Source organism: Amycolatopsis jiangsuensis (assembly GCF_014204865.1).
GTDB lineage: Bacteria > Actinomycetota > Actinomycetes > Mycobacteriales > Pseudonocardiaceae > Amycolatopsis > Amycolatopsis jiangsuensis.
The window spans coordinates 5,671,004-5,900,067 of the sequence record NZ_JACHMG010000001.1 but is presented as its reverse complement, the minus strand read 5'-3'; the positions used below and the strand labels follow the sequence as shown (position 1 = coordinate 5,900,067).

At 70.1% G+C, this 229,064-nt stretch carries 210 protein-coding genes, 2 tRNA genes, 4 pseudogenes and 2 riboswitches (2 of these 218 running past the window's edge); of the genes and pseudogenes, 100 read left to right on the top strand and 116 right to left on the bottom strand.

Annotation, left to right across the window (positions count from 1 at the left end; all coding sequences use genetic code 11):
* Together BJY18_RS26760 and thiD are read left to right on the top strand one after the other, a co-directional pair.
* Positions 1-812, top strand: partial view of an NADP-dependent oxidoreductase gene (locus BJY18_RS26760; protein ID WP_184782698.1) — the 3' portion only. Its footprint begins 112 nt before the window's first position; 812 of the gene's 924 nt are visible here — the last part of the coding sequence; the start codon falls outside the window, past its left edge; the stop codon is at positions 810-812.
* A gap of 123 nt (positions 813-935) precedes the next feature.
* Positions 936-1,769, top strand: coding sequence for a bifunctional hydroxymethylpyrimidine kinase/phosphomethylpyrimidine kinase (thiD, locus tag BJY18_RS26755; RefSeq protein WP_184782697.1), 834 nt, complete (start codon positions 936-938; stop codon positions 1,767-1,769).
* Positions 1,770-1,773: 4 nt separating this feature from the next.
* Here thiD and BJY18_RS26750 read toward each other — a convergent pair whose 3' ends face one another.
* Complete coding sequence (locus BJY18_RS26750) at positions 1,774-2,205, bottom strand: MarR family winged helix-turn-helix transcriptional regulator (RefSeq protein ID WP_184782696.1); 432 nt, start codon at positions 2,203-2,205, stop codon at positions 1,774-1,776.
* A gap of 259 nt (positions 2,206-2,464) precedes the next feature.
* On the opposite strand from BJY18_RS26750, the gene BJY18_RS26745 reads away from it, so the two are divergent.
* Positions 2,465-3,424 (top strand): NAD(P)-dependent alcohol dehydrogenase, encoded by a 960-nt coding sequence (locus BJY18_RS26745; RefSeq protein ID WP_221457968.1) that lies wholly within the window; start codon positions 2,465-2,467, stop codon positions 3,422-3,424.
* A gap of 11 nt (positions 3,425-3,435) precedes the next feature.
* Here BJY18_RS26745 and BJY18_RS26740 read toward each other — a convergent pair whose 3' ends face one another.
* The 3 genes from BJY18_RS26740 to thiO form a co-directional block, all read right to left on the bottom strand.
* Positions 3,436-4,188: a thiazole synthase gene (locus tag BJY18_RS26740; RefSeq protein WP_281393707.1), complete on the bottom strand. Its 753-nt coding sequence runs from the start codon at positions 4,186-4,188 to the stop codon at positions 3,436-3,438.
* Positions 4,189-4,190: 2 nt separating this feature from the next.
* On the bottom strand, positions 4,191-4,391 hold the full coding sequence (thiS, locus tag BJY18_RS26735) for a sulfur carrier protein ThiS (protein WP_184782695.1): 201 nt from the start codon (positions 4,389-4,391) through the stop codon (positions 4,191-4,193).
* Positions 4,391-5,491 carry a glycine oxidase ThiO gene (gene thiO / locus BJY18_RS26730; protein WP_312873969.1) on the bottom strand — a complete coding sequence of 367 codons (1,101 nt, stop codon included), beginning with the start codon at positions 5,489-5,491 and terminating at the stop codon, positions 4,391-4,393. Before thiO ends, thiS begins: the two co-directional genes overlap by 1 nt.
* A riboswitch (TPP riboswitch) is annotated at positions 5,477-5,582 on the bottom strand. Its footprint overlaps the gene before it by 15 nt.
* A gap of 30 nt (positions 5,583-5,612) precedes the next feature.
* On the opposite strand from thiO, the gene thiE reads away from it, so the two are divergent.
* Complete coding sequence (gene thiE, locus BJY18_RS26725) at positions 5,613-6,278, top strand: thiamine phosphate synthase (protein ID WP_184782694.1); 666 nt, start codon at positions 5,613-5,615, stop codon at positions 6,276-6,278.
* A gap of 3 nt (positions 6,279-6,281) precedes the next feature.
* Here the strand turns inward: thiE and BJY18_RS26720 are convergent, their stop codons facing one another.
* The gene (locus BJY18_RS26720) at positions 6,282-7,058 is read right to left on the bottom strand and encodes a hypothetical protein (RefSeq protein ID WP_184782693.1); all 777 of its coding nucleotides are present in this window, start codon (positions 7,056-7,058) and stop codon (positions 6,282-6,284) included.
* Between the two features lie 157 nt (positions 7,059-7,215).
* Between BJY18_RS26720 and BJY18_RS26715 the strand changes: the two genes are divergently transcribed.
* Entirely contained in the window at positions 7,216-8,160 is a 945-nt protein-coding gene (locus tag BJY18_RS26715) for a threonine ammonia-lyase (RefSeq protein ID WP_184782692.1), read from the top strand.
* A 76-nt stretch (positions 8,161-8,236) separates the two neighbouring features.
* On the opposite strand, the gene BJY18_RS26710 is transcribed toward BJY18_RS26715, so the two are convergent.
* Both BJY18_RS26710 and BJY18_RS26705 read right to left on the bottom strand, forming a co-directional pair.
* Positions 8,237-9,919, bottom strand: coding sequence for an MFS transporter (locus BJY18_RS26710; RefSeq protein WP_312873968.1), 1,683 nt, complete (start codon positions 9,917-9,919; stop codon positions 8,237-8,239).
* Positions 9,920-9,929: 10 nt separating this feature from the next.
* Entirely contained in the window at positions 9,930-10,685 is a 756-nt protein-coding gene (locus tag BJY18_RS26705; protein ID WP_184782691.1) for a GntR family transcriptional regulator, read from the bottom strand.
* Positions 10,686-10,842: 157 nt separating this feature from the next.
* Between BJY18_RS26705 and BJY18_RS26700 the strand changes: the two genes are divergently transcribed.
* Together BJY18_RS26700 and BJY18_RS26695 are read left to right on the top strand one after the other, a co-directional pair.
* Positions 10,843-11,886, top strand: coding sequence for an SIS domain-containing protein (locus tag BJY18_RS26700; protein WP_184782690.1), 1,044 nt, complete (start codon positions 10,843-10,845; stop codon positions 11,884-11,886).
* Entirely contained in the window at positions 11,883-12,842 is a 960-nt protein-coding gene (locus tag BJY18_RS26695; RefSeq protein WP_184782689.1) for an N-acetylglucosamine kinase, read from the top strand. The genes BJY18_RS26700 and BJY18_RS26695 overlap by 4 nt, the downstream gene beginning before the upstream one ends.
* 124 nt (positions 12,843-12,966) lie before the next feature.
* On the opposite strand, the gene BJY18_RS26690 is transcribed toward BJY18_RS26695, so the two are convergent.
* Positions 12,967-13,620, bottom strand: coding sequence for a DUF3159 domain-containing protein (locus BJY18_RS26690; protein ID WP_184784855.1), 654 nt, complete (start codon positions 13,618-13,620; stop codon positions 12,967-12,969).
* Between the two features lie 474 nt (positions 13,621-14,094).
* Here BJY18_RS26690 and BJY18_RS26685 point away from each other — a divergent pair, with 474 nt between their 5' ends.
* The 6 genes from BJY18_RS26685 to BJY18_RS26660 all read left to right on the top strand — a co-directional run bounded on the left by BJY18_RS26685 (position 14,095) and on the right by BJY18_RS26660 (position 18,470).
* Entirely contained in the window at positions 14,095-14,913 is an 819-nt protein-coding gene (locus tag BJY18_RS26685; RefSeq protein ID WP_184782688.1) for an SGNH/GDSL hydrolase family protein, read from the top strand.
* 129 nt (positions 14,914-15,042) lie between these two features.
* A complete protein-coding gene (locus BJY18_RS26680; RefSeq protein ID WP_184782687.1) occupies positions 15,043-15,777 on the top strand; it encodes an OmpA/MotB family protein in 735 nt (244 codons plus the stop codon).
* Between the two features lie 6 nt (positions 15,778-15,783).
* Positions 15,784-16,239 carry a LapA family protein gene (locus tag BJY18_RS26675; protein ID WP_184782686.1) on the top strand — a complete coding sequence of 152 codons (456 nt, stop codon included), beginning with the start codon at positions 15,784-15,786 and terminating at the stop codon, positions 16,237-16,239.
* Between the two features lie 72 nt (positions 16,240-16,311).
* On the top strand, positions 16,312-16,788 hold the full coding sequence (locus BJY18_RS26670; RefSeq protein ID WP_184782685.1) for a DUF6932 family protein: 477 nt from the start codon (positions 16,312-16,314) through the stop codon (positions 16,786-16,788).
* A complete protein-coding gene (locus BJY18_RS26665) occupies positions 16,785-17,669 on the top strand; it encodes a hypothetical protein (protein WP_184782684.1) in 885 nt (294 codons plus the stop codon). Before BJY18_RS26670 ends, BJY18_RS26665 begins: the two co-directional genes overlap by 4 nt.
* Positions 17,670-17,807: 138 nt before the next feature.
* Positions 17,808-18,470: a hypothetical protein gene (locus tag BJY18_RS26660; protein ID WP_184782683.1), complete on the top strand. Its 663-nt coding sequence runs from the start codon at positions 17,808-17,810 to the stop codon at positions 18,468-18,470.
* A 373-nt stretch (positions 18,471-18,843) separates the two neighbouring features.
* Here BJY18_RS26660 and BJY18_RS26655 read toward each other — a convergent pair whose 3' ends face one another.
* The 9 genes from BJY18_RS26655 to BJY18_RS26615 form a co-directional block, all read right to left on the bottom strand.
* Entirely contained in the window at positions 18,844-19,278 is a 435-nt protein-coding gene (locus BJY18_RS26655; RefSeq protein WP_184782682.1) for a VOC family protein, read from the bottom strand.
* Positions 19,279-19,305: 27 nt separating this feature from the next.
* The gene (locus tag BJY18_RS26650) at positions 19,306-22,059 is read right to left on the bottom strand and encodes an AfsR/SARP family transcriptional regulator (RefSeq protein ID WP_184782681.1); all 2,754 of its coding nucleotides are present in this window, start codon (positions 22,057-22,059) and stop codon (positions 19,306-19,308) included.
* Positions 22,060-22,439: 380 nt separating this feature from the next.
* A complete protein-coding gene (gene thpD / locus BJY18_RS26645) occupies positions 22,440-23,342 on the bottom strand; it encodes an ectoine hydroxylase (RefSeq protein ID WP_184782680.1) in 903 nt (300 codons plus the stop codon).
* Between the two features lie 77 nt (positions 23,343-23,419).
* Positions 23,420-23,806 (bottom strand): ectoine synthase, encoded by a 387-nt coding sequence (locus BJY18_RS26640; protein WP_184782679.1) that lies wholly within the window; start codon positions 23,804-23,806, stop codon positions 23,420-23,422.
* Positions 23,807-23,830: 24 nt separating this feature from the next.
* The gene (gene ectB / locus BJY18_RS26635; RefSeq protein ID WP_184782678.1) at positions 23,831-25,078 is read right to left on the bottom strand and encodes a diaminobutyrate--2-oxoglutarate transaminase; all 1,248 of its coding nucleotides are present in this window, start codon (positions 25,076-25,078) and stop codon (positions 23,831-23,833) included.
* A gap of 18 nt (positions 25,079-25,096) precedes the next feature.
* Entirely contained in the window at positions 25,097-25,621 is a 525-nt protein-coding gene (gene ectA / locus BJY18_RS26630; protein WP_184782677.1) for a diaminobutyrate acetyltransferase, read from the bottom strand.
* Between the two features lie 213 nt (positions 25,622-25,834).
* Positions 25,835-28,810: a patatin-like protein gene (locus BJY18_RS26625; protein ID WP_184782676.1), complete on the bottom strand. Its 2,976-nt coding sequence runs from the start codon at positions 28,808-28,810 to the stop codon at positions 25,835-25,837.
* 82 nt (positions 28,811-28,892) lie between these two features.
* Complete coding sequence (locus BJY18_RS26620; protein ID WP_184782675.1) at positions 28,893-30,146, bottom strand: DUF445 domain-containing protein; 1,254 nt, start codon at positions 30,144-30,146, stop codon at positions 28,893-28,895.
* Between the two features lie 5 nt (positions 30,147-30,151).
* Positions 30,152-30,943, bottom strand: coding sequence for an Abi-alpha family protein (locus BJY18_RS26615; RefSeq protein WP_312873967.1), 792 nt, complete (start codon positions 30,941-30,943; stop codon positions 30,152-30,154).
* 86 nt (positions 30,944-31,029) lie between these two features.
* Between BJY18_RS26615 and BJY18_RS26610 the strand changes: the two genes are divergently transcribed.
* Entirely contained in the window at positions 31,030-31,797 is a 768-nt protein-coding gene (locus tag BJY18_RS26610) for a maleylpyruvate isomerase N-terminal domain-containing protein (RefSeq protein ID WP_184782673.1), read from the top strand.
* 231 nt (positions 31,798-32,028) lie between these two features.
* Here the strand turns inward: BJY18_RS26610 and BJY18_RS37040 are convergent, their stop codons facing one another.
* Positions 32,029-32,463: a lipopolysaccharide assembly protein LapA domain-containing protein gene (locus BJY18_RS37040; RefSeq protein WP_246458979.1), complete on the bottom strand. Its 435-nt coding sequence runs from the start codon at positions 32,461-32,463 to the stop codon at positions 32,029-32,031.
* A gap of 48 nt (positions 32,464-32,511) precedes the next feature.
* The gene (locus tag BJY18_RS26600; RefSeq protein WP_184782672.1) at positions 32,512-33,648 is read right to left on the bottom strand and encodes a dipeptidase; all 1,137 of its coding nucleotides are present in this window, start codon (positions 33,646-33,648) and stop codon (positions 32,512-32,514) included.
* A gap of 93 nt (positions 33,649-33,741) precedes the next feature.
* Here BJY18_RS26600 and BJY18_RS26595 point away from each other — a divergent pair, with 93 nt between their 5' ends.
* Entirely contained in the window at positions 33,742-34,191 is a 450-nt protein-coding gene (locus tag BJY18_RS26595; RefSeq protein WP_184782671.1) for a MarR family winged helix-turn-helix transcriptional regulator, read from the top strand.
* Between the two features lie 9 nt (positions 34,192-34,200).
* On the opposite strand, the gene BJY18_RS26590 is transcribed toward BJY18_RS26595, so the two are convergent.
* The 8 genes from BJY18_RS26590 to BJY18_RS26555 form a co-directional block, all read right to left on the bottom strand.
* Positions 34,201-34,692, bottom strand: coding sequence for an RNA polymerase sigma factor (locus BJY18_RS26590; RefSeq protein ID WP_184782670.1), 492 nt, complete (start codon positions 34,690-34,692; stop codon positions 34,201-34,203).
* 130 nt (positions 34,693-34,822) lie between these two features.
* Entirely contained in the window at positions 34,823-35,677 is an 855-nt protein-coding gene (locus BJY18_RS26585; protein WP_184782669.1) for an amidohydrolase family protein, read from the bottom strand.
* On the bottom strand, positions 35,674-37,245 hold the full coding sequence (locus BJY18_RS26580; protein ID WP_184782668.1) for a benzoate-CoA ligase family protein: 1,572 nt from the start codon (positions 37,243-37,245) through the stop codon (positions 35,674-35,676). The genes BJY18_RS26585 and BJY18_RS26580 overlap by 4 nt, the downstream gene beginning before the upstream one ends.
* A gap of 9 nt (positions 37,246-37,254) precedes the next feature.
* Positions 37,255-38,676 carry a benzoyl-CoA 2,3-epoxidase subunit BoxB gene (gene boxB, locus BJY18_RS26575; protein WP_184782667.1) on the bottom strand — a complete coding sequence of 474 codons (1,422 nt, stop codon included), beginning with the start codon at positions 38,674-38,676 and terminating at the stop codon, positions 37,255-37,257.
* 4 nt (positions 38,677-38,680) lie between these two features.
* On the bottom strand, positions 38,681-40,336 hold the full coding sequence (gene boxC / locus BJY18_RS26570) for a 2,3-epoxybenzoyl-CoA dihydrolase (protein ID WP_184782666.1): 1,656 nt from the start codon (positions 40,334-40,336) through the stop codon (positions 38,681-38,683).
* Positions 40,337-40,368: 32 nt separating this feature from the next.
* On the bottom strand, positions 40,369-40,806 hold the full coding sequence (locus tag BJY18_RS26565) for a hypothetical protein (RefSeq protein ID WP_184782665.1): 438 nt from the start codon (positions 40,804-40,806) through the stop codon (positions 40,369-40,371).
* 101 nt (positions 40,807-40,907) lie between these two features.
* Positions 40,908-41,525 carry a TetR/AcrR family transcriptional regulator gene (locus tag BJY18_RS26560; RefSeq protein WP_184782664.1) on the bottom strand — a complete coding sequence of 206 codons (618 nt, stop codon included), beginning with the start codon at positions 41,523-41,525 and terminating at the stop codon, positions 40,908-40,910.
* 56 nt (positions 41,526-41,581) lie between these two features.
* Entirely contained in the window at positions 41,582-42,019 is a 438-nt protein-coding gene (locus BJY18_RS26555; RefSeq protein WP_184782663.1) for a MarR family winged helix-turn-helix transcriptional regulator, read from the bottom strand.
* 52 nt (positions 42,020-42,071) lie between these two features.
* Between BJY18_RS26555 and BJY18_RS26550 the strand changes: the two genes are divergently transcribed.
* Together BJY18_RS26550 and BJY18_RS26545 are read left to right on the top strand one after the other, a co-directional pair.
* Positions 42,072-42,533, top strand: coding sequence for a DUF1579 family protein (locus BJY18_RS26550; protein WP_184782662.1), 462 nt, complete (start codon positions 42,072-42,074; stop codon positions 42,531-42,533).
* A gap of 14 nt (positions 42,534-42,547) precedes the next feature.
* Complete coding sequence (locus tag BJY18_RS26545; RefSeq protein ID WP_184782661.1) at positions 42,548-43,411, top strand: alpha/beta fold hydrolase; 864 nt, start codon at positions 42,548-42,550, stop codon at positions 43,409-43,411.
* Here the strand turns inward: BJY18_RS26545 and BJY18_RS26540 are convergent.
* Both BJY18_RS26540 and BJY18_RS26535 read right to left on the bottom strand, forming a co-directional pair.
* Positions 43,401-44,162 carry a 2-keto-4-pentenoate hydratase gene (locus tag BJY18_RS26540; RefSeq protein ID WP_184782660.1) on the bottom strand — a complete coding sequence of 254 codons (762 nt, stop codon included), beginning with the start codon at positions 44,160-44,162 and terminating at the stop codon, positions 43,401-43,403. The two genes, BJY18_RS26545 and BJY18_RS26540, sit on opposite strands and share 11 nt — an antisense overlap.
* Positions 44,159-44,956 (bottom strand): 2-keto-4-pentenoate hydratase, encoded by a 798-nt coding sequence (locus BJY18_RS26535; RefSeq protein ID WP_184782659.1) that lies wholly within the window; start codon positions 44,954-44,956, stop codon positions 44,159-44,161. The genes BJY18_RS26540 and BJY18_RS26535 overlap by 4 nt, the downstream gene beginning before the upstream one ends.
* Before the next feature lie 159 nt (positions 44,957-45,115).
* Between BJY18_RS26535 and BJY18_RS26530 the strand changes: the two genes are divergently transcribed.
* Genes BJY18_RS26530 through BJY18_RS26520 form a run of 3 tightly spaced genes read left to right on the top strand, consistent with a single transcriptional unit; the run spans position 45,116 to position 46,685 of the window.
* Entirely contained in the window at positions 45,116-45,619 is a 504-nt protein-coding gene (locus tag BJY18_RS26530) for a VOC family protein (protein ID WP_184782658.1), read from the top strand.
* Between the two features lie 51 nt (positions 45,620-45,670).
* Positions 45,671-46,243: a hypothetical protein gene (locus BJY18_RS26525; RefSeq protein WP_184782657.1), complete on the top strand. Its 573-nt coding sequence runs from the start codon at positions 45,671-45,673 to the stop codon at positions 46,241-46,243.
* A 40-nt stretch (positions 46,244-46,283) separates the two neighbouring features.
* Complete coding sequence (locus tag BJY18_RS26520) at positions 46,284-46,685, top strand: CoA-binding protein (protein WP_184782656.1); 402 nt, start codon at positions 46,284-46,286, stop codon at positions 46,683-46,685.
* Here the strand turns inward: BJY18_RS26520 and BJY18_RS26515 are convergent.
* Genes BJY18_RS26515 through BJY18_RS26505 form a run of 3 tightly spaced genes read right to left on the bottom strand, consistent with a single transcriptional unit; the run spans position 46,682 to position 49,013 of the window.
* Positions 46,682-47,224, bottom strand: a complete 543-nt coding sequence (locus BJY18_RS26515) for a chloramphenicol phosphotransferase CPT family protein (protein ID WP_184782655.1) — start codon at positions 47,222-47,224, stop codon at positions 46,682-46,684. The genes BJY18_RS26520 and BJY18_RS26515 overlap by 4 nt on opposite strands.
* 19 nt (positions 47,225-47,243) lie before the next feature.
* Complete coding sequence (locus BJY18_RS26510) at positions 47,244-48,092, bottom strand: SDR family oxidoreductase (protein ID WP_184782654.1); 849 nt, start codon at positions 48,090-48,092, stop codon at positions 47,244-47,246.
* 39 nt (positions 48,093-48,131) lie between these two features.
* Positions 48,132-49,013, bottom strand: coding sequence for an SDR family oxidoreductase (locus BJY18_RS26505; RefSeq protein WP_184782653.1), 882 nt, complete (start codon positions 49,011-49,013; stop codon positions 48,132-48,134).
* A gap of 306 nt (positions 49,014-49,319) precedes the next feature.
* Between BJY18_RS26505 and BJY18_RS26500 the strand changes: the two genes are divergently transcribed.
* Positions 49,320-50,096, top strand: a complete 777-nt coding sequence (locus BJY18_RS26500; RefSeq protein ID WP_184782652.1) for an IclR family transcriptional regulator — start codon at positions 49,320-49,322, stop codon at positions 50,094-50,096.
* Positions 50,097-50,593: 497 nt separating this feature from the next.
* On the opposite strand, the pseudogene BJY18_RS26495 reads toward BJY18_RS26500, so the two are convergent.
* The 3 genes and pseudogenes from BJY18_RS26495 to BJY18_RS26485 form a co-directional block, all read right to left on the bottom strand.
* Positions 50,594-51,871, bottom strand: a pseudogene (locus BJY18_RS26495) (RNA polymerase sigma factor).
* Positions 51,872-51,925: 54 nt separating this feature from the next.
* Positions 51,926-52,282 (bottom strand): YciI family protein, encoded by a 357-nt coding sequence (locus tag BJY18_RS26490; protein WP_184782651.1) that lies wholly within the window; start codon positions 52,280-52,282, stop codon positions 51,926-51,928.
* Positions 52,279-52,707: a YciI family protein gene (locus BJY18_RS26485; protein ID WP_184782650.1), complete on the bottom strand. Its 429-nt coding sequence runs from the start codon at positions 52,705-52,707 to the stop codon at positions 52,279-52,281. Before BJY18_RS26485 ends, BJY18_RS26490 begins: the two co-directional genes overlap by 4 nt.
* Before the next feature lie 153 nt (positions 52,708-52,860).
* Between BJY18_RS26485 and BJY18_RS26480 the strand changes: the two genes are divergently transcribed.
* From BJY18_RS26480 to BJY18_RS26470, 3 genes are all read left to right on the top strand, one after another.
* Positions 52,861-53,841 (top strand): small ribosomal subunit Rsm22 family protein, encoded by a 981-nt coding sequence (locus tag BJY18_RS26480; RefSeq protein WP_184782649.1) that lies wholly within the window; start codon positions 52,861-52,863, stop codon positions 53,839-53,841.
* An 838-nt stretch (positions 53,842-54,679) separates the two neighbouring features.
* Positions 54,680-55,855: a histidine kinase gene (locus BJY18_RS26475; protein WP_184782648.1), complete on the top strand. Its 1,176-nt coding sequence runs from the start codon at positions 54,680-54,682 to the stop codon at positions 55,853-55,855.
* Positions 55,856-55,878: 23 nt separating this feature from the next.
* The gene (locus BJY18_RS26470) at positions 55,879-56,529 is read left to right on the top strand and encodes a response regulator (protein ID WP_184782647.1); all 651 of its coding nucleotides are present in this window, start codon (positions 55,879-55,881) and stop codon (positions 56,527-56,529) included.
* On the opposite strand, the gene BJY18_RS26465 is transcribed toward BJY18_RS26470, so the two are convergent.
* A complete protein-coding gene (locus tag BJY18_RS26465; RefSeq protein WP_184782646.1) occupies positions 56,467-56,988 on the bottom strand; it encodes an RDD family protein in 522 nt (173 codons plus the stop codon). The genes BJY18_RS26470 and BJY18_RS26465 overlap by 63 nt on opposite strands.
* A gap of 191 nt (positions 56,989-57,179) precedes the next feature.
* Between BJY18_RS26465 and BJY18_RS26460 the strand changes: the two genes are divergently transcribed.
* Positions 57,180-57,389, top strand: coding sequence for a hypothetical protein (locus BJY18_RS26460; protein ID WP_184782645.1), 210 nt, complete (start codon positions 57,180-57,182; stop codon positions 57,387-57,389).
* Positions 57,390-57,632: 243 nt separating this feature from the next.
* Entirely contained in the window at positions 57,633-58,457 is an 825-nt protein-coding gene (locus BJY18_RS26455) for an acyl-CoA thioesterase (protein ID WP_184782644.1), read from the top strand.
* A 31-nt stretch (positions 58,458-58,488) separates the two neighbouring features.
* Here the strand turns inward: BJY18_RS26455 and BJY18_RS26450 are convergent, their stop codons facing one another.
* Complete coding sequence (locus tag BJY18_RS26450; RefSeq protein WP_184782643.1) at positions 58,489-59,043, bottom strand: hypothetical protein; 555 nt, start codon at positions 59,041-59,043, stop codon at positions 58,489-58,491.
* Between the two features lie 173 nt (positions 59,044-59,216).
* On the opposite strand from BJY18_RS26450, the gene BJY18_RS26445 reads away from it, so the two are divergent.
* Complete coding sequence (locus BJY18_RS26445; protein ID WP_184782642.1) at positions 59,217-59,423, top strand: hypothetical protein; 207 nt, start codon at positions 59,217-59,219, stop codon at positions 59,421-59,423.
* Positions 59,424-59,973: 550 nt separating this feature from the next.
* Here the strand turns inward: BJY18_RS26445 and BJY18_RS26440 are convergent.
* Positions 59,974-60,531, bottom strand: a complete 558-nt coding sequence (locus BJY18_RS26440) for a DUF1453 domain-containing protein (protein WP_184782641.1) — start codon at positions 60,529-60,531, stop codon at positions 59,974-59,976.
* 113 nt (positions 60,532-60,644) lie between these two features.
* The gene (locus tag BJY18_RS26435) at positions 60,645-61,313 is read right to left on the bottom strand and encodes a response regulator (protein ID WP_184782640.1); all 669 of its coding nucleotides are present in this window, start codon (positions 61,311-61,313) and stop codon (positions 60,645-60,647) included.
* Positions 61,314-61,448: 135 nt separating this feature from the next.
* On the opposite strand from BJY18_RS26435, the gene BJY18_RS26430 reads away from it, so the two are divergent.
* From BJY18_RS26430 to BJY18_RS26405, 6 genes are all read left to right on the top strand, one after another.
* The gene (locus BJY18_RS26430) at positions 61,449-62,609 is read left to right on the top strand and encodes a sensor histidine kinase (protein ID WP_184782639.1); all 1,161 of its coding nucleotides are present in this window, start codon (positions 61,449-61,451) and stop codon (positions 62,607-62,609) included.
* A 231-nt stretch (positions 62,610-62,840) separates the two neighbouring features.
* Positions 62,841-62,913: transfer RNA gene (locus BJY18_RS26425), tRNA-Thr, on the top strand.
* Between the two features lie 171 nt (positions 62,914-63,084).
* On the top strand, positions 63,085-64,590 hold the full coding sequence (locus BJY18_RS26420; protein ID WP_312873966.1) for a threonine/serine exporter family protein: 1,506 nt from the start codon (positions 63,085-63,087) through the stop codon (positions 64,588-64,590).
* Between the two features lie 82 nt (positions 64,591-64,672).
* A complete protein-coding gene (locus BJY18_RS26415; RefSeq protein ID WP_184782637.1) occupies positions 64,673-66,124 on the top strand; it encodes an alpha,alpha-trehalose-phosphate synthase (UDP-forming) in 1,452 nt (483 codons plus the stop codon).
* A 38-nt stretch (positions 66,125-66,162) separates the two neighbouring features.
* On the top strand, positions 66,163-68,697 hold the full coding sequence (otsB, locus tag BJY18_RS26410; RefSeq protein ID WP_184782636.1) for a trehalose-phosphatase: 2,535 nt from the start codon (positions 66,163-66,165) through the stop codon (positions 68,695-68,697).
* A gap of 128 nt (positions 68,698-68,825) precedes the next feature.
* Positions 68,826-69,359: a hypothetical protein gene (locus tag BJY18_RS26405; protein WP_184782635.1), complete on the top strand. Its 534-nt coding sequence runs from the start codon at positions 68,826-68,828 to the stop codon at positions 69,357-69,359.
* 250 nt (positions 69,360-69,609) lie between these two features.
* On the opposite strand, the gene radA is transcribed toward BJY18_RS26405, so the two are convergent.
* The gene (radA, locus tag BJY18_RS26400) at positions 69,610-70,971 is read right to left on the bottom strand and encodes a DNA repair protein RadA (RefSeq protein WP_184782634.1); all 1,362 of its coding nucleotides are present in this window, start codon (positions 70,969-70,971) and stop codon (positions 69,610-69,612) included.
* A gap of 46 nt (positions 70,972-71,017) precedes the next feature.
* Positions 71,018-71,695: a copper chaperone PCu(A)C domain-containing protein gene (locus tag BJY18_RS26395; RefSeq protein WP_184782633.1), complete on the bottom strand. Its 678-nt coding sequence runs from the start codon at positions 71,693-71,695 to the stop codon at positions 71,018-71,020.
* Positions 71,696-71,981: 286 nt separating this feature from the next.
* Here BJY18_RS26395 and BJY18_RS26390 point away from each other — a divergent pair, with 286 nt between their 5' ends.
* The 6 genes from BJY18_RS26390 (at position 71,982) to rlmB (ending at position 76,919) form a co-directional block, all read left to right on the top strand.
* On the top strand, positions 71,982-72,473 hold the full coding sequence (locus BJY18_RS26390; RefSeq protein WP_184782632.1) for a CarD family transcriptional regulator: 492 nt from the start codon (positions 71,982-71,984) through the stop codon (positions 72,471-72,473).
* A gap of 87 nt (positions 72,474-72,560) precedes the next feature.
* Entirely contained in the window at positions 72,561-73,205 is a 645-nt protein-coding gene (locus BJY18_RS26385; protein ID WP_312873965.1) for an IspD/TarI family cytidylyltransferase, read from the top strand.
* Positions 73,206-73,210: 5 nt separating this feature from the next.
* Positions 73,211-73,693 carry a 2-C-methyl-D-erythritol 2,4-cyclodiphosphate synthase gene (gene ispF / locus BJY18_RS26380; protein ID WP_184784852.1) on the top strand — a complete coding sequence of 161 codons (483 nt, stop codon included), beginning with the start codon at positions 73,211-73,213 and terminating at the stop codon, positions 73,691-73,693.
* Between the two features lie 123 nt (positions 73,694-73,816).
* On the top strand, positions 73,817-74,503 hold the full coding sequence (locus tag BJY18_RS26375) for an HAD family hydrolase (protein WP_184782631.1): 687 nt from the start codon (positions 73,817-73,819) through the stop codon (positions 74,501-74,503).
* Positions 74,504-74,545: 42 nt separating this feature from the next.
* On the top strand, positions 74,546-75,931 hold the full coding sequence (gene cysS, locus BJY18_RS26370) for a cysteine--tRNA ligase (protein WP_184782630.1): 1,386 nt from the start codon (positions 74,546-74,548) through the stop codon (positions 75,929-75,931).
* Between the two features lie 31 nt (positions 75,932-75,962).
* A complete protein-coding gene (rlmB, locus tag BJY18_RS26365) occupies positions 75,963-76,919 on the top strand; it encodes a 23S rRNA (guanosine(2251)-2'-O)-methyltransferase RlmB (protein ID WP_184782629.1) in 957 nt (318 codons plus the stop codon).
* Positions 76,920-76,923: 4 nt separating this feature from the next.
* Here rlmB and BJY18_RS26360 read toward each other — a convergent pair whose 3' ends face one another.
* Entirely contained in the window at positions 76,924-77,772 is an 849-nt protein-coding gene (locus BJY18_RS26360; protein WP_184782628.1) for an NmrA family NAD(P)-binding protein, read from the bottom strand.
* Positions 77,773-77,853: 81 nt separating this feature from the next.
* Between BJY18_RS26360 and BJY18_RS26355 the strand changes: the two genes are divergently transcribed.
* The 5 genes from BJY18_RS26355 to BJY18_RS26335 all read left to right on the top strand — a co-directional run bounded on the left by BJY18_RS26355 (position 77,854) and on the right by BJY18_RS26335 (position 83,948).
* Positions 77,854-78,525: a TetR/AcrR family transcriptional regulator gene (locus BJY18_RS26355; protein WP_312873964.1), complete on the top strand. Its 672-nt coding sequence runs from the start codon at positions 77,854-77,856 to the stop codon at positions 78,523-78,525.
* 331 nt (positions 78,526-78,856) lie between these two features.
* Positions 78,857-80,290 carry an MBOAT family O-acyltransferase gene (locus tag BJY18_RS26350; protein WP_184782627.1) on the top strand — a complete coding sequence of 478 codons (1,434 nt, stop codon included), beginning with the start codon at positions 78,857-78,859 and terminating at the stop codon, positions 80,288-80,290.
* A 154-nt stretch (positions 80,291-80,444) separates the two neighbouring features.
* Complete coding sequence (locus BJY18_RS26345) at positions 80,445-81,425, top strand: sigma-70 family RNA polymerase sigma factor (protein ID WP_184784850.1); 981 nt, start codon at positions 80,445-80,447, stop codon at positions 81,423-81,425.
* A gap of 292 nt (positions 81,426-81,717) precedes the next feature.
* A complete protein-coding gene (locus BJY18_RS26340) occupies positions 81,718-83,205 on the top strand; it encodes an MFS transporter (protein WP_184782626.1) in 1,488 nt (495 codons plus the stop codon).
* On the top strand, positions 83,202-83,948 hold the full coding sequence (locus BJY18_RS26335) for an SDR family NAD(P)-dependent oxidoreductase (protein WP_184782625.1): 747 nt from the start codon (positions 83,202-83,204) through the stop codon (positions 83,946-83,948). Before BJY18_RS26340 ends, BJY18_RS26335 begins: the two co-directional genes overlap by 4 nt.
* 1,152 nt (positions 83,949-85,100) lie before the next feature.
* On the opposite strand, the gene BJY18_RS26330 is transcribed toward BJY18_RS26335, so the two are convergent.
* The 6 genes from BJY18_RS26330 to BJY18_RS26305 are packed head-to-tail and all read right to left on the bottom strand — an operon-like array spanning position 85,101 to position 91,132.
* Positions 85,101-85,757, bottom strand: coding sequence for a class II aldolase/adducin family protein (locus tag BJY18_RS26330; RefSeq protein WP_184782624.1), 657 nt, complete (start codon positions 85,755-85,757; stop codon positions 85,101-85,103).
* Positions 85,758-87,206, bottom strand: coding sequence for an FGGY-family carbohydrate kinase (locus tag BJY18_RS26325; protein ID WP_184782623.1), 1,449 nt, complete (start codon positions 87,204-87,206; stop codon positions 85,758-85,760). It lies immediately after the preceding gene.
* Complete coding sequence (locus tag BJY18_RS26320) at positions 87,203-88,243, bottom strand: 2-hydroxyacid dehydrogenase (protein ID WP_184782622.1); 1,041 nt, start codon at positions 88,241-88,243, stop codon at positions 87,203-87,205. Before BJY18_RS26320 ends, BJY18_RS26325 begins: the two co-directional genes overlap by 4 nt.
* 58 nt (positions 88,244-88,301) lie before the next feature.
* Positions 88,302-88,757 (bottom strand): ribose-5-phosphate isomerase, encoded by a 456-nt coding sequence (locus BJY18_RS26315; protein WP_184782621.1) that lies wholly within the window; start codon positions 88,755-88,757, stop codon positions 88,302-88,304.
* Positions 88,757-90,445: a dihydroxyacetone kinase family protein gene (locus BJY18_RS26310; RefSeq protein WP_184782620.1), complete on the bottom strand. Its 1,689-nt coding sequence runs from the start codon at positions 90,443-90,445 to the stop codon at positions 88,757-88,759. The genes BJY18_RS26315 and BJY18_RS26310 overlap by 1 nt, the downstream gene beginning before the upstream one ends.
* A 3-nt stretch (positions 90,446-90,448) precedes the next feature.
* Positions 90,449-91,132, bottom strand: coding sequence for an HAD family hydrolase (locus tag BJY18_RS26305; RefSeq protein WP_184782619.1), 684 nt, complete (start codon positions 91,130-91,132; stop codon positions 90,449-90,451).
* Positions 91,133-91,238: 106 nt separating this feature from the next.
* Between BJY18_RS26305 and BJY18_RS26300 the strand changes: the two genes are divergently transcribed.
* From BJY18_RS26300 to BJY18_RS26285, 4 genes are all read left to right on the top strand, one after another.
* Positions 91,239-91,850 carry a histidine phosphatase family protein gene (locus tag BJY18_RS26300; RefSeq protein ID WP_184782618.1) on the top strand — a complete coding sequence of 204 codons (612 nt, stop codon included), beginning with the start codon at positions 91,239-91,241 and terminating at the stop codon, positions 91,848-91,850.
* A gap of 7 nt (positions 91,851-91,857) precedes the next feature.
* Positions 91,858-92,649: a DeoR/GlpR family DNA-binding transcription regulator gene (locus tag BJY18_RS26295; protein WP_184782617.1), complete on the top strand. Its 792-nt coding sequence runs from the start codon at positions 91,858-91,860 to the stop codon at positions 92,647-92,649.
* A gap of 78 nt (positions 92,650-92,727) precedes the next feature.
* On the top strand, positions 92,728-94,065 hold the full coding sequence (locus tag BJY18_RS26290; RefSeq protein ID WP_184782616.1) for an MFS transporter: 1,338 nt from the start codon (positions 92,728-92,730) through the stop codon (positions 94,063-94,065).
* Positions 94,062-95,501, top strand: a complete 1,440-nt coding sequence (locus BJY18_RS26285; protein WP_184782615.1) for an FGGY-family carbohydrate kinase — start codon at positions 94,062-94,064, stop codon at positions 95,499-95,501. The genes BJY18_RS26290 and BJY18_RS26285 overlap by 4 nt, the downstream gene beginning before the upstream one ends.
* Before the next feature lie 742 nt (positions 95,502-96,243).
* Here the strand turns inward: BJY18_RS26285 and BJY18_RS26280 are convergent.
* Positions 96,244-97,830, bottom strand: coding sequence for a coiled-coil domain-containing protein (locus BJY18_RS26280; protein WP_184782614.1), 1,587 nt, complete (start codon positions 97,828-97,830; stop codon positions 96,244-96,246).
* Positions 97,831-98,860: 1,030 nt separating this feature from the next.
* Here BJY18_RS26280 and BJY18_RS26275 point away from each other — a divergent pair.
* The 3 genes and pseudogenes from BJY18_RS26275 to BJY18_RS26265 all read left to right on the top strand — a co-directional run.
* Positions 98,861-99,403: pseudogene (locus tag BJY18_RS26275) on the top strand (DUF445 domain-containing protein); the annotation flags it as partial.
* 51 nt (positions 99,404-99,454) lie between these two features.
* Positions 99,455-100,678 (top strand): DUF445 domain-containing protein, encoded by a 1,224-nt coding sequence (locus tag BJY18_RS26270; protein ID WP_184782613.1) that lies wholly within the window; start codon positions 99,455-99,457, stop codon positions 100,676-100,678.
* Between the two features lie 50 nt (positions 100,679-100,728).
* Positions 100,729-102,036, top strand: coding sequence for an alginate O-acetyltransferase AlgX-related protein (locus BJY18_RS26265; RefSeq protein WP_184782612.1), 1,308 nt, complete (start codon positions 100,729-100,731; stop codon positions 102,034-102,036).
* Positions 102,037-102,069: 33 nt separating this feature from the next.
* Here the strand turns inward: BJY18_RS26265 and BJY18_RS26260 are convergent, their stop codons facing one another.
* From BJY18_RS26260 to BJY18_RS26250, 3 genes are read right to left on the bottom strand one after another with little or no spacing between them, the layout of a single operon-like run.
* The gene (locus BJY18_RS26260) at positions 102,070-102,960 is read right to left on the bottom strand and encodes a metal ABC transporter permease (protein WP_184782611.1); all 891 of its coding nucleotides are present in this window, start codon (positions 102,958-102,960) and stop codon (positions 102,070-102,072) included.
* 3 nt (positions 102,961-102,963) lie between these two features.
* On the bottom strand, positions 102,964-103,800 hold the full coding sequence (locus BJY18_RS26255; RefSeq protein WP_184782610.1) for a metal ABC transporter ATP-binding protein: 837 nt from the start codon (positions 103,798-103,800) through the stop codon (positions 102,964-102,966).
* Complete coding sequence (locus BJY18_RS26250) at positions 103,800-104,717, bottom strand: metal ABC transporter solute-binding protein, Zn/Mn family (protein ID WP_184782609.1); 918 nt, start codon at positions 104,715-104,717, stop codon at positions 103,800-103,802. Before BJY18_RS26250 ends, BJY18_RS26255 begins: the two co-directional genes overlap by 1 nt.
* 192 nt (positions 104,718-104,909) lie before the next feature.
* Between BJY18_RS26250 and BJY18_RS26245 the strand changes: the two genes are divergently transcribed.
* The 4 genes from BJY18_RS26245 (at position 104,910) to BJY18_RS26230 (ending at position 108,548) form a co-directional block, all read left to right on the top strand.
* Complete coding sequence (locus BJY18_RS26245) at positions 104,910-106,010, top strand: LacI family DNA-binding transcriptional regulator (protein ID WP_184784849.1); 1,101 nt, start codon at positions 104,910-104,912, stop codon at positions 106,008-106,010.
* A 102-nt stretch (positions 106,011-106,112) separates the two neighbouring features.
* Positions 106,113-106,604, top strand: a complete 492-nt coding sequence (locus BJY18_RS26240; RefSeq protein WP_184782608.1) for a beta-class carbonic anhydrase — start codon at positions 106,113-106,115, stop codon at positions 106,602-106,604.
* Positions 106,605-106,627: 23 nt separating this feature from the next.
* Entirely contained in the window at positions 106,628-107,503 is an 876-nt protein-coding gene (locus BJY18_RS26235) for an HhH-GPD family protein (protein WP_184782607.1), read from the top strand.
* Between the two features lie 88 nt (positions 107,504-107,591).
* Entirely contained in the window at positions 107,592-108,548 is a 957-nt protein-coding gene (locus BJY18_RS26230; protein ID WP_184782606.1) for a peptidoglycan recognition protein family protein, read from the top strand.
* Between the two features lie 71 nt (positions 108,549-108,619).
* Here the strand turns inward: BJY18_RS26230 and BJY18_RS26225 are convergent, their stop codons facing one another.
* Complete coding sequence (locus BJY18_RS26225) at positions 108,620-109,384, bottom strand: alpha/beta fold hydrolase (RefSeq protein ID WP_184784848.1); 765 nt, start codon at positions 109,382-109,384, stop codon at positions 108,620-108,622.
* 70 nt (positions 109,385-109,454) lie between these two features.
* Here BJY18_RS26225 and BJY18_RS26220 point away from each other — a divergent pair, with 70 nt between their 5' ends.
* Genes BJY18_RS26220 through BJY18_RS26210 form a run of 3 tightly spaced genes read left to right on the top strand, consistent with a single transcriptional unit; the run spans position 109,455 to position 112,018 of the window.
* Positions 109,455-110,867, top strand: coding sequence for a M1 family metallopeptidase (locus BJY18_RS26220; protein ID WP_184782605.1), 1,413 nt, complete (start codon positions 109,455-109,457; stop codon positions 110,865-110,867).
* 31 nt (positions 110,868-110,898) lie between these two features.
* Positions 110,899-111,222: an antibiotic biosynthesis monooxygenase family protein gene (locus BJY18_RS26215; protein ID WP_184782604.1), complete on the top strand. Its 324-nt coding sequence runs from the start codon at positions 110,899-110,901 to the stop codon at positions 111,220-111,222.
* Positions 111,215-112,018: an SIR2 family NAD-dependent protein deacylase gene (locus tag BJY18_RS26210; protein ID WP_184782603.1), complete on the top strand. Its 804-nt coding sequence runs from the start codon at positions 111,215-111,217 to the stop codon at positions 112,016-112,018. Before BJY18_RS26215 ends, BJY18_RS26210 begins: the two co-directional genes overlap by 8 nt.
* 136 nt (positions 112,019-112,154) lie before the next feature.
* Here the strand turns inward: BJY18_RS26210 and BJY18_RS26205 are convergent, their stop codons facing one another.
* On the bottom strand, positions 112,155-113,108 hold the full coding sequence (locus BJY18_RS26205) for an endonuclease/exonuclease/phosphatase family protein (RefSeq protein ID WP_184782602.1): 954 nt from the start codon (positions 113,106-113,108) through the stop codon (positions 112,155-112,157).
* 123 nt (positions 113,109-113,231) lie between these two features.
* Here BJY18_RS26205 and BJY18_RS26200 point away from each other — a divergent pair, with 123 nt between their 5' ends.
* The 6 genes from BJY18_RS26200 to BJY18_RS26175 all read left to right on the top strand — a co-directional run bounded on the left by BJY18_RS26200 (position 113,232) and on the right by BJY18_RS26175 (position 118,223).
* Positions 113,232-114,209, top strand: coding sequence for an ATP-binding cassette domain-containing protein (locus BJY18_RS26200; RefSeq protein WP_184782601.1), 978 nt, complete (start codon positions 113,232-113,234; stop codon positions 114,207-114,209).
* Positions 114,206-115,006, top strand: a complete 801-nt coding sequence (locus tag BJY18_RS26195) for an ABC transporter permease (protein WP_184782600.1) — start codon at positions 114,206-114,208, stop codon at positions 115,004-115,006. The genes BJY18_RS26200 and BJY18_RS26195 overlap by 4 nt, the downstream gene beginning before the upstream one ends.
* 92 nt (positions 115,007-115,098) lie before the next feature.
* Positions 115,099-115,578 (top strand): hypothetical protein, encoded by a 480-nt coding sequence (locus BJY18_RS26190; RefSeq protein ID WP_184782599.1) that lies wholly within the window; start codon positions 115,099-115,101, stop codon positions 115,576-115,578.
* Positions 115,571-116,191 carry a DUF3558 domain-containing protein gene (locus BJY18_RS26185; protein ID WP_184782598.1) on the top strand — a complete coding sequence of 207 codons (621 nt, stop codon included), beginning with the start codon at positions 115,571-115,573 and terminating at the stop codon, positions 116,189-116,191. The genes BJY18_RS26190 and BJY18_RS26185 overlap by 8 nt, the downstream gene beginning before the upstream one ends.
* Positions 116,191-117,498 carry a WXG100 family type VII secretion target gene (locus tag BJY18_RS26180; RefSeq protein WP_184782597.1) on the top strand — a complete coding sequence of 436 codons (1,308 nt, stop codon included), beginning with the start codon at positions 116,191-116,193 and terminating at the stop codon, positions 117,496-117,498. Before BJY18_RS26185 ends, BJY18_RS26180 begins: the two co-directional genes overlap by 1 nt.
* A 2-nt stretch (positions 117,499-117,500) precedes the next feature.
* Positions 117,501-118,223, top strand: a complete 723-nt coding sequence (locus BJY18_RS26175) for an ESX secretion-associated protein EspG (RefSeq protein WP_184782596.1) — start codon at positions 117,501-117,503, stop codon at positions 118,221-118,223.
* On the opposite strand, the gene BJY18_RS26170 is transcribed toward BJY18_RS26175, so the two are convergent.
* Positions 118,212-121,394: an AfsR/SARP family transcriptional regulator gene (locus BJY18_RS26170; protein ID WP_184782595.1), complete on the bottom strand. Its 3,183-nt coding sequence runs from the start codon at positions 121,392-121,394 to the stop codon at positions 118,212-118,214. The genes BJY18_RS26175 and BJY18_RS26170 overlap by 12 nt on opposite strands.
* A 144-nt stretch (positions 121,395-121,538) precedes the next feature.
* Here BJY18_RS26170 and BJY18_RS26165 point away from each other — a divergent pair, with 144 nt between their 5' ends.
* A complete protein-coding gene (locus BJY18_RS26165) occupies positions 121,539-122,984 on the top strand; it encodes a M1 family metallopeptidase (protein WP_184782594.1) in 1,446 nt (481 codons plus the stop codon).
* On the top strand, positions 122,981-123,589 hold the full coding sequence (gene pcp, locus BJY18_RS26160) for a pyroglutamyl-peptidase I (RefSeq protein ID WP_184782593.1): 609 nt from the start codon (positions 122,981-122,983) through the stop codon (positions 123,587-123,589). The genes BJY18_RS26165 and pcp overlap by 4 nt, the downstream gene beginning before the upstream one ends.
* 6 nt (positions 123,590-123,595) lie before the next feature.
* Here pcp and BJY18_RS26155 read toward each other — a convergent pair whose 3' ends face one another.
* The 3 genes from BJY18_RS26155 to BJY18_RS26145 form a co-directional block, all read right to left on the bottom strand.
* Complete coding sequence (locus tag BJY18_RS26155; RefSeq protein WP_184782592.1) at positions 123,596-125,584, bottom strand: Hsp70 family protein; 1,989 nt, start codon at positions 125,582-125,584, stop codon at positions 123,596-123,598.
* A gap of 33 nt (positions 125,585-125,617) precedes the next feature.
* Positions 125,618-126,607 (bottom strand): protein kinase family protein, encoded by a 990-nt coding sequence (locus tag BJY18_RS26150; protein ID WP_184782591.1) that lies wholly within the window; start codon positions 126,605-126,607, stop codon positions 125,618-125,620.
* A 118-nt stretch (positions 126,608-126,725) separates the two neighbouring features.
* Complete coding sequence (locus BJY18_RS26145) at positions 126,726-129,275, bottom strand: ATP-dependent Clp protease ATP-binding subunit (RefSeq protein ID WP_184782590.1); 2,550 nt, start codon at positions 129,273-129,275, stop codon at positions 126,726-126,728.
* A 369-nt stretch (positions 129,276-129,644) separates the two neighbouring features.
* On the opposite strand from BJY18_RS26145, the gene BJY18_RS26140 reads away from it, so the two are divergent.
* Positions 129,645-130,475: a (2Fe-2S)-binding protein gene (locus BJY18_RS26140; RefSeq protein ID WP_184782589.1), complete on the top strand. Its 831-nt coding sequence runs from the start codon at positions 129,645-129,647 to the stop codon at positions 130,473-130,475.
* 17 nt (positions 130,476-130,492) lie between these two features.
* On the opposite strand, the gene BJY18_RS26135 is transcribed toward BJY18_RS26140, so the two are convergent.
* Positions 130,493-131,053 (bottom strand): TIGR03086 family metal-binding protein, encoded by a 561-nt coding sequence (locus BJY18_RS26135; RefSeq protein WP_184782588.1) that lies wholly within the window; start codon positions 131,051-131,053, stop codon positions 130,493-130,495.
* A gap of 66 nt (positions 131,054-131,119) precedes the next feature.
* Between BJY18_RS26135 and BJY18_RS26130 the strand changes: the two genes are divergently transcribed.
* Complete coding sequence (locus BJY18_RS26130; protein ID WP_184782587.1) at positions 131,120-131,941, top strand: AraC family transcriptional regulator; 822 nt, start codon at positions 131,120-131,122, stop codon at positions 131,939-131,941.
* Positions 131,942-132,075: 134 nt separating this feature from the next.
* Here the strand turns inward: BJY18_RS26130 and BJY18_RS26125 are convergent, their stop codons facing one another.
* Both BJY18_RS26125 and lysS read right to left on the bottom strand, forming a co-directional pair.
* Entirely contained in the window at positions 132,076-132,429 is a 354-nt protein-coding gene (locus BJY18_RS26125; protein ID WP_184782586.1) for a histone-like nucleoid-structuring protein Lsr2, read from the bottom strand.
* Between the two features lie 151 nt (positions 132,430-132,580).
* Positions 132,581-134,089: a lysine--tRNA ligase gene (lysS, locus tag BJY18_RS26120; protein ID WP_184782585.1), complete on the bottom strand. Its 1,509-nt coding sequence runs from the start codon at positions 134,087-134,089 to the stop codon at positions 132,581-132,583.
* A gap of 82 nt (positions 134,090-134,171) precedes the next feature.
* Between lysS and BJY18_RS26115 the strand changes: the two genes are divergently transcribed.
* The 3 genes from BJY18_RS26115 (at position 134,172) to BJY18_RS26105 (ending at position 135,817) form a co-directional block, all read left to right on the top strand.
* The gene (locus tag BJY18_RS26115; RefSeq protein WP_184782584.1) at positions 134,172-134,933 is read left to right on the top strand and encodes a class I SAM-dependent methyltransferase; all 762 of its coding nucleotides are present in this window, start codon (positions 134,172-134,174) and stop codon (positions 134,931-134,933) included.
* A gap of 185 nt (positions 134,934-135,118) precedes the next feature.
* On the top strand, positions 135,119-135,433 hold the full coding sequence (locus BJY18_RS26110) for a DMT family transporter (protein WP_184782583.1): 315 nt from the start codon (positions 135,119-135,121) through the stop codon (positions 135,431-135,433).
* A gap of 138 nt (positions 135,434-135,571) precedes the next feature.
* Positions 135,572-135,817 carry a hypothetical protein gene (locus BJY18_RS26105; RefSeq protein ID WP_184782582.1) on the top strand — a complete coding sequence of 82 codons (246 nt, stop codon included), beginning with the start codon at positions 135,572-135,574 and terminating at the stop codon, positions 135,815-135,817.
* A 163-nt stretch (positions 135,818-135,980) separates the two neighbouring features.
* Here BJY18_RS26105 and BJY18_RS26100 read toward each other — a convergent pair whose 3' ends face one another.
* From BJY18_RS26100 to BJY18_RS26070, 7 genes are all read right to left on the bottom strand, one after another.
* On the bottom strand, positions 135,981-136,754 hold the full coding sequence (locus BJY18_RS26100) for a type III pantothenate kinase (RefSeq protein WP_184782581.1): 774 nt from the start codon (positions 136,752-136,754) through the stop codon (positions 135,981-135,983).
* A gap of 50 nt (positions 136,755-136,804) precedes the next feature.
* Positions 136,805-137,299, bottom strand: coding sequence for an aspartate 1-decarboxylase (panD, locus tag BJY18_RS26095; protein ID WP_184782580.1), 495 nt, complete (start codon positions 137,297-137,299; stop codon positions 136,805-136,807).
* Between the two features lie 12 nt (positions 137,300-137,311).
* Complete coding sequence (gene panC / locus BJY18_RS26090) at positions 137,312-138,220, bottom strand: pantoate--beta-alanine ligase (RefSeq protein ID WP_184782579.1); 909 nt, start codon at positions 138,218-138,220, stop codon at positions 137,312-137,314.
* Complete coding sequence (locus BJY18_RS26085; RefSeq protein WP_221459896.1) at positions 138,217-139,170, bottom strand: Rossmann-like and DUF2520 domain-containing protein; 954 nt, start codon at positions 139,168-139,170, stop codon at positions 138,217-138,219. The genes panC and BJY18_RS26085 overlap by 4 nt, the downstream gene beginning before the upstream one ends.
* Positions 139,171-139,368: 198 nt before the next feature.
* Complete coding sequence (locus tag BJY18_RS26080; protein WP_184784847.1) at positions 139,369-140,502, bottom strand: PrsW family intramembrane metalloprotease; 1,134 nt, start codon at positions 140,500-140,502, stop codon at positions 139,369-139,371.
* Positions 140,503-140,926: 424 nt separating this feature from the next.
* Entirely contained in the window at positions 140,927-143,530 is a 2,604-nt protein-coding gene (locus tag BJY18_RS37035) for a DUF6779 domain-containing protein (RefSeq protein WP_246458976.1), read from the bottom strand.
* A gap of 69 nt (positions 143,531-143,599) precedes the next feature.
* Positions 143,600-144,049 carry a DUF3180 domain-containing protein gene (locus BJY18_RS26070; protein ID WP_184782577.1) on the bottom strand — a complete coding sequence of 150 codons (450 nt, stop codon included), beginning with the start codon at positions 144,047-144,049 and terminating at the stop codon, positions 143,600-143,602.
* A gap of 70 nt (positions 144,050-144,119) precedes the next feature.
* Between BJY18_RS26070 and BJY18_RS26065 the strand changes: the two genes are divergently transcribed.
* Positions 144,120-145,055, top strand: coding sequence for a helix-turn-helix domain-containing protein (locus BJY18_RS26065; RefSeq protein WP_184782576.1), 936 nt, complete (start codon positions 144,120-144,122; stop codon positions 145,053-145,055).
* Between the two features lie 103 nt (positions 145,056-145,158).
* Here the strand turns inward: BJY18_RS26065 and folK are convergent, their stop codons facing one another.
* From folK to dacB, 14 genes and pseudogenes are all read right to left on the bottom strand, one after another.
* The gene (folK, locus tag BJY18_RS26060; RefSeq protein ID WP_184782575.1) at positions 145,159-145,653 is read right to left on the bottom strand and encodes a 2-amino-4-hydroxy-6-hydroxymethyldihydropteridine diphosphokinase; all 495 of its coding nucleotides are present in this window, start codon (positions 145,651-145,653) and stop codon (positions 145,159-145,161) included.
* Positions 145,650-146,009, bottom strand: coding sequence for a dihydroneopterin aldolase (folB, locus tag BJY18_RS26055; RefSeq protein WP_184782574.1), 360 nt, complete (start codon positions 146,007-146,009; stop codon positions 145,650-145,652). Before folB ends, folK begins: the two co-directional genes overlap by 4 nt.
* Positions 146,002-146,838, bottom strand: a complete 837-nt coding sequence (folP, locus tag BJY18_RS26050; protein WP_446680351.1) for a dihydropteroate synthase — start codon at positions 146,836-146,838, stop codon at positions 146,002-146,004. Before folP ends, folB begins: the two co-directional genes overlap by 8 nt.
* Positions 146,835-147,179, bottom strand: a pseudogene (gene folE / locus BJY18_RS26045) (GTP cyclohydrolase I); the annotation flags it as partial. The pseudogene folE and the gene folP, both read right to left, overlap by 4 nt.
* Before the next feature lie 492 nt (positions 147,180-147,671).
* A pseudogene (locus BJY18_RS26040) lies at positions 147,672-147,947 on the bottom strand (GTP cyclohydrolase I); the annotation flags it as partial.
* Positions 147,916-150,312, bottom strand: coding sequence for an ATP-dependent zinc metalloprotease FtsH (ftsH, locus tag BJY18_RS26035; protein WP_184782573.1), 2,397 nt, complete (start codon positions 150,310-150,312; stop codon positions 147,916-147,918). The gene ftsH and the pseudogene BJY18_RS26040, both read right to left, overlap by 32 nt.
* 190 nt (positions 150,313-150,502) lie before the next feature.
* Positions 150,503-151,324 (bottom strand): ESX secretion-associated protein EspG, encoded by an 822-nt coding sequence (locus BJY18_RS26030; protein ID WP_184782572.1) that lies wholly within the window; start codon positions 151,322-151,324, stop codon positions 150,503-150,505.
* 63 nt (positions 151,325-151,387) lie between these two features.
* Complete coding sequence (locus tag BJY18_RS26025; protein WP_184782571.1) at positions 151,388-152,191, bottom strand: ESX secretion-associated protein EspG; 804 nt, start codon at positions 152,189-152,191, stop codon at positions 151,388-151,390.
* Positions 152,192-152,270: 79 nt separating this feature from the next.
* Entirely contained in the window at positions 152,271-153,629 is a 1,359-nt protein-coding gene (locus BJY18_RS26020; protein ID WP_184784845.1) for a WXG100 family type VII secretion target, read from the bottom strand.
* Positions 153,630-153,679: 50 nt separating this feature from the next.
* Positions 153,680-154,030: a hypothetical protein gene (locus tag BJY18_RS26015; protein WP_184782570.1), complete on the bottom strand. Its 351-nt coding sequence runs from the start codon at positions 154,028-154,030 to the stop codon at positions 153,680-153,682.
* A 147-nt stretch (positions 154,031-154,177) separates the two neighbouring features.
* Entirely contained in the window at positions 154,178-154,729 is a 552-nt protein-coding gene (gene hpt / locus BJY18_RS26010) for a hypoxanthine phosphoribosyltransferase (protein ID WP_184782569.1), read from the bottom strand.
* A 3-nt stretch (positions 154,730-154,732) separates the two neighbouring features.
* Complete coding sequence (gene tilS / locus BJY18_RS26005; protein WP_312873961.1) at positions 154,733-155,710, bottom strand: tRNA lysidine(34) synthetase TilS; 978 nt, start codon at positions 155,708-155,710, stop codon at positions 154,733-154,735.
* A complete protein-coding gene (locus BJY18_RS26000) occupies positions 155,707-156,723 on the bottom strand; it encodes an Rv3626c family coenzyme F420 biosynthesis-associated protein (protein ID WP_184784842.1) in 1,017 nt (338 codons plus the stop codon). The genes tilS and BJY18_RS26000 overlap by 4 nt, the downstream gene beginning before the upstream one ends.
* Positions 156,724-156,782: 59 nt before the next feature.
* Positions 156,783-159,767: a D-alanyl-D-alanine carboxypeptidase/D-alanyl-D-alanine endopeptidase gene (dacB, locus tag BJY18_RS37825; protein WP_312873960.1), complete on the bottom strand. Its 2,985-nt coding sequence runs from the start codon at positions 159,765-159,767 to the stop codon at positions 156,783-156,785.
* A gap of 173 nt (positions 159,768-159,940) precedes the next feature.
* Between dacB and BJY18_RS25990 the strand changes: the two genes are divergently transcribed.
* Complete coding sequence (locus BJY18_RS25990) at positions 159,941-160,459, top strand: inorganic diphosphatase (RefSeq protein WP_184782568.1); 519 nt, start codon at positions 159,941-159,943, stop codon at positions 160,457-160,459.
* Between the two features lie 58 nt (positions 160,460-160,517).
* Here BJY18_RS25990 and BJY18_RS25985 read toward each other — a convergent pair whose 3' ends face one another.
* The 4 genes from BJY18_RS25985 to BJY18_RS25970 all read right to left on the bottom strand — a co-directional run bounded on the left by BJY18_RS25985 (position 160,518) and on the right by BJY18_RS25970 (position 164,902).
* The gene (locus BJY18_RS25985; RefSeq protein ID WP_184782567.1) at positions 160,518-162,164 is read right to left on the bottom strand and encodes an MDR family MFS transporter; all 1,647 of its coding nucleotides are present in this window, start codon (positions 162,162-162,164) and stop codon (positions 160,518-160,520) included.
* A 185-nt stretch (positions 162,165-162,349) separates the two neighbouring features.
* On the bottom strand, positions 162,350-163,618 hold the full coding sequence (gene glyA, locus BJY18_RS25980; protein WP_184782566.1) for a serine hydroxymethyltransferase: 1,269 nt from the start codon (positions 163,616-163,618) through the stop codon (positions 162,350-162,352).
* Between the two features lie 21 nt (positions 163,619-163,639).
* A riboswitch (ZMP/ZTP riboswitch) is annotated at positions 163,640-163,727 on the bottom strand.
* Between the two features lie 49 nt (positions 163,728-163,776).
* Positions 163,777-164,295 (bottom strand): gamma carbonic anhydrase family protein, encoded by a 519-nt coding sequence (locus tag BJY18_RS25975; protein WP_184782565.1) that lies wholly within the window; start codon positions 164,293-164,295, stop codon positions 163,777-163,779.
* Between the two features lie 19 nt (positions 164,296-164,314).
* A complete protein-coding gene (locus BJY18_RS25970; protein ID WP_184782564.1) occupies positions 164,315-164,902 on the bottom strand; it encodes a TetR/AcrR family transcriptional regulator in 588 nt (195 codons plus the stop codon).
* A gap of 122 nt (positions 164,903-165,024) precedes the next feature.
* On the opposite strand from BJY18_RS25970, the gene BJY18_RS25965 reads away from it, so the two are divergent.
* Positions 165,025-165,483, top strand: a complete 459-nt coding sequence (locus tag BJY18_RS25965) for a GreA/GreB family elongation factor (protein ID WP_184782563.1) — start codon at positions 165,025-165,027, stop codon at positions 165,481-165,483.
* A gap of 50 nt (positions 165,484-165,533) precedes the next feature.
* Here the strand turns inward: BJY18_RS25965 and BJY18_RS25960 are convergent, their stop codons facing one another.
* A complete protein-coding gene (locus BJY18_RS25960; RefSeq protein ID WP_246458975.1) occupies positions 165,534-165,971 on the bottom strand; it encodes a hypothetical protein in 438 nt (145 codons plus the stop codon).
* 189 nt (positions 165,972-166,160) lie between these two features.
* On the opposite strand from BJY18_RS25960, the gene BJY18_RS25955 reads away from it, so the two are divergent.
* Together BJY18_RS25955 and BJY18_RS25950 are read left to right on the top strand one after the other, a co-directional pair.
* On the top strand, positions 166,161-166,610 hold the full coding sequence (locus BJY18_RS25955) for a YbaB/EbfC family nucleoid-associated protein (RefSeq protein ID WP_184782561.1): 450 nt from the start codon (positions 166,161-166,163) through the stop codon (positions 166,608-166,610).
* A gap of 25 nt (positions 166,611-166,635) precedes the next feature.
* Positions 166,636-167,739 carry a hypothetical protein gene (locus BJY18_RS25950; protein ID WP_184782560.1) on the top strand — a complete coding sequence of 368 codons (1,104 nt, stop codon included), beginning with the start codon at positions 166,636-166,638 and terminating at the stop codon, positions 167,737-167,739.
* A gap of 19 nt (positions 167,740-167,758) precedes the next feature.
* Here BJY18_RS25950 and BJY18_RS25945 read toward each other — a convergent pair whose 3' ends face one another.
* Positions 167,759-168,631 carry a LysR family transcriptional regulator gene (locus tag BJY18_RS25945; RefSeq protein ID WP_184782559.1) on the bottom strand — a complete coding sequence of 291 codons (873 nt, stop codon included), beginning with the start codon at positions 168,629-168,631 and terminating at the stop codon, positions 167,759-167,761.
* 142 nt (positions 168,632-168,773) lie between these two features.
* On the opposite strand from BJY18_RS25945, the gene BJY18_RS25940 reads away from it, so the two are divergent.
* Positions 168,774-169,745 carry an amidohydrolase family protein gene (locus tag BJY18_RS25940; RefSeq protein WP_184782558.1) on the top strand — a complete coding sequence of 324 codons (972 nt, stop codon included), beginning with the start codon at positions 168,774-168,776 and terminating at the stop codon, positions 169,743-169,745.
* A gap of 164 nt (positions 169,746-169,909) precedes the next feature.
* Here the strand turns inward: BJY18_RS25940 and BJY18_RS25935 are convergent.
* Positions 169,910-169,983 (bottom strand) — tRNA-Thr (locus BJY18_RS25935).
* A 134-nt stretch (positions 169,984-170,117) separates the two neighbouring features.
* On the opposite strand from BJY18_RS25935, the gene BJY18_RS25930 reads away from it, so the two are divergent.
* Complete coding sequence (locus BJY18_RS25930; RefSeq protein ID WP_184782557.1) at positions 170,118-171,812, top strand: hypothetical protein; 1,695 nt, start codon at positions 170,118-170,120, stop codon at positions 171,810-171,812.
* A gap of 48 nt (positions 171,813-171,860) precedes the next feature.
* Here the strand turns inward: BJY18_RS25930 and BJY18_RS25925 are convergent, their stop codons facing one another.
* The 6 genes from BJY18_RS25925 to topA form a co-directional block, all read right to left on the bottom strand.
* Positions 171,861-173,060: a DNA polymerase III subunit delta' gene (locus BJY18_RS25925; protein WP_184782556.1), complete on the bottom strand. Its 1,200-nt coding sequence runs from the start codon at positions 173,058-173,060 to the stop codon at positions 171,861-171,863.
* On the bottom strand, positions 173,057-175,243 hold the full coding sequence (locus tag BJY18_RS25920; RefSeq protein WP_184782555.1) for a bifunctional MFS transporter/dTMP kinase: 2,187 nt from the start codon (positions 175,241-175,243) through the stop codon (positions 173,057-173,059). Before BJY18_RS25920 ends, BJY18_RS25925 begins: the two co-directional genes overlap by 4 nt.
* Before the next feature lie 147 nt (positions 175,244-175,390).
* On the bottom strand, positions 175,391-175,996 hold the full coding sequence (locus tag BJY18_RS25915) for a hypothetical protein (RefSeq protein WP_221457954.1): 606 nt from the start codon (positions 175,994-175,996) through the stop codon (positions 175,391-175,393).
* Between the two features lie 1,047 nt (positions 175,997-177,043).
* Positions 177,044-177,883, bottom strand: coding sequence for an ESX secretion-associated protein EspG (locus BJY18_RS25905; RefSeq protein ID WP_184782553.1), 840 nt, complete (start codon positions 177,881-177,883; stop codon positions 177,044-177,046).
* Positions 177,884-177,947: 64 nt separating this feature from the next.
* A complete protein-coding gene (locus tag BJY18_RS25900; protein ID WP_312873959.1) occupies positions 177,948-179,072 on the bottom strand; it encodes an MFS transporter in 1,125 nt (374 codons plus the stop codon).
* Between the two features lie 87 nt (positions 179,073-179,159).
* Complete coding sequence (gene topA / locus BJY18_RS25895; RefSeq protein ID WP_184782551.1) at positions 179,160-182,018, bottom strand: type I DNA topoisomerase; 2,859 nt, start codon at positions 182,016-182,018, stop codon at positions 179,160-179,162.
* A 315-nt stretch (positions 182,019-182,333) separates the two neighbouring features.
* On the opposite strand from topA, the gene BJY18_RS25890 reads away from it, so the two are divergent.
* Positions 182,334-183,149, top strand: a complete 816-nt coding sequence (locus BJY18_RS25890) for a S1 family peptidase (RefSeq protein WP_184782550.1) — start codon at positions 182,334-182,336, stop codon at positions 183,147-183,149.
* Positions 183,150-183,857: 708 nt separating this feature from the next.
* Here BJY18_RS25890 and BJY18_RS25885 read toward each other — a convergent pair.
* Complete coding sequence (locus BJY18_RS25885; protein ID WP_184782549.1) at positions 183,858-184,562, bottom strand: hypothetical protein; 705 nt, start codon at positions 184,560-184,562, stop codon at positions 183,858-183,860.
* 148 nt (positions 184,563-184,710) lie between these two features.
* Between BJY18_RS25885 and BJY18_RS25880 the strand changes: the two genes are divergently transcribed.
* Positions 184,711-185,097 carry a VOC family protein gene (locus tag BJY18_RS25880; RefSeq protein WP_184782548.1) on the top strand — a complete coding sequence of 129 codons (387 nt, stop codon included), beginning with the start codon at positions 184,711-184,713 and terminating at the stop codon, positions 185,095-185,097.
* 5 nt (positions 185,098-185,102) lie between these two features.
* Here the strand turns inward: BJY18_RS25880 and BJY18_RS25875 are convergent, their stop codons facing one another.
* Both BJY18_RS25875 and BJY18_RS25870 read right to left on the bottom strand, forming a co-directional pair.
* Entirely contained in the window at positions 185,103-185,687 is a 585-nt protein-coding gene (locus tag BJY18_RS25875; protein ID WP_184782547.1) for a hypothetical protein, read from the bottom strand.
* A gap of 138 nt (positions 185,688-185,825) precedes the next feature.
* Complete coding sequence (locus tag BJY18_RS25870) at positions 185,826-188,090, bottom strand: sodium-translocating pyrophosphatase (RefSeq protein ID WP_184782546.1); 2,265 nt, start codon at positions 188,088-188,090, stop codon at positions 185,826-185,828.
* A 276-nt stretch (positions 188,091-188,366) separates the two neighbouring features.
* Between BJY18_RS25870 and BJY18_RS25865 the strand changes: the two genes are divergently transcribed.
* Positions 188,367-190,967: a DNA 3'-5' helicase SftH gene (locus BJY18_RS25865; protein ID WP_312873958.1), complete on the top strand. Its 2,601-nt coding sequence runs from the start codon at positions 188,367-188,369 to the stop codon at positions 190,965-190,967.
* Between the two features lie 42 nt (positions 190,968-191,009).
* Here the strand turns inward: BJY18_RS25865 and BJY18_RS25860 are convergent, their stop codons facing one another.
* From BJY18_RS25860 to ssd, 8 genes are all read right to left on the bottom strand, one after another.
* The gene (locus BJY18_RS25860) at positions 191,010-191,627 is read right to left on the bottom strand and encodes a bifunctional DNA primase/polymerase (protein ID WP_184782544.1); all 618 of its coding nucleotides are present in this window, start codon (positions 191,625-191,627) and stop codon (positions 191,010-191,012) included.
* 812 nt (positions 191,628-192,439) lie between these two features.
* On the bottom strand, positions 192,440-192,796 hold the full coding sequence (locus BJY18_RS25855) for an Rv3654c family TadE-like protein (protein ID WP_184782543.1): 357 nt from the start codon (positions 192,794-192,796) through the stop codon (positions 192,440-192,442).
* Entirely contained in the window at positions 192,793-193,131 is a 339-nt protein-coding gene (locus tag BJY18_RS25850) for a TadE family type IV pilus minor pilin (protein WP_184782542.1), read from the bottom strand. The genes BJY18_RS25855 and BJY18_RS25850 overlap by 4 nt, the downstream gene beginning before the upstream one ends.
* Positions 193,131-193,295, bottom strand: a complete 165-nt coding sequence (locus BJY18_RS25845; RefSeq protein ID WP_184782541.1) for a DUF4244 domain-containing protein — start codon at positions 193,293-193,295, stop codon at positions 193,131-193,133. Before BJY18_RS25845 ends, BJY18_RS25850 begins: the two co-directional genes overlap by 1 nt.
* A 33-nt stretch (positions 193,296-193,328) precedes the next feature.
* Positions 193,329-194,030, bottom strand: a complete 702-nt coding sequence (locus BJY18_RS25840) for a type II secretion system F family protein (protein ID WP_184782540.1) — start codon at positions 194,028-194,030, stop codon at positions 193,329-193,331.
* Complete coding sequence (locus tag BJY18_RS25835; RefSeq protein WP_246458974.1) at positions 194,027-194,629, bottom strand: type II secretion system F family protein; 603 nt, start codon at positions 194,627-194,629, stop codon at positions 194,027-194,029. Before BJY18_RS25835 ends, BJY18_RS25840 begins: the two co-directional genes overlap by 4 nt.
* A 152-nt stretch (positions 194,630-194,781) precedes the next feature.
* Positions 194,782-195,930 carry a TadA family conjugal transfer-associated ATPase gene (locus BJY18_RS25830; RefSeq protein WP_184782538.1) on the bottom strand — a complete coding sequence of 383 codons (1,149 nt, stop codon included), beginning with the start codon at positions 195,928-195,930 and terminating at the stop codon, positions 194,782-194,784.
* Positions 195,931-195,940: 10 nt separating this feature from the next.
* Entirely contained in the window at positions 195,941-197,008 is a 1,068-nt protein-coding gene (gene ssd / locus BJY18_RS25825) for a septum site-determining protein Ssd (protein ID WP_184782537.1), read from the bottom strand.
* Positions 197,009-197,683: 675 nt separating this feature from the next.
* On the opposite strand from ssd, the gene BJY18_RS25820 reads away from it, so the two are divergent.
* From BJY18_RS25820 to nicT, 7 genes are all read left to right on the top strand, one after another.
* Positions 197,684-198,505 (top strand): HAD family hydrolase, encoded by an 822-nt coding sequence (locus BJY18_RS25820; RefSeq protein ID WP_184782536.1) that lies wholly within the window; start codon positions 197,684-197,686, stop codon positions 198,503-198,505.
* Positions 198,506-200,346: 1,841 nt separating this feature from the next.
* Positions 200,347-202,014, top strand: a complete 1,668-nt coding sequence (locus BJY18_RS25815; RefSeq protein WP_184784841.1) for a glycoside hydrolase family 3 protein — start codon at positions 200,347-200,349, stop codon at positions 202,012-202,014.
* Complete coding sequence (locus BJY18_RS25810) at positions 202,011-203,261, top strand: exo-beta-N-acetylmuramidase NamZ family protein (protein WP_184782535.1); 1,251 nt, start codon at positions 202,011-202,013, stop codon at positions 203,259-203,261. Before BJY18_RS25815 ends, BJY18_RS25810 begins: the two co-directional genes overlap by 4 nt.
* Positions 203,262-203,272: 11 nt before the next feature.
* Entirely contained in the window at positions 203,273-205,024 is a 1,752-nt protein-coding gene (locus BJY18_RS25805) for a serine hydrolase domain-containing protein (protein ID WP_184782534.1), read from the top strand.
* A gap of 211 nt (positions 205,025-205,235) precedes the next feature.
* A complete protein-coding gene (locus BJY18_RS25800) occupies positions 205,236-206,237 on the top strand; it encodes a MurR/RpiR family transcriptional regulator (protein ID WP_184782533.1) in 1,002 nt (333 codons plus the stop codon).
* Between the two features lie 16 nt (positions 206,238-206,253).
* Positions 206,254-207,183: an N-acetylmuramic acid 6-phosphate etherase gene (locus tag BJY18_RS25795; RefSeq protein WP_184782532.1), complete on the top strand. Its 930-nt coding sequence runs from the start codon at positions 206,254-206,256 to the stop codon at positions 207,181-207,183.
* Between the two features lie 88 nt (positions 207,184-207,271).
* Positions 207,272-208,351 (top strand): Nickel transporter NicT, encoded by a 1,080-nt coding sequence (nicT, locus tag BJY18_RS25790; RefSeq protein WP_512699132.1) that lies wholly within the window; start codon positions 207,272-207,274, stop codon positions 208,349-208,351.
* 31 nt (positions 208,352-208,382) lie between these two features.
* Here nicT and BJY18_RS25785 read toward each other — a convergent pair whose 3' ends face one another.
* Both BJY18_RS25785 and BJY18_RS25780 read right to left on the bottom strand, forming a co-directional pair.
* A complete protein-coding gene (locus BJY18_RS25785; RefSeq protein ID WP_184782531.1) occupies positions 208,383-208,835 on the bottom strand; it encodes a carboxymuconolactone decarboxylase family protein in 453 nt (150 codons plus the stop codon).
* Positions 208,836-208,982: 147 nt separating this feature from the next.
* A complete protein-coding gene (locus BJY18_RS25780) occupies positions 208,983-209,876 on the bottom strand; it encodes an aldo/keto reductase (protein WP_184782530.1) in 894 nt (297 codons plus the stop codon).
* Positions 209,877-209,967: 91 nt separating this feature from the next.
* On the opposite strand from BJY18_RS25780, the gene BJY18_RS25775 reads away from it, so the two are divergent.
* Positions 209,968-210,534: a TetR/AcrR family transcriptional regulator gene (locus BJY18_RS25775; RefSeq protein ID WP_184782529.1), complete on the top strand. Its 567-nt coding sequence runs from the start codon at positions 209,968-209,970 to the stop codon at positions 210,532-210,534.
* Between the two features lie 3 nt (positions 210,535-210,537).
* On the opposite strand, the gene BJY18_RS25770 is transcribed toward BJY18_RS25775, so the two are convergent.
* Positions 210,538-211,260: a Fic family protein gene (locus BJY18_RS25770; protein ID WP_184782528.1), complete on the bottom strand. Its 723-nt coding sequence runs from the start codon at positions 211,258-211,260 to the stop codon at positions 210,538-210,540.
* Positions 211,257-211,754 (bottom strand): phosphoribosyltransferase, encoded by a 498-nt coding sequence (locus tag BJY18_RS25765; RefSeq protein WP_184782527.1) that lies wholly within the window; start codon positions 211,752-211,754, stop codon positions 211,257-211,259. The genes BJY18_RS25770 and BJY18_RS25765 overlap by 4 nt, the downstream gene beginning before the upstream one ends.
* A gap of 113 nt (positions 211,755-211,867) precedes the next feature.
* Here BJY18_RS25765 and BJY18_RS25760 point away from each other — a divergent pair, with 113 nt between their 5' ends.
* From BJY18_RS25760 to BJY18_RS25745, 4 genes are all read left to right on the top strand, one after another.
* Positions 211,868-212,449 carry a GNAT family N-acetyltransferase gene (locus BJY18_RS25760; protein ID WP_184782526.1) on the top strand — a complete coding sequence of 194 codons (582 nt, stop codon included), beginning with the start codon at positions 211,868-211,870 and terminating at the stop codon, positions 212,447-212,449.
* Positions 212,450-212,548: 99 nt separating this feature from the next.
* Positions 212,549-214,528, top strand: coding sequence for an acetate--CoA ligase (gene acs, locus BJY18_RS25755; RefSeq protein ID WP_184782525.1), 1,980 nt, complete (start codon positions 212,549-212,551; stop codon positions 214,526-214,528).
* 139 nt (positions 214,529-214,667) lie between these two features.
* Complete coding sequence (locus BJY18_RS25750; RefSeq protein WP_184782524.1) at positions 214,668-215,159, top strand: DUF6319 family protein; 492 nt, start codon at positions 214,668-214,670, stop codon at positions 215,157-215,159.
* Between the two features lie 160 nt (positions 215,160-215,319).
* On the top strand, positions 215,320-216,042 hold the full coding sequence (locus tag BJY18_RS25745) for a VIT1/CCC1 transporter family protein (protein ID WP_184782523.1): 723 nt from the start codon (positions 215,320-215,322) through the stop codon (positions 216,040-216,042).
* Here BJY18_RS25745 and BJY18_RS25740 read toward each other — a convergent pair whose 3' ends face one another.
* The gene (locus BJY18_RS25740) at positions 216,043-217,500 is read right to left on the bottom strand and encodes a peptide MFS transporter (protein ID WP_184782522.1); all 1,458 of its coding nucleotides are present in this window, start codon (positions 217,498-217,500) and stop codon (positions 216,043-216,045) included.
* A gap of 204 nt (positions 217,501-217,704) precedes the next feature.
* Between BJY18_RS25740 and nhaA the strand changes: the two genes are divergently transcribed.
* Genes nhaA through BJY18_RS25725 form a run of 3 tightly spaced genes read left to right on the top strand, consistent with a single transcriptional unit; the run spans position 217,705 to position 220,416 of the window.
* Complete coding sequence (gene nhaA, locus BJY18_RS25735; protein WP_184782521.1) at positions 217,705-218,892, top strand: Na+/H+ antiporter NhaA; 1,188 nt, start codon at positions 217,705-217,707, stop codon at positions 218,890-218,892.
* Between the two features lie 59 nt (positions 218,893-218,951).
* Positions 218,952-219,449, top strand: coding sequence for a phage holin family protein (locus BJY18_RS25730; RefSeq protein WP_184782520.1), 498 nt, complete (start codon positions 218,952-218,954; stop codon positions 219,447-219,449).
* Between the two features lie 34 nt (positions 219,450-219,483).
* Positions 219,484-220,416, top strand: coding sequence for an alpha/beta fold hydrolase (locus BJY18_RS25725; protein WP_184784839.1), 933 nt, complete (start codon positions 219,484-219,486; stop codon positions 220,414-220,416).
* Between the two features lie 7 nt (positions 220,417-220,423).
* On the opposite strand, the gene BJY18_RS25720 is transcribed toward BJY18_RS25725, so the two are convergent.
* From BJY18_RS25720 to nth, 4 genes are read right to left on the bottom strand one after another with little or no spacing between them, the layout of a single operon-like run.
* Positions 220,424-221,608, bottom strand: coding sequence for a MarP family serine protease (locus tag BJY18_RS25720; RefSeq protein WP_184782519.1), 1,185 nt, complete (start codon positions 221,606-221,608; stop codon positions 220,424-220,426).
* Positions 221,605-222,318 (bottom strand): NUDIX hydrolase, encoded by a 714-nt coding sequence (locus tag BJY18_RS25715; RefSeq protein ID WP_184782518.1) that lies wholly within the window; start codon positions 222,316-222,318, stop codon positions 221,605-221,607. The genes BJY18_RS25720 and BJY18_RS25715 overlap by 4 nt, the downstream gene beginning before the upstream one ends.
* The gene (locus tag BJY18_RS25710; protein WP_184782517.1) at positions 222,315-222,917 is read right to left on the bottom strand and encodes a TlpA family protein disulfide reductase; all 603 of its coding nucleotides are present in this window, start codon (positions 222,915-222,917) and stop codon (positions 222,315-222,317) included. Before BJY18_RS25710 ends, BJY18_RS25715 begins: the two co-directional genes overlap by 4 nt.
* Complete coding sequence (gene nth, locus BJY18_RS25705) at positions 222,914-223,597, bottom strand: endonuclease III (RefSeq protein ID WP_221457949.1); 684 nt, start codon at positions 223,595-223,597, stop codon at positions 222,914-222,916. Before nth ends, BJY18_RS25710 begins: the two co-directional genes overlap by 4 nt.
* Before the next feature lie 223 nt (positions 223,598-223,820).
* Here nth and BJY18_RS25700 point away from each other — a divergent pair, with 223 nt between their 5' ends.
* Together BJY18_RS25700 and BJY18_RS25695 are read left to right on the top strand one after the other, a co-directional pair.
* Entirely contained in the window at positions 223,821-224,072 is a 252-nt protein-coding gene (locus tag BJY18_RS25700) for a hypothetical protein (protein WP_181776673.1), read from the top strand.
* 159 nt (positions 224,073-224,231) lie between these two features.
* The gene (locus BJY18_RS25695; protein ID WP_003081747.1) at positions 224,232-224,906 is read left to right on the top strand and encodes a Crp/Fnr family transcriptional regulator; all 675 of its coding nucleotides are present in this window, start codon (positions 224,232-224,234) and stop codon (positions 224,904-224,906) included.
* 518 nt (positions 224,907-225,424) lie between these two features.
* Here the strand turns inward: BJY18_RS25695 and BJY18_RS25690 are convergent.
* Positions 225,425-226,579: a glycosyltransferase gene (locus tag BJY18_RS25690; RefSeq protein WP_184782515.1), complete on the bottom strand. Its 1,155-nt coding sequence runs from the start codon at positions 226,577-226,579 to the stop codon at positions 225,425-225,427.
* A 95-nt stretch (positions 226,580-226,674) separates the two neighbouring features.
* On the opposite strand from BJY18_RS25690, the gene BJY18_RS25685 reads away from it, so the two are divergent.
* The gene (locus BJY18_RS25685) at positions 226,675-227,934 is read left to right on the top strand and encodes an MFS transporter (protein ID WP_184782514.1); all 1,260 of its coding nucleotides are present in this window, start codon (positions 226,675-226,677) and stop codon (positions 227,932-227,934) included.
* A 105-nt stretch (positions 227,935-228,039) separates the two neighbouring features.
* Positions 228,040-229,064: the 5' portion of a DNA polymerase III subunit beta gene (locus BJY18_RS25680; RefSeq protein WP_184782513.1), read on the top strand. 43 nt of this gene lie beyond the right edge of the window; 1,025 of the gene's 1,068 nt are visible here — the first part of the coding sequence; the start codon lies at positions 228,040-228,042; the stop codon falls past the right edge of the window.

Genomic DNA, 229,064 nt, shown 5'->3' with positions numbered 1-229,064 from the left:
GCATCAACCCGGTCGACTGGAAGTCTCGGGCGCAGGAGGTGTTCATGGGCAAGCCGCCCTACACACTCGGCTGGGACGTCTCCGGGGTCGTCGAGCAGGCCGGATTCGGTGCCACCGGCCTGCGTGAGGGTGACGAGGTGCTGGGCATGCCGTGGTTTCCCCGCGAGGCGGGCGCGTACGCGGAATACGTGACGGCGCCGTCGCGGCAGTTCGTGCGCAAGCCCGCCGGGCTGTCCCATGTGGAGGCTGCCGGACTGCCACTGGCTGGGCTGACCGCGTGGCAGGGCCTGGTGGACGTCGCGAACGTCCGCAGTGGACAGCGCGTGCTCGTGGACGCGGCAGCAGGCGGCGTGGGCCACCTCGCGGTGCAGATCGCCAAGGCTCGCGGCGCCCACGTCCTCGGCACGGCCAGCGCGGCGAAACACGGGTTCCTGCGGGAGCTCGGCGTGGACGAGCCGATCGACTACCGCGACGAGAACGCCACCGCCGACGACCTCGACCTCGTGTTCGGCCTGGTCGGCGAAAGCAGCGACCTGCGCTGGCTGGCCGGGGTCAAGGAAGGCGGACTGGTGGTCAGCGTGCCCAGCGGGGTGGCCGGCAGCGTCGCGACGGAAGCGGCGAAACACGGCGTACGCACGTCGTCACTCCTGGTCGAGCCGGACCAGGTCGGCCTGCGAGGTCTCGTCGAGCTGATCGAACGCGGCGCGCTGAAGGTGCACGTGGACCGGACGTTTCCGCTCGAGGACGCCGGAAAGGCCCATGAAGCCGGAGAAGCGGGCCGTGTGACGGGCAAGCTCGTCCTTACTGTCTGATGTGGACTCACGGTCGCACGGTGCTTGTTCCCCTGGGCACGGTCCACCACGCTGTGCCACCGTGATGGACTGTGCGGGAAGCACAGCTGACCAGATGGACCAGATCAGAAGCCGGAAGCCACCATGCCCGAAGAACCCAGCCCGCGTTCGGCCCTCACCATCGCCGGATCGGACTCCGGCGGCGCGGCCGGACTGCAGGCCGATCTGCGCACGTTCCTGACCTGCGGCGTACACGGCCTGGTCGCGGTCACCGCGGTGACCGTGCAGAACACGCTGGGCGTGCACGACCGCGCGGACGTGGCGCCGCACATCGTGGCCGGGCAGATCGAGGCGGTCGCCTCGGATATGGGCGTGCACGCGGCGAAAACCGGCATGCTTGCGTCCGCGGAGATCATCCACGCCGTGGCGGGTGCCTGCGACAAGGCGGGCATCGGCCGCGGCGCGGCGGTCCCGTTCGTGGTCGACCCGGTGGCCGCCTCGATGACCGGTCACCCGCTGTTCGACGACGCCGGGCTCGCCGCGCTCCGGGACGAGCTGCTGCCGCGTGCCACCTTGGTGACCCCGAACCTCGACGAGGTCCGCCTGCTCACCGGGATGACCGTGACCGACCGCGAGGGCATGCGTACCGCGGCTGCGGTGCTGCACCGGCTGGGCCCGCAGTACGTGCTGGTCAAAAGCGGTCATCTCGTGTCCGACCCGGAATGCGTTGACCTGCTGTTCGACGGTTCGACCTTCGTGGAGCTGCCCGGTCCGCGCTACCGGACCCCGCACACGCACGGGGCCGGCGACACGATGGCCTCCGCGCTCACCGCAGGGCTGGCCAAGGGCATGTCGATGGTCGAAGCCGCGCGCTACGGCAAGTGGTTCGTCTCGCAGGCGGTCGAGCACTCGTACCCGATGGGCGCGAAGGTCGGGCCGGTGTCCGCGTTCTGGCGGCTGGCGCCGGAAGAACGGTAGCCGTTCAGCTCTCGTCGGAGATGAGGGCTTCCAGCGCGGGCAACGCGGCGGTGAGTGCCTCCCGTGCGTCCGGGCTGAGCCGGTCGAGACGGCGGTTCAGCTCGACGACGCGAGAGGATCGCACGCCGGACACGAGTCGCTCGCCCTCCTCCGTGACGCGCGCGAGCCAGGCCCTGCGGTCGACCGGATCGGATTCGCGCGTGACGTAACCGGCCTCGACGAGCGTGGCCACGATGCGGGACATGGTGGCCGCCGCGACGCCCTCCTTCGCGGCGAGGTCGCCGAGCCGCAGCTCACCGAAGTGCACGAGGGTGGCGAGCGCGGAGATCGCGCCGTGCCCTGGCCCCGGCACCCCGACCTGCCGCAGCGACCGCGAAAGCCGCCCGACCGCCAGGTACAGCCTGCCGGATACGTCCTGGACCGAGGAAAGAGTCACGGTCGGCTCCTCCTGACGCTGGTGCCCGCCGCAAGGGTGCGCCGGAAAGGTGCGGTCAACCATACGGCCTACCGGTGCTGGGTCCGCGTCAAGCGCGGGCGAAATCGCCGAAGTGAGGTTTTCGCGCGGCCGAACCGGGACCGGACCGAGACCCGGACCACGCACCGACCGGCCGTGAAGCGAGGCTCCGCGCGGTGGGTGTTTCTCACTTCGGCCGTACCGGATGCCCCCGTCCGGTTTCCGCGCTACTCATGGAGGCATGACCTCCACTTCAATGCGGTTCGCCGCCTACGATCGGTACGGCCCGGCCGACGTGCTGTACGAGACCACCGGTCCGCTGCCCGCCGTGCGTCCCGGCGAGGTGCTGGTCCGAGTGCGCGCGTCCTCGGTCAACGGCGGGGAGGTGATGATGCGGGCCGGGAAGCTGCGGCCGTTCTCCGGCAACCGGTTCCCCAAGCGGACCGGCGTCGACCTGGCGGGTGAGGTCGTCGAGCCCGGTTCGAGCCGGTTCTCCGCGGGCGACGCGGTGTGGGGGATGATCGGCCGGCGGATGGGCACGGCCGCGGAGTACGTCGCGGTCGCCGCCGACCATCTCGACCACCTGCCCGCCGGGCTCGACCCGGCGCAGGCGGTGGCACTGCTCGCCGGCACCACCGCACTCACCGGGTTCCGGGACAAGGCCGCGCTGGCCCCCGGTGAACGGCTGCTGGTCCGCGGCGCGAGCGGCGGCGTCGGCTACGTCGCGGTGCAGCTCGGCAAGGAGATGGGCGCGCACGTGACCGGGCTGGCCGGTGCGGCGAACCTGGACCTGGTGAAGGAACTCGGAGCGGACCGGGCCATCGACTACCGGACCGTCGACTTCCGCGCGCCGGGTGAGCTCGGCCGGTTCGACGTCATCCTGGACACGGCCGGCACGGACCTGGCCGCGGTGCACCGGCTGCTCACCCCCGGCGGGCGGATGGTCGCGATCTCGTTCGACGCCGACCACCTGGCCTCCTCGGTCGGCTACCTGCTCGCGAACTCCCTGCGCCGCACCCGGCCGATCCGCTTCTTCAGTGGAAACCCACGCAGCCCGCTGCTGGCCGAACTGGGCCGTCTGGTGCGGACCGGCGCGCTCCGGCCCCAGGTCGACCGGGTGTTCCCGCTCTCGCGGATCGCCGACGCGCACCGCGCACTGGAAAACGGCGGGGTACGCGGCAAGATCGTGGTCGAGATCTAGCCGCGGGAGCTTCAGCGCGGCGGGCTCGAAGCCTGTGCCCAGAACCGTTGCGGTACCCGGCCGGCTCCGCGGGCGAGGTAGCCCGCCTCCACCGCGGAGCGCATCGCCGACGCCATGCGTTCCGGGTCCGTCGCGCGGGTCACCGCGGTCGACAGCAGTACCGCGGAACAGCCGAGCTCCATGGCCAGGGTGGCGTCCGACGCGGTGCCGATGCCCGCGTCGAGCACCACCGGTACCGACGCGCGCGCCACGATCAGCTCGATGTTGTGCGGATTGCGGATACCGAGCCCGGTGCCGATCGGCGCGCCCAGCGGCATCACCGCGGCGCAGCCGGCTTCCTCCAGCCGCAGGGCGAGCACCGGATCGTCGTTGGTGTAGGCGAACACGGTGAACCCGTCGCCAACCAGCCGCTCCGCCGCTTCGAGCGTTTCGACCGGGTCGGGCAGCAGCGTGCGGTCGTCCGCGTGCACCTCCAGCTTCACCAGGTCCGTGTCCAGCGCCTCGCGCGCGAGCTGCGCGGTGAGCACGGCCTCGGCCGCGGTCCGGCAGCCCGCGGTGTTCGGCAGGAGCTGGATGCCCAGGCGCCGCAGCAATTCCAGCACGCCGGAGCCACCCTCGGCATCCGCCCGGCGCATGGCCACCGTGGTGAGCTCGGTACCGGATGCGACCAGCGCGCGCTCCAGCACATCGAGGTTCGCGGCACCACCGGTGCCGATGATCAGCCGCGACGAGAACTTCTGGCTGCCGATGATCAGGTCGTCCATACTCAGCCTCCCTGCACTGCGGTGAGGACGTCGATGTTCGCGCCCTTCGGCACGACGGACGCGGTCCAGTCGCCGCGGCGCACGACCTCGCCGTTCACCGCGACCGCCACGCCCTGGCGGAGGGCGCCCACCGCGTCGAGAACCTCGGACAAGGTGCTGCCGTCCGGGAATTCCCGCCACTGGCCGTTGACCTTGATCTCCATCAGACTCGCTCCTTCTCCACCAGACGGGCGGGCGACGCCGCAGTGACCTCATCCGGAGGCGCTTCGCCGGACAGCCACGCCACCACTGCCTCCGCGGTCACCGGCGCCATCAGCAGCCCGTTGCGATGGTGACCCGTGGCCGCGTACACGCCTTCGCCGACTTCGCCGATATACGGCAACGCGTCCCGGCTTCCCGCCCGCAACCCGGCGGCGGTCTCCACCAGCTCGTACTCGGTGATGCCCGGCAGAATCCGCTCCGCGCCCTCCAACAGCTCACGTACGCCGCGCGCGGTCACGGCCTCGTCGTAGCCCGCTTCGTACTGCGTCGCGCCCAGCACCACTTCACCGTCCGCGCGCGGCACGAGGTAGATCGGCTTGCCTTCGACTATCGCGCGCACTGTGTACGGCGGAGGCGGCAGACAGCCGCGCCGCGGCCGCAACCGCAGGATCTCTCCCTTCAACGGCCGCACGGCGTTCGCCAGCCGTGGATGCAGCCGGCCGGTCCAGGCACCCGCGGCGAGCACGACCGGCCCAGGCACGCCGTCCAGGCTCTCCAGGCGCGCACGGCGGAACTCGACACCACGCCGCGCGCCCGCTTCGGCCAGCGCGGTGAGCAGTTTCCGGTTGTCCACGGCCAAGTCACCCTGCACGTGCAGCCCACTGCGCACTGCACTGACTCCTGGAGCGAGCCGCCGGGCCTCGCGGCCGGTCAGCGTCCGCGCGTCGCGACCGAGGGCGCGCAGGTGCCCGGCGAGAACGTCGAGGTAGCCGGCGTCGGCGGAATCGAAGGCGAGCACGAGGGTGCCGTGCTCGGCCAGGCCGGGATCGGCGCCGTCGGCGGTGAGGTCCCGGGCGAACTTCGGCCACTGCCGCAACGATGCCTCGCCCAGCCGGAGCACGTCCTCCTCGCCCGGCCACGCTTCGGTGACCGGCGCGAGCATGCCGCCGGCCAGCCACGAGGCACCGCCACGCACCGGTTCCGGGTCGACCACGGTGACCCGCCTGCCGAGGACGGCCGCCCGCCAGGCCACGGACAGCCCGATCACCCCGCCACCCACGACGGTCACATCTTCTTTGCCGGGAATCACTTTCGCACTCACGCTCCCTGCGCCGGCATGACCCGGATCAGGTTCCACGGTCGGAGCGGCAGCTCCCTCTCAGCCCGTGCCTCGGGCTCCCGTGCGGACCACTCCACCGTAGCGCGCGGGTACCGTCACCGCCATGCCCGCCCTGACCGGAGACCAGATCCGCGCCCGGCTCGCCGAAGCCCGGCTGTACCTGTGCACCGATGCCCGCGCCACCCGTGGTGACCTCGCCGAATTCGCCGACGCGGTACTCGCCGGCGGCGTCGACATCGTGCAGCTGCGGGACAAGACAGGCGGCTCCCCGCTGGAGGCGAAGCAGGAGATCGCCGCGCTGGAGGTGCTGGCCGAGGCGTGCGCGCGGCACGGGGCGCTGCTGTCGGTGAACGACCGCGCGGACGTGGCGCTCGCGGTCGGCGCCGACGTACTGCACCTCGGCCAGGACGACATCCCGGTGCCGCTGGCGCGCCGCGTGCTCGGCGACGACGTGGTGATCGGCCGGTCCACCCATTCGGCCGAACAGGCTGCCGCGGCCGCCGCCGAGGACGGCGTGGACTACTTCTGCACCGGCCCCTGCTGGCCGACACCGACCAAACCGGGCCGCGCGGCACCCGGCCTGGACCTGGTGCGCACGACCGCGACGAGCGGCACCACCCGGCCGTGGTTCGCGATCGGCGGCATCGACGGACAGCGGCTGCCCGACGTGCTCGACGCCGGGGCGTCCCGGATCGTCGTGGTCCGCGCGCTCACCGAGGCCGACGACCCGAAGGCCGCCGCCGAGTCCCTGCGCGCCCGGCTCGGCTGAGCCTCACGGCGTCGCGTTCGACGGCGGTGCCTCCTCGGTCTGCGTCTGCGTGTTCTCCGGGGCGGACGAACCGGTCGTCGACGTCGGCGCCTCGCTGTCCGAGGTCGGCGACGTCTCGGTGGTCGGCGAGGTCGTGGACGTGGACGTGGACGGTGCCGTGGTCGGCGTGTCCGTCGGGGTGTCCGAGGGCGCGGGCGCGTCCTGCGACTCGGTCGGCGTGCTTTCCTTCGGCGTGTCCTGCTGACTGGTGTCATGCCGCGGGATCAACCCACTTGGCACGCCGCCCTGGGTGCCCAAGTCGACACCGATTGCGATACCCAGCGCCACGACGAACGCCACCAGGCTGGTCACGATGATCAATGGCCAACGCAGCCTGCGGAGCTTGTCGCCGAAGCTCTCGTCGGCTTCCGGTTCGGTCGGCTCGAGTTTCGAAATCCGCACCGTCGGCATTTCCGACGGGTCGGTGGACAGGTGCATGGTCGGCGCGTCCCCCGGGTCGCTGACCGGATGGAGGCCGACCCGCGTACGGCTGGCCGTGGCGAGCTTGTCGCGCGCCTTCTTCGCCGCGTCGCGGGTGCGGTGCAGCGAACGCAGGTACATCTCACCGCCGACGGTGGTGATGACGCTCGCGAGCCCGGCGCCCAGGACCGTGCCCGCCACCCCCAGCGTCGACCCCAGCAAGGCCGCGGTGACCGCGGCGAGCGCCGCGGCGGCCACCGAGGCCGGCCGCAAGCCCTTCTTCTCCGCTTGCGCGGAAGTGTTCTTCTGCTCCTCGCTCATGATTCCGATCTGCTTCGATTCCCGCCCGTTGTCCCTCGCGTGTTCCAACGAATAAGTCGCGCGAGGAACTCCCCGCGTTGCGTGGGCGTGAGCGAGCCCACGTTGACCGTCCACAATGGATGGTCTATGGCTCACCGTTTCCTGACATACTCGCCACATGCGATTCGTGACGATCTCCGACATCGAGGCCGCGGCCGAGCGCGTGCGGGGAACCGCGGTGCACACGCCTCTGCTGCGCCAGCACTGGGCACCGGGGCAGCTGTGGCTGAAGCCCGAGAGCCTGCAGCCGATCGGGGCGTTCAAGATCCGCGGCGCCTACAACGCGATCGCGGCGCTGGGCGAGAACGAGCGGACGCGCGGCGTCGTCGCGTACTCCAGCGGCAACCACGCACAGGCAGTCGCCTACTCCGCCAAGGCGTTCGGCGTGCCGGCGGTGATCGTGGTGCCGGATTCGGCGCCTCGCCTCAAGGTGAACGCGACCCGCGAATGGGGCGCCGAGGTGGTCGAGGTGCCCTTCGCCGACCAGGCGCCGGTCGCCGCCCAGCTCGCCCGCGAGCGCGGCCTGACCCTGGTCCCGCCGTTCGACCATCCGGACGTGATCGCCGGACAGGGCACCGCGGGCCTGGAAATCGCCGCTGACCTGCCGGAAGTGGACACCGTGCTGGTTCCGGTCAGCGGCGGTGGGTTCGCCTCCGGCGTCGGCATCGCGGTCAAGCAGCGGTGCCCGGCGGCGAAGGTCTACGGCGTGGAACCGGAGCTGGCCGCCGACGCCGAGGAGAGCCTCCGCGAGGGGCGCCGGGTCGAATGGCCGATGGCTGACCGGGCCCGCACCATCGCGGACGGCCAGCGCGCCCAGCCGTCCGACCTCACGTTCGCCCACCTGCAGAAGGTGCTCGACGGCATCATCACGGTGAGCGAGGACGAGATTCGCCGGACCGTGCGGACGCTGGCCCTGCGCTCCCGGCTGGTCGTGGAACCGAGCGGCGCCACCGCACCGGCGGCGTACCTGCACCACACCTCCGAACTGCCCGGCGGCCGCACCGTCGCCATCGTCTCGGGCGGCAACCTGGACCCGGCACTGCTGACCGAACTGCTCGCATAACGCCCCGGCTACCCACGGATCCGGGCAGCACACCCCAGCTCCGCGAAGCCGGGGTGTGCTGCCCGCACCAGACGGCTCAGGACGGCCCGTGACCGCCCGGATGGACGTGCGTCGGCGGCCCTTCCACCCCGCAGTGCAAGCACTCACCCGGATGCGGCGACTCGTCCCGCCGCGAGAACTCACCCGAATGCACGCCACCGCCGCGTCGCGCACCATCGCGGCGTCGCGAGTCGTCGTGTGGCCCCTGACCGTCCCGTCGCGCATCGTCGCGTGGTCGCTGGCCATCGTCCGGCCGCGCGGAATCCTCCCGCCGCGGGGCGTCTCCTTGCCGCGACGAGTCATCCGGCCCCGCACCGCCGAGCACGCCGTTGTGGATGCCCAGTGCGATCAGGCCGCCGGCGACCGCCAGTACCGCGCAGATCATCAGCGCCGTCCGCCAGCCCGCGGTCAGCGCCACTGGATCGCGGTAGGCGGCTCCGGTCAGTCCGGCCGCCGCGGGCAGCACCGCCACGGCCAGAAGTCCACCCGATCGGGCGATCGCGTTGTTGACTCCGGAGGCGGCGCCGGCGTAGCGGTCCGGGGCCGCGGCGAGCACCGTCGCCGTCACCGGGGCCACCACGGTGGCCAGCCCCAGTCCGAAGACCACCACCGCGGGCAGCACCGAACCGAGGTAGGACGAACCGGGCCCGACGCGGGTCAGCAGCAGCATCCCGGCACCGACCACGATCGGCCCGAGCACGAGCTGGGTCCGCGGGCCGATCCGCTGCGCCAGCGCGCCGGAACGACCGGACAGCAGGAGCATGATGATCGTGATCGGCAGCCCGGCGAGCCCGGCCAGGGTCGGCGGATAACCGAGCGACACCTGCAACTGGAGCACCAGCAGCATCATCACGCCGCCGAGCGCCGCGTAGACCACGAAGGTCAGCGCGTTGGACAGCGTGAACGTGCGGTCGCGGAACAGCGCGGGCGGTACCAGCGGCTCGGCCGCGCGGCGCTGGAGCCGGACGAACAACCCGAGGCCGAGCACCCCGGCCACGAGCGCGACCAGCACGACCGGGTCGCCGATTCCGCGTACCGGCGCCTCGACCAGCGCGCCGGTCACCCCGGCGAGGCCGAGAGCGCCGATCGCGGCGGCCCGGTAGTCCGGATGCCCGGTGGCCGAGGGATCGCGGGACTCGGGCACGAACCGGCGCGCCATCAGCACCACCACGACGGCCAGCGGCAGGTTGATCAGGAACGCCAGCCGCCACGACCACGCCTGTACGAGCAGCCCGCCCAGCAGCGGGCCGGCCGCGGAGGCGATCCCGCCCAGCCCGGACCACGCCCCGATCGCCCTGGCCCGGTCCGCACGGGAGAACGACGCCTGCAGGATGGCCAGCGACCCGGGCGTGAGCAGTGCCCCGCCGATGCCCTGCAGAATCCGGAAGACCACCAGCAGTTCGGTGGACGGGGCGGCCGCGCACAGACCGGAGGCGAGCCCGAACCACACCACGCCGGCCAGGTACACGCGCCGGCGACCGTAACGATCACCGAGCGTGCCGGCGACCAGGATCAGCGCGGCGAGCGCGAGCAGGTAGCCGTCCAGGATCCACTGCAGCCCGGCCACCGAGGCCTGCAGCTCCTCGCCGATCCGCGGGAGCGCGACGTTCACGATCGTGCCGTCGAGCATGGCCATCCCGGAACCGAGGATGGTCGTCCACAGCACCCCGCGCGCGGCCCCTGTGCCCCAGCGGATGCCGGGGTGCCCGGGCCAGGTCACCGGCAGGTCGTCACGGCTGGAGCGTCGTGACGAACTTGTAGCGGTCCCCTCGATAGACCGCGCGCGCGAACTCGACCGGTTTTCCGTCCGTGGCGAAGGAATGCCGGGTGAGCATCATGACCGGCATGCCGACGTCCGAGCCGAGCATCTCCGCTTCCTGCGGACCGGCGAGCGAGGTTTCGATGGTCTCCTCGGCACGTTCCAGCTCCACTCCGTAGTGCTCCCGCAGCACCGCGTACAGCGAACCGCCCGCGGTGATGTGCTTGCGCAGCCCGCGGAAACGGCCCAGCGGCAGATGCGTGGTCTCCAGCGCCATCGGCTGGGAATCGGCCAGCCGCAGTCGGCGCAGGCGCAGGATCTTCGCCCCGTTGCGGATCCCGAGCAGTTTCGCGAGTTCGCCCTCGACCGGCAGCTCTTCGAGCTCGAGCAGTTTCGACGACGGTTTCAGGCCCTGCTTGCGCATGTCCTCGGTGTAGGAGGACAGCTGCAGCCGCTGCGCGAGTTTCGGCTCGGCGGCGAACGTGCCCTTGCCCTGCACCCGGTGCAGCCTGCCTTCGGCGGTCAGGTCCGCCAGCGCCTGGCGCACGGTGGTGCGCGACACGGTGAACTCACCGGCCAGCGCCCGTTCCGTCGGGATCGGAGAGCCCGGTGGCAGCGCGTCCAGCAGGTCCAGCAGATGCTGCTTCAACGCCCAGTACTTGGGTTCGCGCTGTCCGCGCACACCCGCCGTGGTCCCCGCCTCGCCCGCGGGGGATGTCTCCAGCATGACCCACTCCCTCAGTCTCGCCTCACCAACGCGCCACGTCCCCGTCAAGAAACGTACTCTTCTCCCGGTGTGCCGCGCCCGGCTAACATTGGTCTAGACCTGATTGCACGCCGCGCAGACCATCCGGGGCATCCCCGTCCCGGCGGAGAGGAAAGTGATGACCCGACAACATCCCGGCGAGCACATGGCCGCGGAAATCTCCGAGCAGCCTGCCGTACTGGCCGGGCTCGTCGAGCGGCGGGCCGGAATCGCGGATGTAGCTGAAAAGATTTCACAAAAGCCGCCGCGTTTCGCACTGCTCGCCGCCCGCGGTTCCAGCGACCACGCGGCGTTGTACGCGAAATACCTGATCGAGGTACTTCTCGGCCTTCCCGCCGGATTGGTCTCCCCGTCCACCGCGACCCTGTACGGCGCCCGTCCGGACCTGCGCGACGTGCTGTTCGTCACCGTCAGCCAGAGCGGCGGTTCCCCAGACCTGATCGAGGTCACCGAGGCTGCCCGGCGTCAGGGCGCACTGACGGTATCGGTCACGAACACCCCGGATTCACCGCTGCGCGCGGCGGCCGAGCTGGGCGTGGACATCGGCGCCGGGGTGGAGAAGGCGGTGGCCGCGACCAAGACGTACTCGGCGACGCTGCTCGCGCTGTATCTCTTCATCGACGCGGTCCGCGGCGGCAAGGGCGAGGACGCCGAGCGGATCGGCGAGCTGGCCCAGCGGACGCTCGACGGTTCGGCCGAAGGGGTGCAGCGGGCGGTGGACCGGTACCGCTTCGTGGACCGGGTGCTCACCACCGGCCGCGGCTACTCCTACGCGACCGCGCTCGAAGGCTCGCTCAAGCTGGCCGAGACGAGTTACCTGGCGGCCCGCGCGTACAGCGGTGCGGACCTGTTGCACGGTCCGGTGGCGGCCGTCGACGGGGAAACCGCGGTACTCGCCGCCACCAGCGCTGGTCGCGGCGGCGAGGCGATGCGCGAGGTGCTGGAAGCCGTCGGCGAACGCGGTGCGGACGTGCTCGCGGTCGGTTCCGCGGCTGCGGACATGCCCGCAGCACTGGGTATCCCGGTCGCGCCGAGTGCCGAGGAGCTGGCGCCGGTACTGGAGGTGCTGCCGATCCAGCGGATCGCGCTCGGGCTCTCCCTCGCCCGCGGCGGTGACCCGGACAGCCCGCGCGGACTGCTGAAAGTGACGAAAACCCGGTGAGTGTGGTCGTCGGCGTGGACGCCGGTGGTACGTCGACCCGCGCGATCGTGGTCGACGCCACCGGCGCCGTACTCGGCTCGGCCTCGGACGGCGGTGCGAACCCCAACGCGCACGCGCCGGCCGCGGCCGCCGCGCGGATCGCCGGCGCGATCTCCTCGGCGCTGGCGGGCCGCCACGACGTGGCCGCCGCCGTGATCGGGATGGCCGGGGTGAGCAAACTGGGCGATCCGGCGGTCGCCGCGGATTTCATCGCGGCATGGAAAAGGATCGGGCTCGGCGACGTCGTCCGCACGATCGCCGACGCCGAGGTCGCCTACGCCTCGGCGACGTCCGCGCCGGACGGCACCGTGCTCGTCGCCGGGACCGGTTCCATCGCCGGCCGCATCCGCGGTCGCCGGATGACCGCGACCGCCGGCGGGCACGGATGGCTGCTCGGGGACGAGGGTTCGGCGTTCTGGCTCGGCCGCGAGGCGGTACGGGCCACGCTGACCGCGCTGGAACGCGGCTTCGACCTCGCCGGGCTCCCCGCCGCGGTGCTGGCCGAGGCGTTCGGACCGTCCGCAGTGGACGGCACCACTTCGGACGGTCCGGCCCGGCTCGCCCTCGCGCGGGCGCTGATCACCCGGGCCAACGCCGAACCCCCGGTGCGGCTGGCCCGGTTCGCCCCGCTGGTGAGTGCCGCGGCGCACGCCGGAGACCCGGTGGCTACGGAAATCGTGACCCAGGCCGCTGCACAGTTGGTGAAAACGGCGCGCGCCACGCGCGAGCCGGAAGAAAAAACCCCGATCGTGCTCGTCGGCAGCGTGCTCGCCGGGGACAGCCCGGTCGGCACGCAGGTGCGTGCCCAGCTCGCCGGATTCGACGTCCTGACCAGCTCCGATGGTGTTCTCGGCGCGGCATGGCTGGCCGCTGTGGACGCCTGGGGCGAGGGCGTACCCCGGCCCCGCCGGGACTGACTTCCACCAAAAGCCGACCGGTTGGGGCGAAAACGTCGACTCAACCCCTCGGGGCCAGGTACCGTAGGAACCGGCCCCCGGACCCTCCCCCCTCGCCGGGGGCCGCCTCATGTCCTGGGTGTCCTCATGTGCCCGGTGGTTCGGCGCGGGCCGGCCGCAGACCGGGGTGGTCGTCGGGCAGGGCCTTGTACAGCACCCAGCCGCTCACCGCCACGGTCGCGGCGACCAGCGGCCAGGAGAGCACGGTGCGCGCCACCCCGAGAGCCACCACCTGTCCGGCCCACCACAGCAGCCCGTAGACCACCACGCGCAGCAGGTACTGCAGCACCCACACCCAGCTCGCCCACGAATAGGCGCGCAGCAGCGCGGGATCGCGCCGCCAACGGGTTTTCTGCCCCAGCAGCAATCCCACGATCACGCCGAGCAACGGCCAGCGCACCACCACGCTCGCCGCGAACAGCAGCGCACTCGCCGCGTTCGACAGCAGCTGCAGCAGGAAGAAGTCCTCCGCACGCCCGGTGTGCAAGGCGATCAACGCGGCGATCACCACCGCGGCGAGGCTCACCACCACCGCGCGCGCCTTGTCCCCGCGCAGCAGCCGGTAGCCGCCGAGCACCACCGCGACCCCGATCGCGACGATCGCCCCCCACGAGATCGACCGCCCGGTGGCCAGCCACCCGACGACGAACGCGAACGGCGGAATACTGGCGTCGATCGCCCCGCGCCGCCCACCGAGGATCTGGGTGAGCGACTCACGTTCGGGCTTGGCGGTGGTGATTCGGTCGACACCGTCGGACGTCGAGTCGGTCGAGTCGGTCGGGTCGGTACTGCCGGACGCGGCAGCGGTCCGGTCGATGCCGGCGTCCGTGTCGGCCGGCTCGGCGTCCGCCTGCCTTCCGGTGCCGGCCTGCCCGGCCGCACTGGCTTGGTTCACCGCGCCGGTCTGCTCGGTGTCCGCGGGGGTGGCGCCGGTTTCGTCCGTCACGTTCCCAGCCTGCCGTATGTGCTGGTGCCGGCCCCAGATGCCGAGACCTTCGCCACAGACCTGTCCCGCGTTGTCCGGCCTTCGGGCGGTTCCGGCCGCCCGAAAGTGCCGTAATGCCCAGGCGGTGCGGGCCGACAAGGTAAAAAGCTCTGAAATCCGGCTGAACCGAGGGTGGCCGGGAGGAAGGATATGGGGACGTCCGACTGTTAGTTGTGGTGTACAACAACTACCGGGGACAGGCGGGACGACGGGAAAGGGGAACCCAGCGTGTTCGGGATCGACAGTTACGTGGCGGTCGGCGACAGCTTCACCGAAGGCCTCAACGACGAGCGGGACGACGGCACTTTCGGCGGCTGGGCCGACCGGCTGGCCCAGATGCTGGCTGGTGGGGAGCCCGGGTTCCAGTACGCGAACCTGGCGCTGCGCGGGAAGATGCTCGACGAGATCATGGCGGAGCAGCTCCCGATCGCACTCGAACTCAAACCCGATCTGGTCACCCTGTGTGCTGGCGGCAACGACGTGATCGTGCCCGGCGCGGACGTGGACGCCATCGCCGCGCGGTTCGAGGCCGGGGTGGCCGCGCTGCGCGAGGCGGGCATCCCGGTGGTGATCTTCAACGGCCCGGACACCAAGGCGCTGTCGGTGATGAGCGTGCTCCGCGGCAAGGTCGCCATCTACAACACCCACCTGTGGGCGATCGCGGCCCGGCACGGCGCGAAAATGGTCGACCTGTGGACCATGGCCCCGCTGCACGACCGCCGTGCCTGGAGCGACGACCGGCTGCACTTCACACCGGACGCGCACCGCCGGATCGCCCTGCTCACGGCGGAGGTACTGGGCGTCCCGGTCACCGAGGACTGGCGTGACCCGTACCCGGTGAGCACCGAGCCGGCCACCTGGATCAACTCCCGCCGCTCGGACCTCACCTGGACCAAGGTGCACCTGCTGCCCTGGATCCGCCGCCAGCTCCGAGGCGAGTCGATGGGCGACGGCCTCTCCCCGAAACGCCCCCAGCTCGCGCCCCTGCTGCCCGCCGAGAGCGTCCCGCTGGACCTCGAGATGCGGAACAACGCCACCGCGTCCTGACCGCCGCGCCGCGCCGCGGCAGTTGAGGGTGGCCGGGCTCGCGCGCGACCGCGTGGGCCAGGCCATCGCCACCCGAACGGCGGCCGTCACCAGGTCGCCAACCGGGCGGGGCGGGCCTATGGTCCCTTTATGTCCGGTGCACGTGGGTGGTTTCGCCTGATCCCCGTCGCGGTGCTGGTCACGGCGCTGCTCGCGGGTCTGGCCACCTGGTTGCGGGCGGACGGCATCGAGGCCGACCTCGCCGGCCGCGCTCGCTCGGCGCTGGATTCGGCGGGCATTCGAGGTGGCGAGGTCCGGTTCTCCGGCAGGCAGGCCACCCTCGAAGGTGTCCCCGCCGAACAGAGCGGCCGCGCGCTCGGCATCGTGCAGGGCGTCGAGGGGGTCGAATCGGCGCAGGCGTCCGGCGGTGCCGGGCCGGCCACGTCGCCGCCGATGCCCAGCACCAGCGCGGCGCCGAGCAGCCCACCGCCGAGTTCGCCCGCCCCGCCGTCCACGCCGCCGACCGATCGGGCCGGCATCCAGGCCGAACTGGACCGGAAGCTCGCGGACACGCCGATCACCTTCGAACCGGACAGCGCGCGGCTCACCGACGAAGGCGAGAAGGCCGCCCGAGAGCTCGCGCCGCTGTTCCGCGATGCCCCGAACAGCCTGCGCTACCGCATCACCGGGCACGTCGCGGACGGTCCGGGTGGCCGCAGTGCCGCGCGCAAGCTTTCCCGCAACCGTGCGCTGACGGTGGTGCGGCTGCTGATCCGCGAGGACGTGCCGGCCGACCGGCTGCTCGCGCTCGGCACCAGCACCACGCCGGAGGGCTCCGGCTCGGACGACGACCGGCGCGTCGAGATCACAGTCGAACAGAGGTGATGGCGGATGCTGTGGCTCTTCGGGCAGATCTGGCTGTGGCTGCTCGTCTCGTTCCTGCTCGGGGCGGCGGTGATGTGGCTGCTCACCCGGATGGCCCGGCCCCGGGCCGAGGGTGCCGGCGCGACCGAGGCCGCCCGGCCGGAACCGTCGCGTCCCCCCGCGGAACCCCCCGCCCCGACCGACGCCGAGCAAACGCACTACCTCCCGCCGGTCGAGGAAAGCCCGCACGACGACTTCGGCTACCACGATTCCGGCTACCACGAGGAGGACCCCGGCCGCGTCTACAACGACTACCCGGAGATCGACCCGGACGAGCCGTACCCGCCGCGGGACGCCGTCGGCTACCCCGAACCCGAGCCGCGGCTGTCCGGAGAGCTTGACTGGCCCGCGGACGAGGAGTACGCGGACGACTGGCCCCACGAGGACGAACCCGCGCAACGCCGACCTGGACGCAGTGGCTGACACCCACCTGGTAGATTCGGCTACGCACGGTGAGCGGGCGCCGAGGAGGCCCGGACGAGGTCAGGAGGTCCGATGGCGCTCCCGCACTGGACCCCGCACCACCTGCTGCCTCCCGGCCGGCACGACGCCGACCTGGCCGACGTCTACGAGCGGCTGGTGTACGACGCACCGCACCAGAACGAGCGCGAAATCCTGTTCAGCGCCCTCAACAGCTACCTCGGGGTCGCCCGACGGGTGATCACTTCCGGGCGCGCCTGGCTCGGCGGCGCCTTCGTGACCCGGACCTCGTACCCGCCGCCCGGCGTCGACGTGGTGCTGCTCCCGGACGACTGGGGTGCGCTCAAAAGGCTCGACGACAGCGGGCGTACCGCGTTGTACGGCCTGCTCACGCTGCGTGGCGTGATCGTCGGGCAACCCGCGATGTACCTCGATCAGATCCAGCCGGTCGGCGGGATCCTCGACGGCTTCCTGTGCCGTCCTGGCGACGAGGACGTGTGGGAATCGGTGTGGGCCGAGGGCGGCCGCGGTATTCCGGAGATGGTGTGGTGAGGAACGAGTTCCGGCGGATCGCCGACGAGATCCCCGGCGGCACCTGGCTGGACGATCTGGCGCGGGCCTCGGCGATGGCGGCGAACGCGAAGTTCGAACGCACCTCGCGCGCACCGCTGCTGCACGTGTCGATGATCGGCGAAACACATCTCGACGCGTACACCTTTTCCGACATCAGCCGGGCACTGCAGGACGCCACGGCGAAGGTCGGGCACATCATCCGCAATCCGTCCAATGAGGTCACTTTCGTCCAGCCCGCGGACCGGGACAAGGCGCCGTTGATCCAAAAAGGACAGGCGGGCAACGCGATCTTCTTCGGCTTCCCGGAACCCGCGCCCGAGGACGCGCTGATCCACGACGGCATCGAAACGCTGTCCGAGCGCGCGGTGAAGGAACTCTGCGAAATCCTGCCGGCCAACGGTTCCGACGACGGCGCACTGGACGCGATCCTGTTGCAGCGCGACACCGTGCGCAACGCGGTGAGCGACATCGTGAACGCGGTGAGCAAACACGCCGGCATCGGCATGGCACTCACCCCGACCGCGGGCGAGCAGGTCACCCGCAGCGTGACCACCGAACAGGCCCGGGTACTGCAGGGCAGCCTGCGCGAATCACGCGAGGCGGTGGGGTACGAAACCGTGACCGGACGGCTCGACGGCGTACGCACCCGGCGGCGGATCTTCTACCTGGAGCGCGAAACGGGCGGCACGATCCAGGGCGCGGTGGCACCGGATCTGCTCGACCAGATCAAGGAAAACCTCGACCGTCCGGTGACCGCGCGGTTGCGCGTCGTGCGCACGACGACGATCGACGGGCGCCGCGGCCGCCCGGTGCACGAGCTGCTGGAGATCACGCCCGAGGTCAGTCTTTTCGATCATTGAATTGCACCGCACCGGACGGGAAATGACGATATGGTCCGGTACGCGGTCAAGGAATGACATTATCAGTCGGTAACGATTTCGGCCGGAACGGCGGCTTCTGGGTTAGCGTCGTCGCACTCCGACCCGGAAGGCGTCCGCATGACCCCCCATCCGCCGCGTCCTGCCGCGCCACCGCGGCACGGCCGGCCGACCGTCCCCGCCGATCCGCAGCACGCACCGAGGCCGCCGAGGCGGGCGAACGTGCCGGGAGGCGTGGCCGTCGCGTGCGGGCTGGCCGCGGCCGGGGTGGCGTTCCTGCCGAAGCACGGGTACGTCGCGTGGCTGGTCGCCGGGGTCGGGCTGCTGGCCGGGGTGATCGGTGCGGTGCTGGCCGCGCGGGGCCGGATGCGCGGGCTCGCCGTCGCGTCGACCGGCGTGGTGCTGTCGGTGCTGGCGGCCCTGCTGTACGGCGCGACACTGCTGTACCCGTCGATGTTCGGCACGCCACGCTCCAGCGAACTGCACATTCCGCCGGTATCGGGTGATTCGCATACGGTCGATTTCGTGGTGACTTCCGCCGGTGGAGCGACCGTCCGCTACGGCACGCTGGACGACCAGCGCACCGACTCGGCCCCGGCGAGCACCGACCAGTGGCACGGCCACGCCTCCTACGACGGCGGGGCCCCCATCCTCTCGGTCACCGCCGACACCGCCAACGGCGGCGTGACCAACCAGATCAGCTGCGCCATCGTCGTCGACGGCCAGACCGTCGCCGAAAACGACGGCACGACCATCGCCCTGTGCACGGCCAACGTCGACTGATCCCGGGTGCGCCGCTGATCCGCCGGGACGCCATCCGGCCTGACGTACGCGCATCCACCGGCGCATCACCGGACCTGGCGGCCGGCGTGTTCACGTCCATCGCCGGAGCGGGCCCCATCGGGCCTGGCGGCCGGCCGGCCTAACCCCCATCTCGGCCGGCCAACCGCCACCGAACCGCTCCTGGCGATTCCGCGGACCCGTCCCCATCGCGTGGCGACGGGTCCGGTGCCGGTTTCCCAGCCTGCCCCTCCCCTAGGGCTCCACCGGCGACGCGGCCGACCCTACGCGCGCCGGTCGCCGGGCGGCTAAGAATTCACTAAGGATGCCCGACCAGAACCGTCCTGACCTGGGAAAATGTGGGTGAACAAGATCCTCAGTCGAGGCAGAACTCGTTGCCCTCGACGTCCTGCATCACGATGCAGGACTCTTCCACACCGTCGGCGGCCAGCAGCTGCACGCGGACCGCGCCGAGCGCGACCAGCCGCGTGCATTCGGCCTCGAGGGTGGCGAGGCGTTCGTCCCCGACGAGCCCGGTGCCGGCCCGCACGTCGAGGTGCACCCGGTTCTTGACGACCTTGCCTTCGGGGACGCGCTGGAAGAACAGCCGCGGGCCGACCCCGGTGGGATCGACGCAGGCGAACGCCGAACCCTGGTGCTCCGGCGGAAGTGAGCGATCGAAGTCCGTCCAGGTGGCGAACCCCTCCGGGGGTGGCGGCACCACGTACCCCAGCACGTCGCACCAGAAGCGGGCGACCCGCTCGGGTTCCGCACAATCGAAAGTGACCTGAAACTGCTTCACCGACCCCATGAGCGTCAGCCTAACGGGAGCCGCAACCTAATTCAGCTCCGCGGCTTCCTGCCGCAGTGCCTGAATGTGCCGAGGATTCATTCGCTCGTACAGGTCGAGCGCCCGCCCGTATTCCGCGCGGGCCTGGCCGACCGCCGGCTTCGCACGCAGGATCCGGGCCAGCGTGACCCGCAGAATTCCTTCCTGCAGCTCGAACTGTCGCGTCACGGCAAGCGAAACCGCTTCGGTCGCATAGCGTTCCGCGGTGTCCAGCTCGCCGATGTCCAGGTGGAGTTCGGCGAGGTTGTTCAGGGATACCACCGCGTAACTGTCGTCGCCGAGTTCGCGGTCGATTTCCAGCGACGCCAGTTCGTGTCCGATCGCCTCGACCGTACGGCCGGCACGTTTCTCGGTCTCCGCGCAGTTGTTGAGCGCCTGCCCGCGCAGCTCCAGGTCGCCGGCCCGCTCCGCCTCAGCGGCGGTTTCCAGCAGGCACGCGATCGCCTCGTCGTAACGGCCGAGCAGCGTCAGCACGCTGCCGAGGTGGATCCTCGCCACGGCCAGCGACCGTTCGTCGCCCAGCTCGCCCGCCAGCGCGACCGCGCGTTCGGCGTCCTCGAGACTTCCTCGCGACAGCTCGAAAGTCAGCGCGATCGCGCATCGGGAGATCAGCATCCAGCAGACCCCGAGCGGTTCGTCCGCGGCCTCGGCAGCGCCCAGCCCGATGTCGACGAGGCGGCTCCAGTCCTCGTACAGCGGGCAGACCACCCGATAGGTGTGCCCCACGCGCGCCAGCCGCCAGACGTCGGCGTACCGCTGCCGCGCGTACGCGGCGTCCAGCACCGCCAGCAAAGTGGGCCATTCCGCGGCGAACCAGTCCTGCGCCTCGTCGAACGTGCGCAGCGGCGGAAGCGATTCGGGGGCGACGAGACCGGTCAGGTCGAGCGGGTCGACGATACGCAGCATCTTCCGGCGCGCGGTGTCGGACGCCGCCTGGTAGTAGCGCACCGCGCGGTCCAGGACAGCCGCACGCTCCTGCGGGGTCAGCTCCGTTTCCGCCAGGTCGCGCAAGTACAGCCGGACGAGGTCATGAGGCGCGAAGACATCACGCGCGGTTTCGGTGAGCAGACTCTGCGCGGCGAGCGTGCGCAGTTCGCGCCGGGCCTGTGCCACCGGGATCTCCGCGACCGCCGCGGCCAGGTGCGGGCCGATCTGCCTGCCGGGCACCGCGCCGAGTCGCAGCAACGTGTGCGCGAGCTCGCCGGGCAGTCCGCGGAACGAGACGTCGAACGCCGCGCGCACGCCGTCGTCGGCACCGGTCACGTCCAGCGCGGCCAGCCGGGTCCGTTCGTTGCCCAGCTCCGCCACCAGATCCTCGGTGGTCCACTGTGGACTCGCGGCGAGCCGGGCACCGGCGATCCGCAGCGCCAGCGGCAGGTACCCGCACAGCCGGGCGAGCGCGTGGTTGAGGTCGAAGTCGGCGGGACCGGCGAGCTCCTCGATCACCCGCACCGCGTCGTCGGCCGCGAGGGTGCCCAGCACCCGCAGCTTCGCCGCGTCGGACACCGCCAGCGCTTCCAGCCGCGACCGGCTGGTGACCACCGTCCTCGACCCCGGGCCCGGCGGCAGCAGCGGACGCACCTGTTCGGCCGAACGCGCGTCGTCGAGCAGCACGAGCATCCGGCGCCCGGCGATCAGCGACCGGTACAGCGCGACCCGTTCGGGCAGTGGCTCCGGCACCTCGTCGGCCGGCACCCCGAGCCCGAGCAGGAACTGGGCGAGCAGATCCCCCGGCTCCCGCGGTGCGTGGTGCGGATCGAACCCGTGCAACGACGCGAACAGCACCCCGTCCGGGAAATGCCGGGCCGCGCGATGCGCCCACCACACCACCAGCGCGCTCTTGCCGACCCCGGCCGTCCCGGACACCACGGCGACACCGCCGGGCAGCCCGTCGAGCCAGGCCAGGTCGGCCTCGCGCCCGGCGAGCGCGGGCAACGCGGGAGGCAGCTGCGCGGGCGTCGCGGCGGCGACCACGGAAACCGGCGCCGCGTCCTCCTGCGCCACGAGGTCGTCGTTGAGCACCCGCTCGTGCAGCCAGCGCAGGTCCACGCCGGGTTCCACGCCGAGCGTGCGCAGGGTGGCGCGGAAAACCGTGCGATACAGCTCGAGCGCCTCCCCGCGACGGCCCGCGTGGTAGAGCGCCCGCATCAGCTGGGCGGCGGTGCGTTCGGCCAGCGGATCGGCCCGCACGATCGGGCTCAGCTCCACGATCAGCTCGTTGTGCCTGCCCAGCCGCAGATCCGCGTCGATCCGCGCGCCGTGGATCGCCAGCCGCAGATCCGCCAATTCCGGCGCACGGACCGAATCGGGCACTCCGGACAGGGCGGGGCCCTGCCACAGCGCGAGTGCCTCGGCCAGCAACCGGGACGCGCCCTCGGGTGGTTCGAGCGTGGCGCGGTCGAACAACGCCCGCGCACGGTGCACGTCGATCCGCTCGGGTGCCACGGCGAGCTGGTAGCCGGGCGGGCTGGTGTGGATCTCCGCGACCGGGCCGGTCCGCAGCTGCCGCAGGATCCGGCGCAGGTGCGAGACGTTGCCGTGCACGATGGTCCGCGCCGTGGCGGGCGGATCGTGGCCCCACAGCGCGTCGATGATCTCCTCGAGCGGCACGATCTTGCCCACCCGCAGGGCGAGCAGGGCCAGCAGTCCCTTGACCGCGGGGCCGCCGATCGGGACCGTCCGGGCGCCGTCGAGCAGCCGCACCGGGCCGAGCAGTTCGACCCGCGCGCCGGCGTCGGCCATGCTCGCGCGCACCTCCCGGGCTCATCCCCAGCCAGAGTGGTCAACTTACCGCCGGAGAAGCACCGGCAGAAACCGCTCCCCGGGGGGGTGATCCCGGCCCGCGGGACGAGACGAGCCCGGCTCCGCGTCATCAGTCCCGATCTGATGGCGCGGGGCCGGGCTCGGTGAACATCGGCCGGGCCGCCAGGGGGCGCGGTCCACCCGATTTCCGGCTGTCCCCTGGCGGTACGGGTGGGCTCACCCCGAGCGAAGAACCCGGACCGCAGTGGACAACGTCGCTCCACGGTGGGACCGGCAGGCCCCGTGCGGAGTGGCGACAACGTAACAGGCTGCGCATTCCCCGCTACCGGCGACCCACCGGGGGGTCACCGTGGCGCTGGTCACCGGGTGACCGGTGTGCTGTCCCGTCCGGCGATGAACGACGGCCGCGGCGCACCGGCCGCGAACGGCTCCTGCAGCGCGTTCTCCACGCTGTTGAAGACCAGGAAGATGTTCGACCGCGGGTACGGGGTGATGTTGTTCGACGAGCCGTGCATGATGTTCGAGTCGAACCACAGCGCCGAGCCAGCGGCGCCGGTGAACTGGTCGATCCCGTGCTCGGCCGCCATCGCGGTGATGTCGTCCTCCCGCGGTACGCCCACCCGCTGGTCCTTCAGCGAGCTCTTGTAGTTGTCCTCCGGCGTCTCGCCCGCGCACTGCACGAACGTGCGCTGCGAACCCGGCATGACCATGAGCCCGCCGTTGAACACGTAGTTGTCGGTGAGCGCGATGGAGCAGCTGACCGCACGCGGTATGGGCATGCCGTCCTCGGCGTGCCACGTCTCGAAGTCCGAATGCCAGTAGAAGCCGGAGCCCTTGAACCCGGGCATGTAGTTGACCCGGCTCTGGTGGATGTAGACCTCGGAGCCGAGGATCTGCCGGGCCCGGTCGAGCACCCGCGGATCCCGGACCAGTTCGGCGATCAGCTCGGACGTCTCGTGCACATCGAAGATCGACCGGACCTCACCGGTGCGAGCCTCGGTGATCACCCGCTCGTCGTCGGCAACGCCGTCGCCGGACGACAGCCGGACCAGCTCCTGCCAGTACGTTTGGACCTCACCGGGGGACAGCAGGCCTTCGGTGACCGTGTAACCCTTGGCGTCGTGGTTCGCCAGGGTGGCGGCGTCGATGGGGCCGTCTGCCTCGGAACCCCACACCGTGGGGTGCACGCGCGGAAGCCGCTCCGGCGTACCGGTGATCCGGGTCGGATAGCCGTCGTCGACCCGGGTGTCCATCAGCGTCACAGCTGTTCGCCTCCTGCTCTTCTGGTGTTTCGTCTCTTTCTCGCGGCTGGTGGGAGGAGTTCGGGAGAACTCGGGGTTTATTCGGTGATCAGCGGGTACACGCCGTTCTCGTCGTGCACCTCCCGGCCGGTGACCGGCGGGTTGAACACGCACACGCACTTGATCTCGGTCTTCGGCCGGACCTGGTGCTTGTCGTGGTCGTTGAGCACGTAGATGGTGCCCGGCTTGAGCGGGAACACCTCGCCGGTCGCCTTGTTCTCGACCTCGCCTTCCCCGGAGGTGACGAAGACGGCCTCGATGTGGTTGGCGTACCAGAAGTCGTTCACCGTGCCCGCGTACAGCGTGGTCTCGTGCACCGAGAACCCGATGCCCTCCTTGGCGAGGATGACGCGCTTGCTGCGCCAGTTCGGGGTCTTGATGTCAGCGTCGGTGTCGGTGACTTCATCCAGCGTGCGGACCAGCAAAATCGGCTCCTTTTCGGGTTGTTACTAGAGGACAGCGGCGACGGACTCGTCGATGATCGACAGGCCCTTGCCGAGTTCGTCGTCGGTGAGGGTGAGCGGCGGCAGCAGCTTCATCACCTCGCCGTCGGGACCTGAGGTCTCCATCAGCAGACCCCGGTCGAAGGCTTCCTTGCACACCGCGCCGGCGAGCTTGCCGTCGGCGAACTCGACGCCGCGGGCGAGACCACGGCCCTTGGCAACGAGGTTGGCGTCGGGGTAGCGCTCGACGAGCTGCTTGAAGGCGTCGCCGATGCGCTCGCCCTTGGCTTTCGTGGACTTCTCCAGCTCGTCGTCGCTCCAGAACTCGCGCAGCGCCGCGGCGGCGGTCACGAACGCCGGGCTGATGCCGCGGAAAGTGCCGTTGTGCTCACCCGGCTCCCACACGTCCAGCTCCGGCTTGATGAGCGTGAGCGCCATCGGGATGCCGTATCCGCTGATGGACTTGGACAGGCAGATCATGTCCGGTTTGATGCCCGCGTCCTCGAAGCTGAAGAACGGGCCGGTGCGGCCGCAGCCCATCTGCACGTCGTCGAGGATGAGCAGGATGCCGTGCCGCTTGCACAGGTCGTCGAGGCCCTTCAGCCACTCCAGGCGCGCGGCGTTGATGCCGCCCTCGCCCTGGACGCCCTCGACGATCACCGCGGCCGGTTCGTTGAGCCCGCTGCCGGAGTCCTCGAGCAGCTTCTCGAAGTAGAGGAAGTCCGGGAACGCGCCGTCGAAGTACTTGTCGTAGGGCATCGGCGTGGCGTGCACCAGCGGGATACCGGCGCCGCCGCGCTTCATCGAGTTGCCGGTGACCGACAACGCGCCCAGCGTCATCCCGTGGAAGGCGTTGGTGAAGTTGATGACCGATTCCTTGCCGGTCACCTTGCGGGCCAGCTTCAGCGCGGCCTCGACCGCGTTGGCGCCGCCGGGACCGGGGAACACGATCTTGTAGTCCAGCTCGCGCGGACGGAGAATGCGCTCCTGGAAAGCCTCCAGGAAGTCCCGCTTCGCGACGGTGAACATGTCCAGCGAGTGCATCACGCCGTCACGCTGCAGGTAGTCGATCAGCGCCTGCTTGAGCACCGGGTTGTTGTGCCCGTAGTTGAGCGCGCCGGCGCCGGCGAAGAAGTCGAGGTAGGGCTTGCCGTCCTCGCGGTGGAGCCAGCTGCCCTGGGCGCGGTCGAACACGACCGGCCACCCCCGGCTGTAGCTGCGGACTTCCGATTCGAGCTCTTCGAAGATGCTCATGACGTTGTTCTTTCGCTCCTACTCGGCGAAATTGACGGATCCATTGTTCAGCAACGGTCCGATACGGTACAGATCCTCGGGCTCGTGCCCGCCCTCGCCGTCGTCCGGGAAATCCGCGGACTCCAGCAGCCGGCTCGACTCCAGTGTCGTGTTCCAGCGTTTCGCGAAAGACGTGAACAGCCGGATGGACGCCTCGTTGTCCGGGGTGATGGTGGTTTCCAGGTACCGCACCCCGTTCTCGACCAGCCGGGTGTACAGGCCGTCCAGCAACTTCCCGGCCAGGCCTTTCCCACGCTGGGAAGCGTCGACCGCGACCTGCCAGACGAGCGCGGCAGCGGGCTCGGACGGCCTCCGGTAAGCGATCACGAATCCCACCGCTGCCCCGTCCACCCGGGCGACGACCGAAGTCTCCGCGAAATCCCGGCACCACAACAGGTACGCGTACGGAGAGTTGAGATCGAGCTTCTGTGAATCGCGCGCGATTCGCCAGAGATCGGCACCATCGGCCTTGGTCGGGGATTCGATCAAGTGCTTTCCGGACATACCAAGGAAACGTAACAGAGAATTTTCCCGCCGCCAGCGATCCACGCCACGTCCACCGCCCTCACCTGCGCGGACGCGGTTACCCCGGTGAGGAGTACCACAAACATGTTTCAGCCACCGGTACCCGGGGCACGACGTGCGCCTGGGCCGCTCACCCGGGGCGTGCGGCCGTCTCCCTCCCGACCATGCGACCTCTCCGGCCCCGGCGCAACTTCACCGGCGACGACCAGGGCGGATGCGTCGTCCGAGCGCGGCCAGCGGGGTCCACGCCGCGGGCAGCACCAGCAGCAGCACCACGACCAGCCACCACAGCGGGGCCTGGCCCCGGCGCCAGCCCTCGACCACCGAGCCCAGCCACCCGAACAGCGGCTGCGCCAGCGGCGGCAGGAAGGCCGCGAACAGCAACGCGGCCACCACCAGTACCGCCAGCACCGTGAGCAGCATCCGCCACCTGCGTCGCAGCGTCAGCAGGCTCACCACGAGGAACACGAGCGCCCCCGCGGCGACCGGCAGCCCGACCCACTGCAGGACCGCGCCGCCCTCCCCGCTGAGCACCAGGCCGGCGACCACGGTGATCACGGCGACCAGCAGGTTCCACGGCCGGCCGAGCCTGGTCGCGCCCTGGGTCACCCACCAGGCGCTGCGCCCGCACGCCTGCGCGAACTTCGCCGCCGGCTGCAGTGACTTCGGCACCCGGGTCGCGGTGGCGGCCGCGGTCAGCCCGGCCGCCCCGGCTTTCACCAGCGTCTTGGTGAGCAGGACCGAGCCCAGTTCGTCCTCGAATCGTTCCGCCGACACCCGGCATGCCTGAAAAGCACGCTGGGCGTTTTCTCCGGACGTTTCGGCGTCCTTTTCCAGCGGCCGTGCGGCAATCAATTTCCGGAAACCCTCGGACGCTTTTCCGTTTCCTTCTTTCGCGTCCTCGCCGGCCTGCTCAGCCACCGTCGGCAGTTCCTCGCAGGCGATCTGCGCCTGCCGGGTGCGGGCGAGCACCATCGCGGTCACCGGAAGGCTCGAGGGCAGCTCGGCACCGAAGTCCACCGGAGCCAGCTCGCCGTCCAGGCCCAGGAAGGCCAGCTCCTCGTCCAACTGCGTGCGCAGGCCGGGCAGATCGCCCGCAGCGGGGTTGTCGCCGGGGCCCGGCGGCTGCCAGCCGATCTCGGTGAACGTGGCACGGACCTGCTCGCGGAACTCCTCGCGACCCACGACGTCCCGCAGCATCCGCAGCCTGCCGGGATCCAGCAGGCACTGCATCAGCCAGCCCGCGCCGTCGACCCGGCCCCACATCCAGTCACTGGCCCGCCACGACGACTTGTAGAACGCGCCGAAGTTGCTCGCCTGGACACCGGTGAGCTTGTCCTCGCACCGCGCCCGCGACAGGTCGAGCAGCGTACGCGTGTTCGCACTGACCTGGACCAGATCGACCCGCTGGTCCACCGACGGCGTTTCGGTGACCAGCCCGCGGGTTGCCACGTGCAGCAGGAGCAGCCGCGACTGCAGTACCTCGTCGCCGGGGGTGTGGTCGTCGAGTTCGAACCAGTCCAGCAGCGTGGTCACGGTGTCCGCGGGATCCTCGGGCCGATCCTCTTTCGCGGCGAGCGCACGCAGCACCGGCGCGGCGGATCGCAACGCGGCGACGAGCTTCGGCCAGGCGGCGCGGACGTCGTCGGAAACGCCGAGCCCGGCCCATTCCCGCGCGAGCTGCCCGATCCAGTCCGGCAGGCTGGTGCCCGGCGCGGGCGGCTCGTGGCGGGCGACCCAGGCCGGCAACCGCACGCCGCGGGCGGCTGCCTTGCGCGCCGCGTGCAGCTGCGCCCGGGCGGCGTTGAGCTGCTCGGCCTGCCCGACGTCCGGGAACAGCCGGAACCCGGCGTTGACCAGCTGCAGGCCGGTGGCCACCGAATCGTCCAGCGCCATGGTGCGGTAGCGCGCCATCTCCGTGACCGGGCTGGCGTCCCCGGGCATCGTGTCGGGCAGGTCGTGGCGCAACCCGTCGGCGGCGACGTCGAACAGCCGCGCGGACCGGCCGGACGCCCACCCACCGTCCTTTTCCGACAGTGAATAGCGGCGGCCCGCGGCCCGGACCAGGTCGGCCGCGTCCCTGGCCACCCGGCGGTCGCGGTAGGCACGCAGCACCCGCTCGTCCACCAGCTGCCCGCTGCGCACGCCGAACGACGCCAGCGCCACCCGGGTGTCGCGCGCCCGGACCACGGATTCGTTGTGCCTGGTCAACTCGTCGAGTTCGGTGCTGATGGTCTGGCTGAGCACGGTGGAGACCACCTTCGCCAGCGCCGAACCGAGCAGCGGCGGATTCGCCGGATCACAGGCCACCGGGACCGCGTCGCCGTCGACCGTCGGCACCACGTAGAGCAGCAACCGCCGGACGTCCGCGGACGAGGGCCGTTCGAAGATCTCCTCCAGCGCCGGCCCGAGCGGTTTGTTGACCAGCACCCCGCCGTCGGTGATCCAGTGCGAACGCATCAGATCGGTGTAGCCGGTCATGTCCGGGTGCATCCGGTCGGCCGCCTCGGCGCCGATCGGCGTGCGCGACAGCTCGAACGCGCCGGGGAACGAGGCGCTGGACCGCGCGGCGAGCGCGAGCGGGCCGTGCACCTGGTTGTTCCACAGTGGACCGTCGAACCGGTACAGCATCCGATGTTCGGTGTCCCGCACCAGATTGCCGAGCGAGTCGTCGTACCGGGTGGTCTCGCCGTCGATCATGGTCCCGGTCAGCAGCACCGTGACGTCCGGCGGTTCGTCCGGCACGACGCCCGCGCCGGTGATGTCGTGCAGCGAGCGCTCCAGTTCGCCGAGCAACACGCGGTCGCCGTCGAACAGCGAACGCGGCTGCGCCTCGCCGGGGTCGCGGATCAGGTTCTCCAGCGAGCCGACACTCAGCCAGGTGTCCCGCAGCACGGCGGGAGAGGAGCGGTACGCCTCGGCCAGCCCGAGACACGCCGCGTTGATCCCGCCCGCGCTCGTGCCGGTGAGCACGTCGAGGCGCACGGTGGCGTGCAGCAGATCGAGCACCTTCCGGTAACCGCTGCGATCGCCCTTGGTGCGGGACGCGGTCAGCAACGCCGAGGTTTCGGTGGCGATTCCCCCCATCCACACGGCGAGGCTGGCGCCCCCGACCATGGTCATCGCGATCCGGATCTCCTGCGGCCACGGCTCCCCCGACTCACCCATGGGGGTCAGTCTCCCGGCCCCAGCAGCCCGCCCACAAGAGTTTCAGGCGGCGAGGTGCTCCAGCAGCCCGCCCACAAGAGTTTCAGGCGGCGAGGTGCTCCAGCAGCAGTACCTGTGCCTCGCCGACCGCGAAGCCGAGCACCGCACCGGTCGCGATGAGGATCCACTCGTCCTGCTGGAACGCCGGGCGCAGCAGCTGTTCGAACTCCTGCGGCGAAAGCTGCTTCATCTTGCTCACCAGCACGTTCCGGATGTCCATCGCGTCGGTGGCGTAGTCCTCGAGGTAGCGCATGGTCTCCGGCAACCTTGCCATGATCTGCTCGGAGATGGCCAGCTTCACGTCCTGGTAGCGGCGGCTGCCGATGGCGAACACCAGCAGCGGCTTGGCCACGTTCGCCGCCCGGCCCAGCTCGATGTCCAGCTGCCGCTGGATCAGCGCCAGCACCCGGTCGGACAGCGGACCGCGCAGCACCGCCTCGATCACGTTGTGCGGGGTGATGATCTCCCTGGCGATCAGCTCGCCGTAGGCCTCGGCGACCTCCGCACGGCGTTTGAGGAACAGGCCCTGCCACCGCACGCCGAAGTACTTCTTCTCCTCCAGCGGATAGAAGATCATCCGCAGCGCCAGCCAGTCGGTGAACCAGCCGGTGAACAGGCCGAACACCGGCATGATCGGCGGGAACTTGAACAGCACCCAGGCCACCATCTGGATCACGCCGATCAGCCCGCCGAACACCAGCCCGGAGCGCGCGATGAAGGTGAACTCCTGGTCGCCCGCCTCCTGGAAGATCCGGTTGAGCAGGCGCTTGTCCTTGACCAGACTGGTGACGACCATGCCCTTGAGGTCGAACACACTGTCCACATCGGACTGAATCAGTTCCAGTACGGCCTTGATCATGCGCGGTGCCTCGGACTGCACGCGCTGGATCACCAGCCGCTGCACCGGTTCCGGCAGCGATTCCCACCATCCGGCCTGGTAGTGCCCGGCGACCTCCCGCACGATGTCCTCGACCGCGGCGAGCATCGGCTTCTCGATTTCCTTGGCGATCCGTCCCGCGTCGAGGCGGTCGATCACCTCGGCCGGTTTGATCAGCTGCTCGGTCATCGTGTCGCAGGCGATGCTGGCCATCCGCGCGGCCCGTTTGGGCACGATGCCCTGCCAGCCGAGGAACGGTTTGATCCCGATGAACTCGACCGGCGCGAACATCATCCGGATGGCGACCAGCTTCGTGCCGTAGCCGATCAGCGCGGCGACCACCGGGATCGAAACGTAGAGCGGCCAGTGCCGGGCGAAGTCGTCGAGCACACCGTGCAGGAACGCGCCGAAGCCGCCCATCGGCCTCAGTCCAGGCTCGGGTCGCAGGCCCGCCAGAACTGCGCACCGAGCCGCGAGACGTGGATGGTCCGCCGGATCACCTTGGTGCGCTTGAGGCTGTCCTCGGCCGCCCGCACGGTCTCGTCGGTCAGCAGGATCTCGTACTGGGTCTCCAGCGCGGGCACTTCCTCGTCGAGTTCGACGAGACCGAGCCCGATCAGCCGGGTCACGTAGCCGGGCACCTGGTCGGGCAGGGACACGCCGGCCGCCTTGCCGACGGTGGAGGCGTTGCGCAGCACGATCCGGCCGGCGCCGCCGACGGCGGTGCGCTCGGCGACGTCGATCGCGGGGAACGGCGACCCGTCGGACAGGGCGGCGAGGATGCGTGCCTCGTCCGGGGTGAGCTGGCGGAGGATGATCGCGTAGAGATACTCGCGGGCCCGGTCGCGGCCGAAGCCGATGGAGTGGTTGAGCAGCTCGGCCATCGCCGCGCGCAGCGGTTCCACGCGGTCCCGCGCGGGCACCAGCATCACGGCGGCCGGTACGTCGCGGCCGTTCGGGCCGGGCCGGTTCATCGACGAGGCTGCGGTGAGCGCCGCGTGGTACGGGTCGTCGACCTCGTCGAGGCGCCGCCGCAGCTCGCTCAGCAGCCCGCGCTCGACCTGGCGCAGGCCGCGCTCGGCGGTGTCGATGCCGGGAAGTTTCTTCGTCAGCCCGAGGCCGGTGCGCGTCGCCCAGCCGGCCAGCTGTCCGGCCCGGCGCGCCAGGTTGGCCACGTCGTCGGCGGTGGCCCGGCCGTTCGCTCGCTGGTAGTCCACGGGCGTGCTCCCCTCGCTGTCCGCGCTGATGCTACCTGCGGGTAGTCCGAACCGCGCCGGAATGGCCGCGGTGTTGGATGGCCGGCATGACCGCGCCGCCATGGGGACCGCCGATCGACGTGCTGCCGCTGCTCGCCCGGGAGGAACAGGCGCTGGTCGCGCTGCTGTCCGGCCTCGGCCGGGACGACTGGGCGACCCCGGCCGCCGCCGGATCGACCGTGCACGAACTGGTCGCGCACGTCCTGGGCGAGAAGCTCGCCCGGCTCTCGCGCGACCGCGACGAGCACCCCACCGCCGGTCCGGCCGGCTTCGGCGCGGTGTGGCTGCCCGCGGCACGACAGCTGTCGCCGGAGGTCCTGTTCGCGATGCTCGTGGACAGCACCACGCAGCTCACGGACCTGTGGAAACACCGCGACCTGGACGAACCGCTCGACGAGGTGCCCGGCTGGCTGGTGCTGGCCCGCGATTACGCGTGGTTCTGGGTGCGTCAGCAGCAGATCCGTGAGGCGGTGGACGCACCGCCGCTGGACGAACCGGAGCTGCGCACCCCGGTGGTGGACACGTTCCTGCGAGCGCTGCCGCACGCGCTGCGCACGATCCCCGCACGAATCGGCCGCCAGGTGGCCTGCACCGTCACCGGCGCCAGCCGCTGGACCGCCCGTTCGACCGGCGAAGGCTGGACGATCACCCCCGCCGCGCCGACGTCCCGCTCCCCGCTGGCCACGATGACCACGGACGCGGACACGTTCTGGCGCTTCTGCACCGGCACTGGCGACCACCCCCACCTCACCGGCGACGCGGACGCCTGCGCCGCGATCCGCACCCTGCACAACCACCAAGCCACCAAGCCCTGACGCCCTGACGCCCTGACGCAGGCTCACGCCAGACCTCGTCGCGGACTTGCGGAACCTGCGAACCTGCGGTCCGCCACCGGACACCGCGGACCGAACGTCGACAGGTGATGTAGACAAGTCGACATTGCGGTTCAACGACACTGCCGCAACAAGGTCGAGTTCCGCCGCCAAACCCGCCGTCTCGTCGACCTACCGGCCCACCGGTCCCGCCGGCCGGTCACCCGGCGGTGGTCAGCGGCGCGGGCGGCGGGCCTGTTTGCGCAGTTGCAGGATCCGGGCCCCGCCGACCAGTGCGACCAGTGCCGCACCCGCGATGGCGGCGAAGAGCATCGCCACCGCGAGCGGCATGCTGCCGGAGGCGCCGAGGAAGTGCACGGTCGCCGTGTCCAGGTTCTGCAGGATGAAGATCAGCAGCAGCACCAGCACGATGATCGCCACGATCACCGCGATCCAGGTGCCGCTCACCCGGGTGCGGTTGATCTTGGCCGGTTTCCCGCCGGTGGGACGGGGGCCGGCGGACGGGGGCACGCCGCCGGGCTCGTCCGGCGCCACGCCGGCGTGCCGGGACCCGCCCGGATCGAGCGCGCCGGGCACCTCGGCGCCCGGCGCCTCGGGAATCTCGGATTTCGCGACTTCGGTGGGGTCGTCGCCTCGCGCATGGGCCATCCCCTCATTGTCCGCCTGCGCAGGGCGTTTCGCCCGTCCGGCGCCCCCCTATCGGGTGAGGTCGGTGTCGCGCAGCACGCGAAGCGTGTTCCGGCCCGCCAGCTTCGCGCAGTCCTCGTCGCTCCAGCCGCGCTCCAGCAACGCGGCGAACAGCACCGGGTACTTCGACACGTCCTCCAAGCCCTCCGGCAGCGTCCCGACACCGTCGTAGTCGCCGCCGAGACCGATGTGGTCGATACCGGCGACCTCCCGCGCGTGCTCGACGTGCGCCACGACGTCCTCGACGGTGGCCTTCGGCTTGGGCGGCGCGTCCCAGGTCTCGGTGAACCGCGTCCGCTGGCCGAGGTCGCGGAAGTCCTGCCCGGCTTCGGCCATCGCGTTCCGCAGCCGGTCGTCCCATGCGGTGACCGCCGCGGAGATGAACGCGGGCACGAAGGTCACCATCGCGACGCCGCCGTTGCCGGGCAGCTGCGCGAGCACATCGTCGGGGATGTTGCGCGGGTGGTCGTTCACCGCGCGGCACGAGGAGTGGCTGAAGATCACCGGCGCGCTGGTGACCTCCAGCGCGGCACGCATGGTGCTGGCCGCGACGTGCGAAAGGTCGACGAGCATGCCGATCCGGTTCATCTCGCGCACGACCTCGCGGCCGAAGTCGGTGAGCCCGCCGTGCGCAGGCTCGTCGGTACCCGAATCGGCCCACGTGGTGTTGAGGTTGTGCGTCAGCGTCAGGTAACGCACGCCGAGCCGCCGCAGGATCCGCAGCACACCCAGTGATTCGGCAATGCAGTGCCCGCCCTCGGCCCCGAGCAGCGACGCGATCCGTCCGTCGGCGAAGGCAGCTTCGGCCTCGTCGGCGGTGTCCACCAGCCGCAGCCGGTCCGGATAGCGCTGCGCGAGCTGGTGCACCACCTCGACCTGCTCCAGTACCGCGGTCACCGCGCTGTCGCCCTCGAACTGGCACGGCACGTAGACCGACCAGAACTGGAGGCCGAGCTTTCCCTCCGCCAGCTTGGGAAAGTCGGTGTGCAGGCCCGGCTGCCGCACGGTCAGGTCGAGTCCGGCCGCGGCGTCGACCGGGTTCGGCCCGGCCTGCTCACGCAGCTCCCATGGCAGGTCGTTGTGGCCGTCGGCCAGTATGACGGAGTCGAGCAGGTTCGTCGCGCGCGTCAGGTCCCCGGAAGTCATCCCCCGACCCTAGCGAGCCTTTCCCCGCAACGGGATCCCATCTTCTCTCTCGCAAGATGTATTCCGGAGAGAGTTGTACGGTAGGCTCTCCCGATGACCCTCGACTCCCACACCGACGACGAGATCGTGACCTGGTGGGGCCTGGTGATCGAGGGCTACCTGGCCACCCAGGACAAGCTGATGGGCGAGATCGCCGGCCGCTTCGACCTGGCGCCCGCATCCTTCGACATCCTGATGCGCCTGGTCCGCTCACCGGAACACCGCATGCCGATGACCCGGCTGGCCACCGAAGCGGCCCTTTCCAGCGGCGGTTTCACCAAGGTGGCCGACCGCCTGGTGGCCGCGGATCTCCTGCACCGGGTCCCGAGCCCGGACGATCGCCGCGTCACCTTCGCCGCGCTGACCCCGCACGGCCTGGACGTGGCCACCAAGGCACGGGCAGCCTGTGCGGACATCCTGCGCCGCATCGTCCTGACCCCGCTGGGCGACGAGGCGGAAATCCTGGCCAACGCCATGCGCACCCTGCGGTCGGCCAACGGCTGAAAGCCCCGGTCACGGATAGCCGAATCCCTGGGACTCCAGCTTCCGGCGGAGCGCGTCCAGGCAGCGCCGGCGGGTCGTGTCCACGCTTTTCGGCGAAATTCCCAGCTCGACGGCCAGTTCGTGGTGCCGCAACTGCGGGTGGTGGGCCATCAGCAGCAGCAACCTGCGGTGACGTTCCGGAAGTTCGGCGATCGCGCGCCACAGGGCGGCGGCCCGTTCGTCGGCCAGTAGAGCCGTTTCGGGTGAGTCGACCGGTGCTTCCGGTTCGGCCAGCCGGAAGGCTCGGGCCCGACGCCCGACCGCCCGGATCGCGTGCCGGCGGGCGACGGTGGTCAGCCAAGAACCCAGGCGGTCTCGTTCACGCACAGCGCCCGGACGGGTCAGGAAGGACAGCCACGCGGCCTGGCAGGCGTCCTCCGCGTCACCGCGGAGTCCCGGGTCGGCAGCCACGGTCCGGACGACCCTCGGGGATATCCGGCGCACCTCGTCGTCCCGCACCATCCCGGCGTCCCTTCGTCAGCAGTTGGAAACACTGACGACTCCGGGACCCGCGCCGGATCCACCGGACCAGGCACAACGCCGGATCAGGTGATCATCTTCGGCAGCCGGTATCCAGCGAAGACATCGCGGCTCAGGCCAGACCGGGCATCAACCGCAGCGCGTTGCCGGACAGGACACCGCGCAGGACTTCCTCCGGCAGGCCCAGATCCGCCACCGCGCGCACGTTCACCGCGGTACCGGGGACACCCGGCCAGTCCGTGCCGAAAATCCACTTCCGCGCCAGCCGCACGAGGTCGAACCGGGCGTAGTACTCCGGCAGCTTCTTCGGCGGCAGTCCCGCCAGGTCCAGCCACACGTTGGGCCTCGACTGCGCCATGAACGCCGCCACGTCGTACCACCAGCCGCGACCGCCGTGCGCGAAGACGAAGTTCACCGTCGGGAAGTCCTCGACCACATCGGAGAGCAGCTGCGGATCCCCGAAACTGGCGCGAGAGCCGGGAAAAACCGACAGTCCGGAATGGAGGACCACCGGGACGCCACGCTCGGCACAAAGCTCGTAGACCGGGTACAGCTCCTTGTCCGCCGGGGAGAACGCGCCGTGCACCGGATGGAGCTTCAACGCCACCGCACCCAGCGACAACTGCCGTTGCACCTCCTCGCGCAGCGGATGGTGCAGGTGCGGATTCACGTTGGCCACCAACCGAAACCGCTCCGGGTTGTACTCGACCAGCGGCAGGTTGTCCTCAATGGACTGGATACCGGTCGCGCGCGGGCTGTACTCGCAGAACAACAGCACCCGGTCGACACCTTCGCGCTCCATCAAGTCGTCCATCGCGGACGGAACCACCGCACCGGCCTCGTCGTACACCGTGCGCCACGGGTAGTCCCGCGCGAAGTCACGCGCCCAGTCCAGCCACGCCTGCTTGAGCGTCGGCAACCGCGGCGTGTGCACGTGGGCATCGACCACGAACTGACCGTCGATCATGACTGCGGCAGCGGTACGAGCAACGATTCCCGCACCAGCTCGCGGAGCACGTTGCGACGGATCTTCCCGGTGGCGGTCTTCGGCAGCTCCGCCAGCTCGACCACTCCGCGCGGCCGCTTGAACGAGGCCAGGCCGGAACGACAGAACTCGATCAGTTCGTCGGCGTCCACAGTGGCCGACGGTGCGGCGACCACACACGCGACGGGTTTGTCCAGCCCGTCCGCATCCGGCGCGGCCACCACCGCGACCTCGGCCACCCCGGGATGCTGCCGCAATCGTTCCTCCACTTCGGACGGTGAGACCCAGATCCCGCCCGCCTTCAGCATGTCTCCGAACCTGCCGAGGCAAGTGTAGCTGCCGTCCTCGTTGCGCAGGTAGCTGTCCCCCGTGCGCAGCCACTCTCCCTGGAACACCTGTTTCGTGGTCTCGTACCGGGCCCAGTACCCGACAGCGGTCGACGGGCCGGACACGTACAGCTCACCCGGCGTCCCCGGCTCCTCGACGACGGTTCCCCGCTCGTCCCGGATCTGCACGCGGTAGCCAGGCACCGCCACCCCGGTGCTGCCCGGCCGGATCGCGCCCGGACGGTTCGAGAGGAAGATGTGCAAGGCCTCGGTCGACCCGATCCCGTCCAGGATCTCCACCCCGAACCGCGAACGGAACCGCGTGAACAGCGACGCCGGCAACGGTTCGCCGGCGGAAACCGCGTACCGCACCGAGGAAAACGAGTCGTCCGGTACGTCACTGGCCAGCAGCGCCGCGAAGAACGTGGGCACCCCGAAGAACAACGTCGGCCGGTCCGCCCGTGCCCGCGCGGCGAACGACCCGGGTGTCGGACGGGCCGGCTCCAGCAGCGTGGTGGCACCGGCGGCCAGCGGGAAGAACGCCGAGTTCCCCAGCCCGTAGGCGAAGAACAGCTTCGGCACGGACAGGAAACGGTCCTGGGGAACGGTTCGCAGGACTTCTCGTGCGTACGTTTCACACACCGCGCGGATGGACGCGTGGCGATGCATCGCTGCCTTGGGCTTGCCGGTGGTGCCAGAGGTGTAGAGCCACAAGGCCGGTGAATCCTCCCAGGTACCCACCGGTTCGAAATCCATATCGTCCACTGTGGTCAGCTCCGGCCACTGGTGCACACGCGCCCGCGAGGAGAACTGCGCCGGGTCCGCGCGGTCCAGCACCACGTCGGCAACCTCGGGCGCGGCCGTGAGCGCGTCCACCGCCTGCGCGGTGAACTCGCCGGAGACGCACAGCACCCGGGCCCGCGAGTCGGCGAGCACCTGCCCCAGCTCGAGCCCGGTGACCATCGTGGACACCGGCACCGCGACGGCACCGGCGAGCATCGCACCGAGAATCCCGCTCAGCAGCTCGACGTCGTCGACCATGCAGAACATCACGCGTTCCTCGCGGCGGACACCCAGCTCCAGCAGGCCCGCGGCGACCCGGTGCGCCTCGATGGCGAGCTCGGCGTAGCTCAGCGTCCGCCGCGGCGACACCACCGCGGGCGCTTCCGGCCGGCCCTGCGAGAGCAGGAACTCCGCGGCGTTGAAGCTCTCCGGAACCGTCATGGCCGCCCCTCACGTGAGGTACACGTACTCGTAGTCGAACGGCTTGCCGTTGATGCCGTGGCGCGGTGGTGCGACCCATCCGGCGATCTTCCCCCGCTCGTACACCGGGTGCATGAGCGAACGGACGAACGCCAGGTCCTCGGCCGTCGGCAGCCAGTGGTGCCGGGCAGCCTCCCACGTGGCCTCGTCCACGACCGTGCCGTCCGGGGTCACGTGGTGGCCGGAGTTTATGCCGACCTCGCGGTTGAAACCAGGGTGCGGCAACCGGAACCAGAAGTCGATGCCGGCGTCGGAGAGGATCTTGTTCCAGCGGTTGACCCCGGTCTGGCAGTCCGCGGTGTACTCGGCACGCAGGTCGAGGTTCAGCAGCAGGATCGCCTGCAGTTCGTCGGAGGTCCAGGTGCCGTCGTCGCACGGCCGGTCCAGCGTGCGGGCGTCGTCGGTGAGTTTGTGGTCGTCCTTGCGGCGAGTCTCCTGCCAGCGGCCCTTGAGCCCGGCGGTGTAGTAGTTGGCCGCGTTCGTGGAGGTCTCACTGCCGAACAGGTCCAGCGACACCGTGTAGTGGAAGTTCAGGTAACGCTGGATCACCTCCAGCGGGATACCGCCGTGCGCGGCGATCTCGTAGGTGTCGTGCTCGCGGATCAGCTCGGCACTGCGCAGCACCACCCGGTCCACGCCGGTGGTGCCCACCATCATGTGGTGCGCCTCCTCCTTCAGCATGAACTCGCAGGTGCGCGACAGCGGGTCGAACGAGCTTTCCTTCAACGTGCCGAGCTGGTACTTCCCGTCCCGGTCGGTGAAGTAGGTGAACATGTAGAACGCCAGCCAGTCGGCGGTCTCCTCGTTGAACGCACCCAGGATGCGCGGTGCGTCCGGACTGCCGGAGTTGCGCAGCAGCAGACCTTCGGCCTCGTCGCGGCCCTCCCGGCCGAAGTAGGCGTGCAGCAGGTACACCATCGCCCACAGGTGCCGGCCCTCCTCCACGTTGACCTGGAAGAGATTGCGCAGGTCGTACAGGCTGGGCGCGGTCACCCCGAGCAGCCGCTGCTGTTCCACCGACGCCGGTTCGGTGTCGCCCTGGATCACGATCAGCCGCTGCAGATCCGCCCGGTACTCGCCGGGCACCTGCTGCCACACCGGCTCGCCCTGGTGCTCACCGAAGCCGATCCGCCGGTCCGCCTCCCGTTCGGCGAGAAAGATGCCCCACCGGTAGTCCGGCACGTTCACGTGGTCGAAGTGCGCCCAGCCGTCCCTGCCGACGCTGACCGCGGTGCGCAGGTACACGCCCTCGGTCTCCAGCGTCGGACCCATCTCGCCCCACCAGTTCATGAACTTCGGCTGCCAGCCCTCCAGTGCACGCTGCAGCCGCCGGTCGTCGGCGAGGTGCACGTTGTTCGGGATCTTGGCGTCGTAATCGATCTTTTCCGGCATGGGTTCAGACCCGCTTCCTGTCGAAGACCGCTTTCTGCCCGGTGCCGTACCGCCGCAGCGCGCCGTCCGGTCCGGAGGCGTTCGGCCGGGTGAAGATCCAGTTCTGCCACGCGGTCAGCCGGCCGAAGATCTTCGTCTCGACGGTTTCCGGCCCGACGAACCGGTGGTTCGCCTCCATTCCGGTCAACGCGTCCGGTGACAGCGAAGCGCGCCCCTCCAACGCGATCCGGATCTCGTCCTCCCAGTCGAGGTCGTCCGGTGCGTCGGTGACCAGGCCCAGCTCGACGGCCTTCGCCGCGGACAGCTCGTGACCGCTCTCCCGCGCCAGCGCCGCCAGGTGGTCGTCGTCGCCGTAGAAGCGCGACTGCAGCCGGGACAGCCCGTTGCCCATCGGAAACACGCCGAAGTTCGCTTCGGACACCACGATCGACGCCCGCTCCGGCGAATCCTCGTCGTCGATCGGTGGTCCGTCCAAAATGTACTGACGGTCGGCCGCCAGTGCGAGTTCCAGCAGCGCGCCGGCGAAGCAGCTGCCCGGCTCGACGAGCGCGATCAACGTACGACTGGTGACGTCGAGCCGCTTCAGCGTGCGCTTGTAGTAGTGCAGGATTTCGTTGGCCAGCCAGTCCTTCGCGCCGAGCACAGCCTGCTCGTGGGCCAGCACCTTCGCCGGATCACCCACCGTGTGCAGCACCCAGGTCCCGAGCCCGGGTTCGTTCGTGCGCAGCCGCAGGATCACGTCGTCCAGCTCACGCGTGAGCCGGAGCAGCCAGCCGTCCGCGCCTTCGTCGTGCAGATCGCCCGGCTCACCTTCGGGCCCCAGTACGGTGATCGTGGCCAGCGCGTTCGGACGGTCGTAAGCGACGCGGACGTGCCGGTAGACGATCCCCTCCTCGCTCACGTCAGGATGCAGCGGAGGCAGCGGCACGCCCCGCTCCGCGGGCAACCTGCCGGATTCGGTGGCGAGTTCCCGGGCTCGCGCCAGCACCTTCTCGCGAAACCCGACGCGGGGCACCAGCTCGTCCACCAGCCGCCAGTCGACCGCCGTGCGGCCCTTGATCCCGTCCGGCCGGGTGGCGAACACGTCGGCGAGGTCGCGACGGACGCGGCGCTTGTCCACCAGCCGGGTCAGCCCGCCGGTGCCGGGCAGCACGCCGAGCAGCGGCACCTCGGGCAACGCGACGGTGGACGAGTTGTCGTCCACCAGCAGGATCTTCTCGCAGGCCAGCGCGATCTCGTAACCACCGCCGGCGCAGCTGCCGTTCACCGCGGCGAGATACCGCTGGCCGGAGAACTCGGTGGCGTCCTCCATCCCGTTGCGGGTCTCGTTGGTGAACTTGCAGAAGTTGACCTTCCACTCGTGCGGCGAGCCCGCCAGCATCCGGATGTTCGCCCCGGCGCAGAAGACCTTGTCCTTCGCACTGGTCACGATGACCGCGCGCACCTGGGGGTGTTCGAAGCGCAACCGCTGCGTCGCGTCGTAGAACTCGATGTCGACGCCGAGGTCGTAGGAGTTGAGCTTCAGCTCGTACCCGGGTACGAGCCCGCCGTCGGCGTCGACGTCCATCTCGAGCCAGGCGACCTCGCCCTCCACCGCCAGCCGCCAGTGCCGGTAGCTGTCCGGATGCCGCTCGAACGTGACAGGTGTGGTGGTGGTCACTCCACCGATTGTCTACATGAGCGAGACGAGCGTCAATGTTGTGTAGAGATTTGGTCGCGCGCACTCACCCGGTTGAGCACCGACCACGCCCACACCACGAACGACCACACCAGCACCGCGGCCACGACGTCCCCGACGAGCGGGATCAGCCAGACCTGCGGCAACCACGGGATACCGACGAGGAAGTGCCCCGCCGTGGCCACCCCGGACAGCGAGTGCACCAGCAGCAGCGTGAGCGCCCGCCGATAGCGTTCCCGCAGGTAAGCGCGATAGCCGAGGATGGCGACGACGGTGAAGACCACCCAGCCCGCGCCGATCGCGATCTGCCCGGCGACCTCGGGTACACCGTTGATCGGCGGGTAGTCCCGCGGTCGCACGACCATGTGCCAGTAGTGGAAAGCGGTGCTGAGTACCGAAAACGCCAGGATCACGCGCAGCGGCGTGAACCCTTTCTCGCGAAGCAGGTCCATCACAGGCCCCCTTGCCGATTTGATAGATCGCTCTAGCGACGGTACCGCGCAGCATCCGGCCCGGGCAAGACGTGGCACCGTCCGCGAGAGATGCGCCTCGGTCAGTCCGCGGTGATCCCGAGCGCCGCCAGCCATACGTGAGACAAGGTCGCCGCCGCCTCGTCCAGCTCGCCGCCGGTGACGATGGCTTGGTAGAAGCTCCGTTCGGTCATCCACACCAGAGCGGCCACGACCGCCGCGGCGTCACGAGGTCCGGTTCCGGCGGGAACACCGGCGCGCTCGGCGACTGCGCGGAAAGTGTCGACGAGCGCGAGAACGGCCGAGCGCCAGGCCGCGTCGATCGCCGGAACCGTCGGGGACAGCTCCACGGCGGTGCGCATCACGGTGCCGTGCTCGCGCCACAGCCGGGCAGTCTGTGCGAGTCCCTGCCGCACAGCATCGCCGGCAGCGGCAGCTCCGGCCACGTCCGCCGCGCCGATCTCCGCGCGCAACGTCGTCACCGTCCGCTCGACCAGTGCGGCGACGACCTCGTTCTTGGACCCGAAGTAGAAGTAGAGCGCGGCCCGGGTGATCCCGGCGGCCTGTGCGATGGTCGCCACGGTCATGCCCTCCGAGCCTTCGGAGTCCAGCTGCTGCTCGGCGGCATCGAGAATCGCGCGCTCACGCAGGTCTCCCTTGGTCGGCGCCCGGCGCCGGCTCCCTCGTCGTTCTTCGCCCATGGCCCGGTTTTATCACACGTCAAGTATTTTTGACGTCACGTCGATTATTTGTGATTTCAGTCGAGCATGGCCCGCATCGCCCGTAGCGTGCGGAGAGTCGTGGCGACGTCCTGGGGCGGCAAGCCTCCGGCCACCGCCTCAGCCCACTCGACCTGCCGCGCGCTCAGCGTGCGCACAGCGGCGCGAGCCTGGTCGGTGAGGTGCAGCAGCGGAGCACGACCGTCGTCCGGGTTGGCCACTCGACTGAGCATTCCGTTACACAGCAGTCGATTCACCGTCTCCTGCACGCTCTGACGACGAAGTCCCCGACGGCGGGCCAGCTCCGCGACCGTGGCCGGACCGTTCTTCAGGAAGCCCACGACCTGCCATTGCGCTGCGGTCAGCCCGACCGGTCCAGCCAGCGCGTCACCGGCGACCAGGAGCGCGCCATTGGCCACGAAAAGCTCGTTGACCAGCTCGGTGAACTGGTGCGCGCGGGGCGTCCGATCGGCCATGCGTGCTAGTCTCGCATTTCGACAGGCGCCTGTCGAAATGCGAGGGAGCCCGATGGATCTGCCCACCCGCGGCCGGGCGCACGAAGCGCTCACCGCCTTCGCCGGCGAGTGGTCCGGCACCGAGGAGCTGGCCGAGACACCGTGGGCACCCGCGTCGAGGGCCACTGCCACCTGCATCTATCGCTGCGCTCTGGCGGGTTTCGCGGTCGTGCAGGACTACGAGCAGACCCGTGAAGACGGCACGCAGTTCCACGGCCACAACGTCTTCACCGTCGATCCGGCCACCGGGAACACGCTCTGGTACGGCTTCGACAGCTACGGGTTTCCACCGGTCGCGCCCGCTCGCGGCGGCTGGCGCGAAGGCGCGCTGCACCTGGAGAAGCACACTGACCGCGGCGTCGCGCAGCACCGGCTGGCCACCGACGGTGCCGTGCTGACCCACGAGATCGACCTCCGGCTCGGTGACGACCTGGAGTTCCGCCCCTTCCTGCGTGCGCGCTACACGAGGTGCTGAAAGACTCCGGAACCGTGACCGAGCAGAAGATCGAGGCGAACGGCGTCACCCTGTGCCATGAGACGTTCGGCGATCCCGGGGATCCACCACTACTGCTGGTGATGGGCCTGGCCGCGCCGATGATCTGGTGGGACGACGAGTTCTGTACCGAGCTGGCTGCCGCCGGATTCCGGGTGGTGCGGTTCGACAACCGCGACGTCGGGCGGTCCTCGTGGCTGTCCGGCCGGTCCGGCCTGGCGCGGGCGTACCTGCTGCGGTCCGCGCCCTACTCGATCGGCGACCTGGCCGAGGACGCCGCCGCGCTGCTCACCGGGCTGGGCATCGAGCGGGCACACGTGGTCGGCGCGTCGATGGGCGGGATGATCGCGCAGGAGCTGGCGATCCGGTACCCGCGACGGGTGCGTTCGCTCACCTCGATCATGTCGACCACCGGCTCGCGGTTCGTGGGCCTGCCGAGTTTCCGCGCAGCGGTCTCGATGCTCGCGCGCGGACCGCGAAACCGTGAGGAGTACGTGACACAGTCGCTCGGCACGTTCCGGCTGATCGGGTCGCCCGGCTATCCGTTCGACGAGGGTCGCCTGCGGCAGCGCGCGGAGCGCACCTACGACCGCGGGGTGAACCCCGGCGGGGTGCTGCGGCAGCTCGGCGCAATCCTTTCCGCACCCGACCGCACCGCTGGGTTGCGCCGGATTTCGGTGCCTTCACTGGTGATCCACGGTGCGCGCGACCGGCTGGTGCACGTCTCCGGCGGGCGGGCGACGGCCAGGGCACTGCGAGCCGACCTCGACGTGGTCCCCGGGATGGGCCACGACCTCCCGCCGGAGGTGTGGCCGCGGGTGATCGCCGGGATCCGCCGGGTCGCGGGCCTCAGCCGCTGACCGTCACCGAACCCAGGTGCGAGAAATGCGCTGCCACGCGTGCCCCCGGACGGAGTTCGACGGCGTCGGTCATCCCACCGGTGAGCACGACCCAGCCCGGTTCCAGGGCGAGGCCCCGTTCGGACAGCGTGTTCGCGGCGAGCGCCAGCGCCTCGGCCGGATGTCCCTGCACCGCGGCACCGGTGGCGGTGTCCACGATCTGCCCGTCCACCTCGAGCAGCGCGGCTTCCAGTGAAAGGTCCAAAGAGGACGGCGGAAGGCCGACCGGGCCGACGCCGAACCGCGCGGCCGAACCGTTGTCCGCGACGACGTCGGGCAGCGTGAAGCGGTAGTCGCGGTAGCGGCTGTCGATGATTTCGATCCCGCCGTACACCTGGGACACCGCGGCGAGCGCGGTGGCCGCGGTGACCCCGGGCCCGGTGAGCCGTTCGCCCATCACGAACACGATTTCCGGTTCGGCACGCGGATGGATCAGCTTCGGCATCGGCGCTCCGGCCGGAAGCACCATCCCGTCGGTGAGCCAGGCCAGAAGCGGTGCGTCGACACCCATCCGCTGCTGCTTGGCCCGCGACGTCAGACCGAGTTTCACGCCGACGAGCGTCTCGCCGCGCTCCTTTCGCAACCGCAGCGCCTCGTCCTGGATCGCGTAGGCCGTGGCGAGATCGAGCTCGGACCACGATTCGGTGAGCTGCGCGCGTTCCTGCTTCGCGTCGAGCAATTCCTGTGCCGCGGCACGGATTCCGGTGGTCACTTCTCCTCCTGCGGGGCGAAGACCGCGGTCACGCTGCCGAGCCCGGCCATGGTCGCCACCACGGTGTCGCCGGGACGTACCGGCTGCGCGGCGGTCATCGAACCGGGCAGCACGACGTGCCCGGGTTCCAGCGTCACCCCGAGTGGGCCGACCGTGTTGGCCAGCCACACGAGTGCGTTGATCGGCGAACCCAGCACCGCGCCACCCGCGCCGGTGGCCACGAGTTCACCGTTGACGTGCAGGGTGGCGCCGGCCAACCGCAGATCGACCGCACCCAGCGCGGTCGGGCTGCTGCCGAGCACCACTCCGCCGGACGAGGCGTTGTCCGAGATCGTGTCGAACAACGTGATGCGCCAGTCGCGGATGCGGGAGTCCACGATTTCCAGCGAGGGCAACACGAAATCCACCGCGCGCACCGCGTCGGCCACGGTCACCCCCGGCCCGCGCAACGCCGAACCGAGCACGAACGCGATCTCCGGCTCGATCCGCGGCTGCAGGAACCGCGTGGTCGGGATCGGCTGGTGTTCGAGGTGGAACATCGAACCGGTCAGATGTCCGTAGTCCGGCTGGTCGACGCCCATCTGCCGCTGCATCGCGGCGGAGGCGAGACCGACCTTGTGGCCGCGCACCGCGTCGCCGGCCTCGACCCACGCACGCACCTGATCCTGCTGCACGCGGTAGGCGTCTTCCGGAGTCGCGTCGGGGAACGTCTTCACGAGTGGGTCGATGGGCTCGCGACGCTGGTACGCACGGGTCAACCGCGCGACGGCGTCCTGCAGCTCGGTGGCGTCCATGGGCACACCACGGACTCTGCCGCCCTAATCCGCTCCACGCCAACCCGGCCGTTCCGCTGAGCGGTACGCCAAGTTACCTCATCCGAGGAATTCTTGCGCGCAAGATATTTACCGCGTACGGTTTCGTCGTACCGGTTTCCAGAGAGGACGTGACCGACGATGGCACCCACCGAGACCGAAGTCGCCCAGCTCGCCGAGGCCCGCGACCGGCTGCGGGACGCGCACCTGCGCCCGGCGGCGAACCGGCCGGCGACCGTGGGCCGCGGCATCCACCACACCGCGCTGCTGTCCGGTGACGTCGAGCGGACGATCGCCTTCTACCAGGACGTGCTCGGTTTCCCGCTCACCGAACTGATCGAGAACCGCGACTACCCCGGCTCCAGCCACTTCTTCTTCGACGTGGGCAACGGCAATGCCGTCGCCTTCTTCGACCTGCCGGGTCTCGACCTCGGCCCGTACGCGGAGGTGCTCGGCGGGCTGCACCACCTCGCCCTGTCCCTCACCCCGGACCAGTGGGCGGGCGCCCGCGAACGGCTCGACCGCGCCGGCGTGCAGTACCAGCTGGAAAGTGGCACGTCGATCTACTTCACCGATCCGGACGGTGCCCGTATCGAGCTGATCTCCGACGATCTCGGCGAGATGTACGGCTCGAAAATCGGCTGAGCCCGCAGGCGGCTACCGTGCGCGGGGAGACCCCCGACCAGAGGGAGAGCCATGGGCGACTGGGCGGCATCGCGGGCGAAGGCACGGCTCGACCGGCGTGAGGTGCTCGACGAACTCGTCGCGCGCGTGCGTTTCGAGGTCCGGTTGCATCTCGAAGAGCCGGCCGAAATGAGCCGGTACGACGATCTCGCCGAGGTGTTCTCCCTCGGACACGGTGAATGCGCGGCGCTGCTCATGCACCGCCGCGTGTTGCCGTGGTGGGAACGCCGGCTGCTGGGCAGGTTCGCGCGGCGGCTGCACGGCGCGGTGATCGCCGGCAGCGTGGCCGACGTGCCGGCCGGGGCCGGTTCCGAAGCGCCGCGCGCGTTCCGCGCCGAGATCGCCCGCCTCACCCCGGACGCCGGCGACACCGGAGCCCGCTACGACCTGCAGGGACGCGGGTTGCTCACGGTTTTCCGCCTGTCGGTCGGCGTTCGCGGCGCGGCCTGGCCGGACCGGCACGAGGTAGCCACAACGTCCGCTCGCAACATTCTGACCTGCAGCGATGCCTTCCTTCGCCGATCGTGGTGGCAGGTGGTGTGGCCGGTCTACCGCGTCCGAGGGCTTCGTCTGTGGCGGCTGTGACGGTGCGGAATCCCCGGCGCGACGCGAGCGTTCCAGAGGTATGAAGCCCGAAGAAGTCCTCGCCGGCGCCCGCACCATCGCGGTGGTGGGCCTCAGCCGTGACCCGGCGAAGGCAGCACACAGCGTCCCGGCCGCGTTGCAGGCACACGGTTTCCGCATCATCCCGGTGCACCCGTCGGCGACGGAGCTCCTTGGCGAGAAGGTGTACCGGAAGCTCGAGGACATTCCCGAGCCGGTGGATCTGGTCGACGTCTTCCGCCCGTCCGGCGAAACCCCCGCGGTCGCCAGGTCGGCGGTCGCGATCGGTGCGAAAGCACTGTGGCTGCAACAAGGAATCGTGTCCGCGGAAGCCCGTCGCATCGCCGTGGAAGCCGGACTGGAGTACGTGGAAGACCGCTGCACCGCAGTGGTTCGCGCGATCGCGGGGATCTCGAAAAGCTAGCCACGCAACCGAGCGAAGGCGCCGCTCCGGTCCGATGTGGACACGAAAGCCGTGATCGCCTCCGCACATTCCCGGGGCGTCCGCTCGGACGTGTCACATTCGAAGTCGTAGTCGCCGTGCTGGTCAACGACCGGGAACTGCCGTTCGGCCAGCCCGGGATCGCGGTCGCCGCGCCGTTCTTCACGACGACGCAGTTCCGGTAGCGGGCAGCGAACTCCCACGAAGGTGACCTCGTACGGCCGAAGCACCGCGAGGCAGTCGAGAAGCCACTGTGGACGGAGGACGTGGTCTGCGATGACATCGTTGCCCGCCGCCGCGAGACCGGCCAGCATCCGATGGTAGCCGCGAACGGTGCGGTCCAGCACCGCGGGGAACTCCGATTCGGGCAGCTCCGCCGTGCGCGTGCGTGAGCGCATGCTGTTGACCGCATCGCGCGCGAAAGAGAAGTACGGCGTCGGGAGCGTGTCCAGCAGCTCGCGGGCGATGCTCACCTTCCCCGAGCTGGACGCGCCGTTCAAGAAAACGATGTGACCATTCAAGCACCCACCCTACACCTGCTCAGCGGAAATCGTCGGCGTGATCGGCAGCCCACTGCGCGTACGTGTGCGCCGGCGCGCCGGTGATCTTGCCGACGATCGCGGAGGTCAAGGCCGGAATCCCGTCGCCGGCCGCCCATTGGTTCACGATCGCTTCGGCGACGAACGGGGGCGTCGTCCGACTCATCTCCGCGCGAGCCTGCTCCGCGGTCACGTGCTCCACCTCGATCCGGCGCCCGATCGCCTCCCCGAGGTGCTCGACCTGCCGCCGCAACGTCAGCGATTCGGCCCCGTGAAGGGTGTAGGCCTGGTGCGAGTGGCCCGGTTCGGTCAGGGCGGTCACCGCCAGCGCCGCGATGTCCTTCTCGTGCACTGGCGCCGATTCCGCCAGCGGATAGGGAAGGCCGACGACGCCGGCGGTGCGGATCGGTTCTGCCCACCAGAGGCGGGTGTTGGTCGCGAACGTCCCCGGCCTGACGAACGTCCAGTCCACACCGGACCGCTGGATGGCCTCCTCGATCCTGCGATTCGCGCGGGGCACCGGGCCGTCGTCATCCGGGTCGAGAACCGAGACCGAGGAAAGCAGAGCTACCCGCCGCACCCCCGCGTCCACGGCCGCCGCGACGACTTTCCCGATGTCGTAAGGCTTCTGGAAGTCGACGATCCCGTAGAAGAAGGCCTTGTCGGCGCCATCGAACACGGTCGGCAGGGTTTCCGGCCGCTCCAGGTCGGCGACGACTGCCTTCGCACCGGCAGGCAGGTCCGCGGACGGATCCCTGCTGACTGCTCTGACCTGCTCACCGGCGGCCAGCAGGCCGTCGGTGACGTGCCGGCCCACGTTGCCGCGAGCGCCGAAAACCACTGCCACCATGGCGGAAAACCTTTCTCGACCGGGAACGCCGACCGCCCGTCAGGGCTGGATCTTCTCCAGGTCCGCCAGCAGACGCGGGTGCGTGGGCTCCCAGCCGAGCACCTTCCGGGTGTGGGCGCTGGACGAGGGCTGGTCGGTCGCGAAGATCGCGCCGAGCGGACCGTAGGTCTGCTCGGGCACCGGCTCGACCGGCACGCCCAGCCGGCGGCCGATGACCGCGGCGATGTCCCGCACCGGGTCGCCCTCGTCGTTCACCGCGTGCCAGTAGGTGCCGGCTTCGGCCTTCTCCAAGGCGAGCCGGAAGAGCACCGCCGCGTCGAGTGCGTGCACCGCCGGCCAGCGCTGCGTGCCGTCACCCGGGTAACCGGACACCCCACTCTGGCGCGCAATATTGGTCAGCATTCCGGCGAATCCGCCCGCGCCCTCGTTGTGCACCGTGCGCGGCAGGCGCACCGCCGAGCTACGGACCCCACGCGAGGCCATCTCCACAGCCGCCGTGACCGCACGGCTGCGACCACCGACCGGCCCTTCGGCAGGCAAAGCGTCGGCCTCGGTCGAGGCACGCCCCGACGCGTGCGGCGTGCCCGAGACGGTGACGAAGGGACGACCGCTGCCGACAAGCGCCTCACCGAGGGTCTCGATGGCGGCAGCTTCCTCGGTGACCGACTGCGCGAGCGCTTCCGTACTGCTGAAGTCGTTGGAGAACGCCAGATGGATGACGCCGTCGGACTGGGCAGCGCCGACACGAAGGACGTCCGGATCGGCGAGGGATCCCCGAAGCGGCTCGGCGCCCGCTGCCTCGGCGGCTTGAGCCGAAGCGTCCGAGCGGGCGAGAGCGAGAACGGTGTGACCGTTGCCGAGCAACTCGGCGACGACGGCGGAACCGACCACGCCGGTACCACCGGTGACGAAGACGCGCATGAAACTCTCCTGCAGGTGATGAGACTCTGGTCCCGTCACTCTACCAGAACGACGACACCTGGTGTCATCACGAAGGACTGAATCCTGCGGCGAGTAGGCCGGGGAGCGCGCGTACTGCGTCGGGACGGGTCTCTGCGGTAGTTTGTTAGCTGTCCTACTGATCGGAGGTTGAACCCACTGGCGCCCCTCCGGAGCGGAGATATTACGGATCAGGCGGGGACGTTCCGGTTATACATCCGAGGTGTTACCGTCCGGCACCGCTTGACGGCACCCCGTACCGGCGACTGGGAACACGCGGAGGTTGACGTGGACGAAGCACGTGGACTGGACCAGAGTGGCACCTTGGAGCGTGGGCTCGCGGTGTTGGAGCACGTCGGGCAGTACCAGGAAATCTCCACCAACGCGATCGCGCGGCAGCTGGGCCTGTCACGCAGCGCCGCATACCGCATCGTCGGCACTCTGAAACGCCTGGAGTACTTGGAGGCGGACAGCGTCACCGGGCGCGTGCGGCTCGGCACGCGTCTCGTGGAGCTCGGTGCCCGCGCGATGGCGGCCACCGATCTGCACCGGTGCGCGCCGCGCTACCTCTCGGCGTTGGCTGAGCGTTCCGGCGAAACGACGTATCTCGCCGTACCGGACAACGACACCATGGTTTACGTCGCCAGCGAACGCAGCGGCACCGCCGTGACGCTCGCCTGCCGGCTGGGTACGCGCCGGCCGCAGCACGCGACGTCGTTGGGGAAGGCATGGCTCGCCGCGCTGCCGGAGGTGGACCGCGCGGAGCGCGTACGGCGGATGAAGCTCGACAGTCTCACGCTCAAGACCATCAACGATCCGGTGCGGCTGCTCGACGACCTCGCCCGTGCCAGCCGGCGCGGCTGGGCGGTCGACGATGTCGAGAACGAGCCCGACGTCGGCTGCGTCGCGGCGGCCGTGCGCGATCACTCCGGACGACCGATCGCGGCGATCAGCGTCGCCGGCCCGGCTCCCCGGGTCCTGCGCCGCGCTGACGAACTCGGCCCGACAGTCGCCGGCACCGCGGCCGCGCTGTCGCGACGGCTGGGATACGTGCGGAGTCGTTGACCTGTCGCGCCGGCGGCGACGGGGCTGACGTGGGACCTGGATCAGGACCGGGTGGCAGGTCGGGTCGGGCCAGGTCGGGTCGAGTGGCGGGCCGGGTCGGCTCGAGTGGCGGGCCGGGTCGGGTCGGCTCGGGTCGGGTGGGGGAAGATTCGGCTGCACTCGTTCGGGCCAACGTCCGGCTACGCCGTCGCCGGTCGATTGGGGGTTCGCATCGGTTGTCCCCACTCGATCGGCGTTGTGGACAACCCGCTTGCGGCGACCGTTTCCGCGCGTTTTTGTCGGTGCGGTCGGCGACTCTTGACGCCATGCCGACCACAGCACGCACCATTCACACCGATCACGTCACGCGCACCGATCGCGTCACCCGCACCGGGCGCACTTATCGCACCGATTGCGCCGCCCACATCGACCGCGCCACCTACACCAATCGCGCCGCCCGCACCGATAGCGTCGATCGCGCCGCCTCGGTCGGCGGAACCGCGACCGGCTCCGGGCCGCTACCTCGGCCCAGCCTCCTGCTGCGCACACGAAGACGCGCGGCCCAGCAACAACGTCCGTTCCCTGGCGTTTTCGGTCATCTCCGCGGCGCGTTCGAACTCCGCGCGTGCCTCCGCACGGCGGCCCAGCTTGTCCAGGAAATCGCCGCGCACGCTCGGCAGCAGGTGGTAGTTCTTCAAAGCCGGGTTGTCCACGAGTTCGTCCACCAGCGCCAGTCCCGCTTCCGGCCCGGAAGCCATGCAGACCGCGACCGCCCGGTTCAGGTCGATCACCGGCGACGGCGTCAGTCATGCGAGTCCCTCGTACAGCAAGGAGATCCGGGTCCAGTCGGTGTCTTCCGGTGTGACCGCGCGGGCGTGGCAGGCGGCGATCGCGGCCTGTGCGGAGTACGGGCCGTACGCACCGCCGGCGAGCTGTTCGGCGCGAGCCAGCGCGTCGAGACCGCGCCGGATCAGCAGCCGGTCCCACTTGCCGCGGTCCTGGTCGAGCAGCAGCACCGGTTCGCCGTTCGGCCCGGTGCGCGCGGCCGCGCGGGAAGCCTGGATCTCCAGCAACGCGACGAGTCCGTGCACTTCCGGTTCGGTGGGCATCAGCCCGGCCAGCACCCGGCCCAGCCGCAGCGCGTCCTCACAGAGCGCGGGGCGCATCCAGTCGTCGCCGCGAGTGGCGGAATAGCCCTCGTTGAAGATCAGGTAGATCACTTCCAGCACGGCGGGCAGCCGCGCCATCCGCTCCTCGCCCACCGGGACTTCGAACGGTACCTGCGCGTCGGCGAGCGCCTTCTTGGCCCGCACGATCCGTTGGGCCACAGTGGATTCCTTGACCAGGAACGCGCGCGCGATCTCGTCGGTGGCGAGGCCGCCGAGCATCCGCAAGGTCAGCGCCACCCGCCCTTGCATCGGCAGCACGGGATGACAGGCGGTGAACACGAGCCGCAGCAGATCGTCCTCGATGTGCTCGTCGTCGAGCACCGCGTCGAAATCCGGCAGCACGCCTTCGCCGAGCTGCGCCTGTTCCCGTCCCAGCTCGCCGAGCTTGCGGCCCAGCGTCTCGTTGCGCCGGAACAGGTCGACGGCCCGCCGTTTCGCGGTGGTCGTCAGCCAGGCACCCGGATTGCGTGGCACGCCGGTCTCCGGCCACTGTTCGAGCGCGGCGACCAGCGCGTCCTGCGCCAGCTCCTCGGCGAGCCCGACGTCGCGCACCAACCTGGCGAGTCCGGCGATCACGCGCGCCGACTCGATCCGCCAGACCGCCTCCACGGCGCTGTGCGTGTTCACCGGCCCATCACACAGGCCGGGCCCGCCCGAGGCAACCCTCGGGCGGGCGACGACTCAGAGCGAGCCGACCATCGGGCGGATCTCGACCGTGCCTGCCCGCAACTGCGGGTTCGGCGCCCGGCGCATCAGCTCGACGATCTCCGCGACCGAGCTTCCCTCCAGGATCCAGACCCCGGCGACCAGTTCCTTCGTCTCGGCGAACGGACCGTCCACCACCGCCGGTTCCGGTTGCCCGGCGGACCACACCAGCCGGGCGCCCTCGGAGCTGGGAGTGAGCCCTGCGGTCCGCACCAGATGCCCGGAGGCGGCCAGCTGCTCGTTGAAGAGGTCCATCTGCTCGACCAGCTCCGGACTCGGCGGCGTACCCGCTTCCGATTCCGCGCCGGCCTTCACGAGCACCATGAACCTCATCCGTTCTTCTCCGCTGCCTTCCGCAGTTTCTCCTCGGCTTCCTGCAGTTCCGGAGTGAAGTTGTCGCCGAAGTCCTCCGCTTCGGAAATGCGCCGGATCTCGATCTCGTGGTGCGCACCGTCGGTGTTCGGGGTCCGCTTGACCCATTCCACCGCCTCCTCGAGGGAGCGGACCTGCAGGATCCAGAAGCCGGCGATCAGTTCCTTGGTCTCGGCGAACGGACCGTCGAGCACGGCCGGTTCGGCGGTGCCCCCGAACCGGACCCGCGCGCCCTGGGAGCTGGGCTGCAGGCCCTCCCCCGCGAGCATCACCCCGGCCCGGACCAGGTCCTCGTTGAACTTGCCCATCTCCGCCAGCAATTCGGTGCTCGGCACCTGGCCCGCTTCGCTCTCTTCGCTGGCTTTCATGATCACCATGAATCGCATCCGCCTGAACCTTTCGCTCGTGGTGTGCCTTCATCACTGCGTCGAACGAGCGGGCGCCGGATCGACCCGGCGGCCGAGGTTTTTTCCCCGAGGCGAAACTAGCAGGCCGGCGGGGTCGAGGCGGATGAATCGGACAGGGGATAATCGGTGTCCGTGGCCCCTCTTCCCGACGATCTCCGCATCGCACTCGACGACGAGCTCGCCCGGTTTCCCGAAGCCCGGCTCACGCAGGCGGTCGACCGGCTCAGCAAGCGTTATCGACAAGGAGACTCCGCGACGTCACCGATCCTGGCGTCGGAGCTCGACGTCGCCGCGTACGCCGGGTACCGGATGCCGGCCACATACGCGGCGGTCTCGGCAGTACTGGCCGAGGTGGCCGCGGCAGCTCCCGAACTCGCGCCACGCACCCAGGTCGACGTCGGCGGCGGTACCGGTGCCGCGGTGTGGGCGGCTGCCGGCGTATGGCCGTCGCTGGAGAAGTGCACGGTGGTGGAGCAGGTCGCGGGTGCCCTCACGCTGGGCCGCAAGCTGGCCGCACACGCCGAGGCACCGGCAATCCGCTCCGCGATTTGGCAGCGTGGCCTGGCCGACCCCACCGGGCCTGGCCCCCAGGCCGACCTCGTCACGATGTCCTACGTGCTCGGCGAACTGCCCGAACCAGGTCGCGCCGACGTGGTCCGCTGGCTCGCCGCGCAAGCCGGCACAGTCGTGCTCGTGGAGCCCGGCACGCCCGCCGGATTCGCCCGCATCCGCGCCGCCAGGGACGTTCTGCGCGCACTGGACCGGCCCATCGTCGCCCCCTGTCCGCACGACGGCACCTGTCCGATCAGCCCTGGCGAGGATTGGTGCCACTTCGCCGCGCGGCTGCCCCGCAGCAGCCTCCACCGCAGGATCAAGTCGAGCACGCTCGGCTTCGAAGACGAGAAGTTCGCCTACGTCGCCGCGACCACGACACCGGCCGACCGGCCACCAGCCCGGATCATCCGCCACCCCCGCAAGCACAAGGGTTTCGTGCACCTGGACCTCTGCACCCCCGACGGCCTGGCCCCCGCAACCGTCGTGTCGAAACGCCAAGGCGCCCGTTACCGAGCAGCCAGATCCGCCGAATGGGGCGACGCCTGGACCACGGACTAACCCTCACGACGGTCCCACCCACAACCCGACCCCCCAGGCGATGCCCACCGGCGCCAGCCTCACCAGGCGACACCCACCGACCCGACCCCCACCAGGCGATGCCCGCCGGCGCCAGCCCCACCAGGCGATGCCCACCGGCGCAGCCTCACCAGGCGACACCCACCGACCCGACCCCCACCAGACGACACCCACCGACCCGACCCCCACCAGACGACACCCACCGACCCGACCCCCACCAGGCGATGCCCGCCGGCGCCAGCCCCACCAGGCGATGCCCACCGACCTCACCCCACGGCCGCCCACAACACCAGCTCGGCCCCGGTCTCCCACAACCACCACCCGACGCCGCCACAGGGCCGACCGCCGCCACGACTTCCACCGCCGGCGCGCAATCCAGTCGTGCCTACAGCAGACCGCCCGCCACCCCTTCGCTCCCGCACCTTCATCCGTCTTGACCCGCGCGCCTTCACTGCCGGGCCGCCCAACCAACCTTCACCCCTCCCAGCTCGACCGCCCACCTCCACCCGCGCACCTCCACCCGCGCGCCTTCACTGCCAGGCCGGCGAACCAATCTTCGCTGCGACACCTTCGCCCGCGCCTCCATCCGCGCGCCCGGCCAGCGACCTGGCCCGCTCACCTCACGTTCACCACCGCCTCACCGCCGCATCCACCGTCGACCGCACCGCCGCACCCACCGCCGCTCGTCCCGACGCACGAAGCCGGGCGCGGCGCCGGGGCTGTCGCCTCGGTCGCAAGGCCGAGGCGGTTCGACCGCCGGCAGGAGGCGGGCAGCGGCTTCGCACGGGACGATCGAGGGCATGACCGACCTCGGAGCCGCATGAACCGTTCGATCCCGTGGGTGGGGCGGCGTGGTCCGTCCGTCGCCGAAATCGTCGCGCTTGTCGCGTTGGCGGTGCTGGATGCCGTGCTGTTCCAGCGGTCCGGGCCGGCGGTGGGCTGGCTCGCCGTGGTCGTCACCGAATTCGCGCCGGGGCTGGGGCCGGTCGTCGCCCTGCTGGCCGTGTTGCGGCGGCGGTTCCCGGAGCGGATCGGCCTGATGGCCGCGGTGGTGTCCGGGCTGTCGTTGCTGGGTACCGCGATCGCCGCGGTCGTCGCGCTGCTCGGGCAGCGGCTGCCGGCGCAACCCAGCGGCACCGAGGTGCTCGCGGTCGCGCTGGTGGTCGGGTCGGCGTGCCACCACCTGCGGCTGCGGCCGGCGTTCGCGCTGGCCGCGGTGGGCGGGATCGCCGTCGCCGCCGCGCCGGTGGTGCGTTACGGCGTCGGCTCACCGCAGGCGTTGTTCTCCGCCGTGGGCGCGCTCGCCTGGGGTGCCGCGCTCGCGGTCGGGCTGTTGCTGCGCGACGCCGACGCCCGGGCGGGTGCCCGCGCGGCCGAGGTCCGCACCACCGAACGCCTCCGCCTCGCCCGCGAGCTGCACGATCTGGTCGCGCACCAGATCACCGGCATCGTCGTGCGGGTCCAGGCGGCGCACCGGATCGCCGAACGCACCGGCGGCGACACGGCCACGCTGGTCGAGATCGAAGCCACCGGCGCGGAAGCGCTCGCGTCGATGCGACGGCTGGTCGGCACTCTCCGCACCGCGGGCACCCACAACGAGGACCTGTTCAGCCTTCCGGACGGGCTCGCCGCGGCGGTGGACCGAGCCGTGCCCGACGACGGCACCGTCACCCTCGACGCGCCCGGGAACCTCGGCGAGCTGGACGTCACCCCCGAGGTGGTGATCACCGTGCACCGCCTGATCACCGAGGCCCTCACAAACGTTCGCAGGCACGCGCCGCAGGCGAAGGAGGTGCGCGTCCTGGTGCACCACGACCAGCGGTATCTGCAGGTGGAAGTCGTCAACGACGGTTCCGTACGTCCCGCTCGCCCGGGCGGCTACGGCCTGGTCGGCATGGCCGAACGGGTCGCCGCCGTCGGCGGTACGGTTTCCGCGGGCCCCGCGGACGGGCAGCGCTGGCGGGTGTCCGCCCGGCTGCCGCTGCGATCCGGCTGAACCACGGGTCAGGGAGGGAACGAGTGCCGGTACGAGTGCTGATCGCCGACGACCAGACGATGGTCCGCACCGGATTCCGGCTCATCCTGGAGGGCGAACCGGACATCGAGGTCGTCGGCGAGGCCGCGGACGGCCAGGACGCGGTGCGGCTGGCCCGCGAACTGCGTCCGGACGTCGTCCTGATGGACATCCAGATGCCCGGCGTCGACGGCCTGCAGGCGACGAGGCTGCTGGCCGGTCCCGAGGTCGCGAACCCGCTGCACGTGGTCATGGTGACCACCTTCGGGCTCGACGAGAACGTGCACGCCGCGCTGCGCGCCGGAGCGTGTGGCTTCCTGCTGAAGGACGCCGGCGCGACCCTGCTCATCGAAGCGGTGCACGCCGCCGCGCACGGCGAATCGCTCGTCTCGCCCGCCATCACCACCCGGTTGCTCGCCCACTTCGCCGAGACCGCGCCGCGGTCCAGGGACGATCCGGAAACCCCGTTCACGCAACGGGAACTCGACGTGGTCCGGGCGGTCGCGAACGGTCAGACCAACGCCGAGATCTGCGACTCACTCGTGGTGTCCCTGTCCACGGTGAAGACGCACCTCGCGGCGGCGCAGCGGAAACTACGGGCGCGCAACCGCACGGAAATCGCCATCTGGGCTTGGGAGACCGGTCTCGTGCCGTGAATTCGCCCGCACCACGTGCGTGCGCGTGACCAGATCTCCGAGACGCTGGTGCCGCGGCGTGCCGAAGATCAGCACCAGCCCGACCAGCCCCCAGGCGAACCCGTCCACCACCATCAGCAACTGGCGCACGACGAGCACCCACATTCCCGGTGTCGTCCCGTCCTCGGCCACGATCCGCAGCCGGAGCAGGCGCATGCCCGGCGTCTGCCCTTCGTGCCGGTACGCCCACCAGGTGGTCAGCAGCCAGAACCCCAGCGTGGAGACCGTGAGAACCACGATGGCCGCGATCCGCAGGAAGTCGATCAGCGCGATCAGCCCGGACGGCCGGAACACGAGCACCACCAGCACCATCAGTACCACCGCCGGCACCGTGACGATCGCCAAGTCGAAAGCCGCCTGAACCAGGCGACGGCCGGCGAGACCGAGCCCGTTCCGCCAGCGGGACCGCAACGGTGGCATGTCCACCATCATCGCGCCCGTCCCGCCACGTCGCCCGCCGGGGCCGCGACTCGATCTCGTACTCGCGACCGAGCCACCGGGACGACTTCGTACTCCGGGCCGATCGCTGTCCCGTTCGAAACCGCGAGACTCGGTGCCGTACCGAAAACGACACAGGACGTCATCAGCAGTTCCGACGGAAGGACAAGACAATGCACTGGCTGCCCCGAAACCGCGGCTTCGCCTGGCTCTACGTGATTGTCGGCGTGCTGCTGCTGGCTCTGCTGCTCGTGCAGCTGGGTTTCGACTCGGCCCCGGTGGACCGCGCCGCGATCACCCGCTACGTCCTCGACGGAGTCGCCACGGTCGTGTTCCTGGGCACCGGGATCGCCAAGCTGATCATCGTAGGCCACGAAGACTGAAACGTCGGTCACGGCGAATCGGCAAGCTCGTGACACCGTGGCGGACCGCTACCGGCGAGGCCCGTCCGCAATGCGGACCTCGCCGATGGTGGTCCACATCGGACACTTCGATGACGAGGCCAGGCGACGACGCCGCGTCCGGCACCGCGTCGACCGGAGCGGATCTTGTGCCAGGAAACCGGCTGCCGCGGTCGTGGCCCTGCTCACCCGCGAGCCGGGCGAGCGAGTGCCTAAACTGGCCGGGTGACCACCATCGACCCCACGCACCTCGGCCTCAGTCAGCTGCTGAAACTGGAACCTCTCGAGCTCAACCTGTTCCGCGGCTGGTGTCACCAGGGCTCCCCGCAGCGCGCGTTCGGTGGCCAGGTGGCTGCGCAGGCACTCACCGCCGCCGGCTCGACGGTGCCCTCCGAGCGGCACGTGCACTCGCTGCACGGCTATTTCATCCGCGGCGGGCGCACCGACACGCCGATCATCTACGAGGTCGAACGCACCCGTGACGGGGGTTCGTTCACCACCCGTCGAGTCGTGGCGATCCAGAACGGCGAAAGCATCTTCAGCCTGTCCGCGTCGTTCCAGCTCGAAGCCGACAGCAGCGAGCACCAGGCCCGGATGCCCGAGGCCCCGCCGCCGGACGAAGCGTCCGCCGGCGAGCAGGACGAGTCGCCGATCATGCTGTCGGCCATCGAGGTGCGCTTCGTCAGCGATCCGGGAACCGGATTGCCGGACAACGGCCGGGGCCCGCGGCAGCGCATGTGGGTACGAGCGAAGGAAGCACTGCCGGACACCCCGTTGGCGCACGTGTGCGCGCTGACCTACATCTCCGACATCCGGCTGGCGGGCACGGCCTGGCTGCCGCACCGCGACGAACCGGGAATCCCGCAGATCACCTCACTCGACCACGCGGTGTGGTTCCACCGTTCGTTCCGCGCCGACGAATGGCTGCTGTTCGACATGGAAAGCCCGAGCTACGCGGGCACCCGGGGGCTGACGCACGGCGAGTTCTACACCACCGACGGACGGCTGGCCGCCTCGGTCACCCAGGAAGTGCTGATGCGCCGCCGCTGAGTGTCCTTTGTGTCCGTCCGCTGTGGACTACTCAGCCGAGCCGGACCTGGACCGGTCCGGCCGGCTCGGGTCCGGTTTCGGTGACCGGCCTGCGCAGCACCATCGACAGCTGCCACGCCTCGAGCCCGGCCAGCACCGTGTTCGCCACCACGAGCAGCAGGTACAGCCCGGCCTGCGGGGACAGCGTGAACGGGTGCCGTCCCTCCGAACCCGACAGCAGCACGATGTGGCAGGTCACGACCACGATCATCGACGCGGCCGAGAGCGCACCCAGCACGATCAGCAGCAGGCGCAGCATCCGGGTCCGTCGCCAGTGCAGGTAGCCGGTTTGCACCAGATCGGGTGTGCTCACCATCACGAGACCGCAGCCGTAACCGGAGAACCCGCCGACGACGCCGCTGCCGGCGACCAGTGCCGTGGTGAGGTGGAAGGACACCGGCACGCGATAGGCGGCCAGGATCGCCGAGACGCACACGAGCAGGCCGAGCGGCAGGTGCGGCCAGCCGTACCAGGGCAGCCGCCGTTCCATCCGCAGGATCGTCGGCAGATCGACGTCGCGGTAGGACTCAGGGTCACGCAGGGGCATCGCGCCGTTCCTCTTCTCCCGGGACGACCCGGGTGTGCGGCGGTGACCGGCGCAGCCTAGGACAGCCCGTCCGGGCACGCAAAAGCCACCCTCGCCCACCGGGTCATCGCCACACCGGCCGCGGATCGACGAGAGGGCGATTTTCTGTCGGTGGTCCCGGTTACGCTTCGGGTATGAAGATCGACGAGCTCACCATCGCCGCCGAGGACCTCACGCAGGGCCAGTGGTTCCTGCACGAGCCCGCCCCCGGCCTGCGTTCGTGGCCCCTGCAGGTGGCCACCGCCGAAGTCCTGGACGACGCCGTCCGCATCGTCACCACCGACGAAGTGCGCGAACTGGTCTCCTACGCCCGCGACCGCCGCGTCCGGCTGGCCTCCTGAACCACCGCACCGGCCAAGACGAGCCCGGCTGAGCAACGGCTATGGCGGCGCGGCCTTTCGGGGAGGGAGAACCTGCCGGGGAGATTCGGTACTGGGGTGTGGCGCCGGGCATCTGGGGATGCCGGGGCGCTGAAGACTTACTCGGGGGCTTTGGGGGTTCGGGGGGTTGGGGGTTGGGTAGCCAATTCCGCGTGTCCCGGAGGTAGCGGTCTGGGGGCTCGGGGAGTGCGGGATTCAGGGGCAGTGGCGGCTCGTGCGCTGATGGCTTGACGGCTCGGAGCCCCTGGGACTGACTCACAGCTGGGCAGTTCGACACTGACGATTCACAGCTGGGCAGTCCAAACACCAACAACCCACAGCTCGGCAGTCCAAACACCGCCGAGTCACAGCTGGGCAATCCAACCACCGACGACCCACAACTCTGCGGCTCAAGCACCGGAAACTTGACAGCTCCGCACCTCACGCAGCGCGACTTGCCTGCTGGGACTGGAGCGCGCTGGCAGCCGAGGACGCCGACCCGGGGGCCGCCCGGAGTCGCCCGTGCTGGGGTTCAGCGGCGGTGGTTGCGAGTGGTGGCCATGCGGCGTTGCAGATCGTCGACCCACGGGGCGGTTCGGGTGGTTCCGTCGCGGTTCTTGTCCCACAGGATCCGGTGTCCGCTGCGGAGTGCTTTGGCCATGGTGACCGCGCCTTCCAGCAGCATGCTCAGTCCCAGCGTCAGCATCAGGGTGTTGCCCAGCACGGCCACCTGGCCAGGGTCGATCGCGCCCAGCAGGAGGTTCGCGCCGAACTTCACCGCCACGTTGACCACCAGCAGAACCACCGTCAGTGCCGTGTAGCGCATGTACACGACGCCGTCGCGGTCGAACAGGCGGATGGTCGCGCCGCGCAGGGCGCCGATGCCCGCGCTCAGCAGTGCGGTCACCACGAGGAATCCCAGCGCCACCGGGGAATGCAGCACGTTCTTCACGTCGCTCAACCCGATCAGCGTCAACACGCCCGGCAACACCAGCATCTGCTTCACCTGGGCCGGTTGCCCGGCCAGCCGCCGCAGCAACAGATACCCGATCGCCGCCACGATCACTACGGCTTCCAGTGGTCCACTCATCGCTCGCTCCCCGTCCTTCACCGGTCTGTTCCGGAAAAGTACGGCTGGACCACGGGTTTCGTCGTGCGGCGGGTACCGTATCCCCGGGTGGAGAAATCTCCACCCGGACGGGATCAGCTTCGCCGGTAGCCACCGTTGCCCGGGTCCGGTGGCGCGGCGTTGAGCGCGTAGCGCACCGCCTCGGCACGCGAGTGGAAACCGGCTTTCGCAAACAGGTTGTTGATGTGCGTCTTGACGGTCGCCTCACTGATCACCAGGTGCGCGGCGATCTCCGGATTCCGCAAACCGTCACCGATCAGGCCGAGGATTTCCTTCTCCCGCGCGGTGAAGCCGAACTCCTGCGCCCGTGCCGGGCGCGCCTGCCTGCTCGCCAGCGCCACCAGCCGCCGCTGTACCTCCGGTGCCAGCACGGTCTGCCCGGACCCCGCGCTGCGCACGGCCTGTTCGATCCGTGCCCGGTCGGCCTCCTTCGTCAGATAACCCACCGCGCCGGCCTGCAGCGCGGCCAGTATCGATTCGTCGTCGTCGAACGTGGTCAGCACCACGACCTGGGTTCCCGGTGCCAGCTCGGCGATCCGGGCGGTCGCGGCCACCCCGTCCAGAACCGGCATGTGCAGATCCATCAGCACCACGTCCGGGGTGTGCTCGGCGACCGCGGCCACCGCTTCCTCCCCGTTGGTCGCGGTGGCGGGCACCGTGATGTCCTCGGCCAGATCGAGCATCACGGCCAGCGCCTCCCGCACCACCGCCTGATCGTCCACGACCACGACCGACACACTCATTCCGGCACCTCCCAGCTCGTCCGCCCGTGCGCAGTCTGCCCGTTCCGGCCGGCGCGAGTCCACAAAGGAGTCGGTACGGCTGGGCTAGTCTCGGCCCGGTACCCCTTTTCCACGCGAGCACACAGGGAGGCAGCGATGGCCGGACCGGCCGGCAGAACCCCCGCGCTGAGGTCCGAACTGCTTCCCGACACGATGCTGCCACCGCTGCTGGCCGCGGTGGCGATCGTGGTCACGTCGTTCGAACTGAGCGGTGACCAGATCCTCTTCCGTCCGCTCGCGATCACGCTTTTCGTCCTCACCGCGGTTCTCGCGTTGTCCACTTTCGTCCCGTGGTCACGGATCGCGCCGGGTGGCCAGATCGCGCTTCTCGCGGGTTACGGCGTTTCCGCGGCGGCCCTGCTTCCGCTCGCCCTGTCGACTCTCGCGCCGGCGTTCGCTTTCGTGGCGTCCGCGAGCGCCGGCGCGAAGCTGGCCTCGCGTCGCGCCGCGGCCGTGATCGCCGGGGCGAACGCGTGTGCAGCCGTGCTCGCCTTGCTGATCGTCGGGTGGGTGTCGCCGGGCAGCGGCGGGTGGCCGTGGTGGCTCGGCTTCACTGTGGCGTTTCCGGCCTACATCGGAATGTCCCGCCAGGACCGGGCGGCCGCACTGGTCAACGCCGAACGCGCAGCGGTCGAAGCCCAGCGCGCAGCCGCCTCCGAAGCGCGGGAGGCCGCGCTGCTCGAACGGAACCGGATCGCCCGCGAATTGCACGACGTCCTCGGCCATTCGCTGACGGGTATCGCCATGCAACTCGACCTCGCCGACGCCCTCGCCACGAAGGGCCGAAGCGACGAAGCGAACACCGCCGTGCTGCGCGCGCGAGCCATCGCGGTGGACAGCGTGACGCAAATGCGCGAAGCAGTGCACGCATTGCGCGACGACAGCCGGACTCTTTCCGAAGCACTGAAAACGTTGGCGGAAAAGGAATCTGTCTCCTTCACCTGCACCGGCGAAGCGCGGCCGACCACGCCGGACGTGAGCCACGCGCTGCTGCGCGCCACCCAGGAAGCACTGACCAACGCGGCGAAGCACTCGCCCGGCTCGACCCGTCGAATCGAACTGGACTACCCGACCGACGCCGTACAGCTGACTGTCACGAACACGGCAGCGACCGGCGTCGGCCCGCCCGACGTCGGCGGCGGGACCGGCCTCGGCCTGACCGCGATGCGCGAACGCATCGCAGTCCTCGGCGGCACCGTCCGGACGGGCCCGACCGAGGACGGCGGCTGGGCAGTCGAAGCACGGATACCCGGCTGAAGGGTCGACCACTCGAACCGGGCACTCCCCGGCGAGCCACAGCGACCCGGACGGACCGGGCACTTCCCGGCGAGCCACGACGACCCGGGCGGATCCGACGCGAGCCACACCGACCCGGGGCAGCACCCGGACGTGGACCACGGCGACCCGGACGGTCACCGCCGGGTACCCGCCCGACCAGCCGCACCGGCGTGGCCGCCGATATACTCGGACCCGCCTGTTCCAGGCGTCGCCGGCATAGCTCAGTTGGTAGAGCAACTGCCTTGTAAGCAGTAGGTCAGGGGTTCGAGTCCCCTTGCCGGCTCCCCTCTCCCCCTGCCCCCTTCCTGCGGGCAAACACCCAGCTCAGGCACCATGAGCGGCGCCGGCGTCCGGCGTACGGCACGATCGTCGGCAGGTGTGGCACACGCCACTGCAACGGCCGGGCCGGGACGGCCGATGGTCCCCGGGAACGATGAGGAGGTGGGGATCGATCGTGAAGATCAACGAACGTGCCGGCCAGGGCAACGCGCGCAGAAGGTGGCCGATCCTCGAGCCTCCGCATCCGCGCTCCAGCCAGCGGGACCGGCCCAATCTGCTGCGCCGCCGGGCATGGCACATCCTCGAGGCGCCGACGGCCGAACAGCCCGCGGTGGAGACCGGGGAAACCCTCGGCCCGAAGCCGCCGGACGACGCGACGGTCAACTTCGTGCTGGACCTCGCCCTGCGCATCGGCGAGGTCCAGATGGCGAGTGGCGCCGGGGCGTCCGACGTCACCGCCACGATCCTCGCGCTCACCGCCGCGCTCGGGCTGCCGCACTGTGAGGTCGACGTGATCTTCACGTCGATCACCGTCACCTGCCACCGCGGTACCGACCTCGCGCCGGTCACCGCGTTGCGTGTGGTCCGCTCGCGCAGCCTCGACTACACGCGCCTCACCCAGGCGGAAATCCTGGTGCGCAAGATCGTGCGCGGGCACGTCGGCGCCGAGGAAGCACACACCGAACTGGACCGCATCACCTCCGCACCGCACCCGTACCCGCGGTGGGTCGCCACGATCGCCTGGGGCGGGCTGGCCGGGTTCATCACCCTGCTGCTCGGCGGCGGCCTCGACATCGCGCTGGTCGCGTTCGTCATCTCGTCGCTGATCGACCGGATCGGACGGCTGCTCAACCGCTACCACCTGCCGTTCTTCTTCCAGCAGGTGGTCGGTGGCCTGTTCGCCACGCTGACCGCGATGGCGGTGGTCAGCAGCGACATCCTGACCACCAACCAGCCGACGCTGGTGGTCGCCGCCGCGGTGACGGTGCTGTTGTCCGGGCTTTCCACGGTGTCCGCGGTGCAGGACGCGATCACCGGGTACAACGTGACCGCCGCCGGGCGCACCATGGAAGTGGCGCTGATGAGTGCGGGCCTGATCGCGGGAGTCGTGCTCGCCCTGCGGCTCGCCGTCCTGCTGAAACTGCCGAGCAGGCCGTTGCCGGATGTCACCGCCTCGACGCTGCAGGATCTGCCGATCGTGGTCGTCGCCGGGGCGGGCGCGGCCGCCTGCTTCGCGATCGCGTCGTACTCGACGGTGCGATCGATGCTCGTCGCCGCCGCGGCCGGCGCGATCGGGGCGCTGGTGTACGGCGGCCTGATGGTGGTCAGGTTCGACCAGGTGAGCTCGTCGGCGATCGCGGCGACACTCGTCGGGTTCTGCGGCGGCGTGCTCGCCCGACGGCTGCGGGTGACCCCGCTCGTGGTGGCCGTGTCCGGGATCACCCCCCTGTTGCCCGGCCTCTCCACCTATCGTGGTCTATACCAATTGGGGGTCGAGCCGGGCGCCAACATCTCCACGCTGATGACCGCGGTCGCCGTCGGACTCGCCCTCGCCGCGGGTGTTGTCCTGGGCGAATACCTCGCGCAACCGGTGCGCACCGGGCTCGGCAGGCTCGAACGCAAACTCGCCGGTCCCCGGATGGCCGGGCCGATGGAACCGAGCGAACGGCGTTTGGAGTAATCAGTTGGTCACCGGCCGGTCACGGTTCGCGCGCTAGGGTTTCACCGGGGCCGCGACCCGCCGATGACGAGGGAGCAGCTGAGTGACTGACGCGATTGCCGAGACCACGAGGACACCGTCCGCCGACTTCGTCGTGGTGGCGAACCGGCTGCCGGTCGACCTCGAGCACACCGCCGAGGGCGAGCGCCGCTGGACGGCGAGTCCGGGCGGGCTCGTGTCCGCGCTGGAACCGTTCCTGCGTTCCCGCAAGGGGGCCTGGGTCGGCTGGCCCGGCGTGCCGGACGTCGACGTGGACGAGTTCGACGACGACGGCCTCGTGCTGCACCCGGTGTCGCTCAGCTCGGCCGAGGTCCGCGACTACTACGAGGGCTTCTCCAACGCCACGCTGTGGCCGCTCTACCACGACGTGGTCGCGCCGCCGGTGTTCGACCGCTCGTGGTGGGACAGCTACGTGCGGGTGAACCGCCGCTTCGCCGAGGCGAGTGCCTCGGTCGCCGCACCGGGCGCCACCGTGTGGATCCAGGACTACCAGCTGCAGCTCGTCCCCACGATGCTGCGTGAGCTGCGCCCGGATCTGCGGATCGGGTTTTTCCTGCACATCCCGTTCCCGCCGGTGGAGCTGTTCATGCAGCTGCCCTGGCGCGCGGAGATCGTGCGCGGGCTGATCGGCGCCGACCTGATCGGCTTCCACCGGCCCGGCGGCGCGCAGAACTTCCTGTGGCTGGCCCGGCAGCTGGTCGGCCTGGAGCCCACCCGCGGCGCGGTCGGGGTGCGGTCACGGCCGGGCATGGTGCAGGTGGGCGACCGCACGGTCCGCGTCGGCGCGTTCCCGATCTCCATCGACGCGGCCGGCCTTGACACCCTTTCCCGGTCGAAGAGCGTGGTGGAGCGCGCCAAGCAGATCCGCGCCGAGCTGGGCAACCCGAAGGCGGTGCTGCTCGGCGTCGACCGGCTCGACTACACCAAGGGCATCGACCTGCGCCTGCAGGCCCTGCACGAACTGCTGCACGAGGAACGGCTGAAGCCCGAGGACGTCACCTTCGTGCAGCTGGCCACGCCCAGCCGCGAACGCGTCGAGCACTACCAGCGGATGCGTGGCGAGATCGAGCAGATGGTGGGCCGGATCAACGGCGAGTTCGGCCGCGTCGGCCATCCGGTCGTGCACTACCTGCACCAGTCGGTGAACCGGACCGAGCTGGCCGCGTTCTTCTCCGCGGCCGACGTCATGGTGGTGACTCCGCTGCGCGACGGGATGAACCTCGTGTGCAAGGAGTACGTCGCGAGCCGGGCGGATCTGGGCGGGGCACTCGTGCTGAGCGAGTTCGCCGGCGCGGCCTCCGAGCTGACCAGCGCTTTCCTCGTCAACCCACACGATCTGGACGGGGTGAAGAACGCGTTGGCGGCTGCCATTACGCTCGACCCCGCCGAGGGCCGACGCAGGATGCGCGCCATGCGTCGCCAGGTCCTCACCCACGACGTCGACCGGTGGGCGCGCTCGTTCCTGCAGGCGCTGGGTGCGGAGCCGGTCGACTGACCCTCCCCGTACCGCGCTGGACCTCCTGAGGAGGAGTGTTGACCGCCGAGGCGTTGCCCGCGGAGCTACGGCGCGCGATCGTGCAGATCGCCCGTACCCCGCGCCTGCTGGTCGCCTGTGACTACGACGGCACGTTGGCCCCGATCACGGCCAACCCGGACGAGGCCCGTCCGCTGCCCGAGTCCGTCCACGCGCTCAGATCGCTGGCAGGCCTGCACGAGACCACCACCGCGGTGATCTCCGGCCGGGCGTTGCGGGATCTGGCGACGTTGTCCCGGCTGCCGGCCGAGGTCAACCTCGTCGGCAGCCACGGGTCCGAGTTCGACATCGGTTTCATCCACGCCCTCGACGAGGACGCGCGGGCGCTGCACCGGCGGATCGAGACCGAGCTGGCGCAGCTGGTGGTCGACGTGCCCGGGGTGTCGCTCGAGGTCAAGCCGGCGAGCATCGCGGTGCACGTGCGCCGCGCCGAGCACGACGCCGGCCGGCGCGTACTCGCCGCCGTGCACGAGGGCCCGTGCACGTGGGAAGGCGTGACCACCACCGACGGCAAGGAGGTGGTCGAGCTCGCGGTCGTGCAGACGGACAAGGGCCGCGCGCTGGACACCCTGCGCCACCAGGTGGGCGCCACCGCCGCGGTGTTCCTCGGCGACGACGTGACCGACGAGAAGGCGTTCGCCCGGCTGTCCGGGCCGGACCTCGGGATCAAGGTCGGCGAGGGCGAGTCGCTGGCGGTCTGCCGGGTGCCCGACACCGTGGACGTCGCACTCGTGCTCGCGTTCATGCTGGAGGAGCGGCGGAACTGGCTGTACGGCGACTCCGCCCCGCCGATCGAGCGGTTGTCCATGCTGGCCAACGAGCGGTCCGTGGCGCTGGTGACCCCGGACGCCAAGCTGACCTGGCTGTGCCACCCGGGTCCGGACGCGCCCGCGGTGTTCGCCGACCTGCTGGGCGGCCCCGGCGCCGGGAACTTCGCGATCAAACCGCACCGCAACGGCCTGCCGCTGGGACAGCGGTACCTGCCGAACACGATGACGGTGGAGACCCGCTGGTCGAGGCTGCTCGTCACGGACTACCTGGAGCCGGAGAGCCCGGCGCACCGCACGGACATCGTCCGGGTGATCTCCGGGGAGGCGGCGGCCCAGATCGTCTTCGCGCCGCGCCCGGAGTTCGGCGGGGTGCCGGTGAAGCTGGTCGCCGAACCGGACGGCCTGCGTGTGCTGGGCACGTCGGAGCCGTTCGTGCTGCGGGCTCCGGGAGTCGCGTGGACGATCACCTCCGACGGGTTGCACGACACCGCGACCGCGCTCGTGCAGCCGGCCAAGGATCAGCCGGTGGTGCTCGAACTGCGGTGCGGCACCACGGATCTCGGCGCACACGAGTTGTCCGAAGTGGACCGTCGGGACCGGGCGGGGCGGTACTGGAGCGACTGGGCGGCGAAGCTCAAGCTGCCCACCGTGCAGACCGAGCTGGTGCGCCGTTCCGCACTGACCCTGCGCGGGCTGGTCAACACCGACTCCGGCGGCGTGCTGGCGGCCGCGACCTCGTCGCTGCCGGAGGAGATCGGCGGGGTCCGCAACTGGGACTACCGCTACTGCTGGATCCGCGACGCGGCGATGACCGTGCGGGAGCTGGTGCACCTCGGTTCGCACGAGGAGGCCGAGGGCTACCTGCGCTGGCTGCACGGCGTACTGTCCACTTTGGCCGGTCCGGAGCGGTTGCACCCGCTCTACACCCTGGCCGGCAGCGTGATCGGCGCCGAGGCGGTGATCGAGTCGCTGCCAGGGTATGCCGGATCGCGGCCGGTCCGCGTCGGCAACCTGGCCAACCACCAGGTGCAGCTGGACGTGTTCGGCCCGGTCGTGGAGCTGGTCGGCACGCTGGCCGCGGTGCGCGGCGAGCTACGCGACGAGGACTGGCAGATGGTGCGCGCGATGGCCGAGGCGGTCACCCGGCGCTGGAACGAGCCGGACCACGGCATCTGGGAGGAGCGGCACGTGCCGCGTCACCGGGTGTACTCGCGGGTGATGTGCTGGGTCACGATCGACCGCGCGGTGAAGCTCGGGCACGAGTACGGCCGCGACGTCCCGGGCGCATGGCCGCAGCTGCGTGACCGGATCAAGGCCGACGTGCTCGAGCACGGCTGGAACGAGGAGGTGCAGGCGTTCACCACCGCCTACGACGGCACCGACCTCGACGCGGCCTCGCTGTTCGTGGGCCTGACCGGCCTGATCGACCCGGCCGACGAGCGCTTCCAGCAGACCGTGACCGCGATCGAGGCGGAGCTGCGCAGCGGTTCCACGGTGTACCGCTACCGCCGCGACGACGGCCTCCCCGGCGGGGAGGGCGGCTTCCACATCTGCGCGGCCTGGCTGATCGAGGCCTACCTGCTCACCGGCCGCCGCGACGAGGCCGAGGAGCTGTTCACCCAGATCGTCGACGCGGCGGGCCCGACCGGGCTGCTCCCCGAGCAGTTCGACCCGATCGCGGAGCGGTCGCTGGGCAACCACCCGCAGGCGTACTCGCACCTCGGCCTGATCAGGTGCGCGAACCTGCTCGCCGCGAAGTCCTGAAGGGCACTCCGCGTTAGCACAGCCCGGTGAATGTGGCGTGAAGGTCACCTGGGGGAATACGTTTCCCCTAAGGTGACCTTCACGAGCATCTGCACGTTCATTCGACTTGTTCGGCGCGGAGGTGGCTGGTGAAGCAGTACTACGGACAGCAGGCCGCGGCGTACCTCCCGCTGCCGCCGCAGTTCGCGATGCGGGTCAGAGTGGGCTCCGCGGTCACCGGCATCGCGCTGCTCGCGGGCACGCTGCTGGTGTTCGCCCTCACCGCGTTCGTCAACCGTCCGCTGCACGGACAGAGCCTCCCCCGTACCGCACTCGGGACCGTCGGCCTGGTGCTGCCGGTGCTGTCGGTGGCCGCCATCGCGTTCGTGGTGCTGACCGCCCGCCGCTGCCTGCGCGGCGGCTACCTGGTGACCGCACGGGCCCGCACCACGCGAACCGCGCTGACTGTCTCCTTCACGGCCCTCAGCATCAGCTGCCTGCTGGCGCTGACCATCTCCGCACTGGCCGACGTCTGGGGCGACCACGCCCGCCTCGGCCTGACCGACCTGCTCGCCACCTTCGTGAACTTCGCACTGGGCACCATCGGCCACGGCGCGGGTCTCTGGTACATCCGCCCCTCGGTCCGCACACTGGAGAAGTTCAGCGACCACCCCATCTGGTGACTCCTGACGGCCCCTGGCGCCACGGCAGCCCCTTCCGCCCCGCGTCCGCGCGAGACCACCGTGCCTGGTCCCGTTGCGGAGCCGACTGAACGTGGACCGTGCCGCAGCTCCTCACCTCGGCATCGCTTCCGCACCTTGCTCGGCAGCTCGGCCCGGCACCATGGGCGCGGCGCTTCTCGGCATTCGACCCGACAGCACTCGCCCTGCCCTGCTCAACAGCTCCGCCCGGCACCACCCGCCACCCCGCGGGTCACTTCGCGTGGTTGGCCGCGTTCAGCGCACTCGCCACGTCCGGGACCTCCAGTACGCGGATGCCGTCCGGGATCTTGCCCGAGTCGGGGGGCACCAGGGCATGCGTGAAGCCCAGCCGGGCGGCTTCGGACAGCCGGCGGCCGACGTTCGGTACCCGCCGGATCTCGCCGGCGAGGCCGACTTCGCCGACCGCCACCAGGCGCGGCGACAGCGCGACGTCGTGCAGCGACGAAGTCAGCGCGAGAACCAGCGCGAGGTCGATGCCCGGTTCGGTGATCTTCATTCCGCCGACCGTGGCGACGTAGACGTCCTTGTCGCCGACCTTCATCCGTCCGCGCTTCTCCATCACCGCCAGCACCATCGCCACCCGCGCCGAGTCCAGGCCGCTCACCGCACGTCTCGGCTGGGGCATGCCGCTGCTCGACACCAGCGCCTGCACTTCACCGAGCAACGGTCGCTTGCCCTCGACCGCGACCGTGACCGCGGTGCCCGGCACCGGCTCCGCCGTACGGCTCAGGAAGAGGCCGGACGGATCGGGCACCCCGACGATGCCCTCCTCGGTCAGCTCGAAACAGCCGATCTCGTCCGCCGCGCCGAACCGGTTCTTCACTCCGCGCACCATGCGCAGCGTGGAGTGCTTGTCGCCCTCGAACTGGAGCACCACGTCCACGAGGTGCTCCAGCACCCGCGGCCCGGCCACCGAACCGTCCTTGGTGACATGTCCCACGAGGACCACGGGCAGCCCGCGTTCCTTCGCCAGCGCGACCAGCCCCGCGGTGACCGCGCGGACCTGCGTCACCCCTCCCGGAGATCCCTCCACCTGCGGCGAAGCCATCGTCTGCACCGAGTCGACGATCAGCACCCCCGGTTTGACCGCGTCCACGTGGCCGAGGATCGCGGACAGGTCGCTCTCCGCGGCGAGGAACATCTCGCCGTGCACGTTGCCGGTGCGTTCCGCCCGCAGCCGGACCTGTCCGGCCGACTCCTCACCGGTGACGTACAGCGCCCGACCGGCCGTGACGGCCCACTGGTAGGCCACCTCGAGCAGCAACGTGGACTTGCCCGCGCCCGGCTCGCCGGCGAGCAGCACGACCGCACCGGGCACCAGCCCGCCACCGAGCACGCGGTCGAGCTCGGACACCCCGGTCGGCTTCGCTCGCGAGGTCTCGACGTCGACTTCCGCGATCGGACGAGCCGGAGCGCTGGGCGCCCCGGCCGCGACCCGCGTGATCGCGGGCTTGGCGGTGCCGCGCTCCTCGAGCGTGCCCCAGGCCTGGCATTCCGGGCAGCGCCCGACCCACTTCGCCGTCTCGTACCCGCACTCCGCGCACCGGTGGACGGTGCTCGCCTTCTTCACCACAGCGCGAGGCTATCGGCGGGCACCGACAAAACCGTGCAGGAGCGCCTCAGGAACGCGCGTTCGTCGGCGCGGCGACCGGCAGCTCGACCACGATCGGGCCGGCGTTCTGGAACGTGAAGGTGACCGGAATGGTCATCCCCGGCCACAGCGGCTGCTTGAGCCCCTGCAACACGACGGTGCCGGTGCCCAGCTGGGTCTGCGCGCTCGAGGGTGGCGGCGAACCCGGGGTCCCGGTGGCGACGTTGTCCCCGGAGGCCGGCGGCTGCGCGGAGTCCGACGGGCTGTTCGACGCGCTGCCGGTGGCCGGCGGCGCGGCCTCGCTCGACGAGCCCTGCGCGGGCTTCTCCCCGGTGGCCTCGACGGCGCTCGCCGGGCCGATCACCAGCGAATGCCCGGCGACGATCGCGGTGTCGCCGCTGACGGCCGCCGGCGCGGAGGTGCCCGCCGAGGTGACCGAGACCAGCTTGTCGTCGCGCTGGCCCTGGTTGATGACCCTGAGCGCGAGCGGAGCGGTCTGGCCCGCGGCGTAGCCGGAGCCCTCCGCCGGGTACTGGACCGCGGCGTTGCGCAGGACCAGCGTCTTGACCTGGGCGTAGGTGCCGTTGACCGCGGGCTGCTGCGTGGCGGTCTGGGTGATCTGACCGGCCCCGCAACCGGCGAGCACGAGCGCGGCACCGAGCGCCGACACGCCCGCGCCGAGCACGCGGCGATTCTGCAGCCTCACGTCGGAGTCCTTCCCATCTCACGGCCTCGTCCGGACGAAGACTAGCCCGGCACCCTTCCGCGCGCGGAGGCGGAGGGGGTCGCCCGCGTCCAGGGCCCGAGATCAACTGTCCACATAGGATTCGTCGGCCGCTGATCACTGCCTCGCACCTCACCTGCATGAGCACGGGGAAATCGCGTTTGTCAAGCCCCGCTCAGGCCGCTGACCTGCGGCGACGGTCCCGGGTCACTAGGTGGCCGTCGGCGGACCGTGCTAAGCTGGATTCAGCGAAAGGGGCAGAGGACACATGGTTTTCAAGGTCGGAGAGACCGTCGTCTACCCGCACCACGGTGCCGCACTCATCGAAGCCATTGAGACCCGGGTGATCAAGGGCGAGGAAAAGAAGTACCTCGTGCTGAAGGTCGCGCAGGGGGATCTCACGGTTCGCGTGCCCGCGGACAATGCCGAGATTGTCGGCGTGCGCGATGTGGTCGGGCAAGAGGGACTGGATCGGGTTTTCGACGTATTGCGTGCTCCGCACACCGAGGAGCCCACGAACTGGTCTCGTCGGTACAAGGCCAACCTGGAGAAACTCGCCTCGGGCGATGTGAACAAGGTGGCCGAAGTGGTGCGCGACCTCTGGCGGCGGGAGAAGGACCGCGGACTTTCAGCCGGGGAAAAACGCATGCTGGCGAAAGCACGGCAGATTCTGGTCAGCGAGCTCGCACTCGCGGAGGGAACCGACGAGGACAAGGCGGAAACGCTGCTCGACGAAGTTCTGGAAACCGCGACGGTCTGACCCCGGGCCCCTCCGGTTCGCCGCCCCGGCAGCCGGTTCCCCTACGATCGCGACTCGATGAGCACTCAGCTGCGTAGCGTCGCGTTCGTGACTGTCGCACACCATCCCGCCGATTCCGAGCGTGCGCTCGTGGCGGTTCGTGGTGAAGCACTACTCACGCACACCGTGCGGGGGCTGCTCGGCACGCCGGAGATCGATCTGGTGGCCGTGGCAGCCCCCGAACGGTGTGCGCGGTTTTTTTCCGAGGCATTACCGCAATCCGAACGGTGCCGGGTGCTTTCCACCGCGTCACTGCGCGACGCATTCGCGGAAATAGCACCGAAGCTTTCTCCGGATTCCACGATATTGGTGCATGACGCACTGCGGGCATTCACTCCACAGCAGACGATCCGGCTCGTTCTGAACGCACTGGCCGCCGGTGCCGAACGCGTTGTTCCGGTCCTGCCGATGTCCGACACCGTGAAGACCACCGACGCCGCGGGAGTGATCACCGCCACCGTCGATCGCGACGGGCTGCGCAGCGCGCAAACTCCGATCGGGTACTCCCTGTCCGCGTTCCGTTCCGCGCTCTCCGGTTCAACGCTCTCCGGTTCGACAGACCCCGGCCTCGCCGACGCGGCGGGTGCCACCACCGTTCCCGGCGATCCGGACGCTATGCGCGTCGCGAGCGCCTTCGAACTCACCCTCGCCGAGGCACTGGTGGCCGGCGGTGACCGGGAGGATCCACTGTGAACGACCTGCGCGTGGGCAACGGGGTCGACGTCCACCCGATCGAACCCGGCCGCGAATGCTGGATGGCCGGGCTGCGCTGGCCGGACGCCGATGGCTGCGCCGGGCATTCCGACGGCGACGTGGCGGCGCACGCGCTGTGCGACGCGCTGCTGTCCGCGGCCGGGCTCGGTGATCTCGGCGCGGTGTTCGGCACCGGCGACCCGCGGATGGACGGCGCGCACGGCGCGGACATGCTCGCCGAGGTCCGCGCGCTGATCGAGGCGGCGGGCTGGCGGGTGGCCAACGCGACCGTGCAGGTCATCGGCAACCGCCCGAGGATCGGAAAACGGCGGGACGAAGCGCAGCAGGTGCTCGGCGCGGCGGTCGGCGGCCCGGTCAGCGTCGCCGGCACCACCTCCGACGGGCTCGGCCTCACCGGTCGCGGCGAGGGTGTCGCGGCCGTCGCGACGGCGCTGCTGATTCGAGACGGCGACGTTCGCGGCGAGTGACACCGGCCCGACGACTCGGGGTGACGTGAATCACACCGTTACCGGCCGTGGTGTCGCCGCCTCCGGGAAAATCACCGGAAACGCCGCCTGACCGGCAGCCGTCTTCGTGACTAGGGTTGGGGCGTGGCCATCAACGCGGTGTTGTTCGACTTCTCCGGCACGCTCTTCCGGCTCGAGCAGGACGCTTCCTGGCTCGCCGACGTCCGCGGCAACGACGGTGCGGTGCTCGACCTCGAGGCGCAGACCGAGCTGATGCGCCGGATGACCGCGCCGGTAGGCCAGGTCGTGGACTTGGACGAGGAGCACCGGCATGCCTGGCAGAACCGCGACCGCGATCCGGCCCTGCACCGGAAGGTGTACCTGGAGGTGCTGCGGCGCTCCGGGGTGCCCCGTCAGGACCAGGCCGAGGCGCTCTACCAGCGGCTGATCACCCCCGGCGAGTGGACGCCGTACCCGGACACCGAGGCGGCGCTCAAGGGCGTGTCCCGCACCGGCCGCAAGGTCGGCGTGCTCAGCAACATCGCGTTCGACATCCGGCCCGCGTTCGCCCAGCGCGGATGGGACTCCTACGTCACCGAGTTCACCCTGTCCTTCGAGGTCGGGGCGGTGAAACCGGAGCTGGAGATTTTCCGCAACGCGGTCGAGCGGCTCGGTGTGCGGGCGGCGGAGACGCTGATGATCGGCGACAGCGAGGAGGCCGACGGCGGTGCCCGCGCACTCGGCTGCGAGTTCGCCCTCGTCGACCCGACGCCCACCGTAACGCGGCCGGACGCCCTGCTCGGCGCATTGAGGGCACACGGTCTGCTCTGACGTCGCGCGACCTCGCCCACACCGACCCCGTACCCTTTGTACGTGGCTCTGCACCTGTATGACACGGCGACCCGTACCCAGCGGGAGTTCAGTCCCGTCCACAGCGGGACGGCGTCGGTCTACGTGTGTGGTGCCACCGTGCAGGGCGTGCCGCACATCGGGCACGTGCGCGGCATGCTGAACTACGACGTGCTGCGCCGCTGGCTGCTCCACAGTGGACTCGACGTGCTGCTGGTCCGCAACGTCACCGACATCGACGACAAGATCCTCACCAAGGCCGCCGACGCGGGCCGTCCGTGGTGGGAGTGGGCGGCCACGCACGAGCGGGCGTTCGAGCAGGCCTACGACGACCTCGGCTGCCTGCCCCCGTCGGTCACCCCGCGAGCGACCGGGCACGTGACCCAGATGGTCCGGCTGATGCAGCGGCTCATCGACAGCGGGCACGCCTACGCCGCGGACGGCGACGTCTACTTCTCGGTGAAATCGTTCCCCGGCTACGGGCAGCTGTCCGGCCAGCACCTCGACGAGGTGCAGCAGGGTGAGACTCCGGCGCGCGGCAAGCGCGACGCGCGGGACTTCACGCTGTGGAAGAGCGCGAAGCCGGGTGAGCCGTCGTGGCCGACGCCGTGGGGCGAGGGCAGGCCGGGCTGGCACCTGGAGTGCTCGGCGATGGCGACGAACTACCTCGGTGCCGAGTTCGACATCCACGGCGGCGGCGTCGACCTGGTGTTCCCGCACCACGAGAACGAGCGTACGCAGTCCAACGCGGTCGGCGACGGGTTCGCGCGGTACTGGCTGCACAACGCCTGGGTGACGATGTCCGGCGAGAAGATGTCGAAATCGCTGGGCAACACGGTGTCGATCCCCGCGATGCTGCAGCGTTACCGGGCCCCGGAGCTGCGGTACTACCTCGTGCAGCCGCACTACCGGTCCACTGTCGAGTACTCCGACGGCGCGGTGGCCGAAGCAGCGCAGGGTTACCGGCGGATCGAGGCGTTCCTGCGTCGTGCGGCCGCCGCCGGCGAGGTCGCGGCCGGCGCGGTGCCGGCGGAGTTCGCCACCGCGATGGACGACGACCTGGCCACGCCCGCCGCGTTCGCCGTGGTGCACAACACGGTGCGCGACGGTAACGCCGCCTTCGACAGCGGCGACACCACGAAGGCGCTGGAGCTGGCCGGTGCGGTACGCGGGATGACCGGCGTGCTGGGTCTCGACCCGCTCTCGTCCCGCTGGGCCGGAGGCGGTTCCGACACCCCGGTCCGCGATTCGCTGGGCCGGCTGGTGGAAGGCCTGCTGGCCGAGCGCCAGGAAGCGCGCGCGGCGAAGGACTTCGCCCGCGCGGACGCCGCCCGTGACCGCCTCACCGAGGCGGGCATCGCGGTGGAAGACACCCCGAACGGTCCGCAGTGGACGGTCAAGGACTCCTGAACGCACCTGCGTGAGGATTGAGGACTCGGTTATGGCAGGCAATTCGCGCCGGCAGGGCGCGATCCGCAAGAGCGGCACCAAGAAGGGTGCCGTCGTCGGTTCCGGCGGGCAGCGGCGCAAGGCGCTCGAGGGCAAGGGCCCGACGCCGAAGGCCGAGGACCGGCCAGGGCACAAGGCCCACCGCGCGGCGAACGCGGCGAAGACCCGCGAGCAGGCCCGGCAGAAGAAGGCCGACCGGCCGGAGCTGATCGCCGGCCGCAACCCGGTGGTCGAGGCGCTGCGTGCGGACGTGCCGGGTACCGCGCTGTACGTCGCGTTGAACATCGACATCGACGACCGCGTGAACGAGGCCGTGCGGCTGGCCGGCGACAAGGGCATCTCGATCCTGGAGATCCCGCGCGAGGAGCTGGACCGCAAGACGAACCGGGCCATGCACCAGGGTCTGGGCCTGCAGGTGCCGCCGTTCGAGTACGCGCACCCGGACGATCTGATGGACACCGCCCGCAACTCCGGGAGCGCGCCGCTGTTCGTCGCGCTGGATGGCGTGACGGACCCGCGCAACCTGGGTGCCGTCATCCGCTCCGCCGCGGCGTTCGGCGCCCAGGGCGTGCTGCTGCCCGAACGCCGCAGCGCCGGGATGACCGCGGTGGCGTGGCGAACGAGCGCCGGTACCGCGGCGAAGCTGCCCATCGCTGTCGCCACCAACCTCACGCGTCAGCTGCGCGCGTGGGCCTCGGAGGGCCTGATGGTCGTGGGCCTCGACGCGGACGGCACGGTGGACATCGACGCACTCGACCTGGCCGCGGACCCGCTGGTGATCGTGCTGGGTTCCGAGGGCCGCGGGCTGTCCCGGCTGGTTCGTGAAACCTGCGACGCGACCGTTTCGATTCCGATGGCCGCCGGCGTGGAGTCGTTGAACGCCTCCGTCGCCGCCGGCGTCCTGCTGGCCGAGGTGGCCCGCCGTCGCCGCGTGGCGGGGCGGGTCTGACCTTTCAGGCCTGCGTCTCGGCCAGGTAGTCCTCGATGCTCGTCGCGGGACGGCCGAGCAGCGTCGCGAGCGCCGGATCGGCTGGTCCGAAATCGCCCCGGCGGCTCGCGACGAACATGCCGACCATCATGTCCGCTGCTTCCGGTGGCAGGCCGGCCGCGAGCATGCCGTCGCGGTACTTGTCGTCGGACACCACGACGTGCCGGATGGCGCGCCCGGTGACGTCCGAGGCGATGGCCGCGATCTGCCGGAAGTCGACCGCGGCCGGCCCGGTCAGCGGTGGCGTCAGGCCGCCGAAGCCACCGTCGAGCAGGATTCGCGCCGCGGCCTCGGCGAGGTCGTCATGCGTGGTCCAGGCGACTGGACCGTCTTCCGGAACACGCAGCTCACCCGTCTCGAGCGCGGGCTGAAGGATTCTCGACACAGTGGTCGCGTAGAAGCCGTTGCGCAGGAAGGTGACCCCCGCGTTCTGCAGGGCCTCTTCAGTCGCGGCGTGGTCGATCATCGGAGGGAAGGCGGACGTCGCGCTCGCGCCCACGTGACTGGTGTAGAGAACGCGCTTCGCGCCCGCTGCTTCGGCCGCGGCAGCCGCAGTGCGCTGCGCTTGTACGACTTCCTCTCCCACAGCGTCCATGGAGACCACCAGCACCCCCGACGCGCCTTCGAAAGCCGCTTCGAGACTCGCTGCGTCCGTGAAGTCGCCGCGACGCACGCGTACGCCGCGCTCGCTCAGCTCGGCGAGCTTCTCGGGCGCGCGAACGCTCACTGCGACCTGATCAGCCGACGTCCGGTCGAGGAGTTTCTCGACCACTGCACTTCCGAGCTGGCCACTTGCCCCGGTCACGACGATCATCTCTGCTCCTTATCAGTGGAAACGTTATTATCGTACCACCGATACTAACAGCGATCGCCGACTTCTGTTATCGTTGTTACCGTGAGTGAAGCTTCCCCACGCGAGCGCATCGTCGACGCGGCCCTGCAGTTGCTGTCGGAAGGCGGCCAAGACGCGGTGTCGACGCGCGCCGTGAGCGCCGCGGCGGGGGTGCAACCACCGACGATCTACCGGTTGTTCGGGGACAAGGACGGGTTGCTGGACGCCATCGCACTGCAGGGATTCGCCGACTACCTGAAGTCCAAGACCGAGGCCCCGCCGTCAGCCGACCCGGTGGACGACCTGCGCCGCGGCTGGGACCAGCATGTCGAGCTGGGGTTGGCGAACCCCGCGCTGTACCTGCTGATGAACACGCGCGCGGCGCGGTCACCCGCCATGCTCGCCGCCGAGGAAATCCTGGCCGACCGGGTCAACCGCGTCGCGGAAGCAGGCCGCCTGCGAGTGCCGGAAAGCCTGGCCGCGTCCCTGATCCAAGCAGCCGGCGCAGGCACCACGCTCAGCCTGATCAACGCCCCGAACCCCACCCTGTCCACAACAGCGCGCGAAGCAGTACTCGCCGCCATCACGACGGACCCCCCAACCGCCCGCACACCCGGCCCGGCATCCGCAGCCACCACCCTCCGCGCCGCCCTCCCCGAACTGAACGCACTGACGGACAACGAGAAGGCCCTGATGCGCGAATGGCTGGACCGCATCACCAGCCAAACCCGATAATTCCGGGACGGTCCGGAAGGCTCCCGGAAGCTCCGGGAGTCTCCCGGAGGCGCGGGACGCCCGATGCCTCGCTGAGTCCCCGCCACCAGCTTCCGCCGCGCGAGTGAGCACGCCGCGCGGAAGCCAGCCGCTCACCGCCGTCCTCGTACTTCGCGGGGAGCCGTCCCGGAATCTCGGTGGCCCGCGCACCGTTTCCAGGTGTCACCGACGGCACCCACGCGGGCGCCCGTCGTCACCCTCGGTGATTCGGGTGGTGATCCTCCGGGCATCGGCCCGCCGGTCCACCCACTCGGGCTAAGGTCACCTCCGGAACCGAGGGGGTCCATCACCGATGTCGTTCGTTTCGCCACTGTTCTTGTGGTACTTCCTGCCCGCGGTGCTGGTCGCGGTGCTGGTGTGCCCCCGCAGCTGGCGCAACGGCATCGTCGCGGTGGCGAGCCTGCTGTTCTACACGATCGGCGCCGGACCGTACCTGTTCCTGTTACTGCTCTGCATGACGGTGAACTTCTTCGCCGGCCCCGCGCTCGAGCCCAGCCCGTGGGACCTCCGCGGCACCCGCCGGAAGCGGATCCTGATCGGCGTCATCACGCTCGACGTGCTGGTGCTGGTGATCTGGAAGTACGCCGGATTCGCGACGCAGCAGATCGCGGCCGTCGCGCACTGGTTCGGCGGCGACCTCGGCGTGGCGAACATCGTGGTGCCGATCGGCATCTCCTTCTACACGTTCCACCACATCTCCTACGTGGTGGACATCTACCGCGGCGAGCGCCGGGCACTGCGCAACCCGGTGTCGTTCGCGGCGTACATCGCGATGTTCCCGCAGCTCGTGGCGGGCCCGATCGTGCGCTACCGGGAGATCGCCGACCAGCTGCCCCAGCACCGTTCGCACCGGCTGGACGACCTCGCCGCCGGGTTCCCGCGGTTCGCGCTGGGGCTGTGCAAGAAGTCGATCATCGCCGACTCGCTCAGCCCGATGGTCGAGGCCTGCTTCGCGACACCGTCCGAGCAGATGACGTTCGCGACCGCGTGGCTCGGCGCGATCGGCTACACCCTGCAGCTGTTCTTCGACTTCTCCGGCTATTCCGACATGGCGATCGGCCTCGGCCGCATGCTCGGCTTCCGGTTGCCGGAGAACTTCGCCCGGCCGTACTCGTCGGTGACGATCACCGAGTTCTGGCGCCGCTGGCACATGTCGCTGTCCCGCTGGTTCCGCGACTACGTGTACATCCCGCTGGGAGGTAACCGCTCCGGCGCCGCCAAGACGTACCGCAACCTGTGCATCGTCTTCGTGCTGACCGGCTTCTGGCACGGCGCGCAGTGGACGTTCCTGATCTGGGGTTGTTACCACGGCGCCCTGCTGGTGCTCGAACGCCGCTTCAACGTCGGCGGCACCCCGGCCGGCCCGGCCGCCCGCATCGCCCGCCGGGTCCTGACCCTGCTCCTCGTGGTGATCGGCTGGGTCTTCTTCCGAGCCACCGACCTGCCGCACGCGCTGGCCATGATCGGCCACATGCTGCTCCCCGACTTCGGCGGCCTTGGCGACGTCGTCGAGAGTGCACTGACGAACCAGCGCCTGGTCATCCTGATCGCGGCGCTGGCAGTCTTCGCCCTCCCGGCCCACCCGGTGACCGGCCCCCTGCTGGAATCCTCCCGCAGCCGTCAGGCCAACGCCCTGCGCATCGGCGTGATGACAGTCGGCCTGGTGTACGCGGCAATACTCGTGGCGACGGGGACGTTCAGCCCGTTCTTGTACTACCAGTTCTGAACCACGCCTCGCCGCGGCCCGTCTCTTCGGCTCGAGCCGACCTCGGAAGCCGGACAACTTGACTATTTCGAGTTCGGCCGATTCCTTGTGGACGGCTGGGTGGTCTCTACTGGTGTCGCCCAGGTGTGGACGCGGAGAGGAGCAGTGCTCGGTGGTGTTGCGCAGCGCGGAGTTTGCGGGGCTCGCGGATCCGTTCCGGCGTGAGCTGCTGGTGTTCTGCTACCGGATGGTGGGCTCGGTCGATGAGGCAGAGGACCTGGTGCAGGAGGTCTACCTGCGGGCCTGGCGGTCCTATGCGAGCTTCGAAGGGCGGTCCTCGCTGCGCACCTGGCTCTACCGGATTGCGACGAACGCGTGTCTGACCGCGCTGGAGCACCGGAGCAGGAGGCCGCTGCCGTCCGGGTTGGGGGCGCCGAGCGAAGATCCGGCGGTCCCGCTCACCCTGGCCGGGCCCGAGGCGAGCTGGTTGCAGCCTCTGCCGGACGTGGCGGGATCGGCTGACCCGGCGGCGATCGTGACAGCCCGGGACAGCCTCCGGCTGGCGTTGACCGCCGCGTTGCAACTGCTGCCGCCGCGGCAGCGGGCGGTGCTGATCCTGCGAGACGTGCTGGCCTGGCCCGCGGCGGAGGTGGCCGAGTTGCTGGGTAGTTCGACGGCCGCGGTCAAAAGCATGCTGCAACGTGCCCGGGCGCTGATCGAACGGGTGGCGCCGAGGGAGGACCAGCTGGTGCATCCCGGCGAACCTGGCGTGCGGGCAATGGTCGACCAGTACATGGCCGCGTTCGAGCATGCGGACGTGGCGGCGCTCGTGCGCCTGTTGCGCGCGGACGTGGAGCTGGAAATGCCGCCGTTCGTGACCTGGTTCAGCGGGCGGGAAGCGGTCGCCCGGTTCGCGGAGAGCCACATCCTGGGCGCACCCGGCGAGCTGCGGATGGTGGTGGTCGGTGCCAACGGGCAGCCTGCGGTCGCGGCTTACCGCAGTGGTGCCGACGGTGTGCATCGCGCGCACGCCGTGCACGTGCTCACCCCCGCCGGCGACGGGATAGCGCGCATCGTCGCGTTTCTGGGCTCGGATCTGTTCCGGCGCTTCGAACTGCCGATGGTGCACGCGGCGACCGCGGACGCGGCGGGATGAGCCAGGACGTCGCCATCGCCGGGCACCACCAGGGCGCGGTCACCGCGCGTACCTGCGCCGTCGACATCACTGTGCACGGCTGATATCAGCGCATTCCGCCGGTACTCGCTGCGAACGTCCGGGCATTCGTGCCGCTACTGGTTCCGGCGATCGGCTCGTCGCCGCGCTCAGCCACCGTCCATCCGGGTGACGTTCGCTTCCCGCCCGGCGATGATCGGTTCGGAGCCGATTCCTGAGGGCCGTGTGCCCGGTCTGCATGCCGTCAACGATCGCGTTTGCCGGAAGGAACGACATGCAGGACTCACCCAGGACGGCCGTACCCGGGCAGGAGGTGCCCCAGCCGGAATCTCCGACCTCGTCCGCCCGGCGGAGATGGACGCTGGCCCTCGCCGGGCTCGGCGCGTTCCTGTGCTCCCTCGACGTGGTCGTGGTGGCCACGGCGCTGCCCACCCTGCAATCGCGGCTGGGCGCACAGCTGTCCGAGCTCGAGTGGACGATCAACGCCTACAACCTCGCGTTCGCCTGTCTGATGCTCACCGGTTCCGCATTGGGGGACCGGTTCGGCCGCCGCACGATGTACATCATCGGGCTCGGCGTGTTCACTGCGGCCTCCGCCGCGTGCGCGCTGTCGGACAGTGCCGATCTGCTCATCGTGGCGCGCACGGTGCAAGGCGCGGGTGCGGCGGTCGTGCTGCCGCTCACGCTCACCCTGATCAGCGAGGCGTTCCCCGTGGACAAACGTGGCGTCGCGATCGGTATGTGGGGCGGGATCACCGGCCTCGGTGTGGCCGGCGGACCCGTGCTGGGCGGCGCGATCACCGAAGGCGTGTCCTGGGAGTGGATCTTCTGGATCAACGTGCCGATCGGTCTGGTCATGATACCGCTTGCGGCACTGCGGCTGCGGGAAAGCTTCGGCCACCGCCCCGATCTGGACATCCCGGGACTGGTGCTGGTCGCCGCCGGACTGTTCTGCCTGACCTGGGCTCCGGTCCGGGCGCCCTCGGCGGGTTGGAGCAGCATCGAGGTGGTTGTCGCGCTGATCGTGGGCGCGCTGTTCGTGGTGGCGTTCCTGTTGCGGGAACGGCGTGCACGGCACCCGATGCTGCCACTGGAGTACTTCCGGTTGCGCGGGTTCTCCTCCGCCAACGGCGTGATCTTCTTCCAGTTCCTGTCCCTGCTGGGCGCGCTGTTCATGATCACGCAGCTGTTCCAGATCGGGTTGGGGAACACGCCGCTGGAGGCCGGGCTGCGCCTGCTGGTCTGGACCGGGATGCCGATGATCACCGCGCCGGTGGCCGGTGCGCTCTCCGAGAAGTGGGGCAACCGGCCGTTCATGATCGGTGGACTGCTCCTGCAGGCTGCTGGGCTGGGCTGGCTGGCGGGAGTGGTCGAACCCGGCGTCGCCTACACCACCGTGGTGCCGCCACTGATCGTGGCGGGTGTCGGCATCGGCATGATCTTCGCCACCACCGCGACTGCCGCGACCGCCGCGGTTCCCGTGTACGACACTGGCGTCGCGGCGGGCACCAATACCGCACTGCGGGAAGTGGGCGGCGTGTTCGGCATCGCCATCCTGGCCGCCGTGTTCGCTCACAACGGCAGCTACGCCTCTCCCGCAGCCTTCATCGACGGTGTCAAGCCCGCGCTCTGGGTGGCTGCCGTCGTGCCACTGGTCGGACTGCTTGCCGCGTTCGCCGCGCCGTCCACATCGGCGGCCGAGGCCGAGCGTGCCACGGCCATCACTCCCCCGGACACCTTGCTGACAGGACAACCCGAATGAACGACATCACCGGCCTGACCGCCCTCGTCACCGGAGCCGGCCGCGGCTTCGGCCGAGGTATCGCCACCGCATTGTCGAAGGCGGGCGCCTCGGTGGTGGGCGTAGGCCGCGACCAGGCCCACCTCGCGGAGCTACGAACCGAACTGGGCGACACGTTCACCCCGATCGTCGCCGACGCCGCCGATGCGGTGGTGGCAGGCTCGCTCATCGACGCCTATCGCCCGCGCGTCCTGGTGCTCAACGCCGGCGCGACGCCACTACCCCGTCCGATCCATCAACACACCTGGCAGTCGTTCTCCCGCAACTGGGAGGTCGACGTCCAGCAGGTGTTCCATTGGACCCGCGAGGCGCTACTGCGTCCACTACACCCGGACAGCATCGTGCTCGCGCTCTCCAGCGGAGCGGCGCTGCGCGGCTCACCGCTCAGCGGCGGGTACGCGGGCGCCAAGGCCACCATCAGGTTCATCACAGCCTATGCCGCCAGTGAGTCCACAAAGGACGGACTGGACATCCGGTTCGTCTCACTGCTGCCCCAGCTCACTCCGGCCACCAGCCTGGGATCGGCAGGAGCGGCCGCCTACGCCCGGCGGCAAGGGGTGGACTTCAGCGAGTTTCTCCGCGGCCTCGGCCCCACGCTGATGCCCGATCAGGTCGGCGAAGCAGCGCTGAAGCTGGTCACCGGTGGCGAACACGACCAGAACGCCTACCTCCTGACCCACGCCGGTCTTACGCCACTGGACTGAACCCCGCCCTGATCCCGGTCTTGTCGCCGGGGTCAGGGCTCGTCACTCAGACCAGCGTCCGGATGGGCGCGGAGCAGTTCCGCGCGGGTCCCGACGGAGAGCATCGCCCGTATCCGGGTGATGTGGTGCTCGACGGTCTTGGTGGTGATGTGGATACGTTCGCCGATCCGCCGGTAGGTGCACCCCTTTACGATCTGGTAGCCACTTCGTGTTCGCGCGGGCTCAACGGAGTGCGACCGCGGACGGATCCGGTCGGCTGCCGACTGGCGGGACGGACGCTTCTGGCGGCATCGAGCAGAGTGGCTCGCGCCGTCTGGTCGGTGACACGGATGGCTGCTTGTTCGAGGAGACGCTCGGTTTCCCCGCGCAGGCCGCCCTCCAGCGCATGGCGGCCGCGAGCACCTCGCCGGTGCCGACGGTACCGGCGGTACCGGCGGTGCCGGCGGCGAGTGCGAGCTGGTGGCGAGCCGCGGTGGCGAGTACTTGTCGCAGCGGAACCGGCGGATCGGGCCGGTCCAGCTCGTCGGCGGCGTCTTCGTGGTCGCCGCAGAAGCGCGGCCTGCAGTCGTGTCCACCGGGGCTCTCCTGTCCACAAGGGAGAGCTCTGCCGCATCAGCGCGACGAACGCCCTCTCCCAGTGCCGCCGCCGGTAACGCAGCTTGTTGTTCTGCCTGCGGGCGAGCCCCGAGCTCCAGCGCGGCCAGGTGGAGTTCGTCGCGCGTCCGGGGCCCAGCCGATGCCGGAGCCAGACGCCATCGACGTACCGGGCCGAGCAGATGCTGAGTCCTGCAGCCTGGAAACCGGCCGGCGAAGGAAATATCCCGACAGAGACCGGAAACTGCAACGGCACTCGGGTGATGGTGGGGGATCGTCCCCACGGTGGTCGGTGTGGTGATGGATCAGCTGGACTGGGCGGGCCACCGGCCGGTTCGCGCGGTCGGAGCCGCAGATGTCCGGGCTTGTCGCGGGCCGGATGGGATGCTGACCGTGGATGACACCAACTCTCTGAAGAATGCGTGCGGTCGGCGGGTGCCCGGCGACGACGTTCCGAAACGGCCGGGCTCGAGAACTGCCGGGCTCGAGAACTGCCGGATCGGCACGTGCCTGGCTGATACCGCGCCTCGGGGCGTGCACTGATCGACCGGCACTCGATCAGCGATCCGACTGTCCGTATCCCTTCAGTTTTTCGGCGACTCGGCTCATTTCCTCTCCCGGCAACAATTGCGGACTACCCACGGCTCGCGCGGTGAGCCACAGACGGCACGCCCATTCCAATTGTTGCGCCCGGTCGTATGCGGCGCCGAGCGTTTCGCCGAACGTGACCGTGCCGTGGTTGGCCAGGAGGCACCCGCGTCGGCCGGCGACGGCGGCGAGCATCGACTCGGCGAGCTCGTCCGTGCCGTACGTGGCGTACTGGGCAACCCGCACTGTGGGCCCGATTGAAGCGAGGATGTAATGGATGGGCGGCACCTCGTCGACGAGCGTGGACACCGCGGTGGCGTGCACGGAGTGTGTGTGCACCACAGCGCTCACGAGCCCGCCTCCGGGATCGGTGGCCCGGGTGTACACCGTGAGATGCATCGGCAGCTCACTCGTCGGCTTCAACTCACCTTCGACGGCGTTTCCGTCCAGATCGACCACGGACACGTCGGCCGGGGTGAGCCCGGTGTACTCGACGCCGGTGGGGGTCACTGCCACCAGATCACCCGCGCGCACGGAGATGTTGCCGGACGTGCCGACCACCAGTCCGTCCGCGGTCAGGCGGCGGGCGTACTCGCACACCGCCGCCCGCTCGTCTTCCAGGATCATTCAGAGCCTCCACAGCCCACGCGCCGCCGACAGGGAAGCCTGATAGTCGGCATAGCCTCGCTCGTACCCGGCTACTTTCTCAGGCCTGACCTCCACCGTGCGCGAGTTCGCTGCCCAGCGGTCCCGGTCGAAGGGCGAACCGAGCGCCGCAGCGGCGGTGAGTACGGCGCCCCGCGCGCCGACACCCGGGTCGCTCGGAATCACGATCGGCCGGCCGAGCACATCGGCGAAAATCCGGAGCCACTCCGGTGAACGCACCCCGCCCCCGCATGCGTACAGCTGCCCTGACAGTCCGGCTGCCTCGAAACAGTGTCGTGCGGCGAAAGCAATCGATTCGCACAGCGCACGTACGATCTCGGCACGGCCGGTTTCGAGACTGAGCCCGGAAAACTGCGCCCGCGCCCCGGCATCGACGAATGGGGCACGCTCCCCCGATACCGAAAGGAACGGCAGCGCACGCACTCCACGGGCACCCGGCTCACTGTTCGCCAGCAGCGGATCGATCTCCTCGACGCTGATGCCCAGCAGCGCACACACCCAGTCGATACCGGCGGTGCCGACCATGGCGGGCATCGCATGCAGGTACTCGCGCTCGTCCGGGGTGCACAGGAACATTCCGGCCGGCTCGCCCTCGCGGTCGAACTTCGGGTCGTCGGTCAGCACCTGGCAGGCGAGCGTGGTACCCGCGGTGAGGATGCCGTCGCCCGGCTGCCGCACACCCGCACCGATGGCGCTCGCCGGAAGGTCGAACGGGCCCGCGGTCACCGGCAACCCCACGGGCAGGCCGAGCAGCGCGGCACCCTTGGCGTCCAACCGGAACACCGATTTCGCCGGGGCGGGCTCGGCAAGCAGACCGCGGCGATGGGTCAAACCGCAGGCTTCGATCGCGCTGTCGTCGTACCTGCGGGTGGCCGGGTCGAGGAAGGGCAGCGACGCATCGGACACGTCTACCGTGATTTCGCCGGTCAGCCGTTGCAGTACCGCATCGACGCAGTACCCCGCCACCGCTGCCCGATCGAGCACCTCCGGTTCGCTTGTGTCCAAGTAGGACAACAAGGCACCGGCGCAACCGGGGAACATGCCGGCACCGGTACGGCGGAACACCTCGGTCGTGACCCCGGCGGCCTGCCACTCGGCGAGCACCGAGTTCGCTCGGCCGTCGAGCCACGAGATCGCCCGGTGCACAGCGGCACCGGCTTCGTCCCGCAACCACAGCCCGTCGCCCTGGCCGGTGAGCGCGAGCGCGGACACGGGTTCGGGCAGCGTCGCGGCGACCTCGCGCACGACGGTCGCCACGGTCGCGACCACGTGGTCCAGGTCCTGCTCGACCCGGCCTCCTGGCAAGTGGTGCACCTCCGACGGTGTGCACGCGCTCGCGATGGAACTGCCGTCCTCGTCGAACACCACCGCCTTGGTGAGCGACGTCCCGATGTCCACTCCGACGATCACGGCCGCCGCCGGAGCACGTCAGGATTCGCGAGGTTGGCCAGCTGTTCACCGCGGGCGTAGCGGCCGGCCTCGGCCGCCACGATGGCCGCGGCACGTTCCGCGGTCTGCCGGCTCGCGCCGGCCAGATGCGGAGTCGCGATGACGTTCGGCACGTCGCGCAATGCCCAGTCCGCCGGCGGCGGCTCGACGTCGTAGACATCCAGCGCGAGCGCGCCGAGCCGACCGGAGCGAAGGGCTTCCGGCAACGGCGCGTAGTCGAGCAGGCCGCCGCGAGCGGTGTTGACCAGCACGGCTCCCTGCGGCAGCAGGTCCAGCTTGCTCTTGTCGATGAGATGCCGGGTTTCGCCGGTCAACCGGGCGTGCAGGCTGACCACCTGGCTGTGCCTCAGCAGTTCGTCGAGTTCGACCAGACGGGCACCGTCGGCCTCGACCGCGGCGCGGTCCGCATACGGGTCCGCGACCAGTACGTGCGCACCGAACGCCACGAGCACTTTCGTCACCCGCGAACCGATGGCGCCGTAGCCCACCAGCCCGACTGTGGTGCCGCCGAGCTCGAGCCCGGCCTGGTCATAGGCGTAGTAGTCACCCCGCCAGGTCCCGGAGAGCAACTCCGCCGACGACGTGGCGATCCGTCGCATCGCGGCGAGGATCATGCCGACGGCGAATTCGGCTGCCGCCCCGGCATTGCGCCCCGGCGCGTAGGTGACCGCGACCCCGGCCTCCGTCGCCGCCTCGAGGTCGACGTTCACCGGACCACCCCGGCACACCGATACGAGCTTGAGCCCTGGTGCGGCCGCGAAGACCTGTTTGGTGAACGGCGCCATCTGCGTCACCGCTATCTCGGCCCCGGCCAGAGCTTCTATCACCTGTTCCTCGGTACCGCTGGCCTCGAGCACGGTGCCGACCGGGCCGAACGGCTCCACCGGCCACGGCAGCGTCAGCTCGGCGACCTCGTGGTCGCCGCCGAGCTCCGCGCGGACGGCTCCGGCCAGCAGGCCGGGGCTGACGAAGTGGTCTCCCGCAGCGAGAATGTGCACCCTTGCTCCCTCACTCGCTCTGTGCCGATTGTGCGCCCGGATGGGCACGCGGGCTCTCTCAGTGGGCGTTCTCGTACTCGGTGATGTGCGCGACCTTGGTCGCGCTGGCCGATTCGGGATCGAATCGGTAGCCGACCCATTCGGCGACGATCTTCTTCGCCACCTCCGGGCCGACCGCACGGGCGCCGAAGGTGATCACCTGGCAGTCGTTCGATGTGATCGACCGCTCGGCGGAGTAGGAGTCGTGCGCGACGGTCGCACGTACACCCGGCACCTTGTTCGCCGAGATCGCCATGCCGATGCCGGTACCGCACACCAGCACCCCGCGGTCAGCCTCACCACGAGCGATCGCCTCCGCCGCGGCGAGCCCCAGCAAGGGATACGCGCGGTCGTCCCCGGCATCGGGCACACCGAGGTCGGTGACCTCGGCCACCCGCTCGTCGTCCCGCAGCAGGTCGCGCAGCTGGTTCTTCAGCTCGACGCCGGCACTGTCCGCCGCAACCACGATCCGCATCAGTTCTCATCCTTTCCCAGTTCCTCACCGACGGCCGTGACCAGCAACGAGAACGACACCGCACCCGGATCCGGATGACCTTCGCTCCGCTGCGCCAGCCGAGCCGCACGCCCCTTCGCCGGACGCAGGTGCGCGGTCTCGTCCGCCGCGGTCACCGCCGCGGCCGAGGCTTTCCGCCAGGCCTGGACGACGTCCCCGCCGACCTGCTCCCGCAAGGTGATCCGGAACGGCTCGATCGCGTCGAGCATCGTCTTGTCCCCAGGCTCCGCCTTGCCCAGCTCGGTAAACGCACGAACCGCACCATCGACCGCGTCGGCAAGTACCTCCGTGGTGATTTCGCCGGCAGGCAGGTCGTTCAGACCGGCACCGGTTTCCGCCAGCAGCACTCCGTAAAGGGCGCCGGAAGCACCTCCCGCGGCGTCCGCGAACGCGGTACCCGCGGCGAGCAACGCGCCCGACACTGTGTCCGGCGCGCGCCGCGCTGCCGCGACCGCTGCCCGCATACCGCGTGTCATGCCCAGCCCGTGATCACCGTCCGCCGCGACGGCATCGAGCCGGCCCAGCTCCTCCTCGTGTTCCTCGATGCTCCGCAGCCCGGCAGTGAGCACCCGGTCCACCACACTCGTGCCCGGACTCTCGTCCACCGACCAACCATCTACTGTGGACTCCGGTTCGACCGTGGTCAGCGTGACCCCGGACGTGCGGTAACCAGGTGTATCGCACGGATCGGCGTACAGCTCCGCCAGTTCGTCGTCGAGCACGAGGATCGAAAGGGACACCCCGGCCATGTCGAGCGAGGTGACGAACTCGCCGACCTCGGTGTGCACCGGACTCACGCCGGCCTGCGCCAGCCGTTCGTGCACCCGGGTGTAGGTGACGAACATTTCCTCGTACTTGGTGCGGCCGAGCCCGTTGAGCAGCGCGACCACCCGGCCGTCTCCCTCCGGCAGCTCGGGCAGCAGGCCGTCGACGAGTTCGTCGGCCAGCTCCGCGGCGGACAGCCGGCCCACGGTGCGGGTCCCGGGCTCCCCGTGGATACCGAGGCCCAGCTCCATCTCCTCGTCCGCCACGGTGAACAGCGGCCGCCCGGCACCCGGCAACGTACATCCGCCGAACGCGACACCGAACGTGCGCGTGCGAGCGTTCGCTTTCGCCGCGACCGCGTGGACCGCGTCGAGGTCGTAGCCACGCTCCGCGGCGGCACCGGCGATCTTGAAGACCAGGAAGTCGCCCGCCACCCCCCGACGACGCTCAGGTGCGCTCGGCGGACCACTCGCGACGTCGTCAGTGACCAGAATCGTCCGGCTGGCAACACCTTCCGCGGCCAGCCGACGCGCCGCGAGCCCGAAGTGCAGTACATCGCCCTGGTAGTTGCCGAAGCCGAACAGGACTCCGGCGCCGCGGTCCGCGGCCCGCGCGGTGCGGTAGACCTGTTCGGCGCTCGGGCTGGTGAACACATCACCGACCACGGCCCCGTCGGCGAGCCCGGGCCCGACGAGTCCGGCGAACGCCGGGTAGTGCCCGCAGCCACCGCCGATCACGACGGCGACCTTGCCCGGGTTCTCCGGCTCCGCACGGCGCACGACGCCGTACGCGTCCGGCACTTTGCGGACCGTGCGGCCGTATGCGGTGACGAACCCGTCCAGCCACTGCTGCTTGAAGGTTTCCGGGGAACCGAGGGTGGTCATGAGTCAGTCCTTCGCGGCCACGGGCTCGCCGGCCAGGTAGGCCAGCAGCTTCCGGCGAACATCGTCGTTGTCCTCCGCCACAGCGCGGGCCAGCTCCAGCGCATCCGGCTTCGGCGGATAAGCGGGGTTCGGTAGTGCGATGACGGTGAGCCCGGCGGCCGCCGCGGCACGAATCCCGTTGCTGGAGTCTTCGACGGCGAGACACTCACCACCGGATTTGCCCAGCCGCGTCGCCGCCTCGAGGTAGACATCCGGACTCGGTTTACCCCGTGCGACTTCCGCGCTGGACACGGTGGCGGCGAACTCATGGGTGAGTTCGTGTTTCTCCAGCACGGCGTCGATGACCCGGCGAGCTGCCGAGGAGGCCAGTGCGATGGGGACTTTCGCACCGGCTTCGCGGACCATTCTTCCGGCGCCCGGAAGCAGCGGCGCCTGCCCGTCGTCGATCGAGTCGATCATGCCGTCGACGACGGCACGCTCCACCTGACCAGCGAGTTCCGGCACTCCGCACCGGCGAGCGAGGTAGCCGGCCCACTCGGGCGCGCTCATTCCTTGCACCGAGGCGGTGTCCTCCGCGGTCCACACGACCTGGTGACGAGCGGCGAACGCGGCCCAATTCTCTTCCCAGAGGTGTTCACTTTCGACCAGGACACCGTCGAGGTCGAACACCACCGCGCTGAGTGTCATGCACCAGATCCCTTCAGAGAGCGAGCCCGTTTCACACGAGCGATGTTAAGTTAACAAGCATTCTGAGATCTTCGCAAGGGTGTTCACACGACAAGGGAGGGTAAAAGTGGGAACACGGCTCCTGCTGACCAGGCACGGGCAGACCGAATGGCACGCGGAAAACCGTTACGCCGGAAGCAGCGAGGTGGCGCTGACAGCGGAGGGGCGGCGGCAGGCGGACGCATTGGCCGCGTACGCCCGTCGGGTGAAACCCGACGCGTTGTTCTGCTCACCGCAACTGCGCGCCCGGCACACCGCCGAACCGGCCGCGCGAGCTCTGGATCTAAGTCCGGAAATCGTCGGCGACCTGCGGGAAACCCATTTCGGGATCGCCGAGGGCCGAACCCGTGACGAGGTCCGACGGACCGACCCCGGAGTGGTCGAGCACTTCCTCGCGGACCCGGTCGCCGGCGCGTTCCCGGGGTCCGACGACCCGGTGGAGGCGGCCGCCCGCGGCGCACGGGCGATCCGCGAGATCGCGGACCGCACCACCGGAACAGCCCTGGTCGTCGCCCACAACACGCTGCTGCGGCTCACCCTGTGCCGGCTGTTCGGGATCCCGTTGTCGAGCTACCGCACCGTGTTTCCCCGGCTGGACAACGCCGCCGTCACCGAAGTGGAGGTGACCGGTGACCGAACTGCCCTGGTGCGCTTCAACCTTCCGGTGGAGCAGAGATAATCACCGCATGCCGAGTGAGAAGACCGTTACGCACTCCCGGGAGAGCCGCCAGCAGAAGCTGACCGACCACGTGTTCCACCAGGGCTCGGCGACCATCGGCGAGCTGGTGGACCTGCTGAACGTCAGCATGATGACGGTGCACCGGGACATCGACGAACTGGCGCGGCGAGGCCTGCTCCGCAAGTACCGCGGCGGAGTCTCCGCCATGCCGTCCACCGTGTTCGAGAGCAACGCCGAGTACCGGCTGAACAGCAACGCGGACGCCAAGCGGCTGATCGCGATGAACGCGGTGGAGCATGTCGAACCCGGCATGTCCGTCCTGCTCGACGACTCCACCAGCGCACTCGCCCTCGCCCGGCTGCTGGTGGACGTGACCCCGCTGACCGTGGCCACCAATTACCTGGCCGCGCTCGACGTGCTCAAGGGCGTGGACGAGCTGCGGCTGATCTGCATCGGCGGCGACTACTCGCACACCCACGACTCGTTCCTCGGCATGCAGAGCATCGAGGCTATCGAACGGCTCTCGGTGGACATCGCGTTCGTCTCGACCTCGGCGATGACCACCCAGATGACGTTTCACCAGGAGCCCGAGATCGTGATGATCAAGCGGACGATGCTCGCCAGCGCGCGGCAGAAAGTGCTGCTGATGGACTCCAGCAAGATGCCGCGCACCGCGCTGCACCGGCTCGCTCCCCTCGACGGGTACGACCTGCTGATCGTGGACCAGGACATCGATCCGCACTACGCGGACGAGCTGCGCAGCCACGTCACGGTCGAGATCGCGGAGGACATCGACTGAACGGGTTTATCTAACACTATTGCCTGGGAAGTTCACACGGTCCATGATACGTTCGATCTCGACGTCATGGAGGCGTGTATGAACGAGTCGGCAACAGCGGAGTTGTCCCCACCGGCGAGCGGCTTCGGCCGCCTGCTCACGCGATGGGGGCTGCCCGCGCCCCTGTTCCTCGGCTATGTCGGCCTGCTCCTGTTCATGATCGGCGACGGAGTGGAATCCGGCTTCATCGCGCCGTACATGGCGGACAACGGCGCGGGCACGGAAATCAAGGCGTCGTACGTGATCACCGTGTACGGCGTCGCGGTGATGCTGGCGTCGTGGCTCTCGGGTGCGCTGTCCGAGCTGTGGGGACCACGTCGGGTGATGCTGATCGGGCTGGCCATCTGGCTGGTGTTCGACGTGCTGTTCCTGACGCTCGGTCTGGCCGGCGGGAACTATCCGGCGATGCTGATCTCCTACGGCCTCCGCGGTTTCGGATATCCCATGTTCGCGTTCGGCTTCCTCGTGTGGATCACCGCGGTGGCTCCGGTCGCCCGGCTCGGTGCGGCAGTCGGCTGGTTCTACTTCGCCTTCACCGGCGGGCTGCCGACCTTGGGCGCGCTGGTCGCGAGCTTCACCAATCCACTGGTCGGGCACTACGGCACGTTGTGGGTCTCGGTCGCGCTGCTGGCCGTCGGCGGACTCGTCGCGATACTGGGCGTACGGCAGCGAACCGGCTACCGGCGGCTCGCGCCACCCGACGTGAAACCGGTGCAGAGCCTGATGTCCAGCGTGTCCATCGCCTGGCGGAAACCCCGTGTGGGCATCGGGATGGTCGTGCGCGTCATCAACACCGCTCCCGAGTTCGGGATGCTGGTGTTCTTTCCGACGATCTTCATCTCACAGATCGGCTTCGGCGAGAGCCGCTGGTTGCTGCTGGTGTCGGTGATCTACGGGACGAACATCTTCTTCAACCTCATCTTCGGCGTGCTGAGCGACCGGATCGGCTGGCGTACGACGATCTTCTGGTTCGGCGCGATCGGCTGCGCGATTTCCATTCTGTTGCTGTACTTCGTGCCGATCGCGATGGGTGCGCAGTACTACTGGGTCGCGTTGATCGTCGGCGCTCTCTACGGCGCGACGCTCGCCGGGTTCGTGCCGATCTCCGCGCTACTCCCGTCGCTGGCTCCGGAGCACAAGGGCGGCGCGATGGCGTTGCTGAACCTCGGTGCCGGCGCGGCGGCATTCGTGGGGCCGGCGATCGTGTCGCTGTTCCTGGGGCCGGCCGGCGCGGCCGGCGTGGTCATCATCTTCGCGGCGCTGTACCTGGTGGCGGCAGTGCTGGTGCGATTCCTGAAGCTGCCGGAGGCAGCCGAGCAAGCGCTCGCCGCGGACGGCGGCCTGCAACAGGCCAGCGAGAAGGTCAGTACAGCGTGAACGAGCAGGTCACCGTCGGCATCGACGTTGCCACCGCGGGGGTTCGAGCCTTCGCGGTGTGCGGCGGTGCCGTGCTCACCACCGCGGCGGCGCCCTTGCCACCGCCGGCGCGTTCGGATGCCGGCCGCAGCGAACAGGACGCGTCGGCGTGGTGGCCCGCCGCGGCTTCCGCGCTGAATGCGGTCACGGCTGCGTTACCGGCACGCGGTGCGGAGGTCGCGGCAGTGTCGATCGCAGCGACCTCGGGCACCATTGTGGGAGTCGACGCCGCCGGAGAACCGATCACGCCGGCTCTGATGTATGACGACCGACGCGGTGCGGACCACAACCGGAAAGCGGCGGAGCTGGGTGCGCAGCGGTGGCAGCCGCTCGGCTCGGGTGTTTCGCCGACCGCTGCACTGGGTCGGATCGCCTGGCTGGCGGAACACACAGACGCACTCGCCGTCCGGCACACCGCGGACGTGATCGCCGCGCACTTGACCGGACACGCGGTCGCGACGGATTGGTCCCATGCACTGAAAAGTGGCTACGACCCGCTGGCGGGCGAATGGCCGCACGAGGTGTTCGACGGATTGGGTGTTCCGGAGACGATGCTGCCGCCAGTGGTGGCGCCGACGAACGTGCTCGGCGAGGTGACCGTACCGGTGGCCGGTCTGCCCGCGGGCTGCCTCGTGATCGCCGGCATGACGGATGGCTGTGCTGGTCAACTCGCTGCCGGCGCGGTGGAGCCGGGGCGCTTCGTCGGCATCCTCGGCACCACGTACGTGCTGAAAGGCGTCACCGAATCGCTTGTGCCGGATCCGACCGGGGTGATGTACAGCCATCGGCATCCGGACGGCTGGTGGCTTCCCGGCGGCGCGTCGAACACCGGAGGCGAGTCTGTTGCCGGCACTCGTGAGCTTGCGTCACTCGATGACGCCGCGGAGTTCCGCGGCCCGGCGAGTGTGGTGACGTTTCCCTTGCGACGCAGGGGCGAACGATTCCCGTTCGCCGATGGGGCAGCGGAAGGCTTCGTACTCGGCACGCCGGCGGACGAGGTCGAACTGCACCGTGCCCGGCTGGAGGGGGTCGCGTTCGTCGAGCGACTGGCGCTGGACCACTTGCGGCGTCTGGGGATCACTGTGCGGGACCCGCTCCTTGCCGCAGGCGGGGGAAGCCAGAGTCCTTTGTGGACGAGTATCCGGGCGACCACGACCGGTCGTGGGCTGCGGGTCGCACCGCACGCGGAAACCGGGTACGGAGCGGCCCTGCTGGCCGCGGCGGCGATCACACCGGGCGGGCTGCGGGAAGTCTGCGCAGGCATGCCGGAGGGATCACTGATCGAACCGAGGCCGGACGAACAGGCGGCGATGACGTCTTCGTACCGCAGGTTCTGCCACGCCCTGCACGAACGGGGGTGGATCGACGACGACTTGTTTTCGACAGCTGTGGCGTGAGGCGGAACAGGCCACATCTATCGCACCAGCAGACATCACCGATCGAATTGCCTGATGCCGCACGACGACAACACGAAGTGACCACCCACGTCGCGCGAAGCGAACGCGACGCGGATGGCGCGACGCGAGTGCGGCGCGGGTAGCGCGACGCGAGTGCGGCGCGGGTAGCGCGACGCGAGTGCGGCGCGGGTAGCGCGACGGGGGTGCGGCGCGCGGGTGGCGCGATCGAAAGCGGGAGTCCGCCTCGCGAAGAGTGTGCCCGGTAAGGGGTGCGTCCGGCGATGGCTGCGTCCGACGAGGGGTGCGCCACCTGACCCGGCTGCTGGTCACCGAACTGCGTGCGGCCAGTTCGGTGCTGCCGGGCGCGCCGATGTAGGGGTGCGCCAAGTGCAGGACGCGCCCGCACGCTCCGCGTGTAAGAGGTAAGGGATGCGCCCGTCGTGGGGTGTGCCTGCCCGGTAAGGGATGCGCCCGGCGAGAGAGGTGCCAGATGAGTCGGGTAGGCCTGGGCGGTTGGTCAGCTTCAATCGGTGGCTCGGCGCCACCGACGGGCCCATGGTGCCCATGTGGTTGATTCTCGGTGGAGTCACGCAATGCGCGGTGGAGCCACGCAATCGGCGTGGTGGAGTCATGTAGTGCGCGCGGTGGAATCATTTAGCGCGGGCAATTAAGTCACGCAGTCGGCCCGGTTGAGTCACGCAGTCGTGGTGGGGTTGCGGCAGCGTCGGTTGGTCGAGGGGTCTCACCGTCGGTTGGTCGAAGGGTCTCGTCGTCGGTTGGTCGAGGGGGGCTTGCCTGCCGAGCGGTGAGGGGCTGCGTCTGCCGAGCGGTGAGGGGCTGCGTCTGCCTTGTGCTGCGAGTCCTCGCCTGCTGAGAGGTGAGACGTTGCGTCTGCCTTGGACTGCGAATCCTCGCCTGTCGAGAGGTGAGACGTTGCGTCTGCCTTGGACTGCGAATCCTCGCCTGTCGAGAGGTGAGACGTTGCGTCTGCCTTGGACTGCGGGTCCCCGCCTGCTGAGGGACGAGACGCTGCGTCTGGGGCGGAGAGTCGGGCGTCGTTCGAGGTGGGTTGTGCGGCCTCGTCTTCTGGCGGGGTGAGCAGGCGGAGAGCTTCCTGGACTGCCTCATTGGTCGCGGCCATCCGGTCTGCGACCTTGGTGCGCATGGAGAGCACCAGGGCGTGGTTCTCGGTGGCTTCGGACTGCTTCTGAAGTGCGTCGGCGAGTGCGGTTTCCGCTTGGGACTTCTTGATGGCGATCTCTTCCGACGCACGCAGGTCGGCTTCCTCCCGGGCTGCTGCGGCTTTGGCTTCAGCGGCCGCGTCTGTCTCCGCTCGGGCACGGGCCGCCTCTTCGTCCGCTTTGGCGCGGGCGCGTGCTGAAGCCTCGTCTGCTTCGGTACGGGCGCGTTCCGCCTTGGCGTCTGCTTCGGTGCGGGCTTCGTCGGCGGCGGCATCCGCTTCGGCGCGGGCCCGGGTCGCTGCGCTGTCTGCTTCGGCTCGGGTCTGGGCGGCGGACTGGTCGGCGGCCGCACGAGCTTCGGCGGATGCTTCGTCTGCCTGACTGCGGGAAGCAGCTGCAGCTTCGTCCGCCTCCATGCGGGCGAGGGTTGCCGCCTCGTCCGCAGCGGCTCGGGCGCGGTCCGCCTCCTCGGTACGAGTCGCGATGTCCTCGTCCGCAGCCTGGGTACGGGTCGCGATGTCTTGATTGGCCGCAGCGGTACGGGTCGCGATGTCCTCGTCCGCGGCAGCGGTGCGAGTCGCGATGTCCTCGTTCGACGCGGCGATGCGGGTTTCCAAGTCCGACTGCCGGGCTGCGATGTCCTCGTCCGCGGCGGTGATGCGTGCTTTCAGTTCGGCTTCGCGGGTGGACAGGTCGGCTTTCGTCTCGGTCAGGAGACGCTGGCGTTCGGCTTCCGAGTCCTTGGCTGCTTTGTCCGCGGCGCGCTGCGTCTCGTGGGCGTAGCGGTCCGCCTCGGTCCGGGCGGAAGTCGCGTCCGCTTCGGCGGCGGCTCGGAGGTCGGCGATCTCCTCCTCGGCGAGTTGCATCATCAGGCGGACGCGTTCGGCCATCGCGCCCGCGCCCGCAGGGCTCGAACTGACGCGGACCAGCGCCGCCTTCGCCTCGGTGAGTTCGTTCTGCGCGGTCGTCAACGCCTTCGTCAGCTCACCGACGCTGGCCATGGCGTCGTCGCGGCTGCGGGCCGTCTCCTGCTGCTCACGGGTCAGCTCGGCAATGCGCTCATCGACCTGACGCTGGTTGTACCCCCGCATCGTGACGGCGAACGCGGCGCTCTTCGCGGTGGGCTCGGACTTCTCGGGCGCAACCATCGGGCCACCTTAGTGAGCGAAGGACCTCCCGCACGTACCGCCAAACGGCTGCATTACCAAGCGCGAGACCCACCGTCACAGCCGGCATTCCCGGCAGGCCGGGTTTCCGCTCGGACGGCCGCCCAGACGGTCCGGACAACTCGGCGAAAACCGGCACTCTGGCGGGTGGGCCCGATCGCTGGGAGCAGGGTGGGCGGCGAGGTCGCTTGCGCGAAGCTGCAGAACCGGACTGCTGCTGCAGAACCCGGTTGCCAGGCCAGGTTGCCGGGCCAGGTTGCCAGGCCAAGTCGCCGGGCCAGGTTGCCAGGCCAAGTCGCCGGGCCAGGTTGCTCGAACAGAGCCGCGGCCCGAACCGCTCGTGTGGATCTGGGTGGACGGGCCGGATCGCTCACCCGAACCCCGAGGCCGAACAGCTCCTGCACGTCCCGGTGGCCGGGCCAGGCCACTTACCGGAGCCGCGAGGCCGGGAGCCCTGCACATCTGGGCAGCCAGGAAAGATCACTCACCGGAGCCGCGAAACCGCACAACTTCTGCGAACCCGGGCGGCGAGGCCAGGTCGCTCACCTCAAGCCACAGGACCGGACTGCTCCTGCGCATACGGGTGGTCGATACAAACCGTTCGCCACATATTTCGACCACGCCGGAAATGCTCCGGCAGGCCCGGGGTAGCCCGATCTGTTCACTCGCGCAGAGCTGGTCGACCGAACCAACCGCGCACCGGACCGACTCACGTACCGAAACAGCGCTCGTCAGAACCAGCGCCGTCGGAACCAACCCCGCACGAAACCGATCCGGCGCCGAACCCAGCCACACACCGAGCCCCGTCGCACACCAAGCCCCGCGCACCAAGTCCCGTCGCGCACCGGAGCCACCGACACACCACGCCCACCCACACGCCACGCCACGCCAGCGAAGCACCAAAGCCGGTCGACGTGAGGCAGGACGGCGAGGTCCGCTCCTGGTCAGCGGGGGCGTACCAGCTACCGTGCCGGAGAGTGGCACAGGGAGGGGAGCGCGGGTGCAGGGGCACTGGCTGGCCCTCAAGATGATCTTCCTGCCGCGGGAGCCGAGGCGATTTTTCGGCCTTTACACCTGGCAGGGCGTTTTCCAGAAGCGGCGCGACGAGGTGGCCGCCGACTACGGCGACATGATCGCCCGGGAAATCATCACCGTGCCGAACCTGCTGGAAGCCGTGCTGCGCGGACCGAAAGCGGACCGGCTGTTCACCATGATCAGCCGGGAGGTCCAGAAGACGATCGACGCACAGGCGAGCGTGGTGAAGCCGTTCGTGGCGATCGCCGTGGGCACGAAACGGTTCCAGGAAATGAAGCAGGCCGCCGCCGCGAAAGCCGCGGAGCGGGTACCGGAGACCATCCGGCACGCCGAGGAGTACGCGGTCAACGCACTGGACGTGCGTAACACGATCGTGGGGCGGATGCGCGGGCTCACCCCGCTCGAATTCGAAGAACTGCTGCGCCCGGCGTTCCGCCAGGACGAATGGAAACTGATCACGGTCGGCGCGGTGATCGGCGGGCTGGTCGGCGAGCTGCAGGCGCTGCTGCTGCTCCACTGACCACCTCCGGCCAGGTGCGATACGGTTTCGCCGGAGCCGGAGGGAGGCCCGGTGGACGCGGTACTGGACGATCTCGCGCGGCACTGGCCGGTGTACGCCTCGATGCCGTTCATCGCCGCCCTGATCGGCTACGTCACCAAGCGCGTCGCGATCGAGATGATGTTCCGGCCGCTGGAGTTCACCGGGATCCGCCCGTTCCTCGGCTGGCAGGGCGTGGTCCCCCAACACGGTGGCCGGATGGCCGCGATCGCGACCGACCTGCTCACCGCGAACCTGCTGGACATCAAAGAGGTCTTCGCCCGGGTCGATCCGGTCCTCGTCACCCGCGAGCTGGAACAGCCGCTGCTGCGCGCGGTCGACGGCATCGCCCGCGAGGTCCTCGAACAGCACCACCCACGGCTGTGGGAAATGCTGCCCACGCTGGCCCAGGAAATGTTGATCAAGCAAGTCCAGTCCAGCACCCCGCAGCTGGTGCGGGAGTTCCTCGACGAGGTCCGCGAGAACCTCGAGGAGGTACTCGACGTCCGGCACATGACCGTCGAACGGCTCACCCGCGACCGGGCGCTGCTGGTGCGGCTGATCCGGGAAACGTCCCGGCCGGAGATGACGTTCATCGCCAGGGCCGGGATCTTCTTCGGCTTCGGGCTGGGGCTGGTGCAGGCCGTGGTGTGGGCGTTCACCCGCGAACCCCTCGTGCTGCCGCTGTTCGGCGGCGCGATCGGGCTGTTCACCGACTGGCTGGCGATCAAGATGATCTTCCTGCCGCGGGAGCCGGTGCGGGTGGGCCGGGTGATCGTGCAGGGCAAGTTCCAGCGGCGCCGCGCGGAGGTCGCCCGCCAGTACGGCGAGCTGGTCGCCAACGAGGTGCTGACCGTGCCGAACCTGCTCGACGCGCTGCTGCGCGGGCCGAAGTCCGACCGGCTCGTGGGCATGGTCGAACGCGCGGTGGGGCACGCCGTGGACGCGCAGGTGAGCGCCGCCCGTCCGATGGTCGCGCTCGCGGTCGGCACGCACCGGCTGACGGAGATGAAACACGCCGCGGCGCAGCGGGCGCTGGCCGAGCTGCCGCTGACCGTCCGGCACGCCGAGGGCTACCTCACCCAGGCGATGGACGTGGCGAAAATGGTGGAGCAGCGGATGCTCGAACTCACGCCGCTGGAGTTCGAGGGGCTGCTGCGTCCGGCGTTCCGCCAGGACGAGTGGAAGCTGATCGCGGTCGGCGGGGTGATCGGCTTCGTCGTGGGTGAACTGCAGGTTCTCCTGATGCTCGGCTGAGTTCGGGTGTTCCTCGCACCGGTCTCACCCGAAGTGACTAACGTGAGGGCGTGTCCGAACCGCCCCAGCTGCCCGCCGTGCACGAGGCCTACCTGCCTCGCGAGCACGCGCTGCACCGCCCCCGGCACGGTAAACGGCAGCTGACCGCACTGGTCGCCGCGTTGCTGTTCTTCATGACCCCGGCACTGCTGTGGGTGTTCGGCGTGCGCCCCGGCGAGATCGAGAACCACAAGCTGGCCGGTTTCCCCAGCCTGGGCGACGGCTTCGGGTTCTTCACCGGACTGCCGGACTGGGCCACCGACCAGCTGTCCTTCCGGGCCGGCGCGATCGACGCCGCCGGCGCGGTGAGCCGGGGCGTCTTCGGCGAGGAGCCGCCGCTGGACCAGGGATCGGCGGCGAACGCCGGGCCGATCCCGGCGCCGCCGCAGTCACCCAGCGCACCGAAGTCCGGGCCGACCCTGCCGGGCACCAGCCAGGCCGGGTACCGCAACGTGGTGCAGGGCGCCGACGGTTGGCTCTACTACGGCTACGACGCCGAGGCGAAGTGCTCGCCGGCCCAGGACGTCGACACCACGATGAAGAAGGTCGAGGAGCTGCGCGCGGCGGTGGAGGCCTCCGGCCGGAAGTTCGTGTTCGTGGTGACGCCGGACAAGTCGACGATGGTGCCGCAGTTCCTGCCCGCCAGCTACCCGGGCAAGGAATGCTCACAGGCCGCGGCGCCGAACGACTGGTACAAGATCACCACGGAGGGGCATTCGCTCGACCTGCGCCCGGCGCTCGCCGCGGCGGCCGCACGGGTCGGCAAGCCGATCTACGCGCCGAACGACACCCACTGGCGCGACGAGGGCGGCCTGGTGCTGGCCCGCGCACTGGTCGACAAGCTGCAGCCGGGCACCACCGACACCTGGCGGTCCGCACCGTCGAGCCAGTACGACGCGATCGCCGATCTGCCGCTGCTGCTGGGCAAATCGGGCGTCAAGAAGACCAACACGATGTACACCCTGCGCCCGGACGGCTTCACCGACCGGGCGACGGAGTTCATCGGCAACATCGACCAGCCGGTGCACCGCACCGCCGCACCGCTGCCCGGCACGATCGGCCGGCGCACGCTCGTCTACGGCGACTCGTTCAGCCTCGCCTCGTCGCGTTACCTCGACGCGGCGTTCACGAATCTGACCTACCTTGCCTATTCGACCGACAAGACAACGCAGGCACAGGCGGTCGACCAGTTCGTGAACTCGCAGGTGGTCGTGCTCCAGGCGGTGGAGCGCAACGTCAGCGGCGGCCTGGTGCCGTTCACCGACGAGGGCTTCATCAAGAACGTGAAGGCGAAGCTGGCTCAGCACCCGATTCGCTGAGTCTCTTCGGTTCCTGTCCGCCCGGACCAGGGGTCAGCCGACCGGGACCGGCGCGGTCTCGACGGTGTCGCGCGGGCTGCGCACACCGCGGCTGCGGTCGCGCGCCCAGGCGATCACCCGGCAGACGAGGTAGATCAGGAACGAGATCGCCGTGACGAACGCGCTCACCGGCAGGCCCGGTGCGAGCGAAAGCACGATGCCGCCCAGTGCGGCGACCTCGGCGAAAACCACCGAGAGCACCGTCGTGCGCAAGGGGCTCGCAGTGACGCGGGCGGCGGCCGCGGCCGGCGTGACCATCAGCGCGACCACCAGCAGCGAGCCGACGATCTGCACGCTCAACGCGGTCGAGACTCCCACCAGCAGCGCGAAGACCACGGTCAGGGTCTTCACCGGTACGCCGCGCGCTTCGGCCACCGCACGGTCCACGCTCGCGAACAGCAGCGGCCGGTACACCGCCGCCAGCACGGCCAGCACCGCGACCGCGGAAACCACCAGTGCGGTCAGGTTCGTGCTGTCCACCGTGATGATCTGACCGGTGAGAATGCCGAACTTGTTGCCCGAGCGTCCTTTGTAGAACGACAGCAGCAGCACGCCCATGCCCAGCCCGAAGGACAGGATCACGCCGATCACCGAATCGCGGTCGGCGTCGCGGGTGCCGAGGATACCGAGCAGCAGCGCCGCGGCCACCGCGCCGGCCAGCGCGCCGTACTCCACGCCGACGCCGAGCAGCAGGGCGCCGGCCGCACCGGTGAACGCCAGCTCCGACGTGCCGTGCACGGCGAACGACATGTGCCGCATCACGATCAGCGGCCCGAGGATCCCGGCGACGAGGCCGAGTACCGCGGCGGCGACCAGCGCGGTCTGCACGCCGGGAAGGGCGGTGATCAGATCCCAGGTCTTGGCGAAGTCGAACATGCCGTCCAAGGCTCAGCTCACTGCTTCCTGCTCGTGGTGGTGCGGTTCGTCCTCGCACAGCGCGCTCTGCGCACCGGCGATGTGGATCTGGCCGCCGACGCGCAGGACCTCGACTCGCGTGCCGTACAGCTGCGACAGCGTTTCGGAGGTCATCACCTCGTCCGGCTTGCCGATCCGGAACTGACCGTTGACCAGGTACAGCACCCGGTCGACGAACTGCAGCACCGGGTTGATCTCGTGGGTCACGAAAAGCACCGCTGTGCCCGCTTCGCGGCGCCGCGCGTCGATCAGCTCGCTCACCGCGCGCTGGTGCGCGAGGTCCAGCGACAGCAACGGCTCGTCGCACAGCAACACCGACGGGTCACCCACCAGCGCCTGCGCGACCCGCAGCCGCTGCTGCTCACCACCGGACAGGCGCCCGACCGGCTGCTTCGCGTACCGGGTTCCGCCGACGGCTTCGATCGCCTCGGCGACCCGGCGGCGGCGGGCGCGGATCCCGGTCACGCCGGTGCCCCACCGATGCCCGTCGAGCCCGAGGCCGACCAGGTCCACACCGCGCATCGTCAGGGAATCATCGATCGCGCGCTGCTGCGGGATGTAGCCGACCTCGCGGTTGGCCCCGCCGGGACGCCCGCCCGCGATCTGCACCGCTCCCCCGGACAGCCGCTGCGTGCCGAGCAACGCCTTCAGCAGGCTGCTCTTGCCGGAACCGTTGGGGCCGAGCACGGCGAGGAACTCCCCGTGCTCCACGTCGAGATCCAGGCCGGACCACAGCGTGCGGGTGCCGAACGCGAGCCCCGCCCCGCGGATGCGCACCGCGGGACGGGCCTCGGGAAGCGACACGGACATCAGCTGTTCAGCGCTCCGGACAGCGAGTCCACTTCCTTGGTCATCCAGTCAATGTAACCCTTGACACCGGCGGGCAGCGTCTCGGCCACGTCCACCACCGGCACCCCCGCCGCCTTCGCGTCACCGACCGCCTGCTCGGTCAGCGGGGTGGTCGTCTGCACGTTGTTCACCAGCGCCTGTACCTGCTTGCCCTTGATCAGCTGGGTGAACTGGGCGACCGCGTCGGCGGGCACGTCGGTCTCGTTCTCCACCGCGTCCGAGAACGCCTTGGGTGTGGCGTCGCCGAGCTTCGCGCTCTGCAGCAGGTAGTGCGCGACCGGTTCGGTGACCACGACCTTGCTGCCGGGATGCGCGGTGCCCACCTCGCCCGCCTTCGCGATCAGGCCGTCCAGCTGACCCTTGAACGCCTTGGCGTTGTCGTCGAAGGTCTGCTTGCCTGCGGGCTGGATCTCGCCGAGCGCCGCGGCGACCTGGTCGGCGACCTTCTCCACGCCGGGCAGGTCGTACCAGACGTGCTCGTTCTCGTCGCCGGTCGCGGCGATGTCGTAGGCCACGAGCTTCTTCGCGTCCGTGGACTGCTCGGTGAGCTTGGTGAAGAAGTCGTCGTAGCCGCCGCCGTTGGCCAGCGTGAGCTTCGCGTCCTTCGCGGCGAGGGCGTCGTCCGCGGTGGTCTCGTACGAATGCGGATCCGCGGACGGATCGTCGATGATCGAAGTGACCTGTACCTGGTCGCCGCCGACCGCGGAAACGACGCTGCCCCACACATCGGTGGCGGCGACGACCTTCACCCGGTCTCCCGCGCCGGCCGCGGGAGACGACCCGGAGTCGTCCGAGGAAGTTCCGGAGCAGGCTCCGAGCGCGAGGACGGACAGAGCCGAGGCGGCGGCGAGCACGGCTCTCGTGCGACGGGAAGTCATCGGGCACTCCTGATCACTGTGGTGAGCACTGGAACTGTTAATGGAAACCGTTGTCAGATTCACCTTACCCCATCCGTATGACCGCAGCTGCTCGACCGGGTGGCTGAGCCCCTGCTGATCACCCAGCGGATCGAGACGCTCACCACAGGGGTGTCGCTTCTGGAAAACGATCTGAACCGTTACGGTTTGCGGATGAGCCGTCCTATTCGCACCCGGAGGCAGGCGACACTGGCGTCGCTCGCGGCGGAGCTCGGGGTGTCCAGGACCACGGTTTCCAATGCTTACAACCGTCCGGATCAGCTGTCCCCGGAGCTGCGCCGCCGGGTGCTCGAGACCGCACGGCGGCTCGGTTATCCCGGCCCCGACCCGGTCGCCCGCTCGCTGCGCACGCGCAAGGCCGGCGCGGTCGGTCTGCTGCTGACCGAGAACCTGTCCTACGCCTTCCGCGATCCGGCCGCCGTCGGCGTGCTCGAAGGACTCGCGCTGGCCTGCGAGGACGCCGGGGTCGGACTGCACCTCGTCCCGGCGAGCCCGGGCCGTGAGGACCTCGCCGCGGTGCACCGCGCCGGCGTGGACGGTTTCGTCGTGTACTCCGTGCCGGACGACGACCCGCATCTCGCGGCCGTGCTCGAGCGGCCCGTGCCCACGGTGATCATCGACCAGCCACGCATCGAGGGCATCGACCGGGTCGGCCCGGACGACGCCGCCGCGGTCACCCAGCTCGCCGACCACCTGGTGGCGCTCGGGCACCGGCAGATCGGCGTGCTCTGCATGCGCCTGGCGCGGGAGCGCAACGACGACTTCGTCACCGCGGAACGCCAGAGCAGCGCACACTTCCACGTCCAGCGCACCCGGCTGGAGTCGCTGGCCACCGCGTTCTCCACCGCCGGCGTCGACTGGGCCAACGTGCCGGTGGTCGAGCGGTTCGACCACACGGTGGACGACGGCGCCTCCGCGGCCCGGCAGCTGCTCGACGCCTATCCGCAGGTCACCGCCCTCGTCTGCACCTCGGACATCCTCGCGCTGGGCGCGCTGGCCGAGGCCGAACGCCGTGGCCTGCGGGTCCCGCTCGACCTGACCGTGACCGGCTTCGACGGGATTTCCGAGGCGGAGCGGTCCGGCCTGACCACCGTGCACCAGCCGGTACTGGAGAAGGGCAAGGTGGCCGGACGGCTGCTGCTCGGCTCCGCCGAGCGGATCGGGCCGAAGATCATCACGCTGCCCACCGACCTGCGGGTGGGCCGCACCTCGGCACCGCCGCGCACGGTCGAGGAACCCTGGTTCGGCGGCTGACCGCCGGTGATTTCGCGCCCACCGCATTGTGCGAGCGGGCCGAGCCGGGTTCCATGGAACGAACCGCCCGCGTAGCCGGGGAAGCGTGGCCGAAAGGTGACCATGACCTCCATTGACGTGTTGCTCAAGCGCAACCAGGAAATCGGCAACATCGTTCCCGGTGACCGGTCCTCGCCCAAGCCGTCCATGCAGATCGCGATTCTCACCTGCATGGACGCGCGGATCCGCGTGTTCGAGATCTTCGGCCTGCTGCAAGGCGAGGCACACGTGCTGCGCAATGGCGGCGGCGTGGTGACCGACGACATGATCCGTTCGCTCGCGCTGAGTCAGCGCAAACTCGGCACTCGCGAGGTGCTGATCGTGCAGCACACCGAGTGCGGCCTGTCCATGGTGACCGACGATGACTTCAAGGACGAGCTGGAGACCGCCACCGGACTGCGTCCGACCTGGGCGGTCGAGGCGTTCCGGAAGGTCGAGGACAGCGTACGCACCTCGGTCGAACGGGTTCGGCGCAGCGCGTTCCTCCCGCACACCGAGAACGTCCGGGGATTCGTCTACGACGTGAAGGCAGGGAGCCTGACCGAGGTCGCCTGACGCGCATCGGTTTCAATGTCCTGGTGGCTGTGGACACCGACGTACTGATCGACTGGTTTTCCGAGGCCGGCCGGGACCTGCCGTGGCGGGAGCCGGGCTGCTCGGCGTGGGGCGTGCTGGTCAGCGAGATCATGCTGCAGCAGACCCCGGTTTCGCGGGTGCAGCCGATCTGGCTGGAGTGGCTGGCCCGCTGGCCGGTGCCCTCGGCGCTCGCCGCGGAGACCACCGGAGAAGTGGTGCGGGCCTGGGGCAAGCTCGGCTACCCGCGGCGCGCGCTTCGGCTGCACGCGGCGGCCACGGTGATCGCGGCCGAGCACGGTGACGTCGTACCGTCCGATGTGGACACCTTGCTCGCCTTGCCGGGCATCGGCGCCTACACCGCGCGGGCGGTCGCCGCGTTCGCCTACGGGCAGCGGGCACCGGTGGTGGACACGAACGTCCGGCGAGTCGTCGCGCGGGCCGTACACGGCGCGGGTGACGCGGGCCCGGCGTCGAACACCCGGGACATGGCCGACGTCGAGGCGCTGCTGCCCGCGGACGACGCACCCGCGGCGAAGCTGTCCGCGGCGTTGATGGAGCTGGGCGCGCTGGTCTGCACCGCACGTTCACCGCGGTGCGCGGACTGCCCGATCCACACCGAATGCGCGTGGCAGCACAATGGCCGGCCCGAGTACAGCGGCCCGGCGAAACCGGTGCAGAAGTTCGCCGGGACGGACCGCCAGGTACGCGGACGGCTGCTCGATGTGCTGCGCGGCAGCGAAGGACCGGTCGGGAAGGACCGGCTGGACCTGGTGTGGCACGAACCGGGCCAGCGTGACCGCTGTCTCGACTCGCTGCTGGTCGATGGGCTGCTGGAGCAGACCAAGGACGGCCTGTTCGCGCTGCCCGGTGAACACTGACGCGCTACAACGAAAGTCGGTAAGAAGTTGTCATGATCTTGCCGCCGGGTTAGCTTTCCCCCGTCGCAGTTCCGGCGAAGGAGTTCGCATGGGGGAAACAACGCGTCGTACCGCCCTGTTCGGCGGGCTCACCGTCACCGCCGCCGGAGCGCTGGCCTTCGCCACGGCCGGCCGCGCGGGTGCGGCCGTCGAGGTCCCGGACATCCACCCGACGAGCGAATGGGACGCGCGGCCCGCAGGTGGCGCGATCGTGGTGGAGAACCACAAACCCACGTACATCGTCGTGCACCACACCGTGGATCCCGGCAACAACACCGACTACTCGCTCGCGCACGCGCTGCAGATCTCCCGGGACATCCAGAACTTCCACATGGACACCCGTGGCTGGATCGACACCGGCCAGCAGTTCACGAACAGCCGCGGCGGCCACGTCACCGAGGGCCGCCACCGCAGCCTCGAAGTTCTGCGTGGCGGCACCCAGCACGTGCAGGGCGCGAACGTGGCCGACCACAACAGCGAATGCCTCGGCATCGAGAACGAGGGTCTCTACAGCACCGTGGACGTGCCGGTGGCGCTGTGGAACTCCCTGGTCCAGCTGATCGCCCACATCGCCGACCAGTACGGCATCACGCCCGAGTTCATCAAGGGCCACCGCGATTTCAACTCCACCGAATGCTGCGGGCAGGTCCTCTACGACCGGTTGCCGGAACTGCGCACGGAGGTCGGCCGGCTGCTCGGGGTGTCCACGGCGAGGGCCGACGTGCCCGAGTGGCCGCTGCTCAAGCCAGGCGACACCGGGCCGCGGGTGGCGACGGCGCAGCGCTTCCTGCGCGCGGCCGGTTTCGGGGTGCCGACGGACGGGGTGTTCGCCGCGGCCACCACGCGGGCGGTCACCAAGCTGGCTGCCGAGCACGGCCTGTCCCGCGACAGCTGCACGGCGGCGCGGGCCGTCGACGAATCCGGTTTCCTCGGTTCGGATGTCTGGCCGCTGATCGTGCCCGCGGGCCGCTCGACGGCGGCGTGGCGCAGCGAACTGGCCCGCTGAGACCCGCACAGCCGCCAGGCGTGCCAGCGAGGGCAGCACACCTGGCACCCTCGTGAGTGGCGAGGCCGGTGCTAACCGGCCGGTCCACTCACGAGGGGCGGGGAGGACAGGAAGGCCTCGACCGCGCCCCGGTAGGTTTCCGGTGCCTCGCCGTGCGGCAGGTGTGCCGAGCCGGGCACGACGAGATGCCGCGCGCCGGGCACCCGCGCCGCCATCTCGGCCTGCTGACCGTGCGGCATGGCGGTGTGCTCGCCCTCGATCAGCAGCAACGGGCAGCGGATTCGCTCCACAATGGACCAGTAGTCGGTCCGGCCCCATTCCGCGGCGATCTCGTAGAGGTCGGCCAGCTCGGCGATCAGGTGGTAGCCGTCCTCGCGTTCCTCGACGCATTCGGTGAAGTACTCGCCCGCCGTACCGAAGAACTGCCGCACGTGGGCGAGCGATTCGAAGGGCACCGGCCAGCTCTCGAAGTACCCACGCCAGGTCTCCACGGTGCGGCCACGCTGATCCGGTGCGAAATCCTCGCTCACCACCGCACGCACCAGGTCCGGGTACTCCGCCGCGGTGCACCACGCGTGCAGCCCGCCCATCGAATGCCCGATCAGCACCGACGGCCCCAGCTCGGCCAGCACCTCGGCGACGTCCTCGGTGAACTGCCCGGTGGTCCAGGGCCCGGTGCGCGGGGCCCTGCCATGCCCGCGTGCGTCGAGGCCGTGCACGGTGCCGTAGCGCTTGAGCCACTGCGCGACCGGCCACCACGTGCGGGCCCGGCCCATCAGCCCGTGCAGCAACAGAATCGACACGCCCGTGTCCCGGTCGCCGCCGAAATCGATCAGCCCTGGTCGCACTGGTCCTCCCGGGTTCGATCAGGCTCGGTTCCCTTCCCGAGACCCTAGGGTGAATGCCATGCGCAGCCGCCGCCCCGTCGTCCTCGTCCTCGCCGGCGTGCTCGCGCTGTCCTCCTGCACTACGGACGAACCGCCGCCGATGCACCCGTCGCCGGGCGCGAGCGGCGCGGGCGATTCCTACTATCCGGACGACGGGAACGGTGGCTACGACGCCCTCGACTACCACGTGGACGTCGGCTACGACCCGCCGAGCGGACGTCTCGAAGGAGACACCACCGTCACCGCGAAAGCCACCCAGGACCTCAGCAGGTTCGACCTCGACCTGCGTGGTCTCGACGTCGCCTCGGTCGAGGTCGACGGGAAACCGGCGAAGTTCAGCCGGGAGAAGGAGCACGAACTGGTGATCACCCCGGCCGCACCCGTGCGGTCCGGCTCGGCCTTCCGCACCCGGGTGCGGTACGCGGGCCATCCCGGCGAAACCGCGCATTCGGGTGGCAGCGAGCACGGGTGGGGCCGTTCCGGGGACGGCGGCGCGTACCAGGTGGGTGAGCCGCATTCGGCGTCGTTCTGGTACCCGGTCGACGAAACACCACGCGACAAAGCCGCTTTCACCGTGACCGCGCACGTACCCGCGGGCTGGACGGTGGTGTCGAACGGCCGCGAACAGGGCAGCACGACGAAGGACGGTCAGAGCACCACCACCTGGAGCGAGCCGAATCCGGTGGCGAGCTACCTGACGACGATCGCGATCGGCAGATTCACCGTGCGGCGCGCCACGCTTCCGGGCGGCACGCCGGTGGTGTCCGCCTACGCCCCGGGCGCCGAGGTCCACGAAGCCACCGGCGGCCGGCTGCCCGAGATCCTTTCCTTCCTGGAGAGCAAATTCGGGCCCTATCCGCAGAGCGCCGCGGGTGGGGTCTTCCTCGATGAGGACATGCACTTCTCGCTGGAGACACAGACCCGCCCGACCTACGCGAAGTGGGCGGACCTGGCCACTGTGGTGCACGAGAGCGCACACCAGTGGTTCGGCGACTCGGTGTCCCTCGATTCGTGGTCCGACATCTGCCTGAACGAGTGCTTCGCCTCGTACGCGCTGTGGCTGTGGCGAGAGCGTGAGGGCATCGACCTGGACCAGCAGTACCGCACGGCCGTGGAGATCACCGAGGCCAGCACGGGCTTCTGGGGCCGTACGCTGGTCGGGATGGGCGCCGGGCACGAGTTCGAGGGCGTGTACGACAAGGGCATCCTCGCGATGCACGCGCTGCGCCGGACGCTGGGCGAGGCGACGTTCTCGAAACTGCTGCACACCTGGCCGGCCGAGCACCGGCACGGCAACGCGACCTGGGCGGATTTCGAAAAGCTCGTGTCCCGGCTGGCCGGGCGCGATCTGCACGCGTTCCTCACCGACTGGTTCCACGGCACGAAACTGCCCACGGACGCCGACCTCTACCCGGGCTCACTGCGCCCCTGACCGCATGGTCCTTCGTCGGTAGACTGGGGCCATGGCAGTGGTGAAGATCAACGCAATCGAGGTTCCCGAGGGCGCGGGCCCGGAGCTGGAGAAGCGGTTCGCCGCCCGGCTGCACTCGGTGGACGCGCAGCCCGGTTTCCTCGGCTTCGAGCTGCTCCGCCCGGTGTCCGGCGACGAGCGCTACTTCGTCTACACGAAGTGGGAAACCGAGGAGCACTACCAGGCGTGGGCCAAGGGCCCGGCCCGCGAGGCGCACGCGTCCGGCAACCACGGCGGGGAGCAGAAGGCCCCGGTCGCCAAGGGCGCGAGCCTGCTGGAGTTCGAGGTCGTGCAGGCGTCCAAGCCGGGTGAGTGACGAGCTCGCCGGTGCCGCCGAGCTGATCCACGGGGCCGGCGCGCTGCTGGTGTGCGCCGGCGCCGGGATGGGCGTGGACTCGGGGCTGCCCGATTTCCGTGGCAGCGAAGGATTCTGGCGGGCCTACCCGCCCTACGCCGGGCTCGGGCTGCGGTTCGAGGAGGTGGCCGATCCCCGGCACTTCGCCGAGGATCCGGAGCTGGCCTGGGGCTTCTACGGGCACCGGCTCGCCCTGTACCGCGCCACCGTGCCGCACCGCGGGTTCGGCCTGCTGCTCGAATGGGGCCGCGCGAAGCCGGGCGGCGTACGGGTTTTCACGTCCAATGTGGACGGCCAGTTCCAGGTGGCCGGATTCGGCGAGGTGGCCGAAGCACACGGATCGATCCACCACCTGCAGTGTCTCGCAGGCTGCACCCGCGAGATCTGGCCCGCCGACGACGTCGTGGTGGACCTGGACGAGACGACGATGCGGGCACGCCCGCCGCTTCCTGCGTGTCCACGCTGCGGTGGCCTTGCCCGGCCGAACATCCTGATGTTCGGCGACGGCGATTGGGTCCCGGACCGGAGCCAGGCACAGCTGGACGAGCTGACCGCGTGGCGCCGCGCGCACCGTGACCTGGTGGTGGTCGAGCTGGGTGCCGGACAGGCGGTGCCGACCGTGCGCCGCTACGCCGAGCTGGCCAGCGCCGCGAACGGCGCGCTGATCCGGATCAACCCCCGCGAACCCCACGTCCGCCACGGCCGCGGCATCTCGATCCCGGCCGGCGCGCTGGAGACGTTGACGAAGCTGGCCTGAGCCGTCCGGCCGGGCTGTCTCAGGATCGTCCTGAGCCTGGCGGGCCTGCACGTACGCCGCCGCGGTGGTCGGATCGCCCCGCCGTCGACGGCGATGTGCACTCTCCGTCCGAGGGACCTGCCGCACGGCTGGGCCGTCAGGGCAGTTGGACCTCGGCGTAGACCGCGTGGTGGTCGGTACCCGGCACGTCCAGCACCCGGTAGTCACGGACGGCGACGCGGCGGTCGACCAGCACGTGGTCGAGCGGAGCGAAGGGGACCATCGTGGCCGGCCAGGTGGGGTCGAGGCCGTCGCCACGGGTTGCCGCCGCGTCGACGTAGCCACGGGACAGCACCGTGCGCAACGCGGCGTGGTCGAGGGTGGCGTTGAAGTCGCCGGCCAGCACACGCAGCCCGTGTTCCCCGATGGCCCGAGACAGGTCCCGCAGCTCCTGCTCCCACCCCTCGAATCCGACGTCCGGCGAACGCGGATGCACCGCGACGACCTCCAGCTTGAGGCCGCCGCCGAGGTCGGCCTCGGCGCCGGGCTGTTTCGCCGCGGAATCCCCGGCGTAGTCCTCCTCGGTGAGCGGGAACCGGGACACGATACCGGAGCCGGACGCCCCGCTCGCCGGATGCAGCACGCGGTAGCGCAGCTCCTGGAACAGCCCGGCCTTCTCCAGTCCGGACACCGCGGCCGGGGTCATCTCCAGCAGGTTCAGCACGTCCACCCGGTTTTCCCGGACGAGCCGCACCACCGTCACCGGGTCGGCCTCGCCGAGGTAGAGGTTGGCCGACATCACCCGCACCGTCGCGCCGTGCGCTTCGGGCTGGTCGTCGGCCAGCACCCTGGGCAGCACGAAGACCGCGAGCAACGCCACCATCGCCAACGCGAACCCGCCGATCCACCAGCGGCGGAGCAGCAACGCCAGCGCGCCGAGCAGCGCACCGTAGACCGCCACGTACGGCGCAAGCGAGAGCAACGCGGTCAGGTACCAGCCGCCGCCGTCGTAGCCGATCGTGCGCAGCAGGGCGACGGCCAGCAGGGGCAACCCGGCGAACAGCAGCAGAGCCGTGACGACCTGGTTGCGCGGCTTGGCCTCCATCACCATGCGCCCGAGTATGCCGTCACGGACTGCGACCGCGGCTTTCGCCGGGCGGTGTCAGCCGGTTGTGCGCGCGCTGTCAGCGGCGCCGGGCACAGTAGCGGCAGAACCGGTCTCGGAGGAGGAGAGATGTCGCACGCGATCCGGGCCGAAGGCCTGGCAAAGCGGTTCGGGGAGACCAAGGCGCTGGACGGGGTGGATCTGGAGGTACCGTTCGGCCACGTCGTGGGGGTGCTCGGGCCGAACGGCGCGGGCAAGACGACCGCGGTCCGCATCCTGGCCACCCTGCTGAAACCCGACGCCGGGTACGCCACCGTCGGCGGCTACGACGTGGTGCGGGATCCGGTGCGGGTGCGCAGCCTGATCGGGCTCACCGGGCAGTACGCGTCGGTGGACGAAGACCTCAACGGCACCGAGAATCTGATGCTGCTCGGGCGGTTGCTCGGTCTGACGCGGCCGGACGCCCGCGCCCGCGCGAAGGAACTGCTGGAGCGGTTCGAGCTGTCGGACGCGGCGAAGCGGCCGATCCGCACCTACTCCGGCGGCATGCGGCGCCGGCTCGACCTGGCCGCGAGCCTCGTCGGCCGCCCCGCGGTGCTCTACCTTGACGAGCCGACCACCGGGCTCGACCCGCATGCCCGCAACGAGGTGTGGGCCGTCGTCCGCGGCCTGGTCGCGGACGGCGCGACGGTGCTGCTCACCACCCAGTACCTGGAGGAGGCCGATCAGCTGGCCGACCGGATCACCGTGTTCGACCACGGGCACGTGGTCGCCGACGGCCGGGCGGACGAGCTGAAGCGCCGGGTCGGCGGCCAGACCGTGCAGGTCCGCCCGACGTCCACGAACGATCTCGACGCGGTCGCCCGCATCCTGGCCGAAATCACCGGCGTGCCGCCCGCCCGCGTCAGCGGCAGCGGGTTGCTGACCACGCCGGTGGCGGATCCGATTCTGCTGTCCACTTTGGTCCGCAAGCTCGACGAGGCGGGCATCGCCGCCGACGAACTGGCACTGCGGCTGCCCAGCCTGGACGAGGTGTTCCTGGCGTTGACCGGACACACCGCCGAAGAGTCCACTCCGGACCGTCCGCTCGAGGGGAGCATCCGATGACCGCCGCACTGACCATGGACCCGCCCCGCCGAATCGGCTTCGGCCAAGCCACCCAGCACGCGTTTTCCCTGGCATGGCGGGGAATTCTGAAGATCCGCAAGAATCCCGAGCAGCTGGCCGACGTGACCATCGCGCCGATCGTGTTCCTGCTGATGTTCACCTACCTGTTCGGCAACGCACTCGGCGGGTCGACTGCGAACTATCTGCAGAGCCTCGTGCCCGGGGTGATCGTGATGAACATCCTGCAGGCCTGCCTCACCGTTGGTACCCAGCTGAACACCGACGTGACGAAGGGTGTGTTCGACCGCTTCCGCGCCATGCCGATCGCCCGCTCGGCACCACTGGTCGGCGCGGTGCTGGCGGACATCGTGCGGTATCTGGTGTGCCTGGCGGTGTTGATGGTCGTGGCGACGGTGATGGGCTACCGGGTGCAGACCGGACCGGCGCAGTTCGTGATCGCGATCCTGCTGGTGATCGCGTTCGGCCTGTGCTTCTGCTGGGCCTCGGTGTACGTCGGCATGCTGATGAAGTCGCCGGGTGCCGCGCAGGGCTTGATGTTCGTGTTCGTCATGCCACTCACGTTCGGCAGCAACGTTTTCGTGTCCACGTCGACCATGCCCGGCTGGCTGCGCGCGTGGGCGGACATCAGCCCGGTGAGCTTCCTGACCAACGCCCTGCGCGGCCTCCTCAACGGAGGCCCGGTAGCCGCCCCACTGGCCGGCGCACTGATCTGGATGGCGGGCATGGTGGCGGTCTTCTTCCCGCTGGCCACCCGAGCCTACCGGCGCCGGGTCTGAGAACCGGGGCCGCCGTCGTTCGATTTCGTCACCAACTGCAGACAACGTGCTACTCTCCGTCTGTTCGAGTTGACAGGTTGGGGAGGCCTTCGATGACGGACGACGGCGTCGAGCGCGTTCGGCACATTCCGGCGAACATGCAGGGACCACTGGTCCCCGGCTACACCTACGTCCGGGACAAGACCCCGGAACAGCTCGCCCAGGAAGCGGCCGGCGCCCAGGCCAAGGCCAACGAGGCGATGTCCGGCGGTGGTGGCGGGTACCGACTGACTCCGGAACTGATCAAGGAGATCGTCACCGAACTGGACGACATCCTGGACTGGGTCAAGTTCGAACCCCGACAGCACGCCAGGACACTCACTTCGTTCACCCCAATGGGTGACGAGATAGCCAGTACGAACTACGTGCGGGACCTCAACGCCGCCGGTCACTCGTACAACAGCTTCCTCGACAGCGTGGTGAACGAGATTCAACGGCAACGGGACGCTTTTCAGCAGGCCCTGGATACTTACCAGAAGCAGGAGCACCAGGCCGCCGACCACATGAAGGGCGTCACCAACCGCAATGCCTAACTTCCGCCCCATCGCACTGAGCCTGCTCGCCGTCACCGCTGCGCTCGGCGGTTGCTCCGGCTCGACCGGGAACGCCACCCCCACAGCACCGCCGGCAACGTCGTCCGCCGGTCTCCGATTCGGGGCGCCGCCGGTTCCGGCACCACTGGACCCCACGCCATTGGAGACGACCCCCTGCGCCGCCATGACGGCGGACCAGGTCACCAGCCTCGGTGCCCCATTCAAAAGCACAGATCCGAAGCCGGACGGCCCAACGGGGCCGACCTGCACATGGCGTTTCGATACACAGGAGTCGCCCACGGGTGTCACCGCCACCGTTTTCACCAAGGATCCCAGTCACGGCGGTATCAGTGGCCTCTACGGCAGGCAGCAAAGCGGTGGGTTGACAAAGTTCCAACCCTTCACGGTCGACGGTTACCCGGGCGTCTTCTACGACAATGCGGACAACCCACCGCCTGGTCTCTGCGCGTTGGCCGTCGGCCTGCGCGACGATCTTTCGTACACCATGACAGTCTCGCTCGACGGCCTAAAGAGTCCTTTTGCCGACAGCTGCGAAGTGGGAAAAAAGGTCGCTGGTTTCGTAGTCAGCTACCTGCAAAAGGGGGGCCACTGATGCCGGACGGGTATACCGGGGCCGAGGTCTACGAGAGAATGCACCGTTACGGCGGCAACACCGGGCCGCTGGACAGCGGGCAGTTGGCGGCCGAGGCGCTCAAGGGGGCGCACGAGGATCTGGTCACCCGGATCGCGAAGCTGCAGGGGAAGCTCGACAGTGCGTGGGAAGGCGACGCGTCCGGCAAGGCGCAGGCCGGGCTGACGCCGTTGATTCAGACGTCCCAGCAGGCTTCGCAGGATCTCGAGCGTAGTGCGCAGTCCATCACGGCACAGAATTCCGGGTTTCACGGGACCCTGAACAAACTCGTGAAAATCGCCGCGAATCGGCCCAGTACCGACGATCTGGCCAGTTATCTGCCGTTCGGCGCGAGTGATTCGGAGAAGGCCGCCGCGCAGTGGGACACCGACGACAAGAACAACAAGGCAGCCTACGGCTCCTACTACGCCACCACCGACGGCAATCGCAACGCCGCCGCCAAGGACTACCCGGTACTGAACGCGGCACCGGCCGGACTCGCCGTGGGGGCCGCGTCGAACGGGCCGGGCGGAGCAGGCGGGATCACCGCCGGAGGCAGCGGATCCCACGGCCGTCACGGTGCAATGCCCGGTGACCACAGCGGAAACAGCCCGGCCGACTCCGGGTCACCTGGTGCGGACAACCATGGCACGGTCACCAGCCCGGCTCCGCATGGTGTCGCGCCCGGCACAACCGGCAGCGGTGACCTGCCGGTGTCCGGTCGGGGGCCGGAAGACGGCACGTCCATCGCGGGGTACCCGCCATCGCCAACGAAGCCGCCGATCAGCAACGCGCCCGGGTTCGGTACCGGTCTGTTGCCGACGTTCGGGCCCGCAGGCGGCGGATCGGATTCCGGCTTCACCCCGACCGGCGGGCTCGGCGGACCCGGCTCCGTCGGCGGGGGCGGGCTTGGCGGCGGAATCGGCAGCGGCGGACGCGGCTCCGTCGGCGGACTCGGCAACGGAGGTAGCGGGGGTGCCCGCGGGAGCGGCGCCGGCGGGAGCGGCGCCGGTTCTCGGTTCGGCGGCGGCCAGCAGCTCGGGGAAGGCGGCCGCACCGGCAACGGCTTGCCCGGTGGGCAGAGCGTCGCGCGGCCAGGCGGCGCCGGTTCGGCGGGCGCGAAGGGCAGCTCGGGGATGGCCGGCATGGGCACCGGTGCCGGCAAGGGCAAGGGCACCGAGGACGAGGAACACCAGCGGAAAGTCACCCTCCCCGACCAGGACGCCGACGAGCTGTTCGGCGGATACCCCGACGGCATGCGCCCGACTCCGCCCACCATCGGAGCCTGACCGTGCTGCGTGCACCCCTGCGACTGCGCCGGGCGACCTACCAGAACCTCGTCCGGCGCCTCGACGGCAACGAACTCCACCCGACCCTGATCGGTGGCGAAAAGTGGTATCCGCCGGATGAGGAACGCCGGCTCGACGAGCAGGCCGAGCGGGAACTCGCCGGCACCGGATGGCAGTCCCGCGATTTCGCCGACGTGATCGCGCTCCTGCAGCGACCCGCCGTCGACCACTACTGCTGGGCGCGGATCCGTGATCGCGACTTCACCGTCCAGGTCGCTTCCCGCGGCCGCGACGCGGTCCTCGCCATCGCCGACGACGAGACCGTCACGCTTCACCCCAGTTCGGCCGAGACCGCTCCCCGGGATCTGGTTTCCGCCCTGCCGGACACCCCACCGGTGCCGAGGCTGCACTCTCTGTCGTGTTCGAAACAGGACTACACCGCGGTGGTGAATGGTGAAGCACCACCCACGCGTACCGGCAGCGCCCGTGACGCGCGGCGAGCAGTCGAGTGGATGCAGGCTCCACGTGTCCACGTAGGACGGTTGTACGTGGCCATCCGCCGCGGCAGTGACCGGGTCCGCAACGAACATCCGCCTTACTGGATCGACACCGAGCAAGGGCGTATCAGTGCCACAGTCACGAACGGCTGGCTCAGCATCAGCCCGGCGAGTGCGGACGATCTGACCCGGATACTGCGTACCATCGAAGCAGCACTACGGTCCTGACCCACCGTCCAATTCGGACAACAGTTGCTCGATGGCCTCCGCACGCGGTATGCGGAGCGCGGAGGTCGAGAGTTCTTCGAATCGGGCAGGGTCGAGGTCGCGTCGCAGGTTTTCGATCAGCTCGCGGATTTCTGGACTGCCCAGGTCAAGCCGGCCGCACACCACGGCGGCCAAGGACAGGTTCTCCGCCGCTTCACCCAGTTTCCCTTGCAGGTAACGGATCCTCGCCAGCACTTCGACCGCCTCGGCCAGTTGGGGCATGTCTGTGCGGCGGGCGGCCGCGCGCAGTGCGCCGACCGCGAAGGTTTCGGCTTCGTCCGGCTTTTCTTCGGCGATCAGAAGGGCCGCCTCATAGGAGCCCAGCCACTCCTTTTCGAAGCCGGGACCCGGGAACGGCCACTTCTCCTGCGCGTCCAGGATTTCTCGATGCAGCTCACGGGCCCGCGCGACCTCGCCCTCGCGCACCGCCACTGCTTCGTAGCCCAGCAACAGGATCACCTGCAGCTGACGGCTTCCCGCTCTCTCGGCGTAGTGGTGCGCGGCGTCGAGTTCCCGCCGCGCGCCCGCGTGGTCGCCGGCGCGGGAACGCTCCAGCGCCAGCCGCCACCACTGCTGGACGACGTCGTCATGCGAACGCAGCTCCAACGCCAGCCGCAGCCCCTCGGTGTAGGCGGCGACCGCACCGTCGTGGTCACCGTGCTGGGAAAGGTCCGACGCGCGGAAGCTGTATGTCATGGCGAGACCCCAGCGGTCGCCGACCTCGGCGAAACCCGCGTGCGCGCGCTCCCTTGCCTCGGCGGAAGCGGCCAGGTCTCCCGCATCGGCCAGCAGGAAGCTTTCCGCCCAGTGCCCGGCGGCACGGCCCCAGGCGTCCGCACCGGAGATCGACCGGCGGATCTCCCGGCGCGCCAGGTCCGGGTGCCCGCCGACGTAGGCCACCACCGGCAGGGCCACCGCGAGCCACCGGCTCCGGGACACCGCGCCCGTGCGCACGCACTCCTCCACCAGGTCGCCGACATCGCCCATCTGCTGTGGGTCACCGTTGGACCACAACATGACCTGGCTCAGCTTCAGGCTCGCGGCGACGTACGGCGGCAACCGATCACCCAGCCCGAGCACATCCGCCACGAAGGACTCCGCGCGCTCACTCTGACCGAGCACGGTGAGGTACCAGAACATCGCGAACAGCAACCGCCCCGCGGAATCCCCGTCGCCCTTCTCGACTGCCGCGCGCAAGGCTGTGTTCAGGTTGTCGTTCTCGGTTTCGAACACCGCGATTGCGGTGATCTGTTCCCTGGCGCGCAGCAAAGGCTCGGTACGCTCGGCCAGCTCCAGGTAGTAGGCCACCATCGCCGCACGGAACCGATCGCCTTCACCGGAGGCGGAGAGCCGGTCGGCCGCGTAGGCACGCAGGGTTTCCAACATCCGGTACCGCGTGCCGACAGTGTCTACAATAGACTTCTCGATCAGTGAGCCGAGGACATAGACCACTTCCGACGCGGGCAACTGCTCGTCCGCGCACACGGCGTCCACTGCCGCTTCGTCGAAACTCGACGCGAACACAGCCAGCCGCCTGGCCAGCAGCAGTTCGGTATCGGTGAGCAGATCCCAGCTCCACTCGACCACGGCACGCAACGTGCGCTGCCGTGGCAACGCGGTGCGGCTGCCGGTGCTCAGCAGGCGGAACCGGTCGTCGAGCCGTTCGGCGATCTGGCCGGCGGTCATCGAACGCAACCGCGCGGCGGCCAGCTCCAAGGCGAGTGGCATCCCGTCGAGCCGCCGGCAGATCTGCGTCACTTTCTCCACTGTGGACTCGTCAAGGCGGAATCCCGGCCGCACCGCCACCGCGCGGTCGAGGAAGAGCCGCGCGGAATCGAGCGCGCCCACCTCACCGGGCAGGGCCGATTCTTCGGGCACCGGCAGCGGGCCGAGCGGGCACAGCGCTTCCCCGGTGATCGCGAGCGGCTCCCGGCTGGTGGCGAGCACCCGCAGCCCCGGCACCCGCAGCAGCAGGTCGTCCAGCAACCGGGCAGCGGTGTCGATCACGTGCTCGCAGTTGTCCAGCACCAGCAACGATTCCGCGCCGGACAACGCCTCCACGGCGTGCTCCACCAGGTCCGTCGGACGGCGCAGCACCTCGGTTTCGCCCACCCGCGCCTCGCGGACCTCCAGTGCGGTCAGCAGCGCTCCGAGCACGTCCGCGCCGTCACGCACCCCGGCGAGCGGTACGAACCACACCCGGCCCCGCGCGTGCGCGGGATGCCGAGACGCCGCCTCGGTGGCGAGCCGCGTCTTGCCGGCCCCTCCGGGGCCGACGAGCGTCACCAGCCGGGCGTCATCGAGCAGCTCGGCCAGCAGCTTCAGCTCGTCCGTCCGGCCGATGAAGCTGGTCAGCCGCTGCGGCAGCCGATCCACCACAGTGGGTACCGGCGCGAACTCACCGCGCAAGGCCCGCAGGTGCACGTCCTGCAGCTCCGCGGACGGATCCACGCCCAGCTCGTCGGCCAGCACGACGCGCGTGGCCTCGTAGGCGAGGAGCGCGTCCGCCTGCCGGCCCGAGGCGCACAACGCGCGGATCCGCAGGCCGACCAGCCGCTCCCGCAACGGGTGCCGGAAAACGGCGGCGGTCAGGTCGGCGAGCACCTCGGCATGCCGGCCCAGCCGCAACTCGGCTTCGAACCGATCCTCGGAAACCTCCGCGTGCCGGTCGTCCAGACGCCGCGCGGGCCCGGCGGCGAACGGCGCGTCGAGCACGTCCGCGAGCGCGGCACCACGCCACAGGTCCACGGCCTCGCGCAGCGCCTCGGCAGCCCGCGAGTCCCGCCCGGCGATCAGTTCCGTACGCCCCTCGGTGGCCAACTGCTCGAAGCGGTGCACGTCGACCGCGTCGGCGGGTACGGCGAGCCGGTATCCACCCGGGCCGGATTCCAGCTCCGCACCGGCCGGCCGCAGCACCCGGCGCAGCCGCGAGACCAGCGACTGCAGTGCGTTGCCCGCCTCGGCAGGCGGTTGGTCGCCCCAGAGACCGTCGATCAGCACGTCGACCGGCACCGAACGGCCAGCGTCCAGCGCGAGCCGGGCCAGGAGCATGCGGAGCCGGGCACCACCGATGTCGATCGGTGTGCCGTCGGCCCCAGCCACCCGCAACGGTCCCAGCAACGCCACGTACACACCGTCCAGCTTTCCAGAACACGGCCGGGAACGAGCAGCACCCGACGGAAGTGTGGACTTTACGGACATATCCGCGCTGACCGAGCCCGGCGGGCGGGCCGGAACGATACGTTGCGGGGAACCGCAGACAGAACAGGAGCGCCCATGAGAGCCCCGAACCGCTGGCGCCGCCCGACGGTGACCGCCGCCGCCACGCTCGCCACGCTGAGCCTGGCCACCGGAGTCGCCTCCGCCGGGCAGGACGGCTGGGGACGGCCGACACCGGGCGCGGACGGCGCCGGCGACAGCTACTACCCGCAGGACGGCAACGGCGGCTACGACGTGGCCGACTACGACCTGAAGGTCACCTACGCGCCGGACAGCCACCAGCTGACCGGCCGGCAGACCATCTCCGCCAGGGCGACCCAGTCGCTCAGCTCGTTCGACCTGGACCTCAAGGGCCTCACCGTCGACTCGGTGCGCGTGAACGGCCTGCCCGCGAAGTTCACCCGCACCGGCGACCACGAGCTGGTGATCACGCCCCGGCTGCCGCTGCTGAAGGGCCTGCCGTTCCGCACTGAGGTCGCCTACCACGGCGTGCCCGCGCCGATCGACGATCCGGCGCTCGGCGAGAACGGCTGGCAGTTCGCCCAGTCGGGCGGGGCGTTCGCGGCGGGCGAACCGAAGTCGGCGACCACCTGGTACCCGGTCAACGACACCCCACGCGACAAGGCCACGTTCCACCTCGCCATCACGGTGCCGGACGAATGGGGCGTGATCGCCAACGGCCGGGAGAAGGGTTCGTACCGCACCGACGGTGGGACCACGCACGTATGGGCGGAGAACACGCCGACGGCGCCGTACATGACCACTGTCGCGATCGACAAGTGGACTTTCGACCGCCAGCAGCGCAAGGACGGCACGCCGATCGTGAGTGCGTTCGCGCCGGGCACTCCGGACTCCACCAAACAGGCCGAGGCGAAGCTGCCGGAGATCCTCGACTTCCTGGAGACGAAGTTCGGCAAGTACCCGGTGGACGCCGCCGGTGGCATCTTCCTCGCCGAACCGATCGGCTTTTCCCTGGAAACGCTGAGCCGGCCGATCTATTCGGGCCGCGCCGGGAACGTGGACACGATCGTCCACGAGAACGCCCACCAATGGTACGGCGACACGGTGGCCGTGGACCACTGGAAGGACGTCTGCCTGAACGAGTGCTTCGCCTCCTACGCGACCTGGCTGTGGGACGAGGCCAAGAACGGCGTGAACCTCGACGACCAGTACCGCGAACAGGTTGCCTCCGAGAGCGACAGGTTCTGGAGCGGCAAGCTGTACGACATGGGAGCAGGCAACGAGTTCACGTCCGTGTACTCGAAGGGCCCGATGATGCTCCACGCGCTGAGCAAGTACGTCGGCCAGGACGCCTTCGACCGGGTGCTCAAGACGTGGCCGGCGTTGCACCGCAACGGAAACGCGAACATGCAGCAGTTCCAGCAGTACGTGGAGTCGGTGTCGCACAAGGACGTGCAGGGCTTCTTCGACGCCTGGGTCTACGGTGCGGGCAAGCCCGCGGATCAGTACCTCTACCCGGGTGATCTGAAGCCGGCCGCATGAAGACAGTGCTGCTGACGGGATTCGCGCCGTTCGACGGAGCGGTCGCGAACCCCTCCTGGCAGGCAGCTTCGCTGGTGGCGTCGCGCCGGAACGACACGGTGGCAGTGGAACTGCCCTGTGAGTTCGGCGCGGCGCTGCCGGCGCTGCGTGCCGCGATCGAACAGCACCGGCCGTCGCTGGTCGTCTGCAGCGGGCTGGCGAACGGCCGTCACGCGGTGACCCCGGAGCGGGTGGCGATCAACCTCGTCGACGCCCGGATTCCGGACAACGCCAGGGCGCAGCCGATCGATGTCCCGGTGATCGAGGACGGCCCGGCGGCGTATTTCACGACGTTGCCGGTGAAGGCGGCGGTGGCGGCCATCGAAGCGGCCGGGGTACCGGCCGCGGTGTCGTTCACCGCCGGAACCTATGTGTGCAACCAGGTCTTCTACGGGTTGATGCACCTGCTGGCCACGGAATTCACCGGGCTGCGCGGCGGATTCGTGCACGTGCCCGCGGACGAGGACCTGGCGGTCGCCGAATCGGCCAAAGCTCTCGAGGCTCTGGTCGACACCGCGCGCACGGTCACCACGGACGTGACCGTGCCGTCCGGAACACTGCACTGACCGCGTTCACTGACCTGGCAACACGGTCTTGTCGAAATAGCGGACGAGATCCTCGGGCTTCCGCTCGGTGTGGTTCGCGCTGTTGTCGAACAGCATTCCGGTCACCGCCAGACCGTCGGGCTGGAAGAACAGCATGCCGGCTTTCTTGCCGATGCCGGCGATGTAGCGGCCACGCAGGTCGCCGACGTGCCACCTGCGGTCGAGGATCCGGCCGTCCAGCTGCTTGCGCACGCCCCGTTCGATCTTGCCGAGTTCGATGCCCTCGTAATAGGTGACGGAGTAACTGCCCTGCGGGAACCGGCAGAACGCCGCCCGCCCGGCACCGATGCTGTCGGCGATCTCCGGCTCGTCGGAACAGCTCGCCCGGGTCGCCACGGTGCCGGCCAGCCGGCGCATGCACGACGTCAGTCCGTCTCGCGGCTTCGAAGACCCGGAATCATCGCATCCGGCCACGGACTGCCCCGCCGGACTCTGGGCTGACGAAAGCCGGGTGCCCGCGGCAGCTGGGGTTTCGGCGGCGGTGTTCGCGCCGGCCGTGTTGTCCTGGCCTCCGCCGCGCGTGGCGAAGACGGTGACCAGCGCCGCGACGACCACGACCGGCAGAACGACGGCCAGGATCAGGAGCGGCTTGCGGTTCGGCTTCGACGCAGGCTTACGGACCGGCCCGGCGGAGGGAACTCCCGACCCGCCGGACTGCGACCACGGTTGCGGGACTTGGGCCGGAGTTTGGGGCTGGGGCTGGGTTTGCGACGAGGGCTGTCCGATGCCGGAGAAGTGCTGTGGGGACAAGGGTTGCGGCTTCGCCATGGGTTGGAGCTGCGCCGTTGTTTGCCGCGAGGTCTGCTGGGAAGCCGTGGGTCGAGGTTGCGCCGGAGCTTGCTGCGACGTCTGGTGCGAAGCTGGCAGAGCGGTGGCTGCGTAAGGGCTTTCCGCCGCAGCTCCGCTCAGCGGGACGTGGTGGAGACCGAAAGCGACCGCCGTTTCGGGCTGGTCCTGGGTGGTCGGGACCACGCCGAGGGTCCGGCCGACCAGGTCGGCCAGCAGTGGCATCCGGCTCGGGCCACCGACGAGGTAGACGCCGCCGAGCCGGGCCGGGGTCAGACCGGCGCGGTGGATCATGGCGGCGAGCAGTTCGGCGCTGCGCAACAGGCTCGGCCGCACGAGTGCTTCCAGCTCCGCCCTGGTGACCAGCACGTCCCCGAACGGATCTGGCATGGGCACGTCGGTCTGCGAATGCCGGGACAAGCTTTCCTTGGCATCACGGACGTCCTGCAGCAGGGCCCGCCGCTGCCGCCGGTCGGCGGTGGTCTGCGGACGCAGCAATCGTTGCCACTGCGCGGGATCGGCGTGCGAAACCGACCGTCCGATGTGGACGAGCAGGGCCTGGTCGATGTCGAGACTGCCCAGGTCCGGAAGTCCGTCCTCGGCGAGGACGGAGAATCCGCCGGCACCGAGACCGACCACCGCGCAGTCGAACGTTCCGGCACCGAGGTCGTAGACCGCGAGCGGACCGTCGATCCGGGTACCCAGCGACGCGTAGTGCGCGGCCGCGGCGACGGGCTCGGGCACCAGCCGGACACCGCTGAAGCCGGCCTGGGCGGCAGCGGCCCGCAGCGTCTCCTGTCGCGAGGTGCCCCAGCCCGCCGGATGCGAAAGGCGCACCTCGTCCGGGCGCCGGGAAAGCTGGCGCTCGACCTCCTCGCCCATCCGGCGCAGCACCGCGGCGAACACGTCGACGACCGGAACCACCCGGTCACCGAGCAGCAGTTCGCCGTCGCCGATCCGCCGCTTCGGGCTCGGCTCGAACCGGCTCGGGTCGATCCTGGCCTGCCGTTCGGCGTCCTGCCCGACGACGAGCACGCCATTCTCGGTGGCGTAGACCGCCGAGGACATGGTGACCGAACCGTCGATCTCGATGGCCCGAGGACCACGCCCGAACGCCGAGAGCACACCGACCGTGCTCGAAGTGCCGAAATCGATCGACAGGACGTCCACTTTCTCCCCCTCTGAGCTCCCCGGCCCATCGTCTCACGAACAGGGGACAGAACCCGCCGGGAAGGGGGTCTCCCGGCGTTCGGCCACCCGGTCGAAGAAGTCGTTGAGCACCACAGCCGTGGCCGCGTGCCGGGCGACGACCGACGCGACGGGCTCCGGCAGCGTCAGCTCGCCCGCCGCGGCCCGCCGGACGGCCGCCACCCGCGCAGGGCGGTCCCCCGTGCCGCACAGCTCCGTGACCAGCCAGTTCACCAGGTGCATCGACACGTAAGCCTCGTCGTACCCGACGTGCAGTTCGGCGAACTCGCGCTCCTCGGCGTTCAGGTCGAAGCGCCGCGAGAGCGCGAGGCCGAAGTCGGCGAGGTGGAGGCGGTCGCCGTCGGTGAGGAAGTTGCCGAAATGGGCGTCGAAATGCAGCAGGTCGCGTTGCCGCAGAAACGCGACGGTGGTGAACAGCTGCTGCTCCACGCGCTCGACCTGGTCGAGGTGCGTGGGAAGCCAGCTGTGCAAGGTCGTCGGCACGTACTCGCAGAACAGCACGACGCTCGACGTCGTCTCGTCCAGCTCGGTGAGGCGGCGGCGCACGGCATCCGAACCACCCCAGTACGCGAGGTCCTCCTCGAAGCCGCGGTCGGGGACCCTGCCCGCGGCCACCGGCAGCACGCGCCAGTGGTGCAGCAGCGGGAAGTGCTCGCACTCGCCGGCGAGCACCCAGCCGGTGGCCATGACGTGCGCGGCCAGTTCGCGCCACGCCGAGCCCTCCGGCGACCCGAGGCCGTAGTGACAGAAGACCGGCAGGCCGTAGAGGTTCGCGGTGGAGTGCGGATGCCGCCGTTCGAGGTCGGTCAGGGGCACGCGCTTCGCGAACACCGGCACGCCGTCGACGTCGAGCCGCACGCCAGTGCCGCCGATGCCCTCGGCGACCACCTCGGCGGCACCGAGCCGGTCGAGCAGCTGCCGGTCGCTGAGCAGCGCGAGCGCCGTGGCCACGCGGAGGTGGCGGGTGAGCCGGGAATCCTCCATGCGACCCGACGATACGGAGAAGGGCGGCTCCCCGTGGGGAACCGCCCTTCTCAGATCGTGCTGTATCAGTCGTTCTCGGACCGTGCTGTGCTCAGTCGGCCCAGGACCCGTGCCGTCCTCAGTCGTTCTCGGACTCGCCGTTTTCCGCCGCTCCGATGCTGACCGGCGGGGCGTCCGGAACCGAGGCGGGGCGCTTCTCACCGCGGAAGGTGAAGTGGGCCTCGTCGTCGCGGTCCTCGGAGTTGCCGCTCCAGCCTTCGACGTCGACCAGGATGATCTGGCCGGCCTCGACCTCGCCGAAGAGGATCTTCTCCGACAGCTGGTCCTCGACCTCGCGCTGGATGGTGCGGCGCAGCGGACGGGCACCGAGCACGGGGTCGAAGCCGCGCTTGGCCAGCAGTGCCTTGGCCTTCGCGGTCAGCTCGATCTCCATGTCCTTGGCCTTGAGCTGCGTTTCCACCCGGCCGATCATCAGGTCGACCATCTCGATGATCTGGTCCTGGGTGAGCTGGTGGAAGACGATGATGTCGTCGATCCGGTTCAGGAACTCCGGCCGGAAATGCTTCTTCATTTCCTCGTTGACCTTTTGCTTCATCTTCTCGTAGCGGTTGGTCGTGTCCGCTCCGGAGGAGAAGCCGAGGCTCACGGACTTCGAGATGTCCGCGGTACCCAGGTTCGAGGTGAAGATCAGGACCGTGTTCTTGAAGTCGACCGTGCGACCCTGGCCGTCGGTGAGGCGACCGTCTTCCAGCACCTGCAGGAGAGTGTTGTAGATCTCCTGGTGCGCCTTCTCGATCTCGTCGAACAGCACCACCGAGAACGGCTTGCGCCGCACCTTCTCGGTCAGCTGGCCGCCCTCTTCGTAGCCGACGTAGCCCGGAGGGGCACCGAACAGCCGGGAAGCGGTGTAGCGGTCGTGGAACTCACCCATGTCGATCTGGATGAGCGCATCGTCCTCACCGAACAGGAACGACGCCAGCGCCTTGGACAGCTCGGTCTTCCCGACCCCGGACGGGCCGGCGAAGATGAACGAACCGGACGGGCGCTTCGGGTCCTTCAGACCGGCCCGGGTACGGCGGATCGCCTGGGAGACGGCCTTGACCGCGTCCTCCTGGCCGATGATGCGCTTGTGGAGCTCTTCCTCCATGCGCAGCAGCCGGGTGGTCTCCTCCTCGGTGAGCTTGAACACCGGGATACCGGTCCAGTTGGCCAGCACCTCCGCGATCTGCTCGTCGTCCACCTCGGCGACGACGTCGAGGTCGCCGTCCTTCCACTGCTTCTCGCGCTCGCCCTTCTGCCCGAGGAGGGTCTTCTCCTCGTCCCGCAGCCGGGCGGCCCGCTCGAAGTCCTGCGCGTCGATCGCGGACTCCTTGTCCCGGCGGACGTCGGCGATCTTCTCGTCGAACTCACGCAGGTCCGGCGGCGCGGTCATCCGGCGGATGCGCATCCGGGCACCGGCCTCGTCGATCAGGTCGATCGCCTTGTCCGGCAGGAACCGGTCGTTGATGTAGCGGTCGGCCAACGTGGCGGCCGCGACCAGCGCCGAGTCGGTGATCGACACGCGGTGGTGCGCCTCGTACCGGTCGCGCAGGCCCTTGAGGATCTCGATGGTGTGCTCGAGCGACGGCTCGCCCACCTGGATCGGCTGGAAGCGGCGCTCCAGCGCGGCGTCCTTCTCGATGTACTTGCGGTACTCCTCGAGCGTGGTCGCACCGATCGTCTGCAGCTCACCGCGGGCCAGCATCGGCTTCAGGATCGAGGCCGCGTCGATGGCCCCCTCGGCGGCACCCGCGCCGACGAGCGTGTGCAGCTCGTCGATGAACAGGATGATGTCGCCGCGGGTCTTGATCTCCTTGAGCACCTTCTTCAGGCGCTCTTCGAAGTCACCGCGGTAGCGCGAGCCGGCGACCAGGGAGCCCAGGTCCAGCGTGTAGAGCTGCTTGTCCTTGAGCGTCTCGGGCACCTCGCCCTTGACGATGCTCTGCGCGAGCCCCTCGACGACGGCGGTCTTGCCGACGCCCGGCTCGCCGATGAGCACCGGGTTGTTCTTGGTCCGGCGGGACAGCACCTGCATGACCCGCTCGATCTCCTTGCCGCGCCCGATGACCGGGTCGAGCTTGCCCTCGCGGGCGAGCACGGTCATGTTGCGGCCGAACTGGTCGAGCACCAGCGACGAGGACGGGGTGCCCTCGCCACGGCCGGAGCCGCTCTCGGTGGACTTCTCCCCGGTCTGGTAGCCGGACAGCAGCTGCAGCACCTGCTGGCGCACCCGGTTGAGGTCCGCACCGAGCTTCACGAGGACCTGGGCGGCGACGCCCTCGCCCTCGCGGATCAGGCCGAGCAGAATGTGCTCGGTACCGATATAGTTGTGGCCGAGCTGCAGCGCTTCGCGCAGCGACAGCTCCAGCACCTTCTTCGCCCGCGGCGTGAACGGGATGTGCCCGCTCGGCGCCTGCTGGCCCTGGCCGATGATTTCCTCGACCTGCTGGCGCACCCCCTCGAGGGCGATGCCCAGCGATTCGAGCGCCTTGGCGGCGACACCCTCACCCTCGTGGATCAGACCCAGGAGGATGTGCTCGGTGCCGATGTAGTTGTGGTTGAGCATCCGGGCCTCTTCCTGGGCCAGGACGACCACCCGCCTCGCGCGGTCGGTGAACCTTTCAAACATGCGCACTCCCTCGACTGCTGCGTCGGCGGCCCGTAACCCCCGTGGAACGCACCCACGGCGGACAGCACCGTGAGACCACTCTAGTAGCCAAGCAGTCGCGGATGCGTACCACTACGGCTTCCGGTGGCCCCTTCGCGACCGGCCGGTGCCCCGTACGGGCACTTCTGGTCAGCCGGTTGCGCTGCACCTTTACCCCCACTGGAACGTACGGGACCGCGCTCCGATTCCGGTCGGCCACCCCTGTCCGCTGAGCGCGAACACGGCCGCTTTCGCGTACCGTCCACCTGGCGGGCACCCGATTGGCGCAATCCTCCCCACTCGGTTAGGTTAGGCAGACCTAATACAGTTGCCGAGAGGACGAGTGGCCCGGTGAACCCGCAGCGGTCCCGCACGAGCGGTGACGCCCACGCGATCGGCGACGACCTCGCGTCGTCGCTGCGGCGGGCCGGCAGCCGCCAGCAGCGCGGCGAGCTGCGTGCGGACGTCCCTGGCGGCTGGTTTCGCTGTGCGGAACTCCTGGAGCAGCCGACGCTTTTCGCCGGCTGGCGAGCCCGGCTGTCCGCCTGGCTCACCGAGAACCATGGTGCGGCTCCCGAGCGCACTGCGGCCGGTTACGTGATGTCGTGGTACCTCCACGTTCCCGCGTACGCCGGCGCGCTTTTGCTGCACCACGAACGGCGGGTGCCGTCGTTGAAGCCCGAACACCTGGCCTTCGGCCTCGGCGAAGACCGTCCGCATCCGGCAGGCATCGCCGTGCTCGGTGAGGCCTTCTACTGCCTGCCTACCGACCCTGGCTCCGCACGACCGGAGGCCACAGTCGTCCGAGACGAGCGGGCGCTGGCCGCGGTGTTGCGCGCGCAGTTCATTGCGCACGCAGCCCGCTTCGTGCGTGCGTACGCGCCGGGTACGCGGCTTGGCCGTCGAATGCTGTGGGCTGCTGCCACCGACGCGCTCGACAACTCTCTCTGGTGGGCGGGGCGGCAAGGTGGCACGCCGGAGGCGGAAGGTGCCGGTGTCGCGGACGCGGCCCTCGTGCTCGACGCGCGCTACCGCCCACTCACCTCAGCGTCCAAGCTGCGGACCACAGTCGACGACGAAGGCCACCGCGTATGGGAACGGCGTCGCGAGAGTTGCTGCTTCTCCTACCTTCTGCCTGGCGAGGCAGAGTGCGAAGAGTGTCCACGCACCTGCCAGCGTTGAACCACATCGAGTGAAGTTCAGGCGTACGGGTCTCGCCCGGACGCGCCGAGCGCGCGGTCCAGCAAGGGCGCGGTGACGGGCACCGGGACTTCCGCGCCGTAGACACCTGTCGAACGTGCTCGCTCGCCCATCGCGACCGCTGAAGCGAGAACCGCGGCCGCGGCGTCGTCGGAGCACGACAGCGTGGTGCCGCTGGCTCGCGCGAGGTCCCAGCCGTGCAATACGAACTCACCGAGGACCATGTCCCCGACGACCGCGGCCGGCAGCTCCGCCGGACCGAACGTCACAGTGCCGGTCCAGGCCGAAGCCGAAGCGAACGCAGCGACCAGCTCTTCGGTCTGCTTCTCGAGAAGCGCCGGCCAGTCGTCCTCGACCAGTGCGACGTCGGACTCCGGTGCCGCAGACGACTCCCGCCGTCCGGCTGCCGCCAGTCGCGGACCCCAGTACAGAAGGTGGTCGAGCAAGCCGCGTACGTCGTAGTCGGCGCAACCGGTGTGCGCATCCAGCGAAGGCACCGCGGCCGCGACCCGCAGCAGTTCGGTCGCGGCCGGGGCGAGCAGAGCGGAGTGGTCGGACATGGCGAGCAGCCAAGCACAGCCCGGAAGCGACGTCTTGAATTAACGCGACGCATTACCGTGCTTGGCATGCACCGGATCCCTCGCGGCATCGTGGACGAGCAGGTCGCCAGGACCAAGTTCACGCTCGTCCGGCATCCGCCCGCGGCCGAGCTGCGTGAGCTCGTCGAGTACTACTGGCTGCTCCGCTGGGACCTCACCGAACCCCACGTGCAACGGGTGCTGCCCAACCTGTCCGTGCACGTCACCTTCTTCCCTGGCACCACCGCGGTGCACGGGCCCATGCGCGACGTGTTCACCTACCGGTTGGAAGGCCGGGTGCACGGGATCGCGGCGCGGTGGCGGCCCGGGTGCTTCCGCCCCTTCCTCAATGCTCCGGTGCGCACGGTGGCGGGCCGATCCGTCGACGTGACCGAGATCTTCGGTGCGAACGCGGCCGACGTCGCCACCCGGATCAGGAATGCACGGACCGACGAAGAAATGATCACTGCAATCGACAACTTGCTGATGGCATGCCGGCGTCCCGTCACCACCGCGGGGCGAGCGGCGGCCGAGGCAGTGGAAACAATCGCGGCCGACGCCGGAATCACCCGGGTGACACACCTTGCGGCGGCTACCGGAGTATCCGTACGGGCACTGCAACGGTTGTTCGCCGAACACGTCGGCAGCACCCCCAAGCAGGCCATCCGGATTTACCGGCTCGACGAAGCCGCGCGGGTACTCGCCGCCGAACCGGCCCCGGATTACGCCGGACTGGCCACGCGGCTCGGTTACAGCGACCAACCACACTTCATCCGTGATTTCCGGGCAGTGACCGGACGGTCGCCTGGCGCGTTCAGCCGATCCGCACACGACCCGATGCCGGACAACGGAAACGGCCGCCGGGAATGAACCCCGGCGGCCGTGACCACACTGTCCGGTTGCCCGCTCCGCGTTCTCGCGGCGTTCTCGCGGGTTTCTCGAGCGCAGGCGGGTCCGCGGAATTCGCCCGGCACCGGGATGTGGCGCCGCGACGGGTTCCGAGGTCAGTTCTTCTTGTGGTAAGCCTCCACGACCTCGGACGGGATGCGCCCGCGGTCGGAAACCTGGAAACCGTTCTTGCGGGCCCAGGCGCGAATGGCCTGGTTCTGCTCGCGGTCGACCGCGGCCGGGCGGGCCGGAGCCTTGCCACCGGCGACCGGACGCAGCGGCGCGCGCTTGCGGCCACCGGCGCGGCGCGCGTGTTCGACGTACTGGGCGAGCGCGTCACGCAACTCTTCGGCGTTTTCCGAAGACAGATCGATCTGGTAGCTCACCCCGTCCAAACCGAACTCGACGGTCTCCTCCGCCTCACTGCCGTCGAGGTCGTCGACCAGGGAGACCAGCACCTTCTGCGCCATCTGTTTCCTCCTGCGGGGCTTACGAATGATCTGGGTACGGGGCAAGCCCCGGGGGACAGAAGTCTTTGTCTCCTGTATTAATACCCGCTCGATCCCCCGAGTGCAAATCCGCAATGCGGATAATCCCGTCGCGGCGCACCCGGCGAGGCGGTTATTCGGGCCGGACGAGCGGGAAGAGGATCGTCTCCCGGATACCGAGCCCGGTCAGTGCCATGAGCAGCCGGTCGATACCCATTCCCACGCCGCCGCTCGGCGGCATTCCGTACTCGAGCGCACGGAGGAAATCCTCATCCAGCCGCATGGCCTCGCTATCCCCGGACGCGGCCAGCCGCGACTGTTCGGTGAGGCGCTGCCGTTCCACCACGGGATCCACCAGCTCGGAGTATCCGGTGGCGAGTTCGAAACCGCGCACGTAGAGATCCCACTTCTCGGCAACCCCGGCCCTGGTGCGGTGCTGCCGGGTGAGCGGTGAGGTCTCGAGGGGAAAATCACGGACGAATGTGGGCGCCCGCAGATCGTCTCCGACGAGGTGTTCCCAGAGTTCTTCGACCAGTTTGCCGTGGGCGAGTGCCGGATCCACCTCGATCTGCCGGCTCTGCGCGATCTCGTGCAGATGCGCGGCCGGCGTCTCCGGGGTCACTTCCTCACCCAGTGCTTCCGACAGCGACTCGTACATGCCCAGTGTGGTCCATTCGCCGGACAGGTCGTAGTCCGTTCCGTCGGCGAGCGTGACGACCTGCGACCCGAGTACGTTCTCCGCGGCCTCCTGGACGAGTTCGCGAGTCATCACGGCATTCGTGTCGTAAGTGGCGTAAGCCTCGTAGTACTCGAGCATCGCGAACTCCGGCGAGTGCGAGGAGTCGCTGCCCTCGTTACGGAAGTTGCGGTTGATCTCGAAGACCTTCTCGATCCCGCCGACCACACAGCGCTTGAGGTAGAGCTCCGGCGCGATACGCAGGTAGAGATCGAGGTCGAAGGCATTCGAATGGGTCGCGAAGGGCCGGGCCGAGGCACCGCCGTGCAGCGTCTGCAGCATCGGCGTCTCCACCTCGGTGAATCCACGGCGGTGGAACGAGTCACGCAGGGAACGCACGACCCCGGCGCGAGTGCGCACCACGTCACGGGCCCGCGGCCGCATGATCAGATCGACGTAACGCTGCCGGATTCGCGTTTCCTCGGCCAGCTCCTTGAACGCCACCGGCAACGGCCGCAGTGACTTCGAGGTGAGCTGCCACGTCTCGGCCAGCACGGAAAGCTCACCGCGCTTGGAGGTGATCACCTCGCCGTGCACGAATACGTGGTCACCGAGATCGACATCGGACTTCCACGCGGAGAGTGCCTCCTCGCCGACCCTGGCGAGACTCAGCATCGCCTGCAGTTCGGTACCGTCACCCTCACGAAGAGTGGCGAAACAGAGTTTGCCGGTATTGCGCAGAAACATGACCCGCCCGGTGACACCGGCGATCGCACCGGTCGCGGTGTCCGGTTCCAGGCCGGAGTGCGCGGCGCGGATCTCGGCCAGCGTGTGCGTCCGGGGAACCTCGACCGGGTAAGGATCGGCACCCTCCGCGATTATCCGGTCGCGCTTGTCCCGGCGCACCCGCATCTGTTCGGGCAGGTCGTCATCGGGCAACGCGTCGGACGCGGGGAATTCGGTCATGGCCACAGCGTACGAAGCCGCTGGTGGCGGACGTCAACCGGATTACCCTTACCGCATACACGCCGGTATTAGAGTGGGCGCGGTGAGCGATACCACTGCCGATGCGCAACTGCACGCCCGGCGCGCCTCGTCCTTCGGCGGCCAGGCGGCCGCTTACGCCGAGCACCGTCCCGATTACCCCGATGCGGCACTCGAGTGGGCGATGGCCGGTGCGGGCCATCCGGTCCGTGCGGTGCTCGACCTCGCCGCGGGCACCGGGAAGCTCACCGCCGGGCTGGTCACGACCGGTCGTTCGGTGACCGCAATGGAGCCCGACCCGGACATGCTCGCCGAACTGACCCGGCTGCTGCCGGACGTGCCCGCCCGGTCAGGCACGGCGGAGGACATCCCGTTGCCGGACGCCTCGGTGGACGCGGTGTTCATCGGTCAGGCGCTGCACTGGTTCGACCAGGTCGCCGCGTTCGCCGAGATCCGCCGGGTGCTGCGGCCGGGCGGTGTGGTGGCCGCGCTGTGGAACTACGACGACGATTCGGTGCCGTGGGTCGGCGCATTCTCCCGGTTGATCTTCACCAAGGTGAGTCACAGCGCGGTACGAGGTGAGCCGCTGACCGCCGAGGGTTTCGAGCCGTTCGAACGGGAGGTGTTCCGGCACAGCCACCGGCGCACCACCGAATCGCTGGTGGAGACGCTCGCCACGCATTCGGCTTTCCTGGTCGCCGAGCCTGCCGACCGCGACCGCATGCTGGCCAAGGCCCGCGCCCACCTGGAAGCGGCGCCGGAAACCGCGGGCGGGGAATTCGATTACCCACTGCTCACCACGGTGCTCCGCGCCCGCCGAAGCTGACCACATCGCGAGATCGCGCCTATTTCTGGACTGAGCGGTCTGTCCGGCCCCCGGCCGGACAGACCGGGAAGGAAGAAATAGGCTCAGGGCGATCTCGCCGCCTCGGCGGAGCCGAGGCAGACACTACGTACCCGGTCAGGACAAGACGGTGCAGTGACTGACCAGCCACTGCGAAAGGATTGATCATGGCCTGGCTCGTTCTGGTTTTCTCCGGCGTTCTCGAAACCGTGTGGGCCTCCGCGCTCGCCGCGTCCAAGGGTTTCAGCAAACTGTGGCCGAGCCTGCTGTTCGGCGTGGCCCTGCTGCTGAGCATGTCCGGGCTCGCTTACTCCCTGCGCGCCATCCCGATCGGCACCGGTTATGCGGTGTGGGTCGGCATCGGCGCGGTGGGGACGGCCCTCTACGGCATCTTCGCGCTGCACGATCCGGCGTCCTTCGGTCGGATCGCCTGTCTGGTGCTGATCGTCGCCGGCGTCGTGGGCCTGAAGCTGCTCCACTGACGCCTCATCCAGGGTCAGCTACGGGCCACGCACCACGGCTGGCCGTCCGCAACGCAGGGAAGCCACTATGAGGGAGGCGGGAACCGTGAATGAGGTCGCAGCGCCGCGGCGCGCACAAGCCAGTCAGCGGGAAAAAGCGTGAGGACCATTCCCGGACGCCCGGCGATCGCCGCGGTCTGGCTGATCGCCGCCGGGGCCGTATTGCTGGGCATGGGATTCCTCGCCGAGATCACCACGCCACCGAACAGCGGTGCCAATATCGGAGCCGCCGGCTTCTTCCTCCTCGGTCTGTACGCCACCGGCGCCGGTCTGCTCGTCGGCGTGGCGGCAGCGGTGGTCCGGCTGCGGCGCTCGGCATGGAAAAGGCTCGTCCCTTTTTCCTGACCGGGCTCTGCATCGCGGGCGGCGGTTTCCTGATCGGAATCCCACCGACGTTGTACTGGTGGTCGAGCGCCACCAGCGGTGGCCGCCGCGGCTGAGCGCGGAGTTCGACCGTGACGTGGCAGCAACGGCGCGCTCACCAGGTACAGCGCTCACCGCCTCGGCATCAACGCGTGTTGCGCTCGTACACCAGCCGCAGCCCGAGCAGCGTCAGGTCCGGTACGTGCTCGGTGATCGTCTCGGATTCGGCGAGCACGAGCGGGGCCAGCCCGCCGGTGGCGATCACCGACACCGGCTCCGAGCCGTCGTGGGTGAGCTCGCGCACGATCCGCCGGACCAGGCCGTCGACCTGCCCGGCGAAGCCGAAGAGAATGCCGGACTGCAGGCATTCCACGGTGTTCTTGCCGATCACCGACCGCGGCGGCACGAGTTCCACCTTGCGCAGGGCGGCGGCGCGGGCGGCCAGCGCGTCCACCGAGATCTCGATACCCGGGGCGAACGCCCCACCGAGGAACTCGCCCCGGGCCGAGATCGCGTCGACGTTGGTGGAGGTGCCGAAGTCGACCACCACGCACGCGGTGGCGTGCAGGTGGTGCGCGGCCAGCGTGTTCACCAGCCGGTCCGCGCCCACCTCTTTCGGGTTGTCCACCAGCAGCGGCACCCCGGTCCGCACGCCCGGTTCCACCACGATCTTGGGCAGCCGTGGGTAGTAGCGGCCGAGCATCACGCGCAGCTCCCGCAGCACCGCGGGCACTGTGGACAGTGCGCTGATGCCGGTGATCGCGTCCGCGTGCGAACCCAGCAGCCCGCGCATGGTCAGCGCGAGCTCGTCCGCGGTCATCCGCGCGTCGGTGCGCATCCGCCAGTCACCGACGAGGTCCGGCCCGTCGTGGAGACCGAGCACGATGTTGGTGTTGCCGACGTCGACTGTGAGCAGCAAACGGATCTTCCTTTACTGCGGCGCAGGCGTCCACGCCGGCGAAGGGGAATTCAGTGGTCGGCGTGCAGCAGCGCGTCGAGCCGGCGCGCGTCGGCGGTCTCGGCTACCGGGAAGGCGATGGTGTCCTCCTCGGGCAGCGTGACGGTGCCGCTGAGCAGCCCCGAGCCCTCCGGCGCGTACGCGGGATCCACTCCGCGCTCGACGATCCGGTTCTCCTCGTCGACGAACACCACGCGCGGCTCGTAGGTGAGCGCCTCCGCGTTGTCCATCTGCCCGTAGGAAATCAGGATCACCAGATCGCCGGGGTGCACCAGATGCGCCGCGGCGCCGTTGATGCCGAGCACGCCACTGCCGCGCTCACCCTTGATCACGTAGGTCTCCAGCCGGGCACCGTTCGTGACGTCCACAATGGACACCTGCTCGCCCGGCAGCAGGTCGGCGGCGTCCATCAGGTCCTCGTCGACGGTCACCGAACCCACGTAGTGCAGGTCCGCCTGGGTCACCGTGGCCCGGTGGATCTTCGACTTCAACATCGTGCGGTACATCGTGGACTCTCCCTATTCCCCTGCGTCCAGCTCCACGCCCGGATGTTCCACAGCGCTTCCGAGCAGCACTCCCACGTTGTCGATCAGCCGGGTGCTGCCCACCCGGGCGGCGATCAACAGCCGTGCCTCACCGTCGACGGGCGCGGGCCCGAGATCGGTTCCCCTCAACTCCAAGTAGTCCACTTCCACCCGAGGCCGGGCGGCAAGTGTCCTCCGCGCCACCTCGAGCACCGCGTCGGCCCCCTCGCGACCGACGTGTGCTCCGGCGGACAGCGCGGCCGAGAGGACGACGGCGTCCTCCCGCTGCTGCGGCGTCAGGTAGACGTTGCGCGAGGAGAGCGCGAGCCCGTCGCGTTCCCGCACGGTCGGCACCCCGATCACGCGGGTGTCGATGTTCAGGTCGGCCACCATCCGCTTCACCAGCACCAGCTGCTGGTAGTCCTTCTCCCCGAAGAACGCGTAGTCCGGGCGAAGCAGGTTGAACAGCTTCGCGACGACGGTCAGCATCCCGCTGAAGTGCCCGGGCCGCACGGTCCCTTCGAGCTCGTCCCCGAGCGGCCCCGGGTTCAGCGTGACCATCGCGTTCTCCGCGTACAGGTCCGAGGCTTTCGGGGTGAACGCCAGCTCGACGCCCGCCGCGGACAGCGCTTCGAGATCGTGCTCCAGCGGCCTCGGGTACGCCTCGAAGTCCTCGCCGGCACCGAACTGCAGCGGGTTCACGAAAATCGACGCGGCCACCACCGTGTTCGGCAGCCGCTTCGCGCGACGCAGCAGCTCGCGGTGCCCGTCGTGCAACGCGCCCATGGTGGGCACCAGCGCCACCTTGCGGCCGACCGCGCGCAGCGCCCCGCTCACCTTGCTGATGTGCTCGGGCGGCTGGAACGTGTTGAGCGTGCCGCGCTGGAACTTCGGAGTGATCACGGGGTCTGTCCTTCGGCGGGGTCGGCGAGGAGGTCGGTCAGTGCGTCGGCGGATGCCGCGTCGAGCAGCCCGGCGGAGTGGGACCGCTCGGCGGTGCGACGGGCCAGCGCCCGGTACGCCGTGGCGACCCGCGGGGCCTGCGTGGACAGCACGTCGAGGTGCTTGCCCACGGTCCCGAGATCGCCACGCGCGACCGGTCCGGTGAGCGCCCGGTCGCCGTGGCGCAGGACATTGTCCAGCGCGGCCGAAAGCAGCGGTGCGACCAGCCGCTCTGCCTGGGCGATCCCGGCGGTGCGCAGGACCTCCGTGCAGTCGGCGACGAGCGTCATCAAGTGGTTCGCGCCGTGCGCCAGCGCAGCGTGGTACAGCGCGCGAGCGGATTCGGGGATCCGCACCGGCTCGGCACCCATCTCCACCGCGAGCGCCTCACCCACGTTCCACGCTGCCTCGTCCTCGGCCGCGGCGGTGACGCCGATACTGGCCGTGGCCAGCCGTTCCAGGTCTTCCGCACGGCCGGTGAAGGTGAGGACGGGGTGCAGCGCGAGCGGGAGCGCACCCGCGTCGGCGGCCGGCGCGAGCACGTCGATGCCGTGCGCGCCGGAGGTGTGGACGACGATCTGGCCGGGTCGCACGGACTCGGTGGCGACCAGGCCGCGCAGCATCCCGGGCAGCGCGTCGTCCGGCAACGCCAGCAGGACCAGATCGGCCCGCCGCACGACCTCGTCGGGAGGCAGCAGCGGCACGTCGGGCAGCAGCTGCTCGGCGCGGGACAGCGACGCGGCGGACAGTCCGGAAGCGGCGACGACGGTGTGTCCCGCCCGGGCCAGCGCGGCGCCGAGGACGGTGCCCACGCGGCCGGCGGAGACCACACCCACCGCGAGGCGAGCGGGCCGGCTCACAGCGTGCGCCTGTGGACGCTCATGACTTGATACTCCTAGTGCTCGTTCCAGTCCCGCTCTGGGGGCGCGGGTACCAGACGACGGCGCGAGAGTAGCCCCGGCCGGGCCGGTTCGCGGCGCCCGGGTGACCAGCTTCACCCGGACCGCCGGCGCGGGCGAACCCTAGCCGGACCTACCGGTTCCCGGACAGCCATCCCCCGGTCGGCACGGGTTTTTGGCACGGTCGAGTTACCCCTGGCAGGGGGTTGATCACCGGTTGTCGCCATTGGTGGCGCGGTCGGCGCGATCGCCGTCGGTGGCCAGGCGCATCGCGTCCGCCCGGGCCGTCCGCAATGCGTGCAGCAGTTCGTCCTGGCGGCGCCGGTCCTCTTCGGTGCGCAGCCGGGTGCGCCGGAGGAAAGCCAGCTCGGACACGCTCGCCTGGTACTGGCCGACCGCCCTCGCCGCGGCCCGGCCGGACTCCCGCCGAGCCTGCCTTCGCCACGCCCGTCGACCGGAAAGGCTTGCCAGCAGCTCGATTTCCGAGGGCGCGATCCAGCGGGCGGCGGCCATCCGGGGCAACGCGGCGGCCACGATCTTCTGTTCCCGGCGCCGTTGCAGCACGACCACGTAGATGACTCCGATGAACAGCGGCACCATCACCAGGAAGTACACGGTGAGGAAAGCGTCGGAGCCACCGAGCGTGGCGGCGCTGTTCCACAGCGCGTGCAGGCACACGCCGACGAGGTACCCGGCGATCGGGGCACAGATCCGCACCGACCGTTGCGCGGTGCGCGCGGCCACCCCGAAACCGATGCCGGTCATCACGGTGAAGAGCGGATGGGTGAACGGGGAAAGCACGCCGCGCAGGAAGAACGCGGCGAGCACCCCGGCGTTTCCGCCGTTGCCGAAACCGTAGTCGGCGAACGCCCGGCCGAAGTAGTAGATGTTCTCGGTGAACGCGAATCCGGCCGCGGAGAAGCCCGCGTAGACCACGCCGTCGACCACGCCGTCGAATTCCTCGCGGCGGCGCCAGAAGATCAGCAGGACGAAGGCACCCTTCGCGGCTTCTTCGACCAACGGCGCGGACACCAGCGCGCTGAGCTTGCTCCCGCTGCCGCCGCCGAGCAGCAGATCACCGACGGCTTCCGCCCCGCTGTTGATGAGCAGCGCGACGATCGTGGCGATGCAGGCGCCCCAGGCGAACCCGAGCAGCAGCAGTTTCGCCGGTTCGGGCTCCCAGCGGTCGACCCACAGGAATCCGGCGACGACCAGCCCGACCGGCACCAGCGCGGCGAGCACCCCGATGGCCACCGCGAGCCAGCCGACCCGCGCAGTGGCCAGGCCGAACAGGAACAGGGCGCAGAGCGCCACCACGATGAGCCCGAACACGGGCAGCAGCACAGTGACACGCCGGGATCGGGGAGCCTTCGCGAGAAGGGTTCCATTCACGAGCGGTCACCCTACGCAGACGGGTTAGCGAATGCCGGGTGGGCAGACGCCGTTCAGCCCTCCGCGCGACTGTGCCACTGGGCGGGCGGGGATCGGTCCTCAGGGCGACCGCGTCGGTCGGTGGACGGCGATCGATCCTCGGCGCCACGGCGGCGGGTGGACGCGATCAATCCTCGGCGCGACTGCGTCCATGGGTGGACAGCGACCGGGTCCTCGGAGCCAGCGGGCGGAACGCGACAGGTCTTCGGGGCCCACGGGATGGCACTCACCCCCGCGCGACAACGCCGGTAGACGGACCGCGACCGGTCCTCAGCACGACGCCGGTAGACGGACGGCGATCAATCCTCGACGCACGACGCCGCCGCGTGAACGGCGTTCAGTCCTCCGCGCGACGGCGTCGGCGAGGTGAGGACTCTGCCTTGCCGTTGGCTGCGAGCAGTTCGGTGACCGATCGGCCGGACGCGTGTGAGCCCGTTTCGGCGCGCTCGGCCGAGCGGCGGCCACCGGATGCCGGTTCGCCGGTTTCCGGGCCGGGGTGCTGACTGTGCCCGGACTCCGCGGGCTCGGGTGCGGCTCGACGGCCCCGTGCCGGGGCCTCCGGCTCCGCGGCGGCGTGCCGCTGGTTCTCCCAGGCCGGCGGTTCGCCGTCCGGACGGCGGCGGCGTCCCCCCGCGGCGGACGACGGCTCGTCGTCCGCCCGCCGACGACGGCCACCTGTGCCATCGACAGCGTTGTCGCGCACGGATTCGGGCAACGTCGGATTGGCCGGTTCATCGTCCGCGGGCGTGCCGTGCCGTCCGGTGGGAGTGTCGACGGCCAGTGGGGACAGATCAGACCGCGAGAACTGCTCCAGCCGCGAGGGCGGACGGAACGAACCGGTGGCCGACGGATTCGCCGCATTGGACGGATTCGAGCCGGGTGACGAGTTCGCGCCGGACGATGGGTTCGCGGCAGCCGATGGGTTCGCGGCAGCCGGCGGATTCGCGGCGGCCGAAGTATTGGCGGCAGCCGACGAATGCGAGCCACCCGACAAGTCCGCAGCGGCCGCCGAGTTCTCGGAGGCTGACGGGTTCGAGCCAGCCGGCTGATTCGCGGCGGCCGACCGGCCCGCGGCAGCCGGCGGATTCGCGGCCGAAGAATGCGAGCCGGCTGACGAGTTCGCGCCGGACGGTCCGGGGGTGAATCCGTTGTCCCAGACAGGTTTCCACGCCGAGGTGGCTTCGCCGTTCTGGTTCGCGACGGTGGTGTCGTCCACCTCGTCCGCAGCCCGGTGGCCCGCGGCACGCCGTCCGGCAGCGGACTCCTCGGCCGCTGGCGCGGCAGGGGCACCCACGGATGCCTCCGGCTCAGCTTCCGGCCGGGAGACCGACGTGGCGTCCGGTGCGCCCCATGCTCCGCCCGCGGCCCGGCGACCGCCCGAGTCAGCCGATCGACCCGGCGCGGAACGGCGGCCATTCGCTTCGCCCGGCGCCTGTCCGGCCCACTGTCCCGGAGCAGTACGACCGTTCGGCTCAGCCTGCTCCGGTCCGGTCCCGGCGGTCCACTGGCCCGGTGCGGCTTGGCCGTTCGGCTCCGGCCGGCCGGGTCCGTTGCCCGTCCACCGGCCCGGCGCGGGGCGGCGACCGTTCGGCTCAGCGGACTCCGCGCCCGCCTCGGCCCACCGGCCGGGAGCGGGACGACGGCGATTCGATCCGGCTTCACCCTCGGCCCGCCCACCCGGGGCGGAACGGCGGTGCGGCTCCGGCTGCTCGTGTTCGGCGTCCTCCCAGCCACCACGCCCTGCGGAACGGCGGCCGTTCGACTCAACCGGTTCCTGACCGCTGTCGGCCCAGCCGCCACGGCCAGCGGAACGACCGTTCGGCTGCTCGAGTTCGGCTTCCGTCCAGCCTCCTCGTCCGGAGGAACGGTGGCCGTTCGACTCGGCTGGTGAGGGCGCCGCCAGGGGGGAGACCTCGGTCCGTTCCTCCGGGGCGGGCCGTGGGGCCTCGGCCGCGTCCGGGCGGCGGCGCGGGGCCGGCCGGGCGCCGAGGCGAGGGACCTGGCGAGTCGGTTCGGCACCGGGGTTCTCCGAGCCTGCCTCGGGCTCGGCGACCGAACCGACAGGGGTGACCGTGCGCGTCGGCTGGGAGTCCGCGGTCTGGCGGCGTCCCGCCTCGGCCCGGAGCTCGGCTTCCTTCACGGCGCGGGCGGCGGGCGACTCCGGACCGGAGTCCGGTTCCCCGGCGCGGACGTGTGGCGCACCGTTCTCACGACCGTAGGAAGGTTCCGCCGGATCCTGATGAGGGCGGGCGAGCTGCTGTGTACGGTGCGCGACCGGGTGCTTGCCGGTGGGACGCGCGCCCGTGGCGGCCGGCTTACGACGGCGTTCGTCGGGCGCGGAGTCCAGCACCCGGTCCATCAGCTCGGTCGGCCGTTCAGTGGTCCCTGCCGACGGCTTCTTCGGCGCGAGCAGCTGGGCCGGCTTCTTGCCGTTGCCGTTCTTGCCTTCCGCACTCGCGGTGACCAGCCGCTGCTCGTCGTTCAGCGCGCGCATCCGGGTGGCCTGCGCGGTGAGCGCCACGCGTTCGAGCAGCACTTCGCCGCCGAGCAGCGACTGCAGGCTTTCGCGCAACGCGGCCACCTCGGACCGCAGCGCGTCCAGTTCCTCGCGGGACTGGGCCTGCGCGGCCTCGCGCGTCTCGGCTTCGATCTCCAGCTCGTACTCACGCCGGGCCGCGATCTCGCGTTCCAGCTCGAGTTCGTACACCGCCTGCGCCTCGGCGACCGCGTCCTCGCTGTGTGCCGCGTTCTTGCGGTAGCGCACGGCGAGGAACGCGCCGATCAGCGCGGCCCACAACGCGGCGACGATGCCGAGCCGGAGAAACCGGAGGTCGTCGCTGAGCACCAGCGCGAGGGTGGCGCCGATGGCGAGGACCACTCCGACGATCAGCCACGGCCTGCCGAGTAGGCGGCCGCGCGAGTCGTCACCCACGCCAGTCATGCCGAACACCGTACCTTCCAGTGACCCGAATGAGACCCAGTCGGTACTTCGAGTGGGCGGATCGAATCGTTAACCGGTCTGTTGCCCTGGCTTCTCCGGCGGGGTGCGGCAACAGTGCTCCAACCACAAACCAGCAGCTACGAGCAGGGCTGATGACACGACGCCGACCACTGCCGCGCGGCTGTCGAAGACCGCGGCGATGAGTTCGTCACGTCGGGGGAAGACGTAACCGAATGCGGCCAGCCAGCCGGCACCCAGGAACGCACCGGCGAGCGACGAGGCCTTCGCGAGCGCGACCGACCGCGCGATGCCGACCGCTCCGCTCACCCGGCCCGACTTGATCCGCGCCCGGATCGAGAACGCCAGTATCCCCTCGGCCACCGCGAGCACCGCGAAGGTGACGCCCGCGAACAGCGGAAGCCGCGGTAGATCGCCGTAAGCCAGCAGGAAGAGCAGATAGACCACGGCGAAACCGGCGACCGCGGCCACCACCAGGTCCCGGGGCCGGGTGAAGTGCATGCCCCCACCGTACCGAGCGTGATCTGCAAGTCTTGACTCTCCAGCGACTGGAGACTTCACGATGCCTGCCATGCCTGCCACCACGGTCTTCACGATCGGCGAGCTGTCCCGGCGGACGGGGCTGCCGGTGAAGACCATCCGGTTCTACTCCGACGAAGGCCTGTGCCCGCCCACCCGGCGGTCCGGCTCCGGCTACCGGCTGTACGACGCGCACGCGCTCGCCCGGCTGGAGCTGGTGCGGACGCTGCGGGAGCTCGGCGTCGGCCTGCCCGACATCGCCCGTGCCCTGGCTCGGGAGACGCGGGTGCGTGACCTCGCCGTCCACCACGTCGAGGCACTGGACGAGCAGATCCGGCGGTTGCGGCTGCGCCGCGCGGTACTGCGCGCGGTGGTGAAACGTGATTCCGAGCTGGAGGAAGTGAATCTGATGAATCGGCTCGCCCGGATGCCGGACGAACAACGTCGCCGGCTGGTCGACGAGTTCTGGACGGAGATGGAAGCGGGGCTCGACGTGGACCCCGAGTTCTACGCCTGGATGCGCGCGGCCAAACCGGAGCTGCCGGACGATCCGGCGCCGGAGCAGCTGGCGGCCTGGATCGAGTTCGCCGAACTCGTGCAGGACCCGGACTTCCGCGGACTGATCCGCGAGATGAGCGAACGCCAGGCGGCCGCCCGCGCGACCGGCGAGTACGAGCAGCCGAGCGAAGCCGGGCAACAGGACTGGTCCGGCTGGATCGCCCAGGCCCGCACGGCACTGGACGCCGGCGAAGCCCCGGACTCCGCATCCGGCCGCGCACTGGCGGCGCAGATCGCGGCCGGATCGGCCGGACCGGGCCAGGATCCGCAGGACCCGTCGTTCCGCGGCACGCTGGCCGCCACGATCGACTCCGGCAACGACCCCCGCGCCGAGCGGTACTGGCAGCTGCTGGCGACCATCAACGGCTGGCCGCCGATTCCGACCAACCAGGAAGAGCTGCGGTTCGTGCTGGCCGCTCTGCGCTCGTGACCGGTTCCCCCGGGAGCTGCCACGAGCTCCCGGGGGAACTTCCCGCGACCGCCGCACCACGTCTCGACGGCGGAGGTGGCGGGCTGCTTCCGTACCGCCGCAGTCAGGTCAGTGCCCACTCCGGGCGCAGGACGACGCCTGCCCGGTCCGCTTCCGGGAGCCTGGCCAGCAGGTCGGCGATCCGGCCGTGGCCGGGGAGGTCGGCGTCCGGTTCGATGTCCAGCCAGGGGATCAGCACGCTCGCGCGGTCGGGGGTACCCGGATGCGGCAGCAGCAGCTCCGGATCGTCCGACGTCACGCCGGGCACTGTCACTATGTCGACATCCAACGTGCGTGGTCCCCAGCGCAGTTCGCGGACCCGGCCGGCGGCATGTTCGGCGGACTGGGCGGTACGCAGCCAGGCCCAGTGGTCGCGGGACGGGTCGTCGACGACGCAGACCGCGTTCAGGAAGTCCGGCTGGTCCTCCACACCCCACGGCTTCGTCTCGTAGACCCCGGACACCGCGACCAGGGCCGGACGCACCGCGTCGATCGCGGTACGCAGGTGGCCGAGCCGGTCGCCGAGGTTCGAGCCCAGCGAAAGGACCGCGCGGCTCACCGTTCGCGCCGGACGGTGACCGCGACGTCGTCGAACGTCAGCGGGATCGGGGCGGACGGCTTGTGCACGGTGACCTCCACGGCGCTCAGCCGCTGGTCGCCGAGCACCTCGTCGGCGATCCGGCCCGCGACGCTCTCGATCAGATCACGGGGCTCTCCTGCGACGATCCCGGCGGCCAGCTCGGCCAGTTCGCCGTAGTGCAGGGTTTCGCCGAGATCGTCCGACGCCGCAGCCGGGCCCAGATCGAGCCACACCGTGACGTCCACGACGAATTCCTGCCCGTCACGCTTCTCGTGCTCGAACACACCGTGCCGGCCGAACACCCGCAGTCCGGTGAGCGTGATCCGGTCAGCCATCGGCCCTCCCGCGCTGCCAGGCCGCGGCGACCGCCACGGCGTCGAGTGATGCGCCCACCTCGTGCACCCGCACTCCCCACGCGCCGGCCGCGGCGGCCAGCGTGGACACTGCCGCGGTCGCCACCTCCCGGCCGTCCGGCGGTCGCGGCTCGTCGTCCTTTCCGGACAGCAGACGGCCGAGGAAGCGTTTGCGCGAAGCACCCACGAGCACCGGAAAACCCAGAGAAAGCAGGGAACCGAGTCCCTGCAGCAGGGCCCAGTCGTGCTCCGCGCGCTTGGCGAAGCCCAGCCCGGGATCGAGCACCAGCGCACTCTCCTCGACGCCCGCGGCGAGCGCGGCGTCCACCCGGGACAACAGCTCGTCCCGCACCTCGGCGACCACATCGGTGTAGCCGGCGAGTGCGTTCATGTCCTTGCTGTGCCCCCGCCAGTGCATGAGCACCCACGGTGCCTTCGACGCGGCGGCCACCCGCGCCATGTCCGGATCGGCGAGCCCGCCCGAAACGTCGTTGATCACCCGCGCCCCGGCCTCGAGCGCGGACTCCGCGACGGTGGCACGGGTGGTGTCCACTGACAGCGCCATGCCTTCGGACGCCAGCTGCCGGATCACCGGGAGCACCCGCGCGGCCTCGATGTCCGCCTCCACCCGCGCCGCGCCGGGCCGCGTCGACTCACCGCCGACGTCGATCAGGTCCGCCCCGCGCCGCCACATCTCGCGCGCATGCTCCAGCGCCTGGTCGAGGTCGACGTAACGACCGCCGTCGGAGAACGAATCCGGCGTCACGTTGAGCACGCCCACCACCGCGCACCGGTCCGGACGCGGGATCACCGGCTGCTCCGGATCAGGTTCAGCGCCTCCGCCCGCGACGAAGCCGACGTGCGCAACAGCCCGCGAACGGCCGAGGTGGTGGTGCGCGACCCCGGCTTGCGGATTCCGCGCATCGACATGCACAGATGCTCGGCCTCGATGACCACGATCACCCCGCGCGGCTCCAGCCTGCGCACCAGCGCGTCCGCGACCTGCGACGTCAGCCGCTCCTGCACCTGCGGCCGCTTGGCGTAGAGGTCGACGAGCCGGGCGAGCTTCGACAACCCGGTGACCTTGCCGTCGGAATTGGGGATGTAGCCGATGTGCGCCGCGCCGTGGAAGGACAGCAGGTGGTGTTCGCAGTTGTGCGTCAGGTGCCCGCCGATCAGGAAGGTCGGATGCGGCTCGCACTTGAAGCTGTACACAGTGGACGGCTCGGCGATCAGCACGACCGAACGCACCTCGACGTACTCGGATTCGGCCAAGCCAGTCGCAAGCGCCTGCGGGAAGCCGTGTTTGCGGTACCAGCCGCCGGACACGTCGCCACCGCGCGCACCGACGGCGGCCGGGCGCCTGCTCAGCTGCCGCAGCGGAGTCCACTCGATGAGCGAGCCCGTTACGTCCGCGGCTTCCTGCCAGCCCTTCGGCGTGGCGAGCGGGTGATCCGGTGTCACCCGGAAACTGCCGGCCGAAGTGGTGACTTCGACCAGCGCAGGAGTCCGATGGGAGCTGATCCGGGTGACCGTGGTCTCCTCGACCTGTCCGCCGGCCAGCGTCCACAGCCGATCCCCCACCTCGATGCTGCCGGCCGGGACATCGCCGCCGACCGCGTTGACGGTCTGCCCGCCGGGCACGCACGTCGAGTACATCGGGATGTCGGTGACGAGCACGAGTTCCTCGTGCGATTCGTCGAACGTCCGCGCCAGCACCTCGTCCGGATCGGTGTAGAGGCCGGCGAACATTTCCCGGTAAGCGCGAGCGACCCGGGCCGGGGTGTCCTGGAGACCGTCCCGACCCGGGTCCTCACCGCAGGCGAGCAGTAGCTCGCGGATGGCGTGCTCCGCCCGGTCCTGGTCGAAGACCGGGCGGACGCCGTCGTTACTGCCTGTTGTCCGGTCCGTCCACGTCACGCCGCTGCTGCCCCTCGTCCGGCTGCTGGCCGTTCGCGCCGTCGGCGAACCAGCCCTGCTCACGCGGACGGTCCTCGGCGGGACGCCACGGCTGCTGACCACCCGGGGACGTCGCCGGAGTCCAGCCGGGAGGAGCCCCGTAGTTCGGCGGACCGCTCTGCGCACCACCCGGACCACCCTGCTGGTAGCCGCCCGCCGGACCGCCCGGCTGCTGCCCACCATACGACTGCGGCCAGCGGCCGCTGCCGTTCGACCCACCGTTCGGGCGACCGCCGTTCTGCGGCGGGGCGTACGGGTTGGCGTTGGGGTCGGGAGCCGGGTACGGCGGACCGCCGGGCAGCTCGCCGCCGCCGGGCGCGGTGGCGACCGGGGTCGGCGCCGGCTGCAGCACCGGCTTCTCCTTCTCCGGCGGCGGCCAGGGCTCGCCACGCTCCATCGCCAGCTCACCCGGGGTCTTCACCGGTGGCTTGTCCGACGGGGTGCGCTCCCCGAACTCGTTGAAGACGGTGATGTGCGGGCGCTTCTCGACGGTCGCGAAGATCCGCTCGAGGTCCTTGCGCTGCAGCGTCTCCTTGTCCAGCACTTCCAGGACCAGGTTGTCCAGCACGTCGCGGTAGGTGTTGAGCACGTGCCACGCCTCGGTGTGCGCGGTCTCGATGAGCTTGCGCACCTCCTCGTCGATTTCGTGCGCCACCTCGAGCGAGTAGTCGGCCTGCCGTCCCGCGGACCGGCCGAGGAACGGGTCGCCCTGCTCTTGGCCGTACTTGACCGCACCCAGCCGCGCGCTCATGCCGTACTCGGTGACCATCGCGCGGGCGATCTTGGTGGCCTGCTCGATGTCCGAGGACGCGCCGGTGGTCGGCTCGTGGAACACCAGTTCCTCGGCCGTGCGGCCACCCATCGCGAAGACCAGCCTGCCGATCATCTCCGACCGGGTCATCAGCTGCTTGTCGTCCTCGGGCACCAGCAGGGCGTGCCCGCCGGTACGGCCGCGCGGCAGGATGGTCAGCTTGTACACCGGTTCGATGTCCGGCATCGCCCACGCGGCGAGCGCGTGCCCGCCCTCGTGGTAGGCGGTGATCTTCTTCTCCTTCTCGGAGATGATCCGGCTCTTGCGCGCCGGACCGCCGACCACCCGGTCGACCGACTCCTCCAGCGCGGCGTCGGAGATCACGTGCCCGTTCTGCCGGGCGGTGAGCAACGCGGCCTCGTTGAGCACGTTGGCCAGGTCGGCACCGGACATGCCGACGGTGCGCTTGGCGAGCCCGCTCAGGTCGGTGCCCTGCGCGATCGGCTTGCCCTTCGCGTGCACCTCGAGGATCGCCTTGCGGCCACGCAGGTCCGGTGCGGACACCGGGATCTGCCGGTCGAACCGGCCGGGACGCAGCAGCGCCGGGTCCAGGATGTCCGGCCGGTTGGTGGCCGCGATCAGGATGATGCCGCCGCGGGCGTCGAAGCCGTCCATCTCGACGAGCAGCTGGTTCAGCGTCTGCTCACGCTCGTCGTGGCCACCGCCGAGGCCGGCGCCGCGCTGGCGGCCGACCGCGTCGATCTCGTCGACGAAGATGATGCACGGTGCGTTCTGCTTGGCCTGCTCGAACAGGTCACGCACCCGGGAGGCACCCACACCGACGAACATCTCGACGAAGTCGGAGCCGGAGATCGTGTAGAACGGCACTCCCGCCTCGCCGGCGACGGCACGCGCGAGCAGCGTCTTACCGGTACCCGGTGGGCCGTAGAGCAGCACGCCCTTCGGGATCTTCGCGCCGAGCGCCTGGTAGCGCGCCGGGTTCTGCAGGAAGTCCTTGATCTCGTACAGCTCTTCGACTGCCTCGTCGGCACCCGCGACGTCCCCGAAGGTGGTCTTCGGCATGTCCTTGTTCAGCTGCTTGGCCTTGGACTTGCCGAAGTTGAGGACGCGGTTCCCGCCACCCTGCGCGTTGTTCATCATCCACATCAGCAGACCCAGCACCAGCGCCAGCGGGATGGCGAAGATCAGGATCTGGGTGAACAGCGACTGCTGGGTCACCTTGGTGGTGAGCTTGATCGGCTGGCCGTCGACCTTCGCGTTGGTCAGCGCGGTGTAGATGGAGCTCGTGGCGTCCGCCGGGTACTGCGCGATGATCTGGTCGGTCTGGGTGCCGTCGACATCGACCTTCTGGGTGAGCTGCAGCTTGAGCTGCTGCTCCTTGTCCTCGAGGCTGGCTTCCTTGATGTGCCCCTGGGCGATCTGCTGGTTCGCCACCGAGATGGGAGCCTGCGTGTAGCCACGATCGCTGTCGAAGATCGTGTTGTAGGCGAACAACGCCAGCAACCCCGCGACGATCCACAGCAGTGGGTTCCTGAGCACGCTCTTCCGGTTCATACGACTCGGCCTTTGCGGCCTCGACCCTCCCTGGTTGGGCGGCTCCTGTGATACCCGCCATCGCGATCTTGACCCGGGGTGCCGCCAGGCACCCTTCCCACCAGGGTACCGTCCGGCCGGGCGATGGGCCCTGGTGAGCCTCTCGCAGGTCAACGGCCGATCCCGCGTGAGGGTTCCCGGACCCGGGCAGTCAGCGGGTGCTGTCCGCCACGGACGAGACCATCTCACCCAGCCGCGTCCGCAGTGTCTTCGGGTCCGCGGGGGCCACGGTCACCCACTCCCTGCCGTCCGTTCCGGCCCGTGACAAGCTCAAATACCGTCCGGTGGCGGTGTCGAACCAGCCCAGTACCCGGGACCGCTGCCGGGAGCCGAGCTGGGTGCGGCTGTTCGCTGCGAGCTGACCGCCGCGCAGCCGCGGCTGGCCGGCGATCAGCCCGTAGGTCTCCCGCGGGTCGACCGTGGCGCGCTCGCTGAGTGACTGCCGTCTCGCCCGGCGGCCCTTCTCCTCGGCCTCGCCCGCACCGCCCGCGGCCACCGGCACCCGGATCGGCCGGGTGTGCAGTGCCTCGTCCAGCGGCAGGGTGACCGACGCCTCGGTGCCGCGCCTGCCTGCCGGCAGCAGGTTCACGACCGCGGAGACCAGCCCGTCGGCCGGGGTCTCGCGCAGCCAGATGCCGTCCGCGTCCTGGATCGCGAGCACGCCGGTGCGCTCGTCACCCGCCGCGAGCAGGCCGACCGGATGGGCCTCGAACTCCGGGATGTGCAGCCCGTCGATCGTGACCGGGGCCCGCGCGAGCAGGCCGAGCCAGTCGTCCAGCCGCGGTTCCACGCGACCGCGCGCGTCGCGCAGGTCGCGTGCCTTCAGCTCGGCGTCGATCCGGTGCCGCAGCGACACCCGCTCGTCCTGGGTGTCCCCGTGCGAACGGACCCGCAGCGGGTACGGCAGCTCGCCCAGCTCCATCGACTCCCACAGGAAGTCGAACGCCATCGGCGAGAAGAACTCCTGGTGCATCCGGTGCTGCTCACCCTCCAGAATCGGTCCGCGGCCAGCGTAGCGCGGGCCGCCGCGCCGCGGTCAGAACGCGGCGGCGCTCGACTGGTCGGCGGCTCCGGCCAGCATCTCACCGAGCCGGTGCCGCAGCGTCGGCGCGTCGGCCGGGGCGATGGTGATCCAGTCCCGGCCGTCCCGGCCGCGGCTGGCCTGTGTGAAGTACCGGCCGGTCTCGGTGTCGAACCAGCTGAGCACCGGCGAACGGCTGCGCCCGCCGAGCCGGTTGCGCGCGTTCGCGCCGATCTGCCCGCCCCGCAGCCGCTGCTGGGCGTGCAGCCGGGCGAGTGCCTTGCGGTCCTCGTCCACGCTCGCCCGGCCAGCCGCGTCGACCTGGTTGCCGCGACGCTGCATGAAGTCCACCCCGGAGGCGCTCACCAGCTGCTCCAGCGGCACGGTGATCGACTTCTCGCTGCCGCGCGGCGCACCGGGCAGCAGGGAAATGACGGCGGTGGCCAGCCCGTCCGGCGGGCACGGGTTCAGATGCAGCCCGCGCTGGTCCTGCACCGCGAACAGGCCCTGGTCCCCGAGCCGCGCGGCGACCGCGAGCAGCGGCTCGCCGTTCGGGTCGAGCAACTGCACGGTGTCCAGGCTCGTGTCGGGCGAGGCGAGAATGCCGAAGTAGTCCTCGACGTGCGGCTCCGGCCGGCCGCGATGATCGGCCAGACCACGCTCGGCCAGCCCGGCGAGCACGCGGGCGCGCAACCCGGCGCGCTCGTCCATCGTCGCGCCGTGCGAAGGGATGCGCAGCGGATAGGGCAGCTCACCCACCGCGGCCGACTCCCACAGGAAGTCCACCTCCAGCGGCGTGAGCAGCTCCGCGTTCGGCATCGGCCAACCCCCTACCCCGAGTGTTCACGGACAACCGCGGGCGCGTGGCCGATCGGCCACGCGCCCGCGGGGTGAAGCATCAGTCTTCCTCGTCCTCCGACCACGCCCCGATGACCGGGGGCGGGGTGGCCTCGCTGGCACCGAACGCGTCGTCCGGGTCCGGTTCGATGAGGAACGAGGCATGCGTGTGCTCCTCGTCCTCGGAACCCTGGCCACCGTGCGCGCCCATGCCGCCACCCATGCCGCCCATCGCCGGGCTCATGCCCTGCTGGCCCTGGCCGATGGTGCCACCGGCGGGAACGACGCCCTGCTGCTGCGGCATCGCCGAAGCGGCGCTCTGCCCGCTCTGCTGCTCCGAGGAGGCCGCGGTGCTGTCGTCCTTGCGCGACGACCCGCTGCGGCTGCCCTGCCCGAGCTTGCCGCCGGCGAGCCCGGCTCCACCGGCCACACCGAGACCGAGCGCGGCACCGCCACCGCCGCCACCACCGGACGAGGCCGCGGGGGCCGGCGCGGCCGGAGCCGGCGCGGGACCGCCCGCACCCGCTCCTGCCCCGGGCGCGAGACCGCCGTCGAAGCCGGAAGTGCCGTAGGTGCCCGAATCCGGCGCCACGTGCACGGGCGCGCTGTGCGCGCCCGGCGCGCCGGCTCCGCCGACCGCCGCGCCGCCGAGCGCCGCCGCACCGGCGAGGCCGTGTCCGGCACCCGGGTGCGAAACCGCGTTGACGGAGTTGAACGAGTTGCCGTTGGTGTGCGTCGCGGTCGGCTTCATGCCGAGCGAATCGGGGCCGAAGCTCGGTGTGGAGCCGTCGACGTCGCTCATCGCCTCGGTGTAGGCGTTGAAGAACGCGACCTGCTGGGCCTTGACGTCGTCGGCCGCGTCGGCCTGCGCCTTCTGGTCCGCGGCCAGTGCGGCGGGCCCGCCCGCGAGAGCGGCGGACATCGCCTGCTTCGGATCGAAGTCACGCGGTGCCGGCATCTTCTTGACCTCGGCGGCCGCGGTGGCCTGCCTTGCCATCCGGTCGGCCATGGTGTGCGCGGCGTCCGAGGCCTGGGTGCCGGAGTTGGCGATCGAGACGAGCGCGCCCTGCGCACTCGCCGCGCCCTCGCCGACCCACGCGTTGCCGAGTTCGGCGATCGCGTTGTACAGGTCGTCGGACGTGCGCTTCAGCTCGCCGCCGTGCTTGGTCCAGTGCTGCCCGGTCGCCTCGGCGGTGCCCGGATCGTTGTCGTTCACCGCGCCGTTGTAGAGCTGCTGGCTGGCCTGGGAGTTCCAGTTCGGCGGGTTGCCGATCGCGCGGTCACCGCCCATCTCGAAGCCGCCGGAGCCGCTGCGCGCGGCGTCCACGATGCCCTGCGACGAGTTGCTGCCCAGCGGGACGGCCGACCCGGACGCCGGGGGCGCGTAGCCGCCCTGCTGCCCGTAGCCGGAACCGTCCATCCCGGTGGTGCCTTGATTGGGTGCCATGACTTGCTGATCCCCCTAGGACGTCAGGCGTTACGGAACGGGTCGGCCGAGGACTGGTCGATCTCGTGGTATCGGGCCATCGCCTGGACGATGCCCTCTTCGGCGGCCTGGTACTGGCCGAGCAGGTTCTGCAGCGCGGAGGAGTAGGAGTCGCCACCGCCGTCGGCGCGCTGCACGAACTTCGCCGCCATCGCGTTGCCGACCGGGTTGTTGCCGAGCTTCGGCGGCTGGGCGAGGACGCCCGAGCTGTTCAGCAGGGCCTCGACCGCGTCCTTGCCGGTGCGGATCTTGTTCAGCACGGTGTGCGCCGCGTCGGGATCGATCCCGACCTGGCCGTTCGCAGCCGCGCTCCTGAACGCGTTGGCGTCGCCCATCTGCCCTCTCTCCGTTCCCCCGCGCGAGTCGGCAACCCGCCCGCATGGCAATAGGTCTTCGCATAGGTTAACGCACCTGGTCGCGACCTATGACGCGATCGACGAGATCAGAGTTCCGCATCCGGCGTGATCGCCGCAACACTTTCTTCAGGACGTGTAGACGTGCGGGTCCAGCGTGCCGATGTAGGGCAGGTCCCGGTAGCGCTCGGCGTAGTCGAGGCCGTAGCCGACCACGAACTCGTTCGGGATGTCGAAGCCGATGTAGCGGACCGGCACGTCGACCTTGACCGCCTCCGGCTTGCGCAGCAGTGACACCACCTCGAGCGAGGCCGGGTTCCGACTCGCCAGGTTCTTCAGCAGCCACGAGAGTGTGAGCCCGGAATCGACGATGTCCTCGACGATCAGCACGTCGCGGCCCGCGATGTCGCGGTCGAGGTCCTTGAGGATGCGCACCACGCCCGAGGACGAGGTCGAGGACCCGTACGACGACACGGCCATGAACTCCAGCTGCGAGGGCAGTTCGAGTGCCCGTGCGAAGTCGGTCATGAACATGACCGCGCCCTTGAGGACCCCGACCAGGATGAGGTCGCCCTGGCCGTGGTCCGGATGATCGGCGGCGATCTTGGCCGCCAGCTCCGCGATCTTGTCCTTGATCTGCTGCTCGGTGATGAGCACGGAGGCGATCTCGCCCTCGTACACGAGTCATTCCCCTCGGGTGGTGGGTTCGGGTTCGGGTCCGGCAAGCGAGAGCCTGCCACGGCACCGGCGTGCCTCCAAGTTGCCCGGCAGCCACACGCCGCCCTGGCCGCGCCAGCGGGCCACCAGCGCGTCGACCGAACGCAGGTGCGCGTCGGTCAGCTCCCGGACGCCGGACTCCAGCAGCCACCTGCGGAGAACCCGCCTGCGCAGTGCCGCAGGCTCGGTCGCGAGGACGGCCGTGTCCAGCTCTCCGGCCTCCTTCGCGCGCTCGTGCACCAGCGCGGCCAGTGTGTCCAACGCCTCGGTGTCGTCGCGCAATTGGGCGGCGGTGCGGGCGAGCGCGGGCGCGACTCCGCCGGCCAGCACTTCTTCCAGCAACGGAAGCACTTCGCTGCGTAACCGGACGCGCGTGAAACGCGGATCCTCGTTGTGCGGGTCCTGCCACGGCTGTACGCCGAGTTCGGCGCAGGCCTCCCGGGTCTGCGCGCGCGTGATGCCCAGCAGCGGCCTTCCCCACGGCGGATCGTGCGGACGCATCCCGGCGAGCGACCGTGGCCCGGAACCGCGCCCGAGACCGAGCAGCACCGTCTCCGCCTGATCGTCGAGGGTGTGGCCGAGCAGTACGAGCCCTTCGCCGCCGGAGAGTGCTTCGCGGAGCGCGCGGTACCTCGCCGTGCGCGCGGCTGCTTCAGGACCACCTTTGCCCGTGACATCGACAGCGTGCACCTCAGCCCGCTCTACGCCCAGCTTCCGCACCACAGCAGCAGCTTCGGCCGCGACGTCTGCGGAGCCTTCCTGGAGACCGTGGTCGACCACGAGCGCGCGCGTGTGAAAGCCATGGCGACGAGCGACGTACGCGGCAGCTTCGGCCAACGCCACCGAATCCGCGCCACCGGACACTGCGACGCACACTTCGCCGGGCAAGTCGACGGCGGTGAGGTAGTCACGGACCGCTGTGCGGACCGCGGCGAGCGCGCTCACCCGTGCAGACGCCGTACCCAGGTCGCGGGGTCCGCGATCTCCGCCCGGGTCGGCAGCGTGTTCGGCGACCGCCAGACCGCGTTGAACCCGGCCATGCCGACTGCGTCCACCACATGCCGGGTGAATTTCGCGCCTTCCTCGTACTGGCGGATCTTCGCGTCGAGCCCGAGCAGGGCACGCAGCAGCCGGTCGAACAGGCCGCCACCGCGGCGGCGGGCGCTGAACTTCGCGCGGATCTGCTCGACGCTGGGCACCACCTGCGGGCCCACCGCGTCCATCACGTAGTCGGCGTGCCCTTCCAACAGCGTGGACAACGCCAGCAGCCGGTCGAACACCGCACGTTCCTTCGGCGACTGCAGCAGCTCGGCGATCCCGGCGCCCTTGCCACGCTGCTTGACCGCGTCGGTGAGCCGGCCGAACAGCTCGGTCAGGCCCTCGTCGGACTGCCCGGCGATGCCGGAGACCAGCCGCTCGACCTCGTCGGCGAAGTAGTCCCGCAGCCACGGCACGGCGGTGAACTGCAGCCGGTGCGTGCATTCGTGCAGGCAGACCCAGAGCCGGAAATCCTTGTCCGGCACCTTCATCGCGCGCTCCGCGGCGACCACGTTCGGTGCGACGAGCAGCAGCTCACCCCGGTTTTCCGGACCGCCGAACGGGTCGTACTGGCCGAGCACGCGGGAGGCGAGGAAGGACAGCACCACGCCGGTCTGCACGCCGGCGCCGGAGGCCAGGATCGGGCCGAGCGGCCCACCCTGAGCTGCGGGCAGCGCGCGGCCGGTCAGCGCGCCGAGCCCGGACGCGGCGGAACGCACCCAGCCCGGTCGGTCCACCACCGTGCCGGGAAGCAGCGGCAGGTCCTGGCCCAGCCCAGTCAGTTCGCGGACGTGGCCCTCGGCCTCGGCGGTCAGCTCCCGCAGGTCGGTGACCGCGCGCTCGGCCTCGTCGCGCGCGATCCGCGGACCGCCGCGCACGAGCGCCGCGCCGGTGCCGGCCGCGCGGTCCCAGTCGACCATCGGACGGTACCGGGTCTCGGTTTCCTGGCTCACCTTCCCGACGCTACCTGCCGTTGCGGTCACTGACAGCCGCAGTTGCGCAATGTCGTGGCGAGCACGTCGAGCGCGGCCTGTCCGGGATCCTTGTCCGACCCGTTGGACATGAACGCGAACGCGAGCACGCGGTTGTCCTTGTCCAGCACGTAGCCGGCGAGGGTGTTGACGCCGGTGAGCGTGCCGGTCTTGGCCCGCACCCAGCCCTTGCCCGCGGCCGACTGGCCCGAGCCGTACCGGCCGGCGAGCGTGCCAGCCGGGCTGCCCGCCACCGGGAGACCGGCGAGCAGCGGACGCAGCTTGGGCGTGTTCTCGTTCTTGCCGTCCGGCCCCGCGGCGGCGGCGAGCACCTGGGTGAGCAGCCGTGCGGGCACCTTGTTCATGTTGGACAGCCCGCTGGTATCGAACAGCTGCAATCCGCTGACGTCGAACCCGTGGTCGCCGAGCACCTTCTTCACCGCGGCAGCCGCGCCGTCGAACGAAGCTTCGCCGCCGGTGGCGATCGCGACCTGCCGGCCGAGCGCGTCGGCGAGCACGTTGTCGGAAATCTGCAGCAGCGCGTACGCGAGCTCCGGCAGCGGCGCCGACTGGACCTGGCCGAGCACCTTCGCACCGGCGGGCGCCTTGGTCACCCCGCCCGCGTTCCCGCCGAGCTTCTGCGCCAGGAGCTGGGTGATCGAGGTGGCCGGGTTGCCCGAGCGCGGCGTCTCGTCGACCTTCGGGTTGCCGCGGCCGCCGTCGGTCATCACCGGCACGATCGGCGCGCCGTACGTCGACGGCGCGTCACCGGCCTCCCAGCCCTTCGCGGTGACCGGGCCGCTGTACGCGCTGACGTCGACCTGCACGCTGCTGACGTTGCCGGCAGCCTTCTTCACCTGCGTGACGAGGTCGTCCACGTGTGCCGCACCCGGGTACAGCGGGGAGTCGGTGCCCTGCGGCAACGCGGTCAGCGTGGGATCGCCACCGCCGACGAGAACGACCGTGCCGGGCTGGTCACCCTGCACGACCTTCGTGGTCAGCCGCTTCGTCGGATCCATCGAGAGCAACGCGGCCGCGACGGTAAGGATCTTCGTCGTCGACGCGGGCGTCAGGGCTGTGTTCGACGCGTGGTCCCACAGCACACTGCCGCTCGACGGGTCGATCACGCTGCCGGTCAGCTGCGACAGCGCCGGGGCGCCGGCGGGGCCGGCCAGCGCGGACGCGACGCCGGCCGGCGACGCACCCGGACCCGAGGTGTCCGGACCGTGCAGCGCGAGGCTCACGTCCGCCGGATCGGGCTCGGATCCCTTGGGCGCGTTGGGCGCCCAAGGGAGGCCCAGCTGGTTGGCCACCTTCGGCATTGCCGAAGCGACGCCCGCCGCGGCGAGCACCAGCACCGCGACGATCCCGACGACCAACAGCTTGCGTCGCCGCTTCGGGCGGCCCCCGTCGGCAGGCGCGGCGGGCGGGAACCCGTCCGGCGGCCGCGGGATACCGACGGTCGCCTCACTGGCGAACTGCTCCGGCTCGCTCTCGGCCGGACGCTGCCCGGCGAACGCCGCCTCCTGGTGTCCGGGCTGCTGTTCCGGCCACCCGGCCGGCTGCTGTTCCGGCCGGTTCGCGGGCTGCTGTTCCGGCCGGCTCCCGGGTTTGGGCGGCGGCTGCTGTGCCGACGGCGGACGCGGGATACCGACCGTCGCCTCGGCCGGGAACTGCCCCCCGGACGGCTCGATCCGCATCGGCCGCGCAGGTCCACCGGACGCCGGCGGCACGCTGCCCCGCGGCGGCTCCGGCAGGACCGGTACCTCGAGCTGCTGCGACCACGCCCCGCCCCGCCCCTGGGGCACGTCCCGGCGCTGCTCGCCGGGGTTACGCGATCCGGCGGCCTCGGGGTGGCGGGAGTAGTTGTCCTCTGACCGGTCTCCGGGATTGCGAAGCCGGCTTTCCTCGGACCGGGCCTCGGGACTGCGGGACTGGTTGTCACCTGGCCGGGCCCCGGGATTGCGGAGCTGGGCATCCTCGCGGCCGCGGGACTGGCTTTCCTCGGACCGGGCCTCGGGGCTGCGGGACTGGTTCTCCGGCGGCGTCGAACCGGACTCGGCGCGGAACGCCGTCCAGCCCTCCCCGGCAGGCGGGGAGGACTGTGCTTCACGGGGCGTCACCGGGCGGAAGGCCGCCCAGCCCTGTCCACTCTGTCCACCCTGTCCGCTGTCCGGCGCCGGACCGGCCGCGGGCGATTCGTCCCGGAACGCGGAGAACTGCTCCCCCTGCGACGGCTGCGACGGCTGCGACTGCGGTGACTGCGCGGGGGGCCGTTGCTGGCCGGGCCGGCTTTCCTGCCCAGCCGGCGGGGCAGGACGACGCGCAGGCTGGAATGCCGGGCCGGATCGTTCGGACGTACCGCGCGAAGGCTGCCCCGGACGTTCCACCGGCACCCACGGGACCTGCTGGACCTGCTCGCCGCGCGACTGCTGTTCCCCGCGCGATTCGGGCCGCCGCGGCTCGTCCTGACGGGGCTGGTCCTGACGGGGCTCGTCCTGACGTGCCTCCGGCCGTTCCCGCGCTTCCGGCCGCTGAGCCTGCGCGGCCGGCGATTCGGGCCGCCACTGGACCTGCGAAGCCTGCTCGCCACGCGATTCGGGACGCGGCTGCTGTTCCGCACGCGCCCCCGCCTGCTCCCGCCGCTGAGACCCCTGCTCACCGGACGACTCCGGCCGCCACTGGACCTGCTGGGTCCGCTCGCCACCCGGTTCTTCCCGCGACTGCTCGGCCTGCTGCCCACCCTGCGGCGGCCAGGACGGCGCCGACCCGGCGGGTTCGGCCGGCGCGTTGACCCCGGGCACCGGTTCCGGCGGAACGTTCGGCCGGAACCACGAACCGGGCCCGTCACCGGGTGTGACGTTCGGCACGGCGAGCCGGTCGGTGGTGCCCGAGTTCCGCTTCGGCAGCGGCAACCCGGCGGTCGCCTCTTCGCCACGGGACGAGGCGTCCTCGTCACCCGTGGGCCACCTCGGCTGGTCGTTGTCCGGCACCCACCACTCCTTCTCACCTGCCCCGCGAAGGGGCCAAGCTCACATGCCGCCTGGCCGACATCGGCGCGACCGGCCGGCGGGGTGTAGTCCACACTAGTGACGTCAACGAGGTGATTGCGGTTGCCGCCCACGACGCGTGGCACACCCAGATTCGAGAAGCAGCGAGGACGGCCGTGGAATTCGACGTCACGATCGAAATCCCCAAGGGGGAGCGCAACAAGTACGAGGTCGACCACAAGACCGGTCGGATCAAGCTCGACCGGACCCTGTTCACGGCAACGCAGTACCCGGCCGACTACGGCTTCATCGACGACACCCTGGGCCAGGACGGCGATCCGCTGGACGTGCTCGTGCTGGTGCAGGAGCCGACGTTCCCCGGCTGCCTGATCCGCTGCCGGGCGATCGGCATGTTCCGGATGACCGACGAGAAGGGTCCGGACGACAAGGTGCTCGCCATCCCGACGAACGACCCGCGGCTGGAGCACCTGCGCGACATCCACCACCTCAACGAGTTCCACCGGCTCGAGATCCAGCACTTCTTCGAGGTCTACAAGGACCTGGAGCCGGGCAAGAGCGTCGAGGGCTCAAGCTGGGTGGGACGCACCGAGGCGGAAGCGGAGATCTCCCGTTCGCTGGAACGGGAGACCGACCGGCTCGCCAAGGTCGCGCTCGAAGGCGAAGCCGAGCACTGAGCCGTACGCGAAAAAGCGCCGTTCACCCGAGGTGAACGGCGCTTTTTCGGTTCCGCGGTCAGCCGGCGAGGGCGAGTTCCGCGGCCTGCTCCTCGGAGCGAGCCTCCATCGCCGACTTGTCCGACAGCGGCTTCTCCCGCAGGAACCACACCAGCGCGAAGCCTGCGCTCAGCACGATCCCGCCGATCAGGAACACCGTGCTCATCGAGCCGGCGAAGCCGTCGAGGATCGGCCGGGCGAGCACCGGGTCGAGCGAGGAGAGGAACGACGTGTCGTTCACGTCGACCCCGCCCGAGGCCATCCGCTGCGCGAACTCCGGGTGCTGGGCCAGCGCGGCGACGTAGGCGGGCGAGCCCATCGCCGAGCGGACCGCCGCGGCGATCCGGTCACCGACCGTGCTGAACAGGATCGACAGGAACACCGCGGTACCCGCCGTGCCGCCGATCTGCCGGAAGAACGTGGCCGTGGAGGTCGCGACGCCGATGTCCTTGGGCGACACGTCGTTGGTGGCGGCCAGCGTCAGCGTCTGCATCGACGAACCGAGGCCGAGCCCGATCACGAACGCGATCACCATCACCACGCCCAGCGGGGTGTCCACGCCGATCGTCGACAGCGCGAACAGGGACGCGGCCATCAGGCCCAGACCGGCCACCGCGAACGGCTTGTACCGGCCCGTCCGGGTGATCACGCGACCGCTGGTCAGGCTCGCCACCATGATCCCGAGGGTGAGCGGCAGCATTTGCAACCCGGCCTGCGTCGGCGTCGCACCCTTCACGATCTGCAGGTACAGCGGAAGCGACATCATCGCGCCGAACATCCCGATGCCCTGGATCACGGTGACCAGCGTGGCCACCCGGAACACCGGGCGGCGGAACAGCCGCAGCGGCAACAGCGCGGCGTCACCCATCCGGCGTTCCTGCAGGATGAACAGGGTCACGCCCAGTCCGCCGATCAGGTACATCGCCAGCGACGCGGGCGAGCCCCAGCCCCATTCCCGGCCCTGCTCGGCCACCAGCAGCAGCGGCACCAGGCCCATGGTCAGCGCACCGGCGCCGAGGAAGTCGATCCGCTGCTGCACCCGGGTGTGCGGCAGGTTCAGCACCTTGCTCACCACGACCAGCGCGGCGAGCGCGACCGGCACGTTCACCAGGAACACCCAGCGCCAGCCGGTGATGCCGGCGAACGAGTCGATCCCGGCGAAGAAACCGCCGACGACCGGTCCGGCCACGCTCGAGACACCGAACACGGCCATGAAGTAGCCCTGGTAGCGGCTGCGCTCACGGGGCGAGGTGATGTCGCTGATGATCGCCAGCGCGAGCGACATCAGGCCACCGGCGCCGAGACCCTGGAACGCGCGGAATGCGGCCAGTTCGTACATCGAACTCGCCATCCCGCTGGCCAGTGAACCGGCGAGGAACAGCGAGATCGCGGTCAGGTACATCGGCTTGCGGCCGAAGAGGTCGGACAGCTTGCCGTACAGCGGCGTGGAAAGCGTCGCGGTGATCAGGTAGGCCGTGGTGGCCCACGCCTGGAGGCTCTGGCCGTGCAGTTCGTCGGCGATCGTCTTCATCGCCGACGACACGATGGTCTGGTCGAGGGCCGCCAGGAACATGCCGAGCATCAGTCCGGACAGAACAGTGAGGATCTGCCGGTGCGATAGCCGTCCGTTCGTGGTGGTGCCCCCTTCCGTGCCGGTGTCGCTCATCGGGTCTCCCTTGCTGGTGGTCTGAGTGGCCGGGTAGTTGCTTGTACCTGTCAACTACTTGCCTTGCACAAGTATTCCCGAAAAGCTTGCATCGCACAACCAACTTCTTTGTGACCCTCGTCGCAGGCCCCTGAACAGCACAAAGGGCCGCCCGCGTCAGCAGACGGCCCTTCGTCAGAGCAGGGTCAGGCGGTGTAGCCCGGGACGGGGAACGGCGCGAGGAACTCGCGGATCTCGGCGGCGATGGCGTCCAGCGCCGGTTCCTCCTGTGCGGCCGCGGCGGTCACCGTGCGGTCGATCCACTCCGCGACCTGCGTCTGGTGCTCCGGCCGGAGACCGCGCGTGGTGATCGCCGACGTGCCCAGCCGGATGCCCGAGGGGTCGAACGGCTTGCGCGGGTCGAACGGGACGGTGTTGTAGTTCAGCTCGATCCCGGCGCGGTCCAGCGCCTGTGCGGCCGGCTTGCCGGGCACCGCCTTGCCGGTCAGGTCGATCAGCAGCAGGTGGTTGTCCGTCCCGCCGGAGACGAGGTCGTAACCCCGGTCCACGAGGGCCTCGGCAAGCGCCTTGGCGTTCGCGACGACCGTGTGCGCGTACTCGGAGAACGACGGCTGCCGCGCCTCCCCGAGCGCGACCGCGATGGCGGCCGTCGTGTGATTGTGCGGACCGCCCTGCAGCCCAGGGAAGACGGCCTTGTCCACAGCCTTCGCGTGTTCGGCGTCGGACAGGATCATCGCACCGCGCGGACCACGCAGCGTCTTGTGCGTGGTCGTGGTGATCACTTGCGCGTGGCCGACCGGCGACGGATGCGCGCCGCCGGCGACGAGACCGGCGATGTGCGCGATGTCGGCGACCAGCACGGCGTCGACTTCACGGGCGATCTCGGCGAACGCCGGGAAGTCGATGGTGCGCGGGATCGCCGTGCCACCCGCGAAGATCAGCTTCGGCCGGTGCTGCCGGGCGAGGTCGCGGACCTGGTCGAGGTCGACCCGGCCGGTCTCCTTGCGCACGCCGTAGCGGACCGGCGTGAACCACTTCCCGGTGGCGGACACGCTCCAGCCGTGCGTGAGGTGGCCGCCGTCCGGCAGCGCCATGCCGAGCACCGTGTCACCGGGCTTGGCGAAGGCCAGGTACACCGCGAGGTTCGCGGGTGAGCCGGAGTACGGCTGCACGTTGGCGTGGTCCACGCCGAACACGGCCTTGGCGCGCTCGATGGCCAGCGTCTCGATCTGGTCGACGAGCTGCTGACCCTCGTAGTAACGCTTGCCGGCGTACCCCTCGGAGTACTTGTTCGTGAGCACGGTGCCGGTCGCTTCCAGCACCGCCTGCGAAACGTAGTTCTCCGAAGCGATCAGGCGGATCTTGTCGTGCTGGCGCTTCGCCTCGTCCTCGACGAGGCCGGCGAGCTGCGGGTCGGCCGCGGCGAGAGCGGACAGGGCGGGCTGGTGTGTCATCGCGTACTCCGGTTGTGCAGTGGCCATCACCCAGGCGCGCGGTGCCGGCCTCGTCGTCGCTCCCCGGTGGTGCTCCACCTCTTGAATGGCGCCAGTCGCGGCTGCGGGAGGAAGTTTAGTGCACCGCCCGCGCCGCGCCCGGCCCGTGGGAACGGCGGTTACGCCGGCTGCGCGCCGTCGCGGTGCCGGCGCGCGAGCTCCTGGTAGACGGCCGCGTTGTGCTCCACCCACATGCGCGCGGAATCGGTGAGCGGCACGAACTTCTTCGCCGGGCTGCCCATCGCGATCACCTCGCCGGGCACCTCGGTGCCGGGTGTCACCGTGGCACCGGCGGCCACCAGCGCCCGCGGGCCGATCACCGCGCGATCGAGCACCGTGGAGCCGTTCCCGATCAACGCCTGTTCCCCGACCGTGCAGTCGTGCACGAGGCACTGGTGCCCCACGGTGACGTTGCGGCCGATCTCACACAGCTCGGTGTTCGTGTGCACCACCGAGTTGTCCTGGATGTTGGCGCCCTCGCGGATCACGATCGGACCGAAGTCGGCCCGGATCACCGCGCCGTACCAGACGGAGGCGCCCTTCTCGACGGTCACATCGCCGATCAGGGTGGCAGTGGGGGCGATCCAGGCGTCCGGGTGGACGTTCGGGCTGGCGCCCTCGAAGGAGAACAGAGGCATGTGCGCACCCTAAGCGGCGTCAGCGATATCCGGCGAAGCAGAGCGCTTCGATGTCCCCGCGCAGGCCGCGGAACGGACGCGGCCGGACCCGCTGCTGCACCACGGCACCGAGCAGGTAGCTGAGCAGGGCACGGGCACGGGCGCGGGGATCGTCCACGTCGAGCGGGGAGAGCAGTTCCACGAGCAGTTCGGTGATGGACGTGAGCATCGCCTCGATCGCCTGCGGATGCTGCGCGCGGCCCGCCGCGATCCAGTACTCGAACCAGAGGAACGCACCGGCCGGCCGTTCGGCGAATTCCGCGAGGTAGGCCTCGGTGACCGCGAACAGCCGCTCGCGCGGGTCTTCGTGCTCCTGCCCGACGGCACGCAGCCCGGCCGCGAAAGTGTTGATGTGCGCGGCCATCGCCCGGTCGATCAGGACGTCGGTGTCGGCGAAGTAGTAGTGGATCGCGCTTTTGGTCAGTGGCCCGGCATCCGCGATCGCGCGTACCGTGCACCCGGCGAGCCCGTCCCTGGCCAGCACCACCCTGGCGGCCTCCACGATCTGTTCCTGCTTCTGCAGCTGGTTGGGCGACAGCTGGGCACTGCGGCCGGGGACGGCAGTCACGGTGATCCTCGTTACGGTTTCCAGGACGGTGGGCCCGAAGTCTAGGGCAGATGTCCTGCCCGCCCCCGTAGGGTGAAAAACCGGATTGGCCACCCCGCTCCACGCAGCGGACAATGCCCGGCATGGTGATCTCAGGGGACAAGGGGCTCAGCGAGGCGGCGCGCCGTCAGCTGGAGAAGGAAATAGCCGATCTGCGCGCGCAACGGGCGGCGCTCGCGCCGCAGCCGGGCGAGCAGGAACGCACCGGGGACGCGGCGGACCAGGCGGACGTGATCGACCGCGCGGAGGCCGCCGCCCGGCTGGAACGGCAGATCGCCGACGTGTCCGCAAAGCTCGAGCACGGTGCGTACGACAGCTCGCTGCTTCCCGACGGCACGCGCGTTTCCCTGCGTTTCGCCGACGGCGACGAGGAAGCGTTCACTGTGGTCACCCTGCCGGGGGAAGATGCCGATTCGGTGACCTCGGACAGCCCGCTGGGTCTGGCCTTGGCCGGCGCCAAGGCAGGCGACGAGGTCACCTACCGCACGCCGCGCGGGGAAGCGACCGTGACCGTCCTGGAGCTGACCCCGCCGAAGGACTGACCACAAAGGACTGACCGAAGGCCGCCCCGTTCTCCCGGGGCGGCCTTCGGTCAGTTCGCGCCGGTGCCGGAGACGGTCTCGACCCGGTAGGCGTAGACGGCGTCGCGCTCGACCGCCACGTGCCAGCCGTCGCAGAGCTGGTCGGTGCGCAGGTGCTCGCCGGCCGGCCACCAGTCCGCGGTGAGCGTCGGCGGTTTCGGCTCAGCGGTCCCGGGCTTGCAGACGGCAGGCAACGTGGTGCCGGCGGGCGAGTACTTCAGCAACCGTTCCGCCCCCGTGGTGCGAATGAGCTCCTCGACCTGCTGTGCGCCGTCGGGTACCCAGTCCGGCAGCTTCGCTTCCGCGTCGTTCTTGCCGTCGATCCCGCTCTGGTGGGACACCGCCTTCACGTGCCCGTTCCCGTGCTCGACGACGGCATCCTCGACCCCACACGCGGACACCGCGGCCACCGCCGCCATCGTCAGCACCCCGGCAGCCACCCTGCTCATCTTCATGACCTCCAGCAAAGCCGGGCGCGGCCACGACGCCATCAGCCTTACGGCCCGGCCACCTGGCCGTTCGGCCGAAATCCGTGAGGTGTCCGAATCGCCTGCGACAGATCGGACCGTTGTGTAACATCCAGCGTGTCCAGCTCGGCTGCCGAGCGTCCGGACACACCGGTGAGCAGGGGGAACGACGTGGGATCAGCAGCGACACCCGATCCGCACGACCTCAAGCGGCGGCTCGCGGAGTCGATCGAACGGGCCGGGCAGCGCGTCCGCGTTCTGGCGGAGGACGAGCACACCACCTCGGTGATCACCGCCGAAGCGGAGACGGCCGACGGCGCCGTGCACGCGACCGTGACCGGCAGCGGCCGGCTGCACGAACTGACGCTCGACGAGCGGGTCCGGCATTGGGCACCCGAGGAAATCGCGCACCAGGTCGTCCGCTGTGTTCAGCACGCCCAGTCCCGGTTGGCCCAGGCCGCCGTGGACGCGGTGGCCCCGGATCTGCCGTTCGCCGCGCTGGCCGCCGACCGTCTGCGCGCCGGGTTCCCGCCGCCGGAGGGCGAAACCGTAAGCACCACTGGAGATCGGACCGGCAACGACGTCGTCGTCAAGCTGACCGCCTGGGACCAGGACGACTGACGGCGGCACAGAAAGGAACCCGGACATGGGGGGATTCCATTGGGACCCGCGGGCTTTCACGCTCGCCCAGGCCCGGTACGGCGAACTCGCCGACCAGGGCGAGGGCTACCTGTACCCGATGGTGGCCGAGCACGTGGTCGGCTGGCGGGCAGGCGGCCTGCTGGACCTGCTGGTCATCCACCACAAGTCGTTGGCGAAGGAGGTCGCGGTTTCGGCCGGTTGCACGCCGGCGATGCTGCGCAAGATCAACGACAACCTGTCTGCCGCAGGAAGGCAGTACACCGGATCGGACAACGCGGCGGCCGAGGACATCAGCGCCACGTGGGACCGGATGGGCTACGACCTGCCCTCGACCGGCGATCCCGATCTCGAGCGATTCGGCGGCGTCGCCTACGACTTCGGCTCCGGTTTTCCCCCGAGCGAGTACCCGGGTTCGGGCGACTTCGGCATCCAGGATCTGGTGAACACCATCCTGGGCTTCCCGAAATCGGTCGTCATGCCGGAACTTTCGCTGAAGAATCCCACACTGCAGAGCATCTGGGACGTGGTGTTCGGCACCTGGCTCGAATTATGTGGACACGTGACCGAAGCGCTGACCGGCGATTGGGAAGGCGTCTACCGGGCAGGCGACGCGATGAGCAACGCGGGTGCCTACTGGCAAAGCCTCAGCACGCTTTCCCGCCGCGCCGCCGGAACGCTCTTCCGGCACTGGGACGGCGAAGGATCCGAATTCGCCGAACGATTCGTGGCGAAGATCTGCGCCGTGTACGAGGACGCCGGCGAAGCCGTCGCCCAGTGCGGAGTGGACTACAAGATGCACGCCCACGGCTGCTACCTGCTGTTCAGCGAGATCAACGGCATGCTCACCGGAATACCGAACGACATGATCGCCCTGTTCGATCTGCTGGACCGCGCGGACGCCGATTCGGTGCCGACTCCGTCCCCCGAGCTACTCGCCGCACTGGCCGGCATACAACGGCTGGCCACATTGCTACTCGAGCGCATCAAGGAGGTCATGGAAAAGCTGCTCGAAGTGGCACAAGCAATCGAAGCAATCGTCGGAGTCGTACTCGCGGCGTGCACCCTGTTCACGAACTACAGCAACGAGATGCGCGGCGCGCTGACCTGACGCGGGCGCCGGCCGCTTCTCACGCTGAACGGTCAGTCAACGCTCGGTAGACGGTCTCGACGGTCGGCCGCTGCGGACCGTCCGGACGGGCAAGGACGAGCACCCGGGAGAGTGCCGGGTGCTCGATCGGCACGATCCGCACGTCGGTGCGGCCCTCGACGAGCCGCCGGGGCAGGAACGCGAGACCGAGACCTCCGCGGACGAGTTCCAGTCCGGTCGCGACGTCCGCGACCTCGATGGCGACGTCGCGTTCGAGCCCCGCCGCCGCGAACAGCCGGTCGGTGCGTATCCGGTTCGCCCAACCCACGGGGAAATCGATGAACGGCATCGCCGCCGCCGCACGCAGCGACGGCGCCGGCAGTTCCGCGGACAGCGCCGCAGTGAGGACCAGATCGAGCCGGCCGACGGGGTGGAGGCGAATCCCCGGCGGCGGCAGGTCGGGTTCGTGGATCAACGCCAGGTCGTAGGTGCCGTCCGCGACCCGCTCGAGGTGACGATCGTGGTCCAACGCCGAGAACCACACACGCACCTGGAGAGCAGGGTGCTCCCGGCGCAACGCGACGAGGGCGGAGGCCAGGTCGAAGGTTCCCGTGGACAGGACGGTGCCCAGGGTCACGGTGCCCTGCACGACGCCGTCGAGCGCACCGAGTTCTTCACGGATTTCCCGAGCCGACGCCAGCAAAGTGCGCGCGCGGTCGAGCAGCAGATCACCAGCCGCGGTCAACAAGATGCGGTGACCGGCACGGCGGAACAGAGGTTGGGCGAGCTCGTGCTCGAGCCGCCCGACGGCCGCCGACATCGTCGATTGCACGACGTGCTCGCGCTGCGCCCCACGAGTGAAGCTGCCCTCCTCGGCGACCGCGACGAAGTAGGACAGCTGCTGCAGATCCACTCGTGGAGTATCGCCCCATCGGCGGATCGATGCCGTCGATGGCGGCATCGGAATCGTTCGTTGGACGTGGGTCGGTGCCCGGGAGGAGCGTCGGTCGTGGAACCGCGGGACCTCGCGGGACCGGACCAAAGAGGACAGGATCATGCGACTGATCGCGGTGGAAGAGGCATTCTCGATTCCGGAACTCGACCGGCGCCATCCCGCGGCCGGCGACCTCGGGGCGGTCCCGATCGGCCGTGGGATCGCCCGGCACGTGGCCGAGCGGCTGCCCGACCTCACCGAACTGCGTCTGGAAGACATGGACCGGAACGGGGTCGACGTGCAGGTCCTGTCACTGGGCGCACCCGGGCTGCAGATCGCCGGCCTGTCCTCCGCCGAAGCCGTCGCGGACGCGCGGTTCGCCAACGACTACCTGGCCAAGGCCGTCGCCGCGCGGCCCGACCGGTTCGCCGGGTTCGCCGCGGTGCCGCTGCAGGACCCGGAAGCTGCGGCGGTCGAGCTGCGGCGGGCAGTGACCGAGCTCGGCCTGCGGGGCGCGCTGGTCAACGACCACACCGACGGCCACTACCTCGACGAGCCCCGCTTCGACGTGTTCTGGAGCGCTCTCGAGGAGCTGGATGTGCCGCTGTACCTGCATCCCGGTGCGCCCCCGCTGGACCACTGGGACGTTCTCGAAGGCTCCCCCGAGCTGGTCGGTCCGACCTGGACCTGGGGTGTCCAGACCGGCGGTCACGCCCTGCGGATGCTTTACGGAGGGGTCTTCGACCGTCATCCGGGCGCCCGGTTGATCCTCGGGCACATGGGCGAGTACCTGCCGTTCATGATCTCCCGCCTCGACTCCCGCTACCGGACCATGGACCCGGTCCGCCCCCTCGCGCAGCTGCCCAGCCACTACATCGGAACGAACATCCTGATCACGGTGAGCGGCGTGCCGTCTCCCGCCGCACTGGCCGGCGCCGTCCTGTCAATCGGCGCCGACGCAATCCTGTTCGCGATCGACTACCCCTGGGAGGAAACCGCATCCGCAACCACAGCCTTCGCCGGCGCCGCCCTCTCGGAACCCGACCGCCACAAAATCGCGCACAGCAACGCCGAACGACTCCTCCGCCTCTGACCGGCAGATCTGGTCGGGAACACGCCTGTCGCGTTCGCGCCCAATCTTCGGCGCGGTGACGGTCCACAATAGTCATTGTGCGACCGGTACTTCTCGCCCATCCGGGCTACATTCCGCACCATGCGGAAGCTCCGAAAAGCGCCGGAGCTTCCGCTGACCTGGGGAGCCGCCTGGGGGAATCGAACCCCCGACCTATTCATTACGAGTGAATCGCTCTGGCCGACTGAGCTAAGGCGGCGTGTCGTGGTGGCGGTGCCTCACGACGGGGACCAGTGTAGCGGAGGCCGGCGCGTCACCTTCCGGGGGCCGCGTCGTTGGACACCTATGACTTCGGTCTCACCTCCCACCCCGATCACCTGGAGGACTGGGCACATGCGGCGAAGACTGCCTCGCGCGGTGGCCGTACCCGCCACCGCGGCCCTGCTGCTGCTCAGTGCGGGTCCGGCGAGCGCGCAGGACATCCCGACCACGCCGATCCCGCAGCCCGGGAACCCGACGCAGCCACCGGCGTCGGCGCCGACCGGGCCGCAGCCGCTCGGGCACGCGGTCGGCGACGCGGGTACCGCGCTCGGCGTGCTGCGACTGCTGCCGAACTCGGTCACCACCGAAACGATCCTCCCCGGTTTCGGGGAGAAACTGCCGAAGCAGTCCGCGCTGGAGGCCGGGATGGGCCTGTCGAGCGCGTCGGCGAACTCGGAGGCCTACCTCAGCTACGAGAAGTCGGTCGCGCAGGCCTCGCCGTTCGGGCTGGCCGTGGGCGGGCAGGCGCCGCAGGTGCCGGGCAGCCTGGCGCAGACCGCGCTGCCGGACAACCCCAAGGAGATCACCGGCGGTCTCAACGCGCCGTCGAATCCGCTGCTGAACGTCGGGCTGCTCAACGGCAGCGCGCACGCCCGCTGGAGCGACACGCTCGGCCCGTGCGTGGACACGATCTCCGACGCCAGCACGTCGGTGGCGAGCCTTTCACTGCTCAACGTGATCCCGACGCTGCCGCAGGTCCCGTTGCTCGGCGGGGGCGGGCTGAACCTTCCGGACAGCACCAAGCTGGCCAGCGGCTTCGACCCGGCGAGCGGGCTGCAGAGCCTCGGCGGCCTGCTGACCGGCGGCGGCCAGGCCCAGGCCGGCGGCGCCGGGTCGCTGCTCAGCCTGCCGAACACGCTTTCGTCGCGGTCGCAGGTGAAGCTCGTCGACATCCCGGGCTCGAAGAACAAGGCCGTGCAGTCCACCTCGACGCTGCAAGCCGCGGACATCGCGATCCTCAAGGGCACCCCGCTCGAGCTGAACCTCAAGGTGGCCAGCCAGCCGACGCTCACGGTCACCTCGACCGGCGACGCGAAGACGTCGAAGGTCGACTACCAGGCACCCGTGCTGACCATCTCGGCCGGCGGCAAGACGCTGTACACGCTGGACGCGGCGCATCCGACCAAGGACATCCCGATCGGCCTGCCGCTCTCCCCGTTGAGCGACCAGTTCGGCGCGCTGGACAACGTGCCGGTCGTCGGCGGCCTGGTCGCCACCGCGAAGCAGGGCCTCAAGCAGCTGAGCAGCACCACCGGCAAGGTGCTCGACCTCGGCGTGCTGCGGCTGAGCATCGCGAACCTTGACCAGAAGCAGTCCGAGGCGACCACGCCGTTCAAGGGCTACCAGATGGGCGCCTCCGCGCGGCTGTTCGACCTCCAGGTGCTGCCGACGGAGCGGCTGAAGAGCCTGCTGCCGAAGGACGCCGGCGACAAGCTGCCGTCGTCGCTCGCGCAGCTGTCGCTCGGTGAGCAGGTAGCGCGCGCGTACGCCCCGACCGGCGGCGTGGTGTGCGGCAGCACGGCCGCGACCCCGCCGAAGGGCGGCGGTCAGGCGCCGAAGGGCCCGGCGGAGAACCTCGCGTACACGGGTACCGCGTACGACGCCGTACCCCTGTTCTGGACCGGCACGGCGATGCTCCTGCTCGGCGTGGTGATGGTGGCCGCGTTCCCGAGCCGTCGCAGGCCCGCGCTGGCGCTGAACCGGCCGGTGAACCCGGATCCGGGCGAACCGGAGCCGTTCAAGCCGTCACCGCATCCGCGCGACTGACCGACCACCGTGGCCCCCTCTCGCAGGGGGCCACGGTGCGTTCGGGGGTCAGCCCTGGCGCAGCGTGGTGACCATGGCCTCCACCGCGATCCGCGGCTTCACGTTCAGCCCGATTGCCTCGCGGCACTCCAGCACGGCTTCGAGCCGGCGCAGGGTCGACTCCGCGGTCCACGCCGTGGCAGCGGACGCAATGGCGTCCGAGTGGTCGGGGTGGGTGAGTGTGGCGCCGGAGCGGGACCTCGTGACGAGGACGTCGCGGTAGAAGCCGGCCAGGTCCACCAGCGCCAGGTCGAGGGTGTCGCGCTGGGTGCGCGTGGCGCGGGACTTCTGGCGCTTCTCCAGCTGCTTCACCGCGGCGTCGGCGGCCCGCTTGGCGCCGGCGACGCCCTTGCCCGTGCCGTCGCCGCCCATCGCGGTGCGCAGCTCGGTGCGTTCGGACTCGTCGCGGCTCTTGCTCTCCTCGCCCGCGTCCGCCTCGGCAGCGCTGATCAGCTGGTCGGCGCTGGTGAACACGTCCCCGGGACGACGCAGGCCGAGCGGGATCCGCAGCACGGTGTCCCGGCGCTGCCGCGCGGCCGCGTCCGTCGCGAGCCGGCGAGCGCGGCCGACATGGCCGTTGCACACCGCCGCGGCCCACTGCGCCCGCTCCGGATCGACGCCGTCCCGCGAAACGAGGATGCGCGCGATCGCCTCCGCAGGCGGCGTCCGAAGCGGCACCAGCCGGCACCGCGAACGGATCGTGACCGACACGTCCTCGGGATGGTCCGACGGTGCGCAGAGCAGGAAGACGGTACGTTCCGGCGGCTCTTCGACGGCCTTCAGCAACGCGTTCGACGCACCTTCGGTGAGTCGGTCGGCGTCCTCGATGATCACCACCTGCCATTCGCCGGTGGTCGGCCGTCGCGCCGCCGCCTGGACCAGCGCACGCATTTCGGCGACGGAGATCGACAGCCCTTCGGGCACGACGAGCCGTACGTCGGCGTGGGTGCCGGCCATGGTGGTGCGGCACCCCGGGCACGCGCCGCAGCCAGTGCCGGTGCTGCACTGCAGCGCCGCCGCGAAGGTGCGCGCGGCGACCGAACGCCCGGACCCGGGCGGTCCTGTGAGCAGCCACGCGTGCGTCATCGCGGCCGGAGCCACGGCCTCACCCGCGACGATCTTCGCCGCCGCAGCGGCCGCGGCGGACAGCGTCTCCGCCGCCGGCTCTTGCCCTACGAGCTCCGTCCAGACGCCGATCGGCGCGGTCACTTCGCCTCCGCTTCGGACACTTCACGCCGCTTCTCCGGCGACAGCTCAGCCTCTGCGGCCGTGGCCTCGGCAACGTCGGCCGCGGCGGCTTCCTCAGGAACGGCGGACTGCACTGTTTCCCCGGCCACGGGCTCGGAAGGCGCGAAGCTGGCGAGTTTGCCCACGAAGACCGCGCGGACGGCGGTACGGACCCGCGCGGCAATTTCGTCGTCGGTACCGTCGGCATCGATCACGACGTAGCGGTCCGGGTCCGCGGCGGCCATCTCGGCCAGCAGCTTCTGCACCCGCCACTGTTCGTTGAGCGACAGCTTCGACTGGTCGGGGTCGGGATTGCGGGGAGCCGTGTCGAGCAGCACGGTCAGATCCGGGCGCAACCGTCCGGTGGCCCAGTCGGTGATCCCTTCGAGCTCACCGCTGTCGAGACCGGCGACTGCGGACAGGGTGGCCAGTGGCGAGTCGACGAAGCGTTCCATCACCACCACGGAACCGGCGTCGAGCGCCGGCTGGATTTCCCGCTCCACCAGGTCGGCACGCACCGCGGCGGCGACCAGTGCCTGTGCGCGCGCACCGGAGAGCGAAGCCTCCGAGACCAGCGTGGTGAACCGTCGTTCGGCCAGCGCCGGGTCGGCGGCCCGGACGACCGGGCGGGTGCTGGTGCCCAGCCAGCGGGCCAGGCGGGTGGCCTGCTCGGCGGTGTTGATCGCGGTGGTGCCTTCGAGTGCGATCAGGTATCCGTTCACGCGACGCGGTGTGCGGCGCAGCGCGTTACGCAGGTCGGTGAGGATCTTTTCGGTGCGCCGGTCGTCCATCTGCCGGTACGCGACCACGCCGAGCAGCGCGGCCAGCGCGGCGCCGCCGAGCATCACCGGACGGGTGCCGTCGATCGTGATCTGGTTGCCCCACACGGTGACCTGCCGCGGACGCACCAGGCCGACCAGCAGCGGGGTGACCACGGTGGAGCCGAACAGCACCACTTTCAGCATCGACTGGTAGATCGCGTTGATCCGGCCGCGGATCGCGTCCTCGACCCGTGAGCCGATGATCGTGACGCCGGTCAGGAAGGCGGTGCCCGCGCAGACGCCGACGAGCGCGACCGCGATCAGCGAAATCGCCAGATGCGGCGACAACGCCACCACCAGCAGGGAAAGCCCGGCCACGATGATCGAAATGCCGAAAAGGCGGTCGTGCGGAAGCCGGTGCGCGAGCTTCGGCGACACCGCCATCCCGGTGGCGAGGCCGAGGAACACCGCGAGCACGAGCAGGTTGAACGCGGCGTCGCCGGCCAGCAGCGACGACGAGTACGGCTTGGCCGAAGCCACCACCGCACCACCCGCGGCGAAGGCACCGAACGCACCGATCAGCAGCCCGCGCACGAGCGGCGTGCTCCGCACGAACCGGAAACCGTCACGCACCATTTCGCCGAGGCCGAACTTCTCCTCGTCGGCCTTCGTGGCCTTCTGCTCCTGCTCCTGCTTCTGCTCCGGCGTCGCGTGCACGTTGCGCAGCGACAGCTCGGGGATCCGGGTGGCGATCAGGATGGCGCTGGTCAGGTACAGCAGACCGGTGATGACCACGACGAGCTTGGCGATGTACAGGTCCGCGGTCGCGCCCTGGAACAGGTGGAAGGTGGAGTTGACCCCGAGAATCAGCGCGTTGGCCCCGGCGGCGGTGATCACCGCGAGGCCGTAGGTCATCACGAGGCCGAGCTGGTTGGCGGTCTCGACCTGGTCCGGGCGGCGCAGCAGGTTCGGCACCGCGGCGTCCTTGGACGGGATCCACATGATCGAGCTGCAGCCGACCAGGAAGTTCGCCACGAACAGCCACCACGGCGCGCCCACGATGGCAATCGACAGCAGGAAGCCGCACCGCAGCAGGTCGCAGACGACCATGACCTTGCGCCGGTCGAAGCGGTCGGCGAGCAGGCCTCCGATCGGCGCGAACAACAGACCCGGCAGCAGGCTCGTGAGCACGACCCCGACGAACGCGAAGTTCTGCGCGGTGTAGTTGTCGAGCAGCTTGGTGCTCAGGCTGGTCAGCGCCAGCAGGTTCAGCCAGTCGGCGGCGCTGCACAGGTAGGTGACGCCCCACAGCCGGCGGAATGGTTTGATCGCCAGCACCCTGCGGACCCGGTGGATCGTGGACGCCTCGGCCCCGCTCGACCCACCCGGACCGGATCCGGGCACCGACCGTACGCCCTCGCTGATATGCCCACCCCACTCGTCACGGCGGCGCCGGGCGACCCCTGCGGATCCCCCGACCGTGTCGCCAGGGTAGCGCCGGAGCGCGGATGGGCACGGAACCGGCCCGGGTGTCGCGGTGGGTGGGCGGTCTCAGCCGAACAGTCCGCTCAGGCTGCTGACCAGGCTCGAGATCATCTCGATCGCGACAACCGCGAACACGATCAGCAGGACGACGGCGAGCAGCACGCCCGCCGCGCTGCTCGAGGGCCGGCCCAGGTTCGGCATGCTCATGGCCGGCAGCCCACGCCGCCGGACCTGCCGTTCGGCCAGCTCTTCCTCGATGTCGTCGTCCGCGACCTCGGCGACCTGCCGGGGCTTGGGCCGCGGAACCTTCTTCAGCAGCGACGGCGCGCGAGTGGGCCAGGTCCGCTGCCGCGGCAGCAACCCGAGCGGCACCAGATCGGGCCGCTCCACGTCAGGCATACCCGAATTGGCCGCCTTGGCCTTCTCGGCGGCTTCTTCTTCCAGCGCGGCGTCCACCATGCGCTTCACGGCGTCGGGGTCGTGCTCCACCGGCCGCGCGGTGGGCAGCGGCCCGAACTCCCCGGCTCGCGCGGTACCGGCCGTGCCCCCGGTGACCAGCCCGGACAGCGGATCGGAAAACCGCTCTCCCCCGACGTCCCCGCCGAGCGTGCCGTCCCGCTCGGTCTCAGGGGCGGGGGCCGGGAAGAAGGGCGCCCCATCGCTCGTGCTCATGGTGACCACCTCACTACGGAATGCCGTCCACGTCCAGTGTCGGCGAGACTGGCCACACTCGCATCCACCCAATGGCCGCAGAGCGTCTCCTGCAGTAGCACCCGCCGACACCCTCCGTACCCGGCTGAACACGCCTCACCACGGAGAGGTGACCTCATCAGCGGTTACGGGCCGGGCGGCAGTGGGTGACTTGACCGCGGCCGACCCGGCCAGGTGCAGGCCTCGGCCGGCCGGGGCACTCGATGGTCCCGGCAGGCCGGATGCCCGTTGCCGGGGGCCTCGACGGTCCCGGCAGGCCGGACGCCGGTTGCCTGACCGCGTGCCAGCCCCGGCAGGGCGGGTCCGTCGACGGTCCCGGCAGGCCGGACGGCCGTTGCCTGGCCCGCGCACCAGGCCCGGCAGGCCGGACGCCGGTTGGTTGGCCCGAGGCGTCAGCCCCAGCAGGCCAGACACCCACTGCCGAACCCAAGCACCAGCCCCAGCAGGGCGGACACCCATTACCGAGCCCAAGCACCAGCCAGACAGGGCCAGACACCCATGCGGGTCGAGTGCCGGCCCTGGCACGCCAGACATCCTTCACCGAACCCGAGCGCCGACCCCAGCACGCCGGACACCCGTTGGTCGGCCCGAGGCGTCAGCCCCGGCAGGCCAGACATCCGTTGGTTGGCTGAGCACTGGTTGGGGCCGACCCGGTTGTGCACCGCTGCGAAGAAATTCCGCTCATCTCCTCACTACGTTTGCCTCACCGCCCCAGGTCCGTGTGCCTGCGCCCGGCTGGCCGCGCCGGACAGGCGCCACCCCCACAACCCGACCGCACCCAACCGAGGACGGCCAGACCCGACGGCGCTCCATCCGACCACGTCCCATCCGACGCGCACCCGACCGACCGCGGCCCCACCGACGACAGCCCGCCCAGGCCACGCCTCCAACGGACCCCGCGCCCAACGGACCCCGCGCCCAACCGACCGCGCCCACCGCCGACAGCCCGACCGCGCCTCCAACCGGCCGCGCTCACCCGACGGGTCGGGGCCCGGAGACCTCTCCTGGTCACGCATGGCTGCGGACCGCCTCGACGATCCAGGCTTCGGCGGTGCTGCGGGTCGCCGGGGTCCAGGTGATCGTCCAGCCGCCTGCCGGGCGTGGGGCGGCTCGGAACTGGTAGCGGCCCTGATCATTGTCGATCAGGCCGAAAGCGCCGTGCGGGTATTCGGCCAGTACGGCGTCGCGGACGGTCAGGTCGACCAGGACGGTGCCGTGGCGGGGGCGGGCGGCGGCGGAGCGGATCACGTCCAGCTCTCCCCAGGCCGCGGACGGGACCAGGCCGCTGCGATCGGTTTCGATGCGCACTGCCGGGCCGGGGCCCGGCGGGCGCTCCGGCAGGCCGTCGAACACCCAGCCGGGCAGCGCGCTCAGCAAGCCGGACCGCAGCCGCGCGCGGCGGCCCGACTTGGTCATCACCGTGGTGTAGTCGGCGTCGCCGAAGAAGCGCACCTCCCACGGGTCCGGGCGCGCCGGGAACACCCCGGTGACCAGTCCCCGGATGAATCCGCCGCGCAGCACGCGGTACAGGCCGACCGCCTCGGACGTGACCTCCCCGTCGGTGGTCAGGCCGAGCGCGGCCATCCCGGCGACGAACCGGGTGTACTGCTCCACCTCCTCGGACAGGGTCGTGCCGAGAGTCGGCCCGAACATCTGCCGCACCTCGTCGGCGAGGCTCGGCTCGATCGGCTCCTCCTGCTCCGACAGGACCGGCGGCACCTCGAAGTGCGGGTCGTAGAACTCCATCACCGAAGGCCGCTGCGGCACCTCGGCGCGCAGCGGTCCGATGACCTGGTCGATGACGTCGAAGACGACAGGTGCTGAACTGCTCACCCCTGCATTGAACACCCTGGTACCGACAATTTCTCGAACTTTTGTTCGAATCCACTCGTCGGTGCGCCGAACGGTCGTCTCAAGACCGGGCCGCCGGCTCCTCGACCCGCATCGACGGCGCCAGGAAGTGCACGGTCACCAGCAGTCCGCCGATCACCGCGAACGTCCAGTGCAGTCCGATTCCGCTGGTCAGCGGCCCGATCAGCACCGGCCCGGCCAGGAAGCCGAAGTATCCGCAGGCCGCCACGGCCGCGATCGCCCGGGCCGGCGCGTCCGCCTGCTTGCGCCCGGCGGCGCTCCACGCGAGCGGAACCATCCCGGACACCCCGAGCCCGGTCACCGCGAAACCCGCGACCGCCACCGCGGGTACCGGAATCGCCACCACCAGCAGGAATCCGAGCACCGTCAGCGCGGTCGCGGTCCGCATGAACGGGACGACGCCGATCCGTTCCACGAGCCGGTCGGCCACCGTTCGCACCACGATCATCGTGATCGAGAAGAAGAAGTAGCCCAGCGACGCGACGGCCGCCGTCGCGGAAGTGACCTCGCGCAGGTAGACCGCGCTCCAGTCGTTGATCGTGCCCTCCGCGATAAAACCGCAGAACGCGATCACCCCGAGTGGAATCAAAGCCTTGCCGGGCAAGGCGAACGCCGGCCCGTCCTGCCCCCGGTCCGCCCCCGGCAGGAACCGGGAACCCGCACCGGCGGCGAGGCACAGCAGCACCGCGCCGGCCACCGTGAAGTGCGTTTCGAGGGCCACATGCCAGCTCTCCAGCAAGGCCGCCGCCCCGGAGCCGACAAGCCCGCCGACGTTCCAGAACGCGTGGAATCCGGCGAAGATCGGCCGTCCGTACGCCTCTTCGACACGCGCTGCGTGCGCATTCATCGACACGTCGAGCAAGCTGTTGCCGATGCCGAGCACTGCGAGCGCGGCCACGAACAACGGCAGATCCGGAGCGAACGCAGCGAGCGGCAGTCCCGCGCACAGCACCGTGGCACCGCAGAACACCCCACGCCTGCTGCCGATCTTGGTCAGCAGGGGTCCCGCGGCCAGTAGCGCCACCACGGAACCGGCAGCGAGCCCGAAGAGGCCGACCGCCAGCTGTCCCGCACTGAGACCGAGCTTCGCCTGTGCTGCGGGCACGCGCGCGGCCCACGAGGCGAAGGCGGCCCCGCACACCGCGAAGACCACCGAAACAGCCACTCGAGCGCGTCGCGCCTCTTCCATCGGTCCCCAGACGTGCGAAGGGGCCACCTGGACGGATCCAGGTGGCCCCGAACCGAAACGGGCCTACTTGGCTTTTGCCGTGCTGCTCGTCTTCTTCGCAGGCGCCTTCTTGGCAGCCGTCGACTTCGTGGTCGACTTGGTGGTCGACTTCGCCGCCGTCTTGCGCGCGGGGGCCTTACGCTTCGGCGCCGGGCCCTTCGCCCGCTTCTCCGCGAGCAGCTCGGCCGCACGGTCGGCCGTCAGCTCCTCGACGTTGTCGGACTTGCGCAACGTCGCGTTGTACTCGCCGTCGGTCACGTACGGGCCGAATCGGCCGTCCTTGACCACCATCGGCTTGCCGGACGCCGGGTCCTCACCCAGCTCCTTGAGCGGCGGACGCGCGGTGGCGGCCCGGCCCCGCTGCTTCGGCTCCGAGTAGATCTTCAGCGCTTCTTCCACCGTGATCGAGAACAGCTGGTCCTCGGTCTGCAACGACCGCGAGTCCGTGCCCTTCTTCAGGTACGGCCCGTACCGCCCGTTCTGCGCGGTGATCTCGTCGCCCGACTCCGGGTCCTTGCCCACCACGCGCGGCAGCGACAGCAGCTTGAGCGCTTCGTCCAGGGTGATCGTCTCGACCGACATGGACTTGAACAGCGAACCGGTACGCGGCTTCGGCAGCTTCGCCTTGGCAGCCTTCTTCTGCGCGGCGGTGGCGTCTTCGGGTAGCTCCGGCTCCGGCAGCAGCTCGGTGACGTACGGGCCGAACCGGCCTTCCTTGGCCACGACCTCGTGCCCGCTGACCGGGTCGGTGCCCAGCACGCGACCTTCCTGCGGCGTCGCGAACAGCTTCTCCGCGATCTCCGGCGACAGCTCGTCCGGCGGCAGATCCTCGGGCAGGTTCGCCCGCCGCGACTCACCGTCGACCTCGCGCTCGAGGTACGGGCCGTAACGACCGACGCGCACCACGACCTGGTGACCTTCGGCATCGCTGAACATCGGGATCGAGTTGATCTCGCGCGCGTCGATGCCCTCGACGCTCCCGTCGACCAGCGCCTTCAGCCCGCCCAGCCGGCCGACCGAGCCCTCCACGCCGAAGTCGCCGCCGAAGTAGAACTTCGACAGCCACTCGACGCGCTGCTCGTCACCGTTGGCGATGCGGTCCAGCTCGTCCTCGAGGCCTGCGGTGAAGTTGTAGTCCACCAGCCGTTCGAAATGCCGCTCCATCAACGCGATCACGGCGAACGCGACCCAGGAGGGCACCAGCGCGGAACCCTTCTTCCACACGTAGCCGCGATCCTGGATGGTCTTGATGATCGAGGCGTAGGTGGACGGCCGCCCGATGCCCAGCTCCTCGAGCTTGCTCACCAGGCTCGGCTCGGAGTACCGCGCGGGCGGCGACGTGCTGTGCCCGTCGGCGGCCAGCTCGTCGGCGGTCAGGCCCTGGTCCTTGGCCAGCACCGGCAGTCGGCTCTGCTTGTCGTCCGCCTCACCGCCTGCCTCGGTGTCGACCGCCTCCACGTAGGCCTTCAGGAAGCCGGCGAAGGTGATGGTGCGACCGGACGCCGCGAAGGTGCACTCCTCACCGGACGCCGCGGTTCCGACGATGCGCACCGACATCGTGGTGCCCTTCGCGTCCGCCATCTGCGAGGCGATGGTGCGCTGCCAGATCAGCTCGTACAGCCGGAACTCGTCGGTGTCCAGCTCGCTCGCGACCTGGCCCGGGGTGCGGAAGACCTCGCCGGAGGGACGGATCGCCTCGTGCGCCTCCTGCGCGTTCTTCACCTTGCGCGTGTACTGGCGCGGCGACGGCGACACGTACTCCTTGCCGTACAGCTGCGTCGCCTGGCTCCGCGCGGCGGAGATGGCCGACTCCGACAGCGTGGTCGAGTCGGTACGCATATAGGTGATGTAGCCGTTCTCGTACAGCTTCTGCGCGATGCGCATGGTGCGCTCGGAGGTGAAGCGCAGCTTGCGCCCGGCCTCCTGCTGCAGCGTCGAGGTCATGAACGGCGGGTACGGCTTGCGCGAGTACGGCTTCTCCTCGACGCTCGCGACCTTGAAGTCCCGCTCACGCAGGCCTTGCGCCAGCGCCTGCGCGTCGGCCTCGCCGAGCACGCGGATGTCCTTGTCCGTGCCCTTGAGCTGCCCGTTCGAGTCGAAGTCCCGGCCGGTGGCCAGCCGGGAGCCGTCGACCGAGATCAGCCGCGCCGGGAACGTCTGCGGCGAGGCGTCCTCACCGGCGTTCATGGTTGCCGAAATGTCCCAGTAGGAGGCCGAGGTGAAACGCATCCGCTCGCGCTCCCGCTCGACCACGATCCGCGTCGCCACGGACTGCACGCGGCCCGCCGAGAGCTTCGGCATGACCTTCTTCCACAGCACCGGCGAGACCTCGTAGCCGTACAGCCGGTCGAGGATGCGGCGGGTCTCCTGCGCGTCGACGAGGTCGGCGTCGAGTTCCCGGGTGGCGTCCGCGGCCGCCCGGATGGCCTGCTCGGTGACCTCGTGGAAAACCATCCGGCGCACCGGGACCTTGGGCTTCAGCGTCTCCAGCAGGTGCCAGGCGATCGCCTCGCCCTCGCGGTCGGGGTCCGTGGCGAGGTAGAGCTCGTCGACGTCCTTGAGCAGGCCCTTGAGCTCGGTGACCTTGGACTTCTTGTCCGGCGTGACGATGTACAGGGGTTTGAAGTCGTTGTCGATGTCCACACCGAGCCGGGCCCAGGATTCGCCCTTGTACTGCGCGGGCACGTCGGCGGCACCGCGGGGCAGGTCGCGGATGTGCCCGACGGAGGATTCGACGACGTAGTTGCCGCCGAGATAGGGGGCGATCTTGCGGGCCTTGGTCGGCGATTCGACGATTACCAGCCGACGGCGGCCCGCGCCGTTGCCCCCGGCACCGCTCTTCTTGGTCCGTGCTCCTGCCACGCTGCCCTGCTCTCCACTCATCTCCGCGCCGTCGCCTCTGCGCCGGCGGCGGCACTGTCTCCCCGCTCCGGGGGTCCTGCGCCCGCGTCTCGACCTGCCAGTGTGCACGTCCCCGGCGCCTGCGCGGCGCCGAGGTGCCCTGATCCACCGGCGGGCTCCTGCCCGTCGGATCGCCACCGACCTGGACGATGTTTCCTTTCCACACCTAGCACGTGATGTCCGACACGTGCCGTGCAGGGTAACCGGTCATCCGGGGCGATACCCTCCGTTCGATGGTGGTGAGCCCGGCGTCGGCAACGCTTCACTTACCAGCTCCACCTGCGGAAAGGAAATCTCATGACCCGACGCCTGCTCGGCGGCGCAGTGGCCGCCGCAGCCGTGTTCGCCCTGGTCACCGCACCCGCGGCGAATGCGGCGACGACGTCGTTCTCCGGCGCCGTGGCCCTGTCCAACTGCTCCGGTTCGGTGGTCAAACCGGCCGACACGCCGCTCGACGCGCCCGCGCTCGTGCTGTCCAACGGGCACTGCCTGGAATCGGGCTTCCCCGAACCGGGCCAGGTGATCACCGACCAGAGTTCCGACCGCACGTTCGACCTGCTCTCGGAGGACGGGCAGAGCTCCGCCGGCACGGTGCAGGCGAAGAAGGTCGTCTACGCCACGATGACCGATACGGACGTGTCGCTCTACCAGCTCACCGACACTTACGCGGGCATCAAGGACAAGTACGGCGTCGCCCCGCTCGAGCTGGTCGGCAGCCACCCGGAGGCGGGCACGGCCATCGACGTCGTCTCCGGCTACTGGAAGAAGATCTACTCCTGCGGCATCGACGGCTTCGTGCACGAGCTGCACGAGGGTGACTGGGTGTGGAAGGACTCCATCCGCTACACCCCCGGCTGCGACACGATCGGCGGAACGTCGGGCTCGCCCATCGTCGACCACGAGACCGGCAAGGTCATCGGCGTGAACAACACCGCCAACGAGGACGGCCAGCGCTGCACGGAGAACAACCCGTGCGAGGTCGACGAGTCCGGCAACGTCGAGGTCAAGCCCGGTACCAAGTACGGCGAGGAGACCTACGGTATTCCCGCCTGCCTCACCCCGGCCAGCGAAGTGGACCTCGACCAGCAGGGCTGCGCGCTACCGAAACCGTAACGAGGACTCACTGAGGAGCCATCACGGATCCATCGAGGACTCACCGAGGGAAGGGCCCTTTCCGGCGCGCTCCGGGGAGGGCCTTTTCTCTGGCTGGGCGACCGGAGGCTTCTTCGATTCGGCGACCCGCTGCTTCTTGACTCGGCAACCTGCTGCCGCTCCGTCTCGACGACCCGCTGCTGCTCTGCCTCGGCAACCAGCCACTTCCCCGACTCCGCGACCCGCAACCTCTCCGACTCGACGACCCGCCGCTGCTCTGCCTCGGCAACCGGCTACTTTCCTGGCTCGGCGACCAGCTGCCGCTCCGACTCCACGACCTGCCGCCTTTCCGACTCCACGACCCGCCGCTTCTCCGACTCGACGACCCGCCGCTGCCCTGCCTCGGCAACCAGCCACTTCCCTGGCTCGGCAACCAGCCACTTCCCTGGCTCGGCGACCAGCTGCCGCTCCGACTACGCAACCAGTTGCGCCCTCGGTGAATCCAGCTACCCGCCGACTCGACGGCATCCGGCCCGCCCGTCACTTCACGGGAACCGCGCCACTTGGCACTTCCGTCAAGCGCAGCCGCCACCCACCCCGGACCTCATCGCCCTCCACATCCACCGAGCCGAGCCGAGCCGAGCCGACCGTCCCACTACGGGCAAGTTCAGCCGTCCGCCACTTCCGCCGGAGCCGGCTGTCCACCGCCCCCGGCGTTCTACGCTCCGGCTACCCCACAGCTTCCAGTAGATACTGAAGAGGACTCTCCTCCCTCCCGCCGCGTCGGGGCTCGGCTTCGGTCCGCGCGGGGCGCCGTTCCCCGGCGGGCGGCACTTCCGGCCACACGTCTTCCGCTCCGGCCGGCGCGTCTCCGATCAGCTCCAGCAGCCCGTCGAGCCGGCGACGCCCGCTGATCCGCACCGCCGGCGTCTCCGCCCTCGGCCCCAGCAAGCGCGCCTGCACGCCGAGTGGAACCAGCGCGGCCACCAGCTCCTCGTGCATCAGCGGCGCCAGCGGATCGACACCGAGCAGGTACCCGCCGGCTTCCGGACGCCCTGCGGCGAGTGCCCACATCCGCAGCATCGCGCCGCTCAGCCGGAACCCGCCGGGTACGGCCTTACCGGAGTCGTGCTCCTCTGGCCCGGTGTGCCCCGGCCGCAGCCACCGGTCGGCGAACTCCAGCAAATCGACCCGGAACGACGTGCGCACCTGCGGACGGCCACATTCGGCCACCGTGACCTGCGCGTCGGCGCCCCGGCTGCGACACTCGCGCGCCAGCACACCGGCCCGCCACGGCTCTTCGACCACCACGGCCAGCCGCGCGGCCGTGCGACCGAACTCGGTGACCTGCCCCTGGCAGCACAGCAACCCGGCCAGGTCCGCGAGCCCTGGTCCGGTCGCCTCCGCCGAGAACAGCGAGATCGTCCGCTCCACACCGATTATGATAGAACACAAGTTCGATTGGAGGCGAGCGTCACACGGGTGTTTTTCGCCGAAAACCGGGTTGAGGACCTGAGCAGGATGTCGGGTGGGACCGCGTCCGGCTCGTCGCGGACCCCTCACGTCACCAGGAGGCTCAGCCATGACCAGCAAGTTCACCGAACTGGCGATCGACTGCGCCGATCCGCACAGCCTCGCCCGTTTCTGGTGCGCGGTACTCGGCTACGAGGTGCAGGAGGAGGACGAGGACGTCGTCACCATCGGTTCCCCCGCCGTGCCGGAGGGGAAGCGCCGTCCCGGCCCGGTGCCACCGGCACTCACCTTCGCCCGCGTGCCCGAGGGCAGGGCCGGCAAGAACCGGCTGCACCTCGACGTCAACGCGACCGACCGGGAGCAGCACGAGGAAGTCGACCGGCTGGTCGGGCTGGGCGCGCGTCCCGCCGATGTCGGCCAGGGCGACGAAAGCTGGGTCGTGCTCGCCGACCCGGAGGGCAACGAGTTCTGCGTCCTCGCGGGCCGGCACCCCTGAACGGGTCAGCGGGGCGCGGGCGGCACCACCAGCTGCTGACAGCCGCTCGCCCGCTTGCCCGCCGCGCTCAGCGCGGGCGTGGCGTCGAGGCCCTTCAGCACGTCCAGCCGGGCCACGTCGTCGATCGCCGACCTGGCGTCCCCCAAGGCAGTCTTCGTGGCCGAGGTTCCGCTGGCCGAGTCGAGGCGCTGGCGCACGTCGTCGGCCCGCTTGCGCACGGAGGCGAACTCGCCCAGCAGGTCCGCCCTGGCCGCCGTACCGCCCGGCAACGGCGCGGGGCCGACCCGGTCGAGACTCGAGACGGTCTGGTCGATCCCGTCCACCACCGACGAAAGCAGTCTGCTGGAGGTACGAGCAGCCTGCTGCGGGGAACTCGGGTCGATCTCCGGCAGGGTCGTGAGCGTGCGCACGAGGTGGTTGACCGCCCCGCAGTAGCCGTCCGCCCATCTCGCCGCCGGATCGGCCTGGTTCGCGGTGTCCGCCTGGCCGCCACTCCGCGGCTGGGTGGGACTCGGCTGCTGTCCGCAGCCCGCGAGGCCGATCCCGATTCCCGTTGCCAGGGCGGCAAAGACGGTCCACCGCGGCCGCACCCGAACACCTCCCGCCACTTCGAAGCCCGAACGTCCCGACGGTACCGACCCGGCCGCCGCGCGCAACTCGCCCCCAGCCCGTGAACACAGCCGGGCCCGGTACGCACACAGCGCACCGGGCCCGGATGGAGTAACGACTCAGGCAGCGTTCGCCGGAGCCGGGGTGTCCGCGATGACGGTGCCGCGCCGCTTGGAGACGACGATGGCCGCCACGACGACGGCGACCGCGACGAGCGCGATCACGATCCGCCACGTGGTGTTGGCGCCACCGCCCACGGACAGGGTCACCACGGCGGGCGCGATCAGCACCGAGACCAGGTTCATGACCTTGATCAGCGGGTTGATCGCGGGACCGGCGGTGTCCTTGAACGGGTCACCGACGGTGTCGCCGATGACGGTGGCGTCGTGCGCGTCCGAGCCCTTGCCACCGTGGTTGCCGTCCTCCACCAGCTTCTTGGCGTTGTCCCAGGCACCACCGGAGTTGGCGAGGAAGATCGCCATCAGAGTGCCGGTCGCGATCGCACCGGCCAGGTAACCGGCCAGCGCACCGGTGCCAAGGCCGAAGCCCACCGCGATCGGGGCGAACACCGCGAGCAGACCGGGCGTGGCCAGCTCCCGCAGCGAGTCGCGGGTCACGATGTCCACGACCTTGCCGTACTCGGGCCGCGTGGTGCCCTCCATGATCCCGGCGATCTCGCGGAACTGGCGGCGCACCTCGTACACCACCGCACCGGCCGCGCGGGAAACCGCGCTGACGGCGAGACCGGAGAACAGGAACACCACAGCCGCACCGACGATGACGCCGACCAGGGTGGCCGGGCTGACGATGTTCGCGACGAACGAACCCGTGGTGCCCACTGCCTTCGTGATCGCGTCGGAGTAGGAACCGAACAGCGCCGTGGCCGCGAGCACCGCGGTCGCGATCGCGATGCCCTTGGTGATCGCCTTGGTGGTGTTGCCGACCGCGTCCAGTTCGGTGAGGATGCCTGCGGCCTTCTCGTCGACGTCACCGGACATCTCCGCGATGCCCTGCGCGTTGTCCGAGACCGGACCGAAGGTGTCCATCGCGACGATGACGCCGACCGTGGTCAGCAGGCCGGTTCCGGCCAGCGCCACGGCGAACAGCGCGACGCCGCCACCCAGCAGGTAGGCACCGAACACGGCGGCGCCGATCACCAGAGCGGTGTACACAGCGGACTCGAAGCCGACCGAGATACCGGACAGGATCACCGTGGCCGGGCCGGTTTCCGAGGTCTTGCCGACGTCCTTCACCGGCTTGTACTCGGTTCCGGTGTAGTACCCGGTGATCTTGAGAATGACCGCCGCCAGCACGATGCCGATGATCACCGAGATCGTCGCGATCACAGCCGGGTTTCCGCTGTTGTCCGCGAACTCGGCGCCGAAGTCGGCGAAGCTGCCCGGCAGGTACACGAAGGCGGCGATGGCCGACAGCACCGCGGAGATCACCGCGGAGATGTAGAACGAGCGGTTGATCGTGACCAGACCACCCTCGCCCTTGCGTGCTTTGGTGATGTAGACGCCGATCACCGCGGTGATCACGCCGATCGCGGGCACGATGAGCGGGAAGATCAGGCCGTGCACGCCGAACGCGGAGCTGCCCAGGATCAGCGCGGCGACGAGCATCACCGCGTAGGACTCGAAGAGGTCCGCGGCCATGCCGGCGCAGTCACCGACGTTGTCGCCCACGTTGTCCGCGATCGTCGCGGCGTTGCGCGGGTCGTCCTCGGGAATGCCCTGCTCCACCTTGCCGACCAGGTCCGCACCGACGTCCGCGGCCTTGGTGAAGATACCGCCGCCGACACGCATGAACATGGCGATCAGCGCGGCGCCGAACCCGAAGCCCTCCAGCACCTTCGGGGCCTGGCCGGTGTAGACCAGCACCACCACGGCGGCACCGAAGAGGCCGAGACCGACGGTGATCATGCCGACCACGCCGCCGGTGCGGAACGCCACGCGCATCGCGATCTCACGACCGCCCTCCTCGCGCGAGGCGGCGGCGACCCGCAGGTTCGCCTGCGTCGCCAGCCACATGCCGAGGTACCCGATGGCGAACGAGAACACCGCGCCGACCAGGAAGAAGATCGAGCGGCCGATCCGTTCGTTCCAGTCGTCGGCGGGGAGCGCGAACAGCAGCAGGAACACCACGACACCGAAGATGCCGAGGGTGTTGCGCTGTCGCTTCAGGTATGCGGCCGCACCTTCCTGCACTGCCTTGGCGATGTCCTGCATCTTGGCGGTGCCCTGGCCCGCGGCCAGCACCTCCTTGAGCAGGACGTAGCCGATGACCAGCGCGACAAGGGCGACCACGGCGACCACACCGACGATGGTGTAGCCACCCCCGGAGAGCGTGATGCCGCTCTCCGCGAGGAACTGCCGGGACATTCGTCCTCCTGGGAAACGCCGTTTGGCCAGCGCGGACCCGTCGTCCCCGGCGTGCCTGCGCTGGCGTGGATCTGTGCCGAGCGACACGCTAGCCGCGCTGCGACGCGTGACTCACATGACGCTCACCACAGAGGGTGTGGATTGCGGGAGTGTATTGGTAGTGCTCCGGCGTCCTGCAACGCGTCCCGGCCGGAGTACGTTCTGTGACCTTGTGTGATTGGTCACTGGATCGATCACCGGGCGGTTTTGTCGGTGCTCTGTGCGAAGCTTCGGCACGTGGTGGGCGAACGCGGACGGAGGCTGCTGGACCGGGTCACGGCCGGGATCCCGGCACGGGAGAACCCGGTCACGCACGTCACGCGGGTGCCGGCGCGGGCGGCCGGCTTCGCGCCGTGGCCGGAGTGGGCGGCGCCCGAGGTGGTGGATGCCCTCGCCGCCGGGGGCGTCGGAAAACCGTGGCGGCACCAGGTCGAGGCGGCCTGCCTTGCCCGCGAAGGCGCGCACGTGGTGGTGTCCACCGGCACCGCGTCCGGCAAGTCGCTGGCCTACCAGCTGCCAGTGCTGTCCGAACTGGCCACCGGCTCGAAGGCGACCGCGCTGTACCTCTCGCCGACCAAGGCGCTCGGCGCCGACCAGCTGCGCGCCGTGTCCTCTTTGGACGTCCCTGGCGTGCGTGCGGCGGCGTTCGACGGCGACACCCCGATGACAGAGCGCGACTGGGTCCGCGCGCACGCGAACTGGGTGTTCAGCAACCCCGACATGCTGCATCGCGGCATCCTGTCCGCGCATGCACGTTGGGCGCAGTTCTTCCGCCGGCTGCGCTACGTGGTCGTCGACGAGTGCCACAGCTACCGCGGCGTCTTCGGGTCGCACGTCGCGTTGCTGCTGCGGCGGGTGCGGCGAGTCGCGCAGCACTACGGAGCGGCGCCGGTCTTCGTACTGGCGTCGGCGACCACGGCTTCGCCGGCGGATTTCGCGTCCCGGCTCACCGGCTTGCCGTGCACAGCGGTCACCGAGGACGCGTCGCCACGCGGGGCGCGCACGATCGCGTTGTGGGAGCCGCCGCTGCTCGAGGAGCTCAGCGGGGAGAACGGCGCCCCGGTCCGCCGTCCGGCGGGTACCGAGACCGCGCGGATCCTCACCGAACTGGTCGTCGAGGGCGCCCGCTCGCTGGCGTTCGTCCGGTCTCGGCGCGGCGCCGAGCTCACCGCGCTGGGCGCTCGCCGTCTGCTGTCCGAAGTGGACCCGGCGCTGATGGAAACCGTTGCGGCGTACCGTTCCGGCTTTCTTCCCGAGGAGCGCCGGGAGCTGGAGCGCGCACTGCTGTCCGGCAGGCTGCTGGGCGTGGCCACCACGAACGCGCTGGAGCTGGGCGTCGACATCGCTGGTCTCGACGCGGTGGTCCTGGCCGGTTATCCCGGCACGCTGGCGTCGTTCTGGCAGCAGTCCGGCCGCGCGGGCCGCTCGGGTGACGAGGCTCTGGTGGTGTTCGTCGCCCGCGACGATCCGCTGGACACGTATCTGGTGCACCATCCGCAAGCGTTGCTGGAGCGCCCGGTGGAGACGGCCGTGCTGGACCCGGCGAACCCGTACGTGCTGGGTCCGCAGCTGGCCTGCGCGGTCGCCGAACTGCCCCTCACGGAGCCGGAGCTGGACACGTTCGGCGGTTCGGCCGCACGTGCCGTGCTCGGGGAGCTGGCGGAGCAGAAGCTCCTGCGCCGCAGAAGCAGCGGCTGGTACTGGACTTCCCGCGACCGCCCACACGCGGAGGTCGGCATCCGGGGCTCGGGTGGCGACCAGGTGGCGGTGGTGGAGGCGGATTCCGGCCGGATGCTCGGCACGGTGGATCCGGGTTCGGCGTGCTTCGCCGTGCATCCCGGCGCGGTGTATCTGCACCAGGGTTCGTCGTACGTGGTGGACGAGCTGGATCTGGACACCGCCCTGGCGCTGGTGCACGCGGAAGATCCGGACTGGAACACCTCCCCGCGCGAGATCGTGGACATCTCGGTGCTGAAAACGGAGCGGCAATGCCGCCACGGCGGGGTCACGGTGTGCTTGGGCGAGGTCGCGGTGACCTCGCAGGTCGTGGGCTACCTGCGCCGCCGCCCGTCCGGCGAGGTGCTGGACCACACGCCCCTGGAACTGCCGGAACAAAGCCTCCACACGCGGGCGGTCTGGTACACGGTGTCGCCGGAGCTGCTGGAGACGCCGCCCGCCCCGGAGGGGACCGAGAAGGCGACGCCGGAGGAAACCGAGACCCGAGTGCCAGCGGGAACCGAGGAGGCGGCGCCAGTGGGGACCAGGGCGCACGTACCGAAAGGGACCGAGAAGGCGGCGCCGGCGGGAACCGATTTCCGGGTGTCGGAAGGGACCGAGGTGGCGGCGCCGGTGGGGACCAAGACTCAGGCGCCGGTGGGGACCGTGGCCGTGGTGCCGGTGGGGACCGGGGGTGTCGGCAGAGCACCGGGGGGTGCCGGGCTGGTCCCGGCACGCGTCCCCGGTGCCCTGCATGCCGCCGAGCACGCGGCGATCGGCCTGCTACCGCTGTTCGCTACGTGCGACCGCTGGGACATCGGCGGGGTGTCTACCGCGCGGCACGAGGACACCGGGGAGGCGACGGTGTTCGTGCACGATGGGCATCCCGGGGGTGCGGGATTTGCCGACCGCGGTTATGCCGCGATTGTCCCGTGGCTGGCCGCTACGCGGGAGGCGATCGTCTCCTGCGAGTGCCCGACGGGCTGCCCGTCCTGCGTTCAGTCGCCGAAGTGCGGGAACGGCAACGATCCGCTGGACAAGGCGGGGGCGGTGGCCGTACTGGGAGCCGTGCTCGGGGCGTTGCGTCAGCACGGGGAACAGTGCGGCCACGGTGGTGCGTGAAACTCTTCGGTTGTCTCGTGCGGCCTGCCGGAGTGGGACCGGTCAGGCGGCAGCGGTCTCCAGCATCGCGACGTGCTCGCTGCTGAGGGCACGCACCAGCACGTCGTGCACCTCGGCGGCCACCGGCAGCTGCCAGCCACACACCTCGGGCTTCACCCGCCAGTGCACGACACCGCGCTGGAACGGTGACGGCGGCAGCGGGATGTAGCTGCCTGCGCCGTGCCACTGCACCGAAGCGACCGCGGCCAGTTCGGTGGGGATGCGGTCAGCGGTGGTGGTGAGGAAATGCCACCGGCCGTTCGGCATCGCGACGATCGGCGCCGGGTGTCCCGCGGTACGGAGCAACCGGGCGGCGCGCTTGCCCAGCTCCTGGTCGACCTCGATCGCGTCCACCACGGTGCCGGTGGCCACGAGCAGGCTGTGGGTGCGGTCGGTGAACCAGCCCGAGACCTCGTGGGCGTGCGTGCCGACGAGCTCGCGCCAGTCCTCGCGCACCGGCACCGGCCGCCGCCAGGTCAGGTCGTCCTCCTCACCGGTGATCGGCACCGGGGTCGCCCCCGGCAGCACCGGCCAGCCGCGCCAGGCGAGGCCGATCGCCTCCGCACGCAGTTCGATGCGGAAGGCGTTCCGCCAGCTGTCCGGCCAATTCGCGTCCAACATTGCTTTCCTGCCTTCAAGTTCCGGTAGTCGCGCCGCCCGGGTCGGGGCCGTGGTGGCGCACATCTCACTTAACGGCAAGTTGCACATTGCGCGGAAGCCCCACGCGACAACCGGCAGTCACCGCGCGATGAACGCCAAGTAGCCCACCGTCCGGCCGATACCCGCGGGCCGATCACCGGCCGCTGACCCCACCGCTCGCCCCACCGACCCAGGCTTCGACACTTCACAGACCTTGCGCTCAACGGATGTCGCAAACGTCCGGAACAACTCGCTGACCTGCACGTTCAACCGCTCGCCGTGCGGCGGCGACCGCTGCTCGCGGTCGTCCGCCGCTCACCGGCACCCCAAGGGATGCACTCAGCCGGCACTTCCCACCGGCTGGTCACCGCACCGCGGGGACCTGCCGACGAGCGGTCGCCGGACGGCCCGGCCCGAAACAGCACCGGCACTGGTCCGCCGCCGAACGCCGGACCACCGATCGCGACGGCGGCGCCACCACCTCACCGACGGGTGGACCAGCAAGGCCACCACAGCACCCCCCGGTACGGACCACGTGCGCCGGCGCCATGGACACCAGGCGTAGACCGAAAACCTGGTCACGGCAGCGCAGACCGGCCACGGGGCACGTCACCAGCCACGGGGCACGTCGCCGGCTACGGGCTCGTCCCCGCGCACCGGGCGACGTTCCCGCGCACGGCAGCACGTCACCGATCACGGGGCCACGTCACCAGCCACGGGGCCACGTTCCCGCGCACGGCAGCACGTCACCAGCCACGGGCGCCACGTCCCCGCCCACAGCGGCGCGTCACCGGTCACGGGGGTTGCTCGACCGGCCCGGCTCGGGCTCGGGCGGTCGGGGGTGGCAGGCCGGGTGCCGGTGTGACTGTGGAGCGCACCTCGACGAAGGCGTCGCGGTTGTTCCAGCGGCAGCTGGTCACGGTTGCTTTCTCGTGGTCAGCCACTTCTTGTGCACGGGCGCAGGCGGTGGTCGGTCCGTCTGCTGCGTGGGCGGCAGCGGCCAGTGCGCCGAGATCGGCTGCTGCTTCGGTGCGGTGCCGGGCCGTGATCGCGGCGCCGATCCACCAGACCAGCATCGTCACCGCGATGAGCCCGACGGCCGTGAGTGCCGTCCACACCGTGGCGACACCTTCGTCCCGGGGTCGGTTCACGGTTCCACCCCCGGTTCGGCGATTGCGTAGGCGCTGGCGCCAAGGTCCAATGCGGCGAGCGCGTCCGTGGTGACCTCGGCGGTGAGGCCGTCACCGGAGCGGCGGACGGTCAGCCGAGCACCATGCGGAGCGACGGACTGCACGACGGCATCGGCGGCGCCCGGCTGGCCGGATGCGGCGAGCCGGACGGCTTCCCTGGCAGCGTCGAAGCAACGCAAGTGTCCGGCCACCGCGCTCGTGCCGGCCAGCAGGATCGCCAGCACAGCAGTGAGCGCCCCGAGGGACAGGGCTGCTTCCACCGTGACGAAGCCACCGTCCCGGCGACGGCCGGCCATCAGCTGGCCAGTGTCAGAGCTCGTTGGACGAGCTCGGACAACGCCGCGGAGATCTTGTCTCCGGTGAGCAGGAGGTACAGGGCGACTGCGAAGGCCGCTGCCGCCACGGTGCCGATCGCGTATTCGGCAGTGGTGGTGCCTTCGTCCCCTGGCAAAATCCGCATTGCCGGTTTCCTTTCTTTCGATCGTGGATGGATTCACAACAAGCCACCGATCCGCCCGGCCAGGCCGAGCACCACCGGCAGCACACCGAGTGCGAAGAACGCGGGCAGGAAGCACAACCCGACCGGAAGGGCGAGAGCGACCCCGGCCCGTTCGGCACGTTCTTCGGCCTCGGTGTCCAGCCCGTCGCGCAAGCGCCGGGCCAGCTCGTCCGCGGTCGCGGCGAGCGCTGTGCCGGACCGCGCGGTACGGGCAGCCGCCACCGCCAGTTCCTCGAAACCGGAGCAATTCCGTACGGGAACCCACGCGGAGACGGGTTCGGCACCCAGCGCGAGCAAGCTCGCCGTCGATCGCAATGCCTTCCCGGTGTCCGCCGGTGCGCCGTTCGCAACGGTTTCGAGTGCCACCGGAATCGGCATGCCGGTCCGCAAACATGCAGTCAGCAGATCGAGCACAGCCGCGGAGCGGAGCCGCCCGGCGACATCGTCCGGCGGACGAGCACGTCGTGACCTCCGAAGCAGCCACCACGCGCCCGCACCGGCGACCAGTCCGACCGGGATGCCGGCCACGACCGCGATCGACAAGCCTCCGACGGCTGCAGCCACCGAATGCACCACGGAAGGGCGCACTGTCGGCCATTTCCATCGCGACGAAGCCAGGTGGCGCGGCGGCGGGACGCCAGGCCACAGCACCAACGCCACAGCGACGAGCACGAACAACGCACCGGTTGTCGTCATGTCGACGCCACCCCGCCACGTCCGGTAAGCATGCGCGACCAAGCCGTGCCGGCCCACAGCAATGCCGCACCCGCCACCAGGAAGGACTGTCCCAGCAGGCTTTCGGTCAGTACGGTCAGCGGTCCGGCGCCGATGACCTGACCCAGCGCGAGGCAACCGAGAGGCAGAACCGTGAGCACGGTGGCGCTCATCCGCGGACCGGCCATCTTCGCGTGCAGCCGCCGCGCGAACTTCGCCTCAGCCTCGGCGTCTCGACGGTATGCCTCAAGCGTGTCGGCAATCGGCAGGCCGTGCCGACGAGCGAGGTTCCACGCCTGCGCCAGGCCCGGTAACGCATTCGATTCGAGTGTGCCGTCGAGCCGTGCTGCCGCTGCCAGGTTCCGCAGGTCGCCGGCCAGTGCCGGTATCGCATCGGCTGCGGCCTCCGCCGCCGGGACCGGATGTGCGCCGGACCGGAGCTCGGCGATCATCATGCGAAGGGCAGCCGACACTTGCTCGGCTCGCGCGAGCGCTGCGCCTTTTTCTTTTCTGCTGCGCCATTCCTGGCCGACCGACAGCGTGAGCAGGACGGCTGCGACCGCCGCTCCGACACCTGCCACGGGAAGCGCTATGGCGGCCGGTGTCAGCCACAACGCACGCCGCGGCGGTACCCGGAAGCGCACTCGAAACCGAGCCACCGGGAGCAGCCGGCCCGGAAGGGCAGGCCAGCACAAGGTTCCCGTTCCGAAACACAGGAACGGCCAGGCGGAGATCACACGCCCACCCCGTCCCCAGCCAGATCGGTGAAGAGAGCTCGCCGGGAAGTCCACTGACCATCACGCCACACGGCGACGGCGCGTACTTCTCCGTGGTAACGCTGAAGCACGGCGACTTCCGCGAGGCGCCGTCCGGCAGGCGTGCGATGCATGTGCAGGACCACGCGAACGGCGGCCGCCAGCTGACTGTGCAGCGCCTCCCGGCCGAGGCCGCCCAGCGCGGCAAGCGCTTCGAGCCGGGCGGGCACTTCCGCCGGCGAATTGGCGTGCAATGTGCAAGCACCGCCTTCGTGTCCGGTGTTCAGCGCGTTGAGCAACGAGCACACTTCCGCGCCGCGGACTTCACCGACCACGAGGCGGTCCGGCCGCATCCGCAATGCCTGCCGGACGAGTTCGGGCAGTTCGATGGCGCCGGCACCCTCCACATTGGCCGGACGCGCGACGAGGCTGACGAACTGCGGATGCGTGGGCCGCAGCTCACCGGCGTCCTCGACGCAGACAATGCGTTCAGCCGGGTCCACCGCACCGAGCAGCGCACTCAACAAGGTGGTCTTCCCGGCACCCGTTCCGCCCGTGACGAGAAAAGCAAGGCGGCGCTCGACGACGGCGCGCAGTATCCGGGCACCAGTTTCGCCGAAGACCTCACGTTCGCGAAGTGCCGGCAAATCATGGGTCGCAGGTCGCAGCACCCGCAAGGAAAGACACGTCCCGTCGGCCGCGACCGGTGGAAGTACCGCATGCACACGGACCCGGCCGCGCCGTACGGGAAGCCACCCGTCCACGTAGGGCTGAGCGTCGTCGAGGCGACGACCGGCGGCGAGCGCCAGCCGTTGCGCGAGCCGCCGGACGGCGTCCTCGTCGGAGAAGCGCACCGATGTACGCGACAGCCCTTTCGGTCCGTCAGTCCACACCTGGTCCGGCGCTGTGACCAGAACGTCGGTCACGTCGTCGTCATCGATCAGCGAAGCGAGTGGACCGGCGCCGATGAATTCGTCTTGGGCCTGACGCACAGCATCCAGCACAGCGTCCTGACTGAGCGCACCGGCCGCTTCCGCGCGGACCGCCTCGGCAAGCGCGATCGGGTCCGCGGCACGGCTTTGCCCGGCCAGGCGGTTGCGTACCCGTTCGACGAGTTCTGTGGTCATCATCGCTCCGTCAGGCCGCTGTCTGGATGGCATCGGAACTGGCGGACCGCAGTTCGGCCAGCACGGAACGAGCGGCCCCGACGAGAGGCCCCTTCGCCGGAAGCTCGAACTCACCCGTTTCGAGCGTGGCGGCAACCCTCCGCTCGGGAGTCAGCGCGGCGAGAAGTGGAGGCCCCAGCAGCGCGGCCGTGCGGGACGGTGGCGCCCCGTCCACGGAGTGTCCACTCGCGACGATCGCCAGCCGATCCGCATGTGTCCCGACGCGACGTAGAACCTGTTGCGCGGCCATACAAGCGCGAAACTCCACCGGCACGACCAGCACGACCAGATCAGCCGCGGAAGCCACCGCCAGGGCACCGTCGTCGAGATACCGCGGAAGGTCGCAGACAACCGTGCGCCCGGCGCGGCGGCCGGCGGCGACTATCGCGGACAACGCACGTGGACTGGGGCCGGGCCCGGACCGTCCGCACGACAACACAGGAAGCCTGCCACGGCACGGCAGAGAAGCGACCAACGACGGCATGGACACCCGGCCGGATAGCCGGACTTCCGGCCACCGCAAGCCTTTCGCGTGTTCCAGACCGAGCGGGAGATCGAGCCCGCCGCCGAGCGGGTCACAGTCGACGAGCAGCGCCGGGCCTGAGCGATCCGCCTCCACCGCGATCGCCGCAGCGAGTACGGATGCGCCTGCGCCACCACGTCCACCGACCACAGCGACGACCGGACCCGGAGATTCAGCCGGCGCGTCGGCGACATCGGCGAAAGCGACGGCAAGCTCGGATTCGTCTTCGGGCAGGCGGATGACCCGGCGTGCGCCGACGGTTGCCGCGCGCTGCCAGCTCTCCAAACCGGCGGCGCCCTTGCAGATCAACATCACGCCATCGCGCCGGGGCAGGGCCGGCCGATCGGCTGCGGCGTCCTCTTCGATCACCACGAGCGGCGCCCTGGTCCAGCGTGCGCGTGCGGCGGCGAGGTCCGGCGCGTGGTCCAGTTCGCTCCCGGCGATGGCTGCGACGCGCTGTATTTCCTCGAACACCGTGCCGTCTGCGGCGACGACGAGCGGACGTGCGGTGGCCATGTGTCCCTCCCCTGGGTCTGACGGGCCGGACTTCCACCGTCGTCCGCCCTCATCGGCCGTGGCAATGCCGAGTTCGCCCTCCTGTGGACAACCGGGGGGTTGTGGACAACTCGGCCGGAAACCGCCGCGAGACGGGGTCCGATACCGGCTCGTCCTGGACAATGGGAGACAGCAATTCCGAGCGGGAAAACGATTGCCGGACAAGGGCAGGAGAAGCGATGCAGGAGAACAGGATCGGACGCTTCGCCACACCGGCGACTGCGAGTCGCAAAGAAGGCACCGGAGATCCAGCGGCGCGCACCGGCCTGGGGAAGGTCTGCGCACCCGGGCCGCACCAAGACGGGTTCGGCTCGCCCACCTCTGACGGCGGCGGGCGCAAACTCAACGGACAGGACGGAAACCCGGAAAACGAGCGGGAAAAGAGGGCGGCCCCCGCCAGGGGGGAGGGGCGAGGGCCGCCTGGGGTTCAGCCCCGGGGGGTCGGACTGAACCGGCCCGGTGATACACCGAGCCGGTCTACTGTAACTCCCCGGCATCCACATTGGCGCCGCGAGCGACACCTACGATTCGATAACGGCAACGAGGCGGGAAGGTTCGTCATGTCATGAATTTTCCGGCGAACGCGCGGACTGGTGTGGGTTCAACCCGGCGGAGGTGAGCGCCTATCCTGATCACGTGGCCGAAACCCGCAACGGAGAGTCGTCCCGGCGCGTCGCCGCGTTCTTCGACCTCGACAAGACGATCATCGCTTCCTCCAGCGCACTCGCGTTCAGCAAGCCATTGCTCAAGGAGGGGTTGATCAACCGGCGTGCCGCGCTGAGGAGTGCCTACGCGCAACTGGTCTTCTCGCTCGCCGGCGCCGACGCCGACAAGACCGAGCGGATGCGCGCCGAGGTTTCGGCCCTCTGCGCGGGCTGGGATGTCGCACAGGTTTCCGCGATCGTCCGCGAGACGCTGCACGACGTCGTCGATCCGCTCGTGTACGTCGAAGCGACCGATCTGATCGCACGACACCTCGCCGACGGTCATGACGTCGTGATCTTGTCCGCCACCGGTGAGGAGGTCGCCGCACCTGTCGCCGAGATGCTGGGCGCTACGCGATGCGTGGCCACGCGCATGGAGATCGTCGGCGGCTGCTACTCCGGGCAGGTCGACTTCTACTGCTATGGCGAAAACAAGGCCGTGGCGGCGAAACAGCAAGCCGCCGAGTACGGGTACGACCTCGCGGACTGCTTCGCCTACACCGATTCCAGCACGGATCTTCCGCTACTGGAGGTGGTGGGACACCCGCATGCGGTCAACCCGGACAAGGCACTCCGCCGTGTCGCCGACGAGCGCGAGTGGCCGGTGCTGCCGTTCGAGCGGCCGATGTCGCTGCGGACGCGGATTCCGGCCCGTTCGGCGGGGATGGTGGCGTTCGGTGTGGGCGCGGTCGCGGCCGGTGCGACGTGGTACAGCCTGAGCCGTCGCCGTCGGTTCCGGGCGCCGTCCGACTGAACACCCACACGGCGGTACGAGAGGCCACTCGTTCCCGCGCGGCGACCGATTGTCCCTGCGGGGAGTGCTGTTGTCACCAGATCGAGCCTCTGTAACGGTGCACCCGTCCGCGCACTTGAAGTGACCCGGCTCACGGCGTAGAAAGTAAGTGCGGACGTTGATCCGGCCAGGGAAGAGGTAGAAGAGAAGCCTCTGCCACCCCGGGCAACCTCCGTGCGCGGACTCCGGGTACCCACGCGCAGCGCGCCGCGGGAGGCCCGTCGTCTAGGGACTGCGTACCGGGACGCCGGACGCCGAGTCCATGAAGGTACGACCAGAGTTGCACGCTTGGTCGCCCGAGATGTTCGCGCTGCAGGCGGCGCCCGTTGGCCCTTGGCCGACGGGCGCCGCCAGTGTTCGTAGGGGGAATTGCGGGATGAGACCCCGTCGGCGGGTGACTGACGCGCCGCGGGCACCGTGCGGACAGGAGCTGAGCGCGGCAGGCCGGCGCGGGAGGGCCGAGCGACTGAGCGAGATTCAGGTCAGTGCTGCAGCCGCGAGGCAGTGCTGCAACCGCGAGCCAGTGCGAAACTCGAGCGGCAGAGCGGGAGTCGCCCACCACGGCGGTTGCAGGCGCCGGAGGTTGCCCACCACGGCGGGTGCAGGTGCCGGGAGTCGCCCACCACAGTGGGTGCAGGTGCCGGGGGTTGTCCACCACGGCGGGTGTGGGTGCGCTGAAGAGTTCATGCAACGGAGCGGAGCGGACGGGTGCGCCGAAGAATCGAGCGATGGAGCTGGAGTCGTTCAGCGTGACGAGTCGGTGCGCTGAGCAACCCCAGCGAACAGAGCGGCGGTTGCTCAGCAGGGTGTGCGGAGCGGTCAACGCTCGGGGATTGCTGGGAGATATGTGGAGACGAGCCGCGGGGCAGGCGATTCATGTGCTGAGCGTCGTGGCGATGACGGGTCTTCGTGCGTCCTTGCGACGCTGGAGGGCTTGACAGGGACGTCGTTCCTGGCCAGCAGAAGACAGCATCAACTTTCGCAAGTATGACGGCGAAGCGAACTCACCGACCGCGGCGGTCAAGTGCGGTGCGAGACGTTGGGTGAGCAGGCGATAGGCCGGAAGCCGTCTGGTCGTGCCGGCACAGGGGCGGAGTGATCGGCCTGATGATGCAGGGGAAGCTGGGCGCTGATGGAGGAGCAGCTGATCGCGGCCGGGTTTAGCGCCGCAGCAGCTTAGCGCTGCGGCTGTCGAGCAAGGCGCCTGGTGAGCGGCAGCGTTGATGCAGGAGACGAGCGCGGCAGCGGAGATGGGGAACAGCTGACTGCGGGGGCAGTTGAGCGCGACGGCGGCTGAGCGCAAGGACAAATGACTGCGAGGGCGGCTGAGCGCGGCAGCGGAGATGGACAGCTGACAGCGAGGGCGGCTGAGCGCGGCGACGGAGATGGGGCGACAGCCTGACGCTCGGACGACGAAGGGGGTCGTTCCAACGCTCGGCCGATGGACAACGCGGGGGCGCGGTGAGTAGCTTCCCGATACCGGTGCTGTTCGGTGGAGACTTCACCGTCGGGCGGTGCTCGAGACTGGGAGGACGATCGTGATCCGTGGCCGGCTGGGCAAGAGATCGGTACTGGCTGTTTCGCTCGTGGGGGTGCTTGCCGGCGGTGGGTTGCCGGGCGCTGTGGCCGCGGCGGAAGCAGGTGGACCGGGGAGCGGGTCGAGGGATCCGGTTGGTGCGAACGTGCTGGAGGGTGAGGACGGCCTGGGCAACGCCGGCGGCCTGGCGAGTGGGAACGGCCTGTCGAGCCCGGCCGGGACTGGCGGAAGGCAGGCGGAGCAGCTCGAGGCGGCCGCCGGGCGGATGTTGCGCGGGATGAGTCTCGAGGAGAAGGTCGGGCAGCTGTTCGTCACCTGGGTGAATGGGACGGCCGCCGACCAGGTCGACCCGAAGAACCAGGCCGACTTCGGCGTGGACACCGCGGCTCAGGCGGTCGGCAAGTACCACCTCGGCGGGGTCATCTACTTCAACAACGACAGCCGCGACAACTTCGACGATCCGGAGCAGGTCGCGCGGCTGTCGAACGGGCTTCAGCGGGCCGCGATCGGCAGCGGGGCGCACATTCCGCTGCAGATCGGCACCGACCAGGAAGGCGGCACGGTCACTCGGATGGGGGCGCCGGCCACCGAGTTCGCCAACTCGATGGCCGTGGCGGCCGGGCGGGACACTTCCGCGGGCACGCAGGCTGCCACCGTGCTCGGGCACGAGCTGCGGGCCGTCGGGATCAACCAGGACTACGCGCCGGACGCCGACGTCAACTCCAATCCGGCCAATCCGGTGATCGGGGTGCGGTCGTTCTCCGGACAGCCGGGGCTGGCCAGTGACTTCGTGGCCGCTGAGGTGCACGGGTACCAGGATTCCGGACCGGCCGCGGAGACGGTTTCCTCCACTGCCAAACACTTCCCCGGACACGGCGACGCGGCCACCGACAGCCACACCGGGCTGCCGCGGATCGACCGGTCCGAACAGCAGTGGCGGGAGATCGACGTGCCGCCGTTCAAGGCCGCCATCGCGGCGGGGATCGATTCGATCATGAGCGCGCACATCCAGTTCCCGAGTCTCGACCCCTCCGGGGAACCGGCGACCCTGTCCCAGCCGATCATCACCGGGAAGCTGCGCGGTGAACTCGGCTACGACGGTGTTGTGGTCACCGATTCGCTCAGCATGCAGGGCGTGCGCGAGCTGCACAGCGACGCGGAAATCCCCGTGCTCGCGCTGAAGGCCGGGGTGGACCAGCTGCTCATGCCGGTGGACCTCGGCCTCGCGATCGACTCGGTGCTCGCCGCGGTGAAGTCCGGTGACCTGCCGATGCAGCGGATCGACCAGAGCGTGCTGCGGGTGCTGAAACTCAAGCTCAAGCGCGGGATCCTGACCACGCCGTTCGACGATCCGGCGCTGGTCGGGCGCAAGGTCGGCACGCCGGAGCACCTGGCGACCTCCCAGGACATCGCCGACCGGTCGATCACTGCCATCGCGAACGACGCCGGGGTGCTGCCGCTCCGGCAGAAGCCGGCCACCGCGCTGGTCACCGGGTGGGGCGAGACCAGCACGCAGACGCTCGCCGAACGGATGACCGCGCACGGCACGAAGACGACCGCGCTGCAGACCGGTCAGACGCCGTCGGACGCGCAGACAGCCGAAGCCGTGGAGGCCGCGAAGAACACCGACCTCGTCGTGGTCCTCACCAACAACCTCGGCGGGTTCCCGTTGCAGAACAAGCTGCTGCAGGCCCTGATGGACACCGGAAAACCCGTGGTCGCGGTGGCCGCGCAAATCCCGTACGACGCCGGGTACGACAACCCCGTGCCCACCTGGCTCGCCACCTACGGCTACCTCACTCCGTCGCTCGAGGCGCTGGCCAAGGTGGTGCTGGGCGAGACGAAACCCAGCGGGAAGCTCCCGGTCGACGTTCCCGCCGGTGCGGACACGCAGACCGTCAAATATCCCTTCGGACATGGGCTGACCTGGTGAACCTGAACCGTCGCAACTTCCTCGCCGTGCCCGCGGTCGCGTTGCCCGCGCTCGCGGCCAGCTCCGCCGTGGCTCAGGCGGCACCAGGTCCGCGCGTGCTCACCGGGGCGGAACAACTCGCCGCGCAGGGATGGCGTCCGTTCGCCGGACGCAAGCTCGGCGTGCTGTCCAATCCGACCGGCGTACTCGCGAACGGTGACCACATCGTCGACTCGATGGTGGCGGCCGGCGTACGACCCGTCGCGGCTTTCGGACCCGAGCACGGCTTCCGCGGCAGCGCGCAAGCCGGCGGTTCCGAGGGCGACTACGACGACCCGCGCACGGGCATTCCCGTGTACGACGCGTACGGCGCCGACGCCACCAAGCTCGCGTCGCTGTTCACGAAGGCCGGGCTCGACACCGTGGTCTTCGACATCGCCGACGTCGGCGCGCGCTTCTACACCTACATCTGGTCGCTGTACACGGCGATGCTGGCCGCCGCGAAGGTCGGCGCGGGTTTCGTGGTGCTGGACCGCCCGAACCCGATCGGCAGCCGGCTCGCCGGGCCGGTACTCGACCCGAAGTTCGCTTCGGGCGTCGGTCTGAAACCCATCGCGCAGCAGCACGGTATGACGGTCGGCGAGCTCGCCCGCTTCTTCGCCGCTGAGTTCCTGCCTGCCGACGGCGCGGAACTGAAGCACCTCGAAGTGATCCGGGTACGCGGATGGCAGCGCGACGCCTTCTTCGCCGACACGGGCCTGCGCTGGGTGCTGCCCAGCCCCAATATGCCGACGCCGGACACCTCGCTCGTCTACCCCGGTACCGGGATGTTCGAAGGCACCGTGTTCGCCGAAGGTCGAGGCACCACGAGGCCGTTCGAGATCATCGGCGCACCCGACATGGACTGGCATTGGCGCGAGGAGCTGGAGAAGCTGCAGCTGCCGGGCGCTGCGTTCCGCGAGACCTACTTCGTGCCCACGTTCGGCAAGTTCGTGAACGAGACCTGCGGCGGCGTACAGCTCACGGTCACCGACCCGCGTGTGTTCGACGCGGTCCGCACCGCCGTGGCGATGCTGGTGACGGCGAAACGGGTCGCTCCGGACAAGTTCGGGTGGCGACCGGACCTGGCCATCGACAAGCTGTCCGGGTCGGCGCGGCTGCGCACGATGATCGACGCCGGCGCCGGGGTCGATGAAATCACCGGATCCTGGCACGCCGAGCTCATGGCCTTCGACCGTCAACGCAGGCGCCACCTGATCTATCGCTGAGGAGAACGGTCATGCGTGCTAGGAAAGTGCTCGTCGTGACGCTGGCCGTCCTGCTCGCGGCCACCACGACCGCGGGAGCAGCCACGACCACCAGCAGGCCCGGCCAAGGGCGCTTCGACCGGCCACAGCACGGTTTCGCCCCGGCGAGCACGACCCTGCGCGAAGGCGGCCCCGGCGACGCCGGACTCGACCAGCGGCCGATCCGCGACGCCGAGCAGTTCCTGAAGAGCTGGACGGAGCCGGACGCCAGCGGGCACCCGCACTTCTCCGGCGCCGTGGGCCTGCTCGCGCACGACGGTGTGGTGGTCGACCGCTACTCCGTGGGCGGCGCCGTGCGCTACGCCGACGCCAAGGGCACCGAGCTGCCGTTGGCCCAGCAGGTTCCGATGCATGACGACACCATTTTCGACCTGGCGTCGATCTCGAAGCTGTTCACCTCGATCGCCGCACTGCAGCTCGCAGACCAGGGCAAGCTGGAAGTCAACGCGCCGGTGGTGCGTTACCTGCCCGAGTTCGGTGTGCAGGGCAAGCAGGACGTGACGATCGAGCAGCTGCTCACGCACACGTCCGGCTTCGACGCCGACCCGTCCCCCTCGCTGTGGGAGGGCTATCCGGACATCCCGTCGCGGCGCGCGGCCGTGCTCGGCAGTCCGCTGAAGAACGCGCCGGGCAGCACCTACCTGTACTCCGACCTCAACATGCTCACGCTCGGCTTCGTGATCGAGAAGCTCGCCGGCAAGCCGCTCGACCAGGTGGTGCACGACAGCATCACCGCGCCGCTCGGCATGGCCGACACGGGGTACAACCCGCCGGCCGACAAGCTGGGCCGGGTCGCGGCGACCGAGTACGAAAGTGACCCGCCGCGCGGCCTCGTACGCGGACAGGTGCACGACGAGAACGCGTGGTCGCTCGGCGGCGTCGCGGGGCATGCGGGCGTGTTCTCCACAGCGGGCGACCTGGCGGTGCTCTGCCAGACGATCCTCAACGGCGGCAGTTACCACGGGCACCGCATCCTGCGGCCGGACACCGTCGAGAAGATGCTGACGAACTACAACGCGCGCTTCCCCGACGACGCCCACGGTCTCGGCTTCGAGCTCGACCAGCCGTGGTACATGGGCGCGCTGTCGTCGCCGGTCACCGCGGGGCACACCGGGTTCACCGGCACCACACTGGTGATCGACCCCGAGTCGCGGTCCTTCGCGCTGCTTCTCACCAACCGCGTGCACCCCACGCGCGACTGGGGATCCATCAACACCGCGCGCCAGGTCTGGGCGACTTCGCTCGCGAAGGCCATGGCAGTGCGTCCGGTCGTCGGCCTTGACGCCTGGTACGCGGCCCCGGACAACGACGCCACGGTCACGCTCAGTACACCGCCGCTGTCGTCACGAAGCGGGTCACTGCGGGCGTCGTTCCACGCCTTCGTGGACACCGAGGGGCCGAGCGACCCGCTTCAGCTCGAAGCGAGCACCGACGGCGTCAATTGGCAACGAGTCCCGCTCCACGCGACCGGTCCGGGTGCGCCCGCCGGGACTGTGACTTCCCTCTCCGGCCACGGGCACCGTGCCTGGTGGCAGGTATCGGCCGACGTGCCGGCAGCGGCCGTTACGACCCTCCGCTGGCGTTACACGACCGACCCGAACTACACCGGACGCGGGATTTCACTCGACGGTGTGAAAGTCACCGAACGCGGCCGTACCGTTCTCGATGGTGAGCGAAACCCGGCCGAACTGACCTCTTCCGGGTGGCAGTTGAGCACTCGGTGAGCGTGCCGTCGCGCAGTGCCGAACATCCCGTCCCAGTCAGCGGTCCACTCGCCCTCCGGTAGCGACACTAAGTTGCCAAGTCGTTAGCTTGAGTTCGTTAACAAGGCAGACCCGGTTAGCGACTTTCAGTACGACGATTAATCGCAAACCGAAGTCCGCAGACACGGACGGGTTGTGATCCTGCCGAAGGATGTGGGTAACCTTGTCTCAAATGCCAACGGTTAGTAACTTTCCGACGGCGGATGATACCGATTCCGTAGTCATCACCGCACCGTCCGAGCACCTCGCAGGTCAGCCGCCTGCGCGGGACGCGGACGCGAGCCCGTTGGTCCGCATCCGCTCTCTTCTGCCCGGTCTCGCGCGGGCCGAACAGCGTGTCGCGAAGGTTGTGCTCGACGACCCGGGCGCCGTCGCGCGGCGCAGTATCACCGAGGTCGCCCTCGCGGCGAACACCTCCGAGACCACCGTGACCCGGTTCTGCAAGGCCGTCGGCGTCGGTGGCTACCCGCAGCTGCGCATCGCGCTCGCCGCGGACACCGCGCGCACCGAGGCGCGCACCACGCGCAACCTCGGCGGCGAGATCGGCCCGGGCGACGACCTGGCGTCGGTGATCGGGAAAGTCAGCTTCGCCGACGCGCGCGCGGTCGAGGAGACCGCCGACCAGCTCGACGTGGCCGCGCTGCAGAGCGTGATCGACCTTGTCGCGAATGCCGGGCGCGTCGATGTGTACGGCGTGGGCGCCAGTGCGTTCGTCGCCGCGGACCTGCAGCAGAAGCTGCACCGGATCGGGCGGATCAGCTTCGCCTGGTCGGACACGCACATCATGCTCACCTCAGCCGCGGTCATGCAGCCGGGCGACGTCGCGATCGGCGTCTCGCACACCGGCGCCACCACGGACACCGTGGAGGCGCTGCGCGTGGCCCGCGAGCACGGCGCGGTGACCGTGGCGGTCACGAACTTCCCGCGCTCGCCGGTCACCGAGGTCGCCGACCACGTACTGACCACCGCGGCCAGGGAAACCACGTTCCGCTCGGGCGCGACGGCGAGCCGGATCGCCCAGCTGACCGTGATCGACTGCCTTTTCATCGGGGTCGCGCAGCGGCACATGGACGCCTCGGTCAGCGCACTCGACGCGACAAGGGATGCGGTCGGCTCGCACCGGCTCGGGGTCAGGCCCGACGGCCGCCGCCGTCCGCGCGAAACCGGCAAGTGAGGGGAAAGTGAGGCCCGTGATGACCGTCCCGTGCCAGGCGGTGCACGTCGATTCTCCGACCGAACAACGCAACCCCCGTACCGTCGACATCGACCTGATGTCCACCCAGGCGATCCTGGGTGCGATCAACGCCGAGGACCGCAAGGTGCCGGACGCGGTGGCGGAGGTGCTGCCGCAGCTGGCCCGTGCGGTCGACTACGCGGTCGACGCGCTGCGCGGCGGCGGGCGGGTGCACTACGTCGGCGCGGGTACCTCGGGGCGGCTGGCCACGCTGGACGCGGCCGAACTCGTGCCCACCTTCAACGTGCCCTCCGACTGGTTCGTGGCGCACCACGCCGGTGGCGCGAAGGCACTGCGGGAAGCCGTGGAGAACGCCGAGGACGACGCGGAAGCCGGCGAAGCCGAGCTGTCGGAGGTCGTGCGGCCGGGTGACTTCGTGCTCGGGCTGGCCGCGTCCGGGCGGACGCCGTACGTGCTCGGCGCGCTCGCCGCGGCGAGCCGGGCGGGCGCACGCACCGGCCTCGTGTCGGCCAACCCGCGTGCGGCCAAACCGTCCGGGGTCGACGTGCTGATCGCCGTCGCGACCGGCCCGGAGGCCATCGCCGGTTCCACCCGGATGAAGGCCGGTACCGCGCAGAAGCTGATCCTCACCGCGTTCTCCACCACGACGATGATCAAGATGGGCAAGACCTACTCCAACCTGATGGTCAGCATGCGCGCCACCAACGCGAAGCTGCGCGGCCGCACGGTGCGTATCCTGCAGGAGGCCACCGGCATGACCATGGCCGACTGTTCGGACGCGCTCGCCGAAGCCGGTGACGACCTCAAAGTGGCGCTCGTGCACCTGCTGTCCGGCAGCGACGTCACCCGCGCCGCCGCGGCGCTCGAGGCGACCGGCGGGCACGTGCGCAAGGCACTCGACTCGCTGCACCTGCGCGCCGGCTGACCCCCTCGTGGGTGGTGCGGCCGGTGAGAACCGGCCGCAGCACTCACGAGCGTTGCGGTTCGGCGGGGCGGCTGTTTAGCCTTCCTGGGTGGGCAAGTCGAGCCAGTCCCGAGGCGAGCGCTGGTCGATCGGCGGGATGGCTGTGGTGATCCTGCTGCTCAACGTCGTCGGCTGGGGACTGCTGGCGCTGGTGGTCGCGCCGCGGCACTACGAACTCGGCGCCGCGGGCGGATTCGGCATCGGGCTCGGCGTCACCGCGTTCACCCTGGGGATGCGGCACGCGTTCGACGCCGACCACATCGCCGCCATCGACAACACCACCCGCAAGCTGATGTCCGAGGGACAACGTCCGTTGTCTGTGGGGTTCTGGTTTTCCCTCGGGCACTCGACCATCGTGTTCGCGCTGTGCCTGCTGCTCTCGCTCGGTGTGCGGGCGCTGGCCGGACAGCTCGAGGACGATTCCTCGGCGCTGCACGAGACCACCGGGCTCATCGGTACATCGGTGTCCGGGGCTTTCCTGTACCTCATCGCGATCACGAACCTGGTGGCACTCGTCGGCCTCGCCCGGGTGTTCGCGGCGATGCGCCGCGGCGAATTCGACGAAGCGGCGCTGGAGCACCACCTCGCCAACCGCGGACTGATGAACCGGCTGCTGCGTGGCCTGACGAAGACGGTCCGCAAGCCGTGGCACAGCTATCCGGTGGGTGTCCTCTTCGGACTCGGTTTCGACACCGCGACGGAGATCGGGCTGCTCGTGCTCGCCGCGGGCGCGGCCGCGTTTTCCCTGCCCTGGTACGCGATCCTGGTACTGCCGGTGTTGTTCGCCGCCGGGATGAGCCTGTTCGACGCGGCCGACGGCGTGCTGATGAACTACGCCTACGGCTGGGCCTTCGCCCGGCCGATCCGCAAGATCTACTACAACCTCACGGTGACCGCGCTGTCGGTGGCCGTCGCGCTCGGCGTCGGCACCATCGAACTCGTCTCGCTGCTGGCCGAAAAGCTCGCCATCACCCGCGGTCCGCTGGCCGCGATCGCCGGCGTGGACCTGGACTACGCCGGCTTCGCGATCGTCGCGCTGTTCGTGTTCACCTGGCTGGTCGCGCTGGCGGTGTGGCGGTTCGGCCGGATCGAAGAGAAGTGGAGCGCCCGGCTGGACGGCCCGGCCTGAGCGGCGGCGCCGGAAAGCGCCGCCGCACCGGTCACCAGGAGCCGACGGGCTGCCGGATCGCGCCGTTCAGGCGGTTCCACACGTTGATCCCGGCAATGGTCAGCAGCAGGGACGACAGTTCCTTCTCGTCGTAGTGATCGGCGGCCTCGTCCCAGACCTCGTCCGGAACCGCGTCCGGGCGGTCCGCGATCCGCGTCACGTGTTCGGCCAGCGCCAGCGCGGCCCGCTCCGCGTCGGTGAAGTACGGCGATTCCCGCCAGGCGCCGACCGCCCAGATCCGCTCGTCGGTCTCCCCTGCCTGCTTCAGCTCACGCGCGTGCATGTCCACGCACACGCTGCAGCCGTTGATCTGGCTGACCCGCAGGTGGACCAGCTGGTGGGTGGCCGCGGGCAGCGTGCTCGCGTGCGCCGCCTTGTTCAGTGCCATCAGCGCCTGCATGGCTTCCGGGTGCACCTTGACCGGGTGGGTCATCCGAGCCTGCATCAGGTTCTCCTCCTGCCACCTCGCCCGCGTTCGGCGGGTCCTGAAGTGAGGACTCGACAGGGCTGCCGGATGTGACAGTGCAGGACGAGCGATTCTGGACAGCACAGTTCGAGCAGCACCGGTCACGGCTGCGGGCCGGTCACGGCGTCACGGCGTCACGGCGATGTGGTCCAGGGCGTCGATCGCGGCCGCTGGCAGCCGTACGTCGCGGACGGCCAGGTTTTCGGCCAGGTGGGCGGGGTTGGCCGTGCCCGGGATGAGCAGGGTGTGCTCGTCGTGCGCCAGCAGCCAGGCCAGCGCCACCTGCGCCGGGGTGACGCCGAGGTCGGCGGCGATTCCGGTGACCACCGGATGCCCGGTGACGTCCCAGCCGAGGTCGAAGGCCGAGCCGAGCGGGAAGAACGGCACCCACGCGACCCCGTGTTCCCGGCACAGGTCCAGCACCGGCTCGCCGGAACGGTCGAGCACGCTGTAGGCGTTCTGCACGCACACGATCCTCGCGGGCAACGCGTGCCGCAGCTGGTCGGCCGAGACGTGGCTGAGTCCGATGGCGCCGATCTTGCCCGCGTCACGCAGGGCGATCAGCTCGGCGAGCTGGCTGTCGATGTCGACGATCTGCTCGCCCTCGGCGACCAGCCCGGGAGCGGCGTCACCGCGGCGCAGGTTGACCACGTCCAGCCGGTCGACGCCGAGGCCGGTGAGGTTGGCCTCGATCTGGGCGCGCAGCTCCTCCGGCCGCTGCCGCAGCTCGAGGGAGCCGTCGGGCTTGTTGTCCGCGCCGATCTTGGTCACGACGACCAGGTCCTGCGGGTACGGCGCGAGGGCTTCGCGGATGAGGTCGTTGCAGACACCCGCGCCGTAGAAGTGCGCGGTGTCGATGTGGTTGACGCCGCCGTCGATCGCCTGCCGCAGCACCGCGAGGCGGTCCTCGTGCGCGGCCGACGCACGCTCCAGCTGCATGGCGCCGAAGCCGATCCGCGCGACCTGGCGTCCGGCGAGATTCGCGGTACCGCCGGGTGCGGAAGAATCACGTGCAGTCATGAGGGTGTGCCTCCAGCTCTGGCATAGTGGAAAGTGATGCGGAGGCGCCTCCGCATCGTCACGATAGCAGAACCGGAGGAGCCTCCGCATCATGTCGGGTCAGGAACCACCACGCCGCCGAGCGGACGCCGAACGCAACCGCAACCGGCTGCTGGAGGCAGGCCGTGCAGCCTTCGCCGACGGCCGGGAACCGGTGACGCTGGAGCAGATCGCCCGCGACGCCGGAGTCGGCATCGGCACCCTCTACCGGCACTTCCCGACCCGCGAAGCGCTGGTCGAGGCGCTGTACCGGGACGAGCTGGCCCAGCTGTGCGCCAGCGCGGAGATCCTGCTCGCCGCCGGACAACCGGTCCGCGCGCTGCGCCGCTGGATGGACAAGTTCGCCGATTACGCGACCGCGAAGCGGGAAATGGCCGACTCCCTGCGAGCGCTGTACGCCTCCGGCGCCGTCGTCGTTTCCGACGCGCGCGAGGACCTTTCCGCCGCGGTGCAGACCATCCTCGACGCCGGCATCGCGGACAGCACGCTGCGCGGCGACATCCGCGCCGAGGACGTCGTGGTCAGCGTGGTCGGCATGGTCTCCGCGACCACGCTCAACGGCGGACAAGAGCAGCTGAACCGGATGTTCGACCTGCTGGTGGACGGCATTCGCCGCTGAGGCTCAGCCGGCCGCGGACGAGATGCTGCCGGCTTCGCGTGCGCCGGCCTCGAACGCTTCGCAGCAGAACAACAGCCAGGCACGCACCCCCTCGGGCGTACCGGCCGCGAAACCCTCGGCCAGCTCCACGTACTTCGGCACCCGCCGGAAGAACGCCACTTCGGGCACGGTCAGCGCCTTCGGGTCGAGGCCGGTCGCGATCATCGACAGCCGCGCCGCCGCGCGGGCGACCACGCCGTCCGCCGAACCGAACGGGGACAACGCCAGCAGCTCGCCGTGCACCACGGCGGTCAGCACCGGTCCGGGCACCGCCGTCGCCCCGGTGACGAGCTGCGCCAGCATCTCCAGCCGCTCCCCGCCACGACGCGGGCGGCCGAGTTCGTCGGGATCGCCGACCAGGTCGGAGGCGGCCAGCAGGTGCAGCCGCGCCAGCGCTTGCAACGGCGCCCGCCGCCAGGTCGGCAGCAACGGCTCCAGCGCCTCGGCCACCCGCAGCGCGCCGGCCAGCAACGGGTCGGCCACCGCGCCGCCGGCCGGCAGTTCGGGATTGCCACCGGCGATCCCCGCCGACGCCCGCGCCGCGCGCACGGACGCCTCGGCGGCGGTCTCCGCACCGCCACGGAGGTTCGCCGGCAGCCGGTGCACGGCGAACACCGCGTCCTGCGCCGCCTTGGCCGCGGCCGTGACGCCGTCGAGTTCCAGCAGTGGCTTCAGTGGATCACTCACGCGTCGAGCACCTGCCCGTCCCGCCGCACCACGGGCGGCAGCACCGACCACGGGAAGTTGATCCACCGGTCGGTGCGACGCCACACGTACTCGCATTTCACCGTGGAGTGCGGCTTCTCGTAGACGACCGCGCACCGCACGTCGGCCACGTGGTCGACGCAGTAGTCGCGGACCAGTTTGAGCGTGGCGCCGGTGTCCGCCACGTCGTCGGCGATGAGCACCTTCTTGCTCGTCAGGTCCACCACGTTGGGCACCGGCGGCAACATCACCGGCAGCTCGAGGCGCTGGTCCACGCCGGTGTAGAACTCGACGTTCATCACGTGCAGGTTCTTCACGTCCAGCGCGTAGCCGAGTGCCCCGGCGACGAACAGGCCGCCCCGGGCGATGGACAGGATCAGATCGGGAGCGAACCCGTCGTCAGCGACCGTCCTGGCCAGCTCACGACCGGCCGACCCGAACAAGTCCCAGGTGAGCTCTTCTCGCTCCTCGGCCATGTGCGCTCTCTTTCCCCGTGCGTCCCGCGAGCATAGGCAACGGCCGAGTGGACTGGCGAACGAAGGTGAAAATGGCCCTCTGAAAGAGCCACTCAACGTCGTAGCGTGGCCCTGTGAGTGACTGGAACGAGCACCCGACGCTGGCCGGCCGGAATGTCCGGCTCGAACCGCTGACCACCGACCACGCCGCGGGCCTGCTCGAAGCCGGCGCGGATCCCGGGATCTGGACCTGGCTGAACGTGCGGCAGCCGAACGACCTCGGCGAAGCCGAAGCGATGGTGCGCGCCGCGCTGGCCGATCCGGACCGGCGCGCGTGGGCACAGATCGATCTCGCGTCCGGCCGCGTCGCCGGCACCACCTCGTACTACCAGGTCGTGCCGAAACACCGCATCCTGTCCATCGGGCACACCTGGATCGGCGCGGATTTCCAGCGCACCGCGGTGAACACCGAGGCCAAGTTCCTCTTGCTGCGCAACGCTTTCGAAAGCTTGGGTGCGCAGCGGGCGGCCTGGGAGACCGACTCGCGCAACCTGCGCTCACAGCGCGCGATCGAGCGGCTCGGCGCCCAGCGCGAGGGCCTGTTGCGGGCACACCGGGTCCGGCCTGACGGCACCTCGCGGGACACCGTGCTGTACTCGCTCACCGACGCCGAGTGGCCCGGCGTGCGCGCCCGGCTGCTCGCGCGTCTGCGCTAGCGCGCGTGGGGTGCAACGCGGCTGCAACCTTGTCGTGGGCGGACTAACGTCGCTAGCGTGCCGTGAGCCGCGGGTTCGCACTACAGGAGGCCTTGCATCATGACCGAGCAGTCCCCAGCGTTGGACAATCTGCTCACCGAGAGCCGTACTTTTCCGCCGAGTGAGCAGTTCGCTGGTCAGGCCAACGCGAAGGCCGAGCTGTATGCCACGGCGGACGCGGACCGGGAGCAGTTCTGGGCCGAGCAGGCCCGGCGGCTGACGTGGGACACCGAGTGGACCCAGGTACTGGACTGGACCAATGCACCGTTCGCGAAATGGTTCGTCGGCGGGAAGCTGAACGTCGCCTACAACTGCGTCGACCGGCACGTGGAGTCCGGGCACGGGCAGCAGGTCGCGATCCACTGGATCGGCGAGCCCGGCGACACCCGCGACATCACCTACGCGCAGCTGAAGGACGAGGTGTCGAAGGCGGCGAACGCGCTGACCTCGCTCGGGGTCGTGGCGGGTGACGTCGTGGCGATCCAGCTGCAGATGGTGCCCGAGGCGATCGTGGCGATGCTGGCGTGCGCCCGGATCGGCGCGCTGCACAGCGTGGTCTTCGGCGGCTTCTCCCCGACGGCGTTGCGGGCGCGGGTGGACGACGCGGCGGCGAAGGTCGTGATCACCTCCGATGGCCAGTACCGGCGCGGGAAGGCCGCGCCGATGAAGGCCAACGTGGACGAGGCGCTCGAGGGCGCGCAGACGGTCGAGAAGGTCATCGTCGTCGCCCGGACCGGTGACGACCTCGAGGGCGAGGTGCCGTGGACCGACGGCCGGGACGTGTGGTGGCACGAGCTGGTCGAGGCCCAGCCGGCTGAGCACACGCCGGAGGCGTTCGACAGCGAGCACCCGCTGTTCATCCTCTACACCTCGGGCACGACCGGGCGGCCGAAGGGCATCCTGCACACCTCGGGCGGGTACCTGACCCAGGTCGCCTACACCCACCACACGGTGTTCGACCACAAGCCGGGCGAGGACGTGTACTGGTGCACCGCCGACATCGGCTGGATCACCGGGCACTCGTACATCGTGTACGGGCCGCTGGCCAACCGGGTCACCCAGGTCGTGTACGAGGGCACCCCGAACACCCCGCACGAGGGCCGGCACTGGGAGATCATCCAGCAGCACAAGGTGTCGATCTACTACACCGCACCGACGCTGATCCGCACGTTCATGAAGTGGGGCGCCGACATCCCGGCACGCTACGACCTGTCGTCGCTGCGGGTGCTGGGGTCGGTGGGTGAGCCGATCAACCCGGAGGCCTGGATCTGGTACCGCGACACCATCGGCGCCGGGAAGACTCCGATCGTGGACACCTGGTGGCAGACCGAGACCGGCGCGATCATGATCTCCCCGCTGCCCGGGGTCACCGCCACCAAACCCGGCTCCGCGCAACGCGCCCTTCCCGGGATCTCGGCGAAGGTCGTCGACGACCAGGGGGTGGAGGTACCCGCCGGTGGCGGCGGATACCTCGTGCTGGACAAGCCGTGGCCCTCGATGCTGCGCGGGGTGTGGGGCGATGACGAGCGCTATCGCGAGACCTACTGGTCCCGCTTCGCCGACCAGGGCTTCTACTTCGCCGGCGACGGCGCGAAGTACGACGCCGACGGCGACGTCTGGCTGCTGGGCCGCGTGGACGACGTGATGAACGTGTCCGGGCACCGCATCTCCACCACGGAGGTCGAATCCGCCCTCGTTTCGCATCCGACGGTCGCCGAGGCCGCCGTCGTCGGCGCCACCGACCCCACCACCGGACAGGGCATCGTCGCGTTCGTCATCCTGCGCGGCAGCGCCACCGACCAGGGCGATAACGCCGTGCAGGAGCTCCGCAACCACGTCGCCAAGGAAATCGGCCCGATCGCCAAACCCCGCCAGATCATGGTCGTGCCCGAGCTGCCGAAGACCCGCTCCGGCAAGATCATGCGCCGCCTCCTGCGAGACGTCGCCGAGAACCGCGCCATCGGCGACGTCACCACGCTCGCCGACTCCTCGGTCATGGACCTCATCTCCTCGGGCCTGAACTCGGGCAAGGAGGAGTAGTAGATTCACCTCCGCGAGGGAAGGGGCGCTCCCGGCCGGGAGCGCCCCTTCTCCGTCCTCACCCCAGTGCGCGAACATCGAACGCATGTTCTACGATGCCCGCGTACCCACCCAAGATCCGGGCAAGGAGACGACACGAATGTCCGTGGAAGCCGTGACGCACGACGAGAACGCCGTGGCCGAGGCGGCGGAGTCACCGGCCGCCGAGGCACCGGAGGCCACTGAGCCGGCCGCAGCGGCGTCGCCCGCGGGGCAGGACTCCACCGGCACACCCGAGGGCGGCGAGGCCACCCCGCCGGTCGCCGAATCCCCCAAGCCGAAGCGCGGCAGGCCGAAGGCCACGCCGTCGTCGGCCAAGAAGACCCGCACCGTGGAGCTCACGCTCACCGTCACCGGCACCGCCGACGGCGAGTGGCAGGCCGAGCTGAAGAACGGCAGCAAGTGGGTCGCGAAGGGCCTGGAAATCCCGGCCGCCGCGGTGTCGCGAGCGGCGAAGGAGCTGCACGAGGACCTGTCCGGCCCGATCGACGAGGTCATCAACGCCGCCCGCGAGGCACAGGCGGCGAAGGTCGCCCAGCTGGAGGCCGAACTCGAAGCCGCCAAGGCGGCCCTGGCCGAGCTGGACGTCTGAGCCACAGTCCTCCACGAAAACACCCGGCGGTCACCACCGCCGGGTGTTTTCTTTTCCCGCCAGAAAGGGAACCCTAGCCTTATTGAGGTTTGCCTTTCTTCAATTTATCGCGGGCGGAAACATATCGCGTGGAAACAATTTTCGTGCTTGACTGAGAATCGTGACCGAAACGCGAGCGCCACTCGAGCACGAGCACGAACCACACGAGGACCTCGGCGGCAGGCTGAACTGGTTGCGCGCCGGGGTTCTCGGCGCGAACGACGGAATCGTGTCCGTGGCCGGCATCGTGGTCGGGGTCGCGGGCGCGACCACGGACAACACCGCGATCCTCACCGCCGGAATTGCCGGACTGGTCGCCGGAGCGTTTTCCATGGCCGGCGGGGAATACGTGAGCGTGAGCACCCAGCGGGACACCGAACGCGCCCTGCTCCGGCTGGAGAAGCACGAGCTGAAAACCATGCCCGAGGCGGAGGAACGCGAACTTTCGCAGATCTACCAGAACAAGGGGCTTTCCCCCGGGCTCGCGGACCAGGTCGCGCGGGAGCTGACCCGCAAGGACGCACTGCAGGCGCACGCCGAGGCCGAGCTGGGCATCGACCCGGACAACCTGACCAGCCCGTGGCAGGCCGCCTGGGCCTCCTTGCTGGCGTTCTCCGTCGGCGCGCTTTTGCCGTTGCTCTCGATTGCCTGGACCGCCGTCGGCGTCCGCGTCTGGGCCTGCGCGCTCGCCGTGGTCGTGGGCCTGACGCTGACCGGGTTCCTCAGCGCGCGGCTGGGCAACGCGCAGGTGGGGCGCGCGATCGTCCGCAACGTGGGCGTCGGTGCCCTCACCATGCTCGTCACTTACTTCGTCGGGGTGCTTTTCGGCACCACCGTCGGCTAGTCAGTGCACACCTTTCATCAGCTTCCGGACCAGCGGGATGAAGGCGAACAGCAGCAGCCCGACCGCGATCGCCACACCGCCGATGATGCTGAAGTACGGCGTTTCGTCGTGCACGTCGTAGGACTCGGCGAGCTTGCCGGACATCGCCGTGCCCAGTGACACCGACAGGAAGTTCAGCGCCACCATCTGGGTGCGGAACGACTTCGGCGCGAGCTTCGTGGACAGCGACAGCCCGACCGGTGAAAGCATCAGCTCGGCGATGGTGAACACGAACAGGATGCCGACCAGCGCGATCAGCGGGCTGCCGTTCTCCCCGGTTCCGGTCATCGGCAGGAACAGCAGGAAGGCGCAGCCCATCAGCACCGTGCCGAGCACGAACTTCATCGGCGTGGACGGCTGCTTCGGACCCAGTTTCGTCCAGATCGCCGCGATGATCGGGGCGAACACGATGATGAACACCGGGTTGATCGAGTTGACCCAGGAAACCGGCATCTCCCAGCCGAACAGGTTCCGGTCCAGCCGCTGGTCGCTGTAGGCCGCGACGACCGTCGACTGCTGCTGGTACAGCGAGAAGAACGCGGCGCTGGCGATGTACATCGGGATGAACGAGAGCACCCGGCTGCGTTCCTCCGAGGTGATCTTCCGGCTGGTCAGGATGACCACGAAGTACACCACCGAGATCGCGATCACGACGTAGACCACGACGTCGGCGAGGTTGTCCGGGGTGATCACGCCGGACAGGATCATCGCCACAATCGCCGCGATGATCACCACGCCGACCACGACCGGAACCCACCGCTGCGAGGAGGGCAGCGGGTTCGGCACCTCGGAGGCCTTGTCGCCGAGGTTCTTGCGGCCGAGCGTGTACTGGATCAGGCCGAGCGCCATGCCGATCGCGGCGAGGCCGAAGCCGAAGTGGAAGCCCAGGTTCTGCTGGGCGAGCCCGGTCAGCAGCGGGCCGATGAACCCGCCGATGTTGACGCCCATGTAGAAGAGCGTGAAGCCGGCGTCCCGCCGCTCGTCGCCCTCGGCGTAGAGCGTGCCGACCACCGACGTCGCGTTGCCCTTGAGGCCACCGGACCCGAGCGCCACGCAGGCCAGGCCCACACCGACCCCGGTCATGCCCGGCAGCAGAGCCAGCGCGATGTGGCCGATCATGACGATGATCGCGCTGTAGAACAGCGTGCGTTCCGAACCCAGCAGCCGGTCGGCGATCCAGGCGCCGACCACGGTGGCGAGGTAGACCGTGCCGCCGTAGGCGCCCACGATGCCGAGCGCGGAACTCTGGTCGACGCCGAGGCCGCCCTGGTCGGCCGTGTAGTAGAGGTAGATGGCGAGGATGCCCTGCATCCCGTAGAAGGAGAAGCGCTCCCACATCTCCACGCCGAAGAGGTTCGCCAGTCCTCGTGGGTGCCCGAAGAACCTCGTGTCCTGCTGGACCTCGGTAGAGGTACTCACAACTGTCTCGTTCCTTGCTCTGGGACAACGTTGTCGTGCTGAGTTCGCATGCTAGAAGGCGAACAGGTGAACGAGAAACCGGCGTCGGTATGGGATGGGTGACAACCGCGGGCGACCGGCGGCGCCGGACGTTAGACTTGATGACGGAGTGCCGGGAAGCCTGGTCGGCGACAGTTTCGCCTCGTCCGCCCTGGAGGTCTGCCCGTGATCGCTCCGCGCCGTGCCGTCGCCGAGTTCACCCGTTATCTGCGCATCGAGACCACCGGTGGGCTGATTCTGCTCGCCGCCACCGCGGTGGCGTTGATCTGGGCGAATTCCCCGCTGAGCGGGGTCTACGAGACGATCCGCGACTTCCGGCTCGGCCCGCAGTTCCTGCATCTGGATCTGACGGTCGGGGACTGGGCCAAGGACGGGCTGCTCGCGTTGTTCTTCTTCGTGGCCGGGCTGGAGCTGAAGCGAGAGCTCGTGGTGGGCGAGCTGTCCCGGGTCAAGCAGGCGGTGCTGCCGGTGATCGCCGCGGTGGGCGGCATGCTCGTGCCCGCGCTGGTCGCGCTCGCGGTCGGCTGGGGGACGCCGGGCATCGACCGGGCCTGGGCCATCCCGGTGGCCACCGACATCGCGTTCGCGCTCGGGGTGCTCGCGCTGACCGCGTCGAACCTGCCGAGCAGCGCCCGGGTGTTCCTGCTTTCCCTGGCCGTGGTGGACGACCTCGGCGCCATCCTGATCATCGCCATCGTCTTCACCAGCGGGTTCGACCTCGTCGCGGCCGGCGTCGCCGTGCTCGCCCTCGCGCTGTACGCGTTCCTCCAGCACAAGCGTGTTCGCACGCCTTGGCTGTACGTGCCACTCGCGCTGGTCACCTGGGTCGCGGTGCACTCGGCCGGAGTGCACGCCACGATCGCCGGGGTCCTGCTCGGCCTGCTCACCCGCGTGCGCCCGGACGAGGGCGAGGACGAGGCCCCGGCAGTACGGCTGGAGCACCGGCTGCAGCCGTGGTCGGCCGCGGTCGCGGTGCCGGTGTTCGCCCTGTTCGCCGCGGGTATCTCGGTGAACGGCGACGCGCTGACGCAGGTGTTCACCACGGCGTTGCCGCTGGCCGTCCTGTTCGGACTGGTCGCCGGGAAGTTCGTGGGCATCCTCGGCGCGAGCATGCTGGCGGTGCGGCTGCGAGTGGCCGAAAAGCCACGCGGCATGGGCTGGCGTGACCTGAGCGCGCTGGCGATGCTCGGCGGAGTCGGGTTCACGGTGAGCCTGCTGATCGCCGAGCTCGCGCTGCCGGGAGACACGAGTGAGCTGGCGAAGGCAGCCGTGCTGATCGCGTCCGCGGTGGCCTCGCTGGGCGCGGCCGCGCTGCTCGTACGACGCAGCCGCGCACACGCCGGGGCAGGTTGATCACGACACTCCCGCCGGTCCGCCGCGCCCGGGGGACGACCACGTGGCACGATGACCCGGTGAGCAGCCCCAAACACGAGCGCACCGGCCCCGACGGCGTGGGGGCCGTGCCGTACCTGCCCCTGTCCAGCGACGAGGAGGCCGCGGCGAGCGAACAGTCCCTCGGCCGGCTCGTCGGCGACGCCACCCAGCATCTGTCCACGCTGGTCCGGGCCGAGGTGGAGCTGGCGAAATCGGAGCTGGTCGCCGAGGTGAAGAAGGCGCTGAAGGGCGCCGTCTTCTTCCTGATCGCCCTCGCCGTGGCGCTGTACAGCTCGTACTTCCTGTTCCTGTTCGTCGCGGAGATCCTGTCCGACTGGTGGGGCATCCGCTGGCCGGCGTTCCTCACCGTGTTCGGCCTGATGCTGGTGACCACGGCGGTGACCGCGTTCCTCGGCTGGCGCAAGGTGAAGAAGCTGCGCGCGCCGGAGCGCACCATCGGCAGCGTCAAGGAGACCGCCGCGGCGCTCAAACCGCGCAAGGCCGCCGAGGACGACCTGCCGGTCGCCCAGGACTGACCCCGGTCCCGCACAAGGCGAGGCGGAGCAGGTGCTGGAGCTGACGCCCGATCCGTCGATCGTGCGGGCCGACGGTCCGTGGACGCACCGTGACGTCTCCGCCAACGGCATCCGGCTGCACGTCGCGGAATGCGGCGAGGGCCCGCTGGTGCTGTTCCTGCACGGCTTCGCCGAGTACTGGTGGGCCTGGCACCACCAGTTGCCCGCGCTGGCCGAAGCGGGCTTCCGCGCGGTCGCGGTGGACCTTCGGGGCTACGGCGACTCGGACAAGCCGCCGCGTGGTTACGACGCGTGGACGCTCGCCGGTGACGTCGGGGGCCTGATCAAAGCGCTCGGCGCGCGCCAGGCACACCTCGTCGGGCACGCCTGGGGCGGCATGCTCGCGTGGACCGTCGCCGCACTGCACCCGCGGCTCGTGGCGACGGTGACGTCCGTGGGCGGTGCGCATCCACTGGCGCTGAAGTCGGCGGTGAAGCGCTCGGCCTGGCGGGTCTCTCGCGGCCAAGCGCGGGCGACCGGGCACCTGTTCCGGTTCCAGGTCCCGATGGCGCCGGAGAAATGGCTGGTCCGGGACGGCGCTGCGGCTGTCGAGACGCTGTTTTCCGCCTGGTCGGGCGAACGCTGGCGCTCGACGCGGGAGTTCACCGAGGCCCTGCCCGCATTCCGGCAGGCAATGCTGGTCCCGGGGGTCGCGCATTCCGCGCTGGAGTACTACCGCTGGGCCTTCCGCGCCCAGTTCCGCGGCGACGGCCGCCGGTTCACCGAGGCGGTCGGCCGCCGGGTGAGCGCCCCGGTGCTGCAACTGCACGGCACCGAGGACACCTGCATCCTTGCCGACACCGCGCGGGCTTCGGTGCACTGGGCCGGCCCGCACGGCGAACCGCGGATCTGGCCGGACATCGGGCACTTCCCCCACCTGGAAGCCCCGGACCGCGTCACGGAGTCCTTGCTCGACTTCGTCCGCTGAACCCGGATCAGCTGGCGCAGGCGCCGGTGGCCACCCTCGACGTCTGTGACGGCGCCGCGTCGACCTCCGCGCGGACCTGTTCCGCGGTCAGCGTGAACCCGGTGTCCGGATCCTCGACGGCCGCGCCGAACACCACGCCGATCACGTCGCCGTCGGGAGTGATCATCGGACCGCCGGAGTTGCCGCTGCGGACCGAGCCGCGGACGGTGAACACGTCGCGCTGCACGGTGTTGGCGTCGTAGATGTCCGGCCCGCGGAGGTTGATGCGCCCGCGGATCCGGGCCGCTGTCGAGGTGTACGGCCCGTCGAGCGGGTAGCCGAGCACCACCGCGTTGTCGCCGGCCTTCGCGGTCTCCGAGGCGAACGGCAGCACCGGCGCGGACAGGCCGGGCACTGCCAGCACGGCCACGTCGACCTCGGGGTCGAAGTACACGACCCGCGCACGGTAGTCACCCGACGTGGACTCGATGCCGACCTCGTCGGTGCCCGCGACCACGTGCGCGTTCGTCATCACGCGCTGCGGCGCGACCACGAAACCGCTGCCCTCCAGCGAACGCGAGCACGACGGGGCGTTCCCGCGGATCTTCACCACGCTCGGATGCACCCGGCGCGCGACCGCGGAGACGTTGAGCGAGGTGTCCGGCGGCGGGGTGTCCACCGCGGGCGCCTTCTCGAACGGCGCGAGGGCGGACGGGAAGCCCGACGCGTCGAGCAGCTTGCGCAGGTCGCTCGGCAGCCCCTGCGCCTGCGCCGGCATCAGGTCGTTGACCTTGCCGAGCACCGTCGAGGAGTTGATCGACTTCGCCAGCCCCGGGATCGCGGACACCGTGGTGAGCGGGTTGGCCACCAGCCATGCGACCACGAAGACCGCAGCGGCCTGCACGATCGCGCCCAGCGTCTTGTCGATCCCGGACAGCCGGTCTGGGCTGACCTTGCTCCGCAGCTTGCGGCCGACCCACACGCCGAGCGTCTCGCCCAGCACGATCAGGAACACCACCACGGCGAACGCGAACGCGACCTTCGCCACCGGATCGTCGAACAGGTCGATCACGAACGGCGCGATCCTGACCCCGGCCACCGCGCCCAGCGCGACCCCCACCAGCGCGGGCAGCGCCACGATCACGCCCTGGAACGCGCCGGAGACCGCCGCCATCAGGGCGAGCAGCAGCACGATGACGTCGACCCAGTTCACCGCGGCCCCTCCTCGGCCCCCGGGACCACGTTCCGGGCCCGGTGTTCGGCCCACGCTACGTCAAGGTCCCGTACGTCGCCGCTGTCCCATTCCCGCTCCCAGCCACCCAGGGAGAGCAGCACCGACAGCAGCCCGGCGGTGAACCCCCACACGAAAAGGCCGTCGACGTCGAAGGCCGGGCCCTTCCACGAAGTTCCGGGACGGCGCACCTGGAACCGGTTCGCCGGATCGGCGAGGTCGGCCAGCGAAACCCGGGCGACCGCGGCGGTCTCCCCCTGGTCCACCGCGCGCACCGGCGAGGGCGTGCGCCAGTGCGCCAGCACCGGCGTGACGGTGAACCGCGAGACCGGCACGAACAGCTCCGGCAGCACCGCGACCGGCAGCACGCCGGACGGGTCGACGCCGGTCTCCTCCTCGGCCTCGCGCAAGGCCGTGCCGACCGGTCCGCCGTCCCCGTCCTCGGCGCCGCCACCGGGAAAGGCCACCTGGCCCGCATGGGAGCCGAGCGTGTCCGCCCGGCGGGTGAGCAGCACGTCCGGGCCACCCGGCCGTTCGCCGAACAGGATGAGCACCGCGGCGGCCCGCGTGAGCAGGTCCTCCGGCGGGCTGAACCGGGTGAACGTGCGGCTGTCCACCTCGCCGGCCACCTTCACCAGCGGCCGCAGCCAGGCCGGCACGGTCTCGGGTTCGACAAGCGGTCCGGTCGTCATGAGAAGTCCTTCACAGCGGCACGCACCTGCTCAGTGCTGTCGAACAACCGTGGGGTGGTGATGAACCGGACCTGCCCGCTCGCGGTGACCAGGTAGGAGGCCGGCAACGACGAGGGCACCTTGAGAGCGGCACGGATCGGGCCGGTCTGGCCACCGCCGTCGTAAAGCGACGGGAAGTGCACGCCGAGCCGCGTGAACAGGCCGAGACCGTCCTCGGCGGGGCTCGCGATCTGCACGCCCAGCACCCGCACGGCCCCCGGCTCGCCGGCGTAGCGATCGAGCACCGGCAGCTCCGTGCGACACGGCTGGCACCACGAAGCCCACACGTTGACCAGGGTGGGCTTCCCGCCGAGGACCTTGGCGACGTCGACGCGAGCGCCGTCGCCGAGGCAGTCCGCCTGGATGCCGGCGAGCTGTGCCACCGGCGCGCCGGTGGCGGGCGGGCAGGCCCGCAGCTTCGCCTGCGCACGCGCCGCGGAGAGGTCCCCGCTCGCGACAGGAGCGGATTTGTCGTCGCCACCACGGAACGTGAGCACCGCGACCAGTACCGCGACCACCAGCACCGCGACGCCCAATGCCCACCTGGTCGCTGTGGTCACCCGCGCGCCGCCAGCTCGAGGATGTGCTCGCGCTCCTCGCCCTTCACCAGCTTCGCGGCGATCTCGAACTCGGTGGGACCGGCGCCGAACGACGGGCAGTCCCGGCGCAACGGGCACGCGCCACAGGCCGGTTTGCGGGAGTGGCAGACGCGCCGGCCGTGGAAGATCACGCGATTCGACAGCGTCGTCCATTCCTTACGCGGGATCAGCTCACCGACCGCGTGCTCGACCTTGACCGGGTCCTCTTCGGCGGTCCAGCCCCACCGGCGCACGAGCCGGCCGAAGTGCGTGTCCACTGTGATTCCCGGCACGTCGAAAGCGTTGCCGAGCACGACGTTCGCGGTTTTGCGACCCACCCCGGGGAGCGTGACCAGGTCGTCCAGCTTCCCCGGCACCGCGCCGTCGAACCGCTCGACGAGCGCCGCACCGAGACCCATCACCGAATTGGCCTTCGCGCGGAAGAACCCGGTCGGGCGCAGGAACTCCTCGAGTTCGGTGCGGTCCGCGCCCGCGTAGTCCGCGGCCGTGCGGTACCTGGCGAACAGGGCGGGGGTGACCATGTTCACGCGGACATCGGTGGTCTGCGCGGACAACACGACCGCGACCAGCAGCTCCAGCGGGTTGGTGAAGTCCAGCTCGGCTTCCGCGTGCGGATACACCTGGTCGAGGCAACGTTTCATCCGCCGGGCGCGTCTGACTAGGGCGAGCCGGCTTTCACTGCCACCCTTGCGGGGGGCGTTCGGGACAGCTGGTGGCACCCCGATAGCCTACGGGCGAGTCGGACGAGCCGGTCGGGAGCATCCGCCGGTGGGCGGCCGACCCGCCAGAGCACCACCTCGGCGCGCAGGCGTCCGCCATGAGCGAGGATCTGGAGTCCATGACTGTTTTCTGCGGATGTGTCTCATGACCGTGTGGTTCGTGATCCTGGTCCCTCTGGTGATCATGTTCTTCGCGCTGTTCATGGAGCGCGTGGAGACCCGCCTCAAGCACGTCGCGGTGCAGGAGAACGAGGTCGAGGAGTTCCTGGAGCAGGCCCAGCCGAACGAGGTGCGGGCGCTCTACGGGCACGGGATCGGCCGGGCGCTGGAGCTGTTCCGGCTTCGTCGGCTGGGTGGACGGGCGGCCAGGCTACGCGCGCGGCGCGTGCGGAGTTAGGCTGCTCAGTCGAACGAGATCGTCTCCGGCCACCGGGCCGCGTCCGGCGAGCCGACGGGCGATCTCGCCGGTAGACCCTAGACTGACGCGAAAGTGATCGGCGACACGGCCTCCGACCTGCGGAGGAAGTGCTCGTTTCTCGACGAGGAGGCACCCGAGGTGGACGAAACCCTGGCCCGTGCGGGCATTTTCCAGGGTGTGGAGCCGGCAGCGGCGGAGGCGCTGGCCCAGACCTTGGAATCCGTGGAGTTCCCCCGCGGCCACGTCATCTTCAACGAGGGCGAACCGGGCGACAAGCTGTACATCATCCAGTCCGGCAAGGTGAAGATCGGCCGCAAGTCCCCGGACGGCCGGGAGAACCTGCTGGGCATCTTCGGCCCGTCCGACATGTTCGGCGAGCTGTCCATCTTCGACCCCGGCCCCCGCACGTCGAGCGCGACCACGGTCACCGAGGTCCGCGCGGTCACCATGGACCGCCCGGCCCTGCGCCAGTGGATCTCGACCCGCCCGGAGATCGCCGAGCAGCTGCTGCGCGTGGTCGCCCGCCGTCTGCGCCGCACGAACAACATGGTCGCCGAGCTGATCTTCACCGACGTGCCCGGCCGCGTGGCCCGTGCCCTGCTGCAGCTGGCCCAGCGCTTCGGCAGCCAGGAAGCCGGCCTGCTGCGCGTGACGCACGACCTCACGCAGGAGGAGATCGCCCAGTACGTGGGCGCTTCCCGCGAGACCGTGAACAAGGCCCTCGCCGACTTCGCCCACCGCGGCTGGCTCCGCCTGGAGGGCAAGAGCGTGCTGATCCTTGACCCGGAACGGCTGGCCCGCCGGGCCCGCTGAGTCTGTTTTCCGAAGGCCACCCCGTCCCTCCACGGACGGCGGTGGCCTTCGGCATGCCCGGCATCCGCCGGCCGTGAGGCCCCTCGCAGACCTGACCACAGCCGCCGTGGTGTCCGGAACCTCCCCGATCGCGCAGCTTTCGTCCCCCACACGAGCGGTATCCCCCGGCCGGCACCGTGTCGTGGCCGCACGGCGATTCGCGGGCGTGAGAATGACGAAAGAGCCGGGTACCGACCCCGGACGTGAAACGACGAAGAGCCGGGCGCCACCCCCGACGTGGCGCACCGGCTCTTCGCCTGTGCGCGGATCATCCCCCGACGACCCGCGCTCCCCGCCCTCCGGACCAGGCCCCGACCCATATGCCGGAGGGAGCTGGGTGTTGTGCTGTTGTACAACCATCACGGCCCATACCCACGAATTCAAGGCCATTCACTCTCAAGGACGCCAACGCCCCGGTTTCGTTGCAGCGATCCACCGAAAAACCCTGGAGTGTTACCGGATCGAGACCGGAGACCCTTTCAGGCCGGTTCTACGCCGTCGCGCAGGCGGTCGAGCACCGTCGCCGGGGCCGGCATCTCGGCCACGCGGCCGGCGAACGTCCGCGCGGAGTCGCGGTAGACCGGGTCGGTGAGCACCGCACGAACCGCGTCGCGGATTCCGCCGCCGGAATCGACCACGACACCAGTTTCCGCGGCGCTGATCTGTTCTGCCACCTCGAAATGATCAGCTGCCAGCGGCAGCACGACCAGCGGCACCCCGTGCGCGAGTGCGCCGAGCACGGTCGCCGAGCCACCGTGACAGACCACCGCGTCCACACTCGGCAGCACCTGCTCCTGCGGAACGAAATTCTCGATCCGCACGTGCTCCGGCTGCTCACCGAATCGGCTGCGGTCACCGTCCCGGCCGATGGTCACCACGACGTTCACGGATTCGCCGCGCAACGCGGACACCATTTCCTCGAGCACACCGGGCCGTCCGTTGTAGGTGGTGCCCAGCGTGACGTAGACCGTGCGGTCGTACGGCAGTCCGTCGAGCACGGCCGGACGTGGACCGGGCACGGGCACCACGCCTGCCGGGCGAACCGGCCATCGCGCCGGGTACTCCCACGGCACGTCTTCCGGAGGCAGGCCGTCCGGCCAGATGTCCAGGTACGGGACATGTTCCCGGGACGGCAACCCGTCGAGCCCACGCTCCCGGACGAGGTTTTCCGCGACTTCCCAGGCGCGCGCCATCGTCGTCGCAGACTTCGGCGGGCCGATCGCGTGCATCACGTACGGGATTTCCACCAGGCACGCGGCCATCACGGCGGCGCGTTCGGCGGCATTCGAGATGACGAGGTCCGGCTGCCAGTCGCGGACGAACTCCACCATCGCGTCCAGCCGGGAAGCCGCGCCGAAGCCCACCATGTATTCGGCCATCAGATGGGAGAAGCGCTGCTCCGGCGTCATCTGCGCCGTCTCGTCGCGGGCACGTTGCCAGATCGGCGCGGCAGCGGCGGGATCACGCGGGTCGCCGACCGACGCAGCCTGCAGCCCAGCGTCTTCCACGTACCGCAGAGCTTCCGAGCCGGTCACGAAAACCACTTCGTCACCGGCGTCCCGCGCGGCAAGCGCGAGCGGCAGCATCGGTGCGATGTGGCTGTATCCAGCCCCGGAGGAGAACATCAGCCGCATCGCGCGAGCCTAGCGACTCGACGCCGTGCGGTGGTGACGTACGTGACCGTCAAATAACTGGTACCGACGTACCATTTTCTGGCAGACTGGTACGCGTGTCCCAGTCTGTTCACTCCGAAGGCCGCACCACGCTCGCCGACTACCGCGCCGCGCTGACCGCGCCCGGCGCTCGTCGTCCGGCGGTCGCGTCGGTGCTGGCCCGGCTGCCGATCGCGATGGTCGGCATCTCGGCGCTGCTCTACGTGCAGCGCGAGACCGGCTCGTTCGCCGACGCCGGACTGGTCTCGGCCAGCTCGCTCGTGGGCGTCTCGGTGGGCGCGGTGATCCAGGGACGGCTGATCGACCGGTTCGGCCCGACGCGCCCACTGCTGGCCGTGGCCGCGTTGCTCGCGGTGTCGATGACCGCGCTCGCGACCGCGATCGAGGCGCACGCCGCGACCTTCGTCCTGGTCGCGCTGGCCGCGGCGACCGGTCTTTCCGAGCCGATGGTCGGCTCCGCCTCACGTGCGCTGTGGACGAAGCTGCTGCCCGCCGGACAGGCGCGCAACGCCGCCCTTTCCTACGAAGCGATCAGCATGGAGGCGTTCTTCATCCTCGGCCCGGGTATCGCCGGCTTGCTGGTCACGGCTCCGTGGCCGGGCACCGGAATGGTGATCGGTTCGGCGACGATGGTCGTCGGGGCCGTCTTGTTCGCGCTGAGCCCCGCTGTGCGCGCTTGGGGGCCCGCGCCGCACGCGAAGACGCCGTTGCTCGGTGCGCTGGCCGGGTCCGGCATGCGCACGCTCGCGCTGGCCGCGCTGGGTTTCGGCATGGTGATCGGCTTCGTGGAGGTCGCGGTGCCCGCCGCCGCGACGGAATCCGGGCACGCATCGTTGGGCGGCCTGCTGCTGTCCGCGTGGTCGCTGAGTTCGGTGGTGTTCGGGGTGGCCTACAGCCTGCACCCGTGGCCACGGAAGCTCGGACTGCGACTTCCGTTGCTGCTGAGCGGTTTCGGTGCGCTGGTGGCATTGCTGGCGCTGCCCTCGTCGCTGTGGGGGCTGGCGCTGCTGATGCTGCTGGCGGGCGCGATGATCACACCGCAGTCGACCACGCATTCGGCGGCGATCGAGGTCGTCGCCCCTGGCGGCACCGCGGCCGAGGCGTTCGGCTGGGTGCTGACGGCGGTCACGCTGGGTCTGTCGGCCGGTCAGTCGGTGAGCGGCTACCTCGTCGAGCACTCGGGACCCGGTGCCGCGTTCCTCGCCGCGGGCGTGGCCGGAGTCGCGCTGGCTGCGATCGTGTGGCTGCTGCGCGGGACGGTGCGTGCCCCGCTTGCACCCTCCGGCACCCCGGAACTGGTCACCGCCGGGCGCTGAGCGGGGTATTGGTCCCTTTCACGCCGGCGTTCTTTTCCCAGGTCAACGACGTTTTTTGGCGACGGTCACCGGTTTCTGTCGGTGGCCGTCGCTAGTTTCGGCGGCATGGATCTGACGTCCCTCGTGCGGCCGCTGGCGGCGGCCGCGAACGCCTCGGTGCGACTGCTCTCGCGGCAGGCTCGGCTGCGGTTGCGGGCGAGCGCAAGCGGTCTGGTGGTCTCCGGCGGCGACCGCGACCTGGCCGTGCGGTTCACCAGTCCCGCGACCACGCACGTGGACGGCGAGGTGCTCGTACCGGCCGCGCCGTTCGCCGAGACCGTGCGGATGCTCGACGTCGACCAGGTCCGGCTGGTCGTCGAAGGCAGCAGACTGGCCATCCGGATGGACGGTGCGCGGTTCGCGCTGCCGTTGCTCGACCGGGATCTGCAGCACGATCTCTCGCCGCCGGACGTGCTATCCGAAGTGGACAGTGCAGCGCTGGCCGCGGCGGTGCGCACCGTCGCGGGCACGGCGGCGAAGGACGACCCGCTGCCGCTGTTCACCGGGGTACGGGTGCAGTCCATGGGCGACGAACTGCGGCTCACCGCGTCCGACCGGTACCGGATGGCGGTCGCCCGGCTACCGCTGCGCGCGGTCCGGCAGCCGATCGACGTGCTCGTTCCGGCCGCGCTGCTGACCGAAGCCACCCGCTGCGGCCACGGCGTGCTCGGCCTGCACGCCGACGCGGGGCGATTCGGGCTGAGCTGGGAAGGCGGCATCGTCACCACCGCGGTCCTCGACGCCGGATTCCTATCCGAGGAGGCGATCCCGTCGAACGCCGTCGACACCGAGGTGGAGCTGAACGCCGAAGACCTCGCCGCCGCCGTCCGCCGCGTCGGGCTCTACGCGGCGGACCGCCGGCTGCTAACCCTCGAGGTCGGCGACGCGCACGTCCGTCTGGCAAGCGCCCGCCAGGACACCGGGGAAGCAGAGGAAACCCTGAAGGCAAGCGTTTGCGGAGGCCGCACGTCGCCCACCTTCCAGCCCCGGTACCTCCAGGACGCACTGACCCCGTTCGCCAGCCGCCGAATCCGGCTGGCCATCCAGCCGGGCCTGCGCGCCTGCATCCTCACCGCAGCCGACGAACGGGA

Excerpts from the sequence above, each read along its gene's own strand:
- BJY18_RS26025 (WP_184782571.1), bottom strand. The coding sequence starts at position 152,191 with ATGCCGAACGCGGAGCTGCTCACGCCGCTGGAGGTGGACTTCCTGTGG.
- rlmB (WP_184782629.1), top strand. The coding sequence starts at position 75,963 with ATGGCAGGCAATTCGCGCCGGCAGGGCGCGATCCGCAAGAGCGGCACC.
- BJY18_RS26180 (WP_184782597.1), top strand. The coding sequence starts at position 116,191 with ATGCCGGACGGGTATACCGGGGCCGAGGTCTACGAGAGAATGCACCGT.
- BJY18_RS25805 (WP_184782534.1), top strand. The coding sequence starts at position 203,273 with ATGCGTGCTAGGAAAGTGCTCGTCGTGACGCTGGCCGTCCTGCTCGCG.
- BJY18_RS26475 (WP_184782648.1), top strand. The coding sequence starts at position 54,680 with ATGAACCGTTCGATCCCGTGGGTGGGGCGGCGTGGTCCGTCCGTCGCC.
- BJY18_RS26125 (WP_184782586.1), bottom strand. The coding sequence starts at position 132,429 with ATGGCGCAGAAGGTGCTGGTCTCCCTGGTCGACGACCTCGACGGCAGT.
- BJY18_RS26430 (WP_184782639.1), top strand. The coding sequence starts at position 61,449 with ATGGCCGGACCGGCCGGCAGAACCCCCGCGCTGAGGTCCGAACTGCTT.
- BJY18_RS26135 (WP_184782588.1), bottom strand. The coding sequence starts at position 131,053 with ATGTCCGACCACTCCGCTCTGCTCGCCCCGGCCGCGACCGAACTGCTG.
- BJY18_RS26715 (WP_184782692.1), top strand. The coding sequence starts at position 7,216 with ATGCGATTCGTGACGATCTCCGACATCGAGGCCGCGGCCGAGCGCGTG.
- BJY18_RS26315 (WP_184782621.1), bottom strand. The coding sequence starts at position 88,757 with ATGCGGATCGTGGTTGCGGCGGACAGTGCCGGCGTCGAGCTGAAGAAC.
- BJY18_RS25830 (WP_184782538.1), bottom strand. The coding sequence starts at position 195,930 with ATGACCACAGAACTCGTCGAACGGGTACGCAACCGCCTGGCCGGGCAA.
- BJY18_RS26655 (WP_184782682.1), bottom strand. The coding sequence starts at position 19,278 with ATGGGGTCGGTGAAGCAGTTTCAGGTCACTTTCGATTGTGCGGAACCC.
- thiE (WP_184782694.1), top strand. The coding sequence starts at position 5,613 with ATGCCCGCCCTGACCGGAGACCAGATCCGCGCCCGGCTCGCCGAAGCC.
- BJY18_RS26000 (WP_184784842.1), bottom strand. The coding sequence starts at position 156,723 with ATGGTCGACTGGGACCGCGCGGCCGGCACCGGCGCGGCGCTCGTGCGC.
- BJY18_RS26255 (WP_184782610.1), bottom strand. The coding sequence starts at position 103,800 with ATGTCCGTGTCGCTTCCCGAGGCCCGTCCCGCGGTGCGCATCCGCGGG.
- BJY18_RS25915 (WP_221457954.1), bottom strand. The coding sequence starts at position 175,996 with ATGAGCACGAGCGATGGGGCGCCCTTCTTCCCGGCCCCCGCCCCTGAG.
- thiS (WP_184782695.1), bottom strand. The coding sequence starts at position 4,391 with ATGGAGATCAAGGTCAACGGCCAGTGGCGGGAATTCCCGGACGGCAGC.
- ectB (WP_184782678.1), bottom strand. The coding sequence starts at position 25,078 with ATGAGCATCTTCGAAGAGCTCGAATCGGAAGTCCGCAGCTACAGCCGG.
- BJY18_RS26445 (WP_184782642.1), top strand. The coding sequence starts at position 59,217 with ATGAAGATCGACGAGCTCACCATCGCCGCCGAGGACCTCACGCAGGGC.
- BJY18_RS26215 (WP_184782604.1), top strand. The coding sequence starts at position 110,899 with ATGGCAGTGGTGAAGATCAACGCAATCGAGGTTCCCGAGGGCGCGGGC.
- BJY18_RS26335 (WP_184782625.1), top strand. The coding sequence starts at position 83,202 with ATGAACGACATCACCGGCCTGACCGCCCTCGTCACCGGAGCCGGCCGC.
- BJY18_RS26520 (WP_184782656.1), top strand. The coding sequence starts at position 46,284 with ATGAAGCCCGAAGAAGTCCTCGCCGGCGCCCGCACCATCGCGGTGGTG.
- BJY18_RS26510 (WP_184782654.1), bottom strand. The coding sequence starts at position 48,092 with ATGGTGGCAGTGGTTTTCGGCGCTCGCGGCAACGTGGGCCGGCACGTC.
- BJY18_RS26360 (WP_184782628.1), bottom strand. The coding sequence starts at position 77,772 with ATGATCGTCGTGACCGGGGCAAGTGGCCAGCTCGGAAGTGCAGTGGTC.
- BJY18_RS26700 (WP_184782690.1), top strand. The coding sequence starts at position 10,843 with ATGACCCGACAACATCCCGGCGAGCACATGGCCGCGGAAATCTCCGAG.
- BJY18_RS25860 (WP_184782544.1), bottom strand. The coding sequence starts at position 191,627 with ATGTTGGACGCGAATTGGCCGGACAGCTGGCGGAACGCCTTCCGCATC.
- BJY18_RS25850 (WP_184782542.1), bottom strand. The coding sequence starts at position 193,131 with ATGGCCGGCCGTCGCCGGGACGGTGGCTTCGTCACGGTGGAAGCAGCC.
- BJY18_RS26595 (WP_184782671.1), top strand. The coding sequence starts at position 33,742 with ATGACCCTCGACTCCCACACCGACGACGAGATCGTGACCTGGTGGGGC.
- pcp (WP_184782593.1), top strand. The coding sequence starts at position 122,981 with ATGAAGACAGTGCTGCTGACGGGATTCGCGCCGTTCGACGGAGCGGTC.
- BJY18_RS26030 (WP_184782572.1), bottom strand. The coding sequence starts at position 151,324 with ATGCACCAGGAGTTCTTCTCGCCGATGGCGTTCGACTTCCTGTGGGAG.
- BJY18_RS26150 (WP_184782591.1), bottom strand. The coding sequence starts at position 126,607 with ATGGAGGATTCCCGGCTCACCCGCCACCTCCGCGTGGCCACGGCGCTC.
- BJY18_RS26745 (WP_221457968.1), top strand. The coding sequence starts at position 2,465 with ATGACCTCCACTTCAATGCGGTTCGCCGCCTACGATCGGTACGGCCCG.
- ssd (WP_184782537.1), bottom strand. The coding sequence starts at position 197,008 with ATGGCCACCGCACGTCCGCTCGTCGTCGCCGCAGACGGCACGGTGTTC.
- BJY18_RS26165 (WP_184782594.1), top strand. The coding sequence starts at position 121,539 with ATGAGAGCCCCGAACCGCTGGCGCCGCCCGACGGTGACCGCCGCCGCC.
- BJY18_RS26565 (WP_184782665.1), bottom strand. The coding sequence starts at position 40,806 with ATGGACCTGCTTCGCGAGAAAGGGTTCACGCCGCTGCGCGTGATCCTG.
- BJY18_RS26600 (WP_184782672.1), bottom strand. The coding sequence starts at position 33,648 with ATGACTTCCGGGGACCTGACGCGCGCGACGAACCTGCTCGACTCCGTC.
- BJY18_RS37040 (WP_246458979.1), bottom strand. The coding sequence starts at position 32,463 with ATGGCCCATGCGCGAGGCGACGACCCCACCGAAGTCGCGAAATCCGAG.
- BJY18_RS25800 (WP_184782533.1), top strand. The coding sequence starts at position 205,236 with ATGCCAACGGTTAGTAACTTTCCGACGGCGGATGATACCGATTCCGTA.
- BJY18_RS25965 (WP_184782563.1), top strand. The coding sequence starts at position 165,025 with ATGGTGATCTCAGGGGACAAGGGGCTCAGCGAGGCGGCGCGCCGTCAG.
- BJY18_RS26625 (WP_184782676.1), bottom strand. The coding sequence starts at position 28,810 with ATGGGTGAGTCGGGGGAGCCGTGGCCGCAGGAGATCCGGATCGCGATG.
- BJY18_RS25690 (WP_184782515.1), bottom strand. The coding sequence starts at position 226,579 with ATGCGGCTGATGTTCTCCTCCGGGGCTGGATACAGCCACATCGCACCG.
- BJY18_RS26020 (WP_184784845.1), bottom strand. The coding sequence starts at position 153,629 with ATGGACGGTTCCGGCTACGGGCAGCAGGGCGGCTACGCGCCCCCGGCG.
- glyA (WP_184782566.1), bottom strand. The coding sequence starts at position 163,618 with ATGACACACCAGCCCGCCCTGTCCGCTCTCGCCGCGGCCGACCCGCAG.
- BJY18_RS26660 (WP_184782683.1), top strand. The coding sequence starts at position 17,808 with ATGACCCCCCATCCGCCGCGTCCTGCCGCGCCACCGCGGCACGGCCGG.
- BJY18_RS25975 (WP_184782565.1), bottom strand. The coding sequence starts at position 164,295 with ATGCCTCTGTTCTCCTTCGAGGGCGCCAGCCCGAACGTCCACCCGGAC.
- topA (WP_184782551.1), bottom strand. The coding sequence starts at position 182,018 with ATGAGTGGAGAGCAGGGCAGCGTGGCAGGAGCACGGACCAAGAAGAGC.
- BJY18_RS26610 (WP_184782673.1), top strand. The coding sequence starts at position 31,030 with ATGACCGCGCCGCCATGGGGACCGCCGATCGACGTGCTGCCGCTGCTC.
- BJY18_RS25750 (WP_184782524.1), top strand. The coding sequence starts at position 214,668 with ATGTCCGTGGAAGCCGTGACGCACGACGAGAACGCCGTGGCCGAGGCG.
- BJY18_RS26350 (WP_184782627.1), top strand. The coding sequence starts at position 78,857 with ATGTCGTTCGTTTCGCCACTGTTCTTGTGGTACTTCCTGCCCGCGGTG.
- BJY18_RS25845 (WP_184782541.1), bottom strand. The coding sequence starts at position 193,295 with ATGCGGATTTTGCCAGGGGACGAAGGCACCACCACTGCCGAATACGCG.
- lysS (WP_184782585.1), bottom strand. The coding sequence starts at position 134,089 with ATGACCGAATTCCCCGCGTCCGACGCGTTGCCCGATGACGACCTGCCC.
- BJY18_RS25940 (WP_184782558.1), top strand. The coding sequence starts at position 168,774 with ATGCGACTGATCGCGGTGGAAGAGGCATTCTCGATTCCGGAACTCGAC.
- BJY18_RS37035 (WP_246458976.1), bottom strand. The coding sequence starts at position 143,530 with ATGACTGGCGTGGGTGACGACTCGCGCGGCCGCCTACTCGGCAGGCCG.
- BJY18_RS26280 (WP_184782614.1), bottom strand. The coding sequence starts at position 97,830 with ATGGTTGCGCCCGAGAAGTCCGAGCCCACCGCGAAGAGCGCCGCGTTC.
- panD (WP_184782580.1), bottom strand. The coding sequence starts at position 137,299 with ATGTACCGCACGATGTTGAAGTCGAAGATCCACCGGGCCACGGTGACC.
- BJY18_RS26720 (WP_184782693.1), bottom strand. The coding sequence starts at position 7,058 with ATGAGCGAGGAGCAGAAGAACACTTCCGCGCAAGCGGAGAAGAAGGGC.
- BJY18_RS26220 (WP_184782605.1), top strand. The coding sequence starts at position 109,455 with ATGCGCAGCCGCCGCCCCGTCGTCCTCGTCCTCGCCGGCGTGCTCGCG.
- BJY18_RS26530 (WP_184782658.1), top strand. The coding sequence starts at position 45,116 with ATGGCACCCACCGAGACCGAAGTCGCCCAGCTCGCCGAGGCCCGCGAC.
- BJY18_RS26185 (WP_184782598.1), top strand. The coding sequence starts at position 115,571 with ATGCCTAACTTCCGCCCCATCGCACTGAGCCTGCTCGCCGTCACCGCT.
- BJY18_RS26290 (WP_184782616.1), top strand. The coding sequence starts at position 92,728 with ATGAACGAGTCGGCAACAGCGGAGTTGTCCCCACCGGCGAGCGGCTTC.
- BJY18_RS26560 (WP_184782664.1), bottom strand. The coding sequence starts at position 41,525 with ATGGGCGAAGAACGACGAGGGAGCCGGCGCCGGGCGCCGACCAAGGGA.
- nth (WP_221457949.1), bottom strand. The coding sequence starts at position 223,597 with ATGAAACGTTGCCTCGACCAGGTGTATCCGCACGCGGAAGCCGAGCTG.
- boxB (WP_184782667.1), bottom strand. The coding sequence starts at position 38,676 with ATGCCGGAAAAGATCGATTACGACGCCAAGATCCCGAACAACGTGCAC.
- BJY18_RS26205 (WP_184782602.1), bottom strand. The coding sequence starts at position 113,108 with ATGGTGATGGAGGCCAAGCCGCGCAACCAGGTCGTCACGGCTCTGCTG.
- BJY18_RS26240 (WP_184782608.1), top strand. The coding sequence starts at position 106,113 with ATGACCTCCATTGACGTGTTGCTCAAGCGCAACCAGGAAATCGGCAAC.
- BJY18_RS26190 (WP_184782599.1), top strand. The coding sequence starts at position 115,099 with ATGACGGACGACGGCGTCGAGCGCGTTCGGCACATTCCGGCGAACATG.
- BJY18_RS25700 (WP_181776673.1), top strand. The coding sequence starts at position 223,821 with ATGACCGTGTGGTTCGTGATCCTGGTCCCTCTGGTGATCATGTTCTTC.
- BJY18_RS26330 (WP_184782624.1), bottom strand. The coding sequence starts at position 85,757 with ATGATCCTGGAAGACGAGCGGGCGGCGGTGTGCGAGTACGCCCGCCGC.
- BJY18_RS26740 (WP_281393707.1), bottom strand. The coding sequence starts at position 4,188 with ATGGACGACCTGATCATCGGCAGCCAGAAGTTCTCGTCGCGGCTGATC.
- thiD (WP_184782697.1), top strand. The coding sequence starts at position 936 with ATGCCCGAAGAACCCAGCCCGCGTTCGGCCCTCACCATCGCCGGATCG.
- BJY18_RS25775 (WP_184782529.1), top strand. The coding sequence starts at position 209,968 with ATGTCGGGTCAGGAACCACCACGCCGCCGAGCGGACGCCGAACGCAAC.
- BJY18_RS26145 (WP_184782590.1), bottom strand. The coding sequence starts at position 129,275 with ATGTTTGAAAGGTTCACCGACCGCGCGAGGCGGGTGGTCGTCCTGGCC.
- BJY18_RS26250 (WP_184782609.1), bottom strand. The coding sequence starts at position 104,717 with ATGACTTCCCGTCGCACGAGAGCCGTGCTCGCCGCCGCCTCGGCTCTG.
- BJY18_RS26650 (WP_184782681.1), bottom strand. The coding sequence starts at position 22,059 with ATGGCCGACGCCGGCGCGCGGGTCGAACTGCTCGGCCCGGTGCGGCTG.
- BJY18_RS26550 (WP_184782662.1), top strand. The coding sequence starts at position 42,072 with ATGGATCTGCCCACCCGCGGCCGGGCGCACGAAGCGCTCACCGCCTTC.
- BJY18_RS26620 (WP_184782675.1), bottom strand. The coding sequence starts at position 30,146 with ATGGGCGGCTTCGGCGCGTTCCTGCACGGTGTGCTCGACGACTTCGCC.
- BJY18_RS26110 (WP_184782583.1), top strand. The coding sequence starts at position 135,119 with ATGGCCTGGCTCGTTCTGGTTTTCTCCGGCGTTCTCGAAACCGTGTGG.
- BJY18_RS26555 (WP_184782663.1), bottom strand. The coding sequence starts at position 42,019 with ATGGCCGATCGGACGCCCCGCGCGCACCAGTTCACCGAGCTGGTCAAC.
- BJY18_RS26440 (WP_184782641.1), bottom strand. The coding sequence starts at position 60,531 with ATGAGTGGACCACTGGAAGCCGTAGTGATCGTGGCGGCGATCGGGTAT.
- BJY18_RS26065 (WP_184782576.1), top strand. The coding sequence starts at position 144,120 with ATGCCTGCCACCACGGTCTTCACGATCGGCGAGCTGTCCCGGCGGACG.
- BJY18_RS26585 (WP_184782669.1), bottom strand. The coding sequence starts at position 35,677 with ATGATCGACGGTCAGTTCGTGGTCGATGCCCACGTGCACACGCCGCGG.
- BJY18_RS26015 (WP_184782570.1), bottom strand. The coding sequence starts at position 154,030 with ATGGGCGACGCCAACGCGTTCAGGAGCGCGGCTGCGAACGGCCAGGTC.
- BJY18_RS26305 (WP_184782619.1), bottom strand. The coding sequence starts at position 91,132 with ATGACACTCAGCGCGGTGGTGTTCGACCTCGACGGTGTCCTGGTCGAA.
- BJY18_RS25715 (WP_184782518.1), bottom strand. The coding sequence starts at position 222,318 with ATGACGACCGGACCGCTTGTCGAACCCGAGACCGTGCCGGCCTGGCTG.
- BJY18_RS26485 (WP_184782650.1), bottom strand. The coding sequence starts at position 52,707 with ATGCGATTCATGGTGATCATGAAAGCCAGCGAAGAGAGCGAAGCGGGC.
- ectA (WP_184782677.1), bottom strand. The coding sequence starts at position 25,621 with ATGTCCGGAAAGCACTTGATCGAATCCCCGACCAAGGCCGATGGTGCC.
- BJY18_RS26130 (WP_184782587.1), top strand. The coding sequence starts at position 131,120 with ATGCACCGGATCCCTCGCGGCATCGTGGACGAGCAGGTCGCCAGGACC.
- BJY18_RS25880 (WP_184782548.1), top strand. The coding sequence starts at position 184,711 with ATGACCAGCAAGTTCACCGAACTGGCGATCGACTGCGCCGATCCGCAC.
- BJY18_RS26245 (WP_184784849.1), top strand. The coding sequence starts at position 104,910 with ATGAGCCGTCCTATTCGCACCCGGAGGCAGGCGACACTGGCGTCGCTC.
- BJY18_RS25930 (WP_184782557.1), top strand. The coding sequence starts at position 170,118 with ATGCGGCGAAGACTGCCTCGCGCGGTGGCCGTACCCGCCACCGCGGCC.
- BJY18_RS26460 (WP_184782645.1), top strand. The coding sequence starts at position 57,180 with ATGCACTGGCTGCCCCGAAACCGCGGCTTCGCCTGGCTCTACGTGATT.
- BJY18_RS26670 (WP_184782685.1), top strand. The coding sequence starts at position 16,312 with ATGGCGCTCCCGCACTGGACCCCGCACCACCTGCTGCCTCCCGGCCGG.
- BJY18_RS25960 (WP_246458975.1), bottom strand. The coding sequence starts at position 165,971 with ATGAGCAGGGTGGCTGCCGGGGTGCTGACGATGGCGGCGGTGGCCGCG.
- BJY18_RS25950 (WP_184782560.1), top strand. The coding sequence starts at position 166,636 with ATGGGGGGATTCCATTGGGACCCGCGGGCTTTCACGCTCGCCCAGGCC.
- BJY18_RS26200 (WP_184782601.1), top strand. The coding sequence starts at position 113,232 with ATGTCGCACGCGATCCGGGCCGAAGGCCTGGCAAAGCGGTTCGGGGAG.
- BJY18_RS26490 (WP_184782651.1), bottom strand. The coding sequence starts at position 52,282 with ATGAGGTTCATGGTGCTCGTGAAGGCCGGCGCGGAATCGGAAGCGGGT.
- BJY18_RS25985 (WP_184782567.1), bottom strand. The coding sequence starts at position 162,164 with ATGAGCGACACCGGCACGGAAGGGGGCACCACCACGAACGGACGGCTA.
- BJY18_RS25785 (WP_184782531.1), bottom strand. The coding sequence starts at position 208,835 with ATGCAGGCTCGGATGACCCACCCGGTCAAGGTGCACCCGGAAGCCATG.
- BJY18_RS26680 (WP_184782687.1), top strand. The coding sequence starts at position 15,043 with ATGTCCGGTGCACGTGGGTGGTTTCGCCTGATCCCCGTCGCGGTGCTG.
- BJY18_RS26675 (WP_184782686.1), top strand. The coding sequence starts at position 15,784 with ATGCTGTGGCTCTTCGGGCAGATCTGGCTGTGGCTGCTCGTCTCGTTC.
- BJY18_RS26535 (WP_184782659.1), bottom strand. The coding sequence starts at position 44,956 with ATGGACGCCACCGAGCTGCAGGACGCCGTCGCGCGGTTGACCCGTGCG.
- BJY18_RS26465 (WP_184782646.1), bottom strand. The coding sequence starts at position 56,988 with ATGCCACCGTTGCGGTCCCGCTGGCGGAACGGGCTCGGTCTCGCCGGC.
- BJY18_RS25780 (WP_184782530.1), bottom strand. The coding sequence starts at position 209,876 with ATGACTGCACGTGATTCTTCCGCACCCGGCGGTACCGCGAATCTCGCC.
- BJY18_RS26435 (WP_184782640.1), bottom strand. The coding sequence starts at position 61,313 with ATGAGTGTGTCGGTCGTGGTCGTGGACGATCAGGCGGTGGTGCGGGAG.
- BJY18_RS26340 (WP_184782626.1), top strand. The coding sequence starts at position 81,718 with ATGCAGGACTCACCCAGGACGGCCGTACCCGGGCAGGAGGTGCCCCAG.
- BJY18_RS26230 (WP_184782606.1), top strand. The coding sequence starts at position 107,592 with ATGGGGGAAACAACGCGTCGTACCGCCCTGTTCGGCGGGCTCACCGTC.
- acs (WP_184782525.1), top strand. The coding sequence starts at position 212,549 with ATGACCGAGCAGTCCCCAGCGTTGGACAATCTGCTCACCGAGAGCCGT.
- BJY18_RS26580 (WP_184782668.1), bottom strand. The coding sequence starts at position 37,245 with ATGACGGTTCCGGAGAGCTTCAACGCCGCGGAGTTCCTGCTCTCGCAG.
- BJY18_RS25890 (WP_184782550.1), top strand. The coding sequence starts at position 182,334 with ATGACCCGACGCCTGCTCGGCGGCGCAGTGGCCGCCGCAGCCGTGTTC.
- ftsH (WP_184782573.1), bottom strand. The coding sequence starts at position 150,312 with ATGAACCGGAAGAGCGTGCTCAGGAACCCACTGCTGTGGATCGTCGCG.
- BJY18_RS26450 (WP_184782643.1), bottom strand. The coding sequence starts at position 59,043 with ATGCCCCTGCGTGACCCTGAGTCCTACCGCGACGTCGATCTGCCGACG.
- BJY18_RS26505 (WP_184782653.1), bottom strand. The coding sequence starts at position 49,013 with ATGCGCGTCTTCGTCACCGGTGGTACCGGCGTGGTCGGTTCCGCCGTC.
- BJY18_RS25870 (WP_184782546.1), bottom strand. The coding sequence starts at position 188,090 with ATGTCCCGGCAGTTCCTCGCGGAGAGCGGCATCACGCTCTCCGGGGGT.
- BJY18_RS26310 (WP_184782620.1), bottom strand. The coding sequence starts at position 90,445 with ATGACCACCCTCGGTTCCCCGGAAACCTTCAAGCAGCAGTGGCTGGAC.
- BJY18_RS25840 (WP_184782540.1), bottom strand. The coding sequence starts at position 194,030 with ATGACGACAACCGGTGCGTTGTTCGTGCTCGTCGCTGTGGCGTTGGTG.
- BJY18_RS26705 (WP_184782691.1), bottom strand. The coding sequence starts at position 10,685 with ATGCTGGAGACATCCCCCGCGGGCGAGGCGGGGACCACGGCGGGTGTG.
- BJY18_RS26295 (WP_184782617.1), top strand. The coding sequence starts at position 91,858 with ATGCCGAGTGAGAAGACCGTTACGCACTCCCGGGAGAGCCGCCAGCAG.
- BJY18_RS25815 (WP_184784841.1), top strand. The coding sequence starts at position 200,347 with ATGTTGCGCGGGATGAGTCTCGAGGAGAAGGTCGGGCAGCTGTTCGTC.
- BJY18_RS26070 (WP_184782577.1), bottom strand. The coding sequence starts at position 144,049 with ATGCACTTCACCCGGCCCCGGGACCTGGTGGTGGCCGCGGTCGCCGGT.
- folB (WP_184782574.1), bottom strand. The coding sequence starts at position 146,009 with ATGGCTGACCGGATCACGCTCACCGGACTGCGGGTGTTCGGCCGGCAC.
- BJY18_RS25765 (WP_184782527.1), bottom strand. The coding sequence starts at position 211,754 with ATGGCCGAGGAGCGAGAAGAGCTCACCTGGGACTTGTTCGGGTCGGCC.
- BJY18_RS26195 (WP_184782600.1), top strand. The coding sequence starts at position 114,206 with ATGACCGCCGCACTGACCATGGACCCGCCCCGCCGAATCGGCTTCGGC.
- BJY18_RS26390 (WP_184782632.1), top strand. The coding sequence starts at position 71,982 with ATGGTTTTCAAGGTCGGAGAGACCGTCGTCTACCCGCACCACGGTGCC.
- BJY18_RS26590 (WP_184782670.1), bottom strand. The coding sequence starts at position 34,692 with ATGGTGCGGGACGACGAGGTGCGCCGGATATCCCCGAGGGTCGTCCGG.
- BJY18_RS26525 (WP_184782657.1), top strand. The coding sequence starts at position 45,671 with ATGGGCGACTGGGCGGCATCGCGGGCGAAGGCACGGCTCGACCGGCGT.